Here is a 228,016-nt window from a genome sequence, read left to right as displayed (position 1 = left end):
AGCAGTTTCCGCTTCCAGGTCGAGCCCGGGTCCGAGCCGGTCACCTATCGGGTCGTCGCGGTCAGCACCGGCTCGAACAAGACGCGGATCTCCGAGCAGGTCGAGCTGCGGACCTACGACAGCGGCGGCACGCTGCTGATCCGTCCCGCGATCGGGCTGCGCCCCGACGGCAAGACCGAGCTGCTGCCCGGCGTCGCCGCGTTCACCCCGTCCCGCACGGGTGCACCGGTGGTCGTCGAGAGCCGGAGCAAGGGCGGGTCGTGGGCGGAGGTGGCCTCGGGGGAGCAGGACGAGAACGGCGAGTTCGCGTTCCGGCTGCCGGCGTCCGCGGACGCCGACACCGAGTACCGGGCCCGCAGCGAGGGCGAGGACGGGGCCGAGGAGCTCGTCACCGCCGTCGTCCGCGGCACGCCGTGGAAGTTCGTGTGGGGCGACGAGTTCGACGGCACCGAGCTGCAGTCGCACTGGCGGATGTGGACCTCCTACCGGCCCTGCACGGTCAACGACCCGTCGCAGAACAAGGTCAAGGGTGGCGTCCTGGAGATGTTCGCCAGCTGGGACACCTCGAAGAAGCCGCTCAAGACCGAGAAGTGCAAGGACGGCCAGTTCCTCACGAGCCAGATCGGCACCGACCAGACGAAGAACTTCACCTACGGCATCTTCGCCGCGCGGATGAAGGTGCACCCGAACGACGGCGTGCACTCGGCATTCTGGCTGTACCCGGCGCCCGGCACCGGCCCCGCCAGCCCCGCGCCGGACGACCCGGCGGAGAAGGGCGCGGAGGTCGACATCGTCGAGTACTTCGGCGACGACTTCGGCAACGGCGACTACCACAGCTACGTCTACTGGCCGCGCCGCGAGGCCGACGGGACGATCACCAACGTCAAGACCGGCGGCGGACAGAAGAGCGGCCAGCTGCTGCCGAAGGGCCGGTACCCGTCGGACGACTGGCACATCTACTCGGTGGAGTGGACCCCGACGGAGTACATCTTCCGGATGGACGGCATCGAGACGTCCCGCGTCAAGACCGGCATCTCCCACCGGGAGCAGGCGATCATCCTGAGCATGCTCGCCTCCGCGTGGGAGACCCCCCGCCTGGAGGACGACAGCCTCCCGACGAGCATGCAGGTCGACTGGGTCCGGGTCTGGCAGCGGGACGAGAAGCCCGCCCGGTAGGGTCTGGCGTTCAATGACGTCTGCAGCTGCCGACCGGTCCGGCCCGCCGCGCTTCTCGATCGTCTCGGCGGTGTACGACGTCGCTCCGTATCTCGACGACTTCATCGCGTCGATCGAGGCGCAGAGCTTCCCGCTCGACCGGATCGAGATTCTCGCGGTCGACGACGGCTCGACGGACGACTCGCTCGCCCGGCTCCGGGCGTGGAGCGAGCGTCGACCCGGCCTGGTCACGGTGCTGACCAAGCCGAACGGCGGCCAGGCCTCCGCCCGGAACCTGGGCATGCGCCAGGCCCAGGGGGAGTGGGTCACCTTCACCGACCCGGACGACATGATCGAACCGGGATACCTGACCGCGGTCGACGAATTCCTGCGGAAGAACCCGGACACCGACCTGGTGGGCTGCCGCCGCATCCTGTACTGGGACTCGACCAAGGAGACGTCCGAGCACCCGCTGGAGCACCACTTCGCGCTCGGTGACCGCGTGGTCGACCTCGACGAGTCGCCCACGCTGTTCTACGCCAGCGCCCCCTGCGCCTTCGTGCCGCTCGCCCGGGTGCGCGACCTCGGGATCGAGTTCGACGAGGAGCTCAAGCCGAGCTTCGAGGACGCCCACATGCTCGGGCGCTACCTGCTGGCGCTGCCGGCCCCCCGGGTCGGCTTCCTCGCCTCGGCGGACTATCTCTACCGGCGCCGCGGTGACTCGACGTCCGAGGGCAGCTTCACCGACACCGGGCGCTACACGACCGTGCCGCGGCGGGGATACCTCGACCTGTTGCGCCGCGGCGCCGAGCGGCGCGGCGGAGTGCCGGCCTGGGTCCAGAACCTGGTCATCTACGACCTGTCGTGGAGCCTCGCCTACCAGGACCGCGCGGCCGGCGCCGGTGGCGGGCCACGGGGGGCGGTCGCGGAGGAGTTCCACGACCTGCTCGCGGAGATCACGACGCATCTCGACCCGGACGTCATCGCCAACTTCAACGCCCGCACCATCCCGTACATCTGGCGCGAGATCCTGGCCCACGGGTACGGCCCGCCGGGGTGGCGCCCCCAGGGCGTCGTGCGCGATCGGCGTGACCGGGCGGCACAGCTGGACCGGGTTCGCTACCGGTACACCGGCGATCTCCCGGCCGAGGAGTTCGTCGTCGACGGCGTCCGCGTGGAGCCGCTGCACTCGAAGTCCCGGGACCTGGACTACTTCGAGCGTCTCGTGCTGCGCGAGCGGATCGCCTGGGTCCCGCGGGGGAATCTGACCGCGTCGCTGGACGGCGTGCCGGTTGAGGTCTGGCCCTCCGACCCGCGCCCGCCGTTCCGTGACAAGCCGCCGGGCTGGGTCAAGCCGAAGAAGCAGAAACGACAGGACTCCAGGCAGGACCGCTTGCTGCGGCGGTTCGCGCGGACTCGCGTGGCGCGGCACTACCTGCGCCACGCGTGGGTCCTGATCGACCGCGTCCACGACGCGGACGACAGCGCCGAGCACCTGTTCCACTGGATCCGGAAGAACCGGCCGAAGACCAACGCCTGGTTCGTCATCGAGAAGGGGACGCCGGACCACAAGCGACTGAAGTCCCAGGGCATCCGCCGGGTGGTCCCGTACGACTCGCTGCTCTGGAAGCTGTTGATGCTCAACTGCGAGCACCTCATCTCCTCGCACGCCGACGCCGCCATCACGAACCCGCCGGGGCTCAAGACGCTGATCCCGTCGCCGAAGTGGCGCTACAGCTTCCTCAATCACGGCGTCATCAAGGACGACCTCTCCGCCTGGCTCAACCCCAAGAACGCGGAGATCTTCGTGACGAGCACGCCGGGGGAGTACGAGTCGATCTGCGGTGAGGGAACGCGCTACGTCTACACGTCGAAGGAGACCGTCCTCTCCGGGATGCCGCGGTTCGACAAGGTGCGGGAGGTCGGGCTGCGTTTCCCTCCGGAGCAGCGCGACCTGATCCTGATCGCCCCGACCTGGCGGAATTGGCTCGTCGCCCCGCTGGCCCCCGGGTCGCAGCGGCGCAAGCTCGTGGACGGCTTCACCGAGACCGAGTTCGTGAAGCAGTGGCGCGCCGTCCTGTGCGCGCCGGACTTGGGAGAACTGGCCGAACGTCACGGGCTGACCGTCGCCACGCTGCTCCACCCCAACCTCCAGGCCGTGCGCGAGGAACTCGAGTTGCCCTCCTACGTGACGTCGTTCGGGTTCGTCGGCCACGACGTCCGTGAGCTGTTCGCGCGGTCGCGGGTGGTGGTCACCGACTACTCCTCGATGGCCTTCAACGCCGCGTACATCGACCGACCGGTCGTGTACTTCCAGTTCGACCACGAGGCGATGTTCGGCGGGGCGCACGTGGGACGCGGCGGCTACTTCAAGTACGAGCGGGACGGCTACGGACCCGTGACCTACGAGGCCGACCGCGCACTGGCGGCGATCCGCGAGGTCGTCGACCGCGGGCCGGAGCCGGCGGAGGAGTACCGGCAGCGGATCGCGGAAGCGTTCCCTCAGCGCGACGGCCGGTGCAGCGAGCGGTTGTACGAGGCGATCGTGGCTTCCGCTCGGCCGGTCGGGGCGTCTGGCACAGTGTCGGCGGGTCCGGTCCGACCGAACCCGGCCTAGGCCGGGAACCGCGAAACGAGGGGTGCGATGTCGAAGGTCGCCTTCATCACCGGCGTGACCGGTCAGGACGGCGGGCACCTCGCCGGCCTGCTGCTGGGCAAGGGCTATCGGGTCGTCGGCATGGTCCGGGGTCAGATGGAGCCCAGCCACCCGCGGTACCGGCAGATCCAGGAGGACCTTCCGGGCGTGGAACTCGTCCTCGCCGACCTGCTTGATCCCGCTGCGCTGGTCCGCGCGCTGTCCACCGTGCGGCCGGACGAGGTCTACAACCTGGCGGCCATCAGCCACGTGGGGTACTCGTTCCACAACCCCGTCCTGACCCACCAGGTCACGGGCGGCGGCGTCCTCAACATGCTCGAGGCCATTCGTGCCGCCGGTCTCGCGGACACGGCGCGCTTCTACCAGGCGTCGACCTCCGAGATGTTCGGCGGCCTCGACTACAACCGGCCGAGCCAGGGGTACGACGAGACCGCGTTGTTCCACCCGCGCAGCCCGTACGGCGTCGCCAAGCTCTACGGCCACTGGATCACCTGTAACTACCGCGAGAGCTACGGGATGCACGCGAGCAGCGGGATCCTGTTCAACCACGAGGGCGAGCGACGGGGTCCCGAGTTCGTCACGCGGAAGATCAGTCAGGCCGCCGCCCGGATCAGCCTGGGCAAGCAGCACGTGCTGGAACTCGGCAACCTGTCCGCGAAGCGGGACTGGGGCTACGCCGGCGACTACGTCGAGGGCATGTGGCTGATGCTCCAGCAGGACGAGCCCGGCGACTACGTCCTCGGGACCGGCGAGGCTCATACCATCCGCGAGTTCTGCGGGCTCGCCTTCGCCGAGGTCGGCATCGAGTTGGAGTGGCGCGGCGAGGGGCCGGACGAGACGGGCGTGAACCGAGCCTCGGGAACGACCGTGATCCGCGTCAATCCAGCGTTCTTCCGCCCGGCCGAGGTCGACATCCTGCTCGCCGATCCCAGCAAGGCCGAGCGTGTGCTCGGGTGGAAGCGGCGGGTCGACTTCTCGGGGCTGGTGAAACTGATGGTGGCTCACGACCTCGAGGTGGAACGCGCCGGGGTGCGCGGGTAAGGACACCACCCAGTGCTCAACACCTCAGGACCACAAGGCACGTCGGCGACTCGCGCGCTGGTCACCGGTGCGAACGGCTTCGTGGGGCATCACGTCGTCGCCCAGTTGGTCGACCGTGGCTGCGGTGTGATCGCCGTGTCCCGGCAGGACAGGGCCGACCCCGCCATTGCGGACCTGATCGACGCGTACGTCTCGTGCGACGTGGCCGACCTCGAGCAGGTGCGTTCCCTGCCGCTGGGCGACGTCGGGGCGGTCATCAACCTCGCCGGCCTGGCCGCGGTCGGGCCGTCCTTCGACCAGTCCGAGGAGTACCTGCGGGTCAACGTCGACGTGCTCGACACCCTCTGCACGGCACTGTCGGACCAGAAGCTCGACGACGTGCGCGTCATCGCCGTCAGTTCAGGTGCCGTCTACCGGGCGGGGCAGTCCATGCCCCTGTCGGAGGAGGGCGCTGTCGACCCGGGATCCTCGCCCTATGCCGCGAGCAAGATCGCGATGGAGGAGCGGGCGCTGGCGCACCGGACGAACGGGCTGGACTGCGTCGTGGTCCGGCCGTTCAACCACATCGGGCCCGGGCAGAGTCGAGGCTTCCTGGTGCCGGACCTCGCGCACTCGGCGGCCGAGGCCCGCCGCGCCGGCCGGCCCATGCGCGTCGGCACGTTGACGACCCGGCGTGACTACACGGACGTGCGGGACGTCGCGCGTGCCTACATCGAGCTCGCCGAAGCTCCGACGTTGCCGGACGCGGTCTACAACGTCTGCAGCGGCGCCTCGGTCAGCGGCGAGGAAATTCTGGCCATGGTGCTCGACGCGCTGGGCTGGGACGACCTCCCGACCGAGTCCGACCCGAGCCGGGTCCGGCCGACCGACAACCCCGACGTGGTCGGTGACAATCGGCGTCTCGCCCGGGCCACGGGATGGGCCCCAACCATCCCGGTACGTAGATCCATCGAGGAGTTCGTGAGCGCCCTGCCGGGGGAGTTACCGTAACGACCTTCAGCGCCTGGTTGCAGGTGCGGAGCGCGAGTGCACGGAGGGTGGGCGCAGTGGATTACGAGATCTCGTATGCGCAGAACGGCGAGGACATCCTGCTCGCGGCGTTCTTCCACGGCGTGTCCGCCGGCCGGTACGTGGACCTCGGAGCGAACGACCCGTTCATCGACTCCGTGACCAAGCGTTTCTACGACCTCGGATGGCGCGGGGTCAACATCGAGCCGATCCGGCGCCACCACGAGGCGCTGACGAAAGACCGACCGAACGACGTGAATCTCTGCGTCGGCGTGTCGAACGCTCCGGGGCGCGTGCAGTTCCGGGAGTACCTGGGTGACGGGCTGTCGACCTTCTCCCCGCAGATGGTCGACCAGCGCGCCGGGGAGCCCGGGGAGGTCACGTCGAACTACTGGGACTACGAGGTGGAGGTGCGCACGTTGCGTGACGTCCTCGCCGAGGCGGACCTCCCGCAGATCAACTTCATGAAGGTCGACGTCGAGGGCTTGGAGTACGAGGCACTCGAAGGCAACGACTGGGACCGCTTCCGCCCGGAGGTCATCTGCATCGAGGCCAACCACGTCTTTCGCGACTGGCGGACCTTGCTCCGGGAAGCGCGCTACCAGCTCGAATTCTTCGACGGGCTCAACGAGTACTGGGTGGCCGAAGAGGCCGCGCACCGGACGGCGACCTTTCGCGAGAAGTACGTTCCGGTCGCACTCAGCCGGCCGGTGGTCAAGTACCCCGTCCACCTGATGATGAACAAGTACATCGACCGGATCCAGCTCCTCGAGCGCCGTCTCGCCTCGCTCGAAGCGACCCTGCGCTCGACCCGCGCCGGCAACCGGGCACTTGTGACCAAGTTGAAGTCCGCCGAGCGGCGCGCAGAGGCGGCCGAGGCGACGCAGGTCGGTCTGCGGGACGTGGCGAACAGCGTGGACCGTTACGCCGAGGACCGCCTCCAGCACTGGCGGGACGCGTCACGCCGGGCACGCCTCCGCCGACTGGAGTCGCGGGCCTACGCGGGTCGGCAACCGGCAGAACTCCTGGACGGGATACAGGCAACTGACCGCTCCGTGTTCACCAACGAGGTTCGGTCATCCGGCCTCTCGGCGGTGGCGTGGCGCGGATACCGGAAGGGAAAGCAGTTGGCTCGTCAGGTGGCGCGGCGGTCGTCCGCACCGGGGCACGGAGCGGGACGGCGGAAGTGAACAGCCTGGGGAGTGCGTCGACCCTGGTCATCGACGCTCAGGTGCTCCAGACCGACACGTGGCACCGCGGCATCGGCAAGTACAGCTTCGAACTGCTCGCGCACGCCTGTGCCGCGCTGCCGCACGAGCGTGTGATCCTGCTGCTGAACCGTGCAGTTCCACTCGGGCGGGACCGGCGCGATGCAATCGCATTCCGCCTCCCGGGGGTGGAGGTCGTCGAGGCCGATCTGGCCCTGCCGTACGAGATCGGCGATCCGGCTGCGCGCAAGGCCAACGGCCCGCGACTCGACGCGTTGTTGCGCGAGCTGGGCGCCCAGGGCGCGGACTACCTGATCCTTGCTCCCTTCCCGGGGGGCATGAACTACGCCAGCGTCTTCCCCACCTCGGCCGCCGGTCGGCGGATGTGCGTGGTCTACGACCTCATCCCGCTCCTGCTGCACGAGCGGTACCTGACCACGCCGGAGCACAGACGGTCCTACCTGATCAACTACCGGACGGTTCTTGAAGCGGACCTGATCTTCACGATCTCCCAGACGGTTGCCGACGACCTCGCGGTGCATCTCGGGATACCGGCAGAACGCCTGATCAACATCAGCGGCGCGGCGATCGGTCGCCGCGAGGTTGCGCCGGTGCCGCCGGATCTGCCGGGCGTCGGCCGCTTCGTGCTCATGCCGACCGGCCAGGACCACCGCAAGAACAACGTGCGCGGCGTCCAGGGATTCGAGATCGTCCGGGCCGGGAGCCCGTTCCCGCTCTCCCTGGTGCTGACCTCGCGGTACACAGCCCAGGCGCGCACCTCACTCATGGAGCGCTCCGAGGGACTGGTCTTCGTCGGAAATGTCTCCGAGGCGGAGATGTCGTGGCTGTTCCGGAACGCGGAGGCCGTGCTCTTCCCGTCGGAGATCGAGGGCCTCGGCCTCCCCGTCCTGGAAGGCGTCGAAGCCGGCGTCCCCGTGGTGTGTTCCGACATCAGCGCCTTTCGCGAGATGTCCGCCGACGCGTTCCACTACTTCGAGCCGAAGGCGCCCGACGACATTGCCCGTGCACTTCGTGAAGCGCTCGAGGCGACGCCCGAGGAGCGCGCGCGGCGCACCGCGTCCTACCCGGAGATCATCGAGCGGTTCAGTTGGCAACAGACCGCGACGATGTTGACCGATGGGCTCGCAAGCTCCCGCGCGCGTTCCACCGTCCGTGCGTCGGTCACCGAGCGGCCGCGGATCGCCGTCCTCGGGCCGAACCCGCAGGGACACTCCGCCATCGGCAAGGTGATCCAGGAACTGCACCCGGCGCTCTCGGAGCGTTTCGACGTCCACTACTACCTGGAGATGCCGCGCTCGGCGAACCGGGTCCGTCCGAACTACTTCAGCCGGGTCGCCCGGTACTTCGACGTCGACCGCTTCAACGCGCAACGGCATGCTCGGTACGACGGAGTCTTCTACCACCTGGGCAACAGTCAGTTCCACGTCGCGACCGCCCGCAACGCGCTGCACCTCCCGGGGTACGCGATCGTGCACGACACGTTTCTGCCGTATCTCTTCGACGCGATGGTCGCCCAGGGCGTGATCACTCCGGAGCGGCGTGCGGCCGAGGAACGGTTGCACGCCTCGTTGGGTGCGGACCGGAGCAGCTGCCTGGCTTCGCTGATCAACAACCAGAAAGGCGTCATCGTCCATTCCGAGTATGCGAAGGAGGCGGTGATCCAGGCCTCGGTCGGCCCGGTGCCGTGTCACGTCCTCGGACTCCCGGTCGGCGTCCCTGAACTCCCGTCACACTTTCGCGGAGGTCCGGTCCGGGTCGGGCTGGCCGGCATCCTCGCCGAGATCAAAGGACTGGGAATCATCCGCCGGCTGGCACTGGACGAGCGTTTCGCGGATGTTCAGTTCGAGGTGTTCGGTCACGGCAACCGCACCCACCCTCACCTGCTGTCACTCCAGGTGTTCCCCAACGTCACCGTCACGACCAATGTCTCGGACTTCGGGTTCCAACAGCTGTTGTCCAAGCTGGACGTGCTGATCAGCTACCGGGCGGGCTACCGGGGGGAGACGTCGCTGGCCACGCTCGAGGCCATGCGGCACGGGGTCGTCAACGTCGTGCGCGGGGGCCTGGGCTGGTTCGAGGAGCTCCCCTCCGACGCCGTGGTCAAGGTGGAGTCGGAGAAGGAACTGGCCGACCGTCTCGTCGACCTGGTCGCGGACGCGGACCGGCGGCGCTCGATGGGCGCCACCGCGCAGCACTTCACCCGGGAGCGGCATTCTCACCAGCTGTACGCGTCGGGTCTCGCGGCCGCCCTCGCGGAACCTGCGCCGAGGCCGAGTCGGCACGTTCCGCTTCGTTCCTCACCGTTCGTGGCACGGGGGAGGGCCGTGGTCGCTGATGTTGCCACGCGATTCCGTCGTGTGTCGCCGTCCGTCACCGCCCCCGACCCGGCGACCGCCACCTCTCGACGTTCCGAGGAGTTGGACGTCGATCAGCTGGGCATCGCCGGTGTCCGCGACTCCGTCCCGAAAGACATCCGACGCGGCCGGACCCCGGTCCGTCGCTCGCGGGCGTGTGCGGCAGCGGAGTTCGATCAGAACTGGTTCCACCGGCAGGCCACCCGACTCGGGGAGGCCGGCAGGTGGGACCTGCACCGCAAGATCTGGGAGTGGTGCGAGATCCTCCAGGCCGCGGAGGACGCCGGCGTCCTGGAGGAGGGCCGCCGAGCGTGCGGATTTGGGGTGGGCACCGAGCCGATTCCGGCGACTCTCGCGGGGCTCGGCCTGAGCGTGTTGGCTACAGACTCACCGCGGGACGACACCGGGAACTGGTCGAACACCAACCAGTACGCGCGGGGCCTCGAATCGCTCCTCAAGGAACACGTGAATGACGCGGTCGTCCGGCGGCAGGTCGAGTTCCGTCCGTTCGACATGACCAGCGATCCGAGCGTTCTCGGCTCTTTCGACCTGGTGTGGTCCTCCTGCGTCGTCGAGCACCTGGGCTCGCCGGAGGCCGGCCTGGAATTCATCCGTCGGTCTCTCGCCATGCTCCGGCCGGGTGGGGTGGCGGTGCACACGACGGAGATGGAGTTGCGTCCCCGCAAGAAGTCGCGGGACTACGGGAACCTGGCGGTCTACACCCCCGAGGATCTGCGCGCGTTCTTGAAGGCCCTTCCGCCCGGGCACTCGTTCAACGCCACCTTCCGGATCCCGCTGTCGACCCCGGCGGACTGTCACATTTCGCCGCTGCCGTACTCGCCGCGGCTCCCGCATCTCAAACTCAGCCTGGGACAGTCGATCACGACCTCCTTCGCTCTCACTGTCGTGAAGAACCCGGAGGCATAGATGGACGCGATCGATCTCGGTGTCGACGACTTCAATCTCTTCCTGCACGCCCTCCGTACTCAGGGTCTGCAACAACTGCCGAAGGCCGACGTCGTCGTCCACGGCGGCTGCGCCGGCGAGTGGTACTTCGCCTGGTTCCGTGAGAACTACCCCGGCACTCCGTCGCGGCAGTACGGCATCGAGCTGTTCTCGCCTCCTCCGGCGAACCTGCCGGAGGAGGTCGTCTGGTTGGCCCAGAGCCTCGGTGACATGAAGGGCGTCGCCGACGGGGAGGCCCAACTCGTCTTCGGCGGCGAGGTGATCGAGCATCTCTGGCCGGACGACATCGCCGCCTTCCTGCTGGAGGCCCACCGCGTGCTGGCCAGTGGGGGTGTCCTCGCGATGGACAGCCCCAACCGGCCCGTCTGCCAGTCGCTGCAGTGGACTCACCCGGAGCACACGCTCGAGTTCTCCGTCGACGAGGTCGTCGAGATCCTCGGTCTGGCCGGCTTCGACATCGAGATGCTCCGCGGAGTGTGGCTCTGTTACGACCGCGAGCGGCACGGACTCCTGCGGTTCGACGACATGGACGGCCAGGCCCTCGACCGTGCGACTCGCATCGCGGCCGCCCCCGACAACCCGGAGGACTCCTTCGTCTGGTGGGTGCACGCCTGCCGCGCCGACCGACAGCCGGACGCGGATACGTTGCACCGACGACTGATGGAGCTCTACGGCAGTTACCGGGCCGAGCGGCTCGCCCGGCTGCGCCCGATGGCCCCGGTGGACTTCGACCGGCAGTACGGTCGCGTCGTTCGCCACGCGGGCAGTGCGCCTGGTGTGCTGTTCCACGGCCCTTACGCACCGGTGCCGGAGGGTTCGTGGGAAGTGGTCTTCCGGGTGCGCCGCGACGGGCCGCCGGCGCCCGCCGACGTCAAGATCGCTCGCGCGGAGGTCCTGGTCCTCGGGGAGGTCGTGGCGAAGCGGAACCTCAAGGGCGCCGCTTTCGACCCCGACACCGGTTGGGCCGAGGTCGCCGTGCCGTTCGAGTTCGAGACGACGCGCATGGCGGTGCAGTTTCGGCTGGTGTCGCAGGGCGTGGCTCCCCTGACCGCCCAACTGGCCGTCGAGTTGCGCCGACGCACGCGGCGCAAGCCGACCGGGCGTGCTACCCCGGTCGGGCGGCCGGAGCCCACCTTCGGCGACGTCCGTCGCTGGGTGCGCCGCCGCGCGGGTCGGTTGGCGCGCGCAACCGCTCAGCGCGTCCGGGCGGCTGCCGAGCGTCGCCGGGGCTGAGTCAGCGCGCAGCCCGGGATCGGATCTGTGCAGCGCGCCACAGCACGTAGTCCAAGCGCGTAAGTTCCTTGAGCCGCTGCCTCTGCCGGGGCGTCAGCCTGCCCAACTGGTACGGACTCTTGCCTCGGGGGCGGGTGTTGTGACGGTCGATCTGCGGTCCGCGGAATCCGCGGGCACGCGCGATCCGTCGCGCCAGGACGTCGACCTGCTCGGTGGTGCCGACGTAGGAGATTCGAGAGAGTTGGCGCAGTGCGCGCGGCAGCAGACGCGGCGACGGGGGTAGGGGCGCGAACTCGAAGGCCATGGCGCCGGCCAACGGGTGAGCCGGCTCGACAAGCTCAAACGGGTCCTCGAGGTCCGCACGCCAGGAGAGGCCCAGATAGCGGGACTGGGTGTTGTGAACCATCGCGCGCACGACCGGGTCGTCCAGCGCGCGGTCGAGGTCGCCCGCGTAGAACTGCAACCGTTCGTGGACGGGGTGGTTCTCGTCGCGGTGCACGTGCGCGAGATGAGAGGTCGCTCGTCGAAGGGGCTCGCGCAGGATGGTCACCGTGCAGGGCGGTGAATCCAGCAGTTGCAAGGGCGCGTCGGCGAGATGGCCGCGGACGAGGGCAAACGGGGTGAGGGTCGTCGGGGACGGGTCCTGACGGACCGCTGAGAGCAACTGTTCGGGGTAGATGCTCTCGTCGGCGTAGTGCTGATCAAGCCAGGCGATGAAACTCGTGCCAGCTGTCTTCGGGATGTGCCAGAAGTACAAGCGTTCCGAGTTGCGCGGGTGCCGAATTCTCCTGTCGGCCGTGGGCGACATGACGTCAGCCTATGTGCCGTGCTGAGCAGTGCGAACTGCGGTGGTCCGTTGCTCAGCGTCGACTCGTGACCCGACGTCGAATACGACGGACCACGCCGCGGACGGCGGATCTGAGATCCTGCTTCGCGGCTAGTTGGGCCTCGAGTTCCTTGCACCGTTGGCGGAGTCGCTGGTTCCGCCGTCGGAGATCCGTCATCTCCTGCGCGGCGGCCGCCTGCGCGGACTGCCCTGCGGGGCGGGCGGGAGGGGTGCTGTACACGATCGGCCCCGCGCCCACCCCGAGAATCGCCGCACTCACACGTGTCGCTCCGGCGATGTCGAGCAGGCCCAACTCGGCGGCGTCGATCGCCAGGGTGTTCGGCGTCGGGCCGAGAACCGCTGGCTTGAGCCGTGGGAGCACGCGCGGTGGCGGGTCAGGCGCCTCACGGTCGAACCAGGAAAGCAGTTCGGCGTCGTCCTGCAGCGTCGCCCGGATGACCTCGCGCTGCTGCTTTCGGACCGCGGGATCGAGCTCGGTCATGGACTCCAGGTACCGGCAGACCATCGAACGGCGGTCGTAGTCGAGGTCGGTCTCGGGGAACACGCACTGCCGCGCCCACTCGAAGGAGTCGACGACGTGGACCGGGCCCAGTCGGAGGTCCGGCACGCGGGGGTGAGCCACGATGTCGAACTCGGCGTTGAGCGACGCGAACTCATCCGCGATCGCGTTGTCACCCGACACCCGCAGGGTGGCCACTCCGTTGCTCTGACCGCCGAGTCCGGCGATGCCCATGGGGACGCCGGACGAAAGATACGTCCCGCTCAGCCACGCGAGAGCGAAACCGGAGTAGACGTCCGGATAGATGGTCGGGAACACCCGCCCGACGCGCTCGCGCAGATCCTCGACGAGATCGCGGCGGACGACCGCCGAGTAGATCATAGGCAGCAGGTCGGCTCCGGTACGGAAAGCGATGACGTCGGCGATCGCTTCCTTCCCCGAGATCTCACGCAAGGTGCGGCCCAGCGGAATGTGCAGGTAGTTCGCGTCCTCGGGCACCGCCATTGTGGGCCAGGTATAGATGCCGCGACGCCACGTAACCGCTGACGGGCGGCTGTACCGCTCGATCAGGATGGCGAGTTCGCGAAGGGCGTAGGGCATGAGTCCGTCGTCGTCGCCCACCACCGTGAGGTAGTCGCCTCGAGTCTCCGAGAGGGCGTACTCCCAGTTGGCGCTCATCGCCAGAGGTCGATCCGTGCGAAGGTAGCGAATCCGCGGGCTGTCGGCCTGATCGACCACCTCGCGCGTGGCCGGCGAGCTGTGGTTGTCGCAGACGACGATCTCGTAGTCGTCGAAGTCCTGGGCGAGGCATGTCTGGAGCGTGGACCGAAGCGTCTCCGCCCGTTCGCGGGTGGGGATGACGACGCTGAACAGCGGTCTGGAGGAGGGCGACGTCATCGAGTCACCGGACCCGACGCAGGTAGGCGGACGGCCAGTGCGTCACGCGGTCCGAGACCTCGCCCTCGTTGAAGGGGAACGACGGTTCCTCGATGACGAAGTCGGGGGTTTCGGTTGCGAAGATTCGCGCGGCCTCCTGAGGGTTGTCGGTCAACCACTCCGGTTTGCCGCGCGGGACGTCGGTCAGTTGCTGCATGAGGCCGTCGGTCGCGACGAGATAGGAGTCGGGGGATACCAACGGAGCGTAGGCGCGGAGCTCCGCCAGCACATGGTCGCGGGTGTGATTCGAGTCGAGCAGTACCAGGACCCGCTCCCCGTCCCGGACGTGGCTCCGTACCTGCTCGACGGTCTGCCGTGAAACAGCGTCACCTTCGACCAGGGTGATGCGATGAGCCAACTCGTGGCTCTCGATCGCGGTCCGATTGTGCGGGCGGATCTCGATGTCGACGCCGATGACACGTCCGGTGCCCATCGCCTCGAACAAGCTCGCGTAGAGGATGAGCGAGCCGCCGTGCGCCACACCCGTCTCGACGATCACGTCGGGCCGCAGTCGATAAATCAGTTCCTGGATCCGAACGATGTCCTCCGGTAGCTGGATGATCGGCCGGCCGAACCAGGTGAACCCGTAGGTGTACTTGAGTGCCCACCCCACGTTCACCCACTGTTCGCTCAGCAGGCGAAACGCGTCGGGGGAGTACAGCGGGTACTCCTGGACACCGTCGGCACCGCTGCAGACCAGTGTCGCGGCCTCGGTGTCGATGGTCAGACGGGTCGGCGGCACTCTCACTCCATCCAGTTCACGACACGGACTTCCGGGTCGATCGTGGAGAGGAGCCTACGGATCTCCTCCACGTAGTTCGGGTTCAGCACCACGGCGGTGGCGGCGCCGCGCGCGGCATCCGGCCCACTGATCGGGTGACCCGACCCGCCGAGGAAACGGTCCTGCTTCGCCGGATTGACGTCGATGACGCGATCGATCATCGTGCGGTGCGGGTCGACGAGATTGCAGAACGTCAGTCCTTTCGCCCCGGCACCCCAGAGCACCACCGGCCCTCCCTCGCGGAGCCGGGACAGTTGCTCCCGCCACTGGCCCACGCGATCCGGCTCGTCGCCCAGCGATCCGACGGGGTCGCGCGGCAACTGTGGGTCCTCCAGCGGCCACTCTCCCAGGGCGGCGACTGCCTCGGCCCAGAGGTACTGGCCCCCGAAGACGTGGCGGACGTCCGTCACCCGAAACCCGGCGCGGGTCAGTGCCAGACCAAGGCTGTGCGCGGTGAACAACGAACAGTGCTCGTAGAACAGATCCCAGAGGACGCTGTTCCGCAGGATCCAGTCGGCGCAAGGGGTCTCGAAGAACACGGTGGTCCGGTCGCTCACCGCAGCCGAACGGACGGTCGTCATCATCCCGACCGGATCGGCGAGGTGCTCGATCACGTGCCGACAGACGACGACGTCGGCCTCGAGATCGAGCGAGGAGTCGAAGAAGCGCGCGAGAAACCGCGCCCGACCGTCCTCACTCACCGGAGGGCCGAGATACGAGGGGTCGACACCGACCCCCTGCGCGTGACTGGCGGGGTGGTTGAGCAGCCGCCGCAGAAAGTCTCCCTTGCCGCACCCGACCTCGACGACGGTGCCGTCCGTGCGGCCGTGGTGTCGCACGATCCGGTCGACCATCGCATCGAGGTGGTCGACAAAGGCAGTCGAGTGCTGCTGGCTGTTCTCGTACTGAGGGCCGTACTCCATCAGGGCGGGATCGAACGCCGAGTTGAACAGGAAGCCGCAGCGGTCGCAGGCGCGGAAGTCGAGGTCACCGCGCCGTGCGGATCTTGCCGCCTCCAAGGTGGGATAGAGGAGGTTCTGGTGAACCGGGACGGCGAGGCGGCGCACCACGTCGGTGGCCCGGTCGTGCGAGCAGACCGGGCAGATCGACTCATTCGTCGCGGAGCTCATCATGCTTCCTCCACCACTCGACTGCGAGCTCCAACCCGACCGTCAGCGGGATCCGAGGTTGCCAGCCGACCTGATCGACCAGGACAGAGACATCCCCGACGAGTCGTGCCGGGTCATTGGTCGCGGACGGACGCGCGCCAAGGCGGAGCAAGTCCTGTCCGCCGGTCATCTCCGCCAGGTGCCGCACGACCGTCCGAACTTCCACCCCCGTGCCGGAGGCGATGTTGACGGCGCCGCTGAACCGGGATTCCAGGACGGTCATCATCGCGTCGGCCGCGTCGTCGACGTGCAGGAAGTCGCGTATCTGGGTCCCGTCCGTGCAATCGGCGCGGTGGCCGCGCAGCAGTTGGCGGGTCACGTGGGGCACAAGTCGGTCCGGATGCTCCCCGGGTCCGTAGAGGAAGAACAACCGGGCCCAGACGAGCTCGATGCCCAGGCGCTTCGCGGTGGTCGCCGCGGCTGATCCGAGCGCGACCTTGGCGGCACCGTACGGCGTTGCCGGGCGCAGCGGGGTGCTGTCCTCGCGAAGAACACCATCGCCGGTCCAGTCGTACTCCGCGCAAGTGCCGGCGAACACCGCGCGCCGTCCCCCGGCGGCAGCGAAAGTCTCCAGGAGTTCTAGGGACGCCCTGACCCACGCGAGGTTCTCCGGGCTGGTCCAGTAGACGCCGGGTGTGGCGATCCACGCGAGGTGCACAAGGTGGGTCGGTCGGACCTGCTCCATCAGGTCAACGGGTCTTCCGGTAAGCAGATCCCAGGGGTGCAGCATCGCGCCGTCGGGGACGGGCCGACCGGCGCGCGATACGACATGGACCTCGTGGCCGCGCTCGATCGCGGCCCGGATGCAGGCCGATCCGACGAAGCCGGACCCGCCGGTGACGAGCAGCCGACTCACGTCCGCAGCCCCGGTAGGGCCAGGTCGCGCTCGGAGATGACCCGGCGATCACAGGCCGGCCAGGTGATCCCGAGTACGGGGTCGTCCCAGCGGACGCCGCGGGCGAGTTCGGGCACGTAGTACTCGGACATCTCGTAACAGAGCTCGGTGTCGTCGACCAAGGTTTGGAACCCATGCGCGAAGCCCGCGGGGACGTAGGCGGCCACTCCGTTGTGCTCGGTCAGCTCGACCGCTGTCCACTGCCGGTGGGTGGGCGATTCCGGGCGGAGATCGACGATCACGTCGTAGACGGCGCCGCGGGTGCACCGCACCAACTTCGTCTCCGGGCGCGGATCGGCCTGGTAGTGGAGCCCGCGCAGCGTTCCTGCCCGGCGGTTGTAGGAGACGTTGCTCTGCACCCAGGACGCCGTCAGGCCGTGAGCGGCGAACTCGTCCACGCACCAGGCGCGCGCAAAGTGCCCGCGGTCGTCGACGTGCCGTTCGGGGGTGACCACGAACGCGCCGGGGAGTTTCGTCTCCTCAATGATCATCAGACGACAACCGGCTCCGGCACCGGGATGATGAAGCGCCCGCCCCGGTGCCGGTACTCGGCCTGCTGGGCGAGGATCTCCTCCGCGAAGTTCCACGTGAGCAGCAGCGTGTAGTCCGGCTGATCCGCCAGGAGCCGCTCCGGTGGTTCGATCAGCAGGTGGGTACCGGGGGTGTAGCGCCCCTGCTTCTGCGTGCTGCGGTCCACGACGAAATCGACCGTCTCGGCACCGATTCCGCAGTAGTTGAGCAGGGTGCTGCCCTTGGCGGAGGCGCCGTACGCGGCGATGCGTCCGCCGCCGTCCTTCAGTTCGGCGAGAAGGGACACGAGCCGGTCGCGGATGCCGGTCACCCGTGCGGCGAAGGCCTGGAAACGTTGGGCCGTCGTGAGGCCGTTTTCCAGCTCCTGCCGGAGCAACGACTGCGCAGCGGCCGACCGTGCGGGTGCCGTCGATTCATGGCCGGCGAAGAGCCGAAGCGTGCCTCCGTGGATCGGGACACGCTCGACGTCCCAGATGAGCAGACCGTGCGTGCGGAAGCAGTGATCGAGTGCCGAGAGGGAGAAGTAGCTGAGGTGCTCGTGGTAGATCGTGTCGAACTCGCAGAAGTCCAACAGATCGCCGACGTACGGGACCTCGATGACGGCGAGGCCGTTCGGCTTGAGCACCGTGTGGATGCCGCTGACGAACCCGTTCAGATCGGGGACGTGAGCGAGCACGTTGTGCGCGTGGAAGACATCGGCGGCGGGGAGTGCCTCGGCGAGCGCATGGTCGAAGAACTCCTCCTGCGTGGGAATCCCTCGCTCACGGGCCACGACGGCGATGTTGCGTGCCGGCTCGATGCCCAGCACGCCGATGCCGGCGGAGGCGTAGTTCCGAAGCAGGTAGCCGTCGTTGCTGGCCGCCTCCACGACGAGCGAGTCGCTGGTCAACTGTCGTTCTCGGACCAGACGGGCCGTCAGATCCGCTGCATGTTTAAGCATCGTGTCGGACCACGACGAGAAGTAGGGGTAGTCCCGGAACAGCGTGTCGGGAGGAACGGTCTCCGTGATCTGAGCCAGGGCACAGGTGGGACAGAAGGCCAGCTCGAGCGGGAACCGCGCCTCCGGCCGTTGAAGGTCGTCGGGTGAGAGCAGGGCATTGGCCAGCGGGGTTTCGCCGAGCGAGAGCACCGGCAACCAGTCGCCGCCGCAGGACCGGCACGCGCTCACAGCGCACCCCGGGAGGCGAAGAGGTCCTCGTACCAGGTGATGGTTCGCCGCAAGCTCTCCTCGAACTCGTAGATCGGCGACCAGCCGAGCTCCTGGCGCGCGCGCGACGCGTCGAGGGACTGCGCGGCGATCTCGTTCGAAGCCTCGCCGCGGACGTCCGGCTGGAGATCAGACCTCATCAGCCGGAGCAGGGTCGCCACGAGGTCGAGCACCGTGTACGACTCCTCGTTGGAGAAGTTGAATGCCCGACCGGCGAGGGCGCGATCCCCAGCCAGTCGCTCCGCGAGCAGCAGGTACGCGGCAGCGCCCTCGTCGACGTAGAAATAGTCGCGGACAGCTTTGCCGTCGGACCGGATGACGGGACGTTGCCCGCGCAACACCGATCGAATGGTCCCGGGAACGATGCGGTTCCAGTTGAGGTCGCCGGGTCCGAAGAAGTTGCCGCATCGCGTGATCGCGACGGGAGATTCGTAGGTCGCGGCGTACGACTGGGCAATCAGGTCGGCGCATGACTTGCTGACGTCGTACGGGTGACGGCCCTGCAAGGGCGTGTCCTCGTCGTACGGCAGTCGGTCGGACGAACCGTAGGCCTTGTCGGAGGAGGCCAGCACAATCTGGCGGACGAGCGGACTGCGCCGGCAGGCCTCCAGCACCACCCAGGTCCCGGCGATGTTGGACTCGAAGGTGGACACCGGATTGCGGTTGGCGACCGGAACAAGCGTCTGCGCGGCGAGGTGGAGCACGGTGTCGATCTCGTACTCACCGAGGATCCGCTCGATCGTCGCCTGATCTCGAATGTCGCCGGCTACGGAGGCCACGTGCTGATCCAGCCCCGAGCGGTGTAGTTCCGCGTTGGGCACGCGGTCGCGCACGAGACACACCACGTCGGCTCCGGCGTCGACGAGGCGGCGTACGACGGCTCCGCCGACCAGGCCGGTGGCGCCGGTGACCAGGGTCGGCCGGTCAGTCCAGAACCTGCTCACCGCTGAACCGTCCACGGCGGACTACCCGCTTCCCACAGCGACTCCAGGTACTGCTTGTCCCGCAGCGTGTCCATGCACTGCCAGAAGCCCTCGTGCCGATACGCAGCCAATTGACCGTCCTTCGCCAATGGCGCCAGCACATCGTGCTCGAAGTTGGTGTGATCACCCTCGATCAGGTCGAGCACCGCGGGCTCGAGCACGAAGAACCCGCCGTTGATCCAGCCTTCGCCGATCTGAGGCTTCTCCGTGAACTCACTGACGAGGTCGCCGTCGAACAGAAGACCGCCGAAGCGAGCGGGCGGGCGGACGGCGGTAACGGTCGCCAGCCGCCCGCACCGACGATGGAACGCGAGCACTTCGTCGAGGTCGACGTCGGAAACACCGTCGCCGTAGGTGAGCAGGAACGGCTCACCCGCGAGGTGCGGAGCGCACCGCCGGATGCGGCCGCCGGTGTTGGTGTCCTGGCCGGTGTCGAGGAGATGGACGAGCCAGCCCTCCGTCGCCCCGTCGTGGCGTTCGACGGTGTGCGCGTCGAGGTCGATCGTCATGCTGCCGCTCAGGCTCATCCGCTCCAGAAACCATCGTTTGACGACCTCACCGCGGTAGCCGAGGGCCACGACGAACTCGTCGTGGCCGAACGCCGCGTAGTGGCGGAGGATGTGCCACAGAATCGGACGTCCGCCGATCTCGACCATCGGCTTCGGGCGCGTCTCGGTCTCCTCGGCGAGCCTCGTTCCCAGCCCGCCCGCCAGAATCACGACCCTCATGCCGGTTTCCGCGCGAACAAGATCACACGCTCCTCGTGACTCTGAGGTTGCGGACCCTCACCCTATCGACCGGCGACGGCCGTGCCGGGGCCGCCGGACGTAGGAGCGCTTCAGCCCGGCGATAATCCTCGCAACCGGAGAGTTGGACGTATGTCCCGACGTGATCGAGAACGGCGAAGGCTTGAGCCGAGAGCGCGCGAAACGCACCGACATTCAGGCGCTTCGCGCACTCGCTGTCGGGCTGGTACTGGCGTTCCACCTGCAGCCGAAGACGCTCACCGGTGGGTACGTCGGGGTCGACGTCTTCTTCGTGATCTCGGGCTTCCTGATCACCAGTCACCTGCTCGCGTCGCCGCCGCGGGGGCTGGGTGATCTCCTCACCTTCTGGTCCCGTCGGATCGCGCGACTGCTGCCGGCCGCACTGTTGGTCCTGGCCGCGACCCTCGCCGGGTCGCGGTTGGTGGCACCGGAGACCCAGTGGCGGGAGACCGCCGATGACGTCTTCGCCGCCGGGTTCTACGTCGTCAACTGGCGCTTCGCCGAGCAGGCGGTCGATTACCTCGCCGCCGACGATCTGCCGTCTCCGGTCCAGCACTACTGGTCGTTGTCGGTCGAGGAGCAGTTCTACGCCGGCTGGCCGGTGCTCATCCTCGTGCTCTTCGCCCTCGGCGGTCGGGTCGGCCGCGGCGGGCCCGGAGGCGTCGTCGTGCTGGGGGGCCTGGTCCTGACGACCTTGCTCTCCCTCGCCTGGTCGGTGCACTTCACGGGCGAGGACCCGGCGCGGGGCTACTTCGTGACCCCGACGCGGATCTGGGAGCTGGGCGTCGGCGGCATCCTGGCGGCGGTGCTCCTGGTGCGCGGCTCTTCCGAGCCGTCCGGTTCGCCGGGGCCGGTCGCAGTCCGTCGCGACGTGATCGCGGCGGTGGGCCTGGCGGCGATCGCCTGGTCCGCCTGGAGCTACTCGGCGCAGACGCCGTTCCCTGGGCACCACGCGCTGGTGCCGGTCCTCGGCACGGCGGCGGTGATTGCAGCCGCGCCGCGCGCCGGTCTCGGTCGTGTCCTGGCCGTGCGCCCGGTGCAGTACATCGGCGACATCTCCTACTCGATCTACCTCTGGCACTGGCCGCTCATCGTGCTCGTGCCGGCTGCGACCGGGCACGACCTCAACGCGGGGGAGAAGCTCGGCGTGCTGGTGGCGACGCTGGTCCTGGCGGCGGTGACCAAGCACTGGGTGGAGGACCCGTTCATGCGCCCCCGGACGCGGCGACCCGTCGCCCTCCGGTTCGGCGCCGCGGCCACCGGCATGGCGGTGCTGGCCGGTCTGACCGTCCTGCAGAACGTGGAGGTCCGCGACCGGGAGGCCGACGCTCGACGGCAATTGGTCGCAGCCGCGTCCAACCGCTGTTTCGGTGCGGCCGCGCTCGCCAAGCCGTCGTGCGCCAAGGGCATGGGCGAGGTGACGCCCGAGGCCTCCGCGTTTGCGGCGACCGACAAGTCCCAGGCCTACCCCGACGTCCCCGACGGGCAGGACTGCTTCTCCTACCTCCCCGACTACCCCTCGGTCCGGTGCGAGTTCGGTCCGGCCGAGGCCAAGACACGGATCGCCCTTGTCGGCAACTCCCACGCCGGGCACTGGTTGCCCGCGCTCCAGGAGTTGGCGGATCGGCGCCGGTGGAAGATCACCACCTTCCTCTCGTCCCAGTGCGCCCTGTCTCCGGTGAACCAGGAGTTCGCAACACCGGAGCAGTCGGACGCCTGCGTCGAGTGGGTGCGCCGCACCACGGCGGAGGTCGCGGCGGGCCGCTTCGCCACCGTCGTCCTGTCGAACCGGTTGTCGGTGCCGGTGGCAGGTATGGCGCTGCCGGACAGCCTGCCCCTCTACGAGCGCGGCTACCGGACCGTGCTGGAGACGTGGAAGCGGGCACGAGTGCGCGTCCTCGTCATCCGCGACACCCCCACTCCCGGCATCGCCGACCTGAACTCGGTGCCCGACTGCCTGGCGGGGAAGGCCCCGGAGGAGTGCTCGGGGCCCCGGCAGAGTTGGCTTCCGCAGGACCCGGCCGTGACGGCCGTGCGTGCCGTCAAGGACCGGCGGATCCGCACGGTCGACCTGACCGACCGGATCTGCGGCCCCCGGGTCTGCAACCCGGTGGTCGGCGGCGTGGTCGTGTACTTCGACGGGTCGCACCTGAGCGCGACCTACGCCCGCACGTTGGCGCCCTACCTGGAGCCCGCGCTCCGGGCGCTCCTCCGGCTCTGACCGGTCGGGTCGCCGATGCCGTCGCTCGCCGCGCTCGGGACGCCGGCGGCCAGCAGCGCCCGCTCGAGGTCCTTGCTCAGCGCGCGGACGAAGGTGGCGGTCAGATGGGAGCCCTCCCGGTAGACGAGAAGACCGTGCAGGACGGGGGAGCACCGAGCGCCTGGACAGATCGCGTCGACGAGATCGACCCAGGCCACGGCCGGCTGCGTACGCCGTCCGGTTCGGAGGTCGACCCGGGCGGGTCCACCCGCACGGATCACGGCGGCTCGCTGGACCGGTGCCGCGCTGAAGTCGATTCCCTGCTCACGGTCGAAGGCGCACGGGGACACGGTGGGACGCTGCTCGGCGACGCACTTCCAGACGGTCAGCTCCCGCGGCGGGGACGGGTTGTCAGCCATAACCACGACCGGGACGCCACTGTCGCGCAGTCGCGACCAGGTCGCCACGAGCGCATCCCGAACGGCGCGCCGCTGCTCGTCGAGCGGGCCCACCCCGCTGGCCGAGTGCCGGTGGGTGGTGAGGACGAGGTCGGGCCGGTCGGGTCCGGTCAGCCGGTTCAGGACCTTCCGTACCCACTGGCGGCACGACGTGTACGGGTTGCCGCTGAGCGTGGTGAGCAGGTCGGCCGGCACGCAGTTCGACTTCGTGTAGGTGACGATGCGCCAGCCATGACGCGGGGCGAGCCGCTCGAGAGCGGGCAGCCACTGAGCCATCTTGGAGTCGCCGAAGACGGCGATCGTGGTTCTTGCCGCACCGGGCCCGTACCGGCATGAGGTCACGTGCGCGGACTGCATGTTCTGCTGGCAGCCCTTGTCGTACATGGCCGGCAGGTCCTGGTTCGCCCGGACGGGCTCGGGCGTGATGGCCGAGGTACTCGGCGTGGCGACGGTGAGGGCCAGCCCCAGCGTCGCCGCGGCCACCCCGATCCCGCTCCAGGACATGTCGAATCCTCCCGAGGCACCCAGGTCCCGGATCCCTGCCCACCTCGGCCTCAGTCATGCCCCGCTGCCCTTGGGTCAGCGTCGCTGCTACCGGGAGATCTGCCGCCAGACGGACCGGCCGGCCGTCGAGACGGTGCGGACCTTCGCCTCGACGACGTCCTTCACGCGGAGCTTCGGTGCGTCCGTGCGCCGCTTGACCCAGTGCGGGTCGGACGCCTTCCGGAACTGGACGACGTACGCGTCGGCGTCGGGGGAGGCCTTCCAGCGGACCGCGGTGCGGGTGATGGTGCCCCGACCCGGGGGGCTGGGCACGCCCGGCACAGTGACACGGGTCGGCTCGCCCCACGGCCCGGCCATCGAGACCCGGTTGAGCCGGATGCTGATGTCGTAGGAGACCCCGCGCTTCAGGGTGAACGTCGCGACGCCGGAGCGATACTCGGTCGCCGGGGCGAGGACGGTACCGCCGACCTGGCGGACCCGCACGTGCGCGCCGGTGACGGCCTGGGACGACCAGCGGACGGTCACCGTGCGGCCGGCCACGGCCACCGCGGGACGTTGGGCGTACGGCCAGGGGACGGTGCGGGCGCCGCCGGTCGGCGCGCCGGGGAGAACGCCGGCCCGGTGCAAAGCCTCACCGATCCGCTGAGCGATGAACGTCTCGCCGGTGGGCGTCGGGTGGATCCCGTCGGTGGTGTTCGGCGCGGCCGGCGACCACCCCTGATCCGTGGTGGCAACGGTGACCGGGGAGAAGACGGTCGAGAGTTCGCGAGCGATCTGCGGCAGCCGCAGGTTGTACTCCGCGGCCGGCAGGTTGATGTCCCGACGGCTCTTCGACGGGTTCGCCGCGAGCACCGGCGAGAGCACGATGCGGATGTCGTAGCGGCCGGCCCGGGCCTCCCGGACCCAGGACCGGAGCGACTCCTCCAGCTCGTCCACGGACTGGCCGCGAAGCAGGTCGTTCACCCCCGCGGCCAGGACGATGACGTCCGGGCGTTGCTTCGCCACCTCGGCTCGGATCTCTCCGACCATCTGCCGCAGTTGCCACCCGGCGCGGGCGAAGTGGTCGCGGTCGAAGTTGGGGTCCGCGTACTTCGACTGCGGGAAGCCGGGGTCCTGGTACGGCGTCGACTCGGACCCGACGAAGTCGAACGGCACCCCCTGGCGGCGGAACTCCTCGGCCAGTCGGTAACGCCACGTGTAGTCGCCGTGCCGTCCGTGGGTGATCGAGTCACCCGTCAGCAGCAGGCGAACACCGGACCCCGCGCGGGCCGAGTCGGCCGTGATCGTGGGGGCGACAGAAAGGGTGGCGAACACGCACGAGGCGGCAAGCGCGCTGAGGCCGATCCGGGACACGACCAGACGGTAAGTGGTTCCCGGAATCCATGATCATCAAACGGGTGAACGCGCGTCTGTGAGTTCTCTCAGCGATCACCAGCCCCGGGATCGCCACTCCGCGAGGGCGGGGCGTTCGTGGCCGAGGGTGGTGTCGGAGCCGTGGCCGGGGTAGACCCAGGTCTCGTCGGGGAGGCGGGCGAAGAGCTTGGACTCGACGTCGTCGATCAGCCTCGCGAAGTTGTCCTTGTCGCCGAACGTGTTGCCGACGCCGCCGGGGAAGAGGCAGTCCCCCGTGAACAGGTGCGGATGACCTGACGGGTCGTCATACAGCAGGGCGATGCTCCCCGGGGTGTGACCGACGAGATGGATCACCGAGAGGTTCACGTCTCCGACGGCGATGATGTCCCCGTCGGAGACCGGGTCGTCGGTCGCGACCGGGATGCCCTCGGCGTCGAGTTCATGAGCAGTGGTGCGGGCCCCGGTCGCCGCCTGAACCTCACCCAGCGCCTGCCAGTGGTCGTAGTGCTGGTGGGTGGTGACGATGCGACCGAGGGACCCGCCGACCATCCCGAGGATCGTGCTCGCGTCGTTCGCGGCGTCGATCAGCAGTTGCTCGCCGGTGCGCCGGCACCGGAGCAGGTAGGTGTTGTTGTCCATCGGCCCGACCGAGGCCTTGCTGATGACCAGCCCGGCCAGTTCCCGGACGTCCGGGGCCCCGCCGTGCGTGACCTTCCCGGTGTAGGTGCGCATCGAACCTCCCGTCGATCGTGGGCGCCATCCTCACACGAGCGGTTCGTCCCGGGTCAGCCGAGCAGAACGAACCCGCACCGCGGCCCGGCGGCGCTCGCCAGTTTGCGGTCGCAGGTGAGCAACTCACACCCGAGGCTTTCCGCGAGCGCCACGTACGCGGCGTCGTAGACCGTGAGGGTGTGCCGCAACTCCCAGGCGCGGTGGACGAACGGCCCGAGCGGCATCCGCCGCACCGGGAGACCCGCCAGGTGACGCAGGGCCGCGGGAACCGCTCGTTCGAGCGGCGGCCGCGCGGCAGGCCCCGCAGCGCGGAGACCACCTCGACATCCAGGTGGGCGGGAGCGACCCTCACGACGCCTCGCGGACCTCCCGGACGGCGGCTGCGGCGTCCTCCACGCTCACGCCGCTGTCGCGTGGCGGCTCGTAGGAAGCCAGGTAATCGCCGATCCGCGTTGCCCGCGCCACCGTCCGGCCCTCTACCGGAGCACCTGCCGGCGCCTTTACGGTGCGGCGATGCGGACATTTCGGGACCTTCCGGGCGCCACGGCGCTCGCGCTCGCGGCCGTGCTCACCGCCCCGGTGGCGGTCGTGGCCCTCCCGGCCACGGCGGTCGCCCGGAGCGCCGAGGTCGCCCCGGCCACCAACCTGCAGGCCGAGGCGTTCGTCGACGAGGTCACCCTGACCTGGCAGGACCCGGCCGTGCCCGGTCTGGCCACGGTCGTTCGTGGCAAGCCGGGGAAGGTCCCGCCGAGCAGCCCGACCGATGGTTTCGCGCTGACGGTCGGGTCCGGGAGCACGACCGCGACCGCCTACGGCCTGGAGTCGGACACGCCCTACTCGTTCGCCGTCTTCGCCCGGGACCTGGCGGGGGAGTACGCCGCCCCGGCCACGATCACCGTCAGCAGCCTCACGGTCTCGATCTCAGCGCCGGCGAAGGTCGTCCGTCCCAACTACGCGACGATCAGCGGCAAGGTCACGGACGCGATCACCGGGGCGCCGGTCGGGTTCACGCCCGTCCACCTGTTCGCGGTGCCGACCACCACCGAGGACCTCATCCCGATCGGGACGGCCAACACGCACCCGGACGGCCGGTACTCGTTCCAGCTCGTCCCACCGGAGCACGCCCTGTTCGTCGCGTTGGCCGTGGGCGACGCGCAGCACCTCTCCGGTGGTGCGGTCAGCAGCCTGATGAAGGTCGTCGCCTCGGTGGCGTTGCGGACGCTGAACCGGATGCAGCCGCTCGGCGCGTACTTCAGCTTCCAGGCGAAGGTCGACCCGGTGTCCACCAAGGTGCCCGTCGTGCTGCAGCAGCGGGTCGGCAAGACGTGGAAGACGGTGCAGAAGGCCAAGCCGAACAGGCGCGGCGTGGTCAATTTCAAGATCAAGCCCACGAAGCGCGGCAAGGTCGTCTTCCGGGCGAAGCGCGGGGCTGTGCCGGGCGCGGCGGCGGGCACGAGCAAGAACGCCACCATCACCGTCCGCTGACGCGGCAGGGTCGCCGTTCCGAGCGTTGACCTGCCCGAACGGCGATTGTCGGACCCCGCACCTACCATGGCCGCGGGTCCGGTCCAGGGCCCGAGCGGGGACTGCGAAGGGCACAGAGTGGCGGAACGTCTGATCGTCCGAGGGGCGCGGGAGCACAACCTCAAGGACGTCTCCCTCGACCTGCCCCGCGACAGCCTCATCGTCTTCACGGGCCTGTCCGGCTCGGGCAAGTCCAGCCTCGCGTTCGACACGATCTTCGCCGAGGGCCAGCGCCGCTACGTGGAGTCCCTGTCCGCGTACGCCCGGCAGTTCCTCGGGCAGATGGACAAGCCCGACGTCGACTTCATCGAGGGCCTGAGCCCGGCGGTCTCGATCGACCAGAAGTCGACCTCCCGCAACCCCCGGTCGACGGTCGGGACGATCACCGAGGTCTACGACTACCTCCGCCTGCTCTACGCCCGCGCCGGCCGCCCCCATTGCCCGCAGTGCGGCCGGCCGATCGCCCGGCAGACCCCGCAGCAGATCGTCGACCGGGTGCTCGAGCTCGAGGAGGGGTCGAAGTTCCAGGTCCTCGCCCCGGTGATCCGCGAGCGCAAGGGGGAGTACACCGAGCTGTTCCGCGAGCTCGTCTCCAAGGGCTTCTCCCGCGCCCGCATCGACGGCGTCGTGTACCCGCTCACCGAGCCGCCGAAGCTGAAGAAGCAGGAGAAGCACACCATCGAGGTGGTCGTCGACCGTCTCGCGGTGAAGGCCTCCGCCAAGCGGCGCCTGACCGACTCGATCGAGACCGCGCTCGGCCTCTCGAGCGGTCTCGTCACGCTCGACTTCGTCGACCTCCCGGAGGACGACCCCCACCGCGAGCGCGTCTTCTCCGAGCACCTCGCCTGCCTCTACGACGACCTCGACTTCGAGGAGCTCGAGCCGCGCTCGTTCTCCTTCAACTCCCCGTTCGGCGCCTGCACCGAGTGCACCGGTCTCGGCACCCGCATGGAGGTCGACCCCGAGCTGGTCGTCCCCGACCCGTCGCTCTCGCTGGAGGAGGGCGCGGTCCAGCCCTGGGCCAGCGGACACTTCTCCGAGTACTTCGGCCGGCTGATCGTGGCGCTCGGCGACGAGCTCGGCTTCAAGACGACGACGCCGTGGGAGAAGCTCCCGGCCAAGGCAAAGCAGGCGATCCTCCACGGGCACGACCACCAGGTGCACGTGAAGTACAAGAACCGCTACGGCCGCACACGCTCGTACTACACGGGCTTCGAGGGCGTGATCCCGTGGATCAGTCGCCGGCACGCCGAGGCCGAGAGCGACGCCAGCCGCGACCGTTACGCCGGCTTCATGCGCGAGGTCCCCTGCCCCGCCTGCCACGGCGCCCGGCTCAAGCCGGTCTCCCTGGCCGTCACGCTCGGCGACAAATCGATCGCCGAGGTCGCCTCGATGTCGATCGGCGACTGCGCGGTGTTCCTGCGCGAGCTGACGCTGTCGGCCCGCGAGGCGCAGATCGCGGAGCGCGTGCTCAAGGAGGTCAACGCCCGTCTCGGCTTCCTCCTCGACGTCGGCCTGGACTACCTCTCGCTCGACCGCGCGGCCGCGACGCTGGCCGGCGGCGAGGCGCAGCGCATCCGGCTCGCGACGCAGATCGGTTCCGGCCTCGTCGGGGTGCTCTACGTCCTCGACGAGCCGAGCATCGGTCTGCACCAGCGCGACAACCACCGGCTGATCGAGACGCTGGTCCGCCTGCGCGGGCTCGGCAACACCTTGATCGTCGTCGAGCACGACGAGGACACCATCCGGACCGCGGACTGGATCGTCGACATCGGCCCGGGCGCCGGCGAGCACGGGGGACAGGTCGTCTTCTCCGGCCCGTACCCGGAGCTGCTGAAGGTCGAGGACTCCCTGACCGCCGCCTACCTCTCGGGCCGCCGCGAGATCGCGGTGCCCAAGATCCGGCGCAAGCCCCAGAAGGACCGCAAACTCGTCGTGCGCGGGGCCCGCGAGAACAACCTTCAGGACGTCACCGTCGAGTTCCCGCTCGGCTGCTTCGTCGCCGTCACCGGCGTTTCCGGGTCCGGGAAGTCCAGCCTCGTCAACGACATCCTCTACAACGCGCTCGCGAAGCACCTGTACCACGCACGCGAGGTCCCGGGCCGGCACACGCGCATCGACGGGCTCGACCAGATCGACAAGGCGATCCACGTCGACCAGTCGCCGATCGGCCGCACGCCGCGGTCCAACCCGGCCACCTACACCGGCGTCTTCGACAACATCCGCAAGCTCTTCGCCGAGACGCAGGAGGCGAAGGTCCGCGGGTACCAGCCGGGCCGGTTCTCCTTCAACGTCAAGGGCGGGCGCTGCGAGGCGTGCGCCGGTGACGGCACGATCAAGATCGAGATGAACTTCCTCCCGGACGTCTACGTCCCGTGCGAGGTCTGCCACGGCGCGCGCTACAACCGCGAGACGCTCGAGGTGCACTACAAGGGCAAGACGATCGCCGAGGTCCTCGACATGCCGATCGAGGAGGCCGCGGAGTTCTTCGCCGCCATCCCCGCGATCGCCCGGCACCTGAACACCCTGGTGCAGGTCGGCCTCGGGTACGTCCGGCTCGGCCAGCCCGCGCCCACGCTCTCCGGCGGCGAGGCCCAGCGCGTCAAGCTCGCGTCCGAGCTTCAGAAGCGCTCCACGGGCCGGACGATCTACGTCCTCGACGAGCCCACGACCGGGCTGCACTTCGAGGACGTCCGCAAGCTCCTCGGGGTGCTCACAAGCCTCGTCGAGAAGGGCAACTCGGTGGTCGTGATCGAGCACAACCTCGACGTGGTGAAGACCGCGGACTGGGTGATCGACATGGGTCCCGAGGGCGGCTCCGGGGGCGGCACGGTCGTGGTGACCGGCACCCCCGAGGACGTGGCGGCATGTGCGGAGAGTCACACCGGCCGCTTTTTGGCGCCGCTCATCGGCGTTTCCGGCCACTCGGCGCAATCCAGGAACCGCACGGCGACGAAGCAGATTACGAAAAGGACAAAGGCAGCAGCTCGAGGCAGAACGGCAACCAGCCGCGGGTAGCCTTTCGAACGCCCTGTCAGGTTCTTCACATTTGTCCCGCCAAACTCGGAGGTTCTCCATGTCTGCTGCGGAAACGCCCAACGTCCCGGAGGGTGCGGAAGAAGCCGTTCCCGGCCGGCGCGTCGTGCTCCGCGGGATCTCGGCACTGGGTCTGGCCGCGTTCGCGGCTCCGCTCGCGGCCTGCGGCGGGGACGACGACGACCCGACCGCGGCCGAGGCGACCCCCGAGGCGACCCCCGAGGTGACCCCCGAGGCCACCACCAGTGCGAAGCCGAGCAAGACGGCCAAGCCGTCCAAGAGCCCCTCGGCCGAGCCCACGGCGACCACCGACGCGACCAAGAGCGCCAAGCCCGAGGCGACGCCCAAGCCCGAGAAGACGCCGAAGCCGGACAAGGCGCCGAAGCTCGTGAAGGCCAGCGACACCCCGCTCGCGGCCACCTCGGACATCCCGGTCAACGGCGGTGCGCTCTTCGAGGCCGACGAGTACGTCATCACCCAGCCGAAGGCCGGTCAGTTCATCGGCTTCGACTCCCTCTGCACCCACGAGGGTTGCCCGGTCGACGTGTTCGACACCCCGGGCAAGATGAGCTGCTCGTGCCACAGCTCGGACTTCACGCTCGACACCGGCAAGCCGACCGCGGGCCCGGCGCGCAAGCCGATCCCGAAGAAGCCGATCATCGTCGAGGGTGGTCAGATCTACAAGGCGAAGGAAGCCTGAGCTTCCGGCTCCCCACGACCCGATGAGGACCCCCCGGCGCAGAGCCGGGGGGTCCTCATGTTTTTCCGGTCCGAGCAGGGGCAATTGGCCGATCCGCGATTAGGCTCCCGCTGTGGTTCCCCGACGAGTAGTCCTCCGCGGCGCGTTCGCCGTCGGACTCCTCGGCGCGACCGGGACCCTGACCGGCTGCGGGGACGACGCCCCGAGCGCCGGCGGCGCCGCCCCGGCCACCGACCTGACCTCCACCGACGCGACGCGGACCGGACGTCCCACCGCCCGGCCGACGTCCAAGTCGGACGTCTACCAGCGCAGCCCGGAGCCGCGCCCGGCACGCAGCACCGAGCCGTCGGCCGTGACGGACCCGGCGACGGAGCCCGCCGCGACGACGGACCCCACGGCGGACCCCACGGCGGAGCCCACCGCCGGCAGCCGCGGTGACGACCTCGCCACGGCGCGCAACGAGCCGACGCCGGAGCCGACCCCGAGCCCGTCACCGACGCCGGAGCCGCTCCCGCCGGGGGCGGTCGCCCGGACCTCGGACATCCCCGTCGGCGGCGGGAAGACCTTCCCGGAGAAGAAGCTCGTCGTCACCCAGCCGACGCCGGGCCAGTTCCGGGCGTTCGACGCACGGTGCACGCACCTCGGCTGCCTGGTCGACAAGGTCGAGCACGGGCAGATCGTCTGCCCCTGTCACGGCAGCCGGTTCTCGATCGACGACGGGCAGCCCGAGGAGGGCCCCGCCCTGCTCCCGCTGGCCGCCAAGCCGGTCGCGGTCGACGACGCCGGGAACATCCGCAGCGAGTGACGAGGGCAACGCGGACCAGTAACACAGCGTTCAACCGCGGATGATGTGCTCTCCCCGTGACACAGCCCGCGATCGACCACCCGCAAACTCCCGCCCGCCGCACCCTCGTCCGGGGCGCTCTCGCCCTCGGCCTGACCGCTGCCGGCGGCGCTTCCGTGGTTGCCTGCGGCGGCGGGGACTCCACCTCGGACGCCGCCGGAGCGCCCGGTCCGCAGGGCGGGCCTGGCCCGCAGGCGACGCCGGCACCCGGGACCTCGCTCGGCCCCACGACGAAGGTCCCCGTCGGTGGCGGCCTGATCTTCGGCGGCCGCGCGAACGTCGTCGTCACCCAGCCCACCGAGGGCGTGTTCAAAGCGTTCAGCACGATCTGCACGCACTCGGGGTGCCCGGTCACCAAGGTGCACCGCGGCGTGATCGAGTGCCCGTGCCACGGCAGCCGCTTCTCGATCGAGGACGGTTCCGTCGAACGCGGGCCGGCGCAGCTCCCGCTGCCGCCGGTCGGGATCACCACCGAGGGCGGGACGATCACGGTCGCCTGACCGATCGCCCGACCCGATCGCCCGACCAGAGGCCCGCCACGGTCGTCGGAGGGATTGCATACCCTCAGGCCCGTGGCGGACCCAGCGACCTACCGACCCCGGCCCGGGTCCATTCCGGACTCGCCGGGCGTCTACCGGTTCTCGGACGTCCACGGACGGGTCATCTACGTCGGCAAGGCGAAGAGCCTCCGCGCGCGGCTGAACTCGTACTTCCAGGACATCGCGGCGCTGCACGTCCGCACGCAGACCATGGTCCAGACCGCCGCCAAGGTCGACTGGACGGTGGTCGGCACCGAGGTCGAGGCGCTCCAACTGGAGTACTCCTGGATCAAGGAGTTCGACCCGCGCTTCAACGTCCGCTACCGGGACGACAAGTCGTACCCGAGCCTTGCGGTCACCCTCAACGAGGAGTTCCCGCGCCTGCAGGTCATGCGCGGCCCGAAGAAGCGCGGCGTCCGGTATTTCGGCCCGTACGCGCACGCCTGGGCGATCCGGGAGACCCTCGACCTGCTGCTGCGCGTCTTCCCGGCGCGCACGTGCTCGGCCGGGGTCTTCAAGCGGGCCGGCCAGGTCGGCCGGCCGTGCCTCCTCGGCTACATCGGCAAGTGCTCGGCGCCCTGCGTCGGCCGGGTCTCGCCCGCAGAGCACCGGCGCATCGTCGAGGATTTCTGCGACTTCATGGCCGGCCAGACCGCGACCTACCTACGGCGCCTGGAGAAGGAGATGCAGGCCGCCGCCGCCGTGCAGGAGTACGAGCGGGCGGCCCGGCTCCGCGACGACATCGGGGCGCTCAAGCGCGCGATGGAGAAGAACGCCGTCGTCCTCGGCGACGGCACCGACGCCGATGTCATCGCCCTGGCCGAGGACCAGCTCGAGGCGGCGGTGCAGGTCTTCCACGTCCGCGGCGGACGGGTGCGCGGCCAGCGCGGGTTCGTCGTCGACAAGGTCGAGGACGTGACGACCGGCGATCTCGTGGAGCACTTCCTCCAGCAGCTCTACGGCGACGACACTGACCCGGCGTCAGCTGAGGGCGCGGGTGACGGGGAAGCCGTGCCGCGCGAGGTGCTGGTTCCCGAGCTTCCCGCCGACGCCGCCGCGGTCACGGAGTGGCTCAGCTCGAAGCGTGGGGCCAGGGTCGACCTGCGTGTGCCCCAGCGCGGCGACAAGCGGGCGCTGATGGAGACGGTCGCGCGCAACGCGACGCAGAGCCTGGCGCTGCACAAGACCAAGCGCGCCAGCGATCTGACGACCCGTTCGCTCGCCCTGCAGGAGATCCAGAACGCCCTCGAACTCGACGAGGCGCCGCTGCGGATCGAGTGTTTCGACGTCTCGAACCTGCAGGGCACCGAGGTCGTCGCCTCGATGGTCGTGTTCGAGGACGGCCTGGCCCGCAAGAGCGAGTACCGGACCTTCAACATCAAGGGCGTCGAGGGCCAGAACGACGTCGCGGCGATCGCCGAGGTCATCACCCGCCGGTTCCGGCGCCACCTCGACGACCGCGTCGCCGCGGCCGAGGACCGGCACAGCGGGCCGATCGATCCCGACACCGGCAAGCCCCGGCGCTTCGCCTACCGGCCGAACCTCGTCGTCGTCGACGGCGGTCCGCCGCAGGTCGCCGCGGCCGCCGAGGCGCTCGAGGCGCTGCACATCTACGACATCGAGATCTGCGGGCTGGCCAAGCGGTTGGAGGAGGTCTGGCTGCCCGGGCAGGCCGACCCGGTGATCCTGCCGCGGACCAGTGAGGGGCTCTACCTGCTCCAGCGCGTCCGCGACGAGGCACACCGGTTCGCGATCACCCACCACCGCAAGCGCCGCTCCAAGTCGATGATCGACAGCACGCTCGACGCGATCCCCGGCCTCGGGGACGTGCGGCGCAAGGCGTTGATGAAGCACTTCGGGTCGGTCCGCAAGCTCCGGGCCGCCACCGCCGAGGAGATCGCCGCCGTCCCCGGCTTCGGCCCGCGGACGGCCCAGGCGGTCGTCGACGCGCTCGCCGCGACCGGCGGGGCGCCGGCCGTGAACATGGCGACGGGCGAGATCATCGAGGAGACTTCGTCCGGGCCGGGGTCGGCCCCGGCCACGGCAGGCGGAGGGCAGGGGTGACGGTGACGGAACCGGGGGAGCCGGTGCTCGACATCTCGCTGGTGATCATCACCGGGATGTCGGGTGCAGGCCGCAGCACGGCGGCCAACGCGATGGAGGATGCGGGCTGGTTCGTCGTCGACAACCTGCCGCCCGAGTTGCTGCCGATGCTCGTCGAGCTCGGCCGCCGCAGCCAGGGCAGCGTGCCGCGCATCGCGGCGGTCGTCGACGTCCGGGGCCGAGCGTTCTTCGACTCGCTCCGCGGCGCCCTCGCCGAGCTCGACGGGCGCGGCGTCGTGCCGCGAATCATGTTCCTCGAGGCCTCCGACGAGGCGCTCGTCCGCCGGTTCGAGAACGTCCGCCGCCCCCACCCGCTGCAGGGTGACGCCCGGATCGTCGACGGCATCGCGGAGGAGCGGGAGCTCCTGCGCGACCTCCGGGGCCGCGCCGACCTCGTCATCGACACCTCGGACAAGAACGTCCACGAGCTCCGCGCCGAGGTCGACCGCGCCTTCGGCTCCGCCGCCGACGAGTCCGTCACGATGACCGTCGTCTCGTTCGGCTACAAGTACGGCCTGCCGGTCGACGCCGACCTCGTCGTCGACTGCCGCTTCCTTCCCAACCCGCACTGGGTGCCCGAGCTGCGCCCCTTCACCGGGACCGACCCCGAGGTCAGCGCCTACGTGCTGACCCGGCCGGGCGCGGCCGAGTTCCTCGACGGGTACACCGACCTGCTGAAGGTGGTGACCGCGGGGTACCGGACCGAGCGCAAGCGCTACGTCACCCTGGCCGTCGGCTGCACCGGCGGGAAGCACCGCAGCGTCGCCATCGCCGAGGAGCTCGGCTCCCGCCTCCGCAAGGCCGGCGTCCAGGTGCGGGTGGTGCACCGCGACATGGGGCGCGAATGATCGGGCGGCCGGCATGAGGAGCGCGCACGTCGTGGCGCTCGGAGGAGGGCACGGCCTGGCCGCCTCGCTGTCGGCGCTGCGGACCGTCACCGAGGAACTCACGGCGATCGTCACCGTCGCCGACGACGGCGGCTCCAGCGGCCGCCTGCGCCGCGAGCTCGGCGTCCTGCCCCCGGGCGACCTGCGGATGGCCCTCGCGGCGCTGTGCGGGGACGACGAGTGGGGCGCGACCTGGAGCAAGGTCGTCCAGCACCGTTTCGCCGCCGAGGGCGACCTGCACAACCACGCGGTCGGCAACCTGCTCATCGTCGCGCTGTGGGAACTGCTCGGGGACACGGTCACCGGGCTCGACTGGGTCGGCCGACTCCTCGGGGCCCGCGGTCGGGTGCTGCCGATGTCCGCGGTGCCGATGGACATCGAGGCGACGGTCGAGGGGCTCGACCCCGACGACCCCGAGGCCCTCACCCGGGTGCGCGGCCAGGTCGCCGTCGCCACCACCCGCGGCCGGGTCCGCGACATCACGCTCGTCCCCGCCGACCCGCCCGCGTGCGCCGAGGCGGTGGAGGCGGTGAGCACCGCCGACTGGGTCGTCTTCGGGCCGGGCTCGTGGTTCACCAGCGTCCTGCCGCACCTGATGGTGCCCGATCTCGCGCACGCGATCTGCACCACCGGCGCACGTCGGATGCTCACCTTGAACCTCGAGCCGCAGCAGGGCGAGACCACCGGGTTCTCGCCGCAGGACTACCTCGAGGTGCTGCGGTCCCACAGCCCCGACCTGCGGCTCGACGTCGTACTCGCCGACTCCGACGCGGTGACCGACGTCGACGCCCTCCGCAAGGCGGTCGAGGACGCGGGCGCCGAACTGGTCCTCGCATCGGTGGCGCGAGGCGACGGCACTCCCCGTCACGACCCGATGAAGCTCGCAGTCGCGTACACGGACATCTTCACGCGTGGCAGGATCGACACATGGCGATGACGGCAGCGGTCAAGGACGAACTCTCCCGGTTGCAGGTCACCAAGCCCTGCTGCCGCAAGGCCGAGGTCTCCTCGATGCTCCGGTTCGCCGGTGGGCTCCACCTGGTGAGCGGGCGCATCGTCGTCGAGGCAGAGCTCGACACCGGTGCCGCGGCTCGGCGTCTGCGCAAGGACATCGCCGAGGTCTTCGGCCACCCGTCCGAGGTCGCCGTCATGGCGCCGGGCGGGCTGCGTCGCGGCAGCCGCTGGGTCGTCCGCGTCGTCGCCGCGGGGGAGGCGCTGGCCCGCCAGACGGGTCTCGTCGACGGCCGCGGCCGTCCGGTGCGTGGCCTCCCGCCGCAGGTCGTCTCCGCCGCCGCGTGCGACGCCGAGGCCGCCTGGCGCGGGGCCTTCCTCGCCCACGGCTCGCTCACCGAACCCGGCCGTTCCTCGGCTCTCGAGATCACCTGCCCCGGCCCCGAGGCCGCGCTCGCCCTCGTCGGCGCCGCCCGCCGGCTCGGCATCGGCTCCAAGGCCCGTGAGGTCCGCGGGGTCGACCGCGTCGTCGTCCGCGACGGTGACGCCATCGGCGCCCTGCTCACCCGTCTGGGCGCGCACGAGTCCGTCCTCGCCTGGGAGGAGCGGCGGATGCGCCGCGAGGTCCGGGCCACCGCGAACCGCCTCGCCAACTTCGACGACGCCAACCTGCGTCGCTCGGCCCGCGCCGCCGTCGCCGCCGGGGCCCGCGTCGCCCGTGCGCTGGAGATCCTCGGCGACGACGTCCCCGACCACCTCGCCTCCGCCGGCAAGCTCCGCGTCGAGCACAAGCAGGCCAGCCTCGAGGAGCTCGGCGCCCTCTCCGACCCGCCCCTGACCAAGGACGCCATCGCCGGCCGCATCCGTCGCCTGCTCGCCATGGCCGACAAGAAGGCTCAGGAGATGGGCATCCCCGGCACCGAGGCCAACCTCACCCCGGACATGCTCGTCCCGTAAGAAGTCCCGGCTTGTCCACAGGTCCAGTGCACCTCTGGTCCGAGCCGCTCCAGGTTCGTAGCATCCCGGCATGACATCGGGGGAGAACGAGATCCTGGCGCGCTTGACCGCCGTCGAGCACGAAGCCTCCGCCGCACGCCAACTGGCGGCGGCGGCCTACGAGGAGGTCGGTTCGCTCGCCGCCGGCGTGCGGGCCAACACCTCGTTGTTGAACGCCTTGCGCGAGACCCAGATCGAACAGGGCCGACGACTGTCCGGGGTGGAGGGTCGGCTGTCCGGGGTGGAGGGTCGGCTGTCCGGGGTGGAGGGTCGGCTGTCCGGGGTGGAGGGTCGACTCGACATCCTGGAGTCCGAGGTCCGGACCGGATTCGCGACGATGGGTCAGGGAATGGCGACCATCGTGGCGATGCTGGACCGCATCACTCCGGAGAGCTGACCGCGTCTTTCGCGAGATCAGTGCCCGTGGCCCGGGCCGCCGTGATGCCCGGAGCCGGGGACGTGGGTCTGCGGGGTGCGGCGCATCCATTCGGGGGCGCGGGTGCCGCCGTCGACGTCGTCGGTCTCGTGGACGGCGATCAGCATGATGCCCATGACGTCGTTCATGGCCTCGTGGGCGTGATAGAGGCTGGTCAGCAGCAGCTCGTCGCCGGCGTGCAGGGCGCCGAGGGAGTCCCAGCTGCACGTCGACATCCGGGAGATCATCCCCTCCATCGCGCCGGTGCCGTAGCCCGCGCGGGAGGAGCAGATCCGCTGGTCGGTCGTGACGTTGTCGAGCGTCAGGCCGACGCCGCCGGCGTGGACGTGGCCGCCCGCGGCGACGATGCGTCCGGTCAGCGACGACGTCCAGGTCCACGGGGTGGCCGACTTGCCGGCGGGGACCGCGAACTCCGACGTCCCGCAGTTCGCGGCGTCGAGCCACACCGGCGTCACCGGCTTCATGCCGGGCGTCGAGGCCGGGACGTGGTGGACGACGGTCTCGAAGAACACCACCTGCGGGGTGTCCGAGTGGTTCATCATCTCGATGATCCCGGCCCACGGTCCCGGCTGGACGCGAAAGCCGAAGCCGTCGGGCAGGCGGATCGGCGTCCGCTCGTCGCCGGCGGCGAACAGCCGCCGGCCCAGGGCGCCGACGCCGTTGCGGCCACAGGTGACGTCGGTGGCGCCCGGCTCGGTGATGACGACGTGGTGGAGCATCAGGCCCTTGCTCATGTCCGCGCGCTGCCCGTCCGCGGTCACGAAGCGGGGCTCGATCGCGGTGATGAAGCAGTCCTCGCAGGGCTTCGGGATGCTCGGGATCGGCCGGTTCACGTGCGCCTCGCCCATCGGCGCGGGCGGCAGCACGAACGGCCCGACCCGGACCGTGGTTGCAGTCTCGCCCGCGGCCGCGCCGGCGGATGTGTCCGCGGATGTGTCCGCGGATGAGTCCGCCCGGACCGACCCGCTGATCGTCGTTCCTGCCACCGCCAGGGCCCCGGCGAGCACGAGGCCGCCGGCCCGCCACCACCGAGAGGTCCGCATCACACCACGATCCGTCCGGTTGCACCGGCGTGCAACCGATTCGCGTGGATTGCCCCGCCCGGGGCACCTGTCAGAGCGACGACACCAGGCCAGGGGTAGGTTCAGCAGCACAGTCAGCAGTGCCACTAGGAACAACCAGTGCAGGCCAACAGCCAGCAGGAGGAGACGGTCGTGACCATCCGGGTCGGCATCAACGGTTTCGGGCGTATCGGCCGCAACTTCTTCCGTGCGGTCCTCGCGAGCGGAGCGGACGTCGAGATCGTCGGCGTGAACGACCTCACCGACAACAACACGCTCGCGCACCTGCTGAAGTACGACAGCATCCTCGGCCGCCTCGGCCTCGAGGTGAAGGCGACCGAGAACGACATCACCGTCGGCGGCAAGACCTTCGCGGTCACCTCCGAGCGCGACCCGGGAAATCTGCCGTGGAAGAGCCTCGGGGCGGACATCGTCCTCGAGTCGACCGGCCATTTCACCAAGGCCGCGGACGCCCGCAAGCACGTCGACGCCGGCGCGAAGAAGGTCATCATCTCGGCGCCCGCCAACGACGAGGACATCACGATCGTGATGGGCGTCAACCACACCTCGTACGACCCGGCCGCGCACACGATCATCAGCAACGCGTCCTGCACGACGAACTGCGTCGCGCCGATGGCGAAGGTCATGCTCGACACCTTCGGGATCGAGAAGGGTCTGATGACCACGATCCACGCGTACACGAACGACCAGGTGATCCTGGACTTCCCGCACAAGGACCTGCGCCGCGCCCGCGCCGCCGCGACCAACATCATCCCGACCTCGACCGGCGCCGCGAAGGCCACCTCGCTCGTCATCCCGGAGCTCAAGGGCAAGCTCGACGGCATCGCGATGCGGGTGCCGGTGCCCACGGGTTCGGTGACCGACCTGGTTCTGCAGCTCGGCCGCGAGACCACCAAGGACGAGGTCAACGCCGCGTTCCAGGCCGCCGCGCAGGGTGAGCTCAAGGGCATCCTCGAGTACACCGAGGACCCGATCGTCTCCTCCGACATCGTCACCGCGCCGGCGTCGTGCACCTTCGACTCGAAGCTGACGATGGTTCAGGGCAGCCAGGCCAAGATCGTCGGCTGGTACGACAACGAGTGGGGCTACTCGAACCGGCTCGTCGACCTGATCGCCCTGGTGGGCAAGTCGCTCTAGGTCCGGCGAAGCACCAGGCGAGTAGGACAGCAGCGATGAAGTCGATCGCGGATCTCGGCGACCTCTCCGGCAAGCGGGTTCTGGTCCGTTCGGACCTCAACGTGCCCCTGGACGGCTCTCGCATCACCGACGACGGCCGGATCCGGGCCAGCCTGCCGGTGATCCGGCAGCTAGCCGACGCCGGTGCGCGCGTCGTCGTGTGCGCGCACCTCGGCCGCCCGAAGGGCACGCCGGACCCGAAGTACTCCCTGGCCCCGGTCGCGCAGCGGCTGGCGGAGCTGGCCGGCACGCCGGTCGCCTTCAGCCCCGAGGTCGTGGGGGAGCAGGCGACGGCGACCGTCGCCGGCCTCGCGGACGGGGGCATCGCGTTGCTGGAGAACGTCCGGTTCTCCGCGGCCGAGACGTCGAAGGACGACGTGGAGCGCGGCGCGTTCGCCGCCGAGCTCGCGGCCCTCGCGGACGCCTACGTGGGCGACGCCTTCGGCGCCGTGCACCGCAAGCACGCGAGCGTCTACGACGTTGCGCGGCTGCTGCCGCACGCCGCCGGCGACCTGGTGCGCAACGAGGTCGAGGTGCTGCGCCGCCTCACCGAGAACCCGCAGCGCCCGTACGCGGTCGTGCTCGGCGGCTCGAAGGTCTCGGACAAGCTCGCCGTCATCGACCGCCTGCTCGGTCTCGCCGACAAGATCCTCGTCGGCGGCGGGATGGTGTACACCTTCCTCGCCGCGCAGGGGTACGAGGTCGGGACCTCGCTGCTCGAGGCCGACCAGATCGAGACCGTGAAGGGCTACCTCGCCGAGGCCGAGAAGCGCGGTGTCGAGCTCCTGCTGCCGACCGACATCGTCGCGGCCGATCGCTTCGCCACCGACGCGGACGCGGTCGTCGTGCCGGCCTCCGCGATCCCTGCGGACCGCATGGGTCTCGACATCGGCCCGGAGAGCGGGCAGGCGTTCGCCGCGGCGCTGGCGTCCTCGGCGACGATCTTCTGGAACGGTCCGATGGGCGTGTTCGAGATGGCCCCGTTCGCGGCCGGCACCCGCGCGGTCGCGCAGGCTCTCGTCGACGGCTCGGGCTTCTCGGTCGTCGGCGGCGGCGACTCCGCGGCAGCGGTGCGGACGCTCGGATTCGACGAGGCCGCGTTCGGCCACATCTCCACCGGCGGTGGGGCCAGCCTCGAGTACCTCGAGGGCAAGGCCCTGCCCGGTCTGCTCGCACTGGAGGACTGAGCACATGGCCAAGGAGCCCAAGGGCGCCCCGGAGCGGGACGGTCGCACGCCGCTGATGGCGGGCAACTGGAAGATGAACCTCAACCACCTCGAGGCCATCGCCCTCACGCAGAAGCTCGCCTTCTCGCTCGACGACCCGGACTTCGAGTCCGTCGAGGTCGCGCTGCTCGTCCCGTTCACCGACATCCGCTCGGTGCAGACGCTGGTCGACGCCGACAAGATGCGCTTCAGTTACGGCTCGCAGGACATCTCGGCCCACGACGCCGGCGCGTACACCGGCGAGGTGTCCGGCGTGATGCTCGCGAAGCTCGGCTGCACCTACGCGATCGTCGGACACTCCGAGCGCCGGCAGTACCACGGCGAGGACGAGGCCGTCGTGAACGCGAAGGTGAAGGCGGCGTTCCGCCACGGGCTGCGCCCGATCCTCTGCGTCGGTGAGGGGCTCGACGTCCGCCAGGCCGGGGAGCACGTCGGCCACACGCTGGCCCAGCTCGACGGCGCCCTCGACGGCGTCCCGGAGAAGAACGCCGCCGACCTCGTCGTCGCCTACGAGCCCGTCTGGGCGATCGGCACCGGCGAGGTCGCGACGCCCGAGGACGCGCAGGAGGTCTGCGGCGCGATCCGTGGACGCCTCGGTGAGCTCTACTCAAAAGAGCTCGCCGAGACCGTCCGGGTGCTCTACGGCGGCTCGGTGAAGGGCGACAACGTCGCCGCGATCATGGCGCAGCCGGACGTCGACGGGGCCCTCGTTGGCGGCGCGAGCCTCCAGGCGGACGAATTCGTGAAGATCGTGCGTTACCACTCCGCCGCGCAAAAGGCCTGAGCCGGGCCGGATCCGCGCCCTACGTCGCGGGTGAATCGCCCGTGCCGGGTTAGGATGGCGCCGCTCGTCGGGCCGGGAGTCCGCAGTGCTCGACCGCCTCTAAGTGAAGGACCTTCGTGGAGACCGCGTTCCAGATCCTGCTGCTGATCACCAGCGTGCTGATCGTGCTGCTCGTCCTGCTCCACAAGGGCAAGGGCGGCGGTCTGTCCGACCTCTTCGGCGGCGGTGTCTCGTCCTCGCTCGGCGGTTCGTCGATTGCCGAGCGCAACCTCGACCGGATCACCTACATCGTCGTCATCGTCTGGAGCGCGGCCTGCATCGGTCTGCTCCTGCTGCTGAAGGATTAGCCGCACCACCACCGGCACCACCACCGGGCCGGCACGACAGCGGGCACAGCACCACCGCGGCCGCCGCACCCGCCCGGCGCCGCACCCCCAGAACGGACCGTAGGAGAACTCTCGTGGCAAGTGGCAACGCGATCAGGGGCAGCCGTGTCGGGGCGGGCCCGATGGGCGAGGCGGAGCGTGGCGATTCCGCTCCGCGGTTCTGGATCTCCTACTGGTGCGCCAACGGGCACGAGACCCGGCCCAGCTTCGCCGACGACGGCACCGTGACGGCCCCGGACTTCTGGGACTGCCCGCGCTGCGGTTTCCCCGCCGGCCAGGATCGCGACACCCCGCCGTCCCCGCCGCGCAACGAGCCCTACAAGACCCACCTCGCGTACGTGCGCGAGCGCCGCAGCGAGGCCGACGGCGAGGCGATCCTCGCCGAGGCCCTCGACAAGCTGCGTGCGACCGGGCGCCCCTACTAGGGCGCCCGGCTCACCTCCGGCGTTGTTCCGGCGGGAGAGCGTCAGATCGGCGGTGCGGGTCGCTCGATGGCGACGATCCCGCGTTCGTCCTGAAGCCCGGTCGGCGTGTGCCAGTAGGGCACGGCCGGCCGGCCACTGACGGTCCGGCGCCGCACGGGGCGGCGATTCGAGGCCGCCCAGACGTACGTCAGCAGCAGGATCGCGGCTGTGCACGCGAGAAGAATGACCAGCGACTCCGTGCCGGACAGTGGTTGACCCATGCCGGACTCCTTCCGCCCGGCCCGAGCCCTACGGCTCGGGCGGTGGCCCTGTGCCGTATCTGCAGGATGCGTCAACGACCGCCCCGGCGTCCAGTGTCCGACCCGGGAAACCGGGCACCGGTAAGTTGATCGTCATCCGACGCCACGGCTGGTTCAGGGCCAAACACACGGGTGAGCAGGAGGCAGTGCATGCGCATCGGCGTGCTCACGGGCGGGGGCGACTGCCCGGGTCTGAACGCGGTCATTCGAGCGGTCGTGCGCAAGGGGGTCCATCAGTACGGGCACTCCTTCGTGGGGTTCCGTGACGGCTGGCGCGGCCCGCTGGAGAACAAGACGCAGACGCTCGGCATCCCCGAAGTGCGCGGAATCCTGCCCCGCGGCGGGACGATCCTGGGCTCCTCGCGCACGAACCCCGTGAAGGTCGACGGCGGGATCGAACGGATCCGCAAGAACCTCGCCGACCTCGGCATCGACGCGCTGATCGCCATCGGCGGCGAGGACACCCTGGGCGTCGCCACCCGCCTGCACGAGGACGGCATCGCGGTCGTCGGCGTCCCGAAGACCATCGACAACGACCTCGGCGCCACCGACTACACGTTCGGCTTCGACACCGCGGTGAACATCGCGGTCGAGGCCATTGACCGGCTTCACACCACCGCCGAGTCGCATCACCGCGCTCTCGTCGTGGAAGTGATGGGCCGTCACGCCGGCTGGATCGCCCTGCACGCCGGCATGGCCGGGGGAGCGAACCTCATCCTCATCCCCGAGGTCCCCTTCGACATCGGACGCGTCTGCAAGCTCATCGAGAGCCGGTTCCAGAGCCACTACGCGCCGATCGTCGTGGTCTCCGAGGGCGCCGTCCCCAAGGAGGGGACGATGGAACTCGTCTCCGGGGAGAAGGACGCCTTCGGTCACGTCCGCCTCGGCGGCATCGGCGACCGTGTCGCGAAGGAGATCGAGACCCGCACCGGGGCCGAGTCCCGGGCCGTCGTCCTCGGCCACGTCCAGCGCGGCGGCACCCCGACCGCCTTCGACCGCTGGCTCGCCACCCGCTTCGGGCTCCACGCCATCGACGCGATCCACGACAAGGACTTCGGGAAGATGGTCGCCCTCCGCGGTACCGACATCGTCCGCGTCCCCCTCGACGACGCCACCCGCGAGCTCAAGCTCGTCGACCCCAGCCTCTACTCCGAGGCCGAAGTCTTCTTCGGTTAGGACAAAAGGCAGGACGGGCCCGGGCGTACCGGGCAATAACCGATTTCAGGCGCGGAGCGGGGGCGACGTACCCTCATACCCGTGAGTACCGACCTGGACACCTGGCGGGAGCTGCCTGCTCTGCAGCAGCCGGACTATCCCGACGCCGCGGCGCTGGCCGCGGCGGTGGCTGAACTGCAGTCGCTGCCGCCGCTGGTGTTCGCGGGGGAGTGCGACCAGCTCAAGGAGCGGCTGGCGGCGGTCGCGCGGGGCGAGGCGTTCCTGCTCCAGGGCGGGGACTGCGCGGAGTCGTTCGACGTCCGCGGGGCCGACGCGCTGCGGGCGAAGCTGAAGACGCTGCTCCAGATGGCCGTCGTGCTCACCTATGCCGGCTCGGTTCCGGTCGTGAAGATCGGCCGGTTCGCCGGGCAGTACGCGAAGCCCCGGTCGTCCCCGGTGGAGAAGCGCAACGGGGTCGAGCTGCCGTCGTACCGCGGCGACGCCGTCAACAGCATCGAGTTCACCGCCGACGCCCGGATCCCGGACCCCCAGCGCCTGGTGAAGATGTACAACGCGTCCGCGGCGACGCTGAACCTCGTCCGCGCGTTCACCAAGGGTGGCTACGCGGACCTGCGCCAGGTCCACGCCTGGAACCAGGACTTCGTCGCCGACTCCCCGGTCGGGCAGCGCTACGAGGCCCTCGCGGCGGAGATCGACCGCGCCCTGGAGTTCATGCGGGCCTGCGGCGTCGACACCGACGCGCTCTCCAGCGTCGACATCTACTCCAGCCACGAGGCGCTGCTGCTCGAGTACGAGCGGGCCCTGACGCGGATCGACTCCCGCACCGGGCAGCCCTACGGCGTCTCCGGGCACTTCCTCTGGATCGGTGAGCGCACCCGCAACCTCGACGGCGCGCACATCGACCTGCTCCGCAAGATCCGGAACCCGATCGGGGTGAAGCTCGGCCCGACCGCGACGGCCGACGACGCGCTCGCGCTGATCGACGCCCTCGACCCGGACCGCGAGCCGGGCCGCCTGACCTTCATCACGCGCATGGGCACCGGCAAGGTCCGCGAGAACCTGCCGCGCCTGGTCGACAAGGTTACCGCCTCCGGTGCTGTTGTCGGCTGGGTCTGCGACCCGATGCACGGCAACACCTACGAGGCCGCCAACGGCTACAAGACCCGCAAGTTCGAGGACGTCCTCGACGAGGTCCGCGGCTTCTTCGAGGTGCACCGTTCGCTCGGCACCCACCCGGGCGGGATCCACATGGAGCTCACCGGTGACGACGTCACCGAGTGCACCGGCGGCGGCTACGTCCTGGACGAAGCCGACCTGTCGCAACGCTACGAGACCGCGTGCGACCCGCGCCTCAACCGGACGCAGTCGCTCGACCTCGCGTTCGAGGTGGCGCGGATGTACCGCGAGTACAGCCACTGACCCGTGATCGACCTCCGCAGTGACACCGTCACGCGTCCGACGGCCGGCATGCGCCGGGCCATGGCCGAGGCCGAGGTCGGCGACGACGTCTACGGCGAGGACCCGACGGTCCTCGAACTGCAGGAGCGCGTCGCCGCGATGCTCGGCCACGAGGCCGCGCTGTTCACCCCGACCGGGTCGATGGCGAACCAGCTCGGTCTCCGGCTGCTCGCCCGCCCGGGCGAGGAGGTGCTCTGCGACTCCCAGGCGCACGTGGTGCGCGCCGAGCTCGGCGCGCACGCCGCGTTCGGGTCGGTGACCACCCGGACGTGGAGTGCCCCGGACGGGGCCTTCGTCGCGTCCGACGTCATCGGCATGGCGGTGCCCGAGAGCAGCACCCATCTCGTGCGGACCGGCGTCGTCGCGGTCGAGAACACCCACAACTTCGGCGGCGGTACCGTCCAGCCGCTCGACGAGCTCGAGAAGCTCGCCGCCTGGGCCCGGGAGTCCTCGGTGCGTCTGCATCTCGACGGCGCCCGGCTCTGGAACGCCGCCGTCGCCACCGACACGTCGCCGGCGACCTACGGCCGGCTCTTCGACGCCGTCTCGGTCTGCCTGTCGAAGGGCCTGGGCGCCCCGATCGGCTCGCTCGTCGCCGGCCCCTCGGATCTCGTCACCGGCGCCCGCTGGTGGCGCAAGCGCCTCGGCGGCGGCATGCGCCAGGTCGGCATGCTCGCCGCGGCCGGGTTGTACGCGCTCGACCACCACGTCGACCGCCTCGCCGAGGACCACGCCCGCGCCGCCGAGCTTGCACGGCGCCTGGCGGAGGTCACGACCGGCGTCAGCACGCCGCAGACGAACATTCTCGTGCTCGACCTGCCCGAGGGGGGCCCGGTCGCGGCCGACCTCGTCACCGCCGCCCACGACTCGGGCGTGCTGGTCTCGCTGATCGGCCCACGGACGATCCGCCTGGTGACGCACCTGGACGTCGACGACGCGGACTGTGCCCGCGCCGCCGACGTCCTGTGCCGGTTGTTCTGACTGCTCTGACGGCCGCTCCGGGTGAGCCCTACGGCCGCATCTGGTCGAGGACGTCGAGGTTGCTGAACGCCGGCGGCCCGTCGCACAGCTTGTGCATCTGCTGCGCGAACTCGTGGGTCTCCGGGTGGTTCGAGCTCTCCATCGCCTCCTCGAACGAGGCGAACTCGATGATCGTCGTGTAGCGGTTCGGGACGTCGCGGTCCGCGCAGATGGAGATCTGGACGGGCTTCGGCCCGTCGCCGGCCGCCACCCGGCGGTCCCGCAGTTCTTCGCCGAGTCGGCGCACCTCGTCGATCCGGCTGGTCGTGTACGTGACGGTCTGGATGAACCCCGGCATGGTCGCCTCCCGTAGTGGGGTGAGGACGATTGTCCTCGCGTGTCAAGACTCGCCGGGGGAGCCGGAGCACGCATCGGGGCCGGTACCGAACTTGCTTCGGTACCGGCCCCGAGAAGCGCGGCTGCGGGCGGTGCAACCGCGGGACAGCGGGTCAGTTGGACGGCGGCCGCTCGACGCACTGCGCGAGGTAGAGCGCCTCGCCGAGGGAGTCCATCAGCGCGAGCTGCGTCTCCAGGTAGTCGATGTGCTCCTCCTCGCTGGAGAGGATCTTCTCCAGGAGGTTCGCGCTCGTGTGGTCGCCCTTCTCGCGGCACATGATGACGCCCGGGCGCAGCCGGGCGACGACCGCGAGCTCGATGTTCAGGTCGGCCTGGAACTGCTCGCGCACCGTCTGCCCGATGCTGAGCGGGAGCAGCTTCTGGTAGTTGGGCAGGCCCTCGAGGAACAGGATGCGGTCGGTGATTTCCTCGGCGTGCTCCATCTCCTCGATGGACTCGTGCCGGGTCTTCTTCGCGAGCTCCGTGTAGCCCCAGTTCTGCTGCATCTTCGCGTGCAGGAAGTACTGGTTGATGGCCGTCAGCTCGCTCGTCAGCTGCTCGTTGAGCAGGGCGATGACCTCAGGGTCGCCGATCATGAAAACGGGGTCCTTCCGGGGCGGGTGTGCGTGGCGGCCGGGGCGTCGGCGGACCCGACGGTAGCGACGAATTCCACGCTTGTCATCGAAGGGAAGGCTGCCCTCGCCGACCCTTCGGAAACCCAGGAAAGGGCAGCCTGACCTCAGGAAATGACGCTCTGTGACCGGCCGCTGAGAGCCCGGGAGAAGGTCAGGCGGTGGCGGCGAGAGTGCCGCTGAGGATCCGCCGCGGGCACCCGCTGACCGCGGTGGTGACGAGGTCCTCGACCCGGTCGATGCACGACCCGCAGTTGCTCGCGGCCTCCGTCGCCTCGCAGGCGCTACGCACACAGCGCGCACCTGCGTCAACAGCCCCGAGGATGTCGTCCTCGGTCACGGCGTTGCAGATGCAGACGAACACGTGCGTGCCTCCGGCTGACGGGCGGAACCGCTTCCTTAGGTAAGGCTAAGCATCTGTGAGGCCCCGTCAAGAGTCCGTCCGCCAGATGGCGGAACGGACGAGTCGACACATGTCCGTAACCAGCAGTGATTACGCAAAGTTACGAACGGACGTGGTTCAGAACACGCGCAGTGTGACCCGGGTCCCAGGCGGGACACGCGAGCCCGGCTCCGGATCCTGGGACACGACCCGGTCCCCGCCGAACAGGCTCCGCCGGACGTCGACGTCGAAGCCGAGGCTCTCCAGGAGGTCTTCGGCGTCGTCGACGTCCATGCCGATGACGCGGGGCACCTCGACCAGGTCCGACTTGGAGACGACCAGCTCGATCGTGCTGCCCTTCGAAAGCTTGCGGTTCGGACCGGGATTCTGCGACAGCACGGTGCCGGACGGGACCGAGTCGTCGACCTGCTCGGTCCAGGTCGCCTTGAAGCCGGCCGAGGTCAGCAGGTCCGTGGCCTCCTGCAGGCTGCGCCCGACCACGTCGGGCACGCTGATCGGCTTCGCGCCCCGGCTGACGATCAGCTTGACGACGGCGTCGCGGCGCAGCTCCTTGCCGGCGGGTGGATCGGTCGCGAGCACGCGGCCCTCGGGCACGGAGTCGCTGTACTTCTGGCCCTGCTCGTCGGCGACCGTCAGGTTGTTCTCGGCCAGGCGCTTCTTGGCGTCCTCGACGGTCTCGCCGGCGAGGTCCGGCACCGCGTAGCGCTCCGGACCGGCGGAGAGCACGGCGACGATCGTGCCGCTCTCGGAGATCTTGCGCCCCGGCTGCGGGTCGGTGCGCAGCACCTGGCCCTTCGGGACGAGTTCGTCGTGCTCCTCCTCGGCGAAGCGGACCTTCAGCCCCGCCTCCTCGGCCTTGACCAGGGCTTCCTCGCGGGTCAGGTTCAGCAGGCTCGGGGTGGTCACCGAGCTGCCGACCGCGACCTGCCAGGCGCCGATGCCGACGGCGAAGGTCGTCACCAGCACCGCCAGCAGCGCCAGGAAGCCGCGCCGGCGCCGGCGCTGCAGCCGGGCTGGGACCGCCAGGGGCACGCCCGCCGCGGCCGGCCTGCCGGGCGGTGACCCGGCCGGGGGACCGGCGGGGCCGGGGCGACGGATCGCCGCCGTGACCGCGTCCGGGCCGGCAGCCGCCCCTGGGGGCACCTGGCCGAACATCAGCGTCGGAGAGCCCTGCGCGGGCGCCGGGGCGGGCACCGGGGCGGCGCCGGGCGCACCCCCGGCCAGGTCGTCCAGCACCTCGGGGCGCAGCGTGCGGCGGACCGCGACGGTCTCGGCGAGGAACGCGCCGGCGTCGGCGGGGCGGCCGTCGGGGTCGCGGGCGGTCGAGCGCAGGACGAGGTTGTCCAGGGCCGGCGGGAGCGTCGGGCGGACCTCCGACGGGCGGGGGACGTCGTAGTGCACGTGCTGGTAGGCGACCTGGATCGGGGACTCGCCGGAGAACGGCTGCAGGCCGGTGAGGCACTCGTAGAGCAGGATCCCGGCCGCGTAGACGTCCGAGCGCTGGTCGGCGTGGCCCTTCTCGACCTGCTCCGGGGAGAGGTACGCGACCGTGCCGATCAGCGTGTTCGTGCCGGTCGGGGCGCCCCACGTCGCGGTGTTCGCACCGGCGGTGACGGCGCGGGCCAGACCGAAGTCGGCGACCTTGACGCGACCGTCGTCCGCGATCAGGACGTTCTCGGGCTTGATGTCGCGGTGGACCAGGCCGGCCGAGTGCGCGGCGGCCAGCGCGGCGAGCACGGGCTCCATCACCGCGAAGGTCTCGCGCGGGGTCAGGCGGCCCTTGTCCCGGAGCCAGTCCCGCAGCGTCCGGCCCTCGACGTACTCCATCGCGAGGAACACCGCTCCGGAGTCCGCGCTCTGGTCGAACACGGAGACGACGTTGGGGTGGGAGAGCCGCGCGGCTGAGCGCGCCTCCCGGATGAAGCGCTCGACGAAGTCCTTGTCCTCGGCCAGCGCGGGGTGCATCACCTTGACCGCGACGCCGCGGTCCAGCCGGGTGTCGACAGCCTCGTAGACGGTCGCCATCCCGCCGCGCGCCAGGCGGCGCGTGACGCGGTAGCGCCCGTCCAACACGGTGCCGACCAGGGCGTCGGCAGGCTCCCCCATGGGGCCGGAGTTTAGTCTCAGCCCCAGGCCAGACGGCCCTCAACGGGCGACGAGGCCTCGGCATGATCCCGAATCGGTATCCGGCCCGCGCGGCGCGCCAGCCGCCCCGCCACGACCGCCGAGCGCATCGCCGCGGCCATCGCGACCGGGTCCTGCGCGCGGGTCACCGCGGAGGCCAGCAGCACCGCGTCGCAGCCCAGCTCCATCGCCAGCGCGGCGTCCGAGGCGGTCCCGATCCCGGCGTCGAGGACCACCGGCACCTGCGCCCCGGCGACGATCAGCCCGAGATTGTGCGGGTTCCGGATGCCCATCCCGGACCCGATCGGGGAGCCCAGCGGCATGACCGCCGCACACCCGGCCTGCTCCAGGCGACGGGCCAGGATCGGGTCGTCGTTCGTGTAGGGCAGGACGACGAAGCCGTCCGCCACGAGCTGCTCGGCGGCGTCGAGGAGCTCGACCGGGTCGGGGAGCAGCGTCCGCTCGTCACCGATGACCTCGAGCTTGACCCAGTCCGTCTCCAGCGCCTCGCGGGCCAGCCGGGCGGTCAGCACGGCCTCGGCTGCGGTGTGGCAGCCGGCGGTGTTCGGCAGCACGGCGATGCCGTGCCGGGTCAGTAGGTCGAGGACGGACCCGCGGGTGCCCGCATCGACCCGGCGCATGGCGACGGTGGTCAGCTCGGTCCCGGACTCCAGCAGCGCGGCCTCCAGCACCTCCAGGCTGGGCGCACCGCCGGTGCCCATGATCAGCCGCGAGCCGAACGCGCGGCCGGCGATCACCAGCGGGTCGGCCGGGGCAGCAGCGGGGGAGCCGGGGGACCCGGGGGCCGGCACGGGGCGGACGTTCATCTCTCAGCCTCCCTGGACCGCGGTCAGGATCTCGACCCGGTCGCCGTCGGTCAGTTCGAGCAGCCGCCAGCGCCCGCGCGGGACCACCGCCCCGTTCAGCGCGGCGGCGACGCCCTTGGCGTTCGCGTCACCCACGATCTCGGAGACGAGGTCGGCCACGGTCGTCCCCGCCTCGAAGTCGCGGGCGGTGCCGTTGACGACCACCGTCCCGCCCTCGGTCTCGCGCATCATCGGACGGCCACCGGGGTGGCGGGCCGGAGCAGCCGCTCCGGCGTGAAGAACTGCGCGACCTCGGGCAGCGGCTCGCCGGCCAGCACCGCGGCGATCGCGTCCGCCGTGACCGGGGCCAGCAGCACCCCGTTGCGGAAGTGACCGAGCGCGAGAACGAGCCCGGGCAGGGACGTCGCGCCGAGGGCGGGCATGTTGTCCGCGGTCGCGGGCCGCAGCCCGGCGCGCGTCTCGGCGACCGCGAGCTCGGAGACGCCGGGGAGGATCTCGCGGGCGTCACGGAGCAGCTCGTAGACCGCGCCCGCGGTGACGGTGGTGTCGAAGCCCTGCTCCTCCATCGTCGCGCCGAGGACGAGCTCGCCGTCGGCACGGGGAACGAGGTACACCGACGCGCCGCGGACGATGCCGCGCACGTTGTGCCGCAGGAACGGCCGCTCCGGCGGGTACAACGCGCTCGGCACCCGTAGACGCAGGAGCTGGCCCTTCACCGGCCGGATCGCCGGGACGACGCCGGGCGGGATGCCGTCGACGTCCCCCGCCCAGGGGCCGGCCGCGAGCAGGACCGCCCCGGCGGCGCGGCGGGTGCCGTCGGCCAGGCGGACGCCGGTCGCGCGGTCACCGGTGAGCTCGACGGCCGCGACGCGCTGCGCGCACAGCTCGACGCCGGCGGCGCGGACCGCCGCGAGCAGCGCGGGCACGAGGCGGCGCGGGTCGACCTGGTGGTCGCCGGCCACGAACAGGCCGCCGCGGACGCCGGGCGCGAGCATCGGCTCCAGCTTCCGCAGCTCGCGGGAGGTGAGGCGGTCGACGCTCAGGCCGAGGGAGCGCTGGAACGCGTGCAGCTCGGTGGCCAGCGCGAGGTCGCTGCCGTCGGCGGCCGCGAGGACGGTGCCGCACTCGCGGTAGGCCGGGTCCACGCCGGTGCGCTCGAGGAGCTCGGCGGCCAGGTGTGGCCAGCGGGCGACGGAGTCCAGCGTCAGGCGGACCAGGGCCTGCTCGGTGTAGTGCGCCTCGGTGACCGGGGCGAGCATCCCGGCCGCGACGGTGGAGGCGCCTGAACCGGGGTCGGGGTCGCAGACGGTCACGGACAGGCCGCGGTCCGCGGCCCGCAGGGCGGTCGCCAGCCCGATCACGCCGCCGCCGACCACGACGACGTCGAACGACTGCGTCGGTGCCGCCACTGGTGCTCCCTTCGCCGGCATTACCCGGCAGGTTCAACGGTCGGAGGCGGTTCGAGACGTCCCACCGGACGGCCCAGCCTCCCTCTCAGCCCGGTCCTCCGAGCTCCCGCGTGCTCCGGCCAGCCTAGCCCGCGAGGCTCCCGGGCTACGGGGTCAGCCGGTTTGACAGGGTGGGGGCATGAGCGAGACGCAGGACGGCATCGACGTCGTCGAGGCGGCCGTCACCGAGTGGCTGACGGTGCCCGACGTCGCGGAGCGGCTGGGCACGGACGTGGTCAAGGTGCGGGCGCTGCTCAAGGACCGCCAGCTCCTGGCGCGCCGCCGCGGGGAGCGCGACGTGCTCTCGATCCCGGCCCAGTTCGTGCAGGACGGCCCCGACGGGCCCCAGGTGCTCAAGGGCCTGCCCGGGACGCTCGTGCTGCTGGCCGACGCGGGCTACTCCGACGCCGAGGCCCTGCGCTGGCTGTTCACCGCCGACGACACGCTGCCCGGCACCCCGGTCGACGCGCTCCGGGCGAACCGGGGCACCGAGGTGCGCCGCCGCGCCCAGGCGCTCGGGTTCTAGGCGGGACGGACGCATGCCCGGCGCCCTCAACGTGCGTGACCAGCTCGCCTCGTCCCGGCTGTACCTGTGCACCGACGCCCGCGAGAAGCAGGGCGACCTGCCGGAGTTCCTCGACGCCGTGCTCGGCGCCGGGGTCGACATCGTCCAGCTCCGGCAGAAGGGCATGGAGGCGCGCGACGAGCTCGCCGCCCTGGAGGTCTTCGCCGACGCCGCCGCCCGGCACGGCCGCCTCTACGCCGTGAACGACCGCGCCGACGTCGCCTACGCGTCCCGCGCCGACGTGCTGCACCTCGGGCAGGACGACCTCCCGGTCCCCGACGCGCGCTGGCTGCTCGGCCGGGGGATCCTGATCGGCCGGTCCACCCACGACGAGGACCAGGCCGAGGAGGCCGTCGCCGACCCGGCGGTCGATTACTTCTGCGTGGGACCGACGTGGGCGACCCCGACCAAGCCCGGTCGGCCGGCGGCCGGTCTCGACCTCGTCCGGTATGTGGCGGGTCGGACCCCCAAACCCTGGTTCGCGATCGGTGGCATCGACCTGGAGAACCTGGACGAGGTGCTCGAAGCGGGCGCCCGCCGCGTCGTCGTGGTCCGCGCGATCACGGAGGCGGACGACCCCGCGGCCGCGGCGGCGGCCTTCGCCACGCGCCTGCGTTCGGCCGGATCCTGACGAAGGTCTTGCCCGCTACGCCGTCCGGGGACGGCCGTTACGGCGATGTCACAAAGCTGCGTCAAGTCCGAGTCGGCGGGCTGTGAGAGTCCCTAACGTTTTCGGAGCGGAACCCCTGATTCCGCCGCTGAGCCGGAGACCCCGAGAAGTTCCCGGCCAGGAACGGCGTGTGAGGCGCATCGACCCCCTGCGGTGCGCCTCACCGTCCGTCCACCCCGTTCCCGGACCCGCCGGCCGCGCCCGGTCGGCGCCGCCGGGAGACTGACGCGGTGCGCGCCCTGTCCTACCTCGCCATGCTGCTCGGCTGTCTGGCGCTCACGGTGCCGCTCGAGTGGCTCGTGGGGGCACGCGTCCTCGCCCAGGGCCGGCGCCTCGCGCTGACGCTGCTGCTCGCCGGAACGCCGTTCCTGCTCTGGGACCTGTGGGCGGTCTCGCGCGACCACTGGTCGTTCGACGCCGACCAGACCCTCGGCCTCGAGGTGCCCGGCGGGCTGCCGGTCGAGGAGGTCGCGTTCTTCGTCGTGATCCCGCTGGCGGTCGTGTTCAGCTTCGAGGCCGTCCGCGCGGTCCGGCGGCGGCTGGGTTGGGACACGGGGCGATGAGCTACACCGCGCTCGCGGTCGCCGGGGTGGGCGTCGCGATCCTCGTCGACCTCGCGGTGCTGCGGACGCGGCTGCTCACGCGCGCCTCGTTCTGGACCGCCTACGCGATCATCGTGTTCTTCCAACTGCTCTCGAACGGCTGGCTGACCGGCCGCGAGATCGTCCGGTACGACGCGGACACGATCCTCGGCGACGCCGACCCGCAGTTCCTCGGCGACGGGCGCATCGTCTACGCGCCGGTCGAGGACCTGCTGTTCGGCTTCGCGCTCGTGCTCTGGACGCTCGGGGTCTGGACCTGGCTGGGCACCCGGCTGGACGAGCGCCAGGCGCGGCGCGCGCGGACGTAGGCAGCGGCGCCCACGCGCAGCCGGGTCGCCCGGCCGACGCGGGCGCGGCGGTCGAGCACGCGGTAGTCGCTGCGCTCGACCTCGTCGAGGATCCCCGCGTACAGGCGCGTGGCGGCGGCGATCGCGGGTCGGCTCTCGGGGTGGAGCATCGCGACCCCGGGTGCGGCGGCGGCGTACCAGTCACGGGCGCGCCGGACCTGAAACGCCATCAGGTCGCGCACGGCCGGGGTGTGTGCGCCCCGTTCGAGATCGGCCCGGGTGACGCCGTGCGCGGCGAGGTCCTCCAGCGGCAGGTACAGCCGGCCGCGCGCCAGGTCCTCGCCGACGTCGCGGAGAAAGTTCGTGAGCTGAAAGGCGATTCCGAGCGCGCGGGCGGGTTCCGCGGCGGCCCCCGGGTCGGCCGGGCGCAGCAGCGGGAGCATCTGCAGCCCGATCACCGCCGCCGAGCCGTGCATGTACGCGTCGAGGTCGGCGAAGGTCGGGTACGTCGTGACCGTCAGGTCGGCCCGCATCGAGTCCAGGAACGCGTCGGTGTGCTCGATCGGGATGCCCCAGGTGCGGGCGGTGTGCACCGCGGCGCGCCCGATCGCGTCCTCGCTCTCGCCCCGCGCGAACTCGGCCCGCCGCGCGGCGGCCCACGCCTCGAACCGTTCCGCCCGGGCGTCGGCGGGGCCGGCGAGCGTGTCCAGGTCGTCGACGAGCTCGTCCGCGCAGCGCGCGAAGCCGTAGAGCGCCCAGACGTACGGGCGCCGGGCGGGCGGCAGGAGCAGCGTCGCAAGGTAGTAGGTCCGCCCGTACCGGGCGTGCAGCTCCCGGCAGCGCAGGTACGACCGGCGCAGCGCGGGGTCGGTGATCCCGGCCGCGTCCAGAGCAGCGCGGGACGACATGGCCTGCAGGGTAATCGGCCGCGCCGAACCGCTGACGGGGTGCGGCGGCGGGTACGCCGACGGCCGCCCGGTCCCCGGTAGGGCGGCCGTCGGCCGTCAGTCGAACAGCTCGGAGAGGAAGGAGTGCCGCTTCTTCTTCCGGTAGCCGCCGTAGTACTTGTGCTCGTCGGTGTCGTACTTGCGCTCGTCGTACCGGCGCTCCTCGTAGCGAGGCTCCTGGTAGCGGGGCTCGGGCTGACGGGGCGGCTCGGGCTCCCGGGCCTGCTTCTCGTAGTAGCCGGCCTCGGCGTCGATCAGGCGCTCCAGCTCGCCGCGGTCGAGGAAGATCCCCCGGCAGTCGGCGCACTGGTCGATGGTCACGCCGTTGCGCTCGTAGCTGCGCATCTCGGCCTGGCACTTGGGGCAGGTCAAAGCGGTCACGGGAGGTCGAACGAAGGGCGCCGGCCCGGTGTTCCCGAACCTGGGAAAGGCCTGGCCATTCCGCCTGCGCCCACCGGATCCGCGCGTTACCGTCCCGCCATGGTCAGTCCCCGCCGGTTCCTGCCCGTTGCCGTCGCCGTGATCGCGGCGGCCGCGGTCGCGATCCCGCTCGCCGTGGCCAACGAGATCGGGCCGGACGGCGAGGAGACCGTCGCGCAGGTCGCCGCCGACGCGGCGGTCGCCCCGGCCGCGCCGGTCGCCCCGGCCGCGCCGGTCGACGCCCTGCCGGCGGGCCCGCTGCGCTACGTCGCGCTGGGGGACTCGTACACCTCCGCCCCCGGGGTCCCGCCCGTGGACCCGGCGGCGCCGGCCGTCTGCGGTCGCTCCGCGGGAAACTACCCGCACCTGGTCGCGAAGACGCTGGGCGCCGAGCTCACCGACGTCAGCTGCGGCGGCGCCGACACGATGTCGCTGTACGAGGAGCAGGTCCCCGGCGTCGCGGCCCAGCTCGACTCGCTGTCCCGGGACACCACGCTGGTCACGCTCGGCATCGGCGGCAACGACAACGACCTGTTCGCCACGGCGATCGCCGGCTGCGCGGGCAAGGTCGGAGCCGTGCTCGGTGGCGACGTCGCCGGTGCGCTGGAGGAGCGGAGCTCGTGCCGGGACCGCTACGGCGAGCAGTTCCGCGAGGACATCGAGGCCTCCGGCGTCATGATCGAGCAGGCCCTGGGGAACATTCGCGCCGAGGCCCCGCTCGCCAGGATCGTCGTGGTCGGCTACCCGAACCTGCTGCCGACGACCGAGGCCGGGCGCCTGGCCTGTCTCGCGGCCGGCGTGCCGTTCTCGGCCGAGGACATGGAGTTCCTCGACGAGGTCGAGCGGCAGCTCAACACGATGCTGCAGACCGCCGCCGAGAAGACGAAGAACACCTACCTCGACACGTACACCCCGAGCATCGGGCACGACATGTGCGCCGCCCCCGGGGTCCGCTGGGTCGAGCCGACGATCCCGCTCTCCCCGGCCGCCCCCGTCCACCCGAACGCCGCCGGCCAGGCCGCGGTCGCCGACGCCCTGGTCGCGCTGCTGCGGTCCTGACCCGAAGGGTCGGACTTCTCCGGTGGGCCAGCCGGTGGGTCAGCCGCCGGACTTCCGGCGGAACGTGCGCTGCGCCTTCGCGGGACCGTGCGCGGAGTGAACCTTCGACTCACCGCCGGCCTTGGGCTCGCCCTTGCCCCCGCCGCCGTGCTTGCGGGCCAGCGCCTCGCGGAACTTCGCCTTGGGGTCGTCCCCGGCGAACACGTCCTCGACGGGCTCCTCGGTCTCGTCGGCAGCGGCGGTGTTCTCGGGGCTCTCGTTCTCGGTCATGGGCCAACCATCGCACGGATCAGGGCCACGCGCGCGAGCGATATTCGCGCTGCGGGCCGGTGATCCGTTCGGCGGCCAGTCGGCCGGAGATCAGCACGCACGGGACCCCGACCCCGGGGACGGTCCCGGAGCCGGCGAACACGACGTTCTCCCACCCGCGGGCGAGGTTGCGGGGACGGAACGGCCCGGTCTGGGAGAACGAGTGCGCCGCGGCGAAGGGAGTCCCGGCGGCCATGCCGCGGGCGGCCCAGTCCGCCGGGGTGGTCACGTCGCGGACCTCGATGCCGGCCCCGAAGCCGGGGTACCCGCGCGACTCCAGCGTCCCGATCATCTGCTCGACGTAGGCGTCCCGGCGCACCGACCAGTCCTGATGACCCGTCAGGTTCGGGCTGGGGAACAGGACGTAGTACGACGAGCGGCCGGGCGGGGCGAGCGTGGGGTCCGACGCGGTCGGGGTGGTGACGAGGAACGACGGGTCCGACATCGTGCGGCCCTCCTCGATGACCTCGCGGAAGGTCTCGCGCCACGCGGTGCCGAAGGTGATCTCGTGATGGGCCCGCTCGGGGTAGGCCGTGGTGGACCCCGCCAGCAGGAGCACGCACGAGGGCGAGTACCCCAGACGGCCCAACCGGCGGGGGCCGCCGCCCAGCAGCGTGTGCCAGGCGGTCGGCAGGTCGGGGGTGAGGACGAGGGCGTCGCAGGCGATGCGTTCGCCCGCAGCGGTGTGCACGGCGACCGCCCGGCCGCCGGCCCGCTCGACCCGGGTGACCTCGGTGCCGCAGCGGATGTCGACGCCGTGCTTGGTCGCGGCGCCGGCCAGGGCGGCGGGCAGGGCGTGCATGCCGCCGCGGGGGAAGTACACGCCCGCGACAGTGTCCATGTAGGAGATCACCGCGTAGAGCGCGAGCGCGTCGTAGGGGGACCGGCCCGCGTACATCGCCTGGAACGTGAACACCCGGCGGGTGCGGTCGTCGTGCAGGTAGCGCCCGACGCGCGGCGCGAGGCGGCCGAACCCGCCGGCGGCCACGAGGCGGGCCAGGTTCGGGGTGAGCAGGCCGAGCGGGGAGTCGACGTTGCGATCGATGAAGTCCCGCATCTCGTAGCGGTAGAGGCGGTGCAGCCACTGCACCATGCGGCGGTACCCGTCCGCCTCGGCCGGGCCGCAGAGCTCGCTGATCGCGCCCGCCATCGCGTCCGGGTCGGTGTGCACGTCGAGCGACGAGCCGTCGGCGAAGCGGGCCCGGTACGCCGGCGTGAGGGGGAGCAGGTCGAGCCAGTCGGCGAGCTCCTCGCCGACGCAGTCGAGCGCGTCGGCGACGAGGCCGGGCATCGTGAGGACCGTCGGGCCGGTGTCGAACCGGTAGCCGTCGCGGTCGAGGCGGCCCGCGCGCCCGCCGGGCACGTCCTCCCGCTCGAGGACGACGACCTCACGTCCGGCCCCCGCGAGCCGGAGCGCGGCGGACAGGCCCGCGAGCCCCGCTCCGACCACGACGACGCGGTCGGTCGGTCCGGAGACGGTCCTCATTCGTGCCGCTGCGTCGCCGCGACCACGAGGTCGGCGAGAACCTGACGGGCCGTCGGATCAACGATGGGGGCGTCGGCGAGAGCGTCGACGGCCTGCGCGGTGAGCCGCTCGATCATCTTCTCGACCTCGTCGACCGCGCCCGTCCGGACGAGCACGTCGCGCAATTGCTCCACGCCGTCGGCGTCGAGGGTGGGGTCACCGAGCAGGGTGCGCAGCGTCGCGCGGTCGGCGTCGTCGGCGGCGGTCATCGCGGTCGCGACGAGCACGGTGCGCTTGCCCTCGCGCAGGTCGTCGCCCGCGGGCTTGCCGGTGCGCTCCGGGTCGCCGAAGACCCCGAGCAGGTCGTCGCGGAGCTGGAACGCCTCGCCGAGCGGGATGCCGAACGCGGAGAAGGCCTCGACCAGCGCCGGCTCGGCACCAGCCAGGGTCGCGCCGAGCTGCAAGGGCCGCTCGACCGAGTACTTCGCGGTCTTGTAGCGCAGGACGCGCAGGGCCCGGGAGAGCGCGGCGTCCTCGGTTTCACCGGCGGGGGCGTCGCCCGCCGACTGGGCGACAAGGTCGAGGTACTGGCCGGCGATGACTTCGGTCCGCATGGCCTCGAAGACCGCGGTGCCCGCGGCGACCCGGTCAGCGGGCAGGCCGCAGCCGCGGAGCAGTTCGTCGGACCAGGCGAGGACGAGGTCACCGAGCAGGATCGCGGCGCCGTACCCGAAGCCCTCCGGCGCCCCGGACCAGTCGGCCGTGCGGTGCAGCTGCTCGAACTGGCGGTGGGCGGAGGGGCGGCCGCGGCGGCGGTCGGAGCCGTCCATGACGTCGTCGTGGATCAGTGCGCTGACGTGCAGCAGTTCGAGCGCGGCGGCCGCGGCGACGATCTCCTCGCCGTCCGGGGCCCCAGCGGCGCGGTAGCCCCAGTAGCAGAACGCCGGGCGCAGGAGCTTGCCGCCGGTCGTGAGTTCCCGCAGGACCGCGACCGGCGCCTCGAGCTCGGGCCCGAGCGCGGTGACGAGGCCCGACCGTTGCTCCAGGTGGGCCGTGAGTCGTGCGGACACCCGCTCGCGCAGATCGGCCGGGTCCACGGCGGTCATGGCGGGCAGCTCCGTCCGGGTCGCTCGGGTGAAGTGGCGCAGGTCACTGGCCGGTCGCGGGGCACGGACCGGCCTGTCCGCGGATACCCCGATCGCTAGCCTGGGTCCACTATGACGACCGGATCCGGCCCGCGACCCGCGGGGTCCACGCTCGGCGCGACGCTGCGCGACCTGCTCGCGAGCGGCGGCCGGTCGTACTCGTTCGAGTTCTTCCCGCCGAAGACCGACGAGGGTGAGCGGACGCTGTTCGAGACGATCCGTCAGCTCGAGCCGCTGGCTCCGACGTTCGTGTCCGTCACCTACGGCGCCGGCGGGTCCACGCGGGACCGCACCGTCCGCATCGTCGAGCGGATCGCGACCGAGACGACACTGACCGCCGTCGGTCACCTCACCTGCGTCAGTTCCTCGCGCGCCGAGCTGCGTTCGGTCATCGGCAGCTTCGCCGGAGCGGGCATCCGCAACGTCCTGGCGCTGCGCGGCGACCCGGCCGGCGGGCCGGGTACACCGTGGGAGTCGCACCCGGAGGGGCTGGAGCACGCCGACGAGCTGGTGCGGCTGCTGCGCGAGCTCGGGGACTTCTGCGTCGGCGTCGCGGCCTTCCCGGAGGGCCACCCCGAGTCGCCGGACCTGGACGCCGACGCCAAGTACCTCGCGCTCAAGGCCGCGGCCGGCGCCGACTTCGCGGTGACGCAGTTCTTCTTCGACGCCGACGACTACTTCCGTCTCGTCGACCGGGCGGCGGCGCACGGCTGCACGATCCCGATCCTGCCGGGGATCATGCCGGTCACGAACCTCTCGCAGATCCAGCGCTTCGCGGAGCTGTCGGGCGCCGCGTTCCCGGCGTCCCTCGCCGAGCGGTTGCAGGCGGTCGCCGACGACGCGGCCGAGGTGCGCCGCATCGGCGTCGAGTTCGCCACTGAACTGTGCTCGAAGCTGCTCGACGGCGGCGCGCCGGGGCTGCACTTCTACACGCTGAACCGCTCGACCTCGACCCTGCAGATCTACCAGGCGCTCGGGCTCGGTCCCGCGCGAACTGACAGCGCGTCATGACTGACACCGCGTCATGACCTCGCGCGAGGACTACCTCGCTGCGTGGGCCGCGGGACACGGGGGCCACGACCCGAGCAGCGGGGGGCGCGCCGAGCGCGCGTGGTTCGACCTCGTGTACCGCGTCGCGCTCCCGCTGCGAGGCGTACACCCCGACGCGCTGACCGCGATCGCGGTCGCGGTCGCTGGGGTGGCGGCGGTCCTCGCCGGGAGCGACCCGCGGCTGTGTCTGCTCGCCGCCGTCCTGGTGCTCGTCTCGGCCGTGCTCGACGGCGTCGACGGGGCCGTCGCGGTTCTGACGGGCCGCGCGAGCCGGTGGGGGCACCTCGTCGACTCGCTCGGTGACCGGCTCGCGGAGGTGTTCTTCGGCATCGCCCTGTACGAAGCGGGCGCGCCCGGGCCGGTCTGCGCCGGCGCGGTCGCGAGCAGCTGGCTCCAGGAGTACGCGCGGGCCCGCGCCGGGGCCGGTGGGCTGACCGACATCCTCGTCGTCACCGTCGCGGAGCGTCCGACCCGGGTGATCGCCACGGCGCTCGGCCTGCTCACCGTCGGCCTGCTCGGACACAACTCGGTCGGGGAGTTCGACGCCGAGATCGCCGCGTTCTGCGGCGCGGTCGGCTGGCTCGCGCTCGGACTGGTCGGCCTCGCGCAGCTCGGCCGCGCGTTGCGTCACGCGCTGCGGCCCGGGAGCACTCAACCGAACGGATGAACCGAATCCGGCCGCACGTCTGAGCAGGATCCGCCCCTCCGGCTGATGTCGTGACCCGGCCGGAGGCGGATTCTTCTAACACGGCAGGACATTCGGGGACGGCGCGCTACCGCTCGCACGACCGGGTCCGGGTTCCTGGCGGAGATCGAGCGCGTCCGGCCCGTCGGGGTGCACCGCCGGGTCGGGACGCGTGAGACGTCCCGAGATCGCTGTTGATCCTGCTGAGGGGGCTGGATCACCGGCGATCTCGGCGTTTAAGCCCCCGTGCTGCCGGTGTCGCGGTCGCGCCCTCAGGCCTTGCCGATCGTCTCCGCGACCAACGCGGAGCCGAGGGGAGCGAGGGCCAGCCCCGGCCCGGGGTGAGCGGACCCGCCGACCTGGAAGAGCCCGCTCACGTCGGTCGTGTTCGGTGGGCGGAAGATCGCGCCCTTGAGGCCGTGCAGGGCGGCGCCGCCGAGCGCGCCGCCGGGGGAGCCGCAGCGCCGCTCGACGTCGGCGGGCGTGTGGGCCGCGAACCACCGGAGGCGGGTCGAGACGTCGAACCCGCGGGCGTCGAGGACACCGAGAAGATGACGGGCGTACGCCTCGGTCTGCGTCGCGGTCCAGTCGACCTCGTCCTTGCCGGTTCCGTGACGGGGCGTCACCACGCTGACGGTCAGAGCGCTCGCACCGGCAGGGGCGTCGGCGGGGGTGAGGAACAGCGTCGGGTCCGCCGGCGGCCGACCGGCTTCGAAGACCTCGACGAGTTCCGCGACGGGGTCGAGCCCGAACGACATCGTGGGCAGGTGGTCCGCCGCGCCGTCGAGGGCCAGGGACAGGGTGAAGGCGGAGGCGCTGCGATCCCCCCGGTCGGGGCGGCGGCCGAGGAACCCGGCGGTGAGCGCGGCATCCACCGCGGAGACGACGATGTCCGCGGGGAGCGTGGTGCCGTCGGCCAGGCGGACGCCGCGGACCGCGCCGCCGTCGTGCTCGATCGCCGTGACCGCGGTGCCGTAGCGGATCTCCGCGCCGCGCTTCTCGGTCCGCTCGGCGGTGGCGTCGACCAGACGCCGGATACCGCCGACCACCCGCCAGGTGCCGAAGGTGTGCTCCATCGCCGGCCAGACGGCGACCGCCGCGGCCGCGCGGCGCGGGTCGGACCCGATCCGGAGCGCGTAGGACCCGCCAACGGCGCGCAGGCGGGGATCGCGCAGCTGACGCTTCATCAGGTCGTTGAGGGTCTTCTCCGGCGTCAGCGCGGCGAGCCAGGCCCGTCCGGTCTTCGTCCGCAACGCCTGCAGGCGCGTGGTCGGTGGGGCGGCGACGAACCCCTGCCGGAACGTCGCCCACAGGTCGCTGCCGGTGGCGAGGAAAGTGTCCCAGTCCTCTGCCGCGGTCGGGCCGAGGCCGGCCGCGATCACCTCCATCGTCCCGGCGCGGGTCGCGTTCGGGATGTCGATGCGCGGACCGTCCGCGAACTGCCAGCGCATCGCCGGGTCCACCGGCTCGAGGTCGAGGACGCTCTCCAGCGGCGTCGTCTTCCCGGTCTTGCGGAACAGGTCGCGGTACCCGGCGGGGAGTTGGACGAGCGTCGGTCCGGTGTCGAACCCGAAGCCGTCCCGCTCGAAGCGGCCCGCCTGGCCCCCGGGTTCCTCCGCGCGCTCGCAGACGATCACGTCGTGCTTGAGCCGGGCGAGGCGCAGCGCGACTGCGAGCCCCGACAGCCCCGCCCCGATCACCACCACCCGCGCCACGAGCGGTCACCCTAGCTGCGCCGGGGTCAGGGGAGGGGGCGCCCCTTCCAGGTCAGGGTGCCGCGGCGGCGGGCGCGGACGGAGTCCGCGAGCAGGAACGCGGCGGCGGCGGTCGAGGCCGGGTGGGCGAGGACGTCGGGCCAGACGCGGGAGCCGACGCGGCGGGCGACGAGGGCACGGCCCGCGACGCCGGCGGCGTACCCGGCGAGCCCGAGGCGGGACCCGCGCAGGGCGGCGGCGGTCGGGACCGGTCCGAGGAGCAGGAGCACCCCGCACACCGCGGCGGCGGGGACGACGCGACCGCCGGCGCCGAAGGCGGCCCACAACCACTTGGTGTGGCCCGCCCGCAGCTCGGCCCAGTCCGCGTACATGCGGCACGACGCGACGTCGGAACCGACGACCATGCCCGCCCGGTGGCCGGCGCGCTTGGCCGCGCGGGCGAGTTCGATGTCGTCGACCACACGGTCGCGCACGGCGCCGTGGCCGCCGAAGGCGGCGTAGGTCGCGCGGTCCACGACGAGAAACTGCCCGATCGCCGCGGCGGTCGAGGGCCGCCGTGAGTGCTCCGCCGGCCGTACGGGCAGCGTCGACAACCAGCTCCAGGCGAGGAGGGGCTGGACGAGGCGCTCGCCGGGCGAGTCGGCGACCTGACGTGGCATCAGCGACAGCAGCCTCAGCCCCGACTCCGCCATCACCGCGACCGCGGCCGCCACGGCCCGCGGGTGCAGCAGGACGTCCGCGTCGACGAAGACCAGGACGTCGCCGGTCGCCTCCGCAGCCAGGCGGGCGCCGGCGTGCGGCTTGCCCAGCCAGCCCGGGGGCGGCGGGTCCCCGGTCAGGACGCGCACGCGCGGGTCGTCCCCGGCCACGGCGCGGGCGAGGTCGGCCGTGCCGTCGGCGGACCCGTCGTCGAGGACCAGGATCTCCAGGTCCGCCACACCCTCCTGGGCGAGCAGCGCACGCAGGCAGCGGCCCACCACCGCAGCCTCGTTCCGGACCGGCAGCAGCACCGAGACGCGCCGCCCGGGCGGGACGTCCGGGGCGTCGGGCCGGGCGACCCGCACCGTCGCGACGTTCGCCGCCGCCAGCGCCGCGCCGCCGAGGGACAGCAGCGCCCCGGCCGCGACCGCGGCCCGGCCCGGGGACCTCACGGACGTGCCCGGCCGAACCAGGCAACGCCGAACCGGGAGAGGGCGAAGGGGAGAGCCACGGCCCCCATCGCGACGCCGCCGAGGAGCCCGACCGCGGGGCGGTCGAAGAACGCGAGATTGCCGAGGACCTGGGCCGCGTAGGTCCACAGGTAGAGGACCGCGGGCAGGAGGTCGCCGGGGTCGGAGGCGCCGGACGCGCGCGGCACCGTCCGGTCGAGCAGCGCCATCAGTGCCACCGAGACGACGATCCAGCCCGCGTAGTTCGTCAGCGGGACGTCGGGGGAACCGGGCAGGGCGGGGGTCGGGTCGGCCCAGACCCAGTACCCCTCCTCGACCATCTGCGGGTCGAGGAACAGGTCCCAGCTCGCGAGGGCCCAGCCGCCGACGAGCGCGGTCGCCACCGCCCCGCGGTCCCGGGTCAGCCGACGCGCCACGAGCAGCGCCGGGTAGGCCGTCATCGACCAGGCCATCGGGATGACGAGCGGGACGCCGGCCAGCTCCGCGCCGAGCCCGTCCCCGTAGGCGTACTCGCCGAACGGGAAGCCCGTGTGCACGCCGACGGCCTCGACGGCGGCCGAGGCGACGCACACCAGCCCGAACGTCCGCAGCGCGACGCCGGCCCCGGACCGAACCGCCAGGTGGGTCACGACGACGGCGAAGGTCACCGTGACGGTGGCGACCGTCAGCCGGTCACGCGTGGTGCCCGCGACGAGCGGGTACGCGATCTGACAGGCGACGGCCGCCGCGAGCAGCGCCCAGGCGAGCCGGACCCCCGCGAGGTGCCGGTCCGGGCGCCGCGCGGTCTCGAGCGCGGGCAACGGTCGACGCTCAGGCCAGGGGCCGCAGGATCGAGAACGTCTCCCGACCGGGCGCGGCGATGGCCGCGAAGCGCCCGACGTTGGGGACGTCCATCGGGGCGACCGCGACGGAGGCACCGAGCTTGGTGGCCTTCTCCGCGGTGGCGTCCACGTCCGCGACCTGGAACGTCACCGACCAGTACGGACCCGGGGCCGAGCCGGCCGGGAGTGGCGAGAAGCCGGCCACGCCCTGCTGCCCGAGCATCGCGACCGCGCCGGTCGAGCCCGACGGGTCCGCGCCGCGGACCGACCAGCCGAACACCGCGGTGTAGAACGCGGCGGCGCGCGGGATGTCCGGCGTCACGAGGTCCGACCAGTACCAGGTGCCCGGAACGCGCGTGATGCGCGCGCCGATGTGGTCGCGGGCCTGCCAGAGCGTGAGCACGCCACCCTGCGGGTCGGCGCACGCGGCGCCGCGGCCCAGGTTGAGGATGTCCCCGGGCCCGGCGATGAGCGTGCCGCCGTTGGCCTTGACGGTCGCGACGGACGCGTCGACGTCCTTGACCGTGATGTAGACGTTCCAGCTCGGCCGGGTGCCCTTCTGGCACGGACCGAGACCCGCCACGGGACGGCCGTCGAGGAGGAACGTGGCGAAGCCGTCCTCGTCGTCCACCGAACTCCAGCCGAAGAGCTCGGAGTAGAACTCCTTGCCGGCCGCGGCGTCGTGGCAGGCGACGTCCACCCAGCACGGGATGCCGGGTGCGTAGCTGTCGACGTAGGTCACGACGTTCTCCCCTTCTCCGCGCGGACGGCGCGTGCGCAGCCTACTTCGGGAATCTTCGTGCGCGCTTCAGGTCGCGGAGCAGGACCTTCGCCGCACTGCGGCCCGAGGCTCCGAACACACCGCCGCCGGGATGGGTCGAGGCGCCGGTGAGGTAGAGGCCGGGCAGGGGCCCACGGTAACCCGAGAGCTCGGGGACCGGACGGAGGGCGAACATCGCATCGAGTGCCATCTCGACGTGCATGACGTTGCCTCGACGCAGACCGAGCTCGCGTTCGAGGTCGAGCGGGGTCTGGACGTGGGTGTCGACGACGCCCGCAGCGAACCCGGGGGAGAAGGCCTCGACGCGCGCGATCGCCGCCTCGCCGGTCGCCGTGCGCACCTCGTCCCACCCGGGTCCGGCGAGGTCGTAACGGTGCCACTGCGCCCACAGCGTGACGGTGTGGCGGCCGGGCGGAGCGAGTGACGGGTCCTGCACGGTCGGGGTCAGGGCGAGCACCGCCGGCCGCGCCGGAGGCCGGGCGGCGAGATAGTCGGCGTAGGCCGCGCGCAGCTCGGCGCGGTCGGTGACGAGCAGTTGCATGCCGTGCCCGGCGTCGGCCGAGGCCCCGGCGTAGGCCGGCAACGCCGAGGTCGCGAGCCGGACGGCCACGCCGATGCCGTCGCCGACCCGGATCCGCGGTCGCACCCCGGGCGGCTCGACACCGGCGGCGGCGAGCAGGTCCAGCGTCTCCAGGACGTGGGCGCCGGACAGGACCGCCCGCGCACTGACGGTGCGTCCGCTCGCGGTCCGCACGCCGGTGACCCGCCCCGCGGACACGGTGACCGCCGTTGCCGCGTCCCCGAGGTGGAGCCGGCCGCCCGAGCGGGTCAGGCGCTCGGCGAGGGTCCGCGAGAGCTCTCCGGACCCGCCCACCGGCCGCCCGGGGGCACGCAGGTGCATCAGGGCGATCCAGGACAGGTGCCCGACCGTGCCCGGCTCGTGCGGCGGCGGGCCGGACTGCGCCGCGAGCCAGGCCAGGGCCGCCTTCAGGCGTTCGCTTCGGAAGGTGGCGTCGAGCAGGTGGTCGGCCGGCTGCAGGAACCACCGGGAGGTCTCACCACCGCCGCGTGCGCGGCCGAGCGTGGCGACCTTGCGGGCGATCCGGCCCGGGGTCGGCGGCCCGGCGAGGACGTCGAGGATGCGCCGGCACGCGGGGGTGAAGTCGGCGATCAGCGCGCGGTACGCCGCGGCGTCGGCGGGTCCGCAGGCCGCGGCGATGGAGTCGCAGGTGCGGTCGAGGTCGGTCGCGAACACCAGGCCGGGGGAGCCCGGGTCCGGCCCCGGCGCGTACGCCCACGGGTCGGCGTCGAGGTACCGCAGACCGCACTCACCGAGCCCGAGCTCCTCGACGATTCCGGTATGACGGACCATCACGTGCAAGCTGGAGCCGCGATCCACGCGATGACCCGGGAAGCGCTCGACGGTGGAGACCGCGCCGCCGACGACGGTGTCGCGCTCGAGGACCTCGACCTCGAGACCGGCGCCCGCGAGGTAGCAGGCCGCGACCAGTGCGTTGTGGCCGGCGCCGACGACCGCGACGTCGCAGCGGGAGTTCACGACCGGCGGCGGGGCTCGGGGCTGCCCGTGCGTTCGAGGTAGGCGCGCCCGCGCGGGGAGAGCTCGTAGCCGACGGCGAGGCTGTGGGTGAGCCCGAGGTTCTTCAGCTTGCGGACGTCGATCTTGAACGGCTGGGTCTCCCGACCGTAGGACGCCGCGAGGTCCGGCGCGCGCACGCCGGGCTGCTCCGCGATCGTCCGCAGGTACTGCCGGGTCCAGGCGCCGTGCGAGCTCGCCGCGTCTAGGCGGTCGAGGCGTCGTGTGATCTCCGCGACAGCGGCGTCGTCGAGCGCGTCGTCGGCGGCGAGCGCGGCGCGCGGGTCCGGGTCGGTCGCGAGGGTGAACTCGACCCGCCACAGCGGGTGCGCCGGGTCGCCGGGCAGCTCGGAGAGCAGCTGCTCGGGGCTCGGGCGGCCCGCGCGGCGGGCGTCGGCCTTCGTCAGCTTCGCCGGGTCGATCTCGCGCACCGACGTCACGTCGATCCGGCCGGCGTTGGTGCGGTAGGTCCGGCCCGCGATGACGCGAGGGGCGGCCCAGCGGCGGAACTGCACGCTGATCCGGCCCTCGGCCGCCGCGCGGGCGTCGGGCCCGGTGAAGCGCACCGCTCAGCCCTTCCGCTCGGCCTCGATCGCGGCCTGCACCGCCTCCGGCGAGCGGCCGACCACCGCGCTGCCGTCGGCGGCGGTGAGGATCGGACGCTGGATCAGCTTGGGGTGAGCGGCCAGCGCCTCGATCCAACGCTCGCGGTTCTCCGCGTCCTTCGGCCAGGACTTCAGCCCGATCTCGCCGGCCACGGCCTCACCGGTCCGCGCGATGTCCCACGGCTCGAGGCCGAGCCGGTCGAGGACGTCGCGGATCTCGGCGGCGGTCGGCGGGTCGTCCAGGTACCGGCGGACGGTGTAGGGAACGCCCGCGGCGTCCAGGTCCGCGACCGCGGTACGGCACTTCGAGCATGCCGGGTTGAGCCAGATCTCCATGCGGCCGAACCTATTGCAACGGTCCGCGGCGGCTCCGGCAGTGTTATTTACTCTGAGTAAGTTGTGCCGTAGCGTGGAGGTCGACGGACGTCCCAGGGAGGAACAGCGCATGGACCGGCGGATCCTGATCACCGGAGCGGCGTCCGGGCTCGGTCGCGCCCTCGCGCGCGCAGCGGCCGACGACGGTGCGCGTGTGCTGCTCACCGACCGTGACCCGGCGGCGGGCGAACTGGCTCGGCTGGAACTGGCCGAGCGCCTGCGCGAACGCGGTGGGAACCCGGACCGGGTCGCGTTCCTCGCCCTCGACGTCCGGGACGACGCCGCGTGGGACGCCGCGCGGGAGTGGTGCGCGCAGCACTGGGGCGGCCTCGACGTCCTCGTGAACAACGCGGGCGTGGCCGCCGCCGGCCCGATCTCCGACATCCCGATGGCCGACTGGGACTGGATCCTCGACATCAACCTCAAGGGCGTGATCCGCGGAGTCCGGACGTTCGTGCCCATGTTCGAGGCCCAGGGGGCCGGGCACGTCGTCAACATCGCCTCGCTCGCCGGGCTGATGAACCTCGGCAACATGGCGTCCTACAACGTCACCAAGGCCGGCGTCATCTCGCTGTCGGAGACGATGCGCTGCGAGCTGGAGCCGCTGGGCATCCGGACCACCGTGGTGTGCCCGAGCTTCTTCGCGACCAACCTCGCCGACACGATGCGGACGACCGACCCGGCCTTCGAGGTGATGGCGCGTCAGGCCATCGCGGGAGAGCTGTTCCCCGGTCCGAAGCTGACCGCCGACGACGTCGCGCGCAAGGTGTTACGGGCCGTGGACCGGCGGAAGTTCCTGCTGCTGCCGCACGTCGAGACCCGGCTGCTGTACGCGTTCAAACGCCTCGCGCCGACCCCGTTCGCCAAGGGTCTGGCCGCGGCCAACCAGCTCGTGCAGAAGCGGTTCGGAACGAACCCGGCCGGCCGCCCGCGGGCGACCGGCCGGATGCGTTGACCTGTCTGCTTTGCTGCGATCTCCCGCCGGAACGATGATCTGACTGAGCGTCAGCGCTTGAGGTCCACGACGACCCGCTTCGGGTTCGTCAGGTGGCTCACGCTGTAGCTCTTGAGGTTCTTGACGCCGACGCCGAACGTCACGTGGCCCTCGAAGTCGCACGCCATCCGGACGCCCTTGAGGGTCGACAGGTTGTAGTTGGCGGTCGACAGACGGCCCGGGCCGGAGTACGTGCTCTTGCCCTTGTCGTTGTGGGCCTGAGCCGGCGTCAGGTCGATCTTGAGGATCTTGTCGCCGGGGATCGTCAGCTTGTCGCCCTTGCCGCAGCTGTAGAGGCTGTTGACGAGGGAGAGCTTCACGGTCGGCTTCTTGCCCGTGTAGTCGATGACCACGCGGTCGAAGGTGCTGTGCGCGCCGGTGCGCAGGTTCTGAACCGTGGCGGTCTTCGCGGCCGCGTCGGCGGACGCGACGACGCCGACCAGGCCGGTGCCGGCGAGTGCGGTCGCGGCGAGGGCGGCGACGGCGGTCTTGCGGTTGCGGAGCTGGAACATCTCTTCCCCCTGGGGTGTCGGGCAGTTCTTCGGCTACTCGGGTGGGCAACTCGGTGTTGGGGCAACTCGGTATGGCCGTGCGGTGTGGAACTGCACAGGAGACGCCGGGGGGCGCAGATCGGTTTACCGGACGAACCGGACAAATTTTTCGGGCGGCGGCGCGCCGGGGGAATGGGTGCTTGCCAGATTGTCGGGGGTGGGGGGTACTGTTCTCCGTGTCGAACAGATGTTCGAGCGACTGACCCCCCGCGGTCGCTCGGGCCGGTTCGACACCACTCACCGGCCGGGCGGCCGGCCTCGACCCCCGCCCGCCCGGCCCGGTGGGAGAGCCCGGCCCCGGTCGTTCGCCCGGGGCCGCACGGGAGAACGAGGAGTCGACATGAGCCTGGTCATCGAGCACCCGGCCGCGCCGCGTTCCGGGGCGCAGGAGCTGCTGAACGCCGCCGGCCACTGCCTGAACGCGGCGAACGTGGCCACCCGTCCCGTCGACCGCTACGCCGCCGCCCATCTCGCCGCCCTCCGCGGCGCGGCGGCGGTCCTCGCGGTCCGCGCCCAGCCGGTGACGGGCAAGCGGCGCCGGCCGCGTTCGGCATGGGAGCTGCTCGTCGTCGTCGCGCCGGAGCTCTCGGAGTGGGCCGCGTTCTTCGCCGCCAACGCCGGCAAGCGCGCCGCCGCCGAGGCCGGCCTCACCCGCGCCGTGACGGCCCGCGAGGCCGACGATCTTCTGCGCGACGCCGCGACCTTCGTCGCCCTCGTCGCCGCGATGCTCGACGTCCCGTGCCCGCAGGCGGCCTGCGTCTAGGGCAGGTTGCCTCCGGACTGAGGCAGCGTCAGGGGGATGCCAGGCGCGCGAGCGCCGGCGGGAGCTTCGACGCGGCGGCCCGGTCGAGCAGCCAGAGGGTCCGCGACCGACCCGATGCGCCGGCGGCGGGGATCTGGATCGGGCCCGCGCCGGAGAGCGCGAGGTGCACCGCCGAGGCCTTGTCCTCGCCGGCGACGACGAACCAGACCTCCTTGGCGCCGCGGATCGTCGGCATCGTCAGGCTGATGCGCGTCGGCGGCGGCTTGGGGGATCCCCGGACACCGACGACCGAGCGGACCTCCTCGTACAACGCCGGCTTCTCGGGGAACAGCGAGGCGATGTGCCCGTCCGGGCCGACTCCGAGCAGGCACACGTCGAAGCTCGGCGCGATGCCGTGGTCCTCCGGCCGCGCCGCCGCCTGAAGTTCCGCCGCGTAGCGTTCGGCTGCCGCCTCCGGGTCGTCGCCGTCGGGGCCGTCGCTCGCGGGCATCGGGTGCACGCGCGCCGGGTCGACGCCGACCTTGTCCAACAGGGCCTCGCGCGCCTGGGTCTCGTTGCGGTCGGCGTGCCCGAGTGGCAGGAAGCGCTCGTCGCCCCACCAGATGTCGAGGTTGCGCCAGTCGATCGCGTCGCGGGCCGGCATGTCCGCCAGGGCCGCAAGGGTCGCGATGCCGACGCTGCCGCCGGTGAGCACCACCGAGGCCCGCCCGGTCGCCGCCTGCGCGTCGACGAGCCGGGTCACGAGCCGCGCCGCCACGGCGGCGGCGAGGGTCGGCGGGTCGCGGTGGACGAGGACGGTGGCGGTCATGCGGGTGCTCCTGTGCGTGACGGTGCGGCGGCGAGACACTCGGCGAAGATCTCGTCCGGGTCGAGGCGGCGCAGTTCCTCCGCCATGAGCTCGGGGAGCGGGCGGCGGGGGAGCGCGATCGGGCGCTCGGGCCAGCCCGGGGCGCACAGCGTGGCGAGCGCACCGTCGGTGCGCACGACCGCGATCTCGCCGTCCGGGGTGCCCAGGCGAACCTCGGTCAGGCCGGGCCCGTCGGAGGTCCGGCGCTCGACGGGGACAGCGAGCCGGAGCTCGAGCCAGCGCGCGAGAAGCTCCGTGCTCGGGCTGTCGGGTTCCCCGGCCACGACGCCGCTCTCGACGGCGGCGTGCGGCTGGTCGAAGGCGGCGGCGAGGACGCTGCGCCAGCGGGTCAGGCGTGTCCAGGACAGGTCGGTGTCGCCCTCGGCGTAGGTCTGCGCCCGCCGGGCGAGCGCGGCGCGCGGGTCGGTGGCCGACGCGAGGTCGGTGATGCGCCGCTGGCTCAGGGCGCCGATCGGGTCGGCAGCGGGGTCGTCCGGCGGTTCGCCGGGCCAGAAGGTCACGACCGGGGCGTCCGGGCCCAGCAGCGGCAGCACGACGGAACCGCCGTGCGCGGCCAGTTCGCCGTGCAGGTCCAGCACGACCAGTTCGCCCGGGCCACGTTCACCGCTGCCGCACACCTCGGCGTCGAGCCGGGCGTGGGACGAGTCCGGCCGCCGCCGGGCGACGAGGATCCGGGCGGGGTGCTCGGCCGCGCTCCGCGCCGCCGCCTCGACCGCCTCGGCATGCTCCTCGCCGTCCGTCACGACGACCAGCGTCAGGACCTGCCCCGTCGCCTGGCTCCCGCCGGCGCGGCGGGCCGCGATCAGCGCGCGCCCGATCGCCGACGCGGTGGTGTTGGTCAGGATCTCACTCACGGGCGCCGCCAAACTCGGCCGTCCCGCGCCAGCAGCTCGTCGGCACTCGGCGGACCCCACGTGCCCGCGGCATACCCCTCGGGCGGACCCTGGGTCGCCCAGAACTCCTCGATGGGGTCGAGGACCTGCCACGACAGCTCGACCTCACGCGCGCGAGGGAACAGCGGCGGGTCGCCGAGCAGGACGTCGAGGATGAGCCGCTCGTACGCCTCGGGTGAGCTCTCGGTGAACGCGCCGCCGTAGGCGAAGTCCATCGTCACGTCCCGGACCTCCATCGCGGAGCCGGGCACCTTCGAGCCGAAGCGCACCGTCGTGCCCTCGTCCGGCTGGATCCGGCAGACCAGGGCGTTCTGGCCGAGCTCCTCGGTCGCGGTCGTCTCGAACGGCAGGTGCGGCACCCGCTGGAAGACCAGCGCGATCTCCGTGACCCGTCGGCCGAGGCGCTTACCGGTGCGCAGGTAGAACGGCACCCCGGCCCAGCGGCGCGTGTCGAGCTCGAGCTTCACGGCGGCGTAGGTCTCGGTGGTCGAGTCGGCGGGGATGCCCTCCTCCTCGCAGTAGCCGACGACCTTCTCGCCGCCTTGCCACCCGGCGGTGTAGCGCCCACGGGCCGTCGAGGCCGCGAGATCGGAGGGCAGCCGGATCGCGGAGAGCACCTTCTCCTTCTCCGCGCGCAGGTCGTCGGGGGAGAAGGAGACCGGTTCCTCCATCGCCGTGAGCGCAAGCAGCTGGAGCAGGTGGTTCTGCAGGACGTCGCGGGCGGCGCCGATGCCGTCGTAGTAGCCCGCGCGGCCGCCGATCCCGATGTCCTCGGCCATCGTGATCTGCACGTGGTCGACGAAGTTGCGGTTCCAGATCGGCTCGAAGAGCTGGTTCGCGAAGCGCAGCGCCAGGATGTTCTGCACTGTCTCCTTGCCGAGGTAGTGGTCGATCCGGAACACCGACGACGGTGGGAAGACCTCCTCGACGATGCGGTTCAGCTCCCGGGCGCTCGCGAGGTCGTGACCGAACGGCTTCTCGACGACCACGCGGCGCCACGAGTCGCCGTGCGAGTCGGTGAGGCCGTGCTCCTTGAGCTGGCCGACCACCTCGGCGAAGAACTTCGGCGGGATCGAGAGGTAGAACGCGTGGTTGCCCCCGGTGCCGCGGCTCTCGTCGAGCTCGGCGAGGGTCTTGGCGAGCGTCGCGAACGCGGCGTCGTCACCGAAGTCGCCAGGGACGAAGCGCATGCCTTCGGACAGTGCCGCCCAGGTCTCCTCGCGGAAGGGTGTCCGCGCGTTCTGCTTCACCGCGTCGTGGACGACCTTCGAGAAGTCCTGGTCCTCCCAGTCCCGGCGCGCGTACCCGACGAGCGAGAAGCCCGGGGGCAGCAGCCCGCGGTTGGCCAGGTCGTAGATCGCGGGCATCACCTTGCGGCGCGCGAGGTCGCCGGTGACGCCGAAGACGACGAGGCTGCACGGCCCCGCGATCCGCGGCAGGCGCTTGTCGCGCGGGTCGCGGAGCGGATTCGCCGTCATGCCTCTCCCGTTCCGTACCGGCCGTCACGCACCGAAGGCCGCGAGCAGCGTGTCGATGCCCGCCTTACGGTCGGTGAGATGGAGGCGGAGCGCCGGGCGGTTGCGGCTCTGGAGAGCTCCGAGGTCGCCGAGCGCCTGCGCCATCTGCAGCGTCGAGAAGCTGTAGGGCCGGCCCGGGATCGGCAGGTCCTCCTCGACCGCACCGGTGATCTGCAGGAAGACACCGACCGGTTGGCCGCCCTTGTGGAACTGCCCGGTCGAGTGCAGGAACCGCGGGCCCCAGCCGAAGGTGACCTGTGGCCCGGCGAGCAGCCTCGCCAGCGCGGGACGCAGGCGGGCGATGTCCGCGTCGGCGAACCGGTCGAGGTAGGCCATGAGGGCCAGGTACCCCGTCGGCTGGACCTGACGCAGAATCAGCTCAAGCGCGTCGACGAGCGACTTCGCCTCGCCGAGGAGCGCCTCGTCGCCGTGGACCTCGATGGGGCCGTCGGTGAACAGCGGCGCCGGCACGTCGAGGACGCCGTCGACAGCGGACTCGAGCAGCCGCGCGGTGTTGTCCTTGGACTCGGTCACGTTGGGCTGGTCGAACGGGCTCGTGTGCAGGCCCCAGCCCATGAAGGCGGTCGCCCACTCCCAGAGCAGGAACTGCGCCCCGAGCGGACCGCTGGTGATCCGGATCTCCGAGCCGTCGACGTCGCCGAGGGTGGCGCGCACCGCGTCCGGACCGATGTCCGCCCAGCCGGGGGCGTCCGTGCTCTCGACGATAACGGGGAGGAGGCCTTTGCCCTCCTTGCCGCTGGACTCGGCGATGAGCTGCTCGACCCAGTCGCCGAAGCCCTCCAGGGCCGGGTCGGCGTTGGCGAGGACGAGCTTCTCCCGACTGTGGGTCGCCGCGCCGCTGAGCGCGGCCCCGAGCAGCAGGCCCGGGTTGTCGCCGAGCTGCTCCAGCGCCGGACGGAGCTCCGCGGCCTCGTCGAGCAGTTTCGCGACGTCGGCGCCGGCGAGACCGCTCGGCACGAGGCCGAATGCGGACAGCGCGCTGTACCGGCCACCGACGTTCGGGTCGGCGAGGAACACCGCCCGGTAGTTGCCCTCGGTCGCGATCTCCTCCAGGGCCGAACCCGGGTCGGTGACGACGACGAAGCGCGCCGCGATCTGCTCGTCGGACAAGCCCGCGTCGCGGAAGGCCTGGATGTAGGCGCGGCGGTGGCTGTCGGTCTCGATGGTCGAACCGCTCTTGCTCGCCACCACGACCACCGTGCGGTCGAGGCGGTCGGCGAGGGTCCGGCGAAGCTGGTTGGCGTCCGTGGTGTCGAGGACGGTGAGCTCGACACCGGCGTTGCGGCAGATCACCTCGGGCGCGAGCGACGAACCGCCCATGCCCGCGAGCACGACGTGGTCGAGACCGTCGGCCTGCAGGCGCTCGCGGACCTCGGCGATGCGGGGGAGCAGCTCGCGCGAACTGGTCGGCAGGTCCAGCCAGCCGAGCCGGATCGCGGCCTCCTCGGCCGCCGCGTCACCCCAGAGCGTGGCGTCCTTGGCGGCGAGGCGCTGCACGACCTCGTGGACCGACGCGGCGCGCAGCGCGAACCCGGCAGGGGCCCGGACCTCCTCGCCGGACAGACGGACGCGGCAGCCCCCGCCCTCCTGGGCGTAGGTGTTGAACGGGTTGGGTGCCTTGTCGCTCGTCGTCACTCCTCGCCCCCCAGGCGGGTCAGCTCGGCGCCGACGGAGCCGAGCAGGTCGTTCCAGGCGGAGATGAACTTCTCGACGCCCTCGCGCTCGAGCAGGTTCACGACGTCGTCGTAGTCGATGCCGATCGCGGCGAGGTCGGCGAGGACCTGCTTGGCCTCGGCGTAGTGCGCGCGGACCGTGTCGCCGGTCGCGGCGGAGTGGTCGGCGACCGCGTCGAGCGTGGCCTCCGGCATCGTGTTGACCACGCCGGCGGTGACGAGCTCGTCGACGTAGAGGGTGTCCGCGTAGGCCGGGTCCTTGACGCCGGTGGAGGCCCACAGCGGGCGCTGCGGCTTGGCGCCGTCGTCGGCCAGCGCGGTCCAGCGCGGTCCGGCGAAGATCTGTTCGTAGGCCTCGAACGCCAGACGTGCGTTGGCGACGGCGGCCTTGCCGCGCAGCGCCTTGGCCTCGTCGGTGCCCAGCTTGTCCAGGCGCTTGTCGATCTCGGTGTCGACGCGGGAGACGAAGAAGCTCGCGACCGACCCGACCCGCTCCAGCGGGAGCCCGGCCTTCTGGGCGCGCTCCATGCCGTCGAGGAAGGCGTCCATCACCGCGCGGTAGCGCTCGAGGGAGAAGATCAGCGTGACGTTGACGCTGATGCCCTCGGCCAGGCACTGCGCGATCGCCGGGAGGCCTGCCACGGTGGCCGGGATCTTGATGTAGAGGTTCGGCCGGTCGACCGCCCACCACAGGAAACGGGCCTCGGCGACAGTCTTGTCGGTGTCGTGCGCGAAGCGGGGGTCGACCTCGATCGAGACGCGGCCGTCGACGCCGTCGCTGGCGTCGTACACGCTGCGCAGGACGTCGCACGCCTCGCGGACGTCGGCGGTGGTGATCGAGCGGACCGCCTCGTCGACGTGCACGCCCCGCACCGCGAGGTCGTGCACCTGCGGGTCGTACAGGTCGGACTTGGACACCGCGTTCTGGAAGATCGACGGGTTGGTCGTCACGCCCACGACGTAGGAGTCGCGCACCATCGCCGCGAGCGTGCCTTTCTGCAGGCGCTCACGTGAGAGGTCGTCCAGCCAGATGGCGACGCCCGCCTCGGAGAGGCGGCGCAGATTCTCGGTTCCCACGATCTTCCTTCTCCTTGCCTACGGGCAGTCTGACGATCGGTCAGTTGCCGGTCTTGGAGCCCTTCTCGCCACGGGTACGGGCGAGTGAGCGGTGCGCAGCCGCGACGACCGCGGGTGCGGTGATGCCGAACTGCTCGAACAGCGTGGCGTAGGGGGCGGAGGCGCCGTAGTGCTCGATGCCCACGACCTCGCCGCCGTCGCCGACGTAGCGCCACCAGCCCTGGGCGATGCCGGCCTCGACGGCGACGCGGGCGTTCACCCGCGGCGGGAGGACGGTGTCGCGGTAGGACTGGTCCTGCGCGTGAAACCACTCGACGCACGGCATCGACACGACGCGGGTGGGGACGCCCTCGGCCTCGAGCGCCGTGCGCGCCTCGACGGCGAGCTGCAGCTCGCTCCCGGTGGCGATCAGGATCAGGTCGGGCAGGCCGGAGCCGGCCTCGGCCAGGACGTACCCGCCGCGGGCGACGCCCTCGGCGGAGGTGCCCTCGAGGGTCGGCAGGTTCTGGCGGGTCAGCGCCAGCGCGGCCGGGCCGTTCGGGTTCTCAAGGATCGTCCGCCACGCGGCGACGGTCTCGTTCGCGTCGCCGGGGCGGACGACGTCGAGGCCGGGGATCGCGCGCAGCGCCCACAGATGCTCGATCGGCTGGTGCGTCGGGCCGTCCTCGCCGAGGCCGATCGAGTCGTGCGTCCAGACGTGCACGACCGGCTGCTTCATCAGCGCGCCGAGGCGGACCGCGCCGCGCATGTAGTCGGAGAACACGAGGAAGGTGCCGCCGTAGGGGCGGAACGTCCCGTCGAGCGCGATGCCGTTCATCGCCGCGCCCATCGCGAACTCGCGGACCCCGAAGTGGATGTTCCGCCCGGCCGGGTCGGCGTTCTTCACGGTGGACCCGACGGGCAGGAAGCTGGGCTCGCCCTCGATCCAGGTGTTGTTCGACTCGGCGAGGTCGGCCGAGCCGCCCCAGAGCTCGGGGACCACGGCGGCGATCGCGTTCAGCGTCTCGCCGGAGGCCTTGCGGGTCGCGACGGCCTTGCCGACTCCGAACTCGGGCAGCTTCGCCGCCCAGCCCTCGGGGAGTCGGCGGGCGCGCATGCGGTCGAGCTCGGCGGCGCGCTCGGGGTGGGCCTCACGCCAGGCCTGGTAGCGGGTGTCCCACTCGGCGTGCAGGGCGCGGCCGCGGTCCACGACGCCGCGGGCGTGGGCGAGGACCTCGTCGTCGACCTGGAAGGACTGCGCCGGGTCGAAGCCCAGCACCTCCTTGGTCGCGGCGACCTCGTCCTTGCCGAGCGCGGAGCCGTGGGACTTGCCGGTGTTCTGCGCGTTCGGCGCGGGCCAGGCGATGATCGAGCGCATCGCGATGATGCTCGGGGCGTCGAGGTGGTCCCGGGCGGCGGTCAACGCGGCGTGGAGAGCCTCGACGTCGTTCGCGTCCTCGACCCGCTGCGTGTGCCAGCCGTAGGCGGCGTACCGCGCGAGCACGTCCTCGGTGAACGCGACGGAGGTGTCGCCCTCGATCGAGATCTGGTTGTCGTCGTAGAGGACGACGAGGTTGCCGAGCTTCTGGGTGCCCGCGAGGCTCGACGACTCGGACGCGACGCCCTCCTCCATGTCGCCGTCGGAGGCGAACACGTAGACGGTGTGGTCGAAGACACTCTCGCCGGGCGGGGCCTCGGGGTCGAACAGGCAGCGCGTGCGGCGGCCCGCCATCGCCATGCCGACCGCGGTCGCGACGCCCTGGCCGAGCGGGCCCGTCGTCGTCTCGACGCCGGCGGTGTGGCCGTGCTCCGGGTGACCCGGGGTCAGCGAACCCCACTGGCGCAGGTGGCGCAGGTCGTCGAGCGTGAGCCCGTAGCCCGAGAGGTAGAGCTGCACGTACTGCGTCAGGCTCGAGTGCCCGCAGGAGAGGACGAAGCGGTCACGCCCCAGCCAGTTCGGGTCGGTCGGGTCGTGGCGCAGCAGCCGCTGATAGGTGAGGTACGCCGCGGGGGCGAGGCTCATCGCGGTGCCGGGGTGGCCGTTGCCGGCCGCCTCCACCGCGTCCATCGCGAGGATGCGGGCGGTGTCCACCGCGCGCGCGTCCAGGTCCGACCACGCCGGGTCGAGACTGCTCTTCGACGGGCTCACTACGACGGTCTCCTCTCGGGAAGTTTCCGACCTGACCCCGCTTCCCGGGGACCCTCACGTCATTCGACACGTGTGTTGACGCCGGTGTTGACTGGCCGGGAACCGACCCTATCCGAGCCCCTTCGCGCGGTGTGACGCAGCAATCGGCACCCGAGCGCCGGAGGGGCCGAGGCGCGGGGTTACAGTGAGTGCCGCTCGTCGCCGCCCGTTCGGAGCCGGCATGGGCGTGACCACCTTTGCGACCGCCCCCGAGGTACGAGTGACCACTGTCGATCTCACCCCCGCTCCCGGGGTTCAGGTCACTGTCGGCCGGCGCGGTTTCGGCGACACGGTCCGGGCCTACGTCGCCCTGACGAAGCCGCGCATCATCGAACTGCTGCTCGTGACGACGGCGCCGGTCATGTTCCTCGCCGAGCGGGGAGTGCCCGACCTCTGGCTCGTGCTCGCCACCCTCGTCGGCGGGACGATGGCCGCCGCCAGCGCGAACGTCCTCAACTGCTACCTCGACCGCGACATCGACCTGCAGATGCGCCGCACCCGGCGTCGTCCGCTCCCGATGCACGGGGTCTCGGCGCGGGAGACGCTCGTCTTCGGCGTCGTGCTGGGGATCGCGGCGACGCTGCTGCTCGGCCTCGCCGTCAACTGGCTCTCCGCCGCGCTCGCGCTCGCCGCGAACCTGTTCTACGTCTTCGGCTACACGATGTTCCTCAAGCGGCGTACGTCGCAGAACATCGTCTGGGGCGGTGCCGCCGGCTGCTTCCCGCCGCTGATCGGCTGGACCGCCGTCACCAACTCCCTCGACTGGGCGCCGGTCATCCTCTTCCTGGTGGTGTTCTTCTGGACGCCGCCGCACTTCTGGGCGCTCGCCATGCGCTACAAGGAGGACTACGCCGCCGCCGGGGTCCCGATGCTGCCCGTCGTCGCCACCGAGCGCCGGGTCATCACCGAGATCACGATCTACACCTGGGCCACCGTGCTCTGCTCCCTGGCCCTGTGGCCGGTCGCGAACACCGGTTGGCTCTACCCCGCCGCCGCCGCGATCTTCGGCGCCGTGATCCTCGCCGAGTCCCACCTCCTCCTCGCCCGCGTCCGCCGCGGCGTCACCGGCGTCCACCTCTCCCCGATGCGCCTGTTCCACCTCTCGAACAGCTACCTCGCCCTGCTGTTCCTCGTCATCGCCGTCGACGCGGTCCTCTTCTAACCCGTCGCCCCCGGCCCCCGGGCCACGCCTGGGTGCGCGTCTTCTCCTGCCTGGCGCGCCCATCCCACGCCCTCGATAGGCGCGCCGCGCCGAAGAAGTTGAGCCCGGTGCTCGTCCTCTCCTGCCTGGCGCGCCTATCCCAGGCCCCTGATAGGCGCGCCCCGCCGGAGAAGATGAGGCGAGGGTCTCGCCGGGGAGGGCCGTCCGGGGCGCGGGAGGCCCTGAGGCCCGACCTACGATGACGTGGTGAATCCGCTGCAGGCCGCGCGCGCGTCCGAGCGCTTCCGGCCCGGGACCGTGGGCCTGCGGCGCCTGGCGCTGGCGTCGATCGTCGCGAACGTCGGGATCGTCGTGACGGGCGGCGCGGTGCGCCTGACCGGCTCCGGCCTCGGCTGCCCGACCTGGCCGCGGTGCCACGAGGACTCGTTCGTGCCGACCGGAGAACTCGGCCTGCACGAGCAGATCGAGTTCGGCAACCGACTGCTGACGTATGTGCTCGGCGCGGTGGCCCTGGCGACGCTCATCGGCGTCTGGCGCTCCCGGCCGGCGCGGACCGACCTGCGGCGCCTCGCGGTCGTGCTGTTCGTCGGCATCCCGGCACAGGCGGTGATCGGCGGCATCTCGGTGCTGACCGACCTGAACCCGTGGGTCGTCATGGGCCACCTGCTGGTGTCGATGGTCCTCATCGGTCTCGCGACCGTGCTCTACCGCCGCATCGGCGAGGGCGACGAACCGCCGGTCCGGGTGGTCTCACCACGGGCGCAACAGCTGGCGCTCGGGCTGCTCGCGCTCACCGCGGTCGTGCTCTATCTCGGCACGATCGTGACCGGAAGCGGCCCGCACGCCGGCGACGTCGACGCCCCGCGGACCGGCCTGGACACCCACCTGTTCTCGATGATCCACGCGGACACGGTTCTCGCGCTCGTGCTGGGCACCGTGCTGCTCAACGTCCTGCTCGTCCGCACCGGCGCACCCCGCGAGGTGGTCGTCGCCGCGCGGGTCATGCTCGCCGTCCAACTGGCGCAGGGCGTCCTCGGGTACGTGCAGTACTTCACCGACCTGCCCGAGGTGCTCGTCGGGCTGCACATGTTCGGCGCCGGTTGCCTCGTGATCGCGACGGTCCGGCTCGTGCTGGCGATGCGCGTCCGCGGCACGGCGCCCCTCCCGACCCCCGAGCCCGAAGGCCGGACGGCGGTCGTCCCGGCCTGACCGCGCGGCGCCGTCGACGTCAGTTATCCACAGATCCAGAACCTTCGGTCGCGTAACCACGTCGCGCCGTTGTTGCCTCCTCCCCTCACCGACATCAGAGGGGGTTCGCAATGGGACAGCGCCGTCAACGACGCGAGGCCGACGTTCTCGTGGGCGTGATCAGCTGGCAGGGGTCGGACGCCGCGGCCGCCGAGGCCGATGCCGAGCGCCCGGACGCGGACGTCGTCCTCCTCGAGCCGTACCGGCTGACCCGGCGCCGCCGCACCGCTGCGCCGCCCCGGCGCGCGTGACATGCCCCCGCGGCCGTTCGTCCCGCCGGAGCTGACGGTCGGGCCGTTCCACCAGAACACCGCGTTCGCCGCCGGCCTGACGCGTCACCAACTGGCGTCGAAGTGCTGGGTCCGGCTCTTCCGCAGCGTGTACGTGTATCACCTGGTCGAGCTGACCGACGAGCTGCGCTTCGAGGCGTTGCGGCTGGCTGCACCGGCCGACGCGGTGGCGACGGGTCTCACCGCCGCGTGGCTGTTCGGAGTCTGGACGCCGCCACCCGGCGAGACCGTCCCGCTGCACCTGGCCCTGCCCAATCGCGGCGAGTACCGCGAGGCCGGGGTGCGCACGAGCCGCCTCGTCGTCGACGAGGGCGACATCGGCACCTGGCACGGCATCCCGGTCACGAACCCGGAGCGGACCTGCTTCGGCCTCATGACCCGCTCCTCGCGCATGGAGGCCACGGTCTGGGCGGACGCCTTCCTCTACCGGGGCCTGGTCACCAAGCACGGCCTGAACCGGTACGCCGACGAACGGCCGCACTGGCCCTACGTCCGCAGAGTCCGCGCCGCGCTCGAACTGGCCCGGACCCGCGCCCGCTCGATGATGGAGTCCCGGCTCCGCCTGGTGATCGTGTACCGCGGCGTCGACGAGCCGCCGCTGCTCAACGAGCCGATCTACGGCCCCGACGGTGAGCTCCTCGGCATCCCGGACATGGGTTACCCCGTCCGCGTCCCGTTCGGCCTGGAGTACGACGGGGAGCAGCACCAGGACCCCGACCACCACGCCGCCGACCTCGTCCGCGAGAACCGCCTGCTGGTCGTGGGGAACTTCCCGCTCCTCCGCTACGGGGCCGCGGACGTGTACAAGTACGCCGACCGCACCGCCGCCCAGGTCGCCGCGATGCTCCGCCGGTGCTCCTGAGGCCGCGCGGTCGCATCTTCTTCGGCGCGGCGCGCCTATCGGGACCTCGGGATGGGCGCGCCAGGCCGGAGAGGACGAGCCCGGGGTTCGACTTCTTCGGCGGGGCGCGCCTATCGAGGGCGCGGGATGGGCGCGCCAGGCAGGAGAAGTTGCGTCCGGGGCCGGGGCCGTCCCGGGGCCGGGCCGGGGCGGGGCCGGGGCCGGGGCGGGGCGGGCCGGCGCTAGTCCCAGCGGAACCAGCGGGCGGCGGCGGTGAGGCTGAGGGCGGCCCAGACGGCGAGGACGGCGAGGGGGGCCCCGGGGGTGGGGTCGGCGCCGGTGAAGACGTCCCGGAGGCCGGTCGCGAGGGCGGCGGCGGGGGTGAACTCGAGGACGTCCTCGGCGCCGCCGAACTTGTCGAGGGGGATGACGATGCCCCCGCACAGCAGCAGGACGAGGTAGACCAGGTTCGCCGCGGCGAGGGTGCCCTCGGCGCGCAGGGTGCCGGCCATGAGGAGCCCGAGCCCGCTGAACGCGGCGGCCCCGAGCAGGAGCAACGGCACGACCATGCCGACCGAGCCGACGGGGTCCCAGCCGAGGGCGAAGGCGGTGACGGTGAGCAGCACCAGCTGCAGGGCGATGACGACCAGCACCGAGAGCGTCTTCCCGGTCAGCAACGCCCAGCGGGGGAGCGGCGAGACCGCGAGGCGTTTGAGCACGCCGTAGCGGCGCTCGAAGCCGGTGGCGATGGCCTGCCCGGTGAACGCTGTCGACATCACCGCGAGGGCGAGGATGCCCGGCGCGAGGAAGTCGATGCGCTCGCCGGGGCCGGTGTCGATGACGTCGGCGCTCGCGAACACGATCAGGAGCAGCGTCGGGATGATCACCGTCAGCAGCAGGTTCTCGCCGTTGCGGAGCATCAGGCGGGTCTCGAACGCGGCCTGGGCGCGCACCATCCGGCCGAGGGAAGCGGCGCCGGGGGCGGGGGAGAGGTCGAGGCTCATGCCTGCAGCTCCCGGCCGGTCAGCTCAAGGAACACGTCCTCGAGCGAGCGGCGCTCGACCGACAGGCCGTCGGGCATGACGCCGAGGTCCGCGCACCAGGCGGTGACCGCGGCCAGGGTCGTCGGGTCCATCGGGCCCGAGACCAGGTAGTGCCCGGGCGTCGGCTCGGTGGCCTCCGTGCCCTCGGGCAGGGCGCCGGTCAGCGTCGCGACGGGCAGGCCGGGCGGGGCCGAGAAGGTCAGCGCGTTGCCGGCCCGCGTCAGGTCGGCCGGCGTCCCGGTCGCCAGCAAGCGGCCCTGGTCGACGATGTGGACGCAGTCGGCGAGGGACTCCGCCTCGTCCATCAGGTGCGTGGTGAGCACGACGGTGACGCCGGCATCGCGCAGCCCGGCGATCAGGTCCCAGGTCCGGCGTCGGGCGTGCGGGTCGAGCCCGGCGGTCGGCTCGTCGAGGAACACGAGCTCCGGCCGGCCGACGAGGGCGAGGCCGAGCGCGAGCAGCTGCTTCTCCCCACCGGACATCCGCCGGTAGGTCGTGCGGCGCGCGCCGTCGAGGCCGAGGAGCTCGACCAACTCCTCGGGGTCGAGCGGGTTCGCGTGCAGCGCGGCGACGTGCCGGAGCATCTCGACCGGCTTCGCGCCGGAGTAGATCCCCCCGGCCTGCAGCATCACGCCCAGGCGGGGCATCAGCGCGGCGCGGTCGCGTCGGGGGTCGAGGCCGAGGACCTGCACGGAGCCGGCGTCGGCGGTCCGCAGGCCGGTGCAGATCTCCAGCGTCGTGGTCTTGCCGGCCCCGTTCGGGCCGAGAACGGCGGTGATCGCCCCGCGCTCGACGGTCAGGTCGAGCCCGTCGACCGCGGCCCGCCCGCCGTAGCTCTTGCGCAGGCCGGCGATCGCGATGGCGGGCCCGGACACGGCGGTCAGTGTAGGGAGGGGGTGGAGGTCACCCGTGCGGGTGATCCAGGTTAGGCAAGCCTTGCCTACCCAACCATTCTGTGGTGAAGTTGTCCCTTTTGGTTGGGCCTCCCCGCCGAATTAGGTAACATCGGCGTTGTGAAAACCGTCCGTGACCCCAACTCCGTGACCGAGGCGCCCGCACGCGACCTCGGGCCGGTCGAGGACGTCACCGCCGGGACGCGCGAGAAGGTCGCGCGCGCGATCCTGGAGAACGGACGCTCGACCGCCGCCGACCTGGCCGCTCAGCTCGAACTCACGCCCGCCGCCGTGCGCCGTCACCTCGACGCGCTGCTCGCCGACGGGGTCATCGAGGAGGCCGAGCCGCGCGGGCACGCTCACCGGGGCCGCGGTCGCCCGGCAAAGGTCTTCGTCGTCACCGACGCGGGCCGGCACCACTTCGTCCAGGCCTACGACGACCTCGCCGCGAGCGCGCTGCGTTTCCTGGCCGAGACCGCGGGCGTGCACGCCGTCGAGCAGTTCGCGGCCCGCCGGGTCGCGGAGCTCGAGGAGCGGTACCGCCGGGTCGTCGAGCAGGCGGACCCGGCCGACCGGCCGGCCGTCCTCGCCGAGGCCCTCTCGGCGGACGGCTACGCCGCGAGCATCAGGCCCGCCCCGGGCGGTGCGCTCGGCGAGCAGGTCTGCCAGCACCACTGTCCGGTCGCCCATGTGGCCGAGCAGTTCCCCCAGTTGTGCGAGGCCGAGACCCAGGCATTCGCCCGCCTGCTCGGCACGCATGTGCAACGTCTCGCCACCATCGCCCACGGCGACGGCGTGTGCACCACCTACGTACCAACGGTCGCAACCACCGGAAGGACCACCTCATGACCAGCACCGCCGACGCACTTGAAGGCATCGGCCGATACGACTTCGGCTGGGCCGACCCGGACGTCGCCGGCGCGAGCGCCCGCCGGGGCCTGAGCGAGGACGTCGTCCGCGACATCTCGGCCAAGAAGAGCGAGCCCGAGTGGATGCTCGACCTCCGCCTCAAGGGGCTGAAGCTCTTCGAGAAGAAGCCGATGCCGACGTGGGGGTCCGACCTGTCGGGCATCGACTTCGACAACATCAAGTACTTCGTCCGGTCGACGGAGAAGCAGGCCACGTCCTGGGACGAGCTGCCCGACGACATCAAGAACACCTACGACCGTCTGGGCATCCCCGAGGCCGAGAAGCAGCGCCTCGTCGCCGGCGTCGCCGCGCAGTACGAGTCCGAGGTCGTGTACCACCAGATCCGTGAGGACCTCGAGGAGCAGGGCGTCATCTTCCTCGACACCGACACGGGCCTGCGGGAGCACCCGGAGCTCTTCCAGGAGTACTTCGGCAAGGTCATCCCGGCCGGAGACAACAAGTTCTCCGCGCTGAACACCGCGGTCTGGTCCGGTGGCTCGTTCATCTACGTGCCGAAGGGCGTGCATGTCGACATCCCGCTGCAGGCCTACTTCCGGATCAACACCGAGAACATGGGTCAGTTCGAGCGGACGCTGATCATCGTCGACGAGGACGCCTACGTGCACTACGTCGAGGGCTGCACCGCGCCGATCTACTCGTCGGACTCGCTGCACTCCGCCGTCGTCGAGATCATCGTGAAGAAGGGCGGCCGCTGCCGCTACACGACGATCCAGAACTGGTCGAACAACGTCTACAACCTGGTCACCAAGCGCGCCATGGCCCAGGAGGGCGCGACCATGGAGTGGGTCGACGGCAACATCGGCTCCAAGGTCACGATGAAGTACCCCGGCGTCGTGATGACCGGTGAGCACGCCAAGGGTGAGGTTCTCTCGATCGCGTTCGCGGGCGAGGGCCAGCATCAGGACGCAGGCGCCAAGATGGTCCACGCCGCGCCGCACACGTCGAGCTCGATCGTCTCCAAGTCGGTCGCGCGCGGCGGCGGCCGCACCTCCTACCGCGGGCTGATCAAGGTCCAGGAGGGCGCACACCACAGCAAGTCCACCGTGCGTTGCGACGCGCTGCTCGTCGACACGATCAGCCGGTCCGACACGTACCCGTACGTCGACGTCCGCGAGGACGACGTGGCGCTCGGCCACGAGGCGACGGTCTCCAAGGTGTCCGAGGACCAGCTGTTCTACCTGATGAGCCGCGGCCTGTCCGAGGACGAGGCCATGGCGATGATCGTCCGCGGCTTCGTCGAGCCCATCGCCCGAGAGCTTCCGATGGAGTACGCCCTCGAGCTGAACCGCCTGATCGAGCTCCAGATGGAAGGGGCTGTGGGTTAGTGACCACCCCTGTTCTGCCCGATTCTTTTTCCCACCCGGTACCGACCGGTCGCGAGGAGGAGTGGCGCTTCACCCCGATGCGTCGCCTGCGCGGTCTGCACGACGGGACCGCGAAGGGCGACGGCAAGGTTGTCGTGTCCGTCGACGCCGGTGAGGGCGTGACCGTCGAGACCGTGGGTCGCGACGACCCGCGGGTCGGAAAGGTCGGCGCCCCCACCGACCGGGTCGCGGAGGCGGCGTTCACCGCGATCCAGACGGCCACGGTCGTGACGGTGCCTCAGGAACTGGAGCCGGCTCCGACGGTCATCACCGTCCGCGGTGAGGACGCCGACGGCGCCGCTTTCGGGCACATCGTCATCGACGTCAAGCCGTTCGCGGTCGCGACGGTCGTGCTCGACCACCTGGGTTCGGCCACGTACGCCGGCACCGTCGAGGTGCACGTCGGCGACAGCGCGAACCTGACGCTGGTCAGCGTGCAGGACTGGGCCGACGACGCCGTGCACCTCGCGCACCAGCGGATCTCGCTCGGCCGCGACGCAAAGGTCAAGGCCATCGCGGTCACGTTCGGCGGGAACCTGGTTCGCCTCTACCCACAGGTGCACTACACGGCCCAGGGCGGCGACGCCGAGATGCTCGGCCTGTACTTCGCCGACGCCGGCCAGCACCTCGAGCACCGGCTGCGGATCGACCACACGGTGCCGAACTGCCGCAGCAACGTCGCCTACAAGGGCGCGCTGCAGGGCGACAAGGCGCACACGGTCTGGATCGGCGACGTCATCATCGGCGCCGAGGCGACCGGGACCGACACGTACGAGCTCAACCGCAACCTGCTGCTGACGGACGGAGCCTCTGCGGACTCCGTCCCGAACCTGGAGATCTACACCGGCGAGGTCGCCGGCGCGGGTCACGCCAGCGCCACCGGTCGCTTCGACGACGAGCAGCTGTTCTACCTGCAGTCGCGCGGCATCCGCGAGGACGAGGCCCGCCGCATGGTCGTCCGCGGCTTCTTCGGCGAGATCATCGGCCGGATCGGGGTCCCGATCGTCCAGACCCGGCTGCTGCAGAAGATCGACGCCGAGCTCGCCAAGACCCTTAACTGACAGTCGGGGGCTCCGCCCCCCGACGACCCCCCGAAGACAACCGCAACTGATCGCCCATCAGAGAAGAGCTTCAAAGATATGAGCACCCTGGCTATCAAGGACCTTCACGTCTCGGTCGAGACGCCTGAGGGCGTCAAGGAGATCCTCAAGGGGGTCACCCTGACGATCAACGCGGGCGAGACCCACGCCGTGATGGGCCCCAACGGGTCGGGCAAGTCGACGTTGGCCTACACGATCGCGGGGCACCCGAAGTACCAGGTGACGAGCGGCACCATCACGCTCGACGGCGAGGACGTCCTCGCGATGAGCGTCGACGAGCGCGCCCGCGCCGGGCTCTTCCTCGCGATGCAGTACCCGGTCGAGGTTCCGGGCGTGAGCGTCTCGAACTTCCTCCGCACCGCGAAGACCGCGATCGACGGCGAGGCCCCCAAGCTGCGCACGTGGGTCAAGGACGTCAAGGGCGCCATGGACGCGCTCGCGATGGACCCGTCCTTCGCCGAGCGCAACGTCAACGAGGGCTTCTCCGGTGGTGAGAAGAAGCGCCACGAGACGCTGCAGCTGGAGCTGCTGAACCCGAAGGTCGCGATCCTCGACGAGACCGACTCCGGTCTCGACATCGACGCGCTCAAGGTCGTGTCGGAGGGCGTGAACCGGTTCCGCTCCGGCGGCGACAAGGGTCTGCTGCTGATCACGCACTACACCCGGATCCTGCGCTACATCTCGCCGGACTTCGTCCACGTCTTCGTCGGCGGCCGGTTCGTCGAGGAGGGTGGCCCGGAGCTCGCCGAGCAGCTCGAGGCCGAGGGCTACGAGCGCTTCCTCGCTAAGGCCGGAGCCTGACGGTGGCTCAGCTGGCGGGGCTGCTCGACCTGGAGAAGATCCGGGCCGACTTCCCGATCCTGGAGCGGCGCCTCGCGGACGACCGTCCGCTGGTCTACCTGGACTCGGCGAACACGTCGCAGAAGCCGCAGTCGGTGATCGATGCGATCTCCGAGCACTACGCGCTGCACAACGCCAACGTGGCGCGCGCGGCGCACCAGCTCGGGGAGGAGGCGACGGCCGCGTTCGAGGGCGCCCGCGACAAGGTCGCGGCGTTCGTGAACGCGCCCAGCCGCGACGGCGTCATCTTCACCAAGAACGCCTCCGAGGCGCTCAACCTGGTGGCGAACGTCCTCGCGAACGCGGGCGATCCGTACGGGTTCGGTCCCGGTGACGAGGTCGTCATCACCGAGATGGAGCACCACTCCAACATCGTGCCGTGGCAGCTCGCGTGCGAGCGGACCGGCGCGACGCTGCGGTGGTTCGGCATCACGGACGAGGGCCGGCTCGACCTGTCGAACATCGACGACCTGATCACCGAGCGGACCAAGGTCGTCTCGGTCGTGTGGGTGTCGAACGCGCTCGGCACGGTCAACCCCGTCGAGGAGATCACGCGGCGGGCGCACGAGGTCGGCGCGCTGGTCGTCGTCGACGCCTCCCAGTCCGTGACGCAGATGCCGGTGGACCTCACCGCGCTCGGGGCCGACTTCGTCGCGTTCACCGGGCACAAGCTGTGCGGTCCGACGGGCATCGGCGTGCTGGTCGCGAAGCCGGAACTGCTCAACCAGCTCCCGCCGTTCCTCGGCGGCGGCGAGATGATCGAGATCGTCCGCATGGAGGGCTCGACCTACGCGCCGGCGCCGCACCGCTTCGAGGCCGGAACCCCGCCGATCGTGCAGGCCGTCGGGCTCGGTGTCGCGCTGGACTACCTGTCGGCGATCGGCATGGAGGCGATCCGCGCCCACGAGCACGCGCTCACCGGGTACGCGCTCGACGCACTGAAGCAGGTGGACGGGCTGCGCATCCTCGGCCCGACCGAGAACGTCGACCGTGGCGGGGCCATCAGCTTCGAGCTCGGTGACATTCACCCGCATGACGTCGGGCAGGTGCTCGACTCGCGCGGCGTCGCTGTCCGCGGCGGCCACCACTGCGCCCGTCCGGTCCACGCCCGGTTCGGCGTCACCGCGTCGACCCGCGCCTCGTTCTACCTCTACACGAAGCCCGAGGAAATTGATGCCCTCGTCGAGGGGTTGGACGCCGTGAAGGCCTTCTTCTCGAGGGGAGCGTGAGGCCGTGAGTGATGTGGACGCGCTCTACCAGGAGATCATCCTCGACCACTACCGCAACCCCCGGCACAAGGGGTTGCGGGACCCGTTCGAGGCCGAGGTGCACCACGTCAACCCGACGTGCGGCGACGAGGTGACGCTGCGGGTGCACATGGTCGACGGGAAGGTCGCCGACGTCTCGTACGACAGCCTCGGCTGCTCGATCAGCCAGGCCTCGGCCTCGGTGCTGACCGAGCTGCTCATCGGCAAGACCCTCGACGAGGCCATGGCCGTGCACGAGGAGTTCCTGGCCCTCATGCAGTCCAAGGGTCAGGCCACCCCGGACGAGGACGTCCTCGAGGACGCGGTCGCCTTCGCCGGAGTTTCGAAGTACCCCGCCCGCATCAAGTGCGCGTTGCTTTCCTGGATGGCCTGGAAGGACGCGACGGCGCAAGCCGTCGGAAAGACAAGCACTGAAACGGCACAATCGCTCGCGAACGGAGCTACGACATGACCACCAGCGCACCGACCGAGGACGACCTGACCGAGGCCCTGCGCGACGTCGTCGACCCGGAGCTCGGCATCAACGTCGTCGACCTCGGCCTCGTCTACGGGGTCAGCGTCGACGAGTCGAACATCGCGACCATCGACATGACCCTGACGTCCGCGGCCTGCCCGCTGACCGACGTGATCGAGGACCAGACCCGCGCCGCCCTCGAGGGCCTCGTCGCGGACTTCCGCATCAACTGGGTCTGGATGCCCCCGTGGGGCCCCGACAAGATCACCGACGACGGCCGCGAGCAGCTCCGCGCACTCGGGTTCAACGTCTAGGTCGTGGTGCGATCCGTCGAGGTCGAGGCGGAGCGCATCCCACGGTGGTTCGCCAACTTCGCCGACCGGAACGACGGTCTGACGGAGGTTTCGGCGACGACGGACGGCGTGCGCGCGGTCGGCGGCAACGGGACGGTCGCTGAGTGCGTGCCGCCGTTCCTCCGTCTCTGGGCCCCGGCCGGTGACCCCGTGGCGGCGCTCGCGGCGCACGCGGTCGCCGAGCGGAGGGTGGGTGTGCTGCTCGTCCGGCTCGGCGGGTTCGCGGCCGGCGTCTTCGTCGGCCCGGCGCTGACGGAGTCCAAGGTCGGGTCCCGGCACGTCCAGGGCCGCACCGCGGCCGGTGGCTGGTCCCAGCAGCGCTTCGCCCGGCGCCGGGCCAACCAGGCCGACCAGGCCCTCGACGCCGCCGCCGAGACCGCGGCGCGGATCCTCGTCCCGGTCGCCGGCGACCTCGACGCCCTCGTCCTGGGCGGGGAGCGCAAGGCCGTCGACCGCGTCCTCGCCGACCGGGCCCTCGCGCCGCTGCGGGACGTCCCCGTCGAGCCGCGGTTCCTTCCCGTCCCCGACCCCCGCCTCGACGTCCTCCGCTCCACGCCCGCCCGCTTCCGCGCGGTGACGATCCACCTCACCGACCCCGCCTGAGCCCACCTGGAGATGACATCTCCACGGGAAATCGGCGATCTCGTTGGAGATGTCATCTCCACTGGAATCGGCGATCTCGTTGGAGATGTCATCTCCAGTGCAGGGGCGCTTAGGGTCGAGGTATGCGCGCGCCGGTCGCGGTGGTGGCGGTTCTCCTGGCTGCGGGGGTCCTGGGGAGCGTCGGCGCCTGCAGCGACGAGGGGACGGGAACGCTGCCCGCGCCGGCGGCGACCGCGACGGTGCCAGGCGCGAGTGCGACGCCGGCCGGGACCACGGTGCGGGAGGCGCGGCTCGCGATCGTCGGGGACGTCATGCTCGGGCGGCGGGTCGGGGCCGCGATCCGGGACGACCCCGCGGGGCCGTTGCGGCCGACCGCGACGCGGCTGGCGGGGGCGGACCTCACGATCGGCACGTTCGAGTCGACGCTGTCGCGGCTGGGCCGGCCCACGCAGGGCGAGGACTCGTTCAGCGCGGACCCCGCCGTGCTGGACGGGCTGGAGCTCGCGGGGTTCGACCTGCTGTCGCTGGCGAACAACCACGTCGGGGACTTCGGGGCGCGCTCGCTCGTCGACACGGTGCGCCGGCTGCGCGCGGCGGGGTTCGCCACGGTGGGCGCGGGCGCCGACGCGGCGGACGCCCGCGAGCCCGTGGTGCTGGAGGCGAACGGACTGCGGGTCGGGGTGCTGGCCTTCAACGCGATCGGTGAGACCCCGCGGGTGGGGGAGCGCCGTCCCGGCGCCGTGACCCTGGCGATGCAGCCGCGGCTCGGCGACCTGAGCGAGACGGACCTGCGCGCGATGACCGACGCGATCCGCGACCTCGACGCGAGGACCGACGCCGTCCTCGTACTCCCGCACTGGGGCGAGCAGTACACGCACGTCCCGGTGCGCGACCAGCGGCGGGTGGCCCGCGCGCTGGTGGCCGCCGGGGCGGACCTCGTCGTCGGGAGCCACCCCCACGTGGTGCAGGCGGCCGAACGCATCGGGTCGAGCTTCGTCGCGTACTCGCTCGGCAACTTCGTCTTCGACATGGACTTCTCGGTCCCGACCCAGCAAGGAGTGATCCTCGAGGTCACGCTGCGGGCGCTCGACGGCGACGCCACGGTCGACCGGACCACCTTCGTGCCGTACCGGATCGGGGCAGACTTCGCCCCGCGCGTCCTGGACCGCAGCTCGGACCAGGGGCGGGCGATCCTGCGTCGGATCTGGGGTCCGGGCTCGGTCAGTCCCCGGTGAGCCAGGCCCACATCAGACGCCCGACGCGGTCGAGCTGCGCCCGGGCCACGACGGCCGGCCGGTCCTGCGCGGAGTGGTACCCGGCGTACGGCGTCGATCCGAGGCGGGCGGCGGGGATCCGAGCCTTCTCGAACGACCAGTGGTCGCTGGAGCGGTTGGACCCGCAGTCGCGGACGGGGACACCCGCGGCGCGTGCCGCCGACCGCAGCTCCCGGGCCACCGCGGGAGTGCCGGCCCCGCCGTTGCACACCGGCACCACCGTGCCGACCCCGACGCGGTCGAGCGAGACCATTCCGGTGATCGTTTCGCGCTGAGCCTCCGTCAGGTCCGCGACGTACTCGCGAGATCCGTAGTGGTGCCGGTCGTCGCCGGGTCCGCGGGGCTCCTCGGCGCCGAAGGCGACGAAGACGACCGGCCTGCGCAGTGCGTCCGGTGCCGCGGCGGCCATCCGCGCGAGCTCGAGCAGCACCGCGACGCCGGAGGCATTGTCCTCCGCCCCCGGTGCCTGGGGCACGGTGTCGAGGTGGGCACCGACGACGACGTGCTCGGCGTCGGGCGCGAGGTCCGGGGGAGTGGCGACGACGTTGCGCGTCGTCCCGGCGGGAACGTCGACGCCCCAGGAGTTCCCGGCCGGGACGCGGAACTCGGGCATGGTGACGGTGTACCCCATCGCCCGGAGGCGGTCGGCGACCTGCGCGGCTGCCCGCCGGAACGCCGCGCTCGTCGCCTCCCGCGGCCCGATCCTGCCGGCCAGGTCGCGCACGGTGCGCTCCGCGGACGCGGCGTCGAACTCCGGCGGAGGCACGGGGGACGGTGTCGGCGTCACCTCCGCCCCGCTGACCGGTGGCGGGTTGGGGGCCGGCGACGGGGTGCGTTCGGCGTCGCCCGAGCAGGCGACGAGGAGCGCCGCCGCGGCGAGCGGAGCGAGAGCGCCGGAGGCTCGCATCCGCCCAGACTAGGTCGGTTCGGCCGCCGGGGCCGCGGTGTACGGCCGCACCTCGCCCTTGTCGATGACGAAGACGCGGTCGCAGTCGTGGGCGCGCAGCTGCTGGAACTGCTCGGCGATGACGACCGAGGTTCCGCGGTCGAGGCAGATCTTCTGCAGCGTCGCGTACACGCGGTCGACGATGACCGGCGCCAGGCCCTGGGACGGTTCCTCGACGAGGATCAGCGCCGGGTCGGTCATCAGCGCGCGGCCGATCGCGAGCATCTGCTGCTCGCCGCCGGAGAGCGTGCCGGCGATCTGGGCAGAGCGATCGGCGAGTGTCGGGAAGTAAGAGAACACCTCGGCGCGCCGCTCAGGCAGCCGGCGGGTCGGGACGTGTGAGGCCCCGGCGTCGAGGTTCTCACGCACCGTCAGGGTCGGGAACACGCGGCGGCCCTCGGGGGAGTAGCTGATCCCCGCCCGGGTGCGGCGGGCCACCGGCCACCGCGCGATCGACCGACCGTCGTAGCGGACGTCCCCGCCGAGCACCGCGACGGTTCCCATCACGGTCTGGAGCAGCGTCGACTTCCCGGCTCCGTTGCCGCCGACGAGGATGACGATCTCGCCCGGGTTCACGTCCAGGCCGACGTCGAAGACGACCGGCACCCGGTCGTAGCCGGAGCGCAGGCCGCGCAGGCTCAGGCGGGGCTCGGCGCGCTCAGTCACGGCCCACCCCCGCCTGCTCGCCCGCGACACGCTTGCGCCACGGGATCGCTGCCGCGTCGTGTCCGGCGCCGAGGTAGCGCTCCTGCACGCCGGGGTCGGCCACGACGTGCTCCGGGTCGCCGTGCGCCAAGATCTGACCCTCCGCCAGAACGTAGACGAGGTCGCAGCTCTCGAACACGGCCTTGACGTAGTGCTCCACCAGCAGAACGGTCAGCCCGAGGTCGGCCTGCAGTCGCCGCACCAGGCCGATCAGCGCGCCGGAGGACGCGGGGTCGAGGCCGGAGGTCGGTTCGTCGAGCAGGAGGATCTGCGGGCCGGAGAGCAGGGCGCGGCCGAGTTCGGTCCGCCGCCGGGCGGAGAACTCCACCTCGCCCACCCGCTCGTCCCAGTAGCGCTCGATGTCGAGCAGGCACGCGATCGCCCAGGCCGCCTCCTCGGCCGCCCGGACCTGCCGCCACTGCGCGGGCATCCCGGCGACGAACTGCGGCAGGTTGCCCGAGATCCGCAGCCCCGCACCCGCGAGCAGGTTGTCCGCGACCGAGAGTTCCTTGACGATGCGCGTCGTCTGGAAGGTGCGCGTCATCCCGAGCCCGGCGCGCTCCCACGGTCGCAGGCGCGTCACGTCCTCGCCGAAGATGCGCACGACGCCGGTGTCCGGCCGGGTCAGCCCGGAGACGACGTCGAACAGCGTCGTCTTGCCCGCGCCGTTCGGGCCGATCAGGCCGGTGAACGAACCCGTCGGCACCTCGATGCTCGCGCCGCGCAGCGCCCGGACGCCGCCGAACGCGACGGCGACGTCCTCGGCCGTCAGGGCGATCGGTTCCGGGCGGCGCGGTGGGAACCAGCGGTCGAGGGTCTCCAGCGAGCGTTGCCGGACCTCGTCGCTCGGCCCGATCTCGCGCAGTTCGGTGAGTCCGTCGGCGCGGGCCAGAACCTCGGCTCCCGCGGTGAACGACGACGGACGCCGGGCCCGGCGCTGCGCTGCCGGCCCGAACCGCAACCGCCGATACACGTCCTGCATCCGCCCGCCCAGTCCACGTGAGCCGCACAGCACGCCCGCGAGCAGCGAGATGCCCGCCAGCAGCTGGTAGTTGATGTGCAGCTTCTCGAGCTGGAACGGGATGTACTGGAACGCGACGGCGACCGCGAGCACGCCGACCATCGAGTCGAACCCGCCGAGGATCGCGATCGAGAGCCACAGCAGCGACGTCGTCGCGGTGTAGTTCACCGTTCCCGGCGTGCTGCCGTAGAGCGTCGCAGCCAGGATCCCGGCGAGGCCGCCGAGCGCGCCGCACACCGCGAACGCCAGCGCCCGCGTCCGCAGCGGACGCACCCCGACCGCGACGGCCGCCTGCTGGTCCGCGCCCATCAGCAGGATCGCCCGACCGTGCGGCGAGTGCCGCAGCCGTTGCAGGAACGCGAGCACGAGCGCGACGACGGAGAGTATGAACAGGTAGAACGCGCGGTCGTCGTGGCTGGAGACCTCGTAGCCGAAGATGTGCGGGCTCGGCGTCGTCAGGCCCTGGTCGCCGCCGGTCAGCCGGTACTGCGTGAACACGATGCGCTCGACGAGGATCTGCACGCCGAGCGTGAACACCATGACGTAGACGCCGGAGAGCCGGACGCTGAACAGCGCGACCGCGACCATCAGAACGATCCCGATTGCGACCGAGACGACGATCGCGATCACGAGGGGATGGCCCCACCCGTTCGGTCCCGGGCGGTAGACCCACGAGCCCAGGTACAGCGAGGTCGCGTAGACGCCGGCCGCGGCGAGGTTGATCTCGCGTCCCCAGCCGACCATCACCATCAGGCCGAGCGCGAGGACGCCGATCACGAGGCCCGTCGTCACGGTGAAGACGCGGTAGTCGGGGGCGAAGAAGATCCAGCCGATCGCGACGGCCGCGCCGACGAGGTTCAGCGGCTGCCGCAGCAACGACAGCAGCGGCCGGGCCCGGCGGCTGGGCGCGTCGAGGTCTGTGCGCACGGCCGCGGTCATGTCCGCACCGCCCAGACGCTGCGGGGCGAGGACCGGCTCCGCCAGGCGGCGACGGCGAGTGCGGTGATCACCATCGCGGCGAAGATCATGCCCTCGCGGGTCGCGGGGTTGATCTCCCCGAGCGCTGAGGTGCTCGCGAAGGAGTCGATGGTCGAGAGCACGATCGCGCCGAACAGCGCGAGCCCCGGGCTGCTGAACGCCCCGACGACGGCGACGGTCAGCGCGCGGAAGAAGACGAGCAGGATCGCGGACAGGTCGGTGCCCGCGAGCGGGGCGAGCAGCGCTCCCGCGAGCGCGGACATCGCGCCGGCGGCGGCGTAGGACCCGACGCCGATCCGGTACAGCCGGATCCCCGACCACCGCGCGGCCTCGACGTCGTCACTGATCGCGCGGACGTTGACCCCGGCGCGGGTGTGGTTGAGGTAGAGCGAGACGAGCCCGACGAGGATCAGGCTGATCACGAGGCAGGCGAACCGGTGCGCGGTGACGTTGAAGCCCCAGACGCGGAAGCTGCTCTCGCCGAACGGGCTCGCGCTGATCGCGACGTCGGGTGCGACGGGGAAGTTCTCGGTCGCGATCGCGCCGATGATCAGCATCGCGGCGATCGAGACCGTCGAGAGCGTCAGCGGCGGCAGGAACGCGATGCGTGAGTTCATCATCACCAGGCCGTAGGCGGCGCCGACCCCGGCGCCGATGCCCAGAAGCACGACCAGGGCGACCGCGCCGGGCATCGTGTACTCGACGGTGAAGTGGTAGTACCCGTACGCGCCGACGACGGCGATGCCGTAGTGGACGAACCCGATCGTGCGGCTGATGCGGTAGGTGAGCACCAGCGCGATAGCGAGGACGCTGAAGATTCCGGCGTTGGCCAGGCCGATCACGAGCGCCGGACCGAACAGGTCCGGGTTCGGATCGATTCCGAGCATGCGTACGCCTTCCCTACGCGGCCATCCCCGGGACTGGATTGGGCGCGGGCAGCGTCAGCCTAGAAAATCGGCGCCGCCTAGAATCCGTCAAGGCATGATCACCGCGACCGGACTTGAGCTGCGGGTGGGGGCGCGGCTCCTGCTCGGCGCTGCGACGTTCCGTGTGGGCCCCGGCGACCGCGTCGGCCTGGTGGGCCGCAACGGCGCCGGCAAGACGACGCTGACGAAGGTGCTCGCGGGGGAGGGCCAGCCCGCCGCCGGTGCGGTGACCCGCTCCGGCGACATCGGCTACCTGCCCCAGGACCCGCGCACCGGCGACCTCGACGTGCTCGCCCGCAACCGGATCCTGTCCGCGCGCGGTCTCGACGAGATCGTCATGAGGATGCGCGAGACCGAGGGCCAGATGGCCAGCGCGGACCCGGAGACGCACGAGAAGGCGATGCGCCGGTACTCCCGCCTGGAGGCCGAGTTCGTCGCGAAGGGCGGCTACGCGGCCGAGTCCGAGGCCGCCTCGTTCGCCGCCAGTCTCGGGCTGCCCGAGCGCGTCCTCGGTCAGCCGCTGCACACGCTCTCGGGCGGTCAGCGCCGCCGCGTCGAACTGGCACGGATCCTGTTCTCCGGCGCGGAGACGCTGCTGCTCGACGAGCCGACGAATCACCTCGACGTCGACTCGGTCGTCTGGCTGCGGGACTACCTCAAGTCGTTCCCGGGCGGGCTGATCGTGATCAGCCACGACGTCGCGCTGGTCGAGCAGTGCGTCAACAAGGTCTTCCACCTCGACGCGAACCGCTGCGCGCTCGACGTCTACAACGTCGGGTGGAAGGCGTACCTGCAGCAGCGGGAGACCGACGAGCGGCGGCGGCACCGCGAGCGCGCGAACGCCGAGAAGAAGGCGGCCGAGCTCACCGCGCAGGCGAACAAGATGCGCGCCAAGGCGACCAAGGCGGTCGCGGCGCAGAACATGCTGCGGCGGGCCGAGTCACTCGTCGCCAACCTGGAGGGCCCGCGCCAGGCCGACAAGGTCGCCAAGATCCGCTTCCCGGAGCCCGCGCCCTGCGGCAAGACCCCGCTGATGGCGACCGGGCTGTCGAAGTCCTACGGCAGCCTGGAGGTCTTCACCGACGTCGACCTCGCCGTGGACCGCGGCGCGCGGGTCGTCATCCTCGGCCTCAACGGCGCCGGCAAGACGACGCTGCTCCGCATGATGGCCGGCGTCGAGCAACCCGACACGGGTGAGATCGTGCCCGGGCACGGGCTGAAGATCGGGTACTACGCCCAGGAGCACGAGACGCTCGACCCGGAGCGAACGGTGCTGGAGAACATCCAGTCCGCGTCGCCCGACATGTCCGAGACCGACCTGCGCAAGCTGCTCGGCTCGTTCCTGTTCAGCGGCGACGACGTCGAGAAGCCCGCGGGCGTCCTCTCGGGCGGGGAGAAGACGCGGCTCGCGCTGGCGGCGCTGGTGGTCTCCAGCGCGAACGTCCTGCTGCTCGACGAGCCGACGAACAACCTGGACCCCGCCAGCCGCGAGGAGATTCTCGCCGCCCTGCGGCGCTACGCCGGGGCGATCGTCCTGGTCTCCCACGACGAGGGTGCGGTGCAGGCCCTGAACCCGGAGAAGCTCATCCTCCTGCCGGACGGCATCGAGGACCTCTGGGGCGACGAGTATGCGGATCTTGTGGCGCTTGCGTGATCGCTTTTCCGGATTTTCCGGGGTTCTGCCCGATTCGTTCCGATCGGTCATGACATCTGCCAGATCGTCATGTAGCAGGCGTCATCACTTTCGCCGAACGCCCTCAACGACACCCACTTTCCCGCCGATCATGCAGGTCTCGGGGTCAGAGACCGGTTCGCGTTTGAGCGACAGTTCGATCGGAGGCACCACGTGGCCGAAACCCTGCGGAAGGGCAGCCGGGTCACCGGCACCGCGCGAGAGCGTCTTGCCGCGGACCTGAAGAAGAAGTACGGCCAGGGGCGGAGCATCCGCTCCCTCGCCGAGGAGACCGGACGTTCCTACGGGTTCGTCCACCGCATGCTGACGGAGTCGGGTGTGACCCTCCGCGGCCGCGGCGGCGCCACCCGGGGCAAGGTCAAGGCCTGACGCCGAGACTTCTCCGAACGGACTGAGCCGGCTGGAGCGCGAGAGCGCCCCAGCCGGCTCACGTTCGTTCTGCGGGACCTCAGGCGGCGTCGGCCGCAGCGGCCTTGCGACCCGCGAGGAACTCCCACCCGAGCGCGGCGGCCCAGGCCACCCCGCCGAACAGCGTGAGGTAGAGCCCGAACGCGGCGAACTCGTTCAGGTCGGCGATCGCGACGATCGCCACGATCGCGCCCGCGATGCCGGAGACGGCGACGTAGGCGGGCTGCGGAAGCTTGCGCCGCCCGATCACGTCGGTGCCGAACGCCAGGGCGGCCAGCCCGGCGAGTGCGGCGAGGAGCGTCAGCTTCCCGTCGCCCTCGATGCCGGCCACGCTCAGGCCGAACACCGAGACCCAGGGCAGGAACGCCGCGATCGCGACGACCACCATGCTGCCCGCCGCGATCTGCTGCTGACGGTTCAGGACCGACAACTGGATGGCGCCGGACGAGTTCTGCGCGTTCTGCGTGTGCTGCTCGGTGCTCAAGGTTCCCCCGTCTGCTCGTTGGTGTGCCCCGGTGCGGGGCTCCTGAGCGCTTCGAGCCCGGGTCGCCGGTCTGCGTTCCCACCCAGAGCGGATTCGGGCCCTTCGGACCAGCAGCCATCGGTCAAAGAGCCGCGCGTGTCTCAGTAGGGTTCGGCCATGACCTCTGCTACGTCCGCCGGGAACCCGGTGCAGTCCGACGCCCTCGCCGCCGGCGGGATCCGCCTGGAGGTGGACGGGGCCGTCGCGACGGTCGTCCTCGACCGCGCCGACCGGCGCAACGCGATGACCCCGACGATGTGGCTCGCCCTCGCCGCGGTGCCGGAGCTGCTGCCCGCGGGCGTCCGCGTCGTCGTGATCCGCGGCGACGGCCCGACGTTCTGCGCCGGCCTGGACCTGCGTCTCGCGAGCCCCGAGGGCGTTCCCGGTGAGGGGTCGATGGGGTCGATCATGACCCCGCTCGACGACCAGGGCATCGCCGACCAGGTCGGCATCTGGCAGCAGGGCTTCCTCTGGATGCGCGACCCGCGCTGGATCACCATCGCGTCGGTCCAGGGCGCGGCCGTCGGCGGCGGGTTCCAGCTCGCGCTCTCCGCCGACCTCATGGTCGCCGCCGACGACGCCAAGTTCTGCATGAAGGAGAACGCGCTCGGCCTGGTCCCCGACCTCACCGGCACCAAGCCGCTGGTCGACCGCGTCGGTTACTCCCGCGCCCTGGAGATCTGCGCCACCTCCCGCTGGATCGACGCCGATGAGGCCGGCCGACTCGGCATCGCCCAGCAGGTCGTCCCGGTCGCCGACCTGGAGACCGCCACCGCCGCCCTCGTCTCCGCGCTGCTCGCCACCGTCCCCGCGCCGGGGGTCAAGGTGAAGGAACTCCTCCTCGCCGCCGACCGGCGCGACGTCCACGAGCAGGCCCGCGCCGAGCGTGAGACCCAGGTCTCGTTGCTCCGGGGCATGGCGAATCGGATCAGCGGCGCCTGATTCCCCGCACTGATCGCCGTCAGAGCCGTAGGACGTCCCAGTAGGTGTTGCGGACGGGGGTGCGGCTGGTGGATGAGGTCGTGGTGCCAGCGGCAGAGCAGGGCGAGGTTGTCCTCGTCGGTGAAGCCGTGCTCGCCCCAGTGTTGGAGGTGGTGGCCTTCGCAGTAGGCCGCGGGGCGGGTGCAGCCGGGGAAGACGCAGCCGGTGTCGCGGACGCAGATCGCGATCCATTGCGCGGGGGAGATGGTGCGGCGGCGGCGGCCGAGTTTGAGCGGGGCGCCCTCGGCGGTCATCAGCCGTTGCGCAGAGTCTCGGCGGTGGCGGTGATGACCACGCGGGGCCGTTCGCCGTGGGCGGTGGGCATGGCGCCGTGGCGGACGGCTTGGTGGACGATCTCGCGCATGGCGTCGGCGCGGCGGATCTGCGGGGTGCGCGGGTCGGGGTCGCCGTTCTCGTCGGGGCGGGGTGCGTCCAGGGCGGTCATCGCGGCCTTGAGTTCGGCGATGACCTCGTCGGTGTCGCGCCAGGTCAGGGTCTGGGTGCCGTCCCCTTGCCATGCTGGGTGTGTGGTTACGGTCGGTCTCTGCGCGGTCATGGTGGTTGCGGATGTTCGCGGCCCGGCGTTCGGCGGCGACCTTGTCCCGGGGGAGGTTGCCGTCGGGGTCGATGGCGTCGTCGATGCGCTTGGAGAGCAGGCCCAGGTCCTCGGCGTTGAGCACCTTGGCCTGCTCGAGCAGGAACTCCTCGGCCCAGGTGCGCTGCTCGGCGGTCGCGATCGAGGGCAGGCCGCGCACGACCTTGGCGATCGCGCCGGCTTGTTCGAAGTTCACCGCCCCGTCGGCCAGCGCGGTGGCGGTGGCCGAGCAGTCCTGGCCCAGGGTTGCGGCCAGACGGGTGAGCCGCCCCGCTTCGCGGGGTGAGAGCCGCAGGGCGCCGGAGACGAACGCGCGCAGCGAGGGGGCGCCCGTCGTGGCGGGAACGCCGCGGGTGTCGAGTTCGCGGATCATCCGCACCCCGAGCCCTTGGGCCTTGGAGGTGACCGCGTGCAGGCGTCGGGTGAGCTCGACGCCCTCGGCGTCGGACAGCTGCCAGGCCGCGTCCTGGACCCGCTTGGCCAGGTCGGCCTGCGCCGCCTCGAAGGCGGCGAGCGAGTCCAGCAGTTCCGCTCCCACACCGGTATCCCAGCACCCGCCACTGACAGTCTTCTCCAGCACCGCGAGCCCCAGAAACCCCTATGACATCGTGGTTCTGACGAGGACTCACGGTGGCAACGGTTTGGTGGAGATGTCGTCTCCAATGCAGGGACGAGGCGTCCCGGCCCGCGCCCACCACGGCACGACGGCGGAGTCGTCCCGGCCCGCCCCCACCACAGCACGACGCAGGGCGGCGCGGGGCCGTCTAATCTCGATGGGCAGACGGAGTAGCGGAACACCAGGAGCACCGTGACCTACCAATCCCCGTGGTCGACGTACCGGGCCTACACGAAGGTCAAGCCCGGGAAGGCGGCCCGGGGGACGGCGCGGCGGATCCTGGCTTACGCGCGGCCGTACCGGGGCTGGATCAGCTGGTTTCTCACACTCGTCGTCCTCGACTCGCTCTTGATCGTGGCGACGCCGCTGCTGCTGAAGAAGATCATCGACGACGGGGTGATCCCGGGGGACCGGGGTGTGGTCACGACGTTCGCGTTCGTCGTCGCCGGGATCGCGGTGGCGGACGCGATCCTGACGCTGCTGCAGCGGTGGTACTCGGCGCGGATCGGTGAGGGGCTGATCTACGACCTCCGGACGACGGTCTACGCGCACGTGCAGCGGATGCCGGTGGCGTTCTTCACGCGGACCCAGACCGGGGCGCTGATCTCGCGGCTGAACAGCGACGTGCTCGGGGCGCAGACAGCGTTCACGTCGACGCTGTCGGGGGTCGTGGCGAACTCGGTCAGCCTGGTGATGGTGAGCATCGCGATGCTCTACCTCTCCTGGCAGGTGACGCTGCTCGCGCTGGCGATGCTGCCGGTGTTCGTCGTCCCCGCGAAGTACGTGGGCCGGCGGCTCCAGGAGCTCACGCGCGAGTCGATGGACCACAACGCCGACATGAACACGACGATGGCGGAGCGGTTCAACGTCTCCGGCGCGCTGCTCGTGAAGCTGTTCGGCCGGCCGGACGAGGAGTCCGAGCGGTTCAACGCGGCGGCGGCGGAGGTCCGGCAGATCGGCATCCGCATCGCGATGGCCAACCGGTTCTTCTTCGCGTCGATGGTCCTCGTCACCTCGCTGGCGACCGCGGTCGTCTACGGCGTCGGCGGCCAACTCGCGATCTCCGGCGACCTGTCGGTCGGGACGCTGCTCGCGCTCACCGCGCTCCTGAGCCGGCTCTACGGGCCGTTGACCGCGCTGGCGAACGTCCGCGTCGACGTCGCGTCGGCGCTGGTCTCCTTCGACCGGGTCTTCGAGGTCCTCGACCTGAAACCCTCCATCGACCAGAAGCCGGACGCGACGGAGATCCCGGCCGGCCCGGTTGCGGTGGAGTTCGACTCCGTCGACTTCCGCTACCCGTCAGCTGACGAGGTGTCATTGGCGTCGTTGGAGGCGATCGCGATCCGGGAGCGGGGTCCGTCGGAGCAGGTCCTGTTCGACGTCTCGTTCCGCGCCGAGCCCGGGCAGCTCGTGGCGCTCGTCGGCCCGTCCGGCGCCGGGAAGACGACGATCTCTCACCTCGTGGCTCGCATGTACGACGTGACCGCCGGCAGCGTCCGCATCGGGGAGAACGACGTACGCGACGTGACGACGGCCTCACTGCACGCGACGGTCGGGGTCGTCACCCAGGACGCGCACCTGTTCCACGACACGATCCGCAACAACCTGGGCTACGCGCGGCCGGGCGTCACGGAGGAGGAGATGCTCGCCGCCTGCCGGGACGCGCAGATCCTCGACCTGATCGAGTCCCTGCCGCGCGGGCTCGACACCGTCGTCGGTGATCGGGGCTACCGCCTCTCCGGCGGGGAGAAGCAGCGCCTGGCGCTGGCGCGACTCATGATCAAGGCGCCCTCGGTCGTCGTCCTCGACGAGGCGACCGCGCACCTGGACAGCGAGTCCGAAGCGGCCGTTCAGCGGGCCCTCGCCCACGCGCTCGCGGGGCGGACCTCGATCGTCATCGCGCACCGGCTCTCCACGATCCGCGCCGCGGACCAGATCCTCGTCATCGAGGCCGGCCGGATCGTCGAACGGGGCCGGCACAGCGATCTGCTGGCCGCCGACGCGCTGTACGCGGAGCTGTACCGGACCCAGTTCGCGCCGGTCTGATTCGTCCGGTTTGCGCGGTGTGCCGTCTCGAACGGATCAACGGAAGATCATCCGAACGTATGGTTTCGCGGCTTCCGGAGTCCGCGGGGAACCCCACTGCGTCATAGCGCAGAACCGATCGGGCCGGCGCTGGTCCCGAACGGGAAATGCAACGCCATGGGGGAGACGATGTCGGAGTTCGAGCGCGAGTACGGGGCCGGGTCGCCGTGGGAGGCGTTCTCGACCGAGGGTGAGGCACCCGATCCGTCGTGGAGCCGATCGCGGCTCTCCGAGGAGACCGACGCCTCCCGTGAGCTGCGCGCCGCCCGACTGGTCTACGCGGGCGTCCGCGACGCCGAGCGCGTCGCCGCCGTCATCTACGGCTCGATCTTCCGGCGCATCAAGGTCCACGTCGTGGGCCTGGAGAACGACCTGCAGTGGGTCTCCGCCGTCGAGGCGATGTGGGCCGCCGGCATCGTGGTCGTCCTCGAGGACATCGCACCGACCGAGTTCGACGAGCCCGCCTCCGCCGGCCTGCCGACCGACGCCGAGGTCCGCGCCGCCGACCTGCTCGTGCTGACCGGGCACTACGAGAACGACGCCAACATCCTGGCGCAGGCCCAGCGCTGCGGCACTCCGGCCGTTCCGCTGCGCGCGCTCGTGCAGAGCTAGACACAGACAGTTACGCAGCGCTCTCACCCGGACGGGTGAGCGAGAGCGAAACGTCGCACCCTCGTCCCGCGATATCCGGGGGACGAGGAGGTGCGCATGCGGACATTCCCGGCGGCCGGACCGGACCTGACGGGTGATCGCGGCGTCACGTGGGGTGACGCGGCTCCGCGCGTCTACCTCGCCGGGCCCCGGACCTGCCTCGACCCGGACGGCTCCGCGGCCCTGGCCGCGACGCTGCTCGACCTCGGGCTGATCGACGCCCGGCCCGCGGACGCCTTCGTCGTCGCCGCGGCCGCCCTGCGCGCCGCGGGCGCCGCCGTGACCAGCCCCGCCGAGGCGCCCTGGTGGTGCGGCGCCGAGACCGACATCGAGGAACTGCGTGCCGGCCGCGCCGCGGACGCCGCTGCGCGGGCCGCGGCCGACCTCGTCGTGGTGCTCGACGGCTGGCTCGACGTCCCCGGGGCCGTCGACGGCCCCGTGATCACCGCGCGCACCGCCGGGGTACCCGTCGTGTCGGTCGCCGACGCGCTGGCCCTGCTGGCCGCGACGGGGAGCTCGACCGGGAGCTCTACCGGGAGTTCTACAGAGAGCGCAGCGCTCCACCGTCGACCGGCAGCATGACGCCGGTCAGGTAGGACGCCGCTGGGCTCAGCAGGAACGCGGCGGCCCGGCCGAACTCCATCGGTTCGCCGTAGCGGCGCAACGGGATCGCCGCGCTGTGGCGGGCGCGGCTCTCCTCCGGGTCGACGCCGGCGAGAGTGTCGAGGTCGCGGATCCGGTCGGTGGCGATGCGGCCCGGCAGCAGCGCGTTCACGCGCACGCCGCGGGGGCCGAGCTCGTCCGCCATCGTCTTGGCGACCATGCCCAGGCCCGGGCGCAGCCCGTTCGAGACGGCGAGGCCGGGGATCGGGGCCCGCACCGAGGCCGAGAGCACGAAGCAGATCGAACCGCCGTCACCGAGGCCGTTCGCGGTGGCGCGCGCGGTCCGGACCGCGCCGAGGAAGACCGACTCGAAGCCGGTGCGCCACTGCTCGTCGGTGGTGTCCATCGCGGACCCCGGGGGCGGGCCGCCGACGCTGATCAACGCGCCGTCCAGCTGCCCGAACCGGGCGTTCGCCGCGGCGACCAGGCGCTCGGCGGTGCCGGGCTTCCCGAGGTCCTCCGCGAGGCCCACGGCCACGTCCGGGCCGAGCTTGTGGGCAGCCTCGGTCACCGACGCCTCGTCGCGGGCGGCCAGGACGACCCGCGCGCCCTCGGACACGAGCACCGTCGCCGTCGCGAAACCCAGCCCCCGGCTCCCGCCGGTGACCAGGTAGACGCGCCCCTCCAAGCCCAGGTCCATGGCCCGCATCCTGCCCGACCACACCTGTCACACACGACCCGGCGCGGGCGTGGTGCCGGTCGCACCAAGATCAACATTACGAAGAGTGATCACGTTTCGGATCGCGTTAAGGTCGGGCCGTGATGCCAGAGACGATCGATGCCGCCGAGGTGCGCGGCTGGTTCCAGCGCGCGGAACGGGTCACCGTCCTGAGCGGGGCGGGCGTGTCGACCGGCTCCGGGATCCCGGACTTCCGCGGACCCCGGGGCGTCTGGACGCGAAACCCGGACGCGCAGCGGATGTTCTCCCTCGACGAGTACGTGCGCGACCCCGATCTGCGGGCGAGGGCCTGGATCAACCGGCGCGACCACCCGGCCTGGACCGCGCAGCCGAACGCCGCGCACCGCGCGCTGGTCGACCTCGAGCGCTCCGGCCGCCTGCGGGCGCTGTTGACCCAGAACATCGACGGCCTCCATCAGCGAGCCGGCTCGGACCCGGCGAAGGTCCTCGAGCTGCACGGCACGCTCTTCGGCGTCGAGTGCCTGACCTGCAACGCGCAGACCACCATGGAGGCGGCGCTGGCGCGGGTCGCGGCCGGTGAGCCCGACCCCGCGTGCGAGATCTGCGGGGGGATCCAGAAGGCCGCGACGATCTCGTTCGGGCAGGCGCTGCGGGCCGACGTCCTCGACGCGGCGGTGCGCGCCGCGGCCGACTGCGACCTGTTCCTCGCGGTCGGGACCTCCCTGCAGGTCCAGCCCGCCGCCGGGCTCTGCGAGCTGGCGGTGTCGCGCGGCGCGCGGCTCGTCGTCGTCAACGGCGAGCCCACGCCCTACGACCGGATCGCGTCCGCCGTGCTGCGGGACGAGATCTCAGACGTGCTGCCCGCGCTCCTGGCGGGCTGAGTCCGCGCGCAGGTCCGCGGCCTCGCGGCGGGCGAGCAGCACGAAGCCGATCGGCCCGATCATCGCGAAGACGTACCACTGCCAGCCGTAGGACCGGTGCAACAGTTCGCTGCTCGTCCCCGGCAGCTCGCCCGGGTCGGGGGAGTACCGGTTGGCAATGATCGGCACCGGCGGCTTCTGCGTCGCGAGCTGCAGGTAGCCGCCGTGGACCGGATAGGGCAGCGCCGCGGCGATGCCCGCGGTGTCGATGCGCAGTACCTGCGCCTCCGGGAGGTCGTCGGCCGGCTTGGGGGACTCGCTGGGCCGCAGGTAACCGGTGACCGTCACCGTCCCCGTCGGGGTCTCGGGCGGCGTCGGCTCCCCGTTCACCGGCGCCGGGATCCAGCCGCGGTCCACGAGAACCGCCGGCCCGGCGGCGGTGACGACCGGGGTCAGGACGTGGAAGCCCTGCTGGCCGTTGCGCGGGCGGTTGCGGACGTAGAGCTGGTGCTCGACGTCGTACCGGCCCGTCACGGTCACCGCGCGGTACTCGTCCTCGGCGCGGACGCCGGAGCCGACGGGGGAGATCTCCCCGAAGGGCACGGGGGCCGCCTCGGCGTTGTCCTGCACCAGGGAGTTCTGCTGCTCGGCGTCGTGGAGGCGGCCGAACTGCCACCCGGCGAGGAACAGGCACCCGGGCACGGTCAGCGCCGCGACGAGCGCCAGCGCGATCCAGCGCGGCGTCAGCAGGAAGCGGTACCCGGTGCGCGACACCGCCTCACCGTAGCCAGCCGCCCGCCGGGGCCCCGCGGGGTCATCTTTCGGCGGGGGTCGGCAGGAGGTTCCGGCAAACTTTGGCTCCGCGACCAAGCACCACAGCCGCTCCGCACGCTGCCGTCGGGAATGCGAGGTGCTGTACCGGACCTTGCGTCGCAGATGCGGGCGACGATCCCGGCATTTCGGACACCCGGACGTCCTTCCCGCAGGTCAGCCGGGCGAAAAGGCTGCCCGGTAGTCCGGTCCGGACTACTCTGAAACGACTGGTCCCCGCCCGGATCAATCGCTGGGAGTCCCCTTGCTCAAGCTGGCTGACACCTACGGCCGCGTGGCCACGGATCTGCGCGTGTCCCTGACGGACAAGTGCAATCTGCGGTGCACGTACTGCATGCCGGCCGAAGGCCTCGACTGGCTGCCCAAGCCGCAGCTGCTCACCGACGAGGAAATCGTCCGGCTCATCCGCATCGCCGTCACGAAGCTCGGCGTGGAGGAGGTCCGCTTCACCGGCGGCGAGCCCCTCGTCCGCAACGGTTTCGTCGGCATCGTCTCCGAGGTCGCGAAGCTCGACCCGCGCCCCAAGATGTCCGTCACCAGCAACGGCCTCGGCATGGAGCGCCTCGCGCAGCCGCTGAAGGACGCGGGCCTGGACCGCGTGAACATCTCGCTCGACACCGTCGACCCCGAGCTGTTCCACAAGCTGACCCGCCGCGACCGCTGGCACGACGTCGAGCGCGGCCTGGCCGCGGCGCGCGACGCCGGCCTGGTGCCGGTCAAGGTGAACGCCGTCCTCATGCGGGGCCAGAACGACGAGCACCCGGAGGACCTGCTGCAGTTCTGCCTCGACCGCGGCTACGAGCTGCGCTTCATCGAGCAGATGCCGCTCGACGCCCAGCACGGCTGGAACCGCGCGGACATGATCACCGCCGACGAGATCCTGGAGAAGCTGCAGCGCCGCTTCGACCTGACGCCGGAGCCTTCGAGTGTCCGCGGCTCGGCCCCGGCCGAGCGCTGGTACGTCGACGGCGGCCCGGCGACGGTCGGCATCATCGCCAGCGTCACCCGGCCGTTCTGCGGGGACTGCGACCGCGTCCGCCTCACCGCCGACGGTCAGGTCCGCAACTGCCTGTTCGCCCGCGAGGAGTCGAACCTGCGCGACGCGATGCGCGCCGGCGCCACCGACGCCGAGCTCGCGGTCCGCTGGCAGGTCGCGATGCGGGGCAAGAAGGCCGGCCACGGCATCGACGACCCGACGTTCCTCCAGCCCGACCGCCCGATGTCGGCGATCGGCGGCTGACGGCTTGTTGTGAGGTCCGGAGCCGGGCCGAAGCGGGGCAACCGGGCGAGAGAGGCCGGACACGAGCGAACCGGGGCGGCCACGGGGGAAGCCGCCCCGGTTCGCGTCCCGGGGGCCCGGAACAAGGTGTCGTTCAACGGGCGTGACGCGAGTATTACACGCGTTTAGCGGGCTCAGCTGGGCGTTTCCCCAAAGTCACGAGGGCTCCTCGCGTTGCGCCGGGGGCAATTGGGTCCGAAGTGGTAATTGGACCGCGGGCGGCGGGTTGTGGCGGGTGGGCTCCCGGCCGCCGTTCGCGACCACGACGGCGATGTAGGGGAGCACGATCGCCGCGACGAACAGCGACCACCGCAGCAGGCCCTCGGTGACGATCGCGCCGAGGAAGCACACGGTGCGGACGCCCATCGAGATGGCGTACTTGCGCGTCCGCGCCCGGACGTCGTCGGTCAGGCCCGACCGCACGCCGGAGACCTCGAAGACCTCCTGGGCCTGCTTCCGGCGGTAACGCGACACGTGCTCACGGTACGTCCGAACCCCGGTCAATCCGCCCGCCGGGGTGCCGCTGTGCGCCGAACGGCACCGACTGCGAGACGATGCCTCCGGCAGACTGCAGAAACGGGAGAGAACGATGGCCGACCGTACGTACCGCGTCACCGAGATGGTGGGCACCTCGCCCGACAGCATCGAGCAGGCGATCCGCGGTGCGATCGCCCGGGCCAGCCTGACCCTGCGGCACGTCGACTGGTTCGAAGTGACGGAGATTCGCGGCTACATCCGAGACGGGCAGCTCGACCACTACCAGGTCGGCATGAAGCTCGGCTTCCGCCTCGAGGACCCGTGATCGGCCGCGCCCCGGGGCGCAGCGACTCTCCACGCCGTGCTGACGGCTCGTTAGCTTGCTGCTGCCGGTCCTGATCTACTGCGGTCTCTGCACCGCGGTGATCAGTTCGTTGGGTGTGCTCCTGATCCCGACGATCGCGGCGGACCAGGGCGTCTCGCTGGCCGCGGGTCAGTGGGTGCTCACCGTCTCCTCCTTCACCGCCGCCGTCTCGACGCCGGTCCTCGGCCGCCTCGCCGACCGCGGTGACCCGCGCAAGGTGTTGCTCGGCGCGCTCGGCGTCGTCGCGTTCGGCTCGGTGCTGGCCGCGACCGCGACCGAGTTCGCGGTGCTCCTGGTCGGCCGCGCCCTGCAGGGCGTCACCTTTGGCATCGTTCCGGTGACGATGTCGCTCGCGCGCCGGCACCTGCCGGTCGAGCGCCTCCAGTCGGGGATCGCCGCGCTGTCCGTCACCGCGGTGACCGGGATCGGGCTCGGCTACCCGGTCACCGGCGCGGTCGCGGAGTACGGCGACTACCGCGTCGCGTTCTGGATCGCCGTCGCCTTCGCGGGCAGTGCGCTGCTCGTCGTCCCGTTCGTCGTGCCGCCGAGCCCGCCGCTGCGCGGGGCGGGGGGCGAGCCGTTCGACGTCGGCGGCGCCGTGCTGCTCGGCGTCGGGCTGGGAGCGGGCCTGCTCGCGCTGGCCGAGTCGCCGCGGTGGGGCTGGGACTCGCCGGCGGCGCTCGGCCTGCTCGCGGTCAGCGTCGTGGTGCTCGCGCTCTGGGCGCGCTGGGAGGTGCGGGCCCCCGCCCCGCTGATCCGGCTCGACCTGCTGCGGCTGCCGGACGTCCGGCTCGCACAGCTGTCCGCGCTGTGCTTCTGGCTCGCGATGTTCGGGTCGTTCGCGGCGACCGGAACGCTTGCCCAGACTCCGGCGGGCGCCGACTACGGGCCGCACCTGACCGCGTTCGGCGCGGGGTTCGTGATCCTGCCGCTCTCGATCGGCAGCCAGCTCTCCAGCCGGCTCGGGGTCTGGCTCTCCCGGCGGCTCGGGCCGCGGGCGGTGCTCGTCGTCGGGGCGGTCGCGGTGGTGGTCGCGAACAGCGGGCTGTGCGTCTGGCACGGCGAGACGTGGCAACTGCTGCTCGGGCTCCTCGTGCTCGGGGTCGGCGTCGGCGTCGCGCTGAGCACGATGCCGTTGCTGCTGCTCGGTGCGGTGCCGGGGGACCAGCTCGGCAGCTCGATCGCCGCGAACGCCGTGCTGCGGCAGGTGGGTGGTTCGATCGCGTCCGCCATGGTCGGGGCGCTGATCGCGGCCCACACCGTCGACGGGCTGGCGACCGACGACGCCTTCCGCTGGGTGTTCGGGATCGGGGCGCTGATCGGAGTCGCGCTCATGATCAGCCTGGTCGTCGCGACGCTGCGGTCACGCACTGCGCCGACCGCGTGACACTCCGTCCACGATCTCAGCTTTTTCGCAGTTCGAGGGATCCGTCCGCCCCTGCGCGGCGTCGGAGGTCCTGACACCTGGGTACGGAGGGGGACCCCATGAGTCTGATGCTGGAACGCGAGTACGCGCCCGAGTCCGAGCTCGCCGAGAAGGAGCCGCTGGGCAAGACCGTCGCGCGCGTGCTGCTGCTCAGCGTCGTGGTGACCGCTCTCGTCGCCGGTCTGTACATGGCGTTCGGGAACAACGGAGGGACGGACCCGCTCGCCGGGACCCCGACCACGCAGTCCGCCGACAAGGGCGCCAAGCCGGCGCCCGCGAAGCCGAAGCCGCCGACGTACGCGGAGAAGGTCGCGAAGGCCGCCGCCGCGCTGCCGAAGCCGACCGGCATGAGCGCCGACGCCAAGCGCACCGCGCTCGTGAAGTACCTGAACAAGGTCGGCATCAAGGTGACCGCGGCCAGCGCCCCGGCGACCGCCGCCTCGCAGGCCTGCCAGTTCCTCGCGAACGGCATCGCGCCGAGCAAGATGACCGCCGAGGTCGCGTCCGGCAGTGGGTTCACCCGTCCGCAGAGCAAGGCGTTCCTGCTCGGCGCCTCGTCGCTCTACTGCCCGGGCTACGCCAAGAACTTCCGGTAAGCACACCGGTTCGCCGAGCGGCCGACGCGCCCGCCCCCCGCCCGCCGGGAGGCGGGCGCGTCGCGTTCCGCCCGGCTTCTGGTCGGCTTCTACGCTGACGCCATGAGCGTCGTCGTCGAGATACCCGACCTGCCCGACACCATCGCCCGCTACGACCTGGCGTTCCTCGTCAGCGTCTCCGCCGCGGGTCAGCCGCGCTTCCTCGCCCAGCGACCCCGCCTCGAGCCGGGCCCGATGCTCGTCGTCGACAAGGCCGGCGAGGGCACCCGCAAGGCCGCCGACGGCAAGGTCGTCGCCCTGCTCTACCCGAACCCCGACCCCACCCAGCACGCCCTGATCGTCGACGGCACCGCCGAACTCCGCGGCGAGGAACTCTGGATCACCCCCACCGCCGCGATCCTCCACATCCCCCGCTGACCTGACCCCTCAGCGACGTCGACAAGGGGTGACACCCTTTGTCGACGGCTCAGGCGGCGGAGGCGAACGCAGCCAGCAGCCGGGCGAGAAAACCGTCCGGGTCGTCGCGGAGCTCCCGCCAGGTCGTCCGGATGACGATCCACCCGGCGCGGCGGAGGCGGGCTTCGCGGGCCTCCTGGCGGCGCATCGCCTCGCGCGCGTCCCCACACCAGGGGTCGGTGTACTTCAGGTAGCCGTCCACCTCCACCACCACGCGGAAGGCGCGGAAGAACAGGTCCACCCGGCCGATCAGACCGAATGCGTCGAACAGCTCGACCTGGAGCTCCGGGCGCGGAACCTCCTTCCGCTGAGCGCAGACCCAGCGGGCCAGGGACTCCGCGGCGGACTCGGACGACGCGTCGGCGAAGGCCAGGACGTCCAAGGCCTTCTGCCCGTTCGTCCAGCTGGAACAGAACCTGGCTACCGCGTCCATCTCGTCCCGCGGGACGCCGAGGTGCAGTGCGCCGTCGGCAGCGATGAGGCCGTCGATCTCCGAACCCTCCCGCATGAGATCGACCGCCGTTCGCGCCATCGTGGTCAGCGGAACACCGTGGTCGACCACGACGTGCTCGGCGGGCAAGGTTGCCGGACGAACCTCCACCCCGTTGCGTGAGGTTCGCCGCCCGCGGTCGCCGCTGACGAGATCGACGTGCCGTGGGCCCTCGCCGCGGCGGATCTGGGCGATCTCGGTGACGACGGCGCGACCTTCCGGGGTCAGGTCGCGGAGGTGGTCCAACCGCGCGGCGTCCGCGCTCTTCAACGCGTGTGGCTCGAAGGGCATCCCGTGTAGGAAAGCCGCGCTGCGATGCCCACCGACCAACGTGTGGATCGGGGCATCCGGCGACCAGCGCCTGATCAGGAGCGCGCCGGCGACGTCGATACGGTGGCGCCCGCGGGCATCCTCCCGGTCCCAGCGTTCCTGGAACGTATAGATCCCGCGCCGGAGCTCGCGGAGAATTCGGTCGTCGACCAACTGGCGCCGCTGACGGTAGGTCAGACCGGCTTGGGCAGCCTGGAGCGCGCTGAAGACAAACGCCTGCTGCGCGGCCAAAGTGAGGAGTTGTGGTTTCATGCGCGGCATTCTGCGGCGGACCGCTGCGCGCCCCCGTCGCCGTTGTGGACAACTTCCGACGTGTTCGCCCTGTGGACGACCGGGGGTGTCACCCCTTGCCGACGTGGTGGATAAGGGGTGTCACCCCTTGTCGACGTGGTGGATAAAGGGTGTCACCCCTTGTCGACCGGGGCCCGGCGTGGGGTCTGCTCGTCGCCGCGTCAGGATGCTTGCGAGACCGAGCTCATCAGGAACTTGTCGACGCGGACGGGGGGCATCGCGGCGCGGGTGAAGTAGTCGCTCCACTCGCGGGGGAGGCAGGGGGCGGTGGGGCCGATCTCGGTCATCCGGGCGAGCAGGTCGACGGGGGAGACGTTGAACCGGAAGTTGTTCACCGCGCCGACGACGGCGCCGTTCTCGACGAGGTAGACCCCGTCGCGGGTCAGGCCGGTCAGCAGGAGCGTCTGAGCGTCGACCTCGCGGATGTACCAGAGGCACGTCAGCAGCAACGCCCGCTCGGTGCTCGCGATCATCTCCGCCAGCGTGGGGCCGGGGGTGTCCGCCTCGAGGATCAGGTTGTCGACGGGTGGGGTGACACCGCCGCCGGTCTTCGCCGCGGTGTGGCGGGTGTGAATCAGATTGGTCAGCTCGCCGCCGCGGACCCAGTCGGTGGCGCCCATCGTGAGCCCGTTGTCGAAGACCGACGACATGCTCGACGACGACGAGGCGACGACGAACGGGCAGCACTCAAGGCCGGGGGCCGACGGGTCGCTGCGCAGGGTCAGCTTGGCGTCGGTGAGCCGCTCGCCGACGCGCGTCCCGCCGCCAGGCGCTGAGTACACCGTGCGCCCCTCTGCGGCATCGCGGCCGGCGGCGGTCCAGTAGGCGTAGATCATCAGGTCCGAGACGGCCGACGGGGGCAGAATCGTCTCGTAGGTCCCGGCGTCCAGGGCGATCCGGCGCCCCGCCCAGCCCAGACGCTCCGTCAGTTCGGAGTCGAGGGCGTCGACGTCGACGCCGACGAAGTCCGGGGTCGCGACCCCGGCCCAGGCCGAGCGGGCGTAGTCGGCGCTCTTGCCGTTGATCTCGACCTTGCCGGTGGGCTGGACGTGCCGCAGACGCAGGCCGTTCGACGTGCCGAGGTACGTCGTGCTCAGGTTGTGCGACGCGAACCCGAACAGCAGCTGGTCCGCGGTGCGCGCCCGCTCGAACGCGGATCCCAGCCCGGCAGCGAGGTCGGAGAACACGCCGATCGACGTCTCGGCCGGCGGGGCGTCCCAGTCGGTCACGGACGGCGCCTGATCGGGCGTCACCAACGGGCCGGCGTCCTCGGCCGGGTCGTTGCGGCGCGCGGCCTCCTCGGCGGCGCGAACGAGTTCGGGAATCGCGTCCGCGTCGGGGTTGCTGCGCGAGACGACGCCGACGGCGGTCTCGATCCCGGACCCCACGGTCGCGATGACCGTGACGCCCCGGGACCGGCTGACGCCGTTGGTGGTCAGGGTGTTCCCGGCCCAGCGCAGGTTCGCGTCGCTGTCCTCGGAGACGATCACCTGACAGCCGTCGGCGGTCGACGCCGCGAGCGCCCGCTCGACGATCTCCTGAGGCTCCAGCATCGAACTCATCGCCCGGCCTCCGCGAGGGTGTTGAGGACGCGCACGCCGCGGAACAGCGCGACGGGGCAGCCGTGACTGACGGCGGCCACTTGGCCGGGTTGGCCCTTGCCGCAGTTGAACGCGCCGCCGAGCAGGTAGGTCTGCGGGCCGCCGACCGCGGCCATCGAACCCCAGAAGTCGGTGGTCGTCGCCTGGTAGGCGACGTCGCGCACCTGGCCGGCGAGCTTGCCGTTCCTAATCGCGAAGAACCGCTGCCCGGTGAACTGGAAGTTGTACCGCTGCATGTCGATCGACCACGACTTGTCGCCGACGATGTAGAGCCCGTGGTCGATGCCCGCGATCAGGTCCTCGGTTGACGGTCCGTCAGGTGCGGGCTGGAGCGAGACGTTCGCCATCCGCTGGATCGGCGTGTGCGCGGGGGAGTCGGCGAACGCGCAGCCGTTCGATCGGGCCTGCCCGGTCCGGGCAGCGATGCGCCGGTCGAGCTGGTACCCGACCAGGACGCCGTCGGAGACGATCGGCCACGACTGCGTCGCGACGCCCTCGTCGTCCCAGCCGATGGTCGCGAGACCGTGCTCGACGGTCCGGTCGCCGGTGACGTTCATGATCGGCGCGCCGTACTGCAGGGTGTTCAGCTTGTCCGGCGTCGCGAACGACGTCCCAGCGTAGGCGGCCTCGTACCCCAGCGCGCGGTCGAGCTCGGTCGCGTGCCCGATCGACTCGTGGATCGTCAACCACAGGTTCGTCGGGTCGATCAGCAGGTCGTAAGAACCCGGTTCCACCGACGGCGCCGCGAGCTTCTCCGCGAGCAGCCCCGGCAGCGCCGCCAGCTCGGCGTCCCAGTCCCAGCCCACGCCCTGCGTGTACTCCCATCCGCGGCCGGCGGGCGGGGCGACGGTGTCCATCGTCTCGAAGCGTCCGGACCCGGCGTCGATGGCGATCGCGTTGACGTTCGGCTGGATGCGCACCCGCTGCTGGGTCGTCGTCGTGCCCGCGAGGTCGGCGTAGAACTTGTTCTCCAGCACGGCGAGCAGTTCGGCGTCGACGTGCGAGACGCCCGGTGCGCGCAGGACCCGGTTGCTCCAGTCCGCGAGCAGCGCGATCTTCTCCGGCTCGGGGATGCCGAACGGGTCGATCTCGTACGCCGACACCCACGTCACGTCGGGATACACCGGCTCCGGCGCGAGCTCGACCGGCTCGGTGTTGACCGGCCGGCAGATGCGGGCGACCTCGACGGCCTGCTCCGCGGCCCGCACCGCCGCGTCCGGGGTCAGGTCGATGCCGGACGCGAAGCCCCACGTGCCGTCGACGACGACGCGGACGGCGAAGCCGACGTCCTCGGCGTCCGAACTCGCCTCCAGGCGGGCGTCGCGCAGGCGGATCGCCTGGTTGCGCACCCGCTCGAGGCGGAAGTCGGCGTGGGTCGCGCCGAGCGACTGCGCGCGCTGCAGCGCGGCGGCGGCCAGCGCCCGGCCGGGGAGGGCGAGGAAGGCCTCGTCGATCCGGCGGGCGTCGTGAGGAGATCCGTTCGCGGTCACGGCGCCCACCCTAGGCAAGATCCGGTCAGCACCCGGTGACGACGTCCCGGCCGGTGCCGCCGTTGCACCAGTCGTCGCCCCGCCCGCCCGAGAGCCGGTCGCGCCCGGACCCGCCGACGAGCACGTCGTCGCCGGCCCCACCGATCAGGGTGTCGTTGCCCCCGCCGCCGCAGATCAGGTCCGCGCCGCCGCGGCCCTCGATGCGGTCGGCGCCCCCGCGGCCGACGATGACGTCCGAGCGTCTCGTCCCGCGGATCCGGTCCGCCCCGGCGGTGCCGACGATCGTCGCGGGCCGGCCGAGGCACCGCGGGACGGGCTCGGGTGCCCGCGTCTTCGGCGGGGTCGGCGTCGGCTGCGGACGCGGGCCGGGTGGCGCGGCCGGCGGCGGGGTCAGCGGGGAGAACAGCAACCGGTTCGGGGTGCCGGGCCCGGCGTCGGCGATCGCGCCGGGGGTCGCGGTGCGGGTCAGGAGCGACTCGACCTGCGCCGGGGTCGCGCCGGGGTTCGCCTGCAGGTACGTGGCCGCCACCCCGGCGACCAGCGGCGCCGCGTACGAGGTGCCGTCGAGGTCGCCCTCGGCCGAGGTGTCGGTGGCGGGCGAGCTGGAGACGAGGTCGTCGCCCGGCGCGAACAGGTCCACGCACGACCCGATGTTGGAGTACGACGCCCGGGCGTCGTTGATCGTGCTCGCCGCGACGGTGATCGCGGAGCGCTGCGCGGCGGGGGACTCGGTGCAGGCGTCGGCGCCGTCGCGGTTGCCGGCGGCGACGACGGTCGTCACCCCGGCCGCGACGAGGTTCGCCACCGCCGCGTCGAGCGCGTGTCCGCGCACCCCGAGGCTGAGGTTCGCGATCATCGGCGCGGTCGGGTCGGCGGCGCGGGCGGCCAGCACGTGGTTGATCCCGGCGATGACGACGCTGACGGCCGAACTCGCCGTCGAGCCGAAGATGCGGACCGGCACCAGCGTCACGCCCTTGGCCGCGCCCCACGTCCGCCCGCCGAGCAGTCCGGCGACGCGGGTGCCGTGGCCGACCAGGTCGTCGGTGGAGCCGAGGCCGGTGAAGTCCGCACCGGCGGCGACGCGGCCGGCGAACTCGCTGTGCGTCGCCCGCACGCCCGAGTCGATGACGAACGCGGTGACGCCGGTGCCGTCGTTGCCCCAGGTGTACGACCCGTCGAAGGAGCGGCCACGCTGGTCGATGCGGTCCAGCCCCCACGGCGCCGGGGTCTGGGTGGCTCCGAAGGCTGACGGGGTGTCAGCAGAATTCATGCACACCGGCAGGTCGGGCTCGACGGCGGCGACCTCGGCGTCGTCCGCCACCGCCGACTGGGCGCGCGGGGGCAGGGTCGCGGCGTAACCCTTGACCGCGTACTCGTACCGGAAGTGGACGGTCGCGCCCTTCGCCGCCGCCTCGTCGGCCGCGGCCGCGACCTCCGCCGGGGTGGCGTCCTCGTCGAGCAGGACGACGAACCGGTTCCCATCGTAGTCGGCGGCCCGCACCGCGCAGGGGTCGTCGGTCGCCTCCCCGTGCGCCACGGGCGGCCCGACCGGCGCGAGCACCAGGGCGCCGGCGAGCACGGCGGCCCCGGCGACCGCGCGGTTCGACACGGCCTACGGGCGCTTGGCGACCGACACCTTGGCGGTCGCGCCCTTGCCGGCCTTCGAGCGCGCCCACACCTTGCACGTGTACGCGGTCCGCGCCTTCAGCCCGGTCACCTTCGTCGACGGCGCCTTGTCCTTCACCGTGACGACGTGCTTGCGTCCGGTCTTCGCGGTGCAGGTCGCGGTGTACCCGACGATCTTCGAACCGCGGGCCTTGGACTTGGCGTAGGTGAGCTTGACCGCGCTCGCGCTGACCCGCTTCGACGTGAGGTTGCCGGGCTTGGTCGGCGTGATCTTGCCGCGGTGGATCCGGACGTTCCGCTTGGAGAACGTCATGTTGGTCAGGTCGACGCGCAGCGCCCCGCCGATGTCGACGACGCTCGCACTGCCGCTGCCCGACCCCGTGATCACCGGGCTCAGACCGGCCGTGGTCAGCGAACCGGGGGAGTCGATCCCGTAGACCTCTTTGAGGAAGGCGTTGGGGATGACCACGCTCGCGCCGCCCTTGACCAGCGTCGATCCGTCCTGAAGGAAGTGCGAATTGGCGAGCTCGAGCAGGATCATCTGCTCGCCCCTGGCGTCGGAAACGATCTGCGGCGGGATCGAACCGGCGTCGATGTTCGAGCTGTAGTCCATCCCGAGGAACGCGTTGCGCTGGGCGGTGTCCTCCCAGCTCCCGTAGTCGGTGACCCAGCCGCCGAGGTAGCCCTCGCGCTGCGACTCCGCGGTGCTCGGGCACGTCCACGGCACCGAGCCCTGGTCGCACCCGCCGGTCACCAGCACGGGCTTGGCGGTGATCGTCACCCGCCAGTGCGGGTGCCCCGAGGACGGCGGGGTGCGGTTGACGATCACGCCCGTGCCCTTGGTGTCCGTGACCCGCGGGACGATCGACCCGGTGTCGATCGTGATCACGTAGGTGTCGCTGCGGGCGCCGGCGCCGAGCTCCAGGCTCGATCCGCCCTCGCCGGCCGGGCCGGACCAGACGTTCCAGCCGACGTCGCTGGAGGCGCCGTCCGCGCCCGGGGTGCAGATCGTCGAGATCCAGGACGTGTCGAGGGCGGCACCGTTCTTCGTCGCGGAGACGACGGAGCCGCAGGCGGCGGTGGCCGCGGTGGGGGCCGCCGCGGTGGGAGCGGCGGCGAGCGGGGCGAGTCCGGTGACGGCGAGCGTGGTGGCCATCACGGCAGCAGAACGGCGCGCGATCATGGGGACATCCTGGGGCATTCCGGGGGCCCGATAGCGTTCCGGCAGGCCGTGTCGACGTCTCGTGTCGGCCGGTGCGCTCGATCGGGAGGAGCCCACGGTGGCAGACCGCTCCGTACTGGTGACCGGAGGAAACCGCGGCATCGGCCGCGCGATCGCCGAGGCCTTCGTCGCAGCCGGCGACAAGGTCGCGGTCACCTACCGCTCGGGCGAACTGCCCGACGGCGTGCTCGGGGTCAAGTGCGACGTCACCGACGGCGCCGCCGTCGAGGCCGCCTTCGCCGAGGCCGAGGCCGCCCACGGGCCGGTCGAGATCGTCGTCGCCAACGCGGGCATCACCAAGGACACGCTCCTGCTCCGGATGAGCGAGGAGGACTTCACCTCCGTCCTCGACACCAACCTGACCGGCGCCTTCCGGGTCGCCAAGCGCGCCTCGAAGTCGATGCTGCGCCAGCGGAAGGGCCGGATCATCTTCATCTCCTCCGTCGTCGGCCTGCTGGGCTCGCCCGGCCAGGTGAACTACGCGGCCTCGAAGGCCGGCCTGGTCGGCATGGCGCGGTCGATGGCGCGCGAGCTCGGGTCGCGCAGCATCACCGCGAACGTCGTCGCCCCCGGCTTCATCGAGACCGCGATGACCGCGGAGCTGACCGAGGACCGGCAGAAGGAGATCCTTGCGTCAGTCCCGCTGACCCGGTACGGCTCGGTCGAGGAGATCGCCGGCGTCTGCGTGTTCCTCGCCGGGCCGGAGGCCTCCTACATCACCGGCGCGGTCATCCCGGTCGACGGTGGCCTCGGCATGGGCCACTGACGGCTCGACACCCGGACACGCCAGGTTCTGGCGGCCAGTCAGATTCACGAGAGGAAGTCATGTCGCTGCTCGACGGCAAGCGGATCCTGGTCACCGGCGTGCTCACCGACGCCTCGATCGCCTTCCACGTCGCGCGCCTGGCGCAGGAGGAGGGCGCGCAGGTCGTCCTGTCCTCCTACGGGCGCGTGCTGCGCCTGACCGGCCGGATCGCGGGTCGGCTGCCGAAGCCGGCCGAGGTTCTCGAGCTCGACGTCACGAATCCCGAGCACCTGGCCGCGCTGCCGGACAACGTCCGCGGCGCCGGGCTCGACGGCCTCGACGGCGTCGTGCACTCGATCGGCTTCGCGCCCGAGGCCGCGCTCGGCGGGAACTTCCTCGACACGTCGTGGGAGGACGTCGCGACCGCCGTTCAGGTCTCGACCTACTCCTACAAGGCCCTGGCGATGGCGGCCAAGCCGATGTTCCCGTCCTCCGGCGGCTCGATCGTCGGCCTGACGTTCGACGCCACCGTCGCCTGGCCGAAGTACGACTGGATGGGCATCGCGAAGGCGGGCCTGGAGTCCTGCTCGCGGTACCTGGCCAAGTACCTCGGCCCCGAGGGGATCCGGTCGAACCTGGTCGCCGCCGGCCCGATCCGCACGATGGCCGCGAAGTCGATCCCCGGGTTCGACGAGTTCGAGAACGTCTGGACCGAGCGCGCCCCGATCGGGTGGGACCTGAACGACCCGGTCCCGGCCGCCCAGGCCTGCGTGGCCCTGCTCTCGGACTGGTTCCCGGCCACCACCGGCGAGATCGTCCACGTCGACGGCGGCGTCCACGCGATGGGTGGCTGACGCGAGACCCGGTTCTGGTCGGCAGGCGAAAACAGCAGGTGAGGGCGCCGCGACCGTGCGCTTTCAGGTCGTCATGGAAGACTGGCGGGATGGACGACGGAGGTAGTAGTAGTCCGGGGCCGGCGCCACTGCCGCCGCGCCTCGGAAACCCGGGAGACCCGCCGCCCGCCCGCAGCGGCCGGCAGTTGGCGCTGGTCTTCGGCTCGATGACCCTGTTCTTCGTGGTGCTGGTCGCGCTGTCGATCTGGGGGTCGAAGAACGGATGAAGCGCCGCTTGGTCCTGCTCCGGCACGCAAAGGCCGAGCGGGGTAGCACCACCGATCACGAGCGCCCGCTGACCGCCCGCGGCCGCGCCGACGCCATCGCCGCCGGCCGCTGCCTGGCCGAGTCGAAACTGGCCCCCGACCTCACGATCTGCTCGACGGCGACGCGGGCCAAGGAGACCTGGGTCCTCGCCGCCACCGAGCTGGAGGACGGCATCGAGACGACCTACGAGCGCGCGGTCTACCACGCCGACCTCGAGGACCTCGTCGCCCTGCTCCGCGAGACCCCGGACGACGTGCAGACGCTGCTCCTCGTCGGCCACAACCCCGGCCTGCACTACCTCGTGCAGACGCTGGCCGGCAGCGGCCCGGAGCACCTGCTGCGCGAGGCCCGGGAACACCTCGCCACCTCCGGCATCGCGGCGCTGGAGTTCGACGTGCCCTGGTCCGAGCTGGATCCCGGCGCCGGTCGGCTCTTCGAGTACGTGGTCGCCCGGGGCTGACGGTGTCCCGCGCGCGCACCACCGGCGTCGGAGCGGTGCTGCTCGCGCTCAGCGCCCTCGCCGCCTGCAGCGACGACGGGGCACAGCCCGCCGGTGCGGAGGCGCCGTCGGCGAGCACCGCTCCGTCGGTGGTTCCGACGGCCTCCCCCGACGCCCCGGACGGCCCCGCGCTGCCCGAGGTGACCGACGAGCGGTCGCTGGCGGCGGTGATGCGGGAGGAGCTCCCGGCGAGCCGGATCCGGACGGTTGCGGTCGAGTCGCGGACCGACGCGTACACACGGTCCCGGGTCACCTACCGGGCGGGGGACCTGACGATCTCCGGCGTCCTCCTGCGCCCCCGGGGCGAGGGTCCGTTCCCCGGCGTCGTGCTCAACCACGGGTACATCGACCCGGACGTCTACCGGCCGGGCCAGGGGCTCGCCCGGGAGCAGGACCGGCTCGCCCGGGCCGGGTTCGTCGTCCTGCACACCGACTACCGGGGGCACGCGGGCTCCGACGAGCCCGTCGACGACTTCGACCGGGAGAGCCGTCTCGGCTACACCCGCGACACGATCGCGGCCGTCCTCGCGCTCGAGCAGGAGCCGTACGTCGACGCGGACCGGATGGCGATGCTCGGCCGGTCCATGGGCGGTGGAGTGACGCTGAACGCGCTCGTCGTCCGGCCCGGCCTGGTCGAGGCCGCGATCATCTACGCCTCCGTCAGTTCACTGCTCCACGAGAACGTCGAGCACTTCACCCGGCGCAGCCGGCCGAACCAGGCCGACCGGATCTACGCCGAGTACGGCACGCCCGACGAGGCGCCGGAGTTCTGGGCGGGCCTGTCCGCCCGGTCGCACTTCGACCGCGTCTCCGACCCGCTGCTGATCCACCACGGCCGCGTCGACGACACCTGCCCGTACCGGTGGGCGACCGCCACCCAGCGCGCGCTGGTGGACGCCGGTGCCGACAGCGAACTGCTGACCTACGACGGCGAGGGCCACACGTTCTACAGCCGCTGGTCGGAGTCGATGGACCGGACGATCGCCTTCCTCCGCCGCCACCTGGGCATCTCGCCCCGGTCCTGAGTCAGTTGGGGGCGAGGGCGTCGAGGGCGTCGGCGGCCTCGACCTCCTCGCGGGAGATGCCGAGCAGGAACAGCAGGGCGTCGAGGTAGGGCACGTTGATCGCGGCCCGGGCCTGCCGGCGGACCAGCGGCTTGGCGTTGAACGCGACGCCGAGGCCGGCCTTCGCGAGCATGTCGAGGTCGTTCGCGCCGTCGCCGATCGCGACGGTCTGCGAGAGCGGGACCCCCGCGAGCGAGGCGAACTGCTCGAGCGCCCGCGCCTTGAACGCGCGGTCGACGACCGGCCCCACCACCTGGCCGGTGAGTTTCCCGTCGACGATCTCGAGCGTGTTCGCCGCGGCGTAGTCGAGGCTGAGTTCAGCGACGAGACCGTCGGTGATCTGGGTGAACCCGCCGGAGACGATCGCGACCTCGTGGTCGAGCCGCTTCAGCGTCCGGATCAGCGTCCGGGCGCCCGGGGTGAGCTTGACCGACGCGCGCACCTCGTCGATGGCCGAGGCGTCGAGCCCCGCAAGCAGGGCGACGCGGGCGCGGAGGGACTGCTCGAAGTCGAGCTCCCCGCGCATGGCGGCCTCGGTGATCTCCGCGACCTGCTCGCCGAAGCCGGCGTGCGCGGCCAGCATCTCGATGACCTCGCCCTGGATCAGCGTCGAGTCGACGTCCATCACGACGAGCCGCTTGCCCCGGCGGTGCAGCCCGGCCGGGTGCACGGCGATGTCGACGCCACGGGCCGAGGCCTCGGCGGCGAGGGCGATCCGCAGGTCCTCGGTGTCCGTGACGCCCGAGACGTCTAGCTCGAGGCTGGTGACGGGGGAGCGGGACAGCCGCATGATCCGGTCGATGTTCGCCCCGCGCTCGGCGATCCGCGCCGCGACGCCGGCCATCGCCGCGGTCCGCAGCGGGTGGCCGAGGACGGTCACGTGCAGCCGCCCGTCGCGGCGGGGCAGGTTGTCGCCGGTGCCGGATGCGATCTCGACGTCCATGCCCAGCTCGGTCGCGACCTTGGTGACCGCGGCACGCAGCCCGGCCTCCTCGGTCCCCGGCGCGACCAGCACCCCGAGCACGAGCCGGCCGCGGATCACGACCTGCTCGACGTCGACGACCTCGACGTCGTACCCCACCAGCGCGTCGAACAGGGCCGCGGTCACGCCGGGACGGTCCCGCCCGGTGATCGTCACGAGAAGGGTGCGGTCGGCGGCCATCTACCGCGTCATCTCCGGGTGGGTCATGGCAGTTCCAGCGTGGTGCCCTTCGCGACCACGCGGATGCCTTCGTCGGTGATCGAGACGCGCTTGAGGTCGGCGTCCTTGTCGTGGACGCCGAGCTGGAAGCCGTCGGGGACGACCACGTTCTTGTCGAGGATCGCGTTGCGGACGACGGCGTCCTGCCCGATCCGTACGCCGTCGAGGAGCACACAGCCCTCGACACGCGCGTTGCGGCCGACCACGACGCCGGGGGAGAGCACCGAGCGCTCGACCGAGCCCGCGACCTGGACGCCGTCGGAGACCATCGACTCGACGGCGTGGCCGGTGACGCCCTCGGTCCCGCCGACGAAGCGAGCCGGCGGCCACGGGTCCTGGAGGGTGTAGATCGGCCACTCGCGGTTGTAGAGGTTGAACGCGGGGTTGGCCGAGATCAGGTCCATGTGCGCCTCGTAGAAGGCGTCCAGGGTCCCGACGTCGCGCCAGTAGGCGATCTCCCGCCCGGGCGGGCCGGGCACCTCGTTGCGCGAGAAGTCGTAGACGCCGGCCTGCCCCTGGGCGACCAGCTTCGGGATGATGTTGCCGCCGATGTCGTGCCGGCTGGTCGGATCCATCGCGTCCTCGGTGACCGCGCGCACCAGCGTCGAGGTCTTGAAGACGTAGTTGCCCATCGAGGCGTAGATCTCGTCGGGGGAGTCCGGCAGGCCCGGCGGGTCCGTCGGTTTCTCCTGGAACTTGGCGATCTTGGTGCCGGAGTCGTCGGCGGTGATGACGCCGAACTGGTCCGCAAGGCTGCGCGGCTGGCGGACGGCGGCGACCGTCACCCCGAGGCCGGACTCGACGTGCTCGGCGACGAGCTGGCGCGGGTCCATCCGGTAGATGTGGTCCGCCCCGAAGACGATGATGTGCTCGGGCTGCTCGTCGTCGATCAGGTTCAGGTTCTGGAAGATCGCGTCGGCCGAGCCGGCGAACCAGTGCGGCCCCCGGCGCTGCTGGGCGGGGACCGGCGTGACGTAGTTGCCGAGCATCGTCGACATGCGCCAGGTCCGGGAGATGTGCCGGTCGAGGCTGTGATTCTTGTACTGCGTCAGCACGACGATCTTGAGGTAACCGCCGTTGACCAGGTTCGACAGCACGAAGTCGATCAACCGGTAGATGCCGCCGAAGGGCACAGCGGGCTTGGCCCGGTCACCGGTCAACGGCATCAGCCGCTTGCCCTCGCCGCCGGCGAGGACGATCGCAAGAACCCGGGGCGACGCCATGCCCGTGAGGTTAGTCCCCCACCCGACGCTCAGCCGCCACTAGTACCTTTCCTCGGATGCGGGTCGACTTGCTCACTCGGGAGTACCCCCCGGAGGTCTACGGCGGTGCCGGCGTGCACGTCGAGTACCTCGCTCGTGAGCTCCGGCGGCTCACCGACGTACGCGTGCGCTGCTTCGGAGCGCCACGGGACGGCGACGGAGTGTCGGCGTACCGGGTCCCCGGCGGGCTCGAGGGCGCGAACTCCGCGCTCGGCGTCCTCGGCGTCGACCTGGAGATCGCCGCCGGCTGCGAGGGCGCGGACGTCGTGCACTCCCACACCTGGTACGCGAACCTCGCCGGGCACGTGGCGAAGCTGCTCCACGGCGTCCCGCACGTGATGACGACCCACTCCCTCGAGCCCCTGCGGCCGTGGAAGGCCGAGCAGCTCGGCGGCGGTTACCAGCTCTCGAGCTGGGTCGAGCGCACGGCGGTCGAGGCCGCCGACGCGGTCATCGCCGTCTCGGCCGGCATGCGCGCCGACGTCCTGCGCTGCTACCCGGACGTGGACCCGGGGAAGGTTCACGTCATCCACAACGGGATCGACACCGACGAGTACTCCCCGCGGCCCTCGCCGGAACTGATGAAGCGTCACGGGATCGACCCGGACCGGTCGATCGTGCTGTTCGTCGGGCGCATCACCCGGCAGAAGGGTTTGCCGCACCTGCTGCACGCCGCGCGGGACTTCTACCCCGACGCCCAGCTCGTGCTGTGCGCCAGCGCCCCGGACACCCCGCAGATCGCGGAGGAGGTGTCGGAGCTCGTCGCCGGGCTGCGGCGCGAGCGCAGCGGAGTCCACTGGATCTCCGAGGTGCTGCCGCGGCCGGAGCTGGTCGAGCTGATCAGCTCGGCGTCGGTGTTCGTCTGCCCGTCGGTGTACGAGCCGATGGGCATCGTGAACCTCGAGGCGATGGCGTGCGAGACCGCGGTCGTCGCGACCGCCACCGGCGGCATCCCCGAGGTCGTCGCCGACGGCGAGACCGGGATCCTCGTCCCGATCGACCAGGTCGACGACGGCACCGGCACACCGCGCGACCCGGACGCGTTCGCGGCCGACATCGCCGCGGCCGTCAACGCCCTGCTGCGGGACTCCGAGCGCGCCCGTGCGATGGGCAAGGCGGGCCGGGAGCGGGCCGTCTCACAGTTCTCCTGGACCGAGATCGCGGCCCGGACCCACCAGCTCTACGCGAACCTCAGGTCCTGACCGGCGTCGGTGGCCACCGCGTTGTAGGCCGCCAGCTGGGCCCGCCGGGCCGCGCGCGCCAGCGCCCGGAGCTCCGCGTCCCGCCCGGCCATGCCGTTGACGTTGAACGCGGCGCCGTCGTCGTCCGCGGCGAGCTCGGCGATCGCCGCGACCCGCTGCGCGAGCGCGAGCACGCGGTGCGCGCGGGCCGGGTAGCCGGGGGCGAGCAGGTCGCCGTTGCGGCCGGAGCGGATCGCCGAGATGCGGTCGGCCGCCTCGGGTCGCCAGCGGGCGACCTCGAGCGCGTCCAGGGCGTCGGTGACGGCGCGCATCGTCTCCGCGAGCTCGCGCTCGGCCTCGGCGAGCGAGGTCGGGTCGCCGGGGCCGGCGGAAACCCGGAAGGCCTGCCAGCGGACCGCGATGCCGATGCAGTCGTCGGGGTCCTCGTCGCCGACCTGGGGGACCAGGCCCCACGGCTGCGGACCGTCGAGCAGCACCGCCTCGCCGGCGTCGAGGGCGTCGACGTTGAACTCCGCCGGGCCGGGCAGGCCGAGCAGGTCCCCGGGCACCGGCAGGGCGAGACGCAGACCGGTGACGCCCGCGGTGCGCAGCCGCGCGAGGGCGACGGTCAGGGTGTCCTCGTCCGACCCCGCCCACTCCAGCACACGGTGGCTGCCGTCGCGGCCCGCGATGCGTTCGGCGGCGGTGTCGGGGGAGACCAGACCGGCGAGCACGGCGTTGCCCCACGCCACGAATCGACCCGACCGGAGCACGCTGTCCATCGGAAGAGCGTAAGCGGTCGAACCCCGTGCGCAGGTCCACACGTCCCCGCCGCGCGTTGCACGCAGGGTGCACACCCCGCTCGCGTACCGTGAACCCATGACGCTGGTTCTGGACCTCGCCGAGGTCGTCGTCCGCCGCGGCACCAAGCGCCTGCTCGACGACGTCACGTGGGAGATCCGCGAGGGCGAACGCTGGATCGTGCTCGGCCCCAACGGCGCCGGGAAGACCACGTTGTTGCAGGTCATCGCCGGTCAGCTGTACCCGACCTCGGGGTGGGCGGCCATCCTCGGCGAGGCGCTGGGGGAGACCGACGTCTCGGAGCTCCGCACCCGTGTCGGGCTGGCCAGTGCGGCCCTGGCGGACCGGCTCCCGCGCAACGAGATCGTGCGCGACGTCGTCCTCACCGCGTCCTACGGCATGGTCGGCCGCTGGCGGGAGAAGTACACCGACCTCGACCGGCAGCGGGCCGAGATCCTGCTGCGCGCACTCGGGGTCCTCGACCTCGCGGAGCGCACCTACGGGACGTTGTCCGAGGGTGAGCGCAAGCGCGTCCAGATCGCCCGCGCGATGATGCCGGACCCCGAACTCGTGCTGCTCGACGAGCCCGCGGCCGGGCTCGACCTCGGGGGTCGTGAGGACCTGGTCCGCCGGCTCTCGAACCTCGCCCTCGACGAGGGCTCCCCGGCCATGATCATGGTCACGCACCACGTCGAGGAGATCCCGGCGGGCATGACCCACGTGCTCATGCTGCGCGAGGGCAGGGTCGTCGCCGCCGGGCCCATCGAGCACACGCTGACCTCGGCGAACCTGACGTCCTGTTTCGGCATCGGCCTCGAGCTGCGGTACGACGGCGGCCGGTACAGCGCCCGACTGGCCGGGCGGGAACGGCTGCACCTCGCTTCGGGCTGAGCCACCCACGCGCCCCCTACGATGATCACGTGGACGCCTGGGTGTGGTGGGTCATCGCGGCGGCGGCACTGGCCGGCGTCGAGGTTCTGACGCTCGACCTCATCTTCATCATGCTGGCCGGCGGATCGCTGGCCGCCGCGGGCGTCGCCGGCGCCGACGGGCACATCTCGCTCCAGGTCGCGGTCGCGATCGTCGTCGCCGTCGCGGGGCTCGGCCTGCTGCGGCCGGTCGCGATGCGGCACCTGCGCACCACCCCGGAGATCCGCACGGGTGTCGAGGCGCTCGTCGGGCAGGAGGCCCTGGTGCTCTCCGACGTCGGGCCGCACGAGGGGCGGGTCAAGCTCGCCGGCGAGGTGTGGTCGGCGCGCTCCTACGACGGCGCGAGCACGTACGCAGCGGGGCAGACCATCGCCGTGCTGAAGATCGAGGGTGCGACCGCGCTGGTCGGCTGACCGGCGCACGATTCGCAGCGACGAAGAGGAGATCCATGAACGGCAGCGACGCAGTCACCATCGCGCTGGTGGCGATCGCCATCTTCGTCCTCGTCGTGCTCTCGCGCTCGGTGCGGATCGTGCCGCAGGCCCGGGCCGGGATCGTCGAACGCCTCGGCCGGTACCAGCGGACGCTCGGCGCCGGGCTGACGCTGCTCGTCCCCTTCGTCGACCGGCTCAACCCGCTCATCGACCTGCGCGAGCAGGTGGTCTCGTTCCCGCCGCAGCCGGTGATCACCGAGGACAACCTCGTCGTCAGCATCGACACCGTCATCTATTTCCAGGTGACCGACCCCAAGGCCGCGACCTACGAGATCGCGGACTACATCTCCGGCGTCGAACAGCTCACGGTCACGACCCTGCGCAACGTCGTCGGTGGTCTGACGCTGGAACAGACCCTGACCTCGCGTGACCAGATCAACGCCGCGCTGCGCGGTGTCCTCGACGAGGCCACGGGCCGCTGGGGTCTGCGCGTCAACCGTGTGGAGCTCAAGGCGATCGACCCGCCGCCGACGATCCAGGGCGCGATGGAGCAGCAGATGCGCGCCGAACGTGACAAGCGCGCCGCCGTCCTCACCGCGGAGGGCTTCAAGCAGTCGCAGATCCTCACCGCCGAGGGTGAGCGGGCCGCCGCGATCCTGCGCGCCGAGGGCGAGCGCGAGTCGCAGATCCTCCGCGCCCAGGGTGAGGCCGAGGCGATCCAGACCGTCTTCCGCGCCATCCACGACGGCAATCCCGACCAGGAACTGCTCGCGTACCAGTACCTGCAGATGCTGCCGGAGATCGCGCGCGGCGACTCCAACAAGATCTGGATCGTGCCGAGCGAGATCGGCAAGGCGCTCGAGGGGCTGGGCTCGGTGGTCGGCAACCTCGGCCCCGACGCGAACCGCCCCGGCACCGGCTGAGTCGTCGGGCGCGTGACCTTCTGGGACGCGATCGCCATTGCGGTCGCCGGGCTGGGCGCGGGCGCGATCAACGCCGTCGTCGGGTCCGGCACGCTGATCACGTTCCCGACGCTGATCGCGCTCGGCTACCCGCCGGTGCTCGCGAACGTGTCGAACACGGTGGGCCTGGTGCCGGGATCCACCGCCGCGGTCGTCGCGTACCGGCGGGAACTGCGCGGCCAGGGCGAGCGACTGCGTCGGCTGTGCGCGTGCACGACGGTCGGCGCCGTTATCGGTGCGCTGCTGCTGCTCACCCTCCCGCCGGGCGCGTTTCAGGCGATCGTGCCGATTCTCATCGGGATCGCGTTGTTGCTCGTTCTCTTCCAGCCGCGGCTGACGGCGGCGGTCGCGTCCCGGCCCCACCGGCCGCATCACGGCGGGGCCGTGCTCGCCCTCGGCGTCCTCGGGACCGGCATCTACGGCGGCTACTTCGGCGCCGCGCAGGGCGTCCTGCTGATGGGCTTGCTCGGCACGTTGCTCACCGAGGACCTGCAGGTGCTCAACGCGATCAAGAACGTCCTGGCCCTGACGGCGAACCTCGTCGCAGCACTCGTGTTTCTCGCGATCGAGGACATCGACTGGGGCATCGTCGGCCTGATCGCCGCGGGCTCCATCGTCGGCGGTCTGACGGGGGCGCGGATCGCCCGCAAGCTGCCGCCGAACGTGCTGCGTGGGGTCATCGTCACGATCGGGTCTATCGCGATCGTCCGCCTGCTCGCCTGAGCGGCGCCCCTTGTCAAAAAAGGGTGACACCCCTTACTGCGCAGTAAGGGGTGTCACCCTTTTTCGACACTTTTTCGACACGGGTGGGGAGGCGGACGCCGGGGCAGTCTGCGCTCAGTCGTCGGTGGAGCGGCGGAGGCGTTTGGTCCGGGACCGGCGGGACTTCGCGTCGAGGCGGCGGGCGGTGGCGCCGGCCGAGGGCTTCGTCGAACGGCGGGGCCGGGGCGGCGGGGCGGTGGCCTCGGTCAGGATCGCGGTGAGGCGATCGGCGGCGGCCTCGCGGTTGCGGAGCTGGGACCGGTGCTCGGACGCGACGACGACGACGGTGCCGTCGACGAGGCGGGAGCCGAGGCGCTCCAGTGCGCGGGCGCGCAGCGCGGGGGAGAACGCGGCCGAGTTCGCGAGGTCGAAGACCAGTTCGACGCGGGAGTCGGCGGTGTTGACGCCCTGCCCGCCCGGGCCCGAGGAACGCGAGAACCGCCACGTCAGCTCCCGCTCGGGGATGCTGACCGACCGGACTCGGATTCCGTCGATCATGGGCTCAGGATGCCCGGCGCCGCCCGTCGTGGCCACAGCTTTCCGCGAGCGACGAGCCGATGAACTGCGCGTGAGCGCGGCATGAGCGGCCGCTGGGGCCGGCTTGGTGCCGGTGTGGTTGGTTGGCCCGGTGAGTCGAGGCAACTCCCGCTCCGGCCGGTCGTCGGCGGACGTGGTGATCCTGGGCGCCGGCCCCGCGGGTCTGGCGGCGGCCTGGCGTGCCGCGCGGACCGGCCGCTCCGTCGTCGTGCTCGAGTCCGCTCCCTACGTCGGCGGGATGGCGGCGAGCTTCGAGGTCGGCGGAATGCGCGTCGACGCCGGCAGCCACCGGCTCCACCCCGCGACCGCGCCGGCGCTGCTCGCCGACCTGCGCGGGCTCCTCGGCGACGACCTCCAGACCCGGCCCCGCAACGGCCGGCTGCGCGTGGCGGGCAGCTGGGTCGGCTTCCCGCTCAAGCCCGTCGAGCTCGGCAAGGCGTTGCCGCCGGCACTGCTGGCCGGCATCGCCCGTGACGCGCTCACCAACCCGCTCCGCAAACCACGGCAGGACACCTACGCCGAGGTCCTGCGTGCCGGGCTGGGGCCGACGCTCTACGGCGCGCTCTACGAGCCCTACGCGCGGAAGCTGTGGGGCCTCGACGGCGGCGAGATCGACGGCGAGCAGGCGCGGCGTCGCGTCACCGCGGACACCCCGTGGAAGGTCGCGGTGAAGATCCTCTCCCGCGCCCGCCGCAGCCGGGCGACCGGCGAGGGCGGCTCCGGTCAGGGCCAGATCTTCCACTACCCGCGCCGCGGCTTCGGGCAGATCGTCGAGGCGCTCGCGGACGCGGCCACCGCCGCCGGCGCGGAGATCCGGCTCTCCAGCCCGGTCGAGCGGGTGGTGCCGCGATCCGGGCTCGACTCGGCGCCGCAGGTCCGCACCGCCGACGGCACGACGGTGACGGGTCGTCACGTCTTTTCGACCGTGCCGCTCCCGCGCCTGGCCGCGATGACCGACCCGCCCGCCCCGGCCGAGGTGCTCGCGGCGTCGGGGAGCCTGACGTTCCGGGCGATGGTGCTGGTCTACCTGGTCCACGGCGGAGGCCGGTGGACGTCCTTCGACGCGCACTACCTCCCGGCGGACGGGACCCCGGTCACCCGGATCTCGGAGCCGACCAACTACCGCGAGAGCGCGGATGACCCGGGCGACCGGAGCGTGCTCTGCGTCGAGATCCCGTGCGCCCCGGACGACGCGACGTTCACCGCCGACGAGGCGACGCTGACCGGCATCGTCACCGACACCCTCGCCCGCACCGGCCTGCCCCCGCTGAACGTGCAGGAGGTCGTCGTCCGGCGGGTTCAGCACGTGTACCCCGTCTACACCCGGGGTTACGGGCCCGCGCTGGAGACGCTCGACACCTGGGCCCGCGGCATCTCCGGCGTCACGACCTTCGGACGCCTGGGCCTGTTCGCGCACGACAACACCCACCACGCCCTCGCGATGGCCTACGACGCGGTGGACGCGCTCACTCCGGTCGGCTTCGACCACGGCGCGTGGGCGATGGCCCGACTACGGTTCGCCGACCACGTCGTCGAGGACTGACCTCAGAAGAAATGACGGAGCGTCAGATCTCTGCCGGAGCCGGCCGGACGCCGTCCACCAGCAGCGACGGGGAGATTCCCGGCGCGAGCCCGACGGAGACGCGGGCCCCGACCTCGAGCCGGAGTTCGTGCGGCTGCAGCGAGCGGATCGTCACGCCCGACTTCAGCGCGACCGTGTAGAGGATGAACGCGCCCTGGAACTCCAGGGCGGTGACCTCGCCCTTGCCCGGGCCACCCGCGTCGAGGGTGACCTCGTGCGGTCGCGCGACGATCTCGACCTCGCCGTGCCCGAGCCCCCGCGGCGCGATCAGCTCGGTGATCTCGCAGTGCAGCATCCCGGCGTCGCGCTCGGCCGGCAGGAACACCGCGTCGCCGACGAAGTTCGCGACGAACCGCGTGGCCGGGTGGTGGAACGCCTCGTCGGGGGAGGCGTCCTGCTCGACCCGACCGGCGCGCAGGATCACGACGCGGTCGCCGGTGGCGAGGGCCTCGTCACGGTCGTGGGTGATCAGGATCGCCGCCGTGCCGGTGTGCCGGAGGATCGCGACGGTGTCGGTGCGGATCTGCGCGCGCAGCCCGCGGTCGAGGCTGGAGAACGCCTCGTCGAGCAGGACGATCGGCGGCTTCGGCGCGAGCGCGCGGGCCAGCGCGACCCGCTGCTGCTCACCGCCGGAGAGCTCGTGCGGGTACCGCCCGGCCAGCGGGCCGAGCGAGACCAGGTCGAGGACCTCACGGATCCGCGCCGCCCGGTCCGGCGAGCGCCGGGGGAGCCCGAAGCCGACGTTGTTCTCCACCGTCAGGTGCGGGAACAGCGCGTGGTCCTGGAACACCAGGCCGACGCCGCGGCGCTCGGCCGGGACCCAGACGTCCGGCCCGGCGACGCACCGCCCCGCGAGGGTCACCCGGCCGGCGTCCGGCCGCTCGAGGCCCGCGATCATCCGCAGCGTCGTCGACTTCCCGCAGCCCGACGGTCCGACCATCGCGACGATCTCGCCCGGCCCGACGGTCAGCGAGATGCCGTCCACGGCGCGCGTCTTCCCGAAGTCCTTGACGACGGACTCCAGCGTCAGCGGGAACGTCGGCGCGCTGATCACGTGCATGCCCTCGCTCATGTCAGCGCCTTCGCGGGGAGGATCTTCCGGAACAGGATCAGCACCGGAATCATCGCGACGACGACGATCGTGAGCGCGGGCACGGCCGCGCTCTCCCAGCGGGTCTCGGACGCCTCCTGGTACACCTGCACCGAGAGCGTGGTGAAGCCGAAGGGCCGCAGCAGCAGCACGATCGGCAACTCCTTCAACGCATCGACGAGGACGAGCACCGCCGCCACCGCCACGCCGGCCCGAGCCAGCGGGAGGTGGACCCGGGTCAGCACCTGGCGGGGCCGGGTCCCGAGGGACAGGGCCGCACCGGTGAGCGACGGGGACATCTTCGCGAACGAGGCGTCGACGCTCTGGTAGGCGGGGGCCATGAACCGCACCAGGTAGGCGTAGACGATGCCCGCGACCGAGCCGGTGACGACCAGCCCGGTGCCGCCGGGGACGCCGAGACCCTCCAACCCGTCGTCGGCCCAGGCGAAGACGATGAGGACGCCGATCGCCACGACGACACCCGGCACCGCGTACCCGACGGTCGCGAGCTGGGCGGCGACGTCGACCCGCCGACCGTGCGTCAGTTTCGCCGCGTGGGCCATCACGACCGCGGCGGCGGTGCAACCCGCGGCGGCGATCAGGCCGATCCGCAGGCTGTTCCAGAGGTAGTCCAGGTAGCGGTCGTCGACGACGCTGGAGAAGCCGCCCTCGTCGGTCGTCGCGGCCCACCACACGAGCTGCCCCAGCGGCAGGACGAACGCGACGCCGAGCAGCGCGCTGCAGGCGGCGGTCGTCGCCCAGGCTCGCGCGCCGGTCAGCCGGACCGGGGTGAAGCCGCGCTCGGGCCCGCCTCGTTGCAGGTACCGCGCGCGGCCGCGGGCCAGGCGCTCGGCGAGGATCACGAGGATCGCGAAGGAGAGCACGAGGCTGGCAAGGACGGTGGCCGACTGCCGGTCGAACGTGCCCTTCCAGACCTGGTAGACCCCGACCGTGACGGTGTCGACGTTGAAGTACGTGACGGTGCCGAAGTCGGTCAGCGTCTCCATCATCACCAGCGCGGCGCCGGCCATCAGCGACGGCCGGGCGAGCGGCAGCACGACGCGGCGCAGCGCCTGCCACGGGCCGCACCCGAGCGACCGGGCCGCGTCGTAGGTCGCCGGGGCCTGCTCCAGCAGCGCCGAGCGCGCGAGCAGGTAGACGTACGGGTAGAGGCACAGGGACAGGACGAGGATCGCCATGCCGGTCGAGCGGACGTCCGGGAACCACGCGTCCTGGCCGAACCACTCGCGCCACTGCGTCTGCACCGGGCCGGGGTAGTCGAGGACCGACAGGTAGATGAACCCGAGGATGTACGCGGGCATCGCCAGCGGCAGCACCAGCAGCCACGAGAACGCACCCCGGCCGGGGAAGTCGTAGGCCGTCACGACCCAGGCCAGCCCACCGCCGAGCAGGACGGTCAGCGCCCCGACGCCGATCAGCAGGACGAACGTGGTCCAGATCATCTCGCCGAGGCGCGGCGGCCACTTCACGTCGTGGCCGGTGGCGGCGACGGCGTCGATCACGACGGCGATCACCGGAAGCGCGGCGACGAGGGCGACCACGAAGACGCCGAGCGCCCAGCCGAGTCGGCCGGTCCCGGCGCCGCTCGTGCGGCCCCGGCCGGGTTCGGCGGCGGGCGCGGTGACGCCCGGGTCGAGCAGCGTCACCCGCGGACTCTCGTCACCGGCGCCCGGGTCACCGGTAGCCGGCCTCCGACATCAGCGCGATCGCGTCGGCGTTGAGCTTGCCGTACGCCTCCGCGTTGATCGGCTGGAACTTGAAGGTGCCGAAGCCCGAGATCAGGTCGTCGGGCTTCACGTCCGGATTCACCGGGTACTCGTGGTTGCCGTCGACGAAGGAGTTGGCGCCGGTCGTGGCCAGCCACTCCAGCAGCTTCTGCGCGTCGGCGACGTTGTCGGAGTTCTTGAGAATCCCGGCGCCGGAGATGTTCACGTGGACGCCCTCGCCGTCCTGGTTCGCCCAGTACGGCTTGACCTTGAAGTTGCTGTCGTCCTCGAGCAGTCGCGCCAGGTAGTAGTGGTTCGTGATCGCGACGTCGCAGCCGCCCGCGTTGACGGTTTTCAGGATCGTCACGTCGTCGCCGATGATGTTGACGTCGTTCGCGACCCAGCTCTTCACGATCTCCAGCGCGCGGTCCCGGCCCTGCTTGTCGATCAGCTGCGCGACCAGGGACTGCACATAGGGCGACGTCGCCGTCCGCATGCACAGGCGGCCCTTCCACTTCGGGTCGCCGAGTCCCGCGTAGGAGTCGGTCGCGTCGAAGTCGCTCGGCTGCACCTTGTCGGGGTTGTACATCAGGGTGCGCACCCGCATGCTCAGGCCGACCCAGCGGTCCTGCGGGTCGCGCAGGCCCTCCGGCACGGCCTCGTCGAGCACCGAGGACTGGATCGGGAGCAGCAGGTCCTGCTGGGCCGCGTTCCAGAGGTTGCCGGCGTCGACGGTCATGAAGATGTCGGCCGGCGTGTCCTCACCCTCGGCCTTGATCCGTTCGAGGAGCTCCGCGTCGCCGCCGTAGAGGAACTCGACGTTGATGCCGGTCTCCTTGGCGAACTGCGTGAACGCCACCTCGAGGTCGTAGTGGCGACCGGAGTAGACACGGATCGTGCTCTCGTCGTCACCGCCGCACGCGACGAGGAACGGGAGGCACAGCGTCAGGACGGCGGCCACTCGAAGGGGCATCCGGAGCGACTTGCGGAACACGACTCACACCCTTGCACGTTGATCGTCAGCCACCCGATGGGCAGCCTAACCTAACCCCGCGACCTGACATTGTCGTACGCGACCTGGCCGAGAACTCACGTGAGGACACCGAAATGAGACTGCGCCGTACCCGTGTCGTCGGAAGCCGACTGATCCTCGCCGCCGGCCTGGTGGTCGGCGTCGCGGGCCTGTCGGCCTGCGGGGACGACGACGGTGGCCAGGTCCGCAACCTGACCGAGGAGGAGGGCATCTCCTCCGGTGGCGGCAGCTCGTCGGGCAGCTCGTCGGGCAGCAGCTCGGGCTCGAGCAGCGGGTCGTCGAGCGGGGCGTCGAGCGGGTCCGCGAGCACGGCGAGCCCGGGCGGCACGGCGTCGCCGAGCGGGTCGACCGCGGGCAGCGGCTCGAGCAGCGGCTCGGTCAGCGGGTCGGGGTCATCGAGCGGGTCCGCCAGCGCGCCGTAGGCAGCGGGGGACGGTCCGCGAGCCGGTCGGCGTTGAGTTCGCGGTGGACGGCCGGTACCACCTTTCTCAGGTACCGGCCGAGCTTGACGAACGAGTCGCCGGTGGTGCGGAAGTGGTAGCGGATCGGGACCTCGGCGTATCCGAAACCCTTGCCGAGCAGGTCGAGCGTCAGGACCTGGGCGTAGTTGTAGTCGTGGATGATCTCCGCCTCGGCGGCGGCTCGGGCTGAGAAGGCGCGGTACCCGCTCTGACCATCCGTCAGGTCGCGCCGCCGCGCCGTCCAACGCACCCACCGGGTGAGGACGAGGTTGCCGAGGCGACGGTGCGGGCGCATGTGCTCGATGTTGCCCGCGAACCGGGAACCGACGACGTAGTCGGCCGTCCCGGCGAGGACCGGGGCGGCGACCGTCGGGAGGTCCTCGGGTGCGTACTCGCCGTCGGCGTCCAGGTAGACGACCGCGGCGGGGGAGAGCGCGCTCGCCTCGCGCAGCGCGGTGCGCACGGCGGCGCCGAGGCCACGATTGACTTCGTGCGGGACGACAACGGCGCCGGCGTCCGCCGCGCGGGCGGCGGACGCGTCGGCCGAGCCGTCGTCGACGACGATGCAGACCAACGGGCGGCCCTCGACCGTCGCCGGCAGACGGCGCACGACCTCGGCGACGACGTCCTGCTCGTTGTAGACCGGGATGACCGCGACCACCGGCGCGTCCGGCGCCACCGGGTACGGCTCGGGCCGGGGCGGGGTGACGCGCGGCAGGCGCAGGTTGCCCCAGTAGCCCGGCGCCGGTGTCACCAGGGCGACGCCGCCGACCACCAGCGAGTACGCGGTCTTGACCGCGTGGGTGGCGAGCGCGATCGCGAAGGCGGTGCCGGCGTCGACGCCCAGCGCGGCCAGCGCCGCCGTGCCCGCGGCCTCGTAGGAGCCGATGCCCCCGGGCGTGAGGGCGACCGTCTGTGCGGCGATCGCGACCGCGGTGACGGCGATCGCCTCGTGGTAGTCGAGCGAGACGCCGGCGGCGTGCGCGACCTGCCAGGCGAGGGTGGCCTCCAGGGCCCAGGCGACGAACGCGGTCCCGACGATCGTCGCGGCCGGGAGCCGGACGCGTTCGCCCGGACCGCGGGCGAGCAGCCGCCGCGCCCACACCAGCACCGGCACCGCCGCCGCGGCCAGCGCGACGGCGAGGATCCAGGCCCACGCACCGATCAGCTCGCCGGCCAGGCCGGGGACCGCGACCAGCGCCAGGACCGCGACCGACAGCAGGTCGGCCAGTCGCAGCGTCACCGTCGTGGCCGTGACCGGCCCGACCGCCAAGGACGTGCGCCGCAGCACCGACGTCACCCGCAGGATCTCGCCGAGTCGGAACGGCAGGACGTGGTTGCCGAGCACCGAGACGTGCAGCGCCGCCCACGACTGACTGAACTCCAGGCCCGGCAGCGTGCGGGTCCAGGCCCAGGAACGCAGGGCGAACGCGGCCGCGTAGCAGAGCAGCGCGAGCGCGAGCGGACCCGGCGAGGCGGCCAGGGCCTCAGCGGTCTCCCGCAGCACCGGACCGTCGACGACCTGGACCAGGTACACCACCGACAGGGCGAGCACGACGATGCCGATCACCGTGCGTGCCTTTCGCACTCGCCGCTCCTGTCGCTACTCGCGCATGCACCTTTCTTGAGAAAGGCCAGGCTAGCCTTGCCCCCGCGTACGCATTGTCACCGGCGGCGTCCCGAGCGCGATGGAGGAGAAAGCATGGCAGTCGTGGTCACCGGGTCGGCCGGCTTCCTCGGTCAGGCCGTCGTGGCGCGTCTGCTCGCCGCCGGGCGTGAGGTGATCGGCATCGACCGCCGCGGCGGCGTGCCCTTCGGCCCGCGGCACACCGAGTTGCACGCCGACCTGCTCGGGCCCGACGGGGTCGCGGTGAACGCGATCCGCGAGGCCGCCGGCGTCATCCACCTCGCCGGCTGCCCCGGTGTCCGCGACTCCCGCACCGACGTCGCCTGGTACCGGCACCGCGACAACGTGCTGGCCACCGCCGCGGTGCTCGGTGCCGCGTCCCGGCGCACGACCGTGGTCGTCGCGACCTCGTCCTCGATCTACGGCGGTTCGACCGGCGGGCGCCCGTGCGCCGAGACCGACCCGCTGAACCCGCGCGGCGGGTACGCCGCGAGCAAGGCACTCGCCGAGGCCCTCTGCCGCGACCACAACGAGGCCGGGGGCCGGGTGGTCATCGCGCGGCCGTTCACCGTCGCCGGCGAGGGTCAGCGCTCGGACATGGCCCTGTCGATGTGGATCGAGGCGGCCCGCGCGGGTCGTCCGTTGCGCATCCTCGGCGGTCCGGAGCGGACGCGGGACGTCACCGACGTCCGTGACGCCGCCCGTGCGCTGGTCGCTCTGCTCGACGCGGACGAGCCCGGGCCGGTCAATGTCGGAACCGGCGTCCCGATCCGCCTCGACGCGATGATCGACGCGATCGCGACGGCGCTGGACGTCGACGTGCAGACGCGCGTCGAGCCGGCCGGGCCGGAGGAGGTCTCCGACACCCGCGCCGACACCCGGCGCCTGGAGAGCATCGTCGGCTTCGTGCCGCACACCGACCTGGCCGATGTGGTGGCCCGTCAGATCGCAGCCACCGACTTCGACCGGGTCGCGGAGTCCGGCCGCGTCCCTGCGTGACCGCGGAACGGCTTGACCGCGTGACTTCGTCGGCGGCCGCGGCCCCGCGACGGGTCGTCGCGGCGGCGATGCTGGCCGCGTTCGTGGTCGCGCTGACGGTCGGGCTGCTCGGCATCGACGTTCGCGCCACGATCGGCGGCCGCGCGGCGGTCGACGAGCCGCAGTACCTGCTCACCGCGTTGTCGCTCGCCGAGGACGGCGACCTCGACATCTCCGACGAGCTCTACGACCGTCGCTGGCGCGCGTTCCACGACGCCAACCTGCCGGTGCAGACCGAACCCAAGGCCGACGGCAGCCAGATCAGTCCGCACGACCCCTTGCTGCCGATCCTGATCGCCGCACCGATGGGGCTGTGGGGCTTCGAGGCCGCGAAGGCGACGGTCTGCGTGCTGGCCGGCCTGGCTGCGGCTCTCACGGTGTGGATCGCGGTCCGGCGCCTCGGCGTCCGGCCCTCGCTCGCCACCGCCGTCGTGTCGGTCGCGTTCGCCTCGCCGCCGTTGGCGATCTACGCGCAGCAGGTCTACCCCGAGATGCCGGCCGCGTTGGCGGCGCTGGTCGCCGTCGCCGCGCTGACCGGCTCCTGGTCCCGCCGGGCGCAGGTGGCGTTCGTCCTCGCCGTCGTCGCGTTGCCCTGGCTGAGCGTGAAGTACTCGGCGGTGGCGGCGATGCTCGCCCTGGTCGGGTTGTGGCGCCTGTGGCGCGACCGGGGCCGCCTGGCGGCGGCAGTGCTCGTCGGCGTGTTCGCCGCGATGGGCGCGATCTATCTCGTCGTGCACAAGATCGTCTGGGGCGGGTGGACGGTCTACGCCTCCGGCGACTTCTTCCAGGGGCCGGGGGAGTTCGCCGTCGTCGGGACCGACCCGAACTACCTCGCGCGCAGCCAGCGCCTCACCGGACTGCTGATCGACCAGCACTGGGGCATCGCGGCCTGGCAGCCGGCGTGGCTGCTGGTGATCCCCGCGGTCGCGGCGCTGATCGCGGTGCGGCCGCGGCACTGGACGGCGCTGGTGGTGCCCGCGACGGCCGGGTGGCTGGTCGCGACCTTCGTCGCGCTGACGATGAGCGGGTTCTGGTCGCCCGGCCGGCAGATCGTCGTGATCCTGCCGCTGCTGGTGCTGGTCATCGCCTGGTGGCTCTCGACGTCGCCGCCCGCGGTGCTGGTCGGCGCCGCGGCGCTCGCGTTCGTCGGCCTGTTCGCGATGGCAGCGTTTCTTGCCGACGGCTGGGACCGCCGCATCACCTGGGTCTTTGCGTTCGACAAGGTCGACAACCCGCTCTACGACGGCTGGAAGGTCTTCCTGCCGCCGTACCAGGAGGGCTCCGGCGCCGAGGTGTGGGTGCGACACGGCATCTGGCTGGCGGGAATCGGGGCGGTCGCGGCGGCGGCCTGGTGGGCCGCCCGCCTGCGGGTGACGGCGGCGGAGGAGCCGTCCGCTAACGTCGCCGGGCGTGAGACGGACGCGCGCGACGGGATTGGCGCTGGGCGTCCTGGCTGACGCTCTGCTCGCCGACCCGCGGCGCGGGCACCCGGTCGCGGGGTTCGGACGGGCGGCCGCCGCCCTCGAACGAGCAACCTGGCGCGACTCCCGTGCCGCCGGGGCGCGGTACACCGCCCTCGCCGTCGGTGTACCGGTGGTCGCCGCCGCGTTCCTGCAGCGGCGCGCGGCGGGATCGTCGGTGGCCGCCACGGCGCTGACGGCGGTCGCGACGTGGGCCGTGCTCGGGGGGACCAGCCTCGGGCGCGAGGCAAATCTGATGGCCCGTCATCTCCAGGTCGGCGATCTGCCCGCCGCACGGGATCGGCTCTCGCACCTGTGCGCCCGGGACCCGTCGGGGCTGGGGGAGAAGGACCTCGCCCGCGCCACCGTCGAGTCGGTCGCGGAGAACACCGGCGACGCCGTGGTCGCCCCGCTGCTCTGGGGCGCGGTGGCCGGGGTGCCGGGCCTGGTCGGGTACCGCGCGGTGAACACGCTCGACGCGATGGTCGGCTACCGCAACGAGCGGTACCGGAGTTTCGGGTGGGCCTCCGCGCGTCTCGACGACGTCGCGAACTACCTGCCGGCCCGATTGACCGGTCTGCTCACGGTCCCGGCCGCGCGGGCTGTCGGCGGTTGCTCCCGGCAGGCCGCGGCCGTGCTCGCCGCGGATCGGCGCGACCACCCGAGCCCCAACGCCGGGTGGTGCGAGGCCGCGGCGGCCGGTGCGCTCGACGTCCGGCTCGGGGGGACGAACATTTACTCCGGTGCGACGGAGACCCGCGGCACGCTGCACGCCGCCGGACGGGAGCCCGAGGTCGCCGACATCGGCCGGGCGGTCCGGCTCTCGCGAGCGGTCGGTCTCGGCGCGGCCGCTCTCACCGTGCTCGCCACGGTGCTGACGGACCGTCAGGGCTGGTCCGGGTGAAGGGCGCCCTGCTCGTCGCGGGCACGACGTCGGACGCCGGCAAGAGTGTTCTGACCGCCGGCCTGTGCCGCTGGCTGCACCGACGCGGGGTCGCCGTGGCGCCCTTCAAGGCCCAGAACATGTCGAACAACTCCGCCGTGACGCCGGACGGGGCCGAGATCGGCCGGGCGCAGGCGATGCAGGCCGCGGCGGCCGGGCTGGAGCCCGAGGCCGCGATGAACCCGGTGCTGCTCAAGCCGGGCAGCGACCGCAGCTCGCAGGTCGTCCTCCTCGGCGAACCGGTCGCCGACGTGACCGCGCGGTCCTACCGCGACCTCAAGCCGAAGCTGATGAGCACCGTCCTCGACTCGCTCGCCGACCTCCGCGCGCGCTACGACGTCGTGATCTGCGAGGGCGCGGGCAGCCCCGCGGAGATCAACCTGCGCGCGGACGACATCGCGAACCTCGGCCTGGCGCGCGCCGCCGACCTGCCGGTGGTGGTCGTCGGCGACATCGACCGCGGGGGCGTGCTCGCCGCGATGTTCGGCACGCTGGCCGTCCTCGACCCGGCGGACCAGGCGCTGATCGCGGGCTTCGTCGTCAACAAGTTCCGCGGTGACCCGTCGTTGCTCGTGCCCGGCCTCGACCGCCTGCGCGAACTGACGGGGCGTCCGACCTACGGCGTCCTGCCCTGGCTGCCGGACCTGTGGCTCGACGCCGAGGACTCGCTCACCCTCGACGCCGCCGGCCCCGCGCCGGGCACGACCGCCGCGGCCGGGGCGGACGTCCTGCGCGTGGCCGCCGTCCGCTTCCCGCGGATCTCGAACCTCACCGACCTCGACGCGCTCGCGGCCGAGCCCGGCGTCGTGGTCCGCTTCGTGACGGCGCCGGAGGAGATCGGTGACGCCGACCTCGTGGTGCTGCCGGGCACCCGGGCGACGGTTCCCGACCTGGCCTGGCTGCGGGAGCGCGGCCTCGCCGACGCCGTCTTCGCGCGGGCGGCGGCGGGCCGGCCCGTCCTCGGCGTCTGCGGCGGGTACCAGATGCTCGCGCGGACGATCACCGACGAGGTCGAGTCCCGCGCCGGGGCCGTGGCGGGCCTGGGTCTGCTGCCCGCCGACGTCGTCTTCGAGCCCCGCAAGACCGTCGGCCGCACGGCGGGCGAGGAGTACGGGCACCCGGTGCGCGGCTACGAGATCCACCACGGCCGGGTTCGCCCCGACGCGGGCGCCGCCCCGTTCCTCGACGGCTGCCGCGCCGGCGCGGTGTGGGGGACGACCTGGCACGGCGCGCTGGAGTCCGACGCGTTCCGGCGCGCGTTCCTCGCCGAGGTCGCCGCCGCGGCGGGCCGGGACTTCCGGCCGGTCGGCGAGGTGAGTTTCGCGGAGGTCCGGGAGGCCCGGCTCGACGTGTTGGGGGACCTGATCGCCGACCACCTCGACGCCGCCGCGCTGGACGCCCTGATCGGCGGCGGCGCGCCCCGCGGGCTGCCGGTGCTGCGGTCGATCCTTGAATCTGCGGTTCAATAGTGAGTAGAGCACTGATGTTCGGGTTTGCTCCGGACGTCGGGCCGGGACGACTGCCGACAGCCAGGAGGGCGCGTTGAAGATCTCCGCGAAGGTCGACTACGCGGTGCGCGCCCTGATCGAGATCGCGGGCAACGACAGCGACCGCCCGCGTTCGGCGGAGTCGATCTCCACCGCCCAGGACATTCCGCGCGACTTCCTGCTCGCCGTCCTCGCCGACCTGCGCCGGGCGGGGCTCGTCGCGAGCCAGCGGGGCCAGGCCGGCGGCTGGGTCCTGCTGACCCCGGCGAGCGAGATCTCCGTCGCCGACGTCATCCGCGCCACCGACGGCCCGCTGGTCAGCGTCCACGGCCGCGCGCCCGAGGACGTCTCCTACGAGGGCTCGGCCGAGGCCCTGCAGTCGGTCTGGATCGCCGTCCGCTCCAGCCTGCGCGAGGTGCTCGAGGACGTCACCGTCGCGCACCTCCTCGCCAAGGACCTCCCGCAGGCGGCCGTCGACCGCACCCGCTCCGAGGACGCCTGGCACCGCCGCTGACCACCCCGCCGGCCCGCAGGGGTCGGGGGGTCAGCCGAGGGCGTAGCCGAGGAAGACGCCGCGGGCGGGGTCGCCGGCGGTGCCGGGACGGGCGAGGTCCCAGAACTCGGACCCGGTCCCGGTCGGGCCGGTTGCTCTTGCGCCGAGGACGGTGAACGCGCCGGCCCGGTGGTTCGGCGTGCCGGCGGCGCCCTCGGCCGGGGACCCGATGACCAGGCGGGCCGGGCCGCTGCCCAGCTTCCGCACGAGCAGGGCCGCGCCGAAGCGATCCCCGGTCGTGGGGTCGCCCCCGACACCGGGCGTCGCCTGGCTGACCAGCAGCGCGCCCTTCGCGCGCAGGCCCTGCGCCGAGCCGAGCAGCACGGTCACCGAGCCGGCGTTCGCCACCGTCCCACCGGGCGCCTCGACCGAGTCGCCGGGCGTGCCGATCGCCAGGCCGTCGTACCTGCCCTCGGCGAGGCGGCCGGCGGCGAGCACCGCCCCGAAGCGGTCGCCGTCCTGCGCCGCGCCGGAGACCCGGTCGTCGCCCTGGCGCCACAGCTGCGGCGCCGAGAGCCCACCGGCGGCGGCGTGGAGCACCGCGACGGCCCCACGGCTGCGGTCCGCGCCGGGCATCCCGATCGCGACGTCCGTCCGGCCGTCGCCGTTGAAGTCTCCGGTCGTCAGGGCAGACCCGAAGGCGTCGCCGAAGGTCGGCTTGCCCACGCCCGCCGTGCCACGGTCGAACGCCGCGGCGGGCGCGGTGAACCCGTCCCGGGTCCCGCGCAGGAGCGCGACCGCGCCGCGGCCGTCCTCGCCGGGGATGCCGACGATCAGCTCGTCGATGCCGTCCCCGGTGACGTCGCCGGCCGCGAGCGCCGTGCCGAACGCGTCGGAGTCCTCGGCCTTGCCCCCGACGACGCCGCGGCCGGGGCGCAGGTCCGCGGCCTTGCGGCCGGCGTTCAGGCCGCCGGACGCGCCGAACAGGACGGTGACGTAGCCGGAGCCGAACGCCTTGCCCTTCGTCTCGCCCGGGGCACCGACGGCGAGGTCCGCGAGCCCGTCGCCGTCGAAGTCGCCGGCGGCCAGCGCGGCCCCGAAGCGGTCGTTGGGCTCGGCCGCGTCCGGGACGCCGGGGGTGTTCTGGCTCAGGTGCAGCGGCCGCGGCCTGCCCGTCGCGGTGATCAGGCCCGTCGGCGAGCCGTAGAGGATCGTCACGGCCCCGGTCGTGCCGTTCTCCCCGGGCGCCCCGACGGCGACGTCCGCGCACCGGTCGCCGTTGAAGTCCGCGACGGCGAGCGCGGCACCCCACTCGTCGGAGTCCTCGCTCTTGTCCGGGACGCCGGGGGAGTCCTGGGTGAGGAACTCGTCGTCCGGCGCGGTCCCGGCCGGCTCGGCGGTCAGGCCGTTCGCGGTGCCGTAGTAGACGTGGATCCCGCCCTGCAGCCGCGTCCGGCCGTACTCGGTCACGACGATGTCGCCGAACCCGTCGCCGTTCAGGTCGCCCGCGAGGGTGTCGCCCGCCGCGCCCCGGCACGCGGCCGGTGCGGTCACCGGCCCCGCCGCCCCGCCGGCCGGCCCGCCGGCCGCCAGCACGAGTCCGCCGCTGAGCAGGGCAGCGGTCAGCCAGGCGGCGGACGGGGTGGGACACCGGTCGGAGCTGTAACGCATGGGGTTAATGTGACTGATGGGGCTCGAATACGCGGGCCGGACGCGCCGGGGGGAACCCGCGTGTGACGGGGAAATAGGCTCGCCCGGTGCCTGCCGGATATCCGTTCTCCGCCGTCGTCGGGATGGACGACCTCAAGCTCGCGCTCGCCCTGAACGCGGTCGCGCCCCAGATCGGTGGGGTGCTGGTCCGCGGGGAGAAGGGGACCGCGAAGTCCACGGTCGTGCGCGCCCTCGCGGCGCTGCTGCCCGAGCAGGACGTCGTCGCAACCTGCCGTTTCGCCTGCGACCCGGCCGCGCCGGACCCCGACTGCCCGGACGGGCCGCACCGGGCCGAGGCGCCCACCGACCGCCGCCGCGCCCGGCTCGTCGAGCTGCCCGTCGGCGCCGCCGAGGACCGGGTGGTCGGCTCGCTGGACCTCGAGCGCGCGCTCACCGAAGGCGTCCGCAGCTTCGAGCCCGGCCTGCTCGCCGCCGCGCACCGCGGCGTGCTCTACGTGGACGAGGTGAACCTGCTCCACGACCACCTCGTCGACGTCCTGCTCGACGCCGCGGCGATGGGCCGCTGCTACGTCGAGCGGGAGGGGGTCTCGGTCTCGCACGCCGCGCGGTTCCTGCTCGTCGGGACCATGAACCCCGAGGAGGGCGAGCTGCGGCCTCAGCTGCTCGACCGTTTCGGGCTCACGGTCCACGTCGCGGCCAGCCGCGAGCCCGCGGTCCGCGCCGAGATCGTGCGCCGCGGGATGCAGTACGAGGCCGACCCGGACCGTTTCGCCGCCGTCTGGGCCCCGGCGGACGCCGAGTTCGCCGAGTGCATCGCCTCCGCCCGCGAGCTGCTGCCGCACGTGTCGCTGCCGGACGCCGAGCTGGAGCGGATCGCCGGCGTCTGCGCGGAGTTCGAGGTCGACGGGATGCGCGCCGACCTCGTCATCGCCCGCGCCGCCCGCGCCCACGCCGCCTGGCAGGGCCGGGCGCAGGTGACCGCGGACGACGTCCGCGCCGCCGCGCGCCTCGCCCTCCCGCACCGACGCCGCCGCGACCCGTTCGACGCCCCCGGCCTCGACGAGGCCCAGCTCGACAAGGCCCTTGAGGAGTCCGGTCCGCCGCCCGAGCCCGACCCCGACGGCGGTGATGGCGGCGGTGGCGGCGGTGGCGGCGGCGGAAACCCCGCAACGTCAGCGGAATCGAGCGCTATGACGACCGATCCCGCTGACGTCACGCCCCCCGCGGGGGCCGGCGGCGGGGTCGTGCCCGAGCAGGTCACCCCGCCGGAGGCGACGTACCGCGCGAAGCTGCTGACCGTCCCCGGCATCGGGACGGGGACGCCGGGCCGGCGCTCCCGCGCCGAGACGCCCTCGGGCCACACCTCGGGTGCGCGCCGGCCGATCGGACGCCTCGGGGCCCTGCACGCGGCCGCGACTCTGCGCGCCGCGGCGCCGTTCCAGCGCGAGCGCGGCCGCGAGCCCGGGCAGGGGCTGCGACTGCGCCCCGGCGACCTGCGCGAGGCCGTGCGCGAGGGCCGCGAGGGCAACCTCGTCCTGTTCTGCGTCGACGCCTCCGGCTCGATGGGCGCCCGCACCCGGATGGGCGCGGTCAAGGCCGCGGTCCTCTCGCTGCTCCTCGACGCCTACCAGCGCCGCGACAAGGTCGGCCTGGTGACGTTCCGCGGCGCCGACGCGACGCTGGACCTGCCGCCGACGTCCTCGGTCGAGGCCGGGGCCGCCCGGCTACGGAACCTGCCCACCGGCGGGCGCACGCCGCTCGCGGCCGGGCTCGCCGAGGCGCGGCACGTCCTTGCCGTCGAGCGCCTGCGGGACCCGGCCCGGCGGCCGCTGCTGGTCCTCGTCACCGACGGGCGCGCCACCGCGGCCCCGGGAACGCCGGGCGACCCGCTCGCCCTCGCCCACCGCGCCGCGGCCGCCCTGGCGGCGGACGGGGTCGCGGCGGTCGTCGTCGACTGCGAGGACGGCCCGGTCCGGCTGGGCCTCGCCGGCGGGATCGCGACCCTGCTGAACGCGCCGCTGCTGCGGCTGCACGAGCTCGAGGGCGGCGGTGGCCTCGCCGGCGCCGTGCGCTCCGTCCGGAGGGCCGCCTGATGCCGCAAGGAGTACCGACCGCCGTCCCCGCCGACGGCCTGACGACGCGTCAGCGCCGGAACCGTCCGCTGGTGATCGTCCACACCGGCGAGATGAAGGGGAAGTCGACCGCCGCGTTCGGCCTCGCGCTGCGCGGCTGGAACCAGGGTTGGTCGATCGGGGTCTTCCAGTTCGTGAAGAGCGCGAAGTGGAAGGTCGGCGAGGAGGAGGCCTTCCGCGCGCTCGGGCGGCTGCACGAGCAGACCGGCGAGGGCGGGCCGGTCGAGTGGCACAAGATGGGCGTGGGCTGGTCCTGGGCCCGCAAGGCCGGGTCGGAGGAGGACCACGCCGCCGACGCCGCCGAGGGCTGGGCCGAGATTAAGCGCCGCATCGGCGCCGAGGCGCACACCCTCTACGTCCTCGACGAGTTCACCTACCCGATGCACTGGGGCTGGGTCGACGTCGACGACGTCGTCGAGACCCTGGCGAACCGGCCCGGACACCAGCACGTCGTCATCACCGGACGCCACGCCCCGCCGGCGCTGCTGGAGGCCGCGGACCTGGTCACCGAGATGACCAAGATCAAGCACCCGATGGACGCCGGGCAAAAGGGGCAGCGCGGGATCGAGTGGTGAGCGGGACATGAGACGTTCGACCGATCCTGGTCCGCGACGGCTGCACGCGGGGGAGTTTCGGGTTACGGTCTCGACGTACACCACAGAACGACCGCAGGGGGCGGGGCAGTCGTGGACGGATCGAAGCCGGGAAAGCGCTTTGCGCTGCCGGTCGCGTTGCTGGCCGCAGCCGGACTCGTCGTCGGCGTCGTCGGCGTCGTCGCCACGCGCGACGACGGCGGGACCCAGACGGTCGCGGCCGCGCCCACACCCACCCCGACGCCGAAGTGCAGCACCGCGGACGGCCGGTTCGTCCCGACCGGGATCACGATCCCCAAGGTCGGCAGGAACATCGACGTGATGGCGCTGCCGCGCGACCCGAACGGCGTTCCCGGGACCCCGCCGCTGACCGGCGGCGGCAAGATGTCGATGGCCTTCGACCTCGGCAACGGCATCCGCCCGGGCGACTCCCGCGGAAACGCCCTGCTGAACGCCCACACGTACCCGGACGGCAGCGCGCTGGGCAACAAGCTCCTGGACGGGCTGCAGGAGGGCGACCAGGTCCGTGTCCACGGGCCGAAGGGCTACCTCTGCTACGAGGTCACCGACCGCCGCGAGGTCCCGGCCGGCGTCTACAAGCCGTACTTCGCGAAGAAGGGCAAGCCCCAGATCGCGATCGTCGTCTGCTCCGGCCAGCGCCTCGGCCCGGGCCTGTGGACCAAGCGCACGATCTGGTTCGCCTCCCCGGTCGACGCCGAGCCGACCAGCGTGGTCTCCGCCAAGGCGTCCTGAGCGACTGCTGAACACCGGCCCCGCCTGACCCACCCGGCATTGGCGGCACGAGGGCGGGGCCTTACCGTCGACGCGTGAGCCCTCGTCTTCCGGTCCCCGGCGGTCCGCCGCGTCTGGTCGTCGCGGCTCCCGCCAGCGGGCACGGCAAGACCACGGTCGCGACCGGCCTGATCGCCGCGCTGCGCGCGCGGGGTCTGCGCGTCTCGCCGCACAAGGTCGGCCCCGACTACATCGACCCCGGCTACCACGCCCTCGCCGCGGGACGCCCGGCCCGCAACCTCGACGCCTGGCTGACCTCGCCCGAGGTGATCGCGCCGCTGTTCCTGCACGGGGCCGCGGACGCCGACATCGCCGTTGTCGAGGGCGTCATGGGCCTGTTCGACGGCGTGACCGGCGGGGCGGACGGGATCGACGACTTCGCCTCGACCGCGCACGTCGCGCGACTGCTCGACGCGCCCGTCCTGCTCGTCGTCGACGCCGCCGCGCAGGCCCGTTCGGTGGCCGCGCTGGTCCACGGCTTCGCGACGTTCGACCCGGCCGTCCGCATCGGTGGGGTCGTGCTCAACCGCGTCGGGTCCGACCGCCACGAGCAGATCCTGCGCGACGCGCTGGCCGGGCTCGGCGTCCCGGTCCTGGGCGCGATCCGCCGCGAGGACAAGGTCTCGACGCCCTCCCGCCACCTCGGGCTGGTCCCCGTGGCCGAGCGCGCCACCGAGGCCGTGGACGCCGTCGCGGCCATGGGCGACCTCGTCGCGCGCACCTGCGACCTCGAGGCGATCTGCGCGATGGCCGCGACCGCGCCGCGGATGTCCGCCACGCCGTGGGACCCGCACCTCGCGCTCGGTCCGACGCCCCGCGGGCGCCTGGGCCGCCGCCCGCGCATCGCGATCGCGGGCGGGGCGGCCTTCACCTTCAGCTACGCCGAGCACGTCGAGCTGCTCGTCGCCGCCGGCGCCGACGTCGTCACGATCGACCCGCTGCGCGACGAGTCCCTGCCGACCGGCACGACGGCGTTCGTGGTCGGGGGCGGGTTCCCCGAGGTCCACGCGACCGCGCTGTCGGAGAACGAGCGGCTGCGCAAGGACGTCGCCGACCTCGCGGCCTCCGGGGGCGTCGTCGTCGCCGAGTGCGCCGGGCTGCTCTACCTCGCCCGTGAGCTCGACGCCGTGCCGATGTGCGGCGTGCTCGACCTCTCCGCCGCGATGACGCCCCGCCTGACGCTCGGCTACCGGGAGGCCGTCGCCGCGGCCGACTCCGTGCTCTGCCGGGCGGGCGAGCGGATCCGCGGGCACGAGTTCCACCGCACCACGTGCGACCCCGCCGCCGGCGCCGACGGCACCCGGCCGGCCTGGACCGTTCGCCCGTCCACGGGCGGGCCCGGCGTCGCCGAGGGACACACCACCGGGAACGTCCACGCCTCCTACCTGCACCTGCACTGGGCGGGCCGGCCCCGGCTGGCGCGCCGCGTCGTCGAGGCCGCGCGCCGCGTCGACCTCCGGCGGCTCGCCCGGCCGTGAGCGAGTTCGACCTCCACCACCACGGCGACGACGAGCTCGCTCCCGGCCTGGTGGACCTGGCCGTCAACGTCCGGCCCGGAACCCCGCCGGAGTGGCTGCGCACCCGGCTCGCGGAGTCCCTGGCCGACCTCGCCGCGTACCCGAGGCCCGACGCCGCGCGGAAGGCGGTCGCCGCCCGGCACGGGCGCTCGCCCGCCGAGGTCCTGCTCACCGCGGGCGCGGCCGAGGCGTTCACGCTGATCGCGCGCGCCCTGACTCCGCGCCGCGCCGTCGTGGTCCACCCGCAGTTCACCGAGCCCGAAGCCGCGTTGCGCGCCGCCGGGCACCGCGTCGAGCGCGTCCTGCTGCGCGCCGAGGACGACTTCACCCTCGACCCCGCCGCGGTCCCGGCGGACGCGGACCTCGTCGTCGTCGGCAACCCGACGAACCCGACGTCGGTGCTGCACCCCGCGGGCACCGTCGCCGCGCTGGCCCGACCGGGCCGGGTGCTCGTCGTCGACGAGGCGTTCATGGACGCGGTCCCGGGGGAGACCGAGACGCTCGCCCCGGCCGGCCTCCCCGGGCTGGTCGTGCTCCGCAGCCTGACGAAGACCTGGGGCCTGGCCGGCCTGCGCATCGGCTACTGCCTGGCTCCGCCCGACCTCGTCGCCGCGTTCGCGCGCGTCCAGCCGCACTGGTCGGTGAGCACCCCCGCGCTGATCGCCGCCGAGGTGACCAGCACCCCGGCCGCGCTCCTGGAGGCGGCCGGCGCCGCGCGGGAGATCGCGGTCGACCGCGCGTACCTGCTGCGCCGATTGCGCAGCCTGGGCCGGCGCGTGGTGGGCAACCCGCGGGCGCCGTTCGTCCTCGTCGAGGTGCCGGACGGCGAGCACGTCCGAGCCGGCCTGCGCGCCGCGGGCTTCGCCGTGCGCCGCGGCGACTCCTTCCCGGGCCTGGGCCCGGACTGGCTGCGGATCGCGGTCCGCGACGCCGCCACCACCGACGCCCTCGTCACGGCCTGGGCCGCCCTCGGCCGCCGCGGATGAGCACGGGCGCGGACCCCGGGTTCGGGGAGGCGGCGCGGGCGGCCGTCTACGACGTCATCGCCGCGCGCCGGGACGTCCGCACCGGCTTCCGGCCCGACCCGGTCGCCGACGACGTGCTGACGCGGGTGCTCGCGGCGGCTCACGCCGCGCCGAGCGTCGGGTTCTCCCAGCCCTGGGACTTCCTCGTGATCCGGTCGCCGCAGACGCGGGACCGCCTGCACACGCTGGCGATGGCCGCCCGGGACGCCTACGCCGCGTCCCTGCCCGCCGCGCGGGCCCGGGCGTTCGCGAAGCTCCGGGTGGAGGCGATCCGCGAGGCGCCGGTGGGGATCGTCGTCACCTGCGACCCGACCCGCGGCGGCCGCCACACCCTCGGCCGCCACAGCCAGCCGCAGACCGCGGCGCACTCCGTCGCGGGGGCCGTGCAGAACCTCTGGCTGGCCGCGCGGGCCGAGGGTCTGGGCGTCGGCTGGGTCAGCTTCTTCGACGCCGCCGCGCTCGCGGCCGAGCTCCGGCTGCCGGCGCACCTGGAGGTCGTCGCGTACCTCTGCCTGGGCCACGTGGACGCCTTCGCGGACTCCCCGGAACTGGCCACGGCGGGCTGGGCGCACCGCCGCCCGCTGGGCTGGGCGGTCCATTCGGAAGAATTCGGCCGGCGAGGCCTACCCGGGGAGGAACCGATGGACCTGCTGGCGCAGACGCTGGCGCAGCTCGCGCCGCCGCACGCCGCCGCGGTCGACGCGGCCCGGGACCGCCAGGACCGGATGACCAAGCCGAAGGGCGCGCTCGGTGTCCTGGAGGACGTTTCCGTCCAGCTCGCCGGCCTGGCGGGGGAGTGCCCGCCCCCGTTGCCCGAGCCCGCGGCCGTCGCCGTGTTCGCCGCCGACCACGGCGTGCACGCCCAGGGCGTCACCCCGTGGCCGCAGGAGGTCACGGCCCAGATGGTCGCCAACTTCCTCGCCGGCGGGGCGGTCGTGAACGCCTTCGCGGCGCAGGTGGGGGCCGAGGTCGTCGTCGTGGACGTCGGCGTCGCCGCGGACCTGCCGACGGTGCCAGGCCTGCTGCCCCGCAAGGTCCGGCCGGGCACCGCTGATCTGACGCAGGGTCAGGCCCTGACGCGCGACGAGGCGGTCGCGGCCGTCGAGATCGGCATCGAGGTCGCCCGCGACCTCGTGGCCGCCGGCAACCGCTGCCTGATCACCGGCGACATGGGGATCGCCAACACCACCGCGTCCGCCGCCCTCATCGCGGCGTTCACCGGCGTCGAGCCGGCGGTCGTCACCGGCCGCGGCACCGGCATCGACGACGAGATGCACGCGCACAAGGTCGAGGTCGTCCGCGCCGCGCTAGAGCGGCACCGCCCGGACCCGGCCGATCCGATCGCGGTGCTGTCCGCGGTCGGTGGACTCGAGCACGCCGCGCTCGCGGGCTTCCTGCTCGCGGCTTCCGCCCTGCGCGTGCCGGTGATCCTCGACGGCGTCATCGCCGGCGCCGCGGCGCTGGTGGCTGCGGCGCTGCACCCGGACGCCTCGGTCGCGTGGCTCGCGGGGCACCGCTCCGCCGAGCCCGGCCACGCCGTCGCGCTCGACGCGCTCGGCCTGCGGCCCCTGGTCGCGCTCGACCTGCGGCTCGGTGAGGGCACCGGGGCGCTGCTCGCGCTGCCGCTGGTGCAGTCCGCGGCGCGGGCCCTCGCCGAGGTCGCGACCTTCGACTCCGCCGGGGTGACCGAGAAGTGACCGACCAGTCAGTGGCCGGCGAGCCCCTGCCCTACCCCGTCGGCCTGCGCCTGTCCGGTCGCCGCGTGGTGGTCGTCGGCGGCGGTCAGGTGGCCGCCCGCCGCGTGCCCGCCCTGCTCGACGCCCACGCTGACGTCGTCGTGGTCTCGCCCGAGGCGACGCCGGCGATCGACGCTCTCGCCGACCACGGCCGCCTGCGGTGGCAACGCCGACCTTATGAGCCGTCAGATCTCGACGGGGCCTGGTACGCGCTCGCCCTGACGGCCGACCCGGCCGTCAACGCGGCCGTCGCGGCCGACGCCGAGGCGCGGCGCATCTTCTGCGTCCGGGCCGACGACGCCACGGCCGCCACCGCCTGGACCGCCGCCTCCGGCCGCTACGAGGGCCTCACCCTCGCCGTGCTGGCCGGGCGCAACCCGCGCCGCGCCGCGGCCGTGCGCGACAACGTGCTCACGGCCCTGCGCGACGGATCCGTCGACACGACCGGCGTCCGCGAGCGGGTCGCCGGCGTCGCGCTCGTCGGGGCCGGCCCCGGCGACCCGGACCTGATCACGGTCCGCGGCCGGCAGCTGCTCGCGCAGGCCGACGTCGTCGTCGCCGACCGCCTCGCCCCGCCGGCCCTGCTCGCCGAGCTCGGACCCCACGTCGAGGTGATCGACGCGTCGAAGATTCCGTACGGCCGCCAGATGGCCCAGGAGGCGATCAACGACGCGCTCGTCGAGCACGCGAAGGCGGGCAAGTTCGTCGTGCGGCTGAAGGGCGGGGACAACTACGTCTTCGGCCGCGGCTTCGAGGAGGTCCAGGCCTGCGCGGGGGCGGGCATCCCGTGCACCGTCGTGCCCGGCATCACGAGCTCGATCTCGGTGCCCGCCGTCGCCGGGATCCCGGTCACGCACCGCGGGATCGCGCACGAGTTCACCGTGATCTCCGGCCACATCGGGCCCGAGCACGCGGACTCCCTCACCGACTGGACCGCGCTCGGGCGCATGCGCGGGACCCTCGTCATCCTCATGGGCATCGACAAGCTGGGCGCAATCGCGTCCGCCCTCGTGCAGCACGGCCGCGACCCGGAAACCCCGGCTGCCGTGATCCAGGAGGGCACCACCAGCGCGCAGCGCACCGTGCGCGCGCCGTTGAGCGGAATCGCCGCCGCGGTTGCGGAGCAGGGCATCCGGCCACCGGCGGTCGTCGTCGTCGGTGACGTGGTCGCGCTCGGCGACGCGCTGCCGTCGTGACGCCGCCGGTCGAGGTCGGGGACCCGACCGACCCGCGCCTCGCCGACTACGCCCGGCTCACCGACGTGGGGCACCGGGTGAAGCGCGAGCCGGCCGCGGGCGTCTTCATCGCGGAGGGCGCCACCGTTCTGGAACGCGCGCTCGACGCCGGATTCACGCCGCGGTCGCTGCTGCTCGCGCCGAACCGCGTCGATCCCGCCGCGGATCTGGTCGCGCGGGTCGCCGCGGCCGGGGCGCCGGTGTTCGTCGCCGGGCCCGACGTACTCGAACGTCTGACGGGGTATCACGTTCATCGTGGTCTGCTCGCGGCCATGGATCGACGCCCGCTGCCCGCCGTGGCAGAGGTGCTCGCCGGCGCGCGGCGCGTCGCGGTGCTGGAGGACATCACCGACCACACGAACGTCGGCGCGGCGATGCGCAGCGCCGCCGCGTTCGGCGTCGACGCGGTGCTGGTGACGCCGAGTTGCGCGGACCCGCTGTACCGCCGGGCGATCCGCACTTCGATGGGCGCGTGCTTCACCGTCCCCTGGACCCGCCTCGAGCGCTGGCCCGAGGACATCTCGCTCCTGCACGACGCCGGCTTCGTCACCGCGGCGCTGACCCTGGGGGAGAAGGCCGTCCCTCTTGACGAGTTCGTCGCTCGCCGTCTCCCCGCGCTGGCCCTGATCCTCGGTTCCGAGGGCGACGGTCTGCGCGCCTCGACCGTCGCCGCAGCGGCGGTCGAGGTGACGATCCCGATGGCCGGCGGGATCGACTCGCTCAACGTCGCGGCGGCGGCCGCGGTCGCGTTCTACGCGACGCGATAGCAGTTCTGGCTTGGATCGCCGTTGAGCCGAACGGTGCCGTTGGTCCGTGTGGGCGAGGGAGAGCGCCGGCGCGTTCGGCCCTGCGGCCAGGCGACATCTCCGGGAATGTCCGGACCGGTCCGGTCGCGGTGCTGGACCGGAATCGCGCCGCTGTGACGTCGCATTGGGCCACTCGGGTGAACTGAGTGACGACACGGGTTTGCTACCCGGTCAGACCAGGGTAGGGGGCGTCGAACCGTGTCAGTATCCGCCTCGTCGAGCAAGTCGGACGTATCCGATTACGAGGTGGAACAGTGGCGTTGGACGGCGCGGTGCCGAACCTTCCGCAGGTTCCGTGCATCCCTGGACTTCGCGACTTCGCCCTGATCGGCCGCGGTGCGTTCGCGGTCGTCTACCGCGCGCGCCAGGATGCGCTGGACCGCCACGTCGCGGTCAAGGTCGGCACCGTCCGCGTGGGTTCGAGCACGGGTGAACAGGCCGAGGGAGCGCAGCGCTTCGCCCGCGAATCCCTCGCGCTGGGAAGGCTTTCCGGCCATCCGCACGTTCTTCCGGTCCACGCGACGGGCACGCTCTCCGACGGCCGTCCGTACCTCGTCCTGGACTACGCGCAGCGCGGCACGCTGCACGAGCACATCCTCCGGTACGGCCCCCTGCCGTGGCACCAGGCGGCGCGGATGGGCATCCAGCTCGCCGGCGCGCTGGAGTCCGCCCACCGCCGCGGTGTGCTGCACCGGGACGTCAAGCCGCACAACGTCCTGCTCTCCGACACCGGCGTCCCCTTGCTCGCCGACTTCGGTTCGGCGCTGCCGGACGACGCGTCGGAAGCGCCGGTCCGCGTCAGCGGCTCCGTGCCGTACTGCGCGCCCGAGGTGCTCGACGGATCCCCGGCCACCGTGCCTTCTGACGTGTACTCACTCGCGGCCACGGTCTACTACCTCATCGCGGGCACGCCGCCGTTCGCGGCCGCGCCGGACGAGCCTCTCGCGGCGTTCTACCTGCGCATCGCGCAGGACCCGCCGCCCGACGTCCCGAGCGCACCGGACGGCCTCGTGCGTCTGCTCGACGCCGCTCTGGCGAAGGACCCGGTCGGGCGGCCCGGTGGCGCGCTCGCCTTCGCGATCGGGCTCACCGATGTTCTCTCCGCGGCGCGTCGCAGCGCTGCGGACCTCGTCGTCGTACCGCGGCCCGCTGCGGTGCGCGCTCTCTCGGCGGGCGCCGGCCTGGAGGGGAGGACCGGCGCCCGCCGAGCAGACACACCCGACCCGGACGCCGAGACCACCGACCTCACCGAGCTCGCGGCCCGCTGGCGCGGCATCCGTCTCCCGGCCGCCCGGGACCGTCGCTCCTTCTCGTCTTAACCGCTACGTCCGGCCAACGGTGGTCTACAGGCCACCGTCAGCCGGACGCAACGAGTGGTGGGGCTCAGCCCCCGAAGTGCTGGACCCAGTACCCGCCGGAGCGGACGTAGCCGACGCCCAGGATCTTGAACTTGCAGTCGACGATGTTCCGTCGGTGGCTGGGCGAGTTCATCCAGGCCTTCACGACGGCCTCGGGTGAGGAGAACCCGTTCGCCAGGTTCTCGCCGGTCTTGTCGCCGTTGAAGCCCGTCGCCCGAATGCGCTGGTCGGAGTTCTTCCCGCTGCGCGAGGTGTGTGACATGTAGTTGTGCTCGGCCATGTCGTTGGCGTGGGACTGGGCGGACCGTTCCAGCTGGTTGCTGTACCGCAGGCGCCCGCAGCCGGCCGAGGCCCGCGCGCGGTTGGTGAGGTCGAGAATCGCCTGCCGCATCGAGTCGATCGAGCCACCGGAGTCGCCGTCGTCGGCGGTCGCCCGGCGCTGCTGCTGTTCGCGCTTCTGCGCGGCCCGGGCGGCCTTGAGCGCCTGCCGGCGCATCTTCTTCCTGGCGGCGGCCTGCTGCTTCGCCTTCTTCTCGGCGGCCTTCTTTGCGGCCTTCTTCTTCGCCGCCTTCTTCTTGGCGGACTGCTTGCTGTCCTTCTTCTTCTTGGTCGTGATCTTCGTGCTCTTGGCCTTGCTCGACTTCTGCTCGCCGTCGACGACGTACCGCTCGTCGGCGTCCGACGACCCGGCCGAGTCGTACCCGTCCTCGTCCTCGTCGCGAGAGTCCTCCTCGGCGAAGTCGTCCTCGCCCCCGGCGTCCTCGCCCTCGCGGGTCCCGCGCCAGCCGCCCCCCGACGGCTCGTCGTCGGGGTCGTCCCCGGTCGGTGCGGCCGCGACGGCGGTCAGCGGCGGTGTGGGCCCGGCCTCGGCGGCGAGGCCGGGTGCGGCGTAGGCCACCAGGCCGGTGGCGGCCAGGAACGCGACGACCAGGACCCGGCCCGGTGCGGTTCTGCGTCGATTCATCAAACGTTCGACCCCCCTCGAACATTGCCGAGCGCATTTCCCCGGCAGTCGAATCCTTCGCCGTGGCACACCGCACCGGTAATGGCCGCCAACGACAGCGGTTCCGCACCGTCGGGTAAGGGGAATCTGACCGGATCGTCAGGGGGGTCGAACGAACCTGCGCAGAAGCGGAAAAGGAGCCCCGAAGGGCCCCTGACCTGGTGGTTCGCGGAATTTCGACCTACCCACCGGTAACGCTCGAACAGCCGATCCGCGATTTCCGGCCGCTTATGCATTACCGGGAATTCGCCCCGACGCGAAAGGCGTCAGCGCAGAATGTCACGCACCTCACTGAAGGACACCGCGCCGCGACGCAGCGCCTCGTTCGCGAGCTGCACCCGGCGGCGGTCGCCGCCCGCGCGGATACCGAACTTCTCGTAGAGCTTGAGGAGGTGTTGCTTCACCGCCGCCTCGCTGACGAACAGCACCTCGGCGATGCGCCGCGTCGACGCCGGCTCCATGAACACGTCGGCCGTGCCCGCCGGCTGGAACAACGCGAGCAGCACGTCGCGCTCGCGCCGCGTCAGTTCCGGCGGTGGATCGGCGGCGAGGGTCTCGGCGTACCGCTCGGTCTCCGGGTCCGGCCGGAACGCCAACCGCGCCCCGCCGACCCGGATCTCGTCGCGGTCGCGCAGCGCGCGTTCGCCGAGGATCCGTTCACCGTTGACGAAGGTGCCGTTGCGCGAGCCGAGGTCCCGGATCGACCACCCGCCGGAGCGGGCCTCCAGGATGGCGTGCAGGCGCGAGACGCTTTCGTCCGCGATGATCACGTCGTTGTCCGGCGCCCGACCCATGCTCATGCCGGATGCCGACAGCACCACGAACTCAGGGCCCCCCGGCCGTGAGACAACCAAATGCGCGACCACGTCCACTCCCCATCCCGCGGAGGCTTCAAACCCCCGAGCGGCGTTATCCGCAGGGGGCAAAAGCTACTAGCGGAGTCGCGTGCAGCGAATGCTGCCGAACGGGTTACCCGGGATCGGACGTCTCCGTCGCGGTCGTCACGCGGTGGAGTTCTCGTGATGCTGCGTCACGACGACTGGTCCGTCATGAGCACCAAATCCGGCAATGACCCCAGGACGGACGTCACCCGCCGTCATCTCGGCCGGTTGGAGTGTGACGACCCGCACGCCGTCACGCACGAGAGCGGTCAGTAGATCCGCCGCTTCGAGGTCTCCGCGCAGCAGCACCTGCACTCCGGTGGCCTCCGACGTGCAGTGGTGGAACCCGTACGCGCGCAGGGCGGTCAGCAGGACGTCGTCGTCGAGGGCGCGGATCCGCCAAGGAGCCGCTGCCGCTGCTCGCGCGCGGCGCGCCGGAACCGGGTCGGGCCGGGAGACCGTGCGGCCGGCCGCCACCAGGACGACGTGGTCGGCGATGCCGGCCACCTCGGCCGGCGTGGGCGCCGTCAGCAGGATGGTGTGGCCCTCCGCGGCGAGCTCCCGCAGCAGCCGCGTGAGCTCTCCGCGGCTGACGAGGTCCAGGCCGGCGGTGGGTTCGTCGAGGAGCAGGATGCGCGGGCGGTGCACCATCGCCCGGGCGAGACCGAGTCGTTGCTGCTGGCCGCGGTTGAGGACCTGCACGGGGCGCTCGACGACATTGCTCAGCCCGACGCGGCGGAGCAGTTCCGCGGCCCGGGTGGAGCGGTCCGGCCGCGAGAACCGGTGGGCCGCGCCGACCACCTCAAGAACCTCACGGGGCGTCAGATTGCCGTAGGTGCCGAACGAGTCCGGCATCCATCCCACGCGGGCGCGTACCTGGCCCGGGTTGCGCGCCGGGTCGAACCCGGCCACGCGGATCTCGCCGCCGTCGGGTGCCACCAACGTCGCGAGCATCATCAGCATCGTCGTCTTGCCGGACCCCGACGGGCCGACCAGCGCGGTGACCGCCCCCGGCCGCGCGTCGAGATCGATGGAGTCCACGGCCGCCAGGGCCCCGTACGTGCGCCGCGCGCCCCGTACGCGGATTCCCCCGGTCGCCCCCTGTGCCGGGATCGAGACGAACTCGTCCACAGCGCCCTCCCCAGTTCGCTTGTCGCGGAGCTTAGGGAAGGCCTCGGTGCGAGATGTCCCGAATGCCCGAACCGGCCAGGGTTCTTGGCAAACGCTCAGGTATCAGGCGAAGAGGGTGTCGCCCCACCAGCGGTCGGGCCCGGTGACGCCCGGCGGGCACGCGTAGACCCCGGAGCCGGTGTGCCGGATGTACTCGTTGAGGACGTCGGCGCGGGCGAGCTTCTGCTGGACCGGGATGAACCCGGTCCGCGGGTCGCGCTGGAACGCGAGGAAGAACAGCCCGGCGTCGAGGCGGCCGAGACCGTCGGAGCCGTCGACGAACGAGTAGCCGCGGCGCAGCATCGTCGCGCCTTCGTTGGTCTCCGGCATCGCCAGCATCACGTGCGAGTCCGGTGGCTGCTGAGACAGGTCGATCGGGTCGCGCTCGAACCGCAGGCCGGCGGGGGCACCCTCGGACTTGTCGCGGCCGATGATGTTCTCCTGCTCGACCAGCGAGGTGCGGTCCCAGATCTCGATGAGCATCCGGATGCGCCGGGCGACCAGGTACGAACCGCCGCGGAGCCACTCGGGGTCGTCCGCCGCGCCGACCCAGATGTGCTGGTCGAGGGTCGCGATGTCGTCGACCGACGGGTTGTTGGTGCCGTCCTTGAAGCCGAACAGGTTGCGCGGGGTCTGCTCCTCGGGCGTCGTGGAGGAGGTCTTGCCGAAGCCGAGCTGGGACCAGCGCACCGACACCGTGCCGAAGCCGATGCGGGCGAGGTTGCGGATCGCGTGGACCGCGATCTGCGGGTCGTCCGAGCACGCCTGGACGGCGATGTCGCCCCCGCTGCGCAGCGGGTCGAGGGTGTCGCCGCGGAACTTCGGCAGGTCCGCGAGCGCCTCGGGCTTACGCCCCGTCAGACCGAAGCGGTCCTTGCCGCCCTTGCGGAACAAGGTGGGGCCGAAGCCGATCGTCAACGTGAGCCGCGACGCCGGCAGCCCGACGGCCTCCCCGGTGTCGCCCGGCGGGTACTCGGGGACGCGGGGGAACGCGCCGCCCTCGACGGCGTCGAGCCCGTTGCACATCCGCTCCGCGGCGCGGGTCCACGCCTGCAGCAGCGAGACGAGCTCGCCGCGGTTCTCGGTCTTCACGTCGAAGGTCGTGAAGTGGAGCCGGTCCTGCACCGGGGTCGCGATGCCGGCCTGGTGCGGGCCGTGGAACGCGATCGGGAGCCCGCGCGGGGCGAGCCCCCCGGCGGCGAGCGCGGAGGCCTTCTCCGAGTCCGCGCTCGCGACGGCCTCCCGGCCGATGTACGTGAGTCCGCCGATCGCGGCGGCCCCGAGCCCGGCGATCCCGAGCGCGCGCCGGCGACTGACCTCCGCGGTCGGCGTCGGCTCGGTGCTCTGGTCGTTCGTGGGCTCGGAACTCATTCGACTCACCTCCACACGGTGGTGACGGAGCGTCAGCTGGTGCTGCTGCTCCCGCTCGCACTGCCACTGCCGGCGCCGCTGGCGCTGCCCTCGGTGGGCTGGATCGCGCCGGCGAGCTTGGACAGCGGCTCAGCGAGGGCGTTCACGGCGTCGGACAGCTCCTTGCGCTGTGCGTCCTTCACGGAGTCGTACGAGACGAACCCGTCGCCGCGCCGGTACTTCTTGAGCTCGCCGTCGACGTCGTCGAACTCCTCCTCGAGCTCCTTCACGAGGTCGGGGTCGTTCTCCTCCGCGATCGGCTTGAGGAGGTCGAAGACCTTGCGTGCGCCGTCGACGTTGGCCTGGAAGTCCCAGAGGTCGGTGTGGCTGAACGCCTCCTCCTCGCCGGTGATCTTCCCGGAGGCGACCTCGTCGAGGAGTTCCTTCGCGCCGTTGGCCATCAGCGTCGGGGTGATGACGACGGTCTTCACCGACTGGCGGAGTTCGTCGAGGTCCTTCAGCAGGGTCTCGGCGACCTCCTCCATCCCGTCGGTGGTCTCGTCCTCCCAGAGCGCCTTCTCGATGACGTGCCAGCCGGTCCAGGTGTCGCCGGCCTCGACGTCGGCCTCGCGCAGGTCCAGCCGCGGGTCGAGGTCACCGAAGGCGGCGGCGACGGGCTCGATGCTCTCCCAGCCGACGCGCGACTCGGGGTAGATCTCCTTCGCCTCGGCGACGTCGTCGTCCTGAATCGCCTCGAGCAGGTCCTCGGACTTGGCGATGCTGTCGGCGACCTGCGCGGTGACGTAGGCGCGGTAGTCGTCGACGGCCTCCTGCTCCTCGGGCGTCAGCGGGCCGGCGGACTCCTGGTCCTGGAAGGCACCCGACGCCGAGCCGGACCCGGAGCCGGACCCCGAACCGGAACCGGATCCGGAGGATCCGATCGTGCCGGAGGTCGGCGTGATGTTGCGCGAGGTCGCCTCGTCGTCGTCGTCGCCGCAGGCCGCGGCGGTGAGCACGAGGGCGGCGACGGCGGTGGCGGCCGCGAGGCGGCGGGGAGCGCGGGACAGGCGCATGCGGGAACTCTTTCCTGGGCCGATCACGTTAAGGTTTGCCTCACCTTAGCCCGGGTCAGGTGCCCGGGATCAACAGCGACTTCTGCACCTTGCCCAGAGCGTTACGCGGCAGGTTCTCGACGAGTTCCACGCGTCGTGGCCGCTTGTGCACGGAGAGTCCGTCGGCCACGAACTGCGTGAGTACCGCGGCGTCCGTTCCTTCGTCGGCGACGACAAAAGCGACGATGCGCTGGCCCAGATCGGGGTCCGGTTCACCGACGACGGCGGCCTCGCGGACGCCCGGGTGGGCGAGCAGCGCGGCCTCCACCTCGCCCGCTCCGATGCGGTACCCGCCACTCTTGATCAGGTCCACGGACGCGCGGCCGACGATGCGGTGCCACCCGTCCGGCCCGATCGTCGCGACGTCGCCGGTGACGAACCAGCCGTCGGAGGTCCAGCAGGCGGCGGTGGCCTCGGGGCGGTTCAGGTAGCCGTCGAACATCGTCGGCGCCTGCACCTGCAGGTCGCCGACGGTCTCGCCGTCGTGGGGGACCGGGGCCCCGTCCTCGCCGAGGATCCGCGTGCGGACTCCCGGCAACGGCAGCCCGACCTGGCCGGGTCGTCGCTCGCCGTCCGCCCGGGCGCCGATCGTGATCAGCGTTTCCGTCATGCCGTACCGCTCGACGGGCTGATGGCCCGTCAGACCGGAGAGCGCGTCGAACACGGGCGCGGGCAGACCGGCGCTGCCCGACACCAGCAGGCGGGCCGGCCGCAGGGCCGCCGCCGTCGCGGGCTCGGCCACCATGCGCGACCACACCGTCGGCACGCCGAAGTAGAGCGACCCGCCCGCGGCGGCGTAGCGCTCCGGCAGGGGCCGCCCGGTGTGCACGAGCGCGTTGCCGGTCCGGAGCGAGCCGAGCACGCCGAGCACCAGACCGTGCACGTGGAACAGCGGAAGACCGTGGACGAGCACGTCGTCGGCCGTCCACGCCCACGCCGCGGCGAGGGCGTCGAGGTCGGCGGCCACCGCGCCCGCGGAGAGCACGACACCCTTCGGCGGGCCGGTGGTGCCGGACGTGTACAGCACGAACGAGCCGGCGCGGGTGTCCGCGTCGAGGCGGCAGGCCTCGTCGGTGCCGGGCGCCGGGACCGGGACGCGCTCGAGCGGGGACCCGGCCTCGCCGGCCCACGCGGGGTCGCCGAGGACGACGTCGGCGCCGGAGTCCCGCAGTACGTGCCCGCGCTCGAGCGGGCCCGCGTCCGGGGCGAGCGGGACCACCGCCACCCCGGCGGCCAGCGCTCCCACGACGGCGATGACGGTCTCGAGCGTCGGCGTGGCCTCGACGACCACCGTGCGCGCGCCGGTGAGCCGGCCGGCGAGGGAGAGCGCCGCGGCGAGGAGGTCCGCCCGGGAGCAGGTGACGCCGTCCACCGCGAGCGCGTCGGGCCGGTCGTCGCCGCGCCCCGCGCCCTGCACCAGGCCGGGGAGGAGTTGGCGCAGCGACAGGGCCGGACGGGCCGGGGAGGAAGCCGGAGACATGGGCTTCAGTCTGGCGGGTGAGTAGGTTGCCGCCATGACGCACGTGGTTCTGGAGTACTCCCTCGCCGACACCTACCTGGAACGCCGCGGCGAGTTCCGCGCCGAGCATCTGGGCCTGCTCGAGGCCGCGGTGGAACGCGGGGAGCTCGTGCTCGCCGGCGCCCTCGCCGACCCCTTCGACCGGGCACTGCTCGTCTGGAGTGCGGGCAGCGAGGACGCCGTTCAGGCCTTCGTCGCTGCCGATCCGTACCTGGCGAACGGTTTGGTGACCGAATGGCGGATCCGGACCTGGAACACCGTCGTCGGCACCGCGGTGCCGCCGGCGGCCGGCCGGTGAGCACCCCCTTCGACGGCGAGGCCTACGCCGCCCGGATCGCGGCCCTCGCCGCCACCGGCCAGGACATGCACGGCGAGGCGAACTTCGTCGCCGCGCTGGTGGAGCCCGGCGCCCGCATCCTCGACGCGGGCTGCGGGACCGGGCGCGTCGGCGCGCGGCTCGCCGAGCTCGGGTTCGACGTCGCGGGCGCCGACGTCGACGCGTCGATGCTCGCGGTCGCCCGGCGCATCCCCGGCGTCCGCTGGTACCTGGCCGATCTCGCGGAGCTCGACCTGAGCGACACCCCCGACGCCGCCCCGTTCGATCTCGTGGTGGCCGCCGGCAACGTGTTCCCGTTCCTCGCGCCGGGCACGGGAGCGCGGGTGCTGGAGCGCCTGGCCGCGCACCTGCGCCCGGACGGGCTGCTGGTGTCGGGGTTCGGCCTGGACCGCGCCCACCTGCCCGCACCGGCCGCGACCGTCCCGATCGAGGACTACGACGCCTGGTGCGCGGCCGCGGGCCTCACCGCCGTCGACCGCCGCGGCACCTGGGACGGCGACCCCTGGACGGCGGCGGGCGGGTACGCCGTCTCGGTGCACCGCCGGACTACCTGACCGGACTACCTGAGAGGTAATCGACTCTCCGCACGGCGGCGGCCACGCTGGGAGCATGACTCCGAACGCGACGTTCCGGCCCGAGGACCGCATGCTCCGACGCGTCATGCAGGTCGACGCCTGGGTCTCGTTCTACACGCCGGCGGTTTTCCTCCTCTGCGTCCCGGTCCTCGCTGTCGCCGACGTGCCGGGGTGGTTGGTGACGACCGTCGTGCTCGTCGCCGCCGTCGTCCTCGGCGGTTGCGGCATCGTCATGGCCGCGGTCTGCGCGGTCGCCGTGGCCCGGGGCCGGCTGGAGTTCCCCGACCAGCCCGCGCTGGAGCACTTCCACCTCGTGGGGCCGGTGGGCACGCGAGGGCTGCACGTGCCGACGCGGTGACCTCGGGAAAGGGCTCCGCAGCAGGGCTCCGGAGTGACCCGGCTAACGTGAGGCCATGACCACGCTCGACGCCTCTGCCGCCGCTCTGCTCGAAGCCCTCCAGGCTCTGCCGGGGACCCCGGTCGAGGCCGGGACCCCGGAGGAGGCCCAGGCCGCGCACGTCGCGCGGGCCGAGTTCCTGTCCGGCCCCGGCGAGCCGGTCGAGACCGTCGTCGACGGGCAGATCGACGAGGTCCTCGTCCGGGTCTACCGGCCGGCGGGCGCCGCCCCGGCCGGGATCGTCTACGCCCACGGCGGCGGCTGGGTCGCCGGGACGCTCGACACCTACGACACCGTCTGCCGGGCGCTGGCGAACCGGTCCGGGGTCACGGTCGTCTCCGTCGGCTACACGCCGGCGCCCGAAGCCCAGCACCCCGTGGCGGCCGGACAGGTGATGAAGGTCGTCCAGGCGTCGATGACCGAGGGCAACCCGATCGCGCTCTGCGGGGACAGCGCCGGCGCGCACCTGGTCACGCTGGTCGCGAGTGTCGCCGGCCGGGCGGGCATCCCGATCTCCGGGCTCGGCCTGATCTACCCCGTCGTCTCCCCGAAACTCGACACCCCGTCCTGGGAGACCCTGGGCAGCGGTTACGGCCTGACCAAGGAGTCGATGCGCTGGTACTGGGCGCAGTACCTGAACCCGGAGCCGCGCACCGCCCTGCCCGCCGACCTGCTCGAGCTCGACCTGTCGACGCTCCCGCCGACGCAGGTCCTGACGGCGGGCTTCGACCCGCTGCGCGACGAGGGCCTCGCGCTCGCCGACGCGATCGAGAAGGCGGGCGTGTCCGTCGAGCGCGTCAGTTTCGACGGGCAGATGCACGGTTTCGCCCGCTCGATGGCGCAGATCCCCGAGGCGCTCGACGCGCTCGACGGCGTCGCGAAGTTCCTCCGGGCCAAGCTCGCGGGGGCCTGAGCCTCCGACCTGTCCCGCCTCGCCCCGGGTAGCCGCTTCCGAGAGACCCGGACCGAGAGGGGCGGACGAGCGCACCGGGCAGGCCTTTCACCACCTGGACCAGGCCGACACCTTCGACGTCGACGACCTCGTCTCCGAGGTCTCCGCGGACCTGATCAGCTCGCGCAAGCCCGACCACCTCAAGGCGTTCTGCGCGACTCTCGTGGAGCGCTTCGCGGCCTGACCCGCACCCCCGGTTTCCGGCCGCCCGGGGCGGGTACCGAGGATGGTCGCGTGACACCCACGCCGGCCGAAGTGCGACGTGCCCTGCGCCGAGCGCGCGACGGGTCGTCGTTGAACCTCGACGAGGTCGCCGTGCTGCTGGCGTGTCGGGGTGCCGATCTCGCCGATCTGGTGGCCACGGCCGGCCGGGTGCGGGACGCCGGTCTGGTGGCCGCGGGCCGGCCGGGAGTCGTGACGTTCTCGCCGAAGGTGTTCGTCCCGGTGACCCGGTTGTGCCGGGACCGGTGCCACTACTGCACGTTCGTGACGACGCCGGGTGCGCTGCGACGGGAGGGCCGCGAGCCCTACCTGTCGCCGGATGAGGTCGTGGCGTTGTGCAAGGAGGGCGCCGAGCTCGGTTGCCTGGAGGCGCTGTTCACGCTGGGGGACCGGCCCGAGGACCGCTGGCCGGTCGCGCGCGAGTGGCTGGACTCGAAGGGGTACGACTCGACGCTGGACTACGTCCGCTCGCTCGCGGTGCGGGTGCTGGAGGAGACCGGCCTGCTGCCGCACCTGAACCCGGGCGTGATGTCCTGGCAGGAGATCGCGCGGTGCAAGCCGGTCGCGCCGTCGATGGGGATGATGCTGGAGACGACGGCGACGCGGTTGTTCTCCGAGCCCGGAGGCGCGCACTACGGCTCGCCGGACAAGGACCCCGCGGTGCGGCTGCGGGTGCTGGAGGACGCGGGCCGGCTCAACGTGCCGTTCACGACCGGTCTGCTGATCGGCATCGGGGAGACCGTTGCGGAGCGGGCGGAGTCGCTGTTCGCGTTGCGCCGGGTGGCGCGGGCCTACGGCGGCGTCCAGGAAGTGATCATCCAGAACTTCCGCGCCAAGCCCGACACCGCGATGCGTTCGGTCCCGGACGCCGGCCGTGAGGAGTACCTGGCCGCGGTCGCGACCGCGCGGGTGGTGCTCGGGGCGAAGGTGCGGGTGCAGGCGCCGCCGAACCTGTCCGACACCGCGGAGCTGGCCGACCTGCTCGCGGCGGGCGTGGACGACTGGGGCGGGGTGTCGCCGCTGACGCCGGATCACGTGAATCCGGAGCGGCCGTGGCCGGCGCTGGACGTGCTGGGCGCGGCGACCGAGGCGGCCGGGTTCACGCTGATGCCGCGGCTGACGGTGCACCCGGAGTACGTGCGCAATCCCGAGCCGTGGATCGACCCGCGGGTGCGCCCGCACGTCGAGGCCCTCGCGGACCCGGGGACCGGGCTCGCCCGCCCGGGCGTGATCCCGGCCGGGCTGCCGTGGCAGGAACCGGACCCGGAGTGGGGTGCCGGCGGGGCCGACGGTCAGGGGCGGGGCCGGGTGGACCTGCACACCGCGATCGACACCGAGGGCCGGCGCACCGAGACCCGCTCGGACATCGACGCCGCCTACGGGGACTGGGACGCGGTCCGCGAGGACGCCGCGCGGCTCTCGGCCCCCGCGTCGTCGGCGCCGGAGCGGCTCGACGGCGACGTCGCCGCGGCGCTGCGGGCGGCGGAGCGGTCCCCGGCAGATCTGACGGATACTCAGGCGTTGACGTTGATGACCGCCGAGGGGCCCGCGCTGGCGGCGTTGCTGGAGCTCGCCGACGCGGTCCGCCGGGACGTCGTGGGGGACGAGGTCACCTACGTCGTCAACCGGAACATCAACTTCACCAACGTCTGCTACACCGGCTGCCGGTTCTGCGCGTTCGCACAGCGGCGCACCGACGCCGACGCGTACTCCCTCTCGGTCGAACAGGTCGGCGACCGTGCGGCCGAGGCGTGGGAGGTCGGCGCGACCGAGGTCTGCATGCAGGGCGGGATCGACCCCGACCTGCCCGGCACGGCGTACTTCGACCTCGTCCGCGAGGTCAAGCGCCGCGTCCCCCGCATGCACGTGCACGCGTTCAGCCCGATGGAGGTCGTCAACGGCGCGACCCGCGCGGGCCTGTCGATCCGCGAGTGGCTGACCGCCGCCCGCGAGGCCGGCCTCGACACCATCCCGGGGACCGCGGCGGAGATCCTCGACGACGAGGTCCGCTGGATCCTGACCAAGGGCAAGCTGCCGACCGCGGCGTGGATCGAGGTCGTCACGACCGCGCACACGGTCGGGATCCGGTCGAGCTCGACGATGATGTACGGCCACGTCGACACCCCCGCCCACTGGGTCGCGCACCTCAAGCTCCTCGCGCGGCTGCAGGAGGAGACCGGCGGGTTCACCGAGTTCGTCCCGCTGCCCTTCGTGCACCAGAGCGCGCCGCTCTACCTCGCCGGCGTCGCCCGCCCCGGTCCGACGCAGCGGGACAACCTGGCCGTCCACGCCCTGGCGCGGCTGCTCCTGCACGGGCGGATCGACAACATCCAGACGTCCTGGGTGAAGCTCGGCGTCGAGGGCACCCGCGCGATGCTCCGCGCCGGCGTCAACGACCTCGGCGGGACGCTGATGGAGGAGACCATCTCCCGCATGGCCGGCTCCGAGCACGGATCGGCCAAGACCCCGCTCGAACTCGAGACCATTGCCACCGGCATCGGCCGGCCCGCGCGGCAGCGCACGACCACCTACGGCGTCGTCGACCCGGACCGGATCGCGGCTTCGCGCCGGCTCGGCCGGCAGCTGCCGATCACGGCCGTCTGAGCGCCGATCTCGACCGCCGTCAGTCGACGGTGACGGTCACCTTGGCGCTGCGACCCCAACGGTGGGTGTCGCTGCGGGGAACCTTGGCCTTGAAGTCCGTCGACGGCGGCTTGACGGCCGCGGCCACGACCGCGCGGCCCCGGTCGTCGGTGACGGTCCGCTCGGCCTCGGCCCAGCCGCCCTCACCGGCGGCGCGGCGCAGGACGACGACCAGCGTTCCGGCCATCGGCTCCCCGGAGTCGACGTCCTTGACGGTGACGCCGAGCAGGGCGTCCTCGCCGCGTTCGACGGTCGCGGGGGCGCTGATCGAGACCAGGACGCGCGTCCGGTCGTCGGGCTCGCGGACCGTCGGCGCCGCGGCCGCGGGAACCGCGAGCGCGGCGACCGCACCGAGCGCAAGAGCGCCGGCGATCGCGGGGCGAGACGTGAACAGCACTCTGGAAGGGTAGGCGCGAGACCAGGTCGTTACCAGATTTGTACACGAACAATCACTGTGGGTGAGAACACGTTCGATATCGGCGGGGACTTTGTCCACTTCGTCGGGATGTGCGCCCGCGCGAGGTTGCGCTCGGTGTCGGACTAGGCTCGCCGCGTCCCGAGATCGGACGCGACGCAAGGCGGTTCGTTGATCCTCAAGACCTTCGGGTGGTCCTTCGGGATCACTGCTCTCGGCCTGGCCGCCGGCCTGCTCTACGGCGGGATCGAGGGCCTGCTGCTCGTGGCGATCCTGTCGATCCTGGAGATCTCGCTGTCGTTCGACAACGCGGTCGTCAACGCCAAGATCCTCGAGCGGATGAGCCACTTCTGGCAGCGGATGTTCCTGACCGTCGGCGTGCTCATCGCCGTCTTCGGCATGCGCCTGGTGTTCCCGCTGCTCATCGTCGGTGTCACCGCCCACCTCGGGCCGATCGAGGCCATCGATCTCGCCCTGGAGAAGGGCGACCTTCACGAGCCCGGCTCCTACGCCTACCTGCTCGACGAGGCGCACCCGCTGGTCGCGTCCTTCGGCGGGATGTTCCTGCTGATGCTGTTCCTGGACTTCCTGTTCGACACCGAACGCCCGAACCACTGGCTGACCTACATCGAACGCCCGCTCGCGCGGGCCGGCATCCTGCCGACGGCCTCGATCATCCTGGCGCTCACCTCGCTGGCGCTGGCCGCGGAGTACCTGGCCGACGACCCGGGCGAGGTCCTCATCTCGGGCGTCCTCGGCCTGATCACCTACCTGCTGGTCGACGGCCTCGGTCGGCTGTTCGAGAGCCAAGGTGTCGCGGAGGACGTGCTGAGCGAGGACAGCGACGAGGCGTTGCGGACGGTGCCGGTGACGCGCAGCGGCCCGTCGGGGACCGCGAAGGCCACCGGCAAGGCCGGGTTCTTTCTCTTCCTCTACGTCAACGTCCTCGACGCGTCGTTCTCGTTCGACGGTGTGCTCGGCGCGTTCGCCATCACCCAGGACCCGATCATCATCGCGCTCGGCCTCGGCATCGGCGCGCTCTACATCCGTTCGTTCACGGTCTTCCTGGTGCGGCGCGGAACCCTCGGCGACTACATCTATCTGGAGCACGGGGCGATGTGGGCGATCGGGGCGCTCGCGGTGATCCTGCTGTTGACGATCTCGATCCACGTCGACGAACTCATCACCGGCGGCATCGGCCTGCTCTTCGTCCTGGGCGGCATCGCCAGCTCGGTCGCGCACAACAAGCGGATGGGCGGCCCGGCCTCGCGCCGGAAGATCTCACCGTCGAGCAGCGAGGCAGGGCGCGGGGTGAGCGCGTCGTGAGCACGACCGGGCTCGGGGCCGAACCCCCGCGCCGGTTGCGGGGGAAGAAGCGCCGCGCGTGGGAGGCCCGGGCGGCACAGGAGGCCGCGGCCGAGGCCTTCGCCCGCATGGACTCCGCCCAGCGCGAGCTGCGGGCCCGCTTCGCCGATCCCGCGGCCGCCCCGTCCGGGTGGTCCGAGCTGGACGCCGACACCGAGGCCGCCGCGCGGAGCTATCTGCAGACCCAGGACCGGCACCCGGTCGCGGAGGAGGTCGGCAAGTCCGAGCTGCTCGCCGCCGCCGTCGCGTACCGCCAGGCCGCGTTCGACTGTGCCCGCGCCGCCGAGCGCCTTGCCGAATTCGCCCGCGCGCATCCCTGAGTCACAATGGGCCCCATGCCTGTGGTGGTGGGGATCGAGACCTCGTGCGACGAGACCGGTGTCGGCGTCGTCCGCGACGGTGAGCTGATCGGCGAGGCGCTGGCGTCGAGCATGGACGAGCACGCCCGCTTCGGTGGCGTCGTGCCCGAGGTCGCGGCGCGCGCCCACCTGGAGGCGCTGGTCCCGGCCATGGAGCTGGCACTGGACCGCGCGGGCATCACCTCCGCCGACGTCGACGCGATCGCCGTCACCGCCGGCCCGGGCCTCGCGACCGCGCTGCAGGTCGGCCTCGCCGCCGCCAAGGCGTACTCGATCGCCTGGGGCGTCCCGCTCTACGGCGTCCACCACCTCGCCGGGCACGTCGCCGCCGACGCGCTGGCGCACGGTGCCCTGCCGAACCCCTGCGTCGTGCTGATCGTCTCCGGTGGGCACACCTCGCTGCTCTACTGCCGCGACCTCGTCGACGACCCCATCGAGCACCTCGGCGACACTCTCGACGACGCCGCCGGCGAGGCGTTCGACAAGGTCGGTCGCGTCCTCGGTCTGCCGTTCCCCGGCGGCCCGGCCATCGACCGGATCGCGAAGGAGGGCGACCCGACCGCGATCGCGTTCCCGCGCGGGCTCTCCCGTCCGCAGGACCCGCCGTTCGAGTTCTCGTTCTCGGGCCTGAAGACCGCGGTCGCGCGCTGGGTGGAGGCCCGCGAGCGGGCGGGCGAGCCGATCCCGGTCGCCGACGTCGCGGCCTCGTTCCAGGACGCCGTCGTCGACGTGCTCGTCGACAAGTCGCTCGCCGCCTGCGTGGAGCGGCAGTGCGGCGACCTGCTCATCGTCGGTGGCGTCGCGGCGAACAGTCGCCTGCGCGAGGTCGCCGCCGAGCGCGCCGCGGCCGCCGGGGTGCGCCTGCGGATCCCGGCGCTGAAGTACTGCACCGACAACGGCCCGATGATCGCGTCGGTCGGTCACATGCTCGTCGTCAGCGGCGCCGCGCCGGACGCGCTCTCGCTCGGCGCCGACCCCTCCGCGATCCTCCAGGCGGCGACGCTCGTCCCGGCCTGACCCGGCCGGCCGGGGACCGCGTCACTGCTGGGTGAGGGCGAAGTGAGGGCGCGTCAGACCCGGCGACCCGGGCGAGCGGCCGCGGAATCGCTCGTAGGCGAGAACGGCGCCGTAGCCGGACAGCGCGACGGCCGTCCCGCAGATGACGTCGAGGACGTAGTGGTTCGCGGTCGCGACGACCGCCGTCGCCATCAGCACCGGCGACGCCACGGCCAGCGCGCGCAGCACCCAGTGCCGCGCGGCGCGCCAGACGACGATGCCGACGAGCAGGTTCCAGCCGACGTGCAAGCTCGGCATCGCGGCGTACTGGTTGACGAACGCCGGTGGTTGCAGGACGCGGTAGGAGTGCGACCAGACCGTGACGGTGTCGACGAACTCCGCCTCGGGCAGCAGACGCGGCGGGCTGACCGGGTATCGGGCGAAGATCAGCAGGCCGATGCCGCCGGAGACGATCATCGCGTTGCGGAGTTGGGTGTAGGCCGCGCGGACGTAGCGGTGCAGCAGCACCAGTGTCGTGAGAATGACGGGCCAGTGCCCCCAGATGTAGACCCAGTTGAAGAACGTGGTCATGCTCCGGTGCGCCACCACCGCCGAGTGGATGCTGTTCTCCCAGGCGATGTCGAGCCGGTCCTCGAAGTTGAGGATCGCGTACGCGTTCTCGGTGGCCCGTTCCTCCGACCCCTCGGTGACGTGCCGCGTGAGGAAGTACGGGGCGGCGCACGCGGCGACCAAGGCACACTGCGTCAGGCCCGCGAAAGTCCGTCGCGAGCGGGTGGGGAGATCGCTCGCCGTGGGGCGAACAGCCATCGACTCAATGTAGCCAGCCTTTGGCCGGGAGAACGAAAACTTTCAGCGGGTGCTCAGGTTCCCGCTTCGAGGTCGCCCTCGGTCTCCAGGTAGGCCTGCCGCAGGCCCGCCATCGTCTCCGGGTCGGGGTTCTCCCAGAGCCCGCGGTCGGCCGCCTCGAGCAGTCGCTCGGTGATGCCGTGGAGGGCCCAAGGGTTCGACTCGGCGAAGAACTTCCGCTGCTCCGGGTCGAGGACGTAACTCTCCGTCAGTTTCTCGTACATCCAGTCCTCGACGACGCCGGCGGTGGCGTCGTAGCCGAAGAGGTAGTCGACGGTGGCGGCGAGTTCGAACGCGCCCTTGTAGCCGTGGCGGCGCATCGCGGCGATCCAGCGCGGGTTGACCACGCGGGCGCGGAAGATGCGGGCCGTCTCCTCGGAGAGGGTGCGGGTGCGCACCGCGTCCGGGTTGGTGGAGTCGCCGATGTACGCGGCTGGGGCCTTGCCCGTCAGGGCGCGCACGGTCGCGACCATGCCGCCGTGGTACTGGAAGTAGTCGTCGGAGTCGGCGATGTCGTGCTCGCGGGTGTCGACGTTCTTCGCCGCGACCGCGATGCGCTTGTAGGCCGTCTCCATGTCCGGGCGGGCGGGCAGGCCGTCGAGGTCGCGGCCGTAGGCGTAACCGCCCCAGACTGCGTAGACCTCCGCGAGGTCGGCGTCGTCGCGCCAGTTGCGGGAGTCGATGAGGGGGAGCAGGCCCGCGCCGTACGCACCGGGCTTGGAACCGAAGACGCGCAGCGTGGCGCGGCGCCGGTCGCCGTGGGTCGCGAGGTCGTCGTCGACGTGGGCGCGGACGTAGTTGTCCTCGGGACCCTCGTCGAGCCCGGCGACGAGGGCGACGGCGTCGTCCAGCATCGCGACCACGTGCGGGAAGGCATCGCGGAAGAAGCCCGAGATGCGGACCGTCACGTCGACGCGGGGCCGCCGCTCGCCGTTCAGCGTCAGCTCGTCGAGCGGGATCGCCTCCAGCCCGGTGACCCGGCGCGAGGCCTCGTCCCAGACGGGGCGCACGCCGAGCAGGGCGAGGACCTCGCCGATGTCGTCCCCGGAGGTCCGCATCGCCGAGGTGCCCCACACCGAGAGCCCGACCGAGCGCGGCCACTCGCCGTTCTCGCGGCGGTACCGCTCGAGCAGGGAGTCGGCCATCGAGGCACCGGTCGCGTAGGCGAGGCGGGAGGGCACCGCCTTCGGGTCGACCGAGTAGAAGTTGCGCCCGGTCGGGAGGACGTTGATCAGCCCGCGCAGTGGCGACCCGCTCGGCCCGGCCGGCACGTACCCGCCGTCGAGCGCGTGCAGGACGTGCCCGATCTCGTCGGTGGTCCGTTCCAGCCGCGGCACGATCTCCGTCGCCGCGAACCGCAGGATCTCCGCCACTCGGCTGTCGTCGGTGACGGTCGCGGCGGCGGCGGGGTCCCAGCCGGCGGCGTCCATCGCGGCGACGAGGGCGCGGGCGGTGGCCTCGATCGCGTCGGTCTGCTCGCGGGTCGCGGAGCCGTCCTCGGGGAGGCCGAGTGCCTCCCGGAGGCCGGGAAGGGCGGCGACCTGGCCACCCCACATCTGACGTGCCCTCAGCATGGCGAGGATCAGGTCGATGCGGGCCTCGCCGCTCGGCACCTGCCCGAGGACGTGGAGGCCGTCGCGGATCTGGACGTCCTTGATCTCGCAGAGCCAGCCGTCCACGTGGAGCAGGAAGTCGTCGAACTCGGCGTCGTGGGGACGGTCGGAGAGCCCGAGGTCGTGGTCGAGTTTCGCGGCCTGGATCAGCGTCCAGATCTGGGCGCGGATCGCGGGCAGCTTGGCCGGGTCCATGGCCGCGATGTTCGAGTGCTCGTCGAGCAGCTGCTCCAGGCGCGTGATGTCGCCGTAGGTCTCGGCGCGCGCCATCGGCGGGACGAGGTGGTCGACCAGCGTCGCGTGGGCCCGGCGCTTGGCCTGCGTCCCCTCGCCCGGGTCGTTGACGAGGAACGGGTAGATGAGGGGTAGGTCGCCGATCGCGGCGTCGGTGGCGCAGGCGGCTGACATCGCCGCCGTCTTGCCCGGCAGCCATTCGAGATTGCCGTGCTTTCCGACGTGGACCATCGCGTCCGCGCCGAAGCAGGCGTCATCCTGGCCGCCGAGCCAGTGGTACGCCGCGAGGTAGTGGTGGCTCGGCGGGAGGTCCGGGTCGTGGTAGATCGCGACCGGGTTCTCGCCGAACCCGCGCGGGGGCTGGACCATCAGCACGACGTTGCCCGCGACCATCGCCGCGAGCACGATGTCGCCGTTGTCGACGAACAACGAGCCCGGCGCCGGGCCCCAGTGCTCCTCCACCGCATCGCGGAGCTCGGCCGGCAGGGTGGCGAACCACTCCGCGTACACCGCGCCGGGGATGCGGACCGGGTTCGCGGCGAGCTGAGCATCCGTCAGCCAGTCGGGGTCCTGGCCGCCGGCCGCGATCAGGGCGTGCATGAGGGCGTCGCCGTCACGCGCCTCGAGGCCGGGGAGGTCGCCGACCTGGTAACCGGCGTCGCGGAGGGCGTGCAGCAGCTCGAGCACGCTGGCCGGGGTGTCGAGGCCGACGGCGTTGCCGATGCGGGCGTGCTTGGTCGGATAGGCGCTGAGCATCAGCGCGAGCTTCTTCTCCGCGGCCGGGATGTGCCGCAGCCGAGCGTGCCGCACGGCGATGCCGGCGACGCGGGAGCACCGCTCCGGGTCCGGGACGTAGACGGGCAGCCCGTCCGCATCGATCTCCTTGAAGGAGAACGGCACGGTGATGAGGCGGCCGTCGAACTCCGGGACCGCGACCTGGGTGGCGGTGTCGAGTGGGGACAGGCCGTCGTCCGAGGCCGCCCAGGTCTTCCGGGAGGACGTCAGGCACAGCCCCTGCAGGATCGGGATGTCGAGCGCGGCGAGGGCCTGCACGTCCCAGGCCTCGTCGTCACCACCGGCGCTCGCGTCGGCCGGGCGGCGCCCGCCCGCGGCGAGAACCGTGACGACGAGCGCGTCCGCCGTCGCAAGCTGCTCGAGCAGACCGGGGTCCGGCACCCGCAGCGAGGAGCAGTACATGGGCATCGCCGTCGCCCCGTGGGCTTCGACCGCCTGGCTGAGCGCCTCGACGAACGCGGTGTTCCCCGCGACGTGGTGCGCCCGGTAGTAGAGGATCCCGATCCGCGGTCGCCCCCCGGGCCGCCCCCCCGCTCCCTCCGAAAGCGCAGATCCGTACGCGCTTTCGGCGGAATCGGCGTACGGATGTGCGCTTTCGGGGGACCGGGGGCGGTCCAGGTGGCCCCAGTCGGGGAGCTCCGCCGGGGGAGCGAAACCCTCGCCGGTGAGCAGGACGGTGTCGGAGAGGAACGCGTGGAGCTCGGCGAGGTTCGCCGGGCCGCCGTGGGCGAGGTAGGCGTGCGCCTGGGCCGCGACGCCGGCCGGGACCGTCGAGAGCGCCATCAGGTCGGCGTCGGGCAGCGACTCGCCACCGAGGACGATCAGCGGCCGCCCGTCGGCGCGCAGGGCGTCGATGCCGTCCTGCCAGTCGCGGTAGCCGCCGAGGATCCGGACGACGACCAGGTCGATCCCGTCGAGCAGCCCGGGCAGGTCGGCGACCTCGATCCGGGAGGGGTTCGCGAGCCGGTACTCCGCCCCGGAGGACCGAGCCGAGAGCAGGTCGGTGTCCGAGGTGGACAGCAGCAGGTGGGTCGCCACGGTCGTACTTCCTCCCTCGGGGTCCGCGCCCCGGGCCGGCGTCGGCGACGACGGGAGTGTCTGGCTCCCGGGAACGCTTCCGCGGAAGCGTCTCCGGTCACAGTCGCGGGACGGCGCCGGGCTTGCACCGGCTTCCTCCGCTGGTCGTCGCGATTGCCGTCCACTCTCGCACACGGCCACCGGCGGTCCGTCCGCCGCTGCGGCCCGCTCGTACGATCGCCGGGTGCCGTCCGAGAAGTCGTCCGTCCGCCGGGAGGGCCCCGACGCCTGCCCCGGGGTCCGGTCGGTGTGGTCGGCGGCGGACGGGGGGCTGGCGCGGGTCCGGGTTCCCGGGGGGCGACTCTCGGTCGAGCAGGCGCGGGTGCTCGCGGCCGCGGCGGAGGAGCTCGGCAGCGGCGTTCTGGAGCTGACCTCCCGCGCGAACGTGCAGATCAGAGGGCTGCAGCCGTCCGGTGAGCATGCCCTGGCGCCCCGGTTGCGGAACGCCGGGCTGCTCCCGAGCGACACCCACGACCGAGTCCGCAACATCGTCGCGTCGCCGCTGACCGGCCTGCGCGAGCGGCCGGACGTCGGGCCGATCGTCACCGCCCTCGACGACGGGCTGTGCGACGACCCGCACCTGGCCGCCCTGCCGGGCCGGTTCCTGTTCGCGATCGACGACGGCAGCCTCGACGTCTCCGGGCTCGACGCCGACGTCGCGCTCCACTCCGTTCCCAGCGCCGTCCCCGACGGGTTCGTCGTGCGCCTCGGCGGCGCGAAGGTGGGCCTGACGACGGCCCCGGCCGAGCTCGCCCTCGCCGCCGCCCGGGCCTTCCTCGCCGAGCGGGCCGCCCAGCACTCACCCGCGTGGCGCCTCGCCGAGCTCGCCGACGGGCCCGCCCGCGTCGCCGCCCGCCTCGACGATTCGCTCATGCATGAGCGGGTGGTCGAAATTCGGACACCGGACGCCCGAAAATCGACACCCTGCTCATGCATGAGCGGAGCGCGGCCGCTGGAGCCGGGGGAGTACCGCCAGACCGACGGGCGGACGGCCCTCGTCCTCGACGCCGGGGACGGCCGGCTGACCGCCGCCGCGTTCCGGGCCCTCGCCGACCAGGCCCAGCAGCACCAGACCCAGCCGCACCAGGCCCAGCAGCACCAGGCCCAGCAGCACCAGGCCCAGCCAAAAGGCGGGTCGGTCGGCCTGCGGGTCACGCCTTGGCGGGGTGTGGTGCTGCCGAACCTGGAGCCGGAGTCGGTGGGTACCGTGACCGCCGCACTCGCGGCCTTCGGGCTGCACACCGAGAGGCAGGCATGACCGAACTCGACTACATCCGCGACGGGGCCGAGATCTACCGGCGCTCGTTCGCGACGATCCGGGCCGAGGCGCGGCTGGACCACCTGCCGACGGACGTCGCCCGCGTCGCGGTGCGGATGATCCACTCCTGCGGGATGACCGACCTGGTCGAGGACCTCGCGTTCTCCCCGAACGCGGTTCAGGCGGCCCGGGAGGCACTGCTCGCCGGTGCCCCGATCTACTGCGACGCCGAGATGGTCGCCTCCGGCATCACCCGCAAGCGGCTGCCCGCGGACAACGAGATCCGCTGCACGCTCAACGCGTCCGGCGTCCCCGAGCTCGCGCAGCGGATCGGCAACACTCGCTCCGCCGCGGCGCTCGACCTCTGGGACCGCGTCGAGGGCGCGGTCGTCGCGATCGGCAACGCTCCGACCGCGCTGTTCCGCCTGCTGGAGCTGATCGCCGACGGCGGGCCCCGCCCCGCCGCGGTCCTCGGCCTGCCCGTCGGATTCATCGGTGCCGCCGAGTCGAAGGTCGCGCTCGCGGAGAACACGCTCGGCCTGGAGTACCTCGTCGTGCACGGCCGGCGCGGCGGGTCCGCGATGGCCGTCGCCGCCGTCAATGCGATCGCGAGTGAGCAGGAATGACCGGAACCCTCTACGGCGTCGGCCTCGGGCCGGGCGACCCGGAACTGGTGACGGTCAAGGCCGCCCGCCTGATCGCCGCCGGTGACGTCATCGCCTACCACGCCGCGCGGCACGGCAACAGCGTCGCTCTCTCCATCGCCCGCGACTACATGACGGGCAATCAGATCGAGGAGCCGCTGCTCTACCCGGTCACGGTGGAGACGACGGACCACCCCGGCGGCTACCGCGGCGCGCTGGAGGAGTTCTACGACGGCGCCGCCGAGCGCCTCGCCGCTCACCTGGACGCGGGCCGCGACGTCGTCGTCCTCTGCGAGGGCGACCCGTTCTTCTACGGCTCCTACATGCACATGCACAAGCGCCTGGCCGGTCGGTACCCCGCGGTCGTGGTCCCCGGCGTCACCAGCGTCGCCGGCGCCGCGGCCGAGCTCGGTCGTCCGCTCGTCGAGCGCGAGGAGACGCTGACGGTCCTGCCGGGCACGCTCTCGCCCGACGTCCTCGCCGGCAAGCTCGCCGCCGCGGACTCCGCGGTCGTGATGAAGCTCGGCCGTACGTTCGCCGGGGTCCGGGACGCGCTCGCGATCGCCGGTCGCCTTGAGGAGGCCTGGTACGTCGAGCGCGCCACCACCGACCGGCAGCGGATCGCCCCGCTCGCCGAGGTCGACCCCGCGACCGTGCCCTACTTCTCGGTCGCGCTGCTGCCGAGCCGCGTGCACGAAGCGACCCGCGCCGAGCTCGCGGCCTCCGAACGGGCTCAGGAGCAGGTGCAGAACCGTGGCGAGGTCGTCGTGGTCGGGCTCGGGCCCGCGGGCCGGGAGTGGCTGACTCCGCAGGCCCAGGCGGCGCTGACCGCGGCCGAGGACCTCGTCGGCTACGGGCCCTACCTCGACCGCGTCCCGGCGAACCCGCGCCAGGCGCGCCACGCCAGCGACAACCAGGTCGAGTCCGAGCGGGCCGAGTTCGCCCTCGACCTCGCCCGTCGCGGTCGCCGCGTCGCGGTCGTCTCCTCGGGCGACCCCGGCGTCTTCGCGATGGCCGCCGCCGTGCTCGAGGTGGCGGGGGAGGACCGCTACAAGGACGTCCCCGTCCGCGTGCTGCCCGGTCTGACGGCGGCTCAGGCCGTCGCGAGCCGGGTGGGCGCCCCGCTCGGCCACGACTTCTGTGTGCTCTCGCTCTCGGACCGGCTCAAGCCGTGGGAGATCATCGAGGCCCGGCTCGCCGCCATCGCGGCCGCCGATCTCGTCCTCGCGGTCTACAACCCGCGGTCCAAGGCCCGCCCGCACCAGCTCGGCCGGGCGAAGGAGATCCTGCTGGAGCATCGCGCCCCCGAAACCCCCGTCGTCGTCGGCCGGGACGTCGGCGGCGCCGCCGAGCACGTCGTCGTCACCACCCTCGGCGAGCTCGCCCCCGAGACCGTCGACATGCGGTGCCTGCTGATCGTCGGCAGCTCCACGACGACTGTCACCCAGCGGGGCGACGGCCGCCCCGCCGTCTTCACCCCGCGCTGGTATCCGCAGGCGGCGGGTCCTGGAAGTGGAACTGGGTGACGGCGCTCAACTGACCCGCGCGATCCTCGGCCACGATCCAGACGTACCGCGGCAGGCCGGGCGGAAAGGACGGGCGATGAGCAATGTCCTTGCCGGGCGGTGTCTTGACGCGCTCGGTCGGTCGGCCGTTCGTGGTGAACCGCAAGGCCACGAGGTCCGGCGCGGCGGACGAGGCCGTGATTACGGGCTGACCGTCCAAACTCACTGCGGCTGCCTCGACAGCTCCGGGCGGTGACGTATCGACCCTGAAGGTGGTCACGATGGCGTCGGGGGGCGCGGTCGTCGCGAGCTCGGCGGAGTAGCCCGACCACGTGCGCAGGGTGTATGAAGCGCCGTCGGTGAGGAGGCCGGGCGGCACCTGAACGGTCCGAACAGTGCCGGCTCCCTCGGTGACCGGCGTGGGGTGAACGCTGTGCCAGAACGGTGTCGACCCCGCGACGATCTGGGCGTGGAGGTAACCGCGCGGCGCTCCGGCCTGTCCCGGAGGCGGAAGAAGTCGCCGGACGGGAGCAGTGATTGCCGGCGTCGTCGATGTTACGTACCGCTCGGTCCGCCAGTCCTTGCTCGGGCTGAACTGCACGTTCTCGTAGCTCGCACAGGCCTCACCGTCGTGATCGTCATCGCGGTACCAGGCGTACTCGGCGTCGCGTCCTTCGAGGTAAGGACCAAGCCCTGCGGTCACGAGTTCAAGACACGTGTCGTAGCGGGGATCGGCCGGCACCGGCACCGGCACGGGCTCGGGGGTCAGTGTCACGGCCGCGCGCTTGACCGCGGGAATCTTGCGGTTCGTGCAGTCGTAGGGGCCTAGCGCACCGAGCAAGGCGTCGGCTTCGGCGCGGTCGACGCTGAGCCCCCACCGGTACTTCACGCTGATCCACCGGGTGACGTAATCACACCGGACCGCGGACCTGGGTAGCCAACCGGCAGGATCGCGACCTTTCCGCTTGGCGGCGCTCTTGCCTGTCACTGCGACGAGGGTGGAATCGAAAAGCAGATCGTTGGCGAAGGCGTTGCGGCTTCGGGCGTCCCAACGGGAGGCTCCGGAATCCCACGCCTCCTCAATCGGCACGAGCCGCTCGACCGTCATGGACGAGGCCCTGCGCACCTTCGCGCCGGTGAACGGGTCGATCCAGGTCAAGCTCCGGGTCGAACAGGATTTAGGGGTCCGGCCCAGTGCATCGGCCGCAAGGACGTGGGCACGGACATCACGGCACTTCCTCAGGCTCGACTTTGTCCACGTCGACATCGAGGCCGGCGCCGTGGTTGTGGTCTCCGGCGCGACTGTGAGTTTCATGAGCAGCTTGAACGGGGTCGTCCTGGCCGACGCTGTGGCCGAATCGGCACCTCCGACCGTCAGGGTGGACGCGGCGAGCAGAGTGCTCACGAGCACGGCGGTGCGGCGGCGGGCCATCGGTCTCCGATTCGGGCGGACGGGTGCTCGAGTCGGACGCCCGCGAACCACGGGTGGTTGCCACGCGGGCGTAGATCTGTCCGTTCGGTGCCACTTGAGGGGCTGAACGGTGGAGACTTCCGGGGCGGTCGTGCCTACTCGCGCCGGGGCGAATTTGGTGGGGGTGGATCCGGGTCCTCGGGTGGAACCTTGAGCCCGTCGCGGACGAGTTGCCAGTGCGCGTTGCGTCGGGGTCGTTGCTCCTTGTCCACCCACTTCGGGGGAATCATTTCTGGGTGGCCGTCGGCGGCCATCCGCACGCCCCAGCCCTGATGGTGGATCAGATAGTGTTCGTGGGAGCAGACCAGGGCCATCTTGTCCACGTCGGTCGGGCCCTCGTCCCGGTCCCACCACTCAATATGGTGCGCTTCGCACCACGCGGCGGGACGGGTACATCCCTCGCCGATGCACCCGATGTCGCGCGCGACCAGGGCGGACCACTGGGCGGGGGTGGCGGTGCGGACCTCGCGGCCCATCGCCAACGGCACCCCGAGGGTGTTGGCCACGATCGGGGTGATCCCGGCATCGCAGGCGATCCGCTGCACGGTGGCGATGTCCAGATCTTCACCGGTCGCGGTCCTCGCGAAGGGGTGCCCGGTGTCCCCGGCCATCGTCTCCACGCTCGCGGTGACGTGCAGGTGTGGCCGGACGCCGTGGGACGGGGGCAGGTCCCCGAAGCGGAGGAATTGGCGGAACACGTCCCCGAGGGCGTCGTGGCGGCGCTGGGGTGCTGAGCGTTCGTCCCGTTGGCCGTTCACGGCGGGTCGGGGTGCGGCGAGGGGGTCGAGGGCGGTCTTGACCAGGGCGGCGACCTCGTCGGTCAGTTCACCGCGGATGCGGTGCAGCCCGTTCCCGAGGTCGGTGAGCGTGAGCGAGCGCTTGCGCTGGGCCCGGGCGGCCCGCTTGGACTCCGCGGGGGCGTTGCCGTCCGGGTCGTCAGGATCGGGTGCCGGGGGTTTGCCGTCCTCGTCGATGACCTCTTCGATGTGCTTGCCCAGGCGCAGGATCCCGGAGGGGTCGGCGTCGTGGGCCTTGGCCAGCAGGAACGTCTCCGCTTTCGCGAGTTCCGAGGCGGAGCCGACCGGTTCGATCTTGCGCAGACTCCGCGCGACCGCCCGGGCCTGGTCTTTGTTGAGCTTGCCGTCGGCGAGCGCTTGCACCGTCGCGGTGCCTTTGCGGGACAGGATGTCGGCGTCCTTGACCCGCGCCCGTGCCTCGGCCGGGTGCAGGTTCAGCTTCTGTCCCAGCCAGACCGCGGTCGAGATCTTCCCGTCGGCCAGCGAGAGCCCGCGGACATCGGCCTCCCGCACCGCCCGCACCCCGACCGCCGCGACCGCGGAGTCCAACTGCGACTGCGCGCGGATCATCAGCTCCAGATCCGCGTCGGTGAGCGTCCAGACCTCGTCCGCGGTGAGCATCGCCGCGACCTTGCGGACGTCCTCAACGACACTGGCGACCAGTGCCAGTGCCGGATGCGTCCCCACCCCTGCGGACATGCCACGATTCTACCCGGGTTCGAACACATGTTCTAGTGCTGTCAAGACCTCATTTGTCTCTGCTGTCACTACTTTCTGACGGTGCGTTAGGGATCGGAAGCCCGCGGGGCGAGCCCCTCGTCACCTGGTGATGCCCCCGGCGAGGCGAGGGCGATCGGGCTGGGAGCGGAGCGCCACCTCGGAGACCCCGGCCATGGCGGCGGTGACGGTCAGGACGGCGGGCCAGGTGCCGATCAGGTGAGCGAGGGGGTGGGACCCGACGAGGGCGGCGACGTAGGTGCCGCCCAGCGCGGCAGTGCGGGCCCGCCCGACGGAGCGGAGGAAGCCCGGCACCGCGGCGGCGCCGGCGGCGGCGAAGATCAGCGCGCCCAGGGGGCGGATCCCGGTCAGCTGGGCAGCTGCGAATCCTCCCAGGAGACCGACAGCGACCAGGGTCGAGGGGCGGCGTGCGACACCAGCGACGATCATGGAGGCAGACTACGCAGTGGACCCGGTGCGCAGCGGCCCGGGCAAATGCACGGAAAGGCGGACGATGAGCGCGGCGATCCTGGTGACCGGCGGGACCGGGACCGTGGGACGCAAGCTCGTCCGGAAGCTGGTCGCCGCGGGCCGGGACGTCCGGGTGCTCAGCCGCAAGGACCGGCCCGGTGTCGAGCCCGGCACCCCGAAGCTTCCCGACTGGCCGGACTGGTTCGTCGGTGACCTGCGTACCGGCCACGGCCTGGCGAAGGCGCTCGAGGGCGTGGGCATCGTCGTCCACTGCGCGAGCGTCCCGGGCCACGACGTCGAGGCCGCGGCGCAGCTCCTGATCGCCGCGACCCGGGCGGACAAGCCCCACATCGTGTACCCGTCGATGATCGGCGCCGACCGTATCGAGGACGCCGCCTACCGCGACCGCCGCGCGATCGAGCGCCTGCTCGCCGACAGCGAGCTGCCGTGGACGGTCGTCCGCGTCGGGCACCTGCACGAGCACCTCGACGCCGCGCTGCGCCGCGCGAGCCGCAAGCCGTGGATGTTCGTCCCGGCCGACACCAGCTACCAGCCGATTGCGGCCGAGGACGTCGCCAACCGGCTCGTCGACCTCTGCACCCCGATGCAGGCGCACCAACTGCCCGACGTCGGTGGCCCGGAGATCATCGACGCCGAGGACCTCACCGCCTACTGGCTGAACGTGGTCGGCAAGAAGCGGAAGCTGGTCCCGGTCCGTAAGCGCGGCAAGCTCTACGCCGGCTACCGCGAGGGCTGGCACCTCTCCCCGGACCGGCTCGTCGGCCACCAGACCTTCGCCGAGTTCCTGACCGAGCTGATGGCTGCTCAGGACAAGCCGGCCGAGGACAAGGCCGCCGCGAAGGCGGCGGCCAAGGAGGAGAAGGCGAAGAAGGTCAAGGAGCCCAAGCCGCCGAAGGAGAAGCGGCGCCGGGGCCAGGACGCCGAGACCGCGGACGACGCCTCGGCCGAAGCCAGCGAGTCGGGCGACAAGACCCCTAGCTGAGCGCGTTCAGCCACGCGAGGACGTCGGCGGCGTCGGCGACCGTCGGAACCCCCGCGGGGGCCGGCGGCCGGTCGACCATCACGACCCGGACGCCGAGCTCGCGCGCCGCGGTGAGCTTCGCCGCGGTCATCGCCCCGCCGCTGTCCTTGGTGACGAGGGTCCGGACGCCGTGCTCGCGCAGCAGCGCGCGTTCGCCGTCGAGCGTGTAGGGCCCGCGGGCGAGCAGGACGACCGCGTCGGCCGGCAGCGGGGGATCCGGCGGGTCGACGGCCCGGATCACGAACCGGTGCGGCAGATCGGCGAAGACGGCGAGACCGCCTCGCCCGGTCGTCAGCAGGACAGGCCCGTGCGAAGCGGCGACCGCGGCCGCCGCGGCGGGCATGTCCGGCACCCGGTGCCACGCGTCCTCCGGACCCGCGGTCCAGCCCGGACGCCGGAGCATCAGCAGCGGCACCCTCGCGGCCGGGGCCGCCTGGGCCGCGGACGCCGAGATCCGCGCGGCGAACGGATGCGTGGCGTCGACGACCGCGGCGACGTCGTGCTCGGTGAGCCATTCCGCCAGCTTCTCCGGACCACCGAACCCACCGATGCGCACCTCTCCGACCGGCAGCGCGGGGGAACTGACCCGCCCCGCCAGCGAACTGACGACCCGCCAGCGACCGTCGTCGGCCAGGGCGGCCGCCAGCGCCCGCGCCTCGGACGTGCCGCCCAGGATCAGGACGGTCCGCATCAGGAGCGGCAGCGCGTGGTCGAGTACAGGTGGCTGTCGCTGAACTGATTCGCCGTCAGGACGTTGCCCACGATGATCACCGCCGTGCGCACGACCCCGGCGGCCCGGACGGTCTCCGCGATGTCGGCGAGCGTCCCGCGCAGGATCAGTTCGTCCGGCCGGCTGGCCCGGGCCACGACGGCGACCGGAGCGTCCGGGCCGTACTCGGGCGTCAGTGCGGCCACGACCTGCTCGATGCGCTGCACGGCCAGGTGCAGGACGAGCGTCGTCCGCGTCCGGGCCAGCGAGGCGAGGTCCTCGCCCGGCGGCATCGGCGTCGACGCCGCCGAGATCCGGCTCAGCAGCACCGACTGGCCGACGCCCGGCACGGTCAGCTCCCGCGCCAGCGCGGCGGCGGCCGCCGCGTAGGCAGGGACGCCGGGAGTCACGTCGTAGGGCACGCCCGCCTCGTCGAGGCGGCGCATCTGCTCGGCCATCGCCGAGTACAGCGACGGGTCCCCGGAGTGCAGCCGTGCCACGTCCTGACCCGCGGCGTGTGCGGCCACGAGCTCCGCGGTGATCGCGTCGAGGTCGAGGTTCGCCGTGTCCACGAGGCGCGCGCCGGGCGGGCACCAGGTGAGCACCTCCGGCGGCACCAGACTCCCGGCGTACAGGCACACGGGGGAGGCGGCGATCAGGTCCCGGCCCCGCAACGTCATGAGGTCCGCGGCGCCGGGGCCGGCGCCGATGAAGTGCACGGTCACTTGACGACCGTCCACTGCGTGACGGGAGCCGCCGGCCGCCAGACGGTGAACCCGCCGACCGGCGCGGTGCGGGAGATCGCGAGCCGAACGAGGTCCCCACCGAGCTCGGCCTGCCGCGCGACGACGAGCGCCTCGGTCTGCAGCGTGACGGCGTTGACGACCAGCCGGCCGCCGGGCCGCAGGGCATCCCAGCACGTCTCGAGCACGCCGGGGTCGGTCGCGCCGCCGCCGACGAACACCGCGTCGGGGGCGGGCAGGTCCTTGAGGGCGTCCGGCGCCGCGCCGGTGACCACCTGCAGGTCCGGGACGCCGAGGGCCGCCGCGTTGGCGACGATCCGTTCGGCACGGTCGGCGCGCTCCTCGATCGCGATCGCTCGCGCCGTCCGCTCCGCGCGCAGCCACTCGATGCCGATGCTCCCCGCGCCGCCGCCGACGTCCCAGAGCAGCTGCCCGGCCAGCGGGACCAGGCGGGCGAGCGTCACCGCGCGGATCTCGCGCTTGGTCAGCTGGCCGTCGTGCTCGTACGCCTCGTCCGGCAGGCCGGGCACGCGGCCGAGCGGCGTCGCGCCCTCGTCCGTCCCGCAGGCCACCGCGACCAGGTTCAGGGCGTCGATCCGGCCCGCCGGCGGGTCCCAGCCCGCCGCGGTGCCCGTCACGACGGTGCCGTCCGGGGAACCGAGGCGGGACAGGACCGCGAGACGGCTCGCGCCGTAACCGGCGTCCACGAGCAGCGCCGCCAGCGCGTCCGGCGTCTGCGAGCCGGACGAGAGCACCAGCAGGCGCCGACCGGGCGCCAGCACGGCGCGCACCGCGGCCAGGTTGCGTCCGACGGCGCTCACGACCTCGACGTCCTCCGCCGGCCAGCCGAGCTTCGCGCAGGCCAGCGCCGCCGACGACGGGTGCGGCAGCACGCGCAACCGGACCTCGGGCGCCTCGCGGACCAGCGTCGCTCCGATCCCGAAGAACATCGGGTCGCCGCTGGCCAGCAGGCACAGCGACCGCCCGGCGTGAGCAGCGAGCAGGCCCGGCAGCGCCGGGACCAGGGGAGTCGGCAGCGGCACGCGCTCGGCGGTCACGTCCGGCGGCAGGTAGGTCAGGTGGCGCCGACCGCCGACGACGACCTCCGCGGCGCGAACGGCCGCCTGCGAGGTCGCGGCCAGGCCGTCCCACCCGTCGGCGCCGATGCCGACGACCGTGACCGGCCCGGTGCTCATACGTTCCCGACGATCCGGTCGACGCGGATCAGCATCACGATGCGCTCCGGGTTGGGCCGGGGCTCGCGGTAGCGCTCGGCGTACCGGCGGCAGGCCTCCTCGACCTGTTCGGGGGACTCGCCGATCGTGGCCGTCCCCTCGATCGTCGACCAGCGGCGGCCGTCGACCTGGCACACGGCGACCGGCGCGCCCGCGGGCCCGGCCGCGGCGACGTGGCGGACCTTGAGGGACGTCCGGCCGGCGATGATCCGCGCGAGCCCGGCCTCGGGGTCCAGCGTCGCGCCCACGGGCACGACGTGGGGTCGGCCGTCGGCGCGCAGGGTCGTGAGCGTGCACAGGTGCCGCTCCTGCCAGAACGCGACGAGGTCGCGGTCGTCGATCGCCAGCACGTGAGAGGCCTTCCGTACTCGAGCTCGCTCCACGGATCGAAAACCTACGACACGCCCCGACGGGACCATTGCAAAGTAACTAAGTCGAGTTACTCTAATTGGGTTGGCACCAGCATCCAGGAGGACCCGATGACCGTCACCGCCGTCAGCCCCTGTCTCGGCTTCGACCTCGACGCCCCGGTGCTCTCGCTGAGCCGGTCGGCGCTGCTGGAGGCGCAGGCGCGGGGAGCGGTGGTCCTCGACACCCGGGACGCCGAGCGGTTCGCGGCGGGGCACTGGCCCGGCTCGGTCAACATCGCGCTGGACGGGCCCTTCGCGCTGCAGGCCACGCTCGCGTTCTGCGGCAACGCCGAGATCGCGCTGATCTGCGACCCCGGCACCGAGGTCGAGGCCCGCAACCAGCTCGGCGGGCTCGGACTGCACCGTGTCTGCGGCGTCCTCGCCGGCGGCCTCGGCCCGCTCGACGCCCACCGCCTCGTCACCGGGCTCGCGAACGAGAGCGCGCGGACGGCATGAGAGCGAGCTGGCCGACCGACCCGCTAGGCGCGGCGTCGATGGAGCAGGTAGCTGTCCATGATCCAGCCGTGCCGCTCCCGGTGCTCCGCCCGGAGGGCGACGATCTCCGCCTTGCGTTCCTGCAGGTCCCCGGCGACGAGCACCTCGCCGGGCATGCCGAGGTAGGCGCCCCAGTAGATGTCCAGGTCCTCGTCCGGGAGCCCGGCGAACGACTCCGAGCCGTCGAGCATGACGAGAACGTCGTCCAGCTCGGGCGGCATGCCGCCGGCGGCGAGGCGGCGCCCGGTCGTGATGTGCACCGGCGCGCCGACGCCGGTGAACGTCACCCGGTGCCGCGCGGCGAGCGTCTGCAGCGACGTGATCCCCGGAATCACCTCGTAAGCGAGTTCGACGGTCTTTCGCTGCTCGACGCGGTCCAGTACGCGCAGCGTGCTGTCATAGAGCGCCGGGTCGCCCCAGACGAGGATCCCGACGCTCTCGCCGGGTGAGACCTCGTCGCGCAGCGCGGCCTCGATCAGGTCCGCGCGGGCGTCGTACCAGTCCCGGACCGCGCCGGGATAGTCGGCGGCGGCGCGGTCGCGGTCGGGGTCCGGAACGGTGAGCACGCGGTAGGACTTCGCGATGTGCCGGGAGCAGATCTCGTGCCGCAGGTCGACGAGCTCCCGCTTCGCCTCGCCCTTGTCCAGGACGAGGATCACGTCCAGTCCCGACAGGACCCGGACCGCCTGCAGCGTGAGCTGCTCGGGGTCACCGGAGCCGATGCCGATCACGTACACGGTCACCGTCGGGTTCACAGCCGGGTTCACAGTCGGGTTCACTGTCGTGTTCACACCGTCGTCACGCACGGGAAGCCTTTTCTCGGGAGCCTGCTGCGGGGGTCCAAAACCGTCCGCCGATTGTTGTCGCGGAGGACACCTCAGCCGTCGGCGGGCCTGGCCATAGGGTTTCCCCGAGCAGCGGGAGACCCCCGCGCAGGGTGCGGCGGACGAGAGGACATCGGTGTTCCGACGGATCGCGGTGGTCAACCGGGGCGAGGCAGCGGTCCGTCTGATCCGCGCCGTGCGCGAGCTGAACGCGGAGCGCGGCACCTCCATCCGCACCGTCGCCCTGCACACGCAGGGCGAGGCAGCGGCCATGTTCGTGCGCCAGGCCGACGAGGCCGTGGCGCTGCGGCCGTCCACGACGGCGTCCGTGCCGTACCTGGACTACGCCGAACTGGAGCGGGCGCTGGTCGCCTCCGGCGCCGACGCCGTCTGGGTCGGTTGGGGCTTCGTCTCCGAGCACCCCGCGTTCGTCGAGCTGTGCGACCGGCTCGGCATCGCCTTTCTCGGCCCGCCCGCCGAGGCCATGCGTCTGCTCGGCGACAAGATCGAGGCCAAGCTCGTCGCGGAACGCGTCGGCGTCCCGGTCGCGGCGTGGAGCGGCGCCGGCGGCGTGACGTCGTACCAGGACGCCCTGCGCCACGCAAGCCGCATCGGCTACCCGCTGATCATCAAGGCCAAGGCCGGCGGCGGTGGTCGCGGCATCCGCAAGGTCCTCGCGGAGGAGGAACTCGAGGCGGCCTTCGAGGGCACCCGGGCCGACGCGGCCCGGTACTTCGGGGACGACGGGGTCTTCCTCGAGGCGCTCGTCACCGGCGCCCGTCACGTCGAGGTGCAGATCATCGCCGACGCCCACGGCAACGTCTGGGCGCCCGGCGTGCGGGACTGCTCGATCCAGCGCCGCAACCAGAAGATCATCGAGGAGTCGGCGTCCCCGGTCCTCACGCCGGAGCAGTCGCTGGAGCTGCGTCGCGTCTCGACGGACCTGGTCAAGGCCGTCGGCTACCGCGGCGCGGGCACCGTCGAGTACCTGTACGACCCGGTCCGCCGGGCGTTCGCGTTCCTCGAGGTCAACACCCGCCTGCAGGTCGAGCACCCGATCACCGAGGCCGCCACCGGCATCGACCTGGTCAAGCTGCAGATCCTCATCGCGGCGGGGGAGCCGCTGCCGGGCGAGTGCCCGCCGGAGATCAACCACGCGATCGAGATCCGCCTCAACGCCGAGGACCCCGACAACGGGTTCGCCCCGGCGCCGGGCCGTGTCGCGCTGCTGGAGTTCCCGCAGGGGCCGGGCATCCGCGTCGACTCGGGCATCGCGGCCGGCGACACGATTCCGCCGGAGTTCGACTCGATGGTCGCGAAGATCATCGCGATCGGCCGGGACCGCACCGAGGCCATGGCGCGCCTGACCCGCGCGCTCCGTGACACCACCGTCGTCATCGAGGGTGGGACGACGAACAAGTCGTTCGTGCTCGAGCTGCTCTCGCGGCCCGAGGTGCGGGACGGCAGCGCGGACACCGCGTGGCTCGACCGCGGCTCGCTCGACGACCGCGGGCTCGCGCCGCACGCCGACGTCGCGCTCTACGCGGTCGCGGTCGACAGCTACGAGCGCGAGGAGTTCGTCGAGCGCGAGGCGTTCCTCGCCCTCGCCCGCGGCGGTCGCCCGCAGGCCGACCACGCGATCGGCCGCACGATCGAGGCCCGCTACGGCGGCCACGCGTACTCGATGGAGGTCGCGGCGCTCGCGGCCGACCGGTACCGCGTCACCGTGCGCGGCGTGAGCGCGGACGTCGACGTCCAGCGGCTCTCGGACTACGAGTGGCGGCTCACCGTCCACGGCGGCCCCTCTGGCGGGGTGCACCGCGTCGTCCTCGCCGCCGGGCCGAACGACCACCTCGTCGAGGTCGACGGCGTCAGCCACCGCGTCGGCCGGGACTCCGGCGGCGTCGTGCGCGCGCCCGCGCCGGCCGTCATCGTGGCGCTGCCGGTCGGTCCCGGCGACGTCGTCGAGGCCGGCCAGACGGTCGCCGTGCTCGAGGCGATGAAGATGGAGACCCCGGTCGCGGCGCCGTTCACCGGTCGCGTCCGCGAGATCCTCGCCACTCCGAACTCCCAGGTGCCCGCGGGCGCGCCGCTGCTGCGGCTCGACCCCGAGGGCGGCGAGGCCGCCGTCAGCGACCTGCCCGAGGTGACCTTCGCTCCCTGCGTCGACGGCGCGAACGACCTGACGACCGACCCCGCTCAGCGCGCCCTCGACCTGCTCGAGGCGCTGCGGGCGCTGGTCACCGGCTACGACGTCAGCGCCGCCGAGGGCCGCGCGCTCGTCGCCGAGTACGGCGCGGTGCGCCGGCTGCTGCCGGCGCAGGACAGCCGGCTGGTGGCGGCCGAACTTGCGGTGCTGCGCATGTTCGCCGACATCTGCGAGCTCTCCCGCAACCGGCCGTCGGCCGAGGAGGAGAAGTCCGAGACGCGCGTGCACAGTCCGCGCGAGTACCTGCACACCTACCTGCGTTCGCTCGACGTCGAGCGTGAGGGCCTGCCGGAGTCCTTCCGCAGCAGGCTCTCCCGCGCGCTCGTGCACTACGGGGTTGCGGACCTCGAGCCGACCGAGCACCTCAAGGACGCGGTCTACCGCGTCTTCCTCGCCCTCGCCCGAGGGGACGCGCAGACCCCGGTCGTGACCGCGCTGCTCGAGCGGTGGCTCGACGCCGAGGACCTCACGCTCGCGGACCAGAAGGTGAACGACGAGCTGGCCGAGGTGCTGGAGCGGCTCGTCAACGCCACCCGCATCCGCTACCCGCTGATCGGCGACCTCGCCCGCAGCGTGAGGTTCCGTCACTTCGATCAGCCGTTGATTCTCGCGGCTCGGGAGCGGGCGCTCGCCTCGATCCGCGCGCAGATCGACCACCTCGTCGAGAACCCGGACGCGCCGGACCGTGCCGAGCGCATCGAGGCGCTGGTCACCAGCCCGGAGACGATCATCGGGCTGCTCAACGAGTACCTCGGGACCGGCGTCGATGCCCTGGGCCCGCTGCTGGAGGTCCAGACCCGGCGGTACTACCGCAGCCGGGACCTGGAGAACGCGCGGCTGTTCGTGCACGACAACCGCCAGGTGATGACGAGCGAGTTCGACCTCGCCGACCAGCGGCTGCACCTGATCGCGACCGTCGGCGACTTCACTGAGCTGCCGGCCCTCGCCGCAGCGGTGGGGGAGCTGGCCGCCGAGCACGCGTCGGACGACCCGCGCACCCTGGTGCTCGACTTCTTCCTGTCCTGGGACGATCTGCCCGGCGACTACGACGAGGTCTCCTCGGCGCTGCGCGCGGAGCTCGACGGCCTGTCGTGGCCGGCGTCGCTGCGCCGGATCACGATCGGCATCGCGGGCGGAACCACCGCGCGGACCTTCTATCTGACGTTCCGTCCGTCGGCGCCCGGGTCGGCGGGGGAGCTCGAGGAGGACCGCCTGATCCGCGGTCTGCACCCGCTGGTCGCACAGCGCCTCGGCTTCAGCCGGCTCGTGAACTTCGACCTGACGCGTCTCCCCGCCGACGACGGCGTCTACCTCTACCGGGCCACCGGCAAGACCAACGCCGACGACGAACGCGTCATCGCGCTGGCTGAGATCCGGGACGTGCACCCGCTGCGTGACGCGTCGGGTCGGGTGCTCGCGGTGCCGACCGTCGAGCGGGTGCTCACCAGTTGCGTGCAGGGGATTCGCAGCGTCCAGGCGCGGCGCCCGGCCGGGCGCCGGCTCGACCGCAACCGGATCGTCCTCGCGGTCTCGCCGACCGCGATCGTCCCGCTCGACGAGCTCGACACCGTCACGCGCGGCCTGGTCCCGATGACCGCCGGCGCCGGGCTCGAGGAGGTGCTCGTCGTCGGGCGCTTCCAGGACGGTTCCGACGGCGAGGAGCGCGAGGCGGCCGTGATGATCTCGTACACCCACGGCGTGGGTGCGCAGATCTCCGTCACGAACCGGCCGACCGAGCCGATCCCGCCGCTGGACGACTACGAGCAGAAGGTCCGGGCGTCGCGTGCCCGCGGCGCGGTGTACCCGTACGAGCTCGTCGGTCTGCTCATCGGCACCGCCGGCACGTTCTTCGAGCTCGACCTCGACGAGACCGGCGAACTCGTGCCGGTCGACCGGGAGCCGGGGCAGAACAGCGCCGGCATCATCGTCGGCCTCGTGACGTCGTCGACGCCGCGCTACCCCGAGGGCCTGTCGCGCGTCGTGCTCATGGGTGACCCGACCAAGTCGCTGGGTTCGCTGGCGGAGCCGGAGTGCGCGCGGGTCATCGCGGCGCTCGACCTCGCCGAGGCCGAGGGCTTCCCCGTCGAATGGTTCGCGCTCTCGGCCGGTGCGCGGATCTCCATGGACTCCGGCGTCGAGAACATGGACTGGATCGCGCGGGCGCTGCGGCGCATCGTCGAGTTCACCCAGGCCGGCGGGGAGGTCAACGTCGTCGTCGCGGGCATCAACGTCGGCGCGCAGCCGTACTGGAACGCCGAGGCGACGATGCTCATGCACACCAAGGGTGTGCTGATCATGACGCCGGACTCCGCGATGGTTCTGACGGGCAAGCAGTCGCTCGACTACTCCGGCGGTGTCTCGGCCGAGGACAACTTCGGCATCGGCGGTTACGACCGCGTGATGGGCCCGAACGGGCAGGCGCAGTACTGGGCGCCGAACCTCGCGGCCGCGGCGGAGATCCTGTTCGCGCACTACGACCACGCGTACCGCGCAGCCGGCGAGCGTTTCCCGCGCCGGGTCGAGACCACCGACCCGTTCGACCGCGACGTGCGCCTGCACCCGCACATCCACCCCGGGTGCCCGGACTTCCAGACCGTCGGCGACATCTTCTCCGCGGAGAAGAACCCCGAGCGCAAGAAGCCGTTCGACATTCGGACGGTCATGCGCGCGGTCGTGGACTCCGACCATGCGGTGCTCGAGCGTTGGGCCGGCATGGCTGACGCCGACACCTCCGTGGTGTTCGATGCGCACCTCGGCGGCCAGCCCGTCACCGTCATCGGCATCGAGTCGCGGCCCGTGCCGCGCCGCGGTTACCTGCCGAGCGACGGGCCCGACGTCTGGACCGGCGGCACGCTGTTCCCGCAGTCGTCGAAGAAGACCGCGCGGGCGATCAACGCCGCGTCCGGGGTGCGTCCGCTCGTCGTGCTCGCGAACCTGTCGGGCTTCGACGGCTCACCCGAGTCGCTGCGGAACCTGCAGCTCGAGTACGGCGCCGAGATCGGCCGCGCGATGGTGAACTTCGACGGCCCGATCGTGTTCTGCCTGATCTCGCGGTACCACGGCGGCGCCTTCGTCGTGTTCTCCGGGACGCTGAACGACAACATGGAGGTCGTCGCGGTCGAGGGCTCGTTCGCCTCGGTGCTCGGCGGCGCCCCCGCGGCCGCCGTCGTCTTCACCGCCGAGGTCCGCGCCCGCACGAACAACGACGAGCGCATCCGCAACCTGGAGGCCCGCCTCGCCTCGGCGTCCGGGGCCGAGGCCGCGCAGCTCCGCGTCGAGCTCGCGGACCTGCGCAACCTCGTCAAGATCGAGAAGCAGGGCGAGGTCGCCGCGGAGTTCGAGGGGATCCACGACATCCGCCGGGCCCAGAAGGTCGGCTCCGTCCACACGATCATCTCTGCCGCGGAGCTCCGGCCCTACCTGATCTCCGCCGTCGAACGCGGCATGGCCCGCACGTTGAACAAGGGGTGACACCCTTTCCGGCGGCACAAGGGGTGTCACCCCTGGTGGCTAACGGTTGTAGAGGTAGTAGCCCTTCTTCGTCCGGACGTTGCCGGCGCGGTCGAGGGCGGTGGCGGTGTAGTCGATGCGGACCGCGCGGTTGCCCTTGATCAGCTTCGCCGTCGCGGTGACCTGGCACATGTACGGGCCGGAGAGGGTGTCGCCGGCGACGCAGCGGACCTGCCGGGGCGCGTTGTAGGTCTTGCCCTTCTGCACGCCCTTGATCGCGATCGTCGGCTTGTTCTTGTCGATGTTCAGCGCGATCTTGATCGAGGCGCTCAGGCCCTGCTGGTTGGTGATCGTGACGGTGCCGCCGCGGTTGGCCCCCGAGCTCGAGAGCACCATCGGCTTCGGGCACGGGGCGGTCAGCGACGAGCTGCCCGCCGTGCACGTGAACGCGACCGTGACGGTGTCGCGGTACCAGCCGTACTTCGTCTTCCCGGCGGCGCTGGCGATCTTGCCGGTGATCGTCGGCGCCACCGGCGGAACCTGCGGCTCGTACGCACCCGCGGTGCAGGTGGTCGGGCCGGACAGGCCGGGCCGGGTCTGGCCGCGCTGATCCTTCCCGCTGGTGGTGCCGCCGCACAGGCCGGACGACACCGGGACCGCGCCGTAGGCCGGGTTGGTGCTGGCGACGGCGGCCGTCGGCGTCCGGGCGCCGTTGGCCGCGAGCGCCGAGAGCGCGCCCGCGGCGGCGCTGACCTTGTTCGGCGCCTCGGCCGGGCCGGAGCCGTCGGCGAAGCAGGAGGTGTCACTCGCCACCGACGCCGTCGCTGTCGTCGCGCCCGGGACGCAGTTGGCCTGGGCGTTGGCGAGGAGCGACGCTTCGAGCGTGACCGTGCCCGCCGCCGCGGCGAGGCCGCCGGAGAGGAACTGACCACCGCTGGTCGGGGACGCGCCCACCAGGGTGCCGTTGGTCTTGCCGGTGCCCGGGGTGCCGTTCGCGCCTGCCGGACCACCCGCGTCGGTGGCGTTCGCCGCGAGGGTGACGTGCGTCAGCGTCGCGCCCGTGACGCCGGAGAGCAGCGCGATGCCCCCGCCCTGGCCGCCGGCACCGCCGGACCCGCCGCGGGCCGCGTTGCCGCCGGCGTTCGAACCGGAACCCGCGCCGCCGGAACCGCCCGCGCCACCGGCGCCACCGCGGCCGGACGCGTTGGTCACGATCGTCGAGTTCGCGATCGTCAGAACGCTGCCGGCAAAGGCGATCCCGCCTCCGGAACCGCCGACGCCACCCGCGCTGCCCGCGGCGCCGTCGCCGCCGGCACCCGCGGCGTTGCGCTCGATCGTGCTGTTGACGACGGTGAGCACGCCACCCGCCATCGCGACGCCGCCGCCGCTGCCGCCGGGTCCGCCGGCGGCGGAGGACCCGCCGTCCGCGCCGTCGGGCGAGCCGGTGCCACGGTCGGCGCCGGCCGTCCCGGCCAGACCCGGCCCGGCCGCGTTCTTCGTCAGCACGACGCCGTCGAGGGTGAGGTCGCCACCGCCGGTGCGCAGGATGCCGCCACCGTCGCCCGCGGGCGCCTTCGCGGTGGCCGCCGGTGCCTTCCCGCCGGTGATCGTGACCCCGGAGATCGTCACGGGGTACGCCCCGGCGATCCGGATTACGCGCCGCGGCTGTGCCGGGCTGATCGTCGTCACGTCGGCGCCGGCGCCGACGATCGTCAGCGCGCTGAACGCGGACGAGGTGATCGTCAGCCCGGCGCTGGTGTCGGCGCTGCTCTCGGCGAACGTGCCCGGCCCGACGAGGATCGTCGCGTCGATCGGCGTCGGGAGGAAGGTCGCGGCGACGTTGACCGCGCGCTGGATCGTGCGGCACCCCGGTGCAGTCGTGCAGGTCCCGGCGTCGTTGCCGGTCGCACTGACGTGGAGCGTCACCGGAGTCGCGGCCTGGGCGGTCGGCGTGGCGAGCGTCATGGCCAGCGAGACGCACAGCGCGCTCGTGAGGCCGAGCGCCAGTGGGCGTGCGGACATGGCCGGCCCCCCTTTCGTTTCGGTCGCCGAAACCTAGGCATCCCGCGCCGACGTGATCAAGAGCCGCACTCCATCCGCGTACGCATCGAAGCGATGCACCCCTCGAACGGCCCTCGGCGGCGGCGGGATCTGTCGGGTTCGCGACCTCCGCGCGGCCGGCACGGCGGTGGGGCTGGGCTGCGACGGCTGGGCGTCGAACGACATCGCCTCGCTCTGGCTGGAGGCGCGCACCGCGCTCCTGCTCGCCCGACAGCGATCCGGCCCGACGGGGATGACGGCCCGTCAGGTCAGGTCCTGGAGATCGCCACCCGTGGCGGTGCGGCCGGCCTGGGCCGGGTCGGCGAGATCGGGCAACTGACGCCCGGCACACCGCCGTCAGCCGCCGCCTGCAGCAGCTCTGACGCGCCCGCGGTCGTGCCGTAACGGCAAGGACCCCGGGCGGAGGTTTCCCTCCGCACGGGGTCCCGGCGGCCGTTGGTCAGGAGGCGGACAGCTGGCTGCGCGCTTCCTTGAGCAGTTCGATCGTCTGCTGCCGGACCTCGTCGGTCGTGGTGACCGGCGCGGTGAACGAGATACGGGCGGCGCGCTGCTCGCCGCCCTCGATCGTCGCCAGGACGTCCATGCCGTACCGGTCGACGCCGACCATGCGCGCCGATTCGACGCCGTCGAACCGCGCGAACACCTGGCAGTACGCGATCAGCGCGTCGCCGTGGTCGTCGTTCATGTGCTCGATGATCCGCTTCGCGGAGCCGCCCAGCAGCGGGTCGGGCTCGGCCGTCGCGTACTCCTCGGGGCTGACCCAGCTCATCCGCCCGAAGCCGCCGACGTAACGGATCGCGGAGACCTCGAGGCGGTAGGTGGCGAAGTCGTCGAAGCGGACGTAGAACGCGTTGGGGTGACCGGCCAGGAACAGCTCGATCATCGCCTCCTTGTCCGCGCCCTCGAGGACCTTCATCTCGCCGACGAGCGTGACGCGCGAGAGCGCGAGACGGTCGTTCACGCCGTCCTCGGGAGCGGTGACCATCAGCGAGGCGCGCGGGTCCTGGGCGAGGTTGTGGCTGTGCTCGGCCAGGCTGGACAGGCACATGATCGGGTTGCCGCGGTCGTCGACCGAGTACGTGACCAGCGACCCGAAGGGGAACCCGGGGCACTCGGTGCTCATCGTGGCCAGCGAGCCCCCGCTGCCGATCATCATCAGCGTCCGCGAACGCTCCGCGTCGCTCGGCATGCCGAGGATCCCGGTGGTGGCGCGCAGCGTCGCTGCGGTCTGGTCCTTGGCGTCCTTGGGGACCTGGTGGCCGCCGAATCGCTCTGCCATCGAACGTTCCTTCCTGGGCTCGCGGGGTGCGGCCCGATTCGTGCACTGGGCAATGACGCTAACGAGGGGTCGAAACTGGGGCAACGGCACTCATCCGGACGGATGCCGTGTGCCCGATCCGCGCCCCGACACGCCGCTGGGCGGGTGCCGGTGTTGGTGGGGTTGTCGGCACGGGGACCGGGTTCTCTGAAACCGGAACTGCAACGGGAACTGCCACCGGCTCCGGAGTCGGGGTGGGTACCGGCGCGGGGGATGGGGGACACGCCGGGTCGATCAGCACCAGCGGCTCGTGGATCGGCGCGCCGCAGCGGCAGAGGTGCGGCTCCGGGGCCGGTGGCGGCACCGGTGGCGGCGCGATCGGGGCGAGGACGAGCGTCGGGGTGGGGTCGACGTACGGCATCTGCCGCCGCACGTTGACGGGCTCGGGGGCGACCGTTCGGGCCTCACGGGCGAGCCGTCGCCGTTCGCGCCGGCTCGGCAGCGCGAACTGGAGCAGGAGAACGCCGCCGACGAGCAGGAGCAACCCGAGCAAGGCCAGCAGCGCCGTGCTGCCCCCGTCGTCGTCGGTGGCGGCCTGGGCGGCCGCCTCCTCCGGACTGAGGATCGCCGTGCTGCCCTCGGAGAGATCGGCCTCGGAGTCGAACGCCCCGCTCGCGAACAGAGCGGTGACGCAGAACGTCACCGCGAGCAGAAGCAGCGCGGCCGTCCGGCCGGGCTGCTGCCGGTACCTGTTCGTCACGTGAGGCCTGCCGGGAACGGGCACGCCGGGATCGCCGGGGAGTCGGCCCGGTCCGAGGACCGGAGCAGGTCGACACCGCTGACCCACTGCCCGGTCTCCAGCCGCTGCCAGAACCCGGGCGCACCGCCGACGGTGCCCGGCTGCTCGCAGACGATCCACGTGACGGTCCCGCCGGCCAGGGTGCCCGGCGAGTCGGCGGTCTCCGTCGGCGCGCTGCGCAGCGGCTTCAGGCCCGGACCCACCTGGTAGGGCGTCGCGCAGGTCGGGATTCGGTCCGCGATACGCGCCACCGTCGAGTTGCCGGCCAGCGCCGCCTGAGGGATCCAGGTCGCGTCGGCCGTCTGGTACCACGCCCCCAGGCTGGAGATCGCGAAGTGCGTGACGCAGACGAGGTCGAGGCGCGCGCCGGGATTGCGACCCGCCGCGGCCTCCGACGGCGCCACCTTGCTCACCAGGTCGACGCCCGTGGGCGTCGCCACCGAGTAGGCCACCGTGGCCACGGCGGCGTCGACGACGTTGCTGTCGATCGTCAGCGAAACGCCGCCGTAGGTGGCGCGGTGGTCGCCGCGGTACTGCTTGATCCGCTGCTGCGCCGCCCACAGGTGGGACTCGACGCCGCTCCAGCCGGTCAGCTTGGGCGTGCGGTCCCACTCCGCGTTCCAGAGCATGTCCGGCCGGATCGTGCCTTCGCGGCCCTTGCCGGAGTTCGCCGTCCGCTGGGCGTCGACGAGGTCGTCGACCAGCGGTTGCAGGTTCCCGTAGACGCCGGACAGGTACCCGGCCGAGTGCAGCGCGCGGGTCCACCCGTTGAGGTAGGCGTGGACGTCGCCGGAGCAGATCTTGTCGCGGCTGTCGTAGTTCTCGATGTCCGAGTACAGCGCGCTGCCGGGGAGGATCCCGAGTGCCCGCGCGGCACTGACGGCGGTGCGGCCGGCGGCGATGCCCTGTTGCCGGGCCTCGCTGCTGTTCGAGCTGATGCGCAGGGAGAACTTCGTGCACGGCGCCTGTCGGCCGACGTCGATCGGGATGAGCTTCCACCCCATCGCCGACACCTCGCGGACCCAGGAGGCCGTCAGGTTCGGCTGCCGGCACGCGCGCAGCTTCCCGCTGATGTAGATGCCGATTGCGCGGTACGGCGAGTCGAGCCAGGACCGCATCGTCGACACCGACGGTGCGGCGCAGGTGTCGAAGGCCTGCCCGGTGAACCGGGTCGCGGTCGCCCCGGCGGGGTACTTCAGCTCACCGTTCGGGTCGGCGTCGGCACGGTTGGCCGAGAACCCGACGACGCCGGCGGTGACGACCGAGAGCGCCAGCGTGATGCCGGCCGTCACCCGGCCGAGCCGTGCCCGCCGGGTGCGCAACGGCTGCTCACTCATGCCAGGTCCTCCCGCCGCATCGGCACCCCGGGCAGGAAGACGCCGGCCCTCGCGGCCGCCGCGAGCGGGAAGCCGAGGAAGAACAGCGTTACGCCCGCCGCGAGCAGCACCATCCCCGAGGCGCTCTTCACCGAGGGCAGCTCGTCCGGCGCCAGCGCCCGCATGTCGGTCGCCAATTGCACGTCGATCAGCGTCGTCACCGGGAGGTTCGGCACCGGGTCCGGTGTGATCTGTTCGTCGTGCGCCGGGGGAGCGGTGCGCTCCGCCTCGGACTCGGCCTCAGCGGCCGCCGCGGGCGTCCACTCCTGGCCGGGCACCTGGGCCGCGATGTCGACGATGCCGTCGTTGAGGTCGGCCGTCGGGTCGAGCGTGGGGTCGAGCGCCTCGTCGAAGACCGGGTCCACAACGGTCCCCGTCGTGTGCATCGCGTTGTTGTAGACCGTCGAGTGCGGACCGGGCTTACCGCGCTGGACGTCGGCGATCTTGTCGTAGCGGTAGGCGCCGTAACCGCGCTTCAGGTAGTAGCTGAGGTCGGCGTTGGTGAGGTAGCGCGCGGGCTTGCCGCGGGAGTACTCCTCGTAGAGGTGGAACTTCGTCTTCGCCGAGTTGGCCCAGCCCGCGAAGATCACGACGTGCGAGCGCGGCAGCAGCAGGATGTCCCCGGGCTTGAGCGACTTCGTCGCGATCCGGTGCGAGACCGAGGCGAGGTTGCCGGTCCAGTAGTTGATGCGCTGGTTCAGGTTCCACGCCATCGAGACGTAGCCCGAGCAGTCCTGGCGGTAGGTGCCGTTGGAGTCGGTCCACCACGAGGTCTGGCTGTACGGCACCTGCTGCAGCACCCAGCTGACGGCCCGTCCGATCACCTCGTCGCGCGTGATCCGCTTGCCCTTGCCGGTGTCGTTGTCACCCTGCTGCGGGGTGCTCGGACGCTCACCGCCGTCGTTCGGACCCTGGCCCGTCGAGGGCTTGTCCTCGGCGGGCTCCTCTGCGGCCGGCGGCTCCGGCTCGGAGTCGGCCGGGACCACCGGGGTCTCGGGCTGGGCCGGGCTGGTCGGGATCATGCCGGGCGCCGGCCCGGTGATGCCCGGGTCGACCACGGCCGGCGTCGGGGTGGGCGTCGGCTCCGCGGCCGGGATCGGTTCCGCGGTGGGCGCGACCGCCGGGTCCGCCGGTGTGGCCGGGTCCGTCGGGGTGCCCGGCGTGCCGGGTGCCGTCGGTGCGGGTGCCGAGCCGTAGCCCGGGACGACGCAGATGAACGCGTCCGGGTCGATCGAGGCACTCGCGTACGGGTCGGTGACGTCGGTCGTCGCCGCCGCGGTCGCCGGGTCGACCGGCGTCTCCGCCATCGTCGAGCCCTCGACGTTCGAGAGCGTCGACTGCGCGATGTACGCCGCGCTCGCCCCCGTCGCGCTGGCCGGCGGGACGTACGACTGCGGTGCCTGCTGCTGCGGAGCCTGCTGCTGTGGGGCCGAGTGGTACTGCGGCTGCGGTGCCTGGTACTGCGGACCCCGGTACTGCGGCGCCTGGTACTGCGGCGCCTGGTACTGCGGCGCCTGGTACTGCGGCGCCTGGTACTGCGGCACCTGCACCGGCGCGGGGCTCGGGCTGGGGGTGGGCGCCGGGGCCGGGGGAGAGGCGCGGAAGAGCACCGTGCCCGCCGGGCACTGGGCCGCGGCCGGGAGAGCGGGCGTCGTGGAGTACGCGAACGCGCCCGCGGTGATCAGGGTGCTTCCCAGGGTCCCGGTCGCGACCGCGATAGCGAGCGCGACCCTCGATCTCGGGGTCACGACTGACCCTCCGTCACACCGTGCGCGGCCAGGGTGGCCTGGACGGCCTCGTCGACGCGGGCGGCCTCGCGGCGCTGAAGCTCACGCCGGGCGAGGATCGTGCCGCTGGTGCCGGCGGCGCCGAGCAGCAGGAGGAACACGAGCGTCCACGGGATGGTCCACTGACCCGACGAGGCCTTGGCCGACTTCAGGGCCGGGAAGTTGTCACCGGGGCGGGTCGGCACCGGCCGGACCTCGAGGTCGGCGCTGTTGCGCAGGATCGGCCAGACGCCCGAGAGCGTGCTGGACATCGTCAGCGAGTTGCCCGGGAGCAGCTCGGGCATCAGGTTGAGGTCCGCGGTCTTGCCGGACAGGCCGAACGGGCCGGCGACCTTGAACGTCTGCAGCGCGGACATGCGCACGTTGCCGGTGTTGGTGACCGTGTACGTGACGGTCATGTCGCCCTTGCCCGCCGGGTTCGCGGTGCCGTCGTAGGAGGTCTGGAAGTCGGTGATGCTCAGGCCGGGACGGAGCTCGCCGTCGACGCGGACCTGGACGCGGCTGCCGAGCCGGCGGTCGAGCTTGACCGGCTGCCCGTCGTCGTCCTGGCCGGGTGCGATGTAGGAGGTGACGATGCCGCCGGTGTGGTCGCCGGACTCGGCGTTGCTCGGCACGGTCATCGTGAACGGCACGTCCACGTGCTCGCCGGGGGCGATGCGGAGCTCGGAGCGCTCGATCGAGCTCGATCCAGGCCCCGACGTCGCGCGGCGTCTCGCCGGCCGGGAGCAGGTCGATGGCGCCGGTCGACGTGGTGATGGCGTCGCTGGCGTAGATCGTGAGCGGGAGTTCGGTCTTGCCGAAGTTGCGGACGCGGATGGCGTCCTTCACCACGTCGCCCGCCTTCACGTCCAGCAGGTAGTTCGGGCGGTTGTCGCCCTCCTCCCGCGGGGTCGGGCGGACCGACCAGGTGAGGGTGTTCTCCTCCTGGGACTCGGCCGACGGGGCCCCGCCGATCGTGCCGGGCGTGGGGTTGTCGGCGGCGACGGCGCTCGGCCCGAGGGCCAGCGCGCCGCCGAGTGTGGCGACGACCGCGGCGGCGAGAAGCCCGGATGGGCGGCGTCGGCCGGTGGGGCGAGCGGCTGTGCCCGCGGTACTGACGGTGGCCTGGCGACTCATCGACGTTGCTCCTCTCGACCGGCCGCAACTGCGAGACGGCCGGATCTGGCCGTGGTGGCCGGTTACATTGGTGGGGCTGCTGGAACTCGTAAGGGGTCTCGGTGGTGCTCTGGGGCGGGGTCCGGGCTCCATCCGGACCCCGCCCTCCTTGCATCTGCCGCCCTGTCGGAATTGGCGGCAGCGACTGGCGGTGCCTGACGCCGGAATGCCTGACGTCAGGTCAGAGCGGTGAGGGTCAACGTGCCCTCGTAATCACCGGCGTCGGCGTCGAGCGGAGCCTGAAGCTCCAGGTCCGCCCCGGCGTCACCGGAACCGGTGCTGCCTGCCGTCGTGGTCGCCAGCGTCGCGGGCTCCGAGAGACCGGACCCGCCGCCCAGGCCGGACGCGACCGGAGCGCCGGCCGTCAGGCCCGCGCCGGTGACGTTCGGCGTCCAACCGAGGTTCGCGCCGGAGATCGTGGCGCCCTCGGGCCCGGTGAAGTCGCTCACCTGGCCGGAGACTCCGAAGGACGGGTAGCACGCCGCCCCGTCGCCGGTCCGACCGTCGGTGAACGTGATCGGGTCGAGCGCGCCCGTGAACGGCAGGTGGTCCGCACCCGCCGTGCCCGGGGTCAGCGCCACGTCACCGTCGGTCCCGTTCTTCAGGGCCCAGACGACCTCACCCGCGCACTCCTCCGGAGCCTCCGGGACCGTGACCGTGACGGTCTGGCCGTCCGCCGGCGTCTCGCCGCCGGTCACGGTGCCGTAGTTGACGGTGATCGGCAGGGGGTCCTTGAACCCGTCGCCGGTCGTCGTCGGGCTGGAGCTGTAGAAGCGCCCGCCGGCGTTGACGCTGCCGGTGTTCGCCGCGTTGACGAACGACTCCGGCCACGCGCCCCAGAGGTTGGCACCGACCAGGTCGTAGGCATCCTTGGCCGCCTGCGTCGGCTGGGTGGCGGCGCCGACCGTGATCGTCCGACCGAAGAAGGTCGGCGTCGTGGTGAACTCCGCCGTGCTCCCGGTGTTCAGCCCGGTCAGCTCGGCGACCGTGACGTCCGGCGTGTCGACCGTCGCCGCCGGGTCCGCCCCGGCCTTGATGGCCGCTTTCAGGGTGCCGGTGCCCGCGCTGTCGACGGTGAGGACCGGGTCGACGATGCGGAACGGCGCGCCGCTGAACTTCACCGACAGCGTGCCGGGGAAGGTGATGGTGGCCTCGCCCGTGGACGAGTCCCGGGTCCCGGTGCCGCCGCTCCAGACCACGCGCTGGTTGGCCGCATTGCCCGTGGTCGTCTGGCCGCCGGTGAACGACCCGAAGCCGCTGCACTTCGTGGCCCAGGTCGGGTCGCCGTCACCCAGCTTGATCGTGACGTTGCCGTCGACGGCCTTGTACGTGGCCTGGGTGTTGGCGGCGCTGGTCCCGTCGAGCGAGCCGGCGGCCAGGTAGTGGCAGCTGCCGGGGGCGCCGGTGCCCGTGTACTGGATGTAGTCGTTCAGGCCCCAGGTGAACGAGGCGCCGGTGATCGTCTGCTCCGCCGCGGTGGCCGAGCCGGCTCCGCCGACGAGGGTGGCGGCGGCCAGAGTGGCGGCACCGGTCACCGCGGTGACCCGGCGCAGGCCGTGTCTGGCCCCACGCTTCTGATGGTTTTTCATGTCTGACGCTGCCTTCTGGGCGGCAAGAGGCCGGCCCGGTCGGTCGGTGGGGGATCGGGGGGCAGTGGGTCCGCGCTCCATTCGGACCCACCGCCCCACGATGTGAGGTGGAGCTGACTAATAGCTGACTAACCGTCAGATCAGCCGGCCGAGTCGGTCGATCAGGACATGCCGGTGAGAGTCAGAGTCGCCTCGTACTCGCCCGGCTCGGCCTCGACCGGCGCCTTGAGCTCCAGGTCGGCACCCGCGTCACCGGTGCCGGGCTCGCCGCCCTCGACGGTCGCCAGGGTCGACGGCTGGGACAGGCCGGGGCCCGCGCCGTTGTAGCCGGAGGCCACCGCGCCGCCCGCCGCGATGAACCCGGCCGCGCTGTTCGGCGTCCACCCCAGGTTCGCTCCTGGGATCGAGGCTCCGTTCGGGCCCGCGAAGTCGGTCACCTGTCCCGAGATCGTGAAGGCGGGTGTGCACTCCGCGTCGCTGCCGGTGCGGCTGTCCGAGACCGTGATCGGGTCGATTGCGCCCGTTGAGACCAGGTGGTCGCCGTTGAGGGCCGCCTCGGACATGGTGACCAGACCGTCCTCGGCCGCCTTGATGGCCCACGCGATCTCGCCGGCGCAGTCCTCGCCCGCCTCCGGGACCGAGAAGGTGATCCGCTGCTCGCCGTCGCCCGGGGCCTCCGGGGTCGGGGTCGGGGTCGGCTCCGGGGTTTCGCCGGGGCCACCGCCGGTGAGGCCGGTGAGGGAGAACGAGACCGGGTCGATCTCGGTGCCCTCGCCGTAGAACCCGCCGAAGGCCGCCGAACCGGCTGCGGTCAGCGCCGCCGCGACATTCGAGTACTCGATCGCGCCGCCGGTCGGGGTCAGCGCGGTGGTGAGGTTCGGGAACGTGCCGAAGTCGGCGCCGGTCACGGCCGGGTCGTCCTCGGTGGTCGGGTCACCGTCCGAGCCCGGGTCCACGTCGAGGACCAGCGACTTGGTGTTGTTCGCCAGGTCGATGACGACCTTCGGGTTGGCCACCTTGAAGTTCTTGAAGGGACTGGCGCTGCCCGGCCCGGTGCTGGGCGCCGGGTTGCTCTCGGTCAGCGTCACGGACCCGGCGTACTGCGCGGTGTACTTCTGGGTCGTCGAGTCGTAACTGCCGCTGACGAACGGGAAGTTCCAGAAGGCCGGGTACGTCTCCGCGCCCGACCCGCGCGTCTGCGTACTCGCGGTGGCCCCGTCGCCCGCGACGGCACCCTGCGTGGTGCCGGAGTGCAGGGCGAAGTGGTAGCTCAGCAGGCTCGACTTGAGGCCCCACTGCAGCGACCCACCGGTGGCGTTGAGCACCTCGGCGTTCGCGGTCGATGCGTTGACGACGCCGACGCCCGTGAGGGCCAGGGCCCCCGCGGCGGCGGCCGCCAGCGCGCGCAGGCGTGGTCGCCCGCGTTCTTTCAGCTGAGTGACCGTCATGTGGTCAGCTCCTCCTTTGGTTGTGGTGCTGCGTGTTACGAGTGGTACTGCCGTCGACCGACGGATCAATCCCGGACGCCGTAGCGCCAGAACAGAGATGCCGTGAGGGCGACGACCAGCGCGACCAGGGCGGCCACGCCGAACATGGCGAGGCCTCCGCCGCCCGAGTCGCTCGCGGCGCTCACGCCGACGGCAACGGTGCTGCCGTCAAGCGGGGCGGGGGCGACCGTGACGGGAAAGTCCTCGGCGATTCCGGTCTGGGGAAGCCGCGTCGGGGCGCCGTTCGCGTCGTACCCGGAGGTGGTGGCCTTCGGCGTCGCGCTCGCCGGCGTCGGGGCCACCGTGGTCGTGACGTTCGGGGTGCTGCTGGGCTTCGGCGTGGCGGTCGCGCCGCCGGACGCGCCGCCGGTGGAGCCGCCCGCGAAGCTCAGCGGGGTGAACTTCTCGTTGGTGGCGCTGGCCTTGCCGTGCGCGCCGAAGGTGAAGACGCCGCAGGTGACCTGCCGGCAGTCGGTGGTCTTGGTCCCGGCGCCGCCCGGCAGTTCGGTGGTGAAAACGGCACCCGGTACCTCGATCGGGACCGACCAGTTGCCGTTGCGGTCCATGTGGAAGCCGGTGGCGTCGCCGGACTCACCCGAGGCGCTGAACGAGATGAAGACCGTGCCGTTGCCGTTGTCGCGGCTGTCCGCGCTGCCGCCGGCACCCGGGTACAGGTAGGTCGTCCCGAAGTTGCCGTCGGTGTTGTTGATGTTGCGCCCGCTCGGACCCCACTTCTTCGCGGTGTCGACCCAGCCGAAGAAGACGTAGATGCCGCCGTCGACGGGCACGTTCTCGGCCGACGGGGGCACGAGGTAGTCGATGCCGCGGACCTGGATCGTCGTCTTGCCGGAGGCGGCGAGCCCGGTCGAGGGCGACGCGGAGAGCGTGGGGTTGCCCGTGCCCTGACCGGTCGGGACGGCGGCGGCGGGAAGCGCCACACCGGCCAGACCGCAGGCGAGCAGCGCGGCAGCAATCCGACTGCGCATCCGGCGGCGTATCTGACGGCGCATCAGTGACTCCTTTGCGATGGGGCAGTGGGGACGACCGAGAAGTCCCGTCGGGGCAGGACGACGACCGCGCCGGTACGGGGGTGGCGCAGGACCTCGATCGGGTGCTCGTAGACGCGGGTCAGCAGCTCGGGGGTGAGCACCGTGCCCGGGTGGCCGACGGCGGCGATCTGCCCGCGCGACATGACCGCGATGTCGTCGGCGTAGGCGGCCGCGAGCGCGAGGTCGTGCATGACGACCACGACCGCGTCGCCGCGTTGGGCGCGGCCGCGGGCGAGCTGGAGCACGAGCTCCTGGTGCTTGATGTCCATGGCCGCGGTTGGCTCGTCGAGCAGCAGCAGGCCGGCCTCCTGCGCGAGCACCCGAGCCATGGCCGCGCGGGCGCGCTCACCACCGGAGAGCGAGTTGAAGACCCGGTCGGTGAACCTGGTGACGTCGGCCTCGACCATCGCGTCGGCGACGATCTCGTCGTCCCAGTCCTCGGCGGCAGTGCCGGCCCAGGGGGAGCGGCCCATCCGCACGACCTCGGTCACGACGAACGGGAACGTGACGTCGACGCGCTGCATGAGCACCCCGCGGCGGATCGCCAGCTCGCGCCACGTCCAGGCCGAGGGGGTGGCGCCGTCGATGCTGACGGTGCCGGACGTCGGCTCGAGGTCGCCGGAGATCGCACCGAGCAAGGTCGACTTGCCGGCGCCGTTGGGCCCGACGAGGGCGAGGACCCGGCCCGCGCGGATCTGCAGGTCGACGTTGCGCAGGATCGCCGCGCCACCGAGCGTGACGCACACGTCGCGCGCCTCGGCGACGACGTCACCCGGCGCCTTCAGGGTGGGGAGCCGGAGCTCGCGCTGGGTGAGGGTGGTGGTCTTCACGCCCAGCCTCCCGCCTTCGCACGGGCCCGCATGAGGAGCCAGAAGAAGAACGGGCCGCCGACGAGCGCGGTGAGCATGCCGATCGGCAGATCGGCGTAGTCGACCGCGGTGCGCGCGACCAGGTCGGCGATCGTCAGCACCAGCGCGCCACCGAGGGCCGACGCCGGCACGAGGACGGTGTGGCCCGGCCCGACCGCCATCCGCACGAGGTGCGGGACGACGAGGCCGATGAACGCGATGATCCCGGAGAAGGCGACGGCCGCCGCGACGCAGAGCGTGACGAGCACGATCGAGGTCAGACGCAGGCGCTCGACGTTGACGCCGAGGTGGCGCGCGGGCCGCTCGCCGAGGGCGAGCAGGTCGAGCTGCCTCGACAGGAACAGCACACCGAGGATGCCGACGAGGATGCACGGAGCGGCGATGTAGACGTGCTGCCAGCGGCTGCCGTTGAAGCTGCCGAGCTGCCAGAACACGATCTGCTCGCGGGACGCGGTGTCGCCGAGGAAGACCAGGTAGGCGATCAGGCCGCTGCACACGGCCTGCACGGCGATGCCCATGAGGACGAGCGTGACCGCCTCGGTACGGCCCTCGCGGCGCGAGAGCGTGTAGACGAGCAGCGTCGTGAACAGCGCGGTGAGGAAGGCCGCCGCCGCGATCGTCAGCGAGCCCGCGAAGGTCCAGCCGAACACGATGACCGCGCAGGCGCCGACGGCCGCGCCCGACGAGACGCCGATGACCGCGGGCTCGGCGAGCGGGTTGCTGAACACGCCCTGCATGACCGCGCCGCTCGCTCCCAGCGCCGCCCCGACGAGCAGGCACATCACCAGGCGCGGGAAGCGGATGTTCCACAGCACCGCGTCGCCGTTGGGGTGCGAGGGCATGGGGCCCAGGGAGATGTTCATCTTGTGCAGAAGCGAGCCGAAGACCTCGTCCGGCGCGACGTGCAGTTGACCGGTCCCGGCCGAGACCAGGCCGGCGAGGAACAGCGCGACGGCGAGACCGGCGAGCACGACCACGGCGCGACGGCCGTGCGCCGGCGGCAGCTCGGGAATCCTCGGCGGGTTCGTCGGGCGCCCGCGGTCGATGGACTTCGGGCGCGGCGCGACCGCCGGCTGGGGGCCGACCGCGGGGGTCGGCGCGGCCACCGCGGTGCGGGCCCGGCAGTCCGGGCAGTCGTGCGGCTCGACGGTTGCCGACTTCGACTGCGACTGCGGCGGCCAGGCCATCGGCGGCGGCACCGGGTGAGCGCCGGCCACGGGGTGAGCGCCGGTTTCGGGGTGCGCGCCGACGTGGTGCTGGGTCGTCATCGCGGCGCCGCCTGCTCGTACACGGCGGTGGCGAGGGCGTCGAGCGTGGCCGGGAACTGCGGCCCGAAGCTCAGGATCTGGTAGTCGACCATGTCGACCACGCAGCCGGCGCGCCCCGCGTCGGTGTCGGCGATGCCCGGAACTTTCTGAAGCCCCGTCACTCCGCCGACCGACTCCAGGCCGTGGCTCATCATCAGGAACAGGTCGGGGTCGGACTTCACGAGCCCCTCGGCGTTGATCGGCCGGGAGTCCGCGATGCCGAGCTCGCCGGCGACGTCGATGCCGCGCAGCGACGTGATCAGGTCGTCGGCACCCGAGCCCTTGCCCAGCCAGCTGTACACGCCGGCGGTCCCGCGCATGTACAGGAACGCCATGCGCAGCCGCTGGGCCGGATCGGCCGGAGCCAGCGCCTCGATGCGCGCCTCGGCGGCGGCGATGTCCGCCTCGACGCGGGTGGCGAGCTGCTCACCGAGTTCGGGGAGACCGAAGACGCCCGCGACCTCGCGGATCTGCGGCGCGATCGTCGACCGGTTGCGCTGGCTCGACAGGATGACGACGGGGATGCCCGACTCCTCGATCTGCATCTGCACCTCGAGGGGGCCGATGCTGTAGTCGGTCACGACCAGGTCGGGGGCGAGGTCGAGAATCGCCTCGGCGTTGAGTTCGTGCCCGTTGTGCGTGACGACCGGACGGTCCGCGAGCTCCGGGATGCCCGTGGACACGTCGCGGCCGATCAGGCGGTCGCCGAGCCCGAGGGCGTAGACCGTCGAGGCGATGGTCCCGGCCACGTCGAGGGCGAGCACCCGCTCGGCCGAGGAGACGGTGATCTGCTTGCCGCGGCTGTCGGTGTACGTGACCGGCAGGTTCGGCGTGCTGCCGGTCGCCACCGGGGCGACCGTGCCGTTCGCGACCGCGGTCGCCGGCCCGACGCAGGCCCGCTCGCTCGTCCCACTCGTCGTCTGCGGGCTCGACGGCAACGCGGCGTCCTCGGTCGACTGCCCGGAGGACGGGTCGGACTGCGCGCCGGTGAGCGCGGTCGAGGGGTGCTCGGTCGACCCGCACGCGGCGAGGCCGAGGCAGGCGAACGCCACCGAGGCCGCCAACGCGACTCGAACCGAAGCACCGACCTGCACGGTGGCAGGGCGCAGTGAAGCGGGGAGCATCCGAACCCTTCACACGACATCGGCCAGGAGAAATGGGCTTCTGCGGGCCGTTCCGACAGCCGTGCCGAGGGGGCGTCCCCGGACGAAGTAAGGAAAGCCTTACCTGAGCGCACACCTAAGCCGAGCCCCAAAACGGTGTCAACTACGCGTTGCGCTGCGGAGGTTTCGATCACGGACAGTTGGGGCACACCCACGGGTTTCGTCCCGGCCCGGATGCTGGGCGTATGACGGCATGTAGTTGACCGGTCACACAGTCCATAGGCATCGCGAGTGACTGAGACCACACCCGCTCGCAGTACCGAGCAATTCTCCGGGTCGTCGCACGACACAGCGTGACGACCGGCGTGGTGGCAGCGAGATGCGCTGGTGGCGCGGGGAGCGCTGCCGCCCGTGGCGCAGCGTCATCCCCCGAATGCAGTAGGCAATGGGACTACCAAGATCATTTCCCACCTGCCCGCCGCCGGCGACGCCGCGAACGACGCCGCCGACGGCGGCCGCTTCCGACACGCCCGTCGGAGCGGTAGTGGCCGCCCGCGAGTGCGAGCGTCCACCGTCTTGGTGGGTTTGGCAGTCAGCGATTGCGGCAACCAGGTTTGGTTAGGCTCGCCTTAGTCGGTGGGACTAAATCCGATTGCGGTTCACGTGTCAACCACCGGTCGCCGCGGGTGCCCGAGTCTGGGAGCTCCCACAGGTAAGACGAGCCCACCACGCGGACACCGCGCGAGGTGCCTGTGCGCCAGTCCGCGGTCAGGGTGCCCGGTAGTGATCCGGCCAGTCGGCGTACCGGATCCGGTCGATCCGGCGGACGGCCGGGGGGTCGCCCCACTCGTTGCGGCCGAGGCGGCTGAGCGGTGCGAGCAGGTCGAGTGCCGGGTGCCCGTCGACGAGAACGTCCTCGTTCACGACGGCGTGCACCACGCGACCGAGGACAAGGGTCGAGTCGCCCAGTCCGACGGTGGAGTGGAGCCGGCACTCGATCGCGACCGGGGACTCCGCGACCCGGGGCGGCGCGACCTTCGTCGCCGGTTCGCGGGTGAGGCCGACGGCGTCGAATTCGCTTACCTCAGAAGGGAAATCGGTGCCGGTGGCGTTGATCTGCTCGAACAACGGCTCGGGTGCGAGGTTGATGACGAACTCGCCCGTGGCCTCGACGTTGCGCAGCGAGTCCTTCCGCCCCACGGAGGTGAACTGGAGGATCGGGGGACGCACGCAGGAGACCGTGAAGAAGGAGTGCGGGGCCAGGTTGTCGACGCCGTCCGCCGATCGGGTGGAGACCCAGGCGATCGGTCGCGGCACGACCACGGCCGTCATAAATCGGTAGAAGGTGGGGTGCGCCGCCTCGGGATCGACGTCGATGCGCACGCCGTCATCGTAGGCGGGGAGCGCCGCGACGAAGATCACGGCCCAGGTCACAGTTCAGATCACGGGGGGATCACCCGGTTGCTCCTGCTTGACCCGGGTGGGCGGGAGGTCAAAAACTCCGAACGGGGGGAGTCGAAGCTCGTCCCGGATGGGATTCTGATCGCATGTCGCAGCACGGACGGCGCCGAGCCGCCCCGCCACCGGTCGTCGATGACGAACCGGTGCGGCGCGTCGGCCCGTTGACGGCCGAGACGGCCCTGGTGCTCGCGCTGGTCGCCGTGATCGCGCTCGGTTCGGTGTTCGTCCAGTGGGCGCTGCCGTCGAACCGCGAGGCGGAGACCGTCATCGGCGACCAGAAGGTCCGCATCACCACGGTCGGCAAGGGCGGCGTCGAGCCCGGCCCGGTCGAGCCTCGCGTCGTGCAGCAGCCGGTCGCGACGCCGATCCCGGTGGGCCTGCCCCCGGTCGCGACGCCGAAGCCGCTGAAGACGCCGAAGCCGGCCCGGACGCCGAAGCCGACGCCCACGCCGGACCCCAACGACCCGGTCGTCAGTCCGCTGCCCGGCGGTGGCGGCGGTGGTGGTGGCGGTGGCCGCGGGGACGACTGCACCGTCCTCATCCTGTGCCGCCCCGGCCAGACGCCGAAGGCGACGCCGAAGCCGGACCCCGGCGCCACCACGGCCCCCGAGCCCGGCGGCGAGCAGCCGCAGCCCGAGCAGCCCCAGCCGAAGCCGGAGCAGCCCGTCTCCTGACCCCGCTGTGGGTCAGGAGACCCCGCGCGGTCGGAACTGGATGCTGATGCGCGGCCCGCAGGGCTTCGCGGTCTTGAACACGGCGTGATCCCAGGTCCGCTGGCAGGACCCGCCCATCACGAGCAGGTCGCCGTGCCCGAGCTCGTAGCGCAGCGTCCGGCCGCCGGTCTTGGGCCGTAACGAGAGCGTCCGCGCGGCGCCGACGGACAGGATGGCGACCATCGTGTCCTCGGTCCGGCTGCGCCCGATCGTGTCGCCGTGCCAGGCGACCGAGTCCCGGCCGTCCCGGTACAGGCACATCCCGATCGTCGCGAACGGTTCGCCGAGCTCGGGCCCGTAGTGCGCGTTGAGCGCCGCGTGCGCCTCGGCGACGGCGGGGTCCGGCGCCGGCGCGCCCTCGCCGAGGAAGCAGAGCAGCCGCGGCACGTCGACGACCCGCTCGTACATCGGACGGCGTTCGGCGCGCCACTCGACGCCGTCCCGCAGGCGCTCGAACAGCAGGTCCGCGCCGGCGATCCACCCGCGGCGGACGTCGATCCACGCCCCGTCGGACAGCGGGACCCGTTCGACCGTGTCCCCGAGCGGCCCGACCGTCACCTCCTCCGCGAGGTCGAGCAGCGATCCCTGCAACATGGAGCCGAGCCTACTCGAACAGAAGTTCGATGTCTCCTGTCCGGGCGAGGGTCGGCAGTTCGGCGCGGCGGATCACCGACGAGCATCGGTTGGTCCACACCGTCGTCGACGACAAGTACCTCGTCGTCATCCAGGCTCGCCATCACTACTGAGCTGGGGGACCGCTGCGCACAACGCTTCCGCGGAAGCGTCCGGACGGACGAAGGCCCCCGACCATTCCCGGTCAGGGGCCTTTCGTCTGTGCGCGAGGGGGGACTTGAACCCCCATGCCCTTGCGGGCACTAGCACCTCAAGCTAGCGCGTCTGCCAATTCCGCCACCCGCGCGCATGCGCTCCGGGGACCGGATCGCGGCCCCGGAAGCGCGCCAACCTTAGCACCGCCGGGAGAGGTGCTGAGTGCGTCCTCCCCCCTTCGGGGGCAGGATGTGGTCATGAACGCAACCCCGGACCCGGGCGCCGACACGACCGCGGCGCAGGCGGAGGTCGTCGGCCTCTGCCAGGACCTCATCCGCATCGAATCGGTGAACTTCGGCGACGGCTCGGGGCCGGGGGAGCGCGCCGCGGCGGAGTACGTCGCGGAGAAGCTCTCCGAGGTCGGGCTCGACACCGAGATCCTCGAGTCCGAGCCGGGTCGGGCGAGTGTCGTCACCCGGATCGCCGGGGCGGACCGGTCCCGCGGGGCACTGCTGATCCACGGCCACATCGACGTCGTCCCCGCGTTCCCCGACCAGTGGACGCTGCCGCCGTTCGCCGGCGAGATTCAGGACGGCTGCATCTGGGGCCGCGGTGCGGTGGACATGAAGGACACCGACGCGATGGTGCTCGCGGTGATCCGGCAGTGGATGCGCGAGGGCACCGTACCGCCGCGCGACATCGTCCTCGCGTTCGTCGCCGACGAGGAGGCCGGCGGCACCTACGGCGCGCGGTACCTGGTCGACAACCACGCCGAGAAGTTCGAGGGCTGCACCGAGGCGATTAGCGAGGTCGGGGGCTTCTCCCTGACGGTGGCGGGCAAGCGCCTCTACGCGATCGAGACCGCGCAGAAGGGCATGGCCTGGATGCGCCTGACCGCGCACGGCCGCGCCGGCCACGGCTCGATGATCGCCGAGGACAACGCCGTCACGGCCCTGTGCGAGGCCGTCGCCCGGCTCGGGGCGCACCAGTTCCCGATCCGCATGACGAAGACCATGCAGGCCTTCCTCGACGAGATAGCGGACGTGTTCGGGATCACCCTCGACCCCGACGACATGGACGCCACGATCGCCCAGCTCGGCTCGATGGCCCGCATGATCGGCGCGACCCTGCGCAACACCGCGAACCCGACGATGCTGATGGCCGGCTACAAGACCAACGTCATTCCCGGCGAGGCCCACGCGGTCGTCGACGGGCGCTTCCTGCCCGGGTACGAGGAGGAGTTCCTGGAGCAGGTCCAGGAGGTCGTGGGGGAGAACATCGCGATCGAGATGCTCCACCACGACAAGGCGCTCGAGACGACGTTCGACGGCGCCCTCGTCGACGCGATGGTCGCCGCCCTGCTCGCCGAGGACCCCGAGGCTCGCGCGATCCCGTACACGCTCTCCGGCGGCACCGACGCGAAGTCCTTCTCCGACCTCGGGATGCGGTGCTTCGGCTTCGCCCCGCTCCGGCTCCCGGCCGACCTCGACTTCTCCGGCATGTTCCACGGCGTCGACGAGCGGGTCCCGATCGACGGGCTCCAGTTCGGCGTCCGCGTCCTCGACCGGTTCCTGCGCACCTGCTGAGCCAGGACGTCCGAAGATGTGGCTGCCATAGCGGCCACATGTTCGGACGCAACGGGGTCAGGCGGTGCGGACGGCGCGGATGACGCGGCGGCGGAGGCGGACGCGCCGGCTGCCGTCGGCGAAGAGGCGGAGCCGGTCCAGCTCCCAGTGGCCGTACTCGGCCTCGTCGGTGAGTATGCGCTGCGCGGCGGAGCGGGAGATGCCGCGCGGCAGGTACAGGGTGCGGAACTCGTACGTCGTCATACGCCTCCTCACTGGTGGCCCATTGTGGCCGAGGGGACCCGGCTAGGTTGCGCACATGGCACAAACCGACACCCCGCACGCGGCCGGCCACGACTCCGCGACCGGTGCCCGCGCCGCCGCCGAGCGACTCCACGCCGCCCTGGACGCCCATCTCGCCGCCGTCGAGGCTCGGGAGTCCGAGCACGACCCGGCTGTCCAGCAGGCGTACAAGGAACTGCGCGCGGCCGCGGCGGAGTACGACGTCGCCCTCTACACCGAGCACGACGAGGTGACGCCGTTCGACCTCCCCGACCTGGACGGCGGCGACGACCACGGCGCCGAGGTGATCAGCCTCGAGCGACTCAGCCTGGTCGCGCGCTGGGACTTCAGCGTCGTCGACCCGGCGACGCTGACGTCGGTGGCGGAGCAGGCGGTCGGGGAGTCGGTCCCCGACGTGGCCGTCGGCCTGGCGGCGCTGGTCGCGGCCCTCGGGCACACGCAGATCGGCACCCCCGAGACCGTGGTCCGGATGGGCCTGCAGCCGCACGGGTTCGCCACCTGGGTGCTCGCGACCGACGACGCCGACCCGGGCGAGGACGACCCCGCCTGGATGGCCGACCCGTTCGCCGGCGCGCTCCCGGAACGGGCGCTGTGCCGCCTGGAGTCCCCGGTCGAGCCCGACGACGAGGGCTAGCTCTGGGCCAGCTCCTCGGCCTACTGGTCCGCCGCCGTCCCCGCCGCCCGGCGGGGGTCGGAGACGTCGTCGAGGGCGGCCCGGATCTCGGCCGGGAGCGTCACGCCCTCGGCGTTCAGGGAGGCCTGGAGCTGGTTGCGGGTCCGGGCCCCGACGATCGCGGCGGTGACGCCGGCGTGGTCGCGCACCCAGGACAGCGCGACCTCCAGCGGGCTGCACCCGAGCCCGCCTGCCGCGGTGGCGACGGCGTCGACGACCGCGCGGGCGGTCGGGTTCAGGTAGCCCTCGACGAACCCGCCGAAACGCGAGGAGGCGGCGCGGGAGTCGACCGGCGTGCCGGTCCGGTACTTGCCGGTGAGGACGCCCCGCCCGAGCGGCGACCACGCCAGGACGCCGACGCCGAGGGCGTGGGCGGCCGGAAGGACCTCGGACTCGACGTTCCGGTTCAGCAACGAGTACTCGACCTGGTCGCCGACGATCTGTGCGCCGATCGCGGAGTTCTGCTGCAGGGTCGCGGCCTGGGCGAGCTGCCAGCCGCCGTAGTTCGAGACCCCGACGTAGCGGGCGCGCCCGGAGGCGACGGCCTGCTCGAGGGCGGACATCACCTCGGCGGCGGGGGTGGCGCTGGAGTAGACGTGCACCTGCCAGAGGTCCACGTGGTCCGTGCCGAGCCGGGCGAGCGAGGCGTCGAGGCTGTCGAGCAGCGCACGGCGGGACGTGTCGAGCAGGTTGTGCCCGTTCCGGTGCGAAATGCCGGCTTTGGTGGCCAGCACCACGTCCTCGCGCGGCACGGTGCCGCCGAGCAGTTCGCCCAGGATCGCCTCGGCCTTGCCGTCGCCGTAGACCGCCGCGGTGTCGACCAGGGTGCCACCGGCGTCACAGAACGCGGCGAGGATCTGGGCGGCTTCGTCGGTGTCGGTGTCGACACCCCACGTCATGGTTCCGAGACCCAGCCGGGAGACGGCGAGTCCGCTGCGCCCCAGGTGGCGGTATTCCATGCCCGGTCCCATGCCCGGAAGGCTAACCGCCACAGGCGTTCAGCCCCGAACGGCGCGCGGATAGTGTGCGGCGAGGCGACCGGTGCCAGCGCCGGTCAGGACGGGGACGATCGTGCGGCTCGGGCTGAATCTCGGCTACTGGGGGATGGGCAACGACGCCTCCAACATCGCGCTGGCGAAGGAGGCCGACGAGCTCGGGTTCTCCGTCGTCTGGGCCGCGGAGGCCTACGGCTCGGACGCCGCGACCGTGCTGGGCTACATCGCCGCCCTGACGAAGAACATCGACCTCGGCTCCGCGGTGTTCCAGATCCCGGCCCGCCAGCCCACGATGACCGCGATGACGGCGGCGACGCTGGATTCGCTGTCGGGCGGGCGGATGCGCCTCGGTCTCGGTGTCTCCGGGCCCCAGGTCTCCGAGGGCTGGTACGGCGTCCCGTTCACCGCGCCGATCGGCCGGACGCGTGAGTACATCGAGATCGTGAACAAGGCGCTGCGCCGCGAGGAGGTCGTGTACTCCGGCAAGCACTGGACGCTGCCGCTGCCGGACGGCCTCGGCAAGCAGTTGAACCTGATCATCCACCCGGTCCGCGACCGGATCCCGATCTACCTCGGCTCGCTGGGCCCGCAGAACCTGCGTCTCACCGGTGAGATCGCCGACGGCTGGCTCGGCCTGTTCTGCGACACCGGGACGCTGCCGGGCATCCTCGGCCAGATCGCCGAGGGCCGCGCCAAGGCCGGGAAGACGATGGAGGGCTTCGACGTCTCGCCCTCGATCCCGTTCGTGGTGGGCGACGACGTCGCCGCCTGTGCCGACGTGACGCGCCGCCAGACCGCCCTCTACGTCGGCGGCATGGGCGTGCGGGAGAAGAACTTCTACAACGACCTCGCCTGCCGGATGGGCTACGAGGCCGAGGCCACGCGTTGCCAGGAGCTGTACCTGGAGAAGCGCTACGCCGAGGCCGAGGCCGCGCTCCCGCTGGAGTTCCTCGAGCGCATCGCGCTGCTCGGCCCGGTCGACCGCATCGCCGACCGCATCCGGGAGTACGCCGACGCCGGCGTCACCACGATCAACCTGGCGCTCTACCACCAGGGGCCCCAGGGCGGCGCCGGTCTGCTGCGCGCGGCCGTCGAGGCGCTGGAGAAGTCGGGGACCGCCAGCTGACGCCGCGTCATTCCGTGTCATCCCCTCCGAGCAACTAGGTTGAGTGGGTGCCCACCGTTCTCCTCGTCCGCCACGGCCGCTCGACCGCGAACACCTCCGGCGTCCTCGCCGGGTGGACGCCCGGCGTCGGCCTGGACGACCGTGGCCGCGAGCAGGCCGAGGCCCTCGCGCTGCGGCTCGGCGAGCTGCCCCTGGCCGCGATCGTGTCCAGCCCGCTGCAGCGCTGCCAGGAGACGGTCGCGCCGTTGGTCGCCAAGACCGGGCGCAAGCGCGTCACCGAGAAACGCTTCGGCGAGTGCCGCTACGGCGACTGGACCGGGCGCAAGCTCTCCGAGCTGGTCAAGGAGCCCCTGTGGCGGGTCGTGCAGGCCCACCCCAGCGCGGCGGTCTTCCCCGGGGCCGACGGGGAGTCGATGGCCGCGATGGCGGCCCGCGGCGTCGCGGCGATCCGGCACTGGGACGCCAGGATCGCGGCCGAGCACGGCCCGAACTCGGTCTGGGTGGCCTGCTCGCACGGCGACGTGATCAAGGCGATCGTCGCCGACGCCCTGGCCATGCACCTGGACAACTTCCAGCGCATCGTCGTCGACCCCGGGTCGGTCACGGCGATCAGCTACACCGAGACCCGGCCCTTCGTGCTCCGCGTCAACGACGTCGGCGGGGACGTGTCCGCGTACCAACCACCGAAGGTCAAGCGCCGCCGGCGCCGCAGCTCCGACGCCGTCGTCGGTGGCGGCGCGGGCGCCTGAGCAGCGCAGGCTCACCAGCTGCGAGATTCGCCCGAGACGTAAGGTCAGAACCGTGCCACGCCAGGTCTTCTTCTACGACCCGCCCGAGCGGTTCGTCGCCGGGACGGTCGGCGAGCCGGGCTCGCGCACCTTCTTCCTCCAGGCCCGCGGCGCCGGCCGCATCACCAGCGTCGCCCTGGAGAAGCAGCAGGTGGCGCTGCTCGCGGAGCAGATCGACAAGCTGCTCGACGAGGTGCTCCGCGTCACCGGTGGGGACGTCCCCGTGCCGCCGCCGGTCGACGCCGTCGACGACCTCGACCCGCTCGAGGGGCCGATCGAGGAGGACTTCCGCGTCGGCACCCTGGCGCTGGGCTGGGACCCCAGCGCCGAGCGGCTCGTGATCGTGGCCCAGGCCCCCGGCGAGGACGACCCCGAGGGCACCGGGCCTGCGCTGGACGACGAGGAGGACAACCCGGAGGGCCCCGACGTCCTGCGCGTCCGGCTCACCGGCGAGATGGCCCGGGCGTTCGCCCGCCGCGCCCAGTCCGTGGTCTCGGCCGGCCGGCCGTCGTGCCCGTTCTGCGGCCTGCCGCTCGACCCGGCCGGCCACATCTGTCCGCGGGCCAACGGTTACCGACGTTGAGTGAGCGCGCCGACGAGATCCCGACCTTCGATCCGCCGGACCTGGACGAAGCCGGTCTGCTCGACCTGCTGACCCGCGGTGAGCTCGAGGTGATCGGCCGGCTCGTCGACGCCTCGAACGCGACGCTGTACTGCGCGGTGACCCTCGACGGGGTGACGACGGCGTGCGTGCACAAGCCGATCGCGGGGGAGCGGCCGCTCTGGGACTTCCCGGACGGCACCCTGGCCGCGCGTGAGGTCAGTGCCTACGAGGTCTCGGCCGCCACCGGCTGGAACATCGTCCCGCCGACGGTGTTGCGCGACGGGCCGTGGGGGCCGGGGATGGCGCAGCTGTGGATCGAGGTCGACGACACCGTCGACCTCGGGCAGCTCGTGCGCTCCGACGACGACCGGCTGCGCCGTATCGCCGTTCTCGACGCCGTGATCAACAACGCCGACCGCAAGGGTGGGCACCTGCTGCCCACGGTCGCCGGTGACGTCTACGGCATCGACCACGGCGTGTGCTTCGCGGTGGAGAACAAGCTCCGCACCCTGCTCTGGGGCTGGGCGGGCCTGCCGCTGCCGGACGAGGCCGTCGAGGTGCTGGAGGCGCTGGACGCCGACTGGGACCAGGCGCTGGGCCCGCGGATCGCCGACCTGCTCACCCCCCGGGAATCGACCGCCACCCGCCGGCGGTTGACCCGGTTGTTGCGCACGGGGGTCCACCCCGAGCCGCGCGAGGACGGCTGGCCCGCCGTCCCCTGGCCCCCGTTCTAGAAATTAGGGTGACACTCATGCACGCCTGGCCCTCCCCGGAGATCCCCCGGCTGCCCGGCCAGGGACTGCCGGTGCAGGTCCGGGACACGTCCTCGGGCGCCCTGGTCCCCGCCGTGACCGGGGCGGACTTCCGGATGTACGTGTGCGGCATCACCCCGTACGACGCGACACACCTGGGCCACGCGAACACCTACGTCACGTTCGACCTGCTGAACCGCGCTGTGCGCGACAGCGGCGTGCCGGTGCACTACGTCCAGAACGTCACCGACGTCGACGACCCGCTGCTCGAGCGCGCGAACGCCACCGGTGACGACTGGCGCGAACTGGCCGCCCGGGAGACCGAGCTCTTCCGCGAGGACATGATCGCGCTGCGCGTCCTCGCGCCGGAGCACTACGTCGGGGCCGTCGAGGCGATCCCGGTGATCAACGACTTCCTCGTCGGGCTCCGCGAGCGCGGCGCGCTCTACGAGGTCGAGCCGGACACCTACTTCTCGGTGCACGCCGACCCGGCCTTCGGGTCGGTCGCGAACCTCTCGCCGGCCGAGATGCTGGAGTTCTTCGCCGAGCGCGGGGGCGACCCCGACCGGGCCGGCAAGAAGGACCCGCTGGACGCCCTGGTCTGGCGCGGCGAACGCCCGGGGGAGCCCGCGTGGGAGTCCCCGGCCGGCCCCGGCCGCCCCGGCTGGCACATCGAGTGCACCGCGATCGCCCGGAACCTGCTCGGGAACGTCGTCGACGTGATGGGCGGCGGCCGCGACCTCGCGTTCCCGCACCACGAGATGGGCACCTCCCACGCCCACGTCCTGACCGGAGAGCCCCGATTCGTCCGCTCCTTCGTGCACGCCGGGCTGGTCGGCTACGAGGGCGAGAAGATGTCGAAGTCGCGCGGCAACCTCGTGTTCGTCTCGAAGCTGCGTGCCGCCGGCGTGGAGCCCGCGGCGATCCGGCTCGCGCTGCTCAGCCGGCACTACGCCACCGACTGGGAGTACACCGACGACGTGCTGACGCAGGCTCAGGAGCGGCTCGCGCGCTGGCGCGCCGCCGTCTCCCGGCCGGACGGTCCGGACGCCACCGAGACGCTGGCCGCCGTCCGGACGGCGGTCGCGCACGACCTGGACGCTCCCACCGCGCTGGCGGCCATCGACGCCTGGGCGGCCCGCCAGGAGGCCGAGGGCGGGTCGGATCTCGGGGCGCCGGGGGTCGTCTCGCGCCTCTCGGACGCCCTGCTGGGCGTCGCGCTCTGACCCTCCGGGCTGCCGCCCGCTGACCCGGCTCAAGATCGTCGAGGTGGCCCTGGCCGGGGCGTTTTGTTGATTTGTCCGATTCGCCTCTCATCCTTAAGGGCCATTTAGCGCGGGACCTGAGTCCTTCCGCGGGCCCGGCACGTCAACTCAGGTACACACGGATCGTGTACGTCGTTCTGATGGAGGCACCGCCATGGCAGTCCGTTCCACCACCGCTCGCCGACTGGCGACCGTGATCGTGGCGACGGCTGCCGTCTCGGCTGTGGGCACCGGCGCCGCCTCCGCCGCGACGAACCCGGCGCCGACGACCAACTCGCCGAGCAGCACGACGCAGTCCACGGTCCCGCCGCTGTCGCTGCCGCAGGTGGGCGTCCTGCTCCACAACCTGCTCGGCACCGTCGACGGGCTGCTGGGCGACTCGCTCGGCATCCGGACGCCGGAGGAGGTCGCCGCGAACGCGGACAAGCCGCTGCTTGGGAAGACCGTCGACAACCTGACCAAGACCACCAAGGAGCTGCCGCTGCTCGGCGGCGCCGTGGGCGGTCTGACCGACGGCCTCGGCCTGTCGGAGCCGGCCAAGACCGGCTCCAAGCCCCAGCCGGCCCCGCAGACGGTCCTGCCGCCGAAGAAGCCGGTCAAGAAGCCGACCGAGACCGACCGCGTCGACTCGATCGCGGACCCGGGCTCGACCTGGACCGCGCCGATGGAGCAGACGCCCGTCGCCCCGGCCCCCGTCGTCCGCGAGCCGGAGAAGAAGCCCGAGCCCGGCGGTCTGCCCGGCCTGGTCAACGACATCCGCGGCATCTTCCCGTCCAACGCGGCCGAGGCCGCCGCGGCCGGCGCCGGGGCCGCCACCATCGCCCTGATCGTGTTGGGGGGTATCGCCGTCACCGGCGCCGCCGGTGCGGCGAGCACCGCGGGTCGCCGCGGCCTGATCAACGGCTCGGTCGGAGGTTCGCTGTGATCAAGCGCGCCGAACGCGGCGGGGTGCTCGTGAAGCGCGCCGACGTCGACGAGACCGACGAGCACGACCTGTTCGCCGAGCACACCGGTGAGGAGTTCGCCGCGGCCGCGGCGGCCGTCGCCGAGGAGGAGCCCGGACGCGGTCGCTCGTGGACCCGCATGTCCAAGCTCCACCTCGCGCTCGCGGCCCTGTCCGCGACCCCGGTCCTGTTCATCGGTGGCCTCGGCGGCTGGCCCTGGGACTCCGAGCAGCCCGCGGTCGCCCAGAACACCGTCGTCGCGGGCCAGGAGCACTACCCGGCGACCCTGACCTTCGCGCGCCTCGGCATCAGCACCGAGCTCGACGCCCTGGCGACGGACCCGATCACTCAGGTGCTCCAGGTGCCCGACCTCGGGCGCGCCGGCTGGATCGAGAGCGGCCCGGAGCCGGGCCAGCCGGGTCGCGCCGTCGTCCTCGGCCGCCGCAGCCAGGCCGGTGCGGACGTCTTCGCCAAGCTCGTCGACGCTCAGGCCGGCGACCGCTTCACCGTCACGACCCAGGCGGGCCAGGAGCTGACGTTCGTCGTCCGCTCGGTCGAGCAGTTCAAAGCCGGCCAGGTGCCCGAGAAGCGGATCTACGGCAGCGGCAAGTCGGTTCAGCTGCGTCTGATCACCTCGACCGGCGCCTACGACCAGGCCAAGGGCGGGTTCCCCCGCAACGTCGTCGTCTTCGCCGACCTCGCCAAGTAGCCCGCCCGGTCAAGAAAGGGTGACACCCTTTCTTGACAGGTGACGCGGCGTCAGCTGGGGCCGAGGGGGCCGCGGCCCTCGTCGCGGCGGCGGAGGTAACGCTCGAACTCCTTCGCGATCGCCTCGCCGGAGGCCTCGGGGAGCTCGGTGGTGTCCTTCGCCTCCTCCAGGGACCGCACGTAGTCGGCGACCTCCTGGTCCTCGGCGGCGAGTTCGTCGACGCCGTCCTGCCAGGCGCGGGCCTCGTCGGGCAGGTCGCCGAGGGGGATGGTCACGTCGAGGACGTCCTCGATCTTGCCGAGTAGCGCGAGCGTCGCCTTCGGACACGGCGGCTGGGCGACGTAGTAGGGAACCGCGGCCCAGTAGGACGCGGCCGGCAGACCGGCCTGGGTGCAGGCGTCCTGGAAGACGCCGACGATCCCGGTCGGGCCGGAGTAGCTCGACGGCTCCAGGCCGAGCTTCGCGCGCAGCAGCGGGTCGATCGACGTGCCGCGCACCGGCACCGGCCGGGTGTGCGGAGCGTCGCCGAGCAGGGCCGCGAGGGTGATCACCGTCTCGACGCCGAGCGTCCGGCAGGCGTCGAGGATCTCCTCACAGAACCCGCGCCAGCGCATGTTCGGCTCGACGCCGCGCATGAGAACCACATCGCGGCCGTTGTCGAGGCGGGCGGCGTAGAACCGCGTCGTCGGCCAGGTGACGCGGGACACACCGGGCTCCACGTCGACGGAGATCGACGGGCGATTCACCTGGAAGTCGTAGTACTCGTCCGGGTCCAGTTCGCCGATGAGGCGGGCGTTCCACACGCTGGTCAGGTGCGCGAGCGCCCCGGACGCCGACTCCGCAGCGTCGTTCCAACCCTCGAACGACGCGAGCAGCACCGGGTCCACGAGCGCGTCCGCGCCCTCGAACGTGATCACGGTGCCGTCCTTCCCGAATCGGTCCGCTGGTGCCCTGCGGACATATCCGTCGAACCTATCGGACGGCGAGGACTACCATGTGGCCTCCATGAGCCCGTCCCCACAGGAGTTGCGTCGCGCCCTCGCCGAGCGCGTCGTCGTTGCCGACGGCGCCATGGGGACGATGCTCCAGGCCCATGACCTCTCGCTGGAGGACTTCCAGGGTTACGAGGGCTGCAACGAGATCCTCAACGTCACCCGGCCCGAGGTCGTCCGCGCCGTCCACGACGCGTACTTCGAGGTCGGCTGCGACGCGGTCGAGACCAACACGTTCGGCGCCAACTACGCCAACCTCGGTGAGTACGAGATCCCGGAGCGGATCTTCGAGCTCGCGGAGGCCGGTGCGCGCATCGCGCGGGAGTCCGCCGACCACTGGACCGCCGAGACCGGGCAACAGCGCTGGGTGCTGGGCTCGATGGGTCCCGGGACGAAGCTGCCGACGCTGGGCCACGCGCCCTACGCGCTCCTCCGCGACGCCTACCAGCAGCAGACCGAGGGCATGCTCGCGGGCGGCATCGACGCCGTCCTGGTCGAGACCAGCCAGGACCTGCTGCAGACCAAGGCCTCGATCGTCGGCGCGCGGCGGGCGATCGCGGCCACCGGCATCGACGTCCCCGTCTTCGCCCAGGTCACGGTCGAGACGACCGGGACGATGCTGCTCGGCTCGGAGATCGGCGCGGCCCTGACGGCGCTGGAGCAGTTGGGCATCGAGCTGATCGGCCTGAACTGCGCCACCGGCCCGGCCGAGATGAGCGAGCACCTGCGCTACCTCGCCAAGCACGCGACCATCGGCGTCAGTTGCATGCCGAACGCGGGCCTGCCGGTGCTCGGCCCGAACGGCGCGCACTACCCGCTCAGCGCCGGCGAGCTCGCCGACGCGCAGGCCACGTTCATCCGCGACTACGGGCTCTCGCTGGTCGGCGGCTGCTGCGGCACGACGCCGGAGCACCTGCGCGCGCTGGTCGAGCGCGTCCGCGCGACCGAGAAGGGCACGCGGCGTCCGCGCCCCGAGCCCGGCGTCGCGTCGCTCTACACGGCGGTGCCGTTCAAGCAGGACGCCTCGTACCTCGCCATCGGCGAGCGCACCAACGCCAACGGCTCGAAGGCGTTCCGCGAGGCGATGCTCGAGGCGCGGTGGGACGACTGCATCGACATCGCCCGGGCGCAGATCCGCGACGGTGCGCACCTGCTCGACCTCTGCGTCGACTACGTCGGCCGCGACGGGGTCGCCGACATGAAGGAGCTTGCGGGACGGCTCGCGACCGCCTCGACGCTGCCGATCATGCTCGACTCGACCGAGCCCGCGGTGCTGCAGGCGGGGCTGGAGTGCCTCGGCGGCCGCGTCATCGTCAACTCGGTCAACTTCGAGGACGGCGACGGGCCGGAGTCCCGGTTCGCGCGGATCATGCCGCTGGTGCAGGAGCACGGCGCCGGCGTCGTCGTCATGTGCATCGACGAGCAGGGCCAGGCGCGCACCGCGGAGCGCAAGGTCGAGATCGCCTCCCGCACGATCGACGATCTCGTCGCCAAGTGGGGCATGCGGGTCGAGGACATCTTCGTCGACACCCTCACCTTCACGATCGGTGCCGGTCTGGAGGAGTCCCGCAAGGACGGCCTGGAGACCATCGAGGGCATCCGACTGCTCAAGCAGCGGTACCCGACCGTCCAGACGACGCTGGGTCTGTCGAACATCTCCTTCGGCCTGAACCCGGCTGCGCGCATCGTGCTGAACTCGGTGTTCCTCAACGAGTGCGTGAAGGCGGGGCTGGACTCCGCGATCGCGCACGCGTCGAAGATCCTGCCGATGGCGCGGATCCCCGAGGAGCAGCGGAACACCGCCCTCGACCTGATCTACGACCGGCGTCGTCCGGCCGAGGGGGACACCCCGGCGTACGACCCGCTGCAGAAGTTCCTCGAGCTTTTCGAGGGCGTCGACACCAAGTCGATGGCCGCGGAGAAGGAGTCCGAGCTCCTCGGCCTGCCGCTGTTCGCCCGGCTGGAGCGGCGCATCGTCGACGGCGCGCGGAAGGGCCTGGAGGGCGACCTCGACGAGGCGCTCAAAGAGCGCCCGGCCCTCGAGATCATCAACGAGACGCTGCTGGCCGGCATGAAGACCGTCGGCGAGCTGTTCGGCTCGGGCCAGATGCAGCTGCCCTTCGTGCTCCAGTCGGCCGAGGTCATGAAGACCGCGGTCGCGTACCTCGAGCCGCACATGGAGAAGGCGGAGGGCGTCGAGGAGACCGGCAAGGGCACGATCGTGCTCGCCACGGTCAAGGGCGACGTCCACGACATCGGCAAGAACCTCGTCGACATCATCCTGAGCAACAACGGCTACAAGGTCGTGAACATCGGCATCAAGCAGCCGATCGCGGCGATCGTCGAGGCCGCCGAGTCCAACCGCGCCGACGTCGTCGGCATGTCGGGTCTGCTCGTGAAGTCGACGGTCATCATGAAGGAGAACCTCGAAGAGCTGACGAGCCGTCAGCTCGCCGACAAGTGGCCGGTCCTGCTCGGTGGTGCCGCGCTCACCCGCGCGTTCGTCGAGGAGGACCTCGCCGACCAGTTCACCGGTCAGGTCCGCTACGCCCGCGACGCCTTCGAGGGCCTGCGGCTGATGGACGCCTTCATGGCCGTCAAGCGCGGCGTCCCCGGCGCCGAGCTGCCGCCGCTGAAGAAGCGTCGCGTCACCGGTGGGGGAGCGAAGCTCGAGCTGACCCCGCTCGACCAGATGCCGGCGCGCTCCGACGTCGCCATCGACAACAAGGTGCCGGTCCCGCCGTTCTGGGGGACGCGCATCGTCAAGGGCGTCCCGCTCGCGGACTACTCGTCCTACATCGACGAGCGTGCGCTGTTCCTCGGGCAGTGGGGGCTGAAATCCACCCGCGGCGGCGAGGGCCCGGACTACGCGGAGTTGATCGAGACCGAGGGCCGTCCGCGCCTGCGCATGTGGCTCGACCGGATCCTCGCGGAGAAGATGCTCGAGGCGGCCGTCGTCTACGGCTACTTCCCCTGCTACTCCGAGGGTGACGACCTTGTCGTGCTGCACCACGAGGGCCCGCAGGAGGGTCAGGAGCGCCTGCGCTTCTCGTTCCCGCGCCAGCGCCGCGATCGGCACCTGTGCCTGTCGGACTTCTTCCGGCCGAAGTCCTCGGGCGAGATCGACGTCATCGCCTTCCAGCTCGTGACGATGGGCAACCGCATCTCCGAGGCCGCGAACGAGCTGTTCGCCGCGAACTCCTACCGCGACTACGTCGAGCTCCACGGCCTCTCGGTCCAGCTGACCGAGGCCTTCGCCGAGATGTGGCACGCCCGCGTCCGCGAGGAACTCGGCTTCGGCGACGAGGACGGCAACCTCGACGCCATGCTCCGCCAGGGCTACCGCGGCTCCCGCTACTCCTTCGGCTATCCCGCCTGCCCCGACCTCGAGGACCGCACCAAGATGGTCGAGCTCCTCGAACCCGGTCGCGTCGGCGTCGTCCTCTCCGAGGAGCTCCAGCTCCACCCGGAGCAGTCCACCGACGCCCTCGTCGTCCACCACCCCGAGGCGAAGTACTTCAACACCTGACGTCCGACGATGTGGCTGGTCTGATTGCCCCATTGGAGGTGTCATCTCCAATGGGCCTAGCGTGGCCGGGTGAGCGACGGGGCGATGGAGCGGTACCTCGGGGCGTACGCGCTGTGCGTCCGGGACGGGGCGGTGCTGCTCGCGCGGCAGGCGCCGGACGCGGTCGACGGTGGGCGGTGGACGCTGCCCGGCGGCGGAGTGCTGCCGGGGGAGCACCCGGACAACGCCGTCCTTCGTGAG

213 protein-coding genes, 1 tRNA gene, 1 pseudogene and 1 riboswitch (2 of these 216 only partly in view) are annotated in these 228,016 nt (G+C 72.1%); of the genes and pseudogenes, 113 read left to right on the top strand and 102 right to left on the bottom strand.

The genetic code is table 11. The features are described 5' to 3' along the window. The 7 genes in view from SPOPO_RS33225 to SPOPO_RS33215 are tightly spaced (at most 56 nt apart) and all read left to right on the top strand, a layout consistent with a single transcriptional unit that may run on beyond the window. A protein-coding gene (locus tag SPOPO_RS33225; protein ID WP_019877490.1) for a glycoside hydrolase family 16 protein crosses the window boundary here: on the top strand, positions 1-1,176 show its 3' portion. The gene continues 258 nt to the left of window position 1, outside the view; 1,176 of the gene's 1,434 nt are visible here — the last part of the coding sequence; the start codon falls outside the window, past its left edge; its stop codon occupies positions 1,174-1,176. Positions 1,177-1,189: 13 nt separating this feature from the next. Then, a complete protein-coding gene (locus SPOPO_RS0122995) occupies positions 1,190-3,772 on the top strand; it encodes a bifunctional glycosyltransferase/CDP-glycerol:glycerophosphate glycerophosphotransferase (RefSeq protein ID WP_019877488.1) in 2,583 nt (860 codons plus the stop codon). Between the two features lie 27 nt (positions 3,773-3,799). Next, a complete protein-coding gene (gene gmd / locus SPOPO_RS0122990; RefSeq protein ID WP_019877487.1) occupies positions 3,800-4,852 on the top strand; it encodes a GDP-mannose 4,6-dehydratase in 1,053 nt (350 codons plus the stop codon). A 12-nt stretch (positions 4,853-4,864) separates the two neighbouring features. Continuing rightward, positions 4,865-5,842 carry an NAD-dependent epimerase/dehydratase family protein gene (locus tag SPOPO_RS0122985; RefSeq protein WP_019877486.1) on the top strand — a complete coding sequence of 326 codons (978 nt, stop codon included), beginning with the start codon at positions 4,865-4,867 and terminating at the stop codon, positions 5,840-5,842. A 56-nt stretch (positions 5,843-5,898) separates the two neighbouring features. Further along, complete coding sequence (locus SPOPO_RS33220) at positions 5,899-7,050, top strand: FkbM family methyltransferase (protein WP_019877483.1); 1,152 nt, start codon at positions 5,899-5,901, stop codon at positions 7,048-7,050. Beyond that, positions 7,047-10,370, top strand: coding sequence for a glycosyltransferase (locus SPOPO_RS0122975; RefSeq protein ID WP_019877482.1), 3,324 nt, complete (start codon positions 7,047-7,049; stop codon positions 10,368-10,370). The genes SPOPO_RS33220 and SPOPO_RS0122975 overlap by 4 nt, the downstream gene beginning before the upstream one ends. Continuing rightward, on the top strand, positions 10,371-11,642 hold the full coding sequence (locus tag SPOPO_RS33215; protein WP_019877481.1) for a methyltransferase domain-containing protein: 1,272 nt from the start codon (positions 10,371-10,373) through the stop codon (positions 11,640-11,642). Position 11,643: 1 nt separating this feature from the next. On the opposite strand, the gene SPOPO_RS0122965 is transcribed toward SPOPO_RS33215, so the two are convergent. The 9 genes from SPOPO_RS0122965 to rfbF are packed head-to-tail and all read right to left on the bottom strand — an operon-like array spanning position 11,644 to position 20,218. Then, the gene (locus SPOPO_RS0122965) at positions 11,644-12,450 is read right to left on the bottom strand and encodes a hypothetical protein (protein ID WP_156870163.1); all 807 of its coding nucleotides are present in this window, start codon (positions 12,448-12,450) and stop codon (positions 11,644-11,646) included. 52 nt (positions 12,451-12,502) lie between these two features. Further along, positions 12,503-13,885 carry a glycosyltransferase family 2 protein gene (locus SPOPO_RS0122960; protein ID WP_019877479.1) on the bottom strand — a complete coding sequence of 461 codons (1,383 nt, stop codon included), beginning with the start codon at positions 13,883-13,885 and terminating at the stop codon, positions 12,503-12,505. 4 nt (positions 13,886-13,889) lie between these two features. Further along, positions 13,890-14,666, bottom strand: coding sequence for a cephalosporin hydroxylase family protein (locus SPOPO_RS0122955; RefSeq protein ID WP_019877478.1), 777 nt, complete (start codon positions 14,664-14,666; stop codon positions 13,890-13,892). Positions 14,667-14,668: 2 nt separating this feature from the next. Next, a complete protein-coding gene (locus SPOPO_RS0122950) occupies positions 14,669-15,835 on the bottom strand; it encodes a class I SAM-dependent methyltransferase (protein ID WP_019877477.1) in 1,167 nt (388 codons plus the stop codon). Further along, positions 15,816-16,730, bottom strand: coding sequence for an NAD-dependent epimerase/dehydratase family protein (locus tag SPOPO_RS0122945; protein ID WP_019877476.1), 915 nt, complete (start codon positions 16,728-16,730; stop codon positions 15,816-15,818). The genes SPOPO_RS0122950 and SPOPO_RS0122945 overlap by 20 nt, the downstream gene beginning before the upstream one ends. Next, positions 16,727-17,260 (bottom strand): dTDP-4-dehydrorhamnose 3,5-epimerase, encoded by a 534-nt coding sequence (gene rfbC, locus SPOPO_RS0122940; protein WP_019877475.1) that lies wholly within the window; start codon positions 17,258-17,260, stop codon positions 16,727-16,729. Before rfbC ends, SPOPO_RS0122945 begins: the two co-directional genes overlap by 4 nt. Next, the gene (locus SPOPO_RS0122935; protein WP_019877474.1) at positions 17,260-18,468 is read right to left on the bottom strand and encodes a class I SAM-dependent methyltransferase; all 1,209 of its coding nucleotides are present in this window, start codon (positions 18,466-18,468) and stop codon (positions 17,260-17,262) included. The genes rfbC and SPOPO_RS0122935 overlap by 1 nt, the downstream gene beginning before the upstream one ends. After that, entirely contained in the window at positions 18,465-19,451 is a 987-nt protein-coding gene (locus SPOPO_RS0122930; RefSeq protein WP_019877473.1) for an NAD-dependent epimerase/dehydratase family protein, read from the bottom strand. The genes SPOPO_RS0122935 and SPOPO_RS0122930 overlap by 4 nt, the downstream gene beginning before the upstream one ends. After that, positions 19,448-20,218, bottom strand: a complete 771-nt coding sequence (gene rfbF / locus SPOPO_RS0122925) for a glucose-1-phosphate cytidylyltransferase (RefSeq protein WP_019877471.1) — start codon at positions 20,216-20,218, stop codon at positions 19,448-19,450. Before rfbF ends, SPOPO_RS0122930 begins: the two co-directional genes overlap by 4 nt. Before the next feature lie 181 nt (positions 20,219-20,399). Here rfbF and SPOPO_RS0122920 point away from each other — a divergent pair, with 181 nt between their 5' ends. Beyond that, positions 20,400-22,478, top strand: coding sequence for an acyltransferase family protein (locus SPOPO_RS0122920; protein ID WP_156870159.1), 2,079 nt, complete (start codon positions 20,400-20,402; stop codon positions 22,476-22,478). Here the strand turns inward: SPOPO_RS0122920 and SPOPO_RS0122915 are convergent. From SPOPO_RS0122915 to SPOPO_RS0122900, 4 genes are all read right to left on the bottom strand, one after another. Beyond that, positions 22,439-23,419, bottom strand: a complete 981-nt coding sequence (locus tag SPOPO_RS0122915) for an SGNH hydrolase domain-containing protein (RefSeq protein ID WP_019877469.1) — start codon at positions 23,417-23,419, stop codon at positions 22,439-22,441. The genes SPOPO_RS0122920 and SPOPO_RS0122915 overlap by 40 nt on opposite strands. Positions 23,420-23,506: 87 nt before the next feature. Then, positions 23,507-24,772: an SGNH/GDSL hydrolase family protein gene (locus tag SPOPO_RS0122910; protein ID WP_019877468.1), complete on the bottom strand. Its 1,266-nt coding sequence runs from the start codon at positions 24,770-24,772 to the stop codon at positions 23,507-23,509. A gap of 75 nt (positions 24,773-24,847) precedes the next feature. Then, positions 24,848-25,504 (bottom strand): MBL fold metallo-hydrolase, encoded by a 657-nt coding sequence (locus SPOPO_RS0122905; RefSeq protein ID WP_019877467.1) that lies wholly within the window; start codon positions 25,502-25,504, stop codon positions 24,848-24,850. Positions 25,505-25,557: 53 nt separating this feature from the next. Continuing rightward, the gene (locus SPOPO_RS0122900) at positions 25,558-25,728 is read right to left on the bottom strand and encodes a type II toxin-antitoxin system VapC family toxin (RefSeq protein WP_019877466.1); all 171 of its coding nucleotides are present in this window, start codon (positions 25,726-25,728) and stop codon (positions 25,558-25,560) included. Between the two features lie 289 nt (positions 25,729-26,017). Between SPOPO_RS0122900 and SPOPO_RS0122895 the strand changes: the two genes are divergently transcribed. The 10 genes from SPOPO_RS0122895 (at position 26,018) to SPOPO_RS0122850 (ending at position 37,481) form a co-directional block, all read left to right on the top strand. Beyond that, the gene (locus tag SPOPO_RS0122895) at positions 26,018-26,989 is read left to right on the top strand and encodes a carboxypeptidase regulatory-like domain-containing protein (RefSeq protein ID WP_019877465.1); all 972 of its coding nucleotides are present in this window, start codon (positions 26,018-26,020) and stop codon (positions 26,987-26,989) included. A 117-nt stretch (positions 26,990-27,106) separates the two neighbouring features. Continuing rightward, positions 27,107-30,046: an excinuclease ABC subunit UvrA gene (gene uvrA / locus SPOPO_RS0122890; protein ID WP_019877463.1), complete on the top strand. Its 2,940-nt coding sequence runs from the start codon at positions 27,107-27,109 to the stop codon at positions 30,044-30,046. Positions 30,047-30,104: 58 nt separating this feature from the next. After that, positions 30,105-30,764 carry a Rieske (2Fe-2S) protein gene (locus tag SPOPO_RS33210; RefSeq protein WP_084671463.1) on the top strand — a complete coding sequence of 220 codons (660 nt, stop codon included), beginning with the start codon at positions 30,105-30,107 and terminating at the stop codon, positions 30,762-30,764. A 112-nt stretch (positions 30,765-30,876) separates the two neighbouring features. After that, positions 30,877-31,569, top strand: a complete 693-nt coding sequence (locus tag SPOPO_RS33205; protein WP_019877461.1) for a Rieske 2Fe-2S domain-containing protein — start codon at positions 30,877-30,879, stop codon at positions 31,567-31,569. Positions 31,570-31,625: 56 nt separating this feature from the next. Then, positions 31,626-32,108, top strand: coding sequence for a Rieske 2Fe-2S domain-containing protein (locus tag SPOPO_RS0122875; RefSeq protein ID WP_019877460.1), 483 nt, complete (start codon positions 31,626-31,628; stop codon positions 32,106-32,108). 72 nt (positions 32,109-32,180) lie between these two features. Continuing rightward, positions 32,181-34,211, top strand: coding sequence for an excinuclease ABC subunit UvrC (uvrC, locus tag SPOPO_RS0122870; RefSeq protein ID WP_019877458.1), 2,031 nt, complete (start codon positions 32,181-32,183; stop codon positions 34,209-34,211). Positions 34,212-34,267: 56 nt separating this feature from the next. Next, on the top strand, positions 34,268-35,098 hold the full coding sequence (gene rapZ, locus SPOPO_RS0122865) for an RNase adapter RapZ (protein ID WP_156870679.1): 831 nt from the start codon (positions 34,268-34,270) through the stop codon (positions 35,096-35,098). A gap of 13 nt (positions 35,099-35,111) precedes the next feature. Beyond that, positions 35,112-36,074 carry a uridine diphosphate-N-acetylglucosamine-binding protein YvcK gene (locus SPOPO_RS0122860; protein ID WP_033385158.1) on the top strand — a complete coding sequence of 321 codons (963 nt, stop codon included), beginning with the start codon at positions 35,112-35,114 and terminating at the stop codon, positions 36,072-36,074. Then, positions 36,065-37,045, top strand: a complete 981-nt coding sequence (whiA, locus tag SPOPO_RS0122855; RefSeq protein WP_019877454.1) for a DNA-binding protein WhiA — start codon at positions 36,065-36,067, stop codon at positions 37,043-37,045. Before SPOPO_RS0122860 ends, whiA begins: the two co-directional genes overlap by 10 nt. A 70-nt stretch (positions 37,046-37,115) precedes the next feature. Next, entirely contained in the window at positions 37,116-37,481 is a 366-nt protein-coding gene (locus tag SPOPO_RS0122850; protein WP_019877453.1) for a hypothetical protein, read from the top strand. Between the two features lie 17 nt (positions 37,482-37,498). Here SPOPO_RS0122850 and SPOPO_RS31205 read toward each other — a convergent pair whose 3' ends face one another. Next, positions 37,499-38,563 (bottom strand): hypothetical protein, encoded by a 1,065-nt coding sequence (locus SPOPO_RS31205; protein ID WP_156870157.1) that lies wholly within the window; start codon positions 38,561-38,563, stop codon positions 37,499-37,501. A gap of 171 nt (positions 38,564-38,734) precedes the next feature. On the opposite strand from SPOPO_RS31205, the gene gap reads away from it, so the two are divergent. The 5 genes from gap (at position 38,735) to SPOPO_RS0122820 (ending at position 42,599) form a co-directional block, all read left to right on the top strand. Continuing rightward, positions 38,735-39,739, top strand: a complete 1,005-nt coding sequence (gene gap, locus SPOPO_RS0122840) for a type I glyceraldehyde-3-phosphate dehydrogenase (protein WP_028985034.1) — start codon at positions 38,735-38,737, stop codon at positions 39,737-39,739. 35 nt (positions 39,740-39,774) lie between these two features. After that, positions 39,775-40,965, top strand: coding sequence for a phosphoglycerate kinase (locus tag SPOPO_RS0122835; protein WP_019877450.1), 1,191 nt, complete (start codon positions 39,775-39,777; stop codon positions 40,963-40,965). A 4-nt stretch (positions 40,966-40,969) separates the two neighbouring features. Next, a complete protein-coding gene (gene tpiA / locus SPOPO_RS0122830; protein ID WP_019877449.1) occupies positions 40,970-41,788 on the top strand; it encodes a triose-phosphate isomerase in 819 nt (272 codons plus the stop codon). A gap of 116 nt (positions 41,789-41,904) precedes the next feature. Beyond that, positions 41,905-42,135 carry a preprotein translocase subunit SecG gene (gene secG / locus SPOPO_RS0122825; RefSeq protein ID WP_019877448.1) on the top strand — a complete coding sequence of 77 codons (231 nt, stop codon included), beginning with the start codon at positions 41,905-41,907 and terminating at the stop codon, positions 42,133-42,135. A gap of 113 nt (positions 42,136-42,248) precedes the next feature. Further along, complete coding sequence (locus SPOPO_RS0122820) at positions 42,249-42,599, top strand: RNA polymerase-binding protein RbpA (RefSeq protein ID WP_084671460.1); 351 nt, start codon at positions 42,249-42,251, stop codon at positions 42,597-42,599. Positions 42,600-42,640: 41 nt separating this feature from the next. On the opposite strand, the gene SPOPO_RS0122815 is transcribed toward SPOPO_RS0122820, so the two are convergent. Then, positions 42,641-42,859: a hypothetical protein gene (locus SPOPO_RS0122815; RefSeq protein WP_019877445.1), complete on the bottom strand. Its 219-nt coding sequence runs from the start codon at positions 42,857-42,859 to the stop codon at positions 42,641-42,643. A 189-nt stretch (positions 42,860-43,048) separates the two neighbouring features. Here SPOPO_RS0122815 and SPOPO_RS0122810 point away from each other — a divergent pair, with 189 nt between their 5' ends. The 3 genes from SPOPO_RS0122810 (at position 43,049) to SPOPO_RS0122800 (ending at position 46,513) form a co-directional block, all read left to right on the top strand. Further along, a complete protein-coding gene (locus SPOPO_RS0122810; RefSeq protein ID WP_019877443.1) occupies positions 43,049-44,074 on the top strand; it encodes a 6-phosphofructokinase in 1,026 nt (341 codons plus the stop codon). Positions 44,075-44,155: 81 nt separating this feature from the next. Next, a complete protein-coding gene (locus tag SPOPO_RS0122805) occupies positions 44,156-45,493 on the top strand; it encodes a class II 3-deoxy-7-phosphoheptulonate synthase (RefSeq protein ID WP_019877442.1) in 1,338 nt (445 codons plus the stop codon). 3 nt (positions 45,494-45,496) lie between these two features. Continuing rightward, positions 45,497-46,513, top strand: a complete 1,017-nt coding sequence (locus tag SPOPO_RS0122800) for a threonine aldolase family protein (RefSeq protein ID WP_019877441.1) — start codon at positions 45,497-45,499, stop codon at positions 46,511-46,513. A 28-nt stretch (positions 46,514-46,541) separates the two neighbouring features. On the opposite strand, the gene SPOPO_RS0122795 is transcribed toward SPOPO_RS0122800, so the two are convergent. The 7 genes from SPOPO_RS0122795 to thiO all read right to left on the bottom strand — a co-directional run bounded on the left by SPOPO_RS0122795 (position 46,542) and on the right by thiO (position 52,283). Beyond that, the gene (locus tag SPOPO_RS0122795; protein ID WP_019877440.1) at positions 46,542-46,850 is read right to left on the bottom strand and encodes a hypothetical protein; all 309 of its coding nucleotides are present in this window, start codon (positions 46,848-46,850) and stop codon (positions 46,542-46,544) included. 151 nt (positions 46,851-47,001) lie between these two features. Next, positions 47,002-47,484, bottom strand: a complete 483-nt coding sequence (gene bfr, locus SPOPO_RS0122790; protein WP_019877439.1) for a bacterioferritin — start codon at positions 47,482-47,484, stop codon at positions 47,002-47,004. A gap of 190 nt (positions 47,485-47,674) precedes the next feature. Further along, complete coding sequence (locus SPOPO_RS31200; RefSeq protein ID WP_019877438.1) at positions 47,675-47,884, bottom strand: (2Fe-2S)-binding protein; 210 nt, start codon at positions 47,882-47,884, stop codon at positions 47,675-47,677. A 156-nt stretch (positions 47,885-48,040) separates the two neighbouring features. After that, entirely contained in the window at positions 48,041-50,029 is a 1,989-nt protein-coding gene (gene pknB, locus SPOPO_RS0122780) for a Stk1 family PASTA domain-containing Ser/Thr kinase (RefSeq protein ID WP_019877437.1), read from the bottom strand. A 17-nt stretch (positions 50,030-50,046) separates the two neighbouring features. Further along, on the bottom strand, positions 50,047-50,874 hold the full coding sequence (locus SPOPO_RS0122775) for a thiazole synthase (protein ID WP_019877435.1): 828 nt from the start codon (positions 50,872-50,874) through the stop codon (positions 50,047-50,049). Between the two features lie 3 nt (positions 50,875-50,877). Next, positions 50,878-51,105 carry a sulfur carrier protein ThiS gene (gene thiS / locus SPOPO_RS0122770; protein ID WP_019877434.1) on the bottom strand — a complete coding sequence of 76 codons (228 nt, stop codon included), beginning with the start codon at positions 51,103-51,105 and terminating at the stop codon, positions 50,878-50,880. After that, entirely contained in the window at positions 51,102-52,283 is a 1,182-nt protein-coding gene (gene thiO / locus SPOPO_RS0122765; protein ID WP_019877433.1) for a glycine oxidase ThiO, read from the bottom strand. The genes thiS and thiO overlap by 4 nt, the downstream gene beginning before the upstream one ends. A gap of 178 nt (positions 52,284-52,461) precedes the next feature. Between thiO and SPOPO_RS0122760 the strand changes: the two genes are divergently transcribed. From SPOPO_RS0122760 to SPOPO_RS33200, 4 genes are all read left to right on the top strand, one after another. Beyond that, positions 52,462-52,848, top strand: a complete 387-nt coding sequence (locus SPOPO_RS0122760) for an Rv2175c family DNA-binding protein (RefSeq protein WP_019877432.1) — start codon at positions 52,462-52,464, stop codon at positions 52,846-52,848. A gap of 13 nt (positions 52,849-52,861) precedes the next feature. Next, positions 52,862-53,518 carry a thiamine phosphate synthase gene (gene thiE, locus SPOPO_RS0122755; RefSeq protein WP_019877431.1) on the top strand — a complete coding sequence of 219 codons (657 nt, stop codon included), beginning with the start codon at positions 52,862-52,864 and terminating at the stop codon, positions 53,516-53,518. A 269-nt stretch (positions 53,519-53,787) separates the two neighbouring features. Further along, positions 53,788-54,120 carry a lycopene cyclase domain-containing protein gene (locus SPOPO_RS0122750; protein WP_019877430.1) on the top strand — a complete coding sequence of 111 codons (333 nt, stop codon included), beginning with the start codon at positions 53,788-53,790 and terminating at the stop codon, positions 54,118-54,120. After that, positions 54,117-54,467, top strand: a complete 351-nt coding sequence (locus SPOPO_RS33200) for a lycopene cyclase domain-containing protein (RefSeq protein ID WP_019877429.1) — start codon at positions 54,117-54,119, stop codon at positions 54,465-54,467. The genes SPOPO_RS0122750 and SPOPO_RS33200 overlap by 4 nt, the downstream gene beginning before the upstream one ends. On the opposite strand, the gene SPOPO_RS31195 is transcribed toward SPOPO_RS33200, so the two are convergent. Both SPOPO_RS31195 and SPOPO_RS0122735 read right to left on the bottom strand, forming a co-directional pair. Next, a complete protein-coding gene (locus tag SPOPO_RS31195) occupies positions 54,350-55,354 on the bottom strand; it encodes a phytoene/squalene synthase family protein (protein ID WP_019877427.1) in 1,005 nt (334 codons plus the stop codon). The two genes, SPOPO_RS33200 and SPOPO_RS31195, sit on opposite strands and share 118 nt — an antisense overlap. Positions 55,355-55,450: 96 nt before the next feature. Further along, positions 55,451-55,774, bottom strand: coding sequence for a TFIIB-type zinc ribbon-containing protein (locus SPOPO_RS0122735; protein ID WP_019877426.1), 324 nt, complete (start codon positions 55,772-55,774; stop codon positions 55,451-55,453). A gap of 99 nt (positions 55,775-55,873) precedes the next feature. Here SPOPO_RS0122735 and SPOPO_RS31190 point away from each other — a divergent pair, with 99 nt between their 5' ends. Next, positions 55,874-56,872, top strand: a complete 999-nt coding sequence (locus SPOPO_RS31190; protein ID WP_019877425.1) for an SGNH/GDSL hydrolase family protein — start codon at positions 55,874-55,876, stop codon at positions 56,870-56,872. Between the two features lie 39 nt (positions 56,873-56,911). Here SPOPO_RS31190 and SPOPO_RS0122725 read toward each other — a convergent pair whose 3' ends face one another. From SPOPO_RS0122725 to SPOPO_RS0122715, 3 genes are read right to left on the bottom strand one after another with little or no spacing between them, the layout of a single operon-like run. Continuing rightward, a complete protein-coding gene (locus SPOPO_RS0122725; protein ID WP_019877424.1) occupies positions 56,912-57,142 on the bottom strand; it encodes a DUF5302 domain-containing protein in 231 nt (76 codons plus the stop codon). A 19-nt stretch (positions 57,143-57,161) separates the two neighbouring features. Further along, the gene (crtI, locus tag SPOPO_RS0122720; RefSeq protein WP_019877423.1) at positions 57,162-58,667 is read right to left on the bottom strand and encodes a phytoene desaturase family protein; all 1,506 of its coding nucleotides are present in this window, start codon (positions 58,665-58,667) and stop codon (positions 57,162-57,164) included. After that, complete coding sequence (locus SPOPO_RS0122715; protein ID WP_019877422.1) at positions 58,664-59,752, bottom strand: polyprenyl synthetase family protein; 1,089 nt, start codon at positions 59,750-59,752, stop codon at positions 58,664-58,666. Before SPOPO_RS0122715 ends, crtI begins: the two co-directional genes overlap by 4 nt. A 111-nt stretch (positions 59,753-59,863) precedes the next feature. Here SPOPO_RS0122715 and metF point away from each other — a divergent pair, with 111 nt between their 5' ends. Both metF and SPOPO_RS0122705 read left to right on the top strand, forming a co-directional pair. Then, positions 59,864-60,802, top strand: a complete 939-nt coding sequence (gene metF / locus SPOPO_RS0122710) for a methylenetetrahydrofolate reductase [NAD(P)H] (RefSeq protein ID WP_019877421.1) — start codon at positions 59,864-59,866, stop codon at positions 60,800-60,802. 13 nt (positions 60,803-60,815) lie between these two features. Then, positions 60,816-61,508 carry a CDP-alcohol phosphatidyltransferase family protein gene (locus tag SPOPO_RS0122705; RefSeq protein WP_019877420.1) on the top strand — a complete coding sequence of 231 codons (693 nt, stop codon included), beginning with the start codon at positions 60,816-60,818 and terminating at the stop codon, positions 61,506-61,508. A 290-nt stretch (positions 61,509-61,798) separates the two neighbouring features. Here SPOPO_RS0122705 and SPOPO_RS0122700 read toward each other — a convergent pair whose 3' ends face one another. Genes SPOPO_RS0122700 through SPOPO_RS0122670 form a run of 7 tightly spaced genes read right to left on the bottom strand, consistent with a single transcriptional unit; the run spans position 61,799 to position 68,547 of the window. Continuing rightward, positions 61,799-63,241, bottom strand: a complete 1,443-nt coding sequence (locus SPOPO_RS0122700; protein WP_019877418.1) for a phytoene desaturase family protein — start codon at positions 63,239-63,241, stop codon at positions 61,799-61,801. A gap of 26 nt (positions 63,242-63,267) precedes the next feature. Beyond that, a complete protein-coding gene (locus tag SPOPO_RS0122695) occupies positions 63,268-64,392 on the bottom strand; it encodes a glycosyltransferase family 2 protein (RefSeq protein ID WP_019877417.1) in 1,125 nt (374 codons plus the stop codon). Further along, positions 64,389-65,210 carry a carotenoid biosynthesis protein gene (locus tag SPOPO_RS31185; protein WP_019877415.1) on the bottom strand — a complete coding sequence of 274 codons (822 nt, stop codon included), beginning with the start codon at positions 65,208-65,210 and terminating at the stop codon, positions 64,389-64,391. Before SPOPO_RS31185 ends, SPOPO_RS0122695 begins: the two co-directional genes overlap by 4 nt. A 10-nt stretch (positions 65,211-65,220) precedes the next feature. Next, positions 65,221-65,973: a VOC family protein gene (locus SPOPO_RS0122685; RefSeq protein WP_019877414.1), complete on the bottom strand. Its 753-nt coding sequence runs from the start codon at positions 65,971-65,973 to the stop codon at positions 65,221-65,223. 40 nt (positions 65,974-66,013) lie between these two features. Next, positions 66,014-67,570 (bottom strand): phytoene desaturase family protein, encoded by a 1,557-nt coding sequence (locus SPOPO_RS0122680; protein WP_019877413.1) that lies wholly within the window; start codon positions 67,568-67,570, stop codon positions 66,014-66,016. Next, a complete protein-coding gene (locus tag SPOPO_RS0122675; RefSeq protein WP_019877412.1) occupies positions 67,567-68,172 on the bottom strand; it encodes an ASCH domain-containing protein in 606 nt (201 codons plus the stop codon). The genes SPOPO_RS0122680 and SPOPO_RS0122675 overlap by 4 nt, the downstream gene beginning before the upstream one ends. 3 nt (positions 68,173-68,175) lie before the next feature. Beyond that, positions 68,176-68,547 (bottom strand): arsenate reductase family protein, encoded by a 372-nt coding sequence (locus SPOPO_RS0122670; protein ID WP_019877411.1) that lies wholly within the window; start codon positions 68,545-68,547, stop codon positions 68,176-68,178. 109 nt (positions 68,548-68,656) lie between these two features. Between SPOPO_RS0122670 and SPOPO_RS0122665 the strand changes: the two genes are divergently transcribed. Continuing rightward, positions 68,657-69,541, top strand: a complete 885-nt coding sequence (locus SPOPO_RS0122665) for an SDR family NAD(P)-dependent oxidoreductase (protein ID WP_019877410.1) — start codon at positions 68,657-68,659, stop codon at positions 69,539-69,541. Positions 69,542-69,591: 50 nt separating this feature from the next. Here the strand turns inward: SPOPO_RS0122665 and SPOPO_RS0122660 are convergent, their stop codons facing one another. Further along, positions 69,592-70,092, bottom strand: coding sequence for an AMIN-like domain-containing (lipo)protein (locus SPOPO_RS0122660; protein WP_028985031.1), 501 nt, complete (start codon positions 70,090-70,092; stop codon positions 69,592-69,594). Positions 70,093-70,471: 379 nt separating this feature from the next. On the opposite strand from SPOPO_RS0122660, the gene SPOPO_RS0122655 reads away from it, so the two are divergent. Beyond that, positions 70,472-70,894 (top strand): SAV_6107 family HEPN domain-containing protein, encoded by a 423-nt coding sequence (locus SPOPO_RS0122655; protein ID WP_019877409.1) that lies wholly within the window; start codon positions 70,472-70,474, stop codon positions 70,892-70,894. Positions 70,895-70,922: 28 nt separating this feature from the next. On the opposite strand, the gene pgl is transcribed toward SPOPO_RS0122655, so the two are convergent. The 6 genes from pgl to tkt are packed head-to-tail and all read right to left on the bottom strand — an operon-like array spanning position 70,923 to position 79,071. After that, the gene (gene pgl, locus SPOPO_RS0122650) at positions 70,923-71,702 is read right to left on the bottom strand and encodes a 6-phosphogluconolactonase (RefSeq protein ID WP_019877408.1); all 780 of its coding nucleotides are present in this window, start codon (positions 71,700-71,702) and stop codon (positions 70,923-70,925) included. Then, positions 71,699-72,616, bottom strand: coding sequence for a glucose-6-phosphate dehydrogenase assembly protein OpcA (locus SPOPO_RS0122645; RefSeq protein WP_084671838.1), 918 nt, complete (start codon positions 72,614-72,616; stop codon positions 71,699-71,701). The genes pgl and SPOPO_RS0122645 overlap by 4 nt, the downstream gene beginning before the upstream one ends. Then, the gene (gene zwf / locus SPOPO_RS0122640) at positions 72,613-74,133 is read right to left on the bottom strand and encodes a glucose-6-phosphate dehydrogenase (protein WP_019877406.1); all 1,521 of its coding nucleotides are present in this window, start codon (positions 74,131-74,133) and stop codon (positions 72,613-72,615) included. The genes SPOPO_RS0122645 and zwf overlap by 4 nt, the downstream gene beginning before the upstream one ends. 24 nt (positions 74,134-74,157) lie before the next feature. After that, positions 74,158-75,828, bottom strand: coding sequence for a hypothetical protein (locus SPOPO_RS0122635; protein WP_019877405.1), 1,671 nt, complete (start codon positions 75,826-75,828; stop codon positions 74,158-74,160). Then, on the bottom strand, positions 75,825-76,943 hold the full coding sequence (tal, locus tag SPOPO_RS0122630; RefSeq protein WP_019877404.1) for a transaldolase: 1,119 nt from the start codon (positions 76,941-76,943) through the stop codon (positions 75,825-75,827). Before tal ends, SPOPO_RS0122635 begins: the two co-directional genes overlap by 4 nt. A 40-nt stretch (positions 76,944-76,983) precedes the next feature. Then, on the bottom strand, positions 76,984-79,071 hold the full coding sequence (gene tkt, locus SPOPO_RS0122625) for a transketolase (protein ID WP_019877403.1): 2,088 nt from the start codon (positions 79,069-79,071) through the stop codon (positions 76,984-76,986). Between the two features lie 220 nt (positions 79,072-79,291). On the opposite strand from tkt, the gene SPOPO_RS0122620 reads away from it, so the two are divergent. The 4 genes from SPOPO_RS0122620 to SPOPO_RS0122605 all read left to right on the top strand — a co-directional run bounded on the left by SPOPO_RS0122620 (position 79,292) and on the right by SPOPO_RS0122605 (position 82,672). Next, the gene (locus tag SPOPO_RS0122620) at positions 79,292-80,272 is read left to right on the top strand and encodes a heme o synthase (RefSeq protein ID WP_084671454.1); all 981 of its coding nucleotides are present in this window, start codon (positions 79,292-79,294) and stop codon (positions 80,270-80,272) included. Between the two features lie 246 nt (positions 80,273-80,518). Continuing rightward, complete coding sequence (locus SPOPO_RS0122615; RefSeq protein WP_019877401.1) at positions 80,519-81,481, top strand: COX15/CtaA family protein; 963 nt, start codon at positions 80,519-80,521, stop codon at positions 81,479-81,481. Positions 81,482-81,591: 110 nt separating this feature from the next. After that, positions 81,592-81,771, top strand: a complete 180-nt coding sequence (locus SPOPO_RS34550; protein WP_156870151.1) for a hypothetical protein — start codon at positions 81,592-81,594, stop codon at positions 81,769-81,771. Between the two features lies 1 nt (position 81,772). Continuing rightward, entirely contained in the window at positions 81,773-82,672 is a 900-nt protein-coding gene (locus tag SPOPO_RS0122605; protein WP_019877398.1) for a type IV toxin-antitoxin system AbiEi family antitoxin, read from the top strand. Positions 82,673-82,893: 221 nt separating this feature from the next. Here the strand turns inward: SPOPO_RS0122605 and SPOPO_RS0122600 are convergent, their stop codons facing one another. Then, positions 82,894-83,655, bottom strand: coding sequence for an ABC transporter permease (locus tag SPOPO_RS0122600; RefSeq protein ID WP_019877397.1), 762 nt, complete (start codon positions 83,653-83,655; stop codon positions 82,894-82,896). After that, on the bottom strand, positions 83,652-84,569 hold the full coding sequence (locus SPOPO_RS0122595; protein ID WP_019877396.1) for an ABC transporter ATP-binding protein: 918 nt from the start codon (positions 84,567-84,569) through the stop codon (positions 83,652-83,654). Before SPOPO_RS0122595 ends, SPOPO_RS0122600 begins: the two co-directional genes overlap by 4 nt. 138 nt (positions 84,570-84,707) lie before the next feature. On the opposite strand from SPOPO_RS0122595, the gene SPOPO_RS0122590 reads away from it, so the two are divergent. The 9 genes from SPOPO_RS0122590 to SPOPO_RS0122550 all read left to right on the top strand — a co-directional run bounded on the left by SPOPO_RS0122590 (position 84,708) and on the right by SPOPO_RS0122550 (position 92,734). Beyond that, the gene (locus SPOPO_RS0122590) at positions 84,708-85,436 is read left to right on the top strand and encodes a helix-turn-helix transcriptional regulator (protein WP_019877395.1); all 729 of its coding nucleotides are present in this window, start codon (positions 84,708-84,710) and stop codon (positions 85,434-85,436) included. Then, positions 85,433-86,842 (top strand): Fe-S cluster assembly protein SufB, encoded by a 1,410-nt coding sequence (gene sufB, locus SPOPO_RS0122585; protein WP_019877394.1) that lies wholly within the window; start codon positions 85,433-85,435, stop codon positions 86,840-86,842. The genes SPOPO_RS0122590 and sufB overlap by 4 nt, the downstream gene beginning before the upstream one ends. Further along, positions 86,842-87,942, top strand: a complete 1,101-nt coding sequence (gene sufD / locus SPOPO_RS31180) for a Fe-S cluster assembly protein SufD (protein ID WP_245541741.1) — start codon at positions 86,842-86,844, stop codon at positions 87,940-87,942. Before sufB ends, sufD begins: the two co-directional genes overlap by 1 nt. Before the next feature lie 78 nt (positions 87,943-88,020). Further along, entirely contained in the window at positions 88,021-88,782 is a 762-nt protein-coding gene (gene sufC / locus SPOPO_RS0122575; protein ID WP_019877392.1) for a Fe-S cluster assembly ATPase SufC, read from the top strand. Positions 88,783-88,784: 2 nt separating this feature from the next. Beyond that, positions 88,785-90,050 (top strand): cysteine desulfurase, encoded by a 1,266-nt coding sequence (locus tag SPOPO_RS0122570; protein WP_019877391.1) that lies wholly within the window; start codon positions 88,785-88,787, stop codon positions 90,048-90,050. Between the two features lie 13 nt (positions 90,051-90,063). Further along, a complete protein-coding gene (sufU, locus tag SPOPO_RS0122565; protein ID WP_019877390.1) occupies positions 90,064-90,540 on the top strand; it encodes a Fe-S cluster assembly sulfur transfer protein SufU in 477 nt (158 codons plus the stop codon). Then, on the top strand, positions 90,537-90,857 hold the full coding sequence (locus SPOPO_RS0122560; protein WP_019877388.1) for a metal-sulfur cluster assembly factor: 321 nt from the start codon (positions 90,537-90,539) through the stop codon (positions 90,855-90,857). Before sufU ends, SPOPO_RS0122560 begins: the two co-directional genes overlap by 4 nt. 3 nt (positions 90,858-90,860) lie before the next feature. After that, positions 90,861-91,499 (top strand): acVLRF1 family peptidyl-tRNA hydrolase, encoded by a 639-nt coding sequence (locus tag SPOPO_RS0122555; protein ID WP_019877387.1) that lies wholly within the window; start codon positions 90,861-90,863, stop codon positions 91,497-91,499. A 122-nt stretch (positions 91,500-91,621) separates the two neighbouring features. Continuing rightward, the gene (locus SPOPO_RS0122550; protein ID WP_019877386.1) at positions 91,622-92,734 is read left to right on the top strand and encodes a CapA family protein; all 1,113 of its coding nucleotides are present in this window, start codon (positions 91,622-91,624) and stop codon (positions 92,732-92,734) included. Here the strand turns inward: SPOPO_RS0122550 and SPOPO_RS0122545 are convergent. The 4 genes from SPOPO_RS0122545 to SPOPO_RS0122530 are packed head-to-tail and all read right to left on the bottom strand — an operon-like array spanning position 92,721 to position 97,310. After that, on the bottom strand, positions 92,721-93,680 hold the full coding sequence (locus SPOPO_RS0122545; protein WP_019877384.1) for a M28 family metallopeptidase: 960 nt from the start codon (positions 93,678-93,680) through the stop codon (positions 92,721-92,723). The two genes, SPOPO_RS0122550 and SPOPO_RS0122545, sit on opposite strands and share 14 nt — an antisense overlap. Before the next feature lie 9 nt (positions 93,681-93,689). After that, positions 93,690-94,385, bottom strand: coding sequence for an ABC transporter ATP-binding protein (locus SPOPO_RS31175; RefSeq protein ID WP_019877383.1), 696 nt, complete (start codon positions 94,383-94,385; stop codon positions 93,690-93,692). After that, the gene (locus SPOPO_RS0122535) at positions 94,378-96,384 is read right to left on the bottom strand and encodes a branched-chain amino acid ABC transporter ATP-binding protein/permease (RefSeq protein WP_019877381.1); all 2,007 of its coding nucleotides are present in this window, start codon (positions 96,382-96,384) and stop codon (positions 94,378-94,380) included. Before SPOPO_RS0122535 ends, SPOPO_RS31175 begins: the two co-directional genes overlap by 8 nt. Next, positions 96,381-97,310, bottom strand: a complete 930-nt coding sequence (locus SPOPO_RS0122530; RefSeq protein WP_019877377.1) for a branched-chain amino acid ABC transporter permease — start codon at positions 97,308-97,310, stop codon at positions 96,381-96,383. Before SPOPO_RS0122530 ends, SPOPO_RS0122535 begins: the two co-directional genes overlap by 4 nt. A gap of 94 nt (positions 97,311-97,404) precedes the next feature. On the opposite strand from SPOPO_RS0122530, the gene SPOPO_RS0122525 reads away from it, so the two are divergent. Beyond that, entirely contained in the window at positions 97,405-99,003 is a 1,599-nt protein-coding gene (locus SPOPO_RS0122525) for an ABC-F family ATP-binding cassette domain-containing protein (RefSeq protein ID WP_019877376.1), read from the top strand. Positions 99,004-99,195: 192 nt separating this feature from the next. Further along, entirely contained in the window at positions 99,196-99,411 is a 216-nt protein-coding gene (locus SPOPO_RS0122520; protein WP_019877375.1) for a helix-turn-helix domain-containing protein, read from the top strand. Positions 99,412-99,490: 79 nt separating this feature from the next. Here the strand turns inward: SPOPO_RS0122520 and SPOPO_RS0122515 are convergent, their stop codons facing one another. Further along, complete coding sequence (locus SPOPO_RS0122515) at positions 99,491-99,934, bottom strand: hypothetical protein (protein WP_019877374.1); 444 nt, start codon at positions 99,932-99,934, stop codon at positions 99,491-99,493. Positions 99,935-100,090: 156 nt separating this feature from the next. Here SPOPO_RS0122515 and SPOPO_RS0122510 point away from each other — a divergent pair, with 156 nt between their 5' ends. Then, positions 100,091-100,915 (top strand): enoyl-CoA hydratase/isomerase family protein, encoded by an 825-nt coding sequence (locus SPOPO_RS0122510; protein WP_051098424.1) that lies wholly within the window; start codon positions 100,091-100,093, stop codon positions 100,913-100,915. A 292-nt stretch (positions 100,916-101,207) separates the two neighbouring features. Here the strand turns inward: SPOPO_RS0122510 and SPOPO_RS35965 are convergent, their stop codons facing one another. Together SPOPO_RS35965 and SPOPO_RS36185 are read right to left on the bottom strand one after the other, a co-directional pair. Further along, positions 101,208-101,510: a DUF222 domain-containing protein gene (locus tag SPOPO_RS35965; RefSeq protein ID WP_019877372.1), complete on the bottom strand. Its 303-nt coding sequence runs from the start codon at positions 101,508-101,510 to the stop codon at positions 101,208-101,210. 64 nt (positions 101,511-101,574) lie between these two features. Further along, positions 101,575-101,922 (bottom strand): annotated as a pseudogene (locus SPOPO_RS36185) (DUF222 domain-containing protein); the annotation flags it as partial. Between the two features lie 435 nt (positions 101,923-102,357). On the opposite strand from SPOPO_RS36185, the gene SPOPO_RS0122490 reads away from it, so the two are divergent. From SPOPO_RS0122490 to SPOPO_RS0122480, 3 genes are all read left to right on the top strand, one after another. After that, positions 102,358-104,211, top strand: coding sequence for an ABC transporter ATP-binding protein (locus tag SPOPO_RS0122490; protein WP_019877369.1), 1,854 nt, complete (start codon positions 102,358-102,360; stop codon positions 104,209-104,211). A gap of 168 nt (positions 104,212-104,379) precedes the next feature. After that, on the top strand, positions 104,380-104,862 hold the full coding sequence (locus SPOPO_RS0122485) for a hypothetical protein (protein WP_156870147.1): 483 nt from the start codon (positions 104,380-104,382) through the stop codon (positions 104,860-104,862). A gap of 96 nt (positions 104,863-104,958) precedes the next feature. After that, entirely contained in the window at positions 104,959-105,483 is a 525-nt protein-coding gene (locus SPOPO_RS0122480; protein ID WP_019877366.1) for a hypothetical protein, read from the top strand. On the opposite strand, the gene SPOPO_RS0122475 is transcribed toward SPOPO_RS0122480, so the two are convergent. After that, on the bottom strand, positions 105,443-106,204 hold the full coding sequence (locus SPOPO_RS0122475; protein ID WP_019877364.1) for an SDR family oxidoreductase: 762 nt from the start codon (positions 106,202-106,204) through the stop codon (positions 105,443-105,445). The genes SPOPO_RS0122480 and SPOPO_RS0122475 overlap by 41 nt on opposite strands. A 122-nt stretch (positions 106,205-106,326) precedes the next feature. Between SPOPO_RS0122475 and SPOPO_RS0122470 the strand changes: the two genes are divergently transcribed. After that, complete coding sequence (locus SPOPO_RS0122470) at positions 106,327-107,085, top strand: SIR2 family NAD-dependent protein deacylase (protein ID WP_028985030.1); 759 nt, start codon at positions 106,327-106,329, stop codon at positions 107,083-107,085. Here the strand turns inward: SPOPO_RS0122470 and SPOPO_RS31170 are convergent. Next, the gene (locus tag SPOPO_RS31170) at positions 107,053-107,838 is read right to left on the bottom strand and encodes an SURF1 family cytochrome oxidase biogenesis protein (protein ID WP_019877362.1); all 786 of its coding nucleotides are present in this window, start codon (positions 107,836-107,838) and stop codon (positions 107,053-107,055) included. The genes SPOPO_RS0122470 and SPOPO_RS31170 overlap by 33 nt on opposite strands. Positions 107,839-108,139: 301 nt before the next feature. Between SPOPO_RS31170 and moaA the strand changes: the two genes are divergently transcribed. Next, positions 108,140-109,135, top strand: a complete 996-nt coding sequence (gene moaA / locus SPOPO_RS0122460; RefSeq protein WP_019877361.1) for a GTP 3',8-cyclase MoaA — start codon at positions 108,140-108,142, stop codon at positions 109,133-109,135. Positions 109,136-109,330: 195 nt separating this feature from the next. On the opposite strand, the gene SPOPO_RS0122455 is transcribed toward moaA, so the two are convergent. Continuing rightward, a complete protein-coding gene (locus SPOPO_RS0122455; RefSeq protein WP_019877360.1) occupies positions 109,331-109,648 on the bottom strand; it encodes a DUF3099 domain-containing protein in 318 nt (105 codons plus the stop codon). A gap of 115 nt (positions 109,649-109,763) precedes the next feature. Here SPOPO_RS0122455 and SPOPO_RS0122450 point away from each other — a divergent pair, with 115 nt between their 5' ends. The 4 genes from SPOPO_RS0122450 (at position 109,764) to SPOPO_RS31165 (ending at position 112,454) form a co-directional block, all read left to right on the top strand. Then, positions 109,764-109,976 carry a dodecin gene (locus SPOPO_RS0122450; RefSeq protein ID WP_019877359.1) on the top strand — a complete coding sequence of 71 codons (213 nt, stop codon included), beginning with the start codon at positions 109,764-109,766 and terminating at the stop codon, positions 109,974-109,976. Between the two features lie 55 nt (positions 109,977-110,031). Continuing rightward, on the top strand, positions 110,032-111,402 hold the full coding sequence (locus tag SPOPO_RS0122445; RefSeq protein WP_019877358.1) for an MFS transporter: 1,371 nt from the start codon (positions 110,032-110,034) through the stop codon (positions 111,400-111,402). Between the two features lie 98 nt (positions 111,403-111,500). After that, positions 111,501-112,037, top strand: coding sequence for a DUF732 domain-containing protein (locus SPOPO_RS0122440; RefSeq protein WP_019877356.1), 537 nt, complete (start codon positions 111,501-111,503; stop codon positions 112,035-112,037). Between the two features lie 102 nt (positions 112,038-112,139). Further along, the gene (locus SPOPO_RS31165) at positions 112,140-112,454 is read left to right on the top strand and encodes a hypothetical protein (RefSeq protein WP_019877355.1); all 315 of its coding nucleotides are present in this window, start codon (positions 112,140-112,142) and stop codon (positions 112,452-112,454) included. A 49-nt stretch (positions 112,455-112,503) separates the two neighbouring features. On the opposite strand, the gene SPOPO_RS33195 is transcribed toward SPOPO_RS31165, so the two are convergent. From SPOPO_RS33195 to SPOPO_RS0122410, 5 genes are all read right to left on the bottom strand, one after another. Further along, a complete protein-coding gene (locus tag SPOPO_RS33195) occupies positions 112,504-113,274 on the bottom strand; it encodes a hypothetical protein (RefSeq protein ID WP_169577223.1) in 771 nt (256 codons plus the stop codon). Positions 113,275-113,765: 491 nt separating this feature from the next. Beyond that, entirely contained in the window at positions 113,766-115,166 is a 1,401-nt protein-coding gene (locus SPOPO_RS0122425; RefSeq protein WP_019877352.1) for a metallopeptidase TldD-related protein, read from the bottom strand. Next, the gene (locus SPOPO_RS0122420) at positions 115,163-116,704 is read right to left on the bottom strand and encodes a TldD/PmbA family protein (protein WP_019877351.1); all 1,542 of its coding nucleotides are present in this window, start codon (positions 116,702-116,704) and stop codon (positions 115,163-115,165) included. The genes SPOPO_RS0122425 and SPOPO_RS0122420 overlap by 4 nt, the downstream gene beginning before the upstream one ends. Positions 116,705-116,720: 16 nt before the next feature. Next, the gene (locus SPOPO_RS31155; RefSeq protein ID WP_051098423.1) at positions 116,721-118,304 is read right to left on the bottom strand and encodes a S8 family serine peptidase; all 1,584 of its coding nucleotides are present in this window, start codon (positions 118,302-118,304) and stop codon (positions 116,721-116,723) included. Between the two features lie 3 nt (positions 118,305-118,307). After that, complete coding sequence (locus SPOPO_RS0122410; protein ID WP_084671448.1) at positions 118,308-119,504, bottom strand: fibronectin type III domain-containing protein; 1,197 nt, start codon at positions 119,502-119,504, stop codon at positions 118,308-118,310. Between the two features lie 97 nt (positions 119,505-119,601). Between SPOPO_RS0122410 and fabG the strand changes: the two genes are divergently transcribed. The 5 genes from fabG to SPOPO_RS0122385 all read left to right on the top strand — a co-directional run bounded on the left by fabG (position 119,602) and on the right by SPOPO_RS0122385 (position 122,972). Further along, on the top strand, positions 119,602-120,309 hold the full coding sequence (gene fabG / locus SPOPO_RS0122405) for a 3-oxoacyl-[acyl-carrier-protein] reductase (protein WP_028985028.1): 708 nt from the start codon (positions 119,602-119,604) through the stop codon (positions 120,307-120,309). 59 nt (positions 120,310-120,368) lie between these two features. Next, positions 120,369-121,142: an enoyl-ACP reductase FabI gene (fabI, locus tag SPOPO_RS0122400; protein WP_019877348.1), complete on the top strand. Its 774-nt coding sequence runs from the start codon at positions 120,369-120,371 to the stop codon at positions 121,140-121,142. Between the two features lie 89 nt (positions 121,143-121,231). Further along, positions 121,232-121,408 carry a hypothetical protein gene (locus SPOPO_RS34545; protein ID WP_156870137.1) on the top strand — a complete coding sequence of 59 codons (177 nt, stop codon included), beginning with the start codon at positions 121,232-121,234 and terminating at the stop codon, positions 121,406-121,408. Next, on the top strand, positions 121,405-121,908 hold the full coding sequence (locus SPOPO_RS0122390) for a SixA phosphatase family protein (protein WP_019877347.1): 504 nt from the start codon (positions 121,405-121,407) through the stop codon (positions 121,906-121,908). The genes SPOPO_RS34545 and SPOPO_RS0122390 overlap by 4 nt, the downstream gene beginning before the upstream one ends. Before the next feature lie 2 nt (positions 121,909-121,910). Continuing rightward, positions 121,911-122,972 (top strand): alpha/beta hydrolase family protein, encoded by a 1,062-nt coding sequence (locus tag SPOPO_RS0122385; RefSeq protein WP_019877346.1) that lies wholly within the window; start codon positions 121,911-121,913, stop codon positions 122,970-122,972. A 1-nt stretch (position 122,973) separates the two neighbouring features. Here the strand turns inward: SPOPO_RS0122385 and serB are convergent, their stop codons facing one another. Then, on the bottom strand, positions 122,974-124,173 hold the full coding sequence (gene serB, locus SPOPO_RS0122380) for a phosphoserine phosphatase SerB (protein WP_019877344.1): 1,200 nt from the start codon (positions 124,171-124,173) through the stop codon (positions 122,974-122,976). A 23-nt stretch (positions 124,174-124,196) separates the two neighbouring features. Then, positions 124,197-125,435: a glucose-1-phosphate adenylyltransferase gene (glgC, locus tag SPOPO_RS0122375; protein ID WP_019877343.1), complete on the bottom strand. Its 1,239-nt coding sequence runs from the start codon at positions 125,433-125,435 to the stop codon at positions 124,197-124,199. Positions 125,436-125,491: 56 nt separating this feature from the next. Between glgC and glgA the strand changes: the two genes are divergently transcribed. After that, positions 125,492-126,676, top strand: coding sequence for a glycogen synthase (gene glgA / locus SPOPO_RS0122370; protein WP_019877342.1), 1,185 nt, complete (start codon positions 125,492-125,494; stop codon positions 126,674-126,676). Here the strand turns inward: glgA and SPOPO_RS0122365 are convergent. Next, positions 126,655-127,437 carry a hypothetical protein gene (locus SPOPO_RS0122365; protein WP_019877341.1) on the bottom strand — a complete coding sequence of 261 codons (783 nt, stop codon included), beginning with the start codon at positions 127,435-127,437 and terminating at the stop codon, positions 126,655-126,657. The genes glgA and SPOPO_RS0122365 overlap by 22 nt on opposite strands. 97 nt (positions 127,438-127,534) lie before the next feature. On the opposite strand from SPOPO_RS0122365, the gene SPOPO_RS0122360 reads away from it, so the two are divergent. From SPOPO_RS0122360 to SPOPO_RS0122345, 4 genes are read left to right on the top strand one after another with little or no spacing between them, the layout of a single operon-like run. Next, positions 127,535-128,347 carry an ABC transporter ATP-binding protein gene (locus SPOPO_RS0122360; RefSeq protein WP_033387161.1) on the top strand — a complete coding sequence of 271 codons (813 nt, stop codon included), beginning with the start codon at positions 127,535-127,537 and terminating at the stop codon, positions 128,345-128,347. A gap of 29 nt (positions 128,348-128,376) precedes the next feature. Beyond that, on the top strand, positions 128,377-128,799 hold the full coding sequence (locus SPOPO_RS0122355) for an NfeD family protein (RefSeq protein WP_019877337.1): 423 nt from the start codon (positions 128,377-128,379) through the stop codon (positions 128,797-128,799). A 35-nt stretch (positions 128,800-128,834) separates the two neighbouring features. Continuing rightward, positions 128,835-129,743 carry an SPFH domain-containing protein gene (locus SPOPO_RS0122350; protein WP_019877336.1) on the top strand — a complete coding sequence of 303 codons (909 nt, stop codon included), beginning with the start codon at positions 128,835-128,837 and terminating at the stop codon, positions 129,741-129,743. A 12-nt stretch (positions 129,744-129,755) separates the two neighbouring features. Next, positions 129,756-130,505 (top strand): sulfite exporter TauE/SafE family protein, encoded by a 750-nt coding sequence (locus SPOPO_RS0122345; RefSeq protein ID WP_019877335.1) that lies wholly within the window; start codon positions 129,756-129,758, stop codon positions 130,503-130,505. Positions 130,506-130,619: 114 nt separating this feature from the next. Here the strand turns inward: SPOPO_RS0122345 and arfB are convergent, their stop codons facing one another. Beyond that, a complete protein-coding gene (gene arfB, locus SPOPO_RS0122340; protein WP_019877334.1) occupies positions 130,620-131,042 on the bottom strand; it encodes an alternative ribosome rescue aminoacyl-tRNA hydrolase ArfB in 423 nt (140 codons plus the stop codon). A gap of 130 nt (positions 131,043-131,172) precedes the next feature. Between arfB and SPOPO_RS0122335 the strand changes: the two genes are divergently transcribed. Further along, positions 131,173-132,624, top strand: a complete 1,452-nt coding sequence (locus SPOPO_RS0122335; protein WP_156870135.1) for a protoporphyrinogen/coproporphyrinogen oxidase — start codon at positions 131,173-131,175, stop codon at positions 132,622-132,624. A gap of 22 nt (positions 132,625-132,646) precedes the next feature. Here SPOPO_RS0122335 and SPOPO_RS31150 read toward each other — a convergent pair whose 3' ends face one another. From SPOPO_RS31150 to SPOPO_RS0122320, 3 genes are read right to left on the bottom strand one after another with little or no spacing between them, the layout of a single operon-like run. Then, positions 132,647-133,735 (bottom strand): ABC transporter ATP-binding protein, encoded by a 1,089-nt coding sequence (locus SPOPO_RS31150; RefSeq protein ID WP_156870133.1) that lies wholly within the window; start codon positions 133,733-133,735, stop codon positions 132,647-132,649. Beyond that, complete coding sequence (locus SPOPO_RS0122325) at positions 133,732-135,420, bottom strand: ABC transporter permease (protein ID WP_019877331.1); 1,689 nt, start codon at positions 135,418-135,420, stop codon at positions 133,732-133,734. Before SPOPO_RS0122325 ends, SPOPO_RS31150 begins: the two co-directional genes overlap by 4 nt. A 28-nt stretch (positions 135,421-135,448) precedes the next feature. Next, the gene (locus tag SPOPO_RS0122320; protein ID WP_211210948.1) at positions 135,449-136,474 is read right to left on the bottom strand and encodes an extracellular solute-binding protein; all 1,026 of its coding nucleotides are present in this window, start codon (positions 136,472-136,474) and stop codon (positions 135,449-135,451) included. Positions 136,475-136,587: 113 nt separating this feature from the next. Between SPOPO_RS0122320 and SPOPO_RS33190 the strand changes: the two genes are divergently transcribed. After that, positions 136,588-136,935 (top strand): hypothetical protein, encoded by a 348-nt coding sequence (locus tag SPOPO_RS33190; RefSeq protein ID WP_019877328.1) that lies wholly within the window; start codon positions 136,588-136,590, stop codon positions 136,933-136,935. Here SPOPO_RS33190 and SPOPO_RS33970 read toward each other — a convergent pair. Next, the gene (locus SPOPO_RS33970) at positions 136,892-138,562 is read right to left on the bottom strand and encodes a lysylphosphatidylglycerol synthase domain-containing protein (RefSeq protein ID WP_019877326.1); all 1,671 of its coding nucleotides are present in this window, start codon (positions 138,560-138,562) and stop codon (positions 136,892-136,894) included. The two genes, SPOPO_RS33190 and SPOPO_RS33970, sit on opposite strands and share 44 nt — an antisense overlap. Before the next feature lie 114 nt (positions 138,563-138,676). Here SPOPO_RS33970 and SPOPO_RS0122300 point away from each other — a divergent pair, with 114 nt between their 5' ends. The 5 genes from SPOPO_RS0122300 to SPOPO_RS0122280 all read left to right on the top strand — a co-directional run bounded on the left by SPOPO_RS0122300 (position 138,677) and on the right by SPOPO_RS0122280 (position 144,043). After that, positions 138,677-139,600 carry an NAD-dependent epimerase/dehydratase family protein gene (locus tag SPOPO_RS0122300; protein ID WP_019877325.1) on the top strand — a complete coding sequence of 308 codons (924 nt, stop codon included), beginning with the start codon at positions 138,677-138,679 and terminating at the stop codon, positions 139,598-139,600. Positions 139,601-139,620: 20 nt separating this feature from the next. Then, entirely contained in the window at positions 139,621-141,096 is a 1,476-nt protein-coding gene (locus SPOPO_RS0122295; protein ID WP_156870131.1) for a hypothetical protein, read from the top strand. Then, positions 141,050-142,003, top strand: coding sequence for a cobalamin biosynthesis protein (locus SPOPO_RS0122290; RefSeq protein ID WP_033385152.1), 954 nt, complete (start codon positions 141,050-141,052; stop codon positions 142,001-142,003). The genes SPOPO_RS0122295 and SPOPO_RS0122290 overlap by 47 nt, the downstream gene beginning before the upstream one ends. Further along, a complete protein-coding gene (locus SPOPO_RS0122285) occupies positions 142,000-143,511 on the top strand; it encodes a cobyric acid synthase (protein ID WP_019877322.1) in 1,512 nt (503 codons plus the stop codon). The genes SPOPO_RS0122290 and SPOPO_RS0122285 overlap by 4 nt, the downstream gene beginning before the upstream one ends. 73 nt (positions 143,512-143,584) lie before the next feature. Then, on the top strand, positions 143,585-144,043 hold the full coding sequence (locus SPOPO_RS0122280; protein ID WP_019877321.1) for an RrF2 family transcriptional regulator: 459 nt from the start codon (positions 143,585-143,587) through the stop codon (positions 144,041-144,043). 30 nt (positions 144,044-144,073) lie between these two features. On the opposite strand, the gene SPOPO_RS31135 is transcribed toward SPOPO_RS0122280, so the two are convergent. Then, entirely contained in the window at positions 144,074-145,693 is a 1,620-nt protein-coding gene (locus tag SPOPO_RS31135) for an FG-GAP-like repeat-containing protein (protein ID WP_019877320.1), read from the bottom strand. 122 nt (positions 145,694-145,815) lie between these two features. Here SPOPO_RS31135 and SPOPO_RS0122270 point away from each other — a divergent pair, with 122 nt between their 5' ends. The 9 genes from SPOPO_RS0122270 (at position 145,816) to SPOPO_RS31130 (ending at position 156,848) form a co-directional block, all read left to right on the top strand. Then, a complete protein-coding gene (locus SPOPO_RS0122270; protein WP_019877319.1) occupies positions 145,816-147,786 on the top strand; it encodes a VWA domain-containing protein in 1,971 nt (656 codons plus the stop codon). Beyond that, the gene (gene cobO, locus SPOPO_RS0122265; protein ID WP_019877318.1) at positions 147,786-148,400 is read left to right on the top strand and encodes a cob(I)yrinic acid a,c-diamide adenosyltransferase; all 615 of its coding nucleotides are present in this window, start codon (positions 147,786-147,788) and stop codon (positions 148,398-148,400) included. The genes SPOPO_RS0122270 and cobO overlap by 1 nt, the downstream gene beginning before the upstream one ends. A 111-nt stretch (positions 148,401-148,511) precedes the next feature. Further along, positions 148,512-149,171 carry a class F sortase gene (locus SPOPO_RS0122260; protein WP_019877317.1) on the top strand — a complete coding sequence of 220 codons (660 nt, stop codon included), beginning with the start codon at positions 148,512-148,514 and terminating at the stop codon, positions 149,169-149,171. A 74-nt stretch (positions 149,172-149,245) separates the two neighbouring features. Continuing rightward, positions 149,246-150,688, top strand: coding sequence for a cobyrinic acid a,c-diamide synthase CobB (locus tag SPOPO_RS0122255; RefSeq protein ID WP_019877315.1), 1,443 nt, complete (start codon positions 149,246-149,248; stop codon positions 150,686-150,688). Further along, the gene (gene cobC / locus SPOPO_RS0122250) at positions 150,685-151,713 is read left to right on the top strand and encodes an Rv2231c family histidinol phosphate aminotransferase CobC (RefSeq protein WP_019877314.1); all 1,029 of its coding nucleotides are present in this window, start codon (positions 150,685-150,687) and stop codon (positions 151,711-151,713) included. The genes SPOPO_RS0122255 and cobC overlap by 4 nt, the downstream gene beginning before the upstream one ends. Beyond that, the gene (gene cobT, locus SPOPO_RS0122245) at positions 151,710-153,449 is read left to right on the top strand and encodes a nicotinate-nucleotide--dimethylbenzimidazole phosphoribosyltransferase (RefSeq protein ID WP_019877313.1); all 1,740 of its coding nucleotides are present in this window, start codon (positions 151,710-151,712) and stop codon (positions 153,447-153,449) included. The genes cobC and cobT overlap by 4 nt, the downstream gene beginning before the upstream one ends. Next, positions 153,446-154,684 (top strand): uroporphyrinogen-III C-methyltransferase, encoded by a 1,239-nt coding sequence (cobA, locus tag SPOPO_RS0122240; protein ID WP_245541739.1) that lies wholly within the window; start codon positions 153,446-153,448, stop codon positions 154,682-154,684. Before cobT ends, cobA begins: the two co-directional genes overlap by 4 nt. After that, complete coding sequence (locus SPOPO_RS0122235; RefSeq protein WP_019877311.1) at positions 154,681-155,490, top strand: TrmH family RNA methyltransferase; 810 nt, start codon at positions 154,681-154,683, stop codon at positions 155,488-155,490. Before cobA ends, SPOPO_RS0122235 begins: the two co-directional genes overlap by 4 nt. A gap of 293 nt (positions 155,491-155,783) precedes the next feature. Then, positions 155,784-156,848, top strand: coding sequence for a serine/threonine-protein kinase (locus SPOPO_RS31130; RefSeq protein WP_019877310.1), 1,065 nt, complete (start codon positions 155,784-155,786; stop codon positions 156,846-156,848). Between the two features lie 64 nt (positions 156,849-156,912). Here SPOPO_RS31130 and SPOPO_RS33185 read toward each other — a convergent pair whose 3' ends face one another. From SPOPO_RS33185 to SPOPO_RS0122200, 6 genes are all read right to left on the bottom strand, one after another. Further along, complete coding sequence (locus tag SPOPO_RS33185; RefSeq protein WP_019877309.1) at positions 156,913-157,851, bottom strand: CAP domain-containing protein; 939 nt, start codon at positions 157,849-157,851, stop codon at positions 156,913-156,915. A gap of 305 nt (positions 157,852-158,156) precedes the next feature. Beyond that, positions 158,157-158,711 (bottom strand): FHA domain-containing protein, encoded by a 555-nt coding sequence (locus SPOPO_RS0122220; RefSeq protein WP_211210947.1) that lies wholly within the window; start codon positions 158,709-158,711, stop codon positions 158,157-158,159. A gap of 180 nt (positions 158,712-158,891) precedes the next feature. Beyond that, positions 158,892-159,902 (bottom strand): ABC transporter ATP-binding protein, encoded by a 1,011-nt coding sequence (locus tag SPOPO_RS31125; RefSeq protein WP_019877307.1) that lies wholly within the window; start codon positions 159,900-159,902, stop codon positions 158,892-158,894. Positions 159,903-160,004: 102 nt separating this feature from the next. Further along, positions 160,005-161,312 carry an iron uptake transporter deferrochelatase/peroxidase subunit gene (gene efeB, locus SPOPO_RS0122210; RefSeq protein ID WP_019877306.1) on the bottom strand — a complete coding sequence of 436 codons (1,308 nt, stop codon included), beginning with the start codon at positions 161,310-161,312 and terminating at the stop codon, positions 160,005-160,007. A 32-nt stretch (positions 161,313-161,344) separates the two neighbouring features. Beyond that, positions 161,345-162,364, bottom strand: coding sequence for an iron uptake system protein EfeO (gene efeO, locus SPOPO_RS31120; protein ID WP_019877304.1), 1,020 nt, complete (start codon positions 162,362-162,364; stop codon positions 161,345-161,347). 55 nt (positions 162,365-162,419) lie between these two features. Continuing rightward, complete coding sequence (locus tag SPOPO_RS0122200; protein WP_019877303.1) at positions 162,420-163,883, bottom strand: AMP-binding protein; 1,464 nt, start codon at positions 163,881-163,883, stop codon at positions 162,420-162,422. 34 nt (positions 163,884-163,917) lie between these two features. Between SPOPO_RS0122200 and SPOPO_RS0122195 the strand changes: the two genes are divergently transcribed. The 5 genes from SPOPO_RS0122195 (at position 163,918) to SPOPO_RS0122175 (ending at position 169,009) form a co-directional block, all read left to right on the top strand. Further along, the gene (locus SPOPO_RS0122195; protein ID WP_019877302.1) at positions 163,918-164,220 is read left to right on the top strand and encodes a YciI-like protein; all 303 of its coding nucleotides are present in this window, start codon (positions 163,918-163,920) and stop codon (positions 164,218-164,220) included. Further along, positions 164,217-164,813 (top strand): class I SAM-dependent methyltransferase, encoded by a 597-nt coding sequence (locus SPOPO_RS0122190; protein ID WP_019877301.1) that lies wholly within the window; start codon positions 164,217-164,219, stop codon positions 164,811-164,813. The genes SPOPO_RS0122195 and SPOPO_RS0122190 overlap by 4 nt, the downstream gene beginning before the upstream one ends. 55 nt (positions 164,814-164,868) lie before the next feature. Then, complete coding sequence (locus SPOPO_RS0122185; protein WP_019877300.1) at positions 164,869-165,192, top strand: hypothetical protein; 324 nt, start codon at positions 164,869-164,871, stop codon at positions 165,190-165,192. Positions 165,193-165,247: 55 nt separating this feature from the next. Then, positions 165,248-166,144, top strand: a complete 897-nt coding sequence (locus SPOPO_RS31115; protein ID WP_019877299.1) for an alpha/beta hydrolase — start codon at positions 165,248-165,250, stop codon at positions 166,142-166,144. 273 nt (positions 166,145-166,417) lie between these two features. After that, positions 166,418-169,009, top strand: coding sequence for a bifunctional FO biosynthesis protein CofGH (locus SPOPO_RS0122175; RefSeq protein WP_211210946.1), 2,592 nt, complete (start codon positions 166,418-166,420; stop codon positions 169,007-169,009). A gap of 19 nt (positions 169,010-169,028) precedes the next feature. Here the strand turns inward: SPOPO_RS0122175 and SPOPO_RS0122170 are convergent, their stop codons facing one another. Then, a complete protein-coding gene (locus SPOPO_RS0122170; protein ID WP_019877297.1) occupies positions 169,029-169,445 on the bottom strand; it encodes a peptidase associated/transthyretin-like domain-containing protein in 417 nt (138 codons plus the stop codon). A gap of 189 nt (positions 169,446-169,634) precedes the next feature. On the opposite strand from SPOPO_RS0122170, the gene SPOPO_RS0122160 reads away from it, so the two are divergent. Genes SPOPO_RS0122160 through tsaD form a run of 3 tightly spaced genes read left to right on the top strand, consistent with a single transcriptional unit; the run spans position 169,635 to position 172,204 of the window. Continuing rightward, positions 169,635-170,789, top strand: coding sequence for a DUF475 domain-containing protein (locus SPOPO_RS0122160; RefSeq protein WP_019877295.1), 1,155 nt, complete (start codon positions 169,635-169,637; stop codon positions 170,787-170,789). After that, positions 170,786-171,148, top strand: coding sequence for a hypothetical protein (locus SPOPO_RS0122155; RefSeq protein ID WP_019877294.1), 363 nt, complete (start codon positions 170,786-170,788; stop codon positions 171,146-171,148). Before SPOPO_RS0122160 ends, SPOPO_RS0122155 begins: the two co-directional genes overlap by 4 nt. Before the next feature lie 6 nt (positions 171,149-171,154). Next, a complete protein-coding gene (gene tsaD, locus SPOPO_RS0122150; protein ID WP_028985021.1) occupies positions 171,155-172,204 on the top strand; it encodes a tRNA (adenosine(37)-N6)-threonylcarbamoyltransferase complex transferase subunit TsaD in 1,050 nt (349 codons plus the stop codon). Positions 172,205-172,225: 21 nt separating this feature from the next. Here tsaD and SPOPO_RS33180 read toward each other — a convergent pair whose 3' ends face one another. Both SPOPO_RS33180 and cobN read right to left on the bottom strand, forming a co-directional pair. Beyond that, the gene (locus SPOPO_RS33180) at positions 172,226-173,011 is read right to left on the bottom strand and encodes a phosphatase PAP2 family protein (protein WP_084671436.1); all 786 of its coding nucleotides are present in this window, start codon (positions 173,009-173,011) and stop codon (positions 172,226-172,228) included. A gap of 53 nt (positions 173,012-173,064) precedes the next feature. Next, a complete protein-coding gene (gene cobN / locus SPOPO_RS0122140; RefSeq protein ID WP_019877292.1) occupies positions 173,065-176,730 on the bottom strand; it encodes a cobaltochelatase subunit CobN in 3,666 nt (1,221 codons plus the stop codon). Positions 176,731-176,784: 54 nt separating this feature from the next. Then, positions 176,785-176,868, bottom strand: a riboswitch (cobalamin riboswitch). An 85-nt stretch (positions 176,869-176,953) separates the two neighbouring features. Between cobN and SPOPO_RS31105 the strand changes: the two genes are divergently transcribed. The 3 genes from SPOPO_RS31105 to SPOPO_RS0122125 are packed head-to-tail and all read left to right on the top strand — an operon-like array spanning position 176,954 to position 180,197. Next, positions 176,954-178,027: a hypothetical protein gene (locus tag SPOPO_RS31105; protein ID WP_019877290.1), complete on the top strand. Its 1,074-nt coding sequence runs from the start codon at positions 176,954-176,956 to the stop codon at positions 178,025-178,027. Continuing rightward, positions 178,024-178,653, top strand: a complete 630-nt coding sequence (locus SPOPO_RS0122130) for a precorrin-8X methylmutase (protein WP_019877289.1) — start codon at positions 178,024-178,026, stop codon at positions 178,651-178,653. Before SPOPO_RS31105 ends, SPOPO_RS0122130 begins: the two co-directional genes overlap by 4 nt. Beyond that, a complete protein-coding gene (locus SPOPO_RS0122125) occupies positions 178,650-180,197 on the top strand; it encodes a precorrin-2 C(20)-methyltransferase (protein WP_019877288.1) in 1,548 nt (515 codons plus the stop codon). The genes SPOPO_RS0122130 and SPOPO_RS0122125 overlap by 4 nt, the downstream gene beginning before the upstream one ends. Here SPOPO_RS0122125 and SPOPO_RS33175 read toward each other — a convergent pair. From SPOPO_RS33175 to SPOPO_RS0122110, 3 genes are all read right to left on the bottom strand, one after another. Next, complete coding sequence (locus tag SPOPO_RS33175) at positions 180,145-181,608, bottom strand: excalibur calcium-binding domain-containing protein (protein WP_019877287.1); 1,464 nt, start codon at positions 181,606-181,608, stop codon at positions 180,145-180,147. The genes SPOPO_RS0122125 and SPOPO_RS33175 overlap by 53 nt on opposite strands. A gap of 134 nt (positions 181,609-181,742) precedes the next feature. Next, positions 181,743-183,143, bottom strand: coding sequence for an HNH endonuclease signature motif containing protein (locus SPOPO_RS31095; protein WP_084671433.1), 1,401 nt, complete (start codon positions 183,141-183,143; stop codon positions 181,743-181,745). A gap of 120 nt (positions 183,144-183,263) precedes the next feature. Then, a complete protein-coding gene (locus SPOPO_RS0122110; RefSeq protein ID WP_019877285.1) occupies positions 183,264-183,611 on the bottom strand; it encodes a hypothetical protein in 348 nt (115 codons plus the stop codon). 64 nt (positions 183,612-183,675) lie between these two features. Between SPOPO_RS0122110 and SPOPO_RS31090 the strand changes: the two genes are divergently transcribed. Continuing rightward, a complete protein-coding gene (locus tag SPOPO_RS31090) occupies positions 183,676-184,635 on the top strand; it encodes an SDR family oxidoreductase (RefSeq protein ID WP_019877284.1) in 960 nt (319 codons plus the stop codon). Here SPOPO_RS31090 and SPOPO_RS0122100 read toward each other — a convergent pair. The 4 genes from SPOPO_RS0122100 to SPOPO_RS0122085 are packed head-to-tail and all read right to left on the bottom strand — an operon-like array spanning position 184,628 to position 187,711. Further along, positions 184,628-185,365 carry a cobalt-precorrin-6A reductase gene (locus SPOPO_RS0122100; protein ID WP_019877283.1) on the bottom strand — a complete coding sequence of 246 codons (738 nt, stop codon included), beginning with the start codon at positions 185,363-185,365 and terminating at the stop codon, positions 184,628-184,630. The genes SPOPO_RS31090 and SPOPO_RS0122100 overlap by 8 nt on opposite strands. Beyond that, complete coding sequence (cobM, locus tag SPOPO_RS0122095; RefSeq protein ID WP_019877282.1) at positions 185,365-186,108, bottom strand: precorrin-4 C(11)-methyltransferase; 744 nt, start codon at positions 186,106-186,108, stop codon at positions 185,365-185,367. The genes SPOPO_RS0122100 and cobM overlap by 1 nt, the downstream gene beginning before the upstream one ends. Then, positions 186,105-187,322 carry a precorrin-6y C5,15-methyltransferase (decarboxylating) subunit CbiE gene (cbiE, locus tag SPOPO_RS0122090; RefSeq protein WP_019877281.1) on the bottom strand — a complete coding sequence of 406 codons (1,218 nt, stop codon included), beginning with the start codon at positions 187,320-187,322 and terminating at the stop codon, positions 186,105-186,107. Before cbiE ends, cobM begins: the two co-directional genes overlap by 4 nt. Continuing rightward, positions 187,319-187,711, bottom strand: a complete 393-nt coding sequence (locus tag SPOPO_RS0122085; RefSeq protein WP_019877279.1) for a TIGR03618 family F420-dependent PPOX class oxidoreductase — start codon at positions 187,709-187,711, stop codon at positions 187,319-187,321. Before SPOPO_RS0122085 ends, cbiE begins: the two co-directional genes overlap by 4 nt. A gap of 129 nt (positions 187,712-187,840) precedes the next feature. Here SPOPO_RS0122085 and SPOPO_RS0122080 point away from each other — a divergent pair, with 129 nt between their 5' ends. Beyond that, positions 187,841-188,227: a rhodanese-like domain-containing protein gene (locus tag SPOPO_RS0122080; RefSeq protein ID WP_019877278.1), complete on the top strand. Its 387-nt coding sequence runs from the start codon at positions 187,841-187,843 to the stop codon at positions 188,225-188,227. A gap of 23 nt (positions 188,228-188,250) precedes the next feature. Here SPOPO_RS0122080 and cobF read toward each other — a convergent pair whose 3' ends face one another. Beyond that, entirely contained in the window at positions 188,251-189,033 is a 783-nt protein-coding gene (gene cobF, locus SPOPO_RS0122075) for a precorrin-6A synthase (deacetylating) (protein WP_245541738.1), read from the bottom strand. A 193-nt stretch (positions 189,034-189,226) separates the two neighbouring features. Between cobF and SPOPO_RS0122070 the strand changes: the two genes are divergently transcribed. Then, positions 189,227-194,770 carry an ATP-binding protein gene (locus SPOPO_RS0122070; RefSeq protein WP_019877275.1) on the top strand — a complete coding sequence of 1,848 codons (5,544 nt, stop codon included), beginning with the start codon at positions 189,227-189,229 and terminating at the stop codon, positions 194,768-194,770. 39 nt (positions 194,771-194,809) lie between these two features. On the opposite strand, the gene SPOPO_RS0122065 is transcribed toward SPOPO_RS0122070, so the two are convergent. From SPOPO_RS0122065 to SPOPO_RS0122000, 13 genes are all read right to left on the bottom strand, one after another. Continuing rightward, entirely contained in the window at positions 194,810-196,771 is a 1,962-nt protein-coding gene (locus SPOPO_RS0122065) for a right-handed parallel beta-helix repeat-containing protein (RefSeq protein ID WP_019877274.1), read from the bottom strand. Between the two features lie 478 nt (positions 196,772-197,249). After that, complete coding sequence (locus SPOPO_RS0122055; RefSeq protein WP_019877272.1) at positions 197,250-198,089, bottom strand: HugZ family pyridoxamine 5'-phosphate oxidase; 840 nt, start codon at positions 198,087-198,089, stop codon at positions 197,250-197,252. A gap of 58 nt (positions 198,090-198,147) precedes the next feature. After that, positions 198,148-198,828 carry a hypothetical protein gene (locus tag SPOPO_RS33170; protein WP_028985019.1) on the bottom strand — a complete coding sequence of 227 codons (681 nt, stop codon included), beginning with the start codon at positions 198,826-198,828 and terminating at the stop codon, positions 198,148-198,150. Beyond that, the gene (locus SPOPO_RS33165) at positions 198,825-200,204 is read right to left on the bottom strand and encodes a DUF1906 domain-containing protein (RefSeq protein ID WP_019877271.1); all 1,380 of its coding nucleotides are present in this window, start codon (positions 200,202-200,204) and stop codon (positions 198,825-198,827) included. The genes SPOPO_RS33170 and SPOPO_RS33165 overlap by 4 nt, the downstream gene beginning before the upstream one ends. Then, positions 200,201-201,991, bottom strand: a complete 1,791-nt coding sequence (locus tag SPOPO_RS33160) for a hypothetical protein (RefSeq protein WP_028985018.1) — start codon at positions 201,989-201,991, stop codon at positions 200,201-200,203. The genes SPOPO_RS33165 and SPOPO_RS33160 overlap by 4 nt, the downstream gene beginning before the upstream one ends. After that, positions 201,988-202,668 (bottom strand): hypothetical protein, encoded by a 681-nt coding sequence (locus SPOPO_RS32055; RefSeq protein WP_019877270.1) that lies wholly within the window; start codon positions 202,666-202,668, stop codon positions 201,988-201,990. Before SPOPO_RS32055 ends, SPOPO_RS33160 begins: the two co-directional genes overlap by 4 nt. Before the next feature lie 693 nt (positions 202,669-203,361). Further along, a complete protein-coding gene (locus SPOPO_RS0122030; protein ID WP_156870123.1) occupies positions 203,362-204,774 on the bottom strand; it encodes a hypothetical protein in 1,413 nt (470 codons plus the stop codon). A 161-nt stretch (positions 204,775-204,935) separates the two neighbouring features. Then, entirely contained in the window at positions 204,936-206,222 is a 1,287-nt protein-coding gene (locus SPOPO_RS33155) for an HtaA domain-containing protein (RefSeq protein WP_019877268.1), read from the bottom strand. Between the two features lie 65 nt (positions 206,223-206,287). Beyond that, complete coding sequence (locus SPOPO_RS0122020; protein WP_156870121.1) at positions 206,288-207,271, bottom strand: hypothetical protein; 984 nt, start codon at positions 207,269-207,271, stop codon at positions 206,288-206,290. Next, on the bottom strand, positions 207,271-208,140 hold the full coding sequence (locus SPOPO_RS31060; protein WP_019877267.1) for a heme ABC transporter ATP-binding protein: 870 nt from the start codon (positions 208,138-208,140) through the stop codon (positions 207,271-207,273). Before SPOPO_RS31060 ends, SPOPO_RS0122020 begins: the two co-directional genes overlap by 1 nt. Beyond that, positions 208,137-209,447, bottom strand: a complete 1,311-nt coding sequence (locus SPOPO_RS0122010; protein ID WP_019877265.1) for a FecCD family ABC transporter permease — start codon at positions 209,445-209,447, stop codon at positions 208,137-208,139. The genes SPOPO_RS31060 and SPOPO_RS0122010 overlap by 4 nt, the downstream gene beginning before the upstream one ends. Continuing rightward, positions 209,444-210,538 (bottom strand): heme/hemin ABC transporter substrate-binding protein, encoded by a 1,095-nt coding sequence (locus SPOPO_RS0122005; RefSeq protein ID WP_211210945.1) that lies wholly within the window; start codon positions 210,536-210,538, stop codon positions 209,444-209,446. Before SPOPO_RS0122005 ends, SPOPO_RS0122010 begins: the two co-directional genes overlap by 4 nt. Before the next feature lie 819 nt (positions 210,539-211,357). Continuing rightward, positions 211,358-211,972 (bottom strand): flavin reductase family protein, encoded by a 615-nt coding sequence (locus SPOPO_RS0122000; protein ID WP_028985016.1) that lies wholly within the window; start codon positions 211,970-211,972, stop codon positions 211,358-211,360. A gap of 164 nt (positions 211,973-212,136) precedes the next feature. Here SPOPO_RS0122000 and SPOPO_RS34540 point away from each other — a divergent pair, with 164 nt between their 5' ends. After that, a complete protein-coding gene (locus tag SPOPO_RS34540) occupies positions 212,137-212,724 on the top strand; it encodes a hypothetical protein (RefSeq protein ID WP_019877262.1) in 588 nt (195 codons plus the stop codon). 12 nt (positions 212,725-212,736) lie between these two features. Here SPOPO_RS34540 and SPOPO_RS0121990 read toward each other — a convergent pair whose 3' ends face one another. Continuing rightward, complete coding sequence (locus SPOPO_RS0121990; RefSeq protein WP_019877261.1) at positions 212,737-213,357, bottom strand: alpha-ketoglutarate-dependent dioxygenase AlkB; 621 nt, start codon at positions 213,355-213,357, stop codon at positions 212,737-212,739. A gap of 29 nt (positions 213,358-213,386) precedes the next feature. On the opposite strand from SPOPO_RS0121990, the gene SPOPO_RS33950 reads away from it, so the two are divergent. Next, positions 213,387-213,509: a type II toxin-antitoxin system YoeB family toxin gene (locus tag SPOPO_RS33950; protein WP_019877260.1), complete on the top strand. Its 123-nt coding sequence runs from the start codon at positions 213,387-213,389 to the stop codon at positions 213,507-213,509. Between the two features lie 89 nt (positions 213,510-213,598). Here the strand turns inward: SPOPO_RS33950 and SPOPO_RS0121980 are convergent. Continuing rightward, positions 213,599-213,682 (bottom strand) — tRNA-Leu (locus SPOPO_RS0121980). Between the two features lie 106 nt (positions 213,683-213,788). Between SPOPO_RS0121980 and SPOPO_RS0121975 the strand changes: the two genes are divergently transcribed. Next, positions 213,789-215,117 carry a M20/M25/M40 family metallo-hydrolase gene (locus SPOPO_RS0121975; protein WP_019877259.1) on the top strand — a complete coding sequence of 443 codons (1,329 nt, stop codon included), beginning with the start codon at positions 213,789-213,791 and terminating at the stop codon, positions 215,115-215,117. A 57-nt stretch (positions 215,118-215,174) separates the two neighbouring features. On the opposite strand, the gene SPOPO_RS0121970 is transcribed toward SPOPO_RS0121975, so the two are convergent. Further along, positions 215,175-215,360: a DUF5703 family protein gene (locus SPOPO_RS0121970; RefSeq protein ID WP_019877258.1), complete on the bottom strand. Its 186-nt coding sequence runs from the start codon at positions 215,358-215,360 to the stop codon at positions 215,175-215,177. Between the two features lie 55 nt (positions 215,361-215,415). On the opposite strand from SPOPO_RS0121970, the gene SPOPO_RS31055 reads away from it, so the two are divergent. Next, entirely contained in the window at positions 215,416-216,033 is a 618-nt protein-coding gene (locus SPOPO_RS31055) for a hypothetical protein (protein ID WP_019877256.1), read from the top strand. A gap of 20 nt (positions 216,034-216,053) precedes the next feature. Here the strand turns inward: SPOPO_RS31055 and SPOPO_RS0121960 are convergent, their stop codons facing one another. Next, entirely contained in the window at positions 216,054-217,031 is a 978-nt protein-coding gene (locus SPOPO_RS0121960; RefSeq protein ID WP_019877255.1) for an aldo/keto reductase, read from the bottom strand. Between the two features lie 112 nt (positions 217,032-217,143). Here SPOPO_RS0121960 and SPOPO_RS0121955 point away from each other — a divergent pair, with 112 nt between their 5' ends. The 7 genes from SPOPO_RS0121955 (at position 217,144) to SPOPO_RS33150 (ending at position 223,255) form a co-directional block, all read left to right on the top strand. Next, entirely contained in the window at positions 217,144-218,193 is a 1,050-nt protein-coding gene (locus SPOPO_RS0121955; protein ID WP_019877253.1) for an LLM class F420-dependent oxidoreductase, read from the top strand. A gap of 47 nt (positions 218,194-218,240) precedes the next feature. Further along, positions 218,241-218,942 (top strand): histidine phosphatase family protein, encoded by a 702-nt coding sequence (locus SPOPO_RS0121950; RefSeq protein WP_019877252.1) that lies wholly within the window; start codon positions 218,241-218,243, stop codon positions 218,940-218,942. Positions 218,943-218,994: 52 nt separating this feature from the next. Continuing rightward, positions 218,995-219,564, top strand: coding sequence for a DUF3090 domain-containing protein (locus SPOPO_RS0121945; RefSeq protein ID WP_019877251.1), 570 nt, complete (start codon positions 218,995-218,997; stop codon positions 219,562-219,564). Continuing rightward, complete coding sequence (locus SPOPO_RS0121940) at positions 219,561-220,319, top strand: SCO1664 family protein (RefSeq protein ID WP_019877250.1); 759 nt, start codon at positions 219,561-219,563, stop codon at positions 220,317-220,319. The genes SPOPO_RS0121945 and SPOPO_RS0121940 overlap by 4 nt, the downstream gene beginning before the upstream one ends. 17 nt (positions 220,320-220,336) lie before the next feature. Continuing rightward, positions 220,337-221,563: a cysteine--1-D-myo-inosityl 2-amino-2-deoxy-alpha-D-glucopyranoside ligase gene (mshC, locus tag SPOPO_RS0121935; RefSeq protein ID WP_019877249.1), complete on the top strand. Its 1,227-nt coding sequence runs from the start codon at positions 220,337-220,339 to the stop codon at positions 221,561-221,563. A gap of 193 nt (positions 221,564-221,756) precedes the next feature. Continuing rightward, complete coding sequence (locus SPOPO_RS0121930; protein ID WP_019877248.1) at positions 221,757-222,527, top strand: hypothetical protein; 771 nt, start codon at positions 221,757-221,759, stop codon at positions 222,525-222,527. Continuing rightward, entirely contained in the window at positions 222,524-223,255 is a 732-nt protein-coding gene (locus SPOPO_RS33150) for a class F sortase (RefSeq protein ID WP_051098420.1), read from the top strand. Before SPOPO_RS0121930 ends, SPOPO_RS33150 begins: the two co-directional genes overlap by 4 nt. 50 nt (positions 223,256-223,305) lie before the next feature. On the opposite strand, the gene SPOPO_RS0121920 is transcribed toward SPOPO_RS33150, so the two are convergent. Beyond that, positions 223,306-224,172: a PAC2 family protein gene (locus SPOPO_RS0121920; protein WP_019877247.1), complete on the bottom strand. Its 867-nt coding sequence runs from the start codon at positions 224,170-224,172 to the stop codon at positions 223,306-223,308. 88 nt (positions 224,173-224,260) lie between these two features. Between SPOPO_RS0121920 and metH the strand changes: the two genes are divergently transcribed. Further along, positions 224,261-227,776 (top strand): methionine synthase, encoded by a 3,516-nt coding sequence (gene metH, locus SPOPO_RS0121915; protein ID WP_051098683.1) that lies wholly within the window; start codon positions 224,261-224,263, stop codon positions 227,774-227,776. 69 nt (positions 227,777-227,845) lie between these two features. Beyond that, positions 227,846-228,016 carry the start of an NUDIX hydrolase gene (locus SPOPO_RS33145; RefSeq protein WP_051098419.1) on the top strand. The gene runs 288 nt beyond the window's last position, so only the first 171 of its 459 coding nucleotides appear in the window; the start codon lies at positions 227,846-227,848; its stop codon lies beyond the right edge, outside the window.

Origin of the sequence: Sporichthya polymorpha DSM 43042 (assembly GCF_000384115.1) — a bacterium.
Lineage (GTDB): Bacteria > Actinomycetota > Actinomycetes > Sporichthyales > Sporichthyaceae > Sporichthya > Sporichthya polymorpha.
This window is presented reverse-complemented; position numbering and strand designations above follow the sequence as displayed.

Coding starts and splice junctions, on each gene's coding strand:
- SPOPO_RS31195 (WP_019877427.1), bottom strand. CDS start 55,354: ATGTCGTCCCGCGCTGCTCTGGACGCGGCCGGGATCACCGACCCCGCG.
- SPOPO_RS0122530 (WP_019877377.1), bottom strand. CDS start 97,310: ATGCTCGGAATCGATCCGAACCCGGACCTGTTCGGTCCGGCGCTCGTG.
- whiA (WP_019877454.1), top strand. CDS start 36,065: ATGGCGATGACGGCAGCGGTCAAGGACGAACTCTCCCGGTTGCAGGTC.
- SPOPO_RS0122425 (WP_019877352.1), bottom strand. CDS start 115,166: ATGAGTTCGATGCTGGAGCCTCAGGAGATCGTCGAGCGGGCGCTCGCG.
- mshC (WP_019877249.1), top strand. CDS start 220,337: ATGCACGCCTGGCCCTCCCCGGAGATCCCCCGGCTGCCCGGCCAGGGA.
- SPOPO_RS33185 (WP_019877309.1), bottom strand. CDS start 157,851: ATGAATCGACGCAGAACCGCACCGGGCCGGGTCCTGGTCGTCGCGTTC.
- SPOPO_RS0122065 (WP_019877274.1), bottom strand. CDS start 196,771: ATGTCCGCACGCCCACTGGCGCTCGGCCTCACGAGCGCGCTGTGCGTC.
- SPOPO_RS0122365 (WP_019877341.1), bottom strand. CDS start 127,437: ATGGACAGCGTGCTCCGGTCGGGTCGATTCGTGGCGTGGGGCAACGCC.
- efeO (WP_019877304.1), bottom strand. CDS start 162,364: ATGCGCCTGTCCCGCGCTCCCCGCCGCCTCGCGGCCGCCACCGCCGTC.
- SPOPO_RS33155 (WP_019877268.1), bottom strand. CDS start 206,222: ATGACGGTCACTCAGCTGAAAGAACGCGGGCGACCACGCCTGCGCGCG.
- SPOPO_RS31135 (WP_019877320.1), bottom strand. CDS start 145,693: ATGCGTTACAGCTCCGACCGGTGTCCCACCCCGTCCGCCGCCTGGCTG.
- SPOPO_RS33190 (WP_019877328.1), top strand. CDS start 136,588: ATGAGACTGCGCCGTACCCGTGTCGTCGGAAGCCGACTGATCCTCGCC.
- SPOPO_RS0122545 (WP_019877384.1), bottom strand. CDS start 93,680: ATGCGAGCCTCCGGCGCTCTCGCTCCGCTCGCCGCGGCGGCGCTCCTC.
- SPOPO_RS33180 (WP_084671436.1), bottom strand. CDS start 173,011: ATGGCTGTTCGCCCCACGGCGAGCGATCTCCCCACCCGCTCGCGACGG.
- SPOPO_RS0122525 (WP_019877376.1), top strand. CDS start 97,405: ATGATCACCGCGACCGGACTTGAGCTGCGGGTGGGGGCGCGGCTCCTG.
- glgA (WP_019877342.1), top strand. CDS start 125,492: ATGCGGGTCGACTTGCTCACTCGGGAGTACCCCCCGGAGGTCTACGGC.
- SPOPO_RS0122480 (WP_019877366.1), top strand. CDS start 104,959: ATGCGGACATTCCCGGCGGCCGGACCGGACCTGACGGGTGATCGCGGC.
- thiE (WP_019877431.1), top strand. CDS start 52,862: ATGCCCGGCGCCCTCAACGTGCGTGACCAGCTCGCCTCGTCCCGGCTG.
- sufB (WP_019877394.1), top strand. CDS start 85,433: ATGACCAGCACCGCCGACGCACTTGAAGGCATCGGCCGATACGACTTC.
- glgC (WP_019877343.1), bottom strand. CDS start 125,435: ATGGCGTCGCCCCGGGTTCTTGCGATCGTCCTCGCCGGCGGCGAGGGC.
- SPOPO_RS0122600 (WP_019877397.1), bottom strand. CDS start 83,655: ATGAGCCTCGACCTCTCCCCCGCCCCCGGCGCCGCTTCCCTCGGCCGG.
- SPOPO_RS0122860 (WP_033385158.1), top strand. CDS start 35,112: ATGAGGAGCGCGCACGTCGTGGCGCTCGGAGGAGGGCACGGCCTGGCC.
- SPOPO_RS35965 (WP_019877372.1), bottom strand. CDS start 101,510: ATGACCGCGCAGAGACCGACCGTAACCACACACCCAGCATGGCAAGGG.
- metH (WP_051098683.1), top strand. CDS start 224,261: ATGAGCCCGTCCCCACAGGAGTTGCGTCGCGCCCTCGCCGAGCGCGTC.
- tsaD (WP_028985021.1), top strand. CDS start 171,155: ATGGGCCCCATGCCTGTGGTGGTGGGGATCGAGACCTCGTGCGACGAG.
- SPOPO_RS0122620 (WP_084671454.1), top strand. CDS start 79,292: ATGGGCGTGACCACCTTTGCGACCGCCCCCGAGGTACGAGTGACCACT.
- SPOPO_RS0122535 (WP_019877381.1), bottom strand. CDS start 96,384: ATGACCGCGGCCGTGCGCACAGACCTCGACGCGCCCAGCCGCCGGGCC.
- SPOPO_RS0122350 (WP_019877336.1), top strand. CDS start 128,835: ATGAACGGCAGCGACGCAGTCACCATCGCGCTGGTGGCGATCGCCATC.
- SPOPO_RS31165 (WP_019877355.1), top strand. CDS start 112,140: ATGAGCGTCGTCGTCGAGATACCCGACCTGCCCGACACCATCGCCCGC.
- SPOPO_RS0122360 (WP_033387161.1), top strand. CDS start 127,535: ATGACGCTGGTTCTGGACCTCGCCGAGGTCGTCGTCCGCCGCGGCACC.
- SPOPO_RS33950 (WP_019877260.1), top strand. CDS start 213,387: ATGTCTCCTGTCCGGGCGAGGGTCGGCAGTTCGGCGCGGCGGATCACC.
- serB (WP_019877344.1), bottom strand. CDS start 124,173: ATGGCCGCCGACCGCACCCTTCTCGTGACGATCACCGGGCGGGACCGT.
- SPOPO_RS0122815 (WP_019877445.1), bottom strand. CDS start 42,859: ATGGGTCAACCACTGTCCGGCACGGAGTCGCTGGTCATTCTTCTCGCG.
- SPOPO_RS0122020 (WP_156870121.1), bottom strand. CDS start 207,271: ATGCGCCGTCAGATACGCCGCCGGATGCGCAGTCGGATTGCTGCCGCG.
- SPOPO_RS0122960 (WP_019877479.1), bottom strand. CDS start 13,885: ATGACGTCGCCCTCCTCCAGACCGCTGTTCAGCGTCGTCATCCCCACC.
- SPOPO_RS0122715 (WP_019877422.1), bottom strand. CDS start 59,752: ATGACCGCCGTGGACCCGGCCGATCTGCGCGAGCGGGTGTCCGCACGA.
- sufC (WP_019877392.1), top strand. CDS start 88,021: ATGAGCACCCTGGCTATCAAGGACCTTCACGTCTCGGTCGAGACGCCT.
- SPOPO_RS0122055 (WP_019877272.1), bottom strand. CDS start 198,089: ATGGCAGAGCGATTCGGCGGCCACCAGGTCCCCAAGGACGCCAAGGAC.
- SPOPO_RS31090 (WP_019877284.1), top strand. CDS start 183,676: ATGAGCGCGGCGATCCTGGTGACCGGCGGGACCGGGACCGTGGGACGC.
- SPOPO_RS0121930 (WP_019877248.1), top strand. CDS start 221,757: ATGGCAGTCCGTTCCACCACCGCTCGCCGACTGGCGACCGTGATCGTG.
- SPOPO_RS0122470 (WP_028985030.1), top strand. CDS start 106,327: ATGCCAGAGACGATCGATGCCGCCGAGGTGCGCGGCTGGTTCCAGCGC.
- SPOPO_RS33210 (WP_084671463.1), top strand. CDS start 30,105: ATGTCTGCTGCGGAAACGCCCAACGTCCCGGAGGGTGCGGAAGAAGCC.
- SPOPO_RS0122665 (WP_019877410.1), top strand. CDS start 68,657: ATGGACCGGCGGATCCTGATCACCGGAGCGGCGTCCGGGCTCGGTCGC.
- SPOPO_RS0122390 (WP_019877347.1), top strand. CDS start 121,405: ATGAAGCGCCGCTTGGTCCTGCTCCGGCACGCAAAGGCCGAGCGGGGT.
- SPOPO_RS0122915 (WP_019877469.1), bottom strand. CDS start 23,419: ATGTCCTGGAGCGGGATCGGGGTGGCCGCGGCGACGCTGGGGCTGGCC.
- SPOPO_RS33175 (WP_019877287.1), bottom strand. CDS start 181,608: ATGGCCCGCCGCCGCACCGCCGTGCTCGTGAGCACTCTGCTCGCCGCG.
- SPOPO_RS0122605 (WP_019877398.1), top strand. CDS start 81,773: ATGCCCCCGCGGCCGTTCGTCCCGCCGGAGCTGACGGTCGGGCCGTTC.
- SPOPO_RS31055 (WP_019877256.1), top strand. CDS start 215,416: ATGGCACAAACCGACACCCCGCACGCGGCCGGCCACGACTCCGCGACC.
- SPOPO_RS0122810 (WP_019877443.1), top strand. CDS start 43,049: ATGCGCATCGGCGTGCTCACGGGCGGGGGCGACTGCCCGGGTCTGAAC.
- arfB (WP_019877334.1), bottom strand. CDS start 131,042: ATGATCGACGGAATCCGAGTCCGGTCGGTCAGCATCCCCGAGCGGGAG.
- SPOPO_RS0122550 (WP_019877386.1), top strand. CDS start 91,622: ATGCGCGCGCCGGTCGCGGTGGTGGCGGTTCTCCTGGCTGCGGGGGTC.
- zwf (WP_019877406.1), bottom strand. CDS start 74,133: ATGACGGCGAATCCGCTCCGCGACCCGCGCGACAAGCGCCTGCCGCGG.
- rfbC (WP_019877475.1), bottom strand. CDS start 17,260: ATGATCATTGAGGAGACGAAACTCCCCGGCGCGTTCGTGGTCACCCCC.
- SPOPO_RS31115 (WP_019877299.1), top strand. CDS start 165,248: ATGACCACGCTCGACGCCTCTGCCGCCGCTCTGCTCGAAGCCCTCCAG.
- bfr (WP_019877439.1), bottom strand. CDS start 47,484: ATGATCGGCGACCCTGAGGTCATCGCCCTGCTCAACGAGCAGCTGACG.
- rfbF (WP_019877471.1), bottom strand. CDS start 20,218: ATGAGGGTCGTGATTCTGGCGGGCGGGCTGGGAACGAGGCTCGCCGAG.
- SPOPO_RS34550 (WP_156870151.1), top strand. CDS start 81,592: ATGGGACAGCGCCGTCAACGACGCGAGGCCGACGTTCTCGTGGGCGTG.
- SPOPO_RS31095 (WP_084671433.1), bottom strand. CDS start 183,143: ATGTCCGCAGGGGTGGGGACGCATCCGGCACTGGCACTGGTCGCCAGT.
- pknB (WP_019877437.1), bottom strand. CDS start 50,029: ATGGGGGAGCCTGCCGACGCCCTGGTCGGCACCGTGTTGGACGGGCGC.
- SPOPO_RS0121960 (WP_019877255.1), bottom strand. CDS start 217,031: ATGGAATACCGCCACCTGGGGCGCAGCGGACTCGCCGTCTCCCGGCTG.
- SPOPO_RS0122030 (WP_156870123.1), bottom strand. CDS start 204,774: ATGAAAAACCATCAGAAGCGTGGGGCCAGACACGGCCTGCGCCGGGTC.
- thiS (WP_019877434.1), bottom strand. CDS start 51,105: ATGATGCGCGAGACCGAGGGCGGGACGGTGGTCGTCAACGGCACCGCC.
- SPOPO_RS0122010 (WP_019877265.1), bottom strand. CDS start 209,447: ATGACGACCCAGCACCACGTCGGCGCGCACCCCGAAACCGGCGCTCAC.
- SPOPO_RS0122195 (WP_019877302.1), top strand. CDS start 163,918: ATGACGCACGTGGTTCTGGAGTACTCCCTCGCCGACACCTACCTGGAA.
- SPOPO_RS0122900 (WP_019877466.1), bottom strand. CDS start 25,728: ATGCCGCTCGGGCCGTTCGTCCACCGCGCCTGGGAGTTGCGGCACACC.
- SPOPO_RS33195 (WP_169577223.1), bottom strand. CDS start 113,274: ATGCCCTTCGAGCCACACGCGTTGAAGAGCGCGGACGCCGCGCGGTTG.
- SPOPO_RS0122125 (WP_019877288.1), top strand. CDS start 178,650: ATGACCGGAACCCTCTACGGCGTCGGCCTCGGGCCGGGCGACCCGGAA.
- SPOPO_RS0122995 (WP_019877488.1), top strand. CDS start 1,190: ATGACGTCTGCAGCTGCCGACCGGTCCGGCCCGCCGCGCTTCTCGATC.
- SPOPO_RS0122450 (WP_019877359.1), top strand. CDS start 109,764: ATGGCCGACCGTACGTACCGCGTCACCGAGATGGTGGGCACCTCGCCC.
- SPOPO_RS0122100 (WP_019877283.1), bottom strand. CDS start 185,365: ATGCGGACCGTCCTGATCCTGGGCGGCACGTCCGAGGCGCGGGCGCTG.
- tpiA (WP_019877449.1), top strand. CDS start 40,970: ATGGCCAAGGAGCCCAAGGGCGCCCCGGAGCGGGACGGTCGCACGCCG.
- SPOPO_RS33215 (WP_019877481.1), top strand. CDS start 10,371: ATGGACGCGATCGATCTCGGTGTCGACGACTTCAATCTCTTCCTGCAC.
- SPOPO_RS0122270 (WP_019877319.1), top strand. CDS start 145,816: ATGGACGACCTCAAGCTCGCGCTCGCCCTGAACGCGGTCGCGCCCCAG.
- SPOPO_RS0122660 (WP_028985031.1), bottom strand. CDS start 70,092: ATGTTCCAGCTCCGCAACCGCAAGACCGCCGTCGCCGCCCTCGCCGCG.
- SPOPO_RS0122410 (WP_084671448.1), bottom strand. CDS start 119,504: ATGATCGCGCGCCGTTCTGCTGCCGTGATGGCCACCACGCTCGCCGTC.
- SPOPO_RS33200 (WP_019877429.1), top strand. CDS start 54,117: ATGAGCTACACCGCGCTCGCGGTCGCCGGGGTGGGCGTCGCGATCCTC.
- SPOPO_RS31150 (WP_156870133.1), bottom strand. CDS start 133,735: ATGAGCGAGGGCATGCACGTGATCAGCGCGCCGACGTTCCCGCTGACG.
- pgl (WP_019877408.1), bottom strand. CDS start 71,702: ATGACCGCCACCGTCCTCGTCCACCGCGACCCGCCGACCCTCGCCGCC.
- SPOPO_RS0122775 (WP_019877435.1), bottom strand. CDS start 50,874: ATGAACGTCCGCCCCGTGCCGGCCCCCGGGTCCCCCGGCTCCCCCGCT.
- SPOPO_RS0122560 (WP_019877388.1), top strand. CDS start 90,537: ATGACCACCAGCGCACCGACCGAGGACGACCTGACCGAGGCCCTGCGC.
- SPOPO_RS0122485 (WP_156870147.1), top strand. CDS start 104,380: ATGTCGGAGTTCGAGCGCGAGTACGGGGCCGGGTCGCCGTGGGAGGCG.
- SPOPO_RS0122835 (WP_019877450.1), top strand. CDS start 39,775: ATGAAGTCGATCGCGGATCTCGGCGACCTCTCCGGCAAGCGGGTTCTG.
- SPOPO_RS0121975 (WP_019877259.1), top strand. CDS start 213,789: ATGAACGCAACCCCGGACCCGGGCGCCGACACGACCGCGGCGCAGGCG.
- SPOPO_RS0122670 (WP_019877411.1), bottom strand. CDS start 68,547: ATGGAGATCTGGCTCAACCCGGCATGCTCGAAGTGCCGTACCGCGGTC.
- cbiE (WP_019877281.1), bottom strand. CDS start 187,322: ATGAGCACCGGGCCGGTCACGGTCGTCGGCATCGGCGCCGACGGGTGG.
- efeB (WP_019877306.1), bottom strand. CDS start 161,312: ATGAGTTCCGAGCCCACGAACGACCAGAGCACCGAGCCGACGCCGACC.
- SPOPO_RS0122795 (WP_019877440.1), bottom strand. CDS start 46,850: ATGCCGGGGTTCATCCAGACCGTCACGTACACGACCAGCCGGATCGAC.
- SPOPO_RS0122510 (WP_051098424.1), top strand. CDS start 100,091: ATGACCTCTGCTACGTCCGCCGGGAACCCGGTGCAGTCCGACGCCCTC.
- fabI (WP_019877348.1), top strand. CDS start 120,369: ATGTCGCTGCTCGACGGCAAGCGGATCCTGGTCACCGGCGTGCTCACC.
- SPOPO_RS34540 (WP_019877262.1), top strand. CDS start 212,137: ATGTCGCAGCACGGACGGCGCCGAGCCGCCCCGCCACCGGTCGTCGAT.
- cobO (WP_019877318.1), top strand. CDS start 147,786: ATGCCGCAAGGAGTACCGACCGCCGTCCCCGCCGACGGCCTGACGACG.
- SPOPO_RS0122185 (WP_019877300.1), top strand. CDS start 164,869: ATGACTCCGAACGCGACGTTCCGGCCCGAGGACCGCATGCTCCGACGC.
- SPOPO_RS0121990 (WP_019877261.1), bottom strand. CDS start 213,357: ATGTTGCAGGGATCGCTGCTCGACCTCGCGGAGGAGGTGACGGTCGGG.
- SPOPO_RS33165 (WP_019877271.1), bottom strand. CDS start 200,204: ATGAGTGAGCAGCCGTTGCGCACCCGGCGGGCACGGCTCGGCCGGGTG.
- SPOPO_RS0122080 (WP_019877278.1), top strand. CDS start 187,841: ATGACCGTCACCGCCGTCAGCCCCTGTCTCGGCTTCGACCTCGACGCC.
- SPOPO_RS0122475 (WP_019877364.1), bottom strand. CDS start 106,204: ATGGACCTGGGCTTGGAGGGGCGCGTCTACCTGGTCACCGGCGGGAGC.
- cobT (WP_019877313.1), top strand. CDS start 151,710: ATGAGCACGGGCGCGGACCCCGGGTTCGGGGAGGCGGCGCGGGCGGCC.
- rapZ (WP_156870679.1), top strand. CDS start 34,268: ATGTCGGGTGCAGGCCGCAGCACGGCGGCCAACGCGATGGAGGATGCG.
- SPOPO_RS31205 (WP_156870157.1), bottom strand. CDS start 38,563: ATGCGGACCTCTCGGTGGTGGCGGGCCGGCGGCCTCGTGCTCGCCGGG.
- metF (WP_019877421.1), top strand. CDS start 59,864: ATGACGACCGGATCCGGCCCGCGACCCGCGGGGTCCACGCTCGGCGCG.
- SPOPO_RS0122300 (WP_019877325.1), top strand. CDS start 138,677: ATGGCAGTCGTGGTCACCGGGTCGGCCGGCTTCCTCGGTCAGGCCGTC.
- SPOPO_RS0122130 (WP_019877289.1), top strand. CDS start 178,024: ATGACCGAACTCGACTACATCCGCGACGGGGCCGAGATCTACCGGCGC.
- SPOPO_RS0122725 (WP_019877424.1), bottom strand. CDS start 57,142: ATGACCGAGAACGAGAGCCCCGAGAACACCGCCGCTGCCGACGAGACC.
- SPOPO_RS0121970 (WP_019877258.1), bottom strand. CDS start 215,360: ATGACGACGTACGAGTTCCGCACCCTGTACCTGCCGCGCGGCATCTCC.
- SPOPO_RS0122905 (WP_019877467.1), bottom strand. CDS start 25,504: ATGCGCACCTACACCGGGAAGGTCACGCACGGCGGGGCCCCGGACGTC.
- SPOPO_RS0122965 (WP_156870163.1), bottom strand. CDS start 12,450: ATGTCGCCCACGGCCGACAGGAGAATTCGGCACCCGCGCAACTCGGAA.
- SPOPO_RS0122850 (WP_019877453.1), top strand. CDS start 37,116: ATGACATCGGGGGAGAACGAGATCCTGGCGCGCTTGACCGCCGTCGAG.
- SPOPO_RS0122110 (WP_019877285.1), bottom strand. CDS start 183,611: ATGATCGTCGCTGGTGTCGCACGCCGCCCCTCGACCCTGGTCGCTGTC.
- SPOPO_RS31190 (WP_019877425.1), top strand. CDS start 55,874: ATGGTCAGTCCCCGCCGGTTCCTGCCCGTTGCCGTCGCCGTGATCGCG.
- SPOPO_RS0122200 (WP_019877303.1), bottom strand. CDS start 163,883: ATGTCTCCGGCTTCCTCCCCGGCCCGTCCGGCCCTGTCGCTGCGCCAA.
- SPOPO_RS0122760 (WP_019877432.1), top strand. CDS start 52,462: ATGAGCGAGACGCAGGACGGCATCGACGTCGTCGAGGCGGCCGTCACC.
- SPOPO_RS0122950 (WP_019877477.1), bottom strand. CDS start 15,835: ATGAGCTCCGCGACGAATGAGTCGATCTGCCCGGTCTGCTCGCACGAC.
- SPOPO_RS0122705 (WP_019877420.1), top strand. CDS start 60,816: ATGACCTCGCGCGAGGACTACCTCGCTGCGTGGGCCGCGGGACACGGG.
- crtI (WP_019877423.1), bottom strand. CDS start 58,667: ATGAGGACCGTCTCCGGACCGACCGACCGCGTCGTCGTGGTCGGAGCG.
- gmd (WP_019877487.1), top strand. CDS start 3,800: ATGTCGAAGGTCGCCTTCATCACCGGCGTGACCGGTCAGGACGGCGGG.
- SPOPO_RS0122895 (WP_019877465.1), top strand. CDS start 26,018: ATGCGGACATTTCGGGACCTTCCGGGCGCCACGGCGCTCGCGCTCGCG.
- SPOPO_RS34545 (WP_156870137.1), top strand. CDS start 121,232: ATGGACGACGGAGGTAGTAGTAGTCCGGGGCCGGCGCCACTGCCGCCG.
- SPOPO_RS0122440 (WP_019877356.1), top strand. CDS start 111,501: ATGAGTCTGATGCTGGAACGCGAGTACGCGCCCGAGTCCGAGCTCGCC.
- SPOPO_RS0122655 (WP_019877409.1), top strand. CDS start 70,472: ATGAGCCTGGTCATCGAGCACCCGGCCGCGCCGCGTTCCGGGGCGCAG.